The 198,225-nt window shown below is 68.0% G+C and carries 173 protein-coding genes, 1 pseudogene and 2 riboswitches (1 of these 176 only partly in view); of the genes and pseudogenes, 96 read left to right on the plus strand and 78 right to left on the minus strand.

Annotated elements, in window-relative coordinates; all coding sequences use genetic code 11:
- From AC4HOU_RS20195 to AC4HOU_RS20285, 19 genes are all read right to left on the minus strand, one after another.
- Window positions 1-624, minus strand: partial view of a cell division protein SepF gene (locus AC4HOU_RS20195; protein ID WP_194992552.1) — the 5' portion only. Its footprint begins 141 nt before the window's first position; 624 of the gene's 765 nt are visible here — the first part of the coding sequence; the start codon lies at window positions 622-624; the stop codon falls past the left edge of the window.
- The gene (locus tag AC4HOU_RS20200; RefSeq protein ID WP_194992553.1) at window positions 621-770 is read right to left on the minus strand and encodes a hypothetical protein; all 150 of its coding nucleotides are present in this window, start codon (window positions 768-770) and stop codon (window positions 621-623) included. The genes AC4HOU_RS20195 and AC4HOU_RS20200 overlap by 4 nt, the downstream gene beginning before the upstream one ends.
- A gap of 107 nt (window positions 771-877) precedes the next feature.
- On the minus strand, window positions 878-1,624 hold the full coding sequence (locus AC4HOU_RS20205; RefSeq protein ID WP_194992554.1) for a YggS family pyridoxal phosphate-dependent enzyme: 747 nt from the start codon (window positions 1,622-1,624) through the stop codon (window positions 878-880).
- Window positions 1,621-2,358: a peptidoglycan editing factor PgeF gene (gene pgeF / locus AC4HOU_RS20210; protein ID WP_490724935.1), complete on the minus strand. Its 738-nt coding sequence runs from the start codon at window positions 2,356-2,358 to the stop codon at window positions 1,621-1,623. Before pgeF ends, AC4HOU_RS20205 begins: the two co-directional genes overlap by 4 nt.
- A 57-nt stretch (window positions 2,359-2,415) precedes the next feature.
- Window positions 2,416-3,657, minus strand: coding sequence for a cell division protein FtsZ (ftsZ, locus tag AC4HOU_RS20215; RefSeq protein WP_163815587.1), 1,242 nt, complete (start codon window positions 3,655-3,657; stop codon window positions 2,416-2,418).
- Between the two features lie 364 nt (window positions 3,658-4,021).
- Window positions 4,022-4,714: a cell division protein FtsQ/DivIB gene (locus tag AC4HOU_RS20220; RefSeq protein WP_163815590.1), complete on the minus strand. Its 693-nt coding sequence runs from the start codon at window positions 4,712-4,714 to the stop codon at window positions 4,022-4,024.
- Between the two features lie 6 nt (window positions 4,715-4,720).
- Entirely contained in the window at window positions 4,721-6,226 is a 1,506-nt protein-coding gene (murC, locus tag AC4HOU_RS20225; RefSeq protein WP_490724936.1) for a UDP-N-acetylmuramate--L-alanine ligase, read from the minus strand.
- A complete protein-coding gene (gene murG, locus AC4HOU_RS20230; protein ID WP_228816108.1) occupies window positions 6,223-7,269 on the minus strand; it encodes an undecaprenyldiphospho-muramoylpentapeptide beta-N-acetylglucosaminyltransferase in 1,047 nt (348 codons plus the stop codon). Before murG ends, murC begins: the two co-directional genes overlap by 4 nt.
- 125 nt (window positions 7,270-7,394) lie before the next feature.
- Complete coding sequence (ftsW, locus tag AC4HOU_RS20235) at window positions 7,395-8,840, minus strand: putative lipid II flippase FtsW (RefSeq protein ID WP_163815593.1); 1,446 nt, start codon at window positions 8,838-8,840, stop codon at window positions 7,395-7,397.
- The gene (murD, locus tag AC4HOU_RS20240) at window positions 8,837-10,279 is read right to left on the minus strand and encodes a UDP-N-acetylmuramoyl-L-alanine--D-glutamate ligase (RefSeq protein ID WP_194991631.1); all 1,443 of its coding nucleotides are present in this window, start codon (window positions 10,277-10,279) and stop codon (window positions 8,837-8,839) included. Before murD ends, ftsW begins: the two co-directional genes overlap by 4 nt.
- A gap of 49 nt (window positions 10,280-10,328) precedes the next feature.
- On the minus strand, window positions 10,329-11,405 hold the full coding sequence (gene mraY / locus AC4HOU_RS20245) for a phospho-N-acetylmuramoyl-pentapeptide-transferase (RefSeq protein WP_138446661.1): 1,077 nt from the start codon (window positions 11,403-11,405) through the stop codon (window positions 10,329-10,331).
- Window positions 11,402-12,916, minus strand: coding sequence for a UDP-N-acetylmuramoyl-tripeptide--D-alanyl-D-alanine ligase (locus AC4HOU_RS20250; protein ID WP_490724937.1), 1,515 nt, complete (start codon window positions 12,914-12,916; stop codon window positions 11,402-11,404). Before AC4HOU_RS20250 ends, mraY begins: the two co-directional genes overlap by 4 nt.
- On the minus strand, window positions 12,913-14,499 hold the full coding sequence (locus AC4HOU_RS20255) for a UDP-N-acetylmuramoyl-L-alanyl-D-glutamate--2,6-diaminopimelate ligase (RefSeq protein ID WP_490724938.1): 1,587 nt from the start codon (window positions 14,497-14,499) through the stop codon (window positions 12,913-12,915). Before AC4HOU_RS20255 ends, AC4HOU_RS20250 begins: the two co-directional genes overlap by 4 nt.
- A 168-nt stretch (window positions 14,500-14,667) precedes the next feature.
- On the minus strand, window positions 14,668-16,545 hold the full coding sequence (locus tag AC4HOU_RS20260) for a peptidoglycan D,D-transpeptidase FtsI family protein (RefSeq protein WP_195021074.1): 1,878 nt from the start codon (window positions 16,543-16,545) through the stop codon (window positions 14,668-14,670).
- Window positions 16,542-17,864, minus strand: coding sequence for a cell division protein FtsL (gene ftsL, locus AC4HOU_RS20265; protein WP_175585975.1), 1,323 nt, complete (start codon window positions 17,862-17,864; stop codon window positions 16,542-16,544). Before ftsL ends, AC4HOU_RS20260 begins: the two co-directional genes overlap by 4 nt.
- Before the next feature lie 131 nt (window positions 17,865-17,995).
- Window positions 17,996-18,970 carry a 16S rRNA (cytosine(1402)-N(4))-methyltransferase RsmH gene (rsmH, locus tag AC4HOU_RS20270; protein WP_194992563.1) on the minus strand — a complete coding sequence of 325 codons (975 nt, stop codon included), beginning with the start codon at window positions 18,968-18,970 and terminating at the stop codon, window positions 17,996-17,998.
- A 262-nt stretch (window positions 18,971-19,232) separates the two neighbouring features.
- Entirely contained in the window at window positions 19,233-19,664 is a 432-nt protein-coding gene (gene mraZ, locus AC4HOU_RS20275; protein WP_036535307.1) for a division/cell wall cluster transcriptional repressor MraZ, read from the minus strand.
- Window positions 19,665-20,137: 473 nt separating this feature from the next.
- A complete protein-coding gene (locus AC4HOU_RS20280) occupies window positions 20,138-20,563 on the minus strand; it encodes an SCO2097 family morphological protein (RefSeq protein ID WP_163815600.1) in 426 nt (141 codons plus the stop codon).
- A 111-nt stretch (window positions 20,564-20,674) separates the two neighbouring features.
- Window positions 20,675-21,130 carry an SAV_6107 family HEPN domain-containing protein gene (locus tag AC4HOU_RS20285; RefSeq protein ID WP_228807086.1) on the minus strand — a complete coding sequence of 152 codons (456 nt, stop codon included), beginning with the start codon at window positions 21,128-21,130 and terminating at the stop codon, window positions 20,675-20,677.
- 172 nt (window positions 21,131-21,302) lie between these two features.
- Here AC4HOU_RS20285 and AC4HOU_RS20290 point away from each other — a divergent pair, with 172 nt between their 5' ends.
- The 12 genes from AC4HOU_RS20290 (at window position 21,303) to AC4HOU_RS20345 (ending at window position 35,342) form a co-directional block, all read left to right on the plus strand.
- Window positions 21,303-21,914 carry a GNAT family N-acetyltransferase gene (locus AC4HOU_RS20290; protein ID WP_163815602.1) on the plus strand — a complete coding sequence of 204 codons (612 nt, stop codon included), beginning with the start codon at window positions 21,303-21,305 and terminating at the stop codon, window positions 21,912-21,914.
- A gap of 7 nt (window positions 21,915-21,921) precedes the next feature.
- Window positions 21,922-23,484 carry a phytoene desaturase family protein gene (locus AC4HOU_RS20295; protein ID WP_163815604.1) on the plus strand — a complete coding sequence of 521 codons (1,563 nt, stop codon included), beginning with the start codon at window positions 21,922-21,924 and terminating at the stop codon, window positions 23,482-23,484.
- Window positions 23,485-23,561: 77 nt separating this feature from the next.
- A complete protein-coding gene (locus AC4HOU_RS20300; RefSeq protein ID WP_490725069.1) occupies window positions 23,562-24,344 on the plus strand; it encodes a carotenoid biosynthesis protein in 783 nt (260 codons plus the stop codon).
- A 169-nt stretch (window positions 24,345-24,513) separates the two neighbouring features.
- Window positions 24,514-25,710, plus strand: coding sequence for a TerC family protein (locus AC4HOU_RS20305; RefSeq protein WP_163815608.1), 1,197 nt, complete (start codon window positions 24,514-24,516; stop codon window positions 25,708-25,710).
- A gap of 78 nt (window positions 25,711-25,788) precedes the next feature.
- Window positions 25,789-26,556, plus strand: coding sequence for an LppM family (lipo)protein (locus AC4HOU_RS20310; RefSeq protein WP_416382007.1), 768 nt, complete (start codon window positions 25,789-25,791; stop codon window positions 26,554-26,556).
- Between the two features lie 35 nt (window positions 26,557-26,591).
- On the plus strand, window positions 26,592-27,809 hold the full coding sequence (locus tag AC4HOU_RS20315; protein WP_490724939.1) for a glycosyltransferase family 2 protein: 1,218 nt from the start codon (window positions 26,592-26,594) through the stop codon (window positions 27,807-27,809).
- 189 nt (window positions 27,810-27,998) lie between these two features.
- Window positions 27,999-28,092, plus strand: a riboswitch (SAM riboswitch).
- A 77-nt stretch (window positions 28,093-28,169) separates the two neighbouring features.
- Window positions 28,170-29,795 carry an ABC transporter substrate-binding protein gene (locus tag AC4HOU_RS20320; protein WP_490724940.1) on the plus strand — a complete coding sequence of 542 codons (1,626 nt, stop codon included), beginning with the start codon at window positions 28,170-28,172 and terminating at the stop codon, window positions 29,793-29,795.
- On the plus strand, window positions 29,792-30,772 hold the full coding sequence (locus AC4HOU_RS20325) for an ABC transporter permease (RefSeq protein WP_195021077.1): 981 nt from the start codon (window positions 29,792-29,794) through the stop codon (window positions 30,770-30,772). Before AC4HOU_RS20320 ends, AC4HOU_RS20325 begins: the two co-directional genes overlap by 4 nt.
- The gene (locus tag AC4HOU_RS20330; protein ID WP_195007278.1) at window positions 30,762-31,652 is read left to right on the plus strand and encodes an ABC transporter permease; all 891 of its coding nucleotides are present in this window, start codon (window positions 30,762-30,764) and stop codon (window positions 31,650-31,652) included. The genes AC4HOU_RS20325 and AC4HOU_RS20330 overlap by 11 nt, the downstream gene beginning before the upstream one ends.
- Window positions 31,649-33,343 (plus strand): dipeptide ABC transporter ATP-binding protein, encoded by a 1,695-nt coding sequence (locus AC4HOU_RS20335; RefSeq protein WP_490724941.1) that lies wholly within the window; start codon window positions 31,649-31,651, stop codon window positions 33,341-33,343. The genes AC4HOU_RS20330 and AC4HOU_RS20335 overlap by 4 nt, the downstream gene beginning before the upstream one ends.
- A 38-nt stretch (window positions 33,344-33,381) precedes the next feature.
- Window positions 33,382-34,194, plus strand: coding sequence for a DUF1684 domain-containing protein (locus AC4HOU_RS20340; protein WP_195021080.1), 813 nt, complete (start codon window positions 33,382-33,384; stop codon window positions 34,192-34,194).
- Window positions 34,191-35,342, plus strand: a complete 1,152-nt coding sequence (locus AC4HOU_RS20345) for an LLM class flavin-dependent oxidoreductase (RefSeq protein WP_490724942.1) — start codon at window positions 34,191-34,193, stop codon at window positions 35,340-35,342. The genes AC4HOU_RS20340 and AC4HOU_RS20345 overlap by 4 nt, the downstream gene beginning before the upstream one ends.
- Window positions 35,343-35,378: 36 nt before the next feature.
- Here AC4HOU_RS20345 and AC4HOU_RS20350 read toward each other — a convergent pair whose 3' ends face one another.
- The gene (locus tag AC4HOU_RS20350; RefSeq protein WP_375139414.1) at window positions 35,379-36,401 is read right to left on the minus strand and encodes a methylenetetrahydrofolate reductase; all 1,023 of its coding nucleotides are present in this window, start codon (window positions 36,399-36,401) and stop codon (window positions 35,379-35,381) included.
- 149 nt (window positions 36,402-36,550) lie between these two features.
- On the opposite strand from AC4HOU_RS20350, the gene AC4HOU_RS20355 reads away from it, so the two are divergent.
- From AC4HOU_RS20355 to AC4HOU_RS20370, 4 genes are all read left to right on the plus strand, one after another.
- The gene (locus AC4HOU_RS20355) at window positions 36,551-37,687 is read left to right on the plus strand and encodes a polyprenyl synthetase family protein (RefSeq protein WP_490724943.1); all 1,137 of its coding nucleotides are present in this window, start codon (window positions 36,551-36,553) and stop codon (window positions 37,685-37,687) included.
- A gap of 106 nt (window positions 37,688-37,793) precedes the next feature.
- The gene (crtI, locus tag AC4HOU_RS20360) at window positions 37,794-39,380 is read left to right on the plus strand and encodes a phytoene desaturase family protein (RefSeq protein WP_490724944.1); all 1,587 of its coding nucleotides are present in this window, start codon (window positions 37,794-37,796) and stop codon (window positions 39,378-39,380) included.
- A gap of 60 nt (window positions 39,381-39,440) precedes the next feature.
- Entirely contained in the window at window positions 39,441-41,129 is a 1,689-nt protein-coding gene (locus AC4HOU_RS20365; protein ID WP_375139415.1) for an alpha-(1->6)-mannopyranosyltransferase A, read from the plus strand.
- Window positions 41,116-42,162 (plus strand): phytoene/squalene synthase family protein, encoded by a 1,047-nt coding sequence (locus AC4HOU_RS20370; RefSeq protein ID WP_490724945.1) that lies wholly within the window; start codon window positions 41,116-41,118, stop codon window positions 42,160-42,162. The genes AC4HOU_RS20365 and AC4HOU_RS20370 overlap by 14 nt, the downstream gene beginning before the upstream one ends.
- 7 nt (window positions 42,163-42,169) lie before the next feature.
- Here the strand turns inward: AC4HOU_RS20370 and AC4HOU_RS20375 are convergent, their stop codons facing one another.
- A complete protein-coding gene (locus AC4HOU_RS20375) occupies window positions 42,170-42,370 on the minus strand; it encodes a cold-shock protein (protein ID WP_014350101.1) in 201 nt (66 codons plus the stop codon).
- 101 nt (window positions 42,371-42,471) lie between these two features.
- Complete coding sequence (pknB, locus tag AC4HOU_RS20380; protein ID WP_490724946.1) at window positions 42,472-44,403, minus strand: Stk1 family PASTA domain-containing Ser/Thr kinase; 1,932 nt, start codon at window positions 44,401-44,403, stop codon at window positions 42,472-42,474.
- Window positions 44,404-44,562: 159 nt separating this feature from the next.
- Here pknB and AC4HOU_RS20385 point away from each other — a divergent pair, with 159 nt between their 5' ends.
- Window positions 44,563-44,931: an Rv2175c family DNA-binding protein gene (locus AC4HOU_RS20385; RefSeq protein WP_163815633.1), complete on the plus strand. Its 369-nt coding sequence runs from the start codon at window positions 44,563-44,565 to the stop codon at window positions 44,929-44,931.
- Between the two features lie 71 nt (window positions 44,932-45,002).
- Here the strand turns inward: AC4HOU_RS20385 and AC4HOU_RS20390 are convergent, their stop codons facing one another.
- Complete coding sequence (locus AC4HOU_RS20390) at window positions 45,003-46,391, minus strand: class II 3-deoxy-7-phosphoheptulonate synthase (RefSeq protein ID WP_163815635.1); 1,389 nt, start codon at window positions 46,389-46,391, stop codon at window positions 45,003-45,005.
- Between the two features lie 169 nt (window positions 46,392-46,560).
- Between AC4HOU_RS20390 and AC4HOU_RS20395 the strand changes: the two genes are divergently transcribed.
- Window positions 46,561-47,049 carry a polyadenylate-specific 3'-exoribonuclease AS gene (locus AC4HOU_RS20395; protein ID WP_490724947.1) on the plus strand — a complete coding sequence of 163 codons (489 nt, stop codon included), beginning with the start codon at window positions 46,561-46,563 and terminating at the stop codon, window positions 47,047-47,049.
- 96 nt (window positions 47,050-47,145) lie between these two features.
- Here AC4HOU_RS20395 and qcrB read toward each other — a convergent pair whose 3' ends face one another.
- From qcrB to ctaE, 4 genes are read right to left on the minus strand one after another with little or no spacing between them, the layout of a single operon-like run.
- A complete protein-coding gene (gene qcrB / locus AC4HOU_RS20400; RefSeq protein ID WP_163815639.1) occupies window positions 47,146-48,789 on the minus strand; it encodes a cytochrome bc1 complex cytochrome b subunit in 1,644 nt (547 codons plus the stop codon).
- Window positions 48,786-49,967, minus strand: a complete 1,182-nt coding sequence (gene qcrA, locus AC4HOU_RS20405) for a cytochrome bc1 complex Rieske iron-sulfur subunit (RefSeq protein WP_138458984.1) — start codon at window positions 49,965-49,967, stop codon at window positions 48,786-48,788. Before qcrA ends, qcrB begins: the two co-directional genes overlap by 4 nt.
- Window positions 49,968-49,987: 20 nt before the next feature.
- Window positions 49,988-50,851, minus strand: coding sequence for a cytochrome bc1 complex diheme cytochrome c subunit (gene qcrC / locus AC4HOU_RS20410; protein ID WP_163815641.1), 864 nt, complete (start codon window positions 50,849-50,851; stop codon window positions 49,988-49,990).
- Window positions 50,852-50,909: 58 nt separating this feature from the next.
- On the minus strand, window positions 50,910-51,518 hold the full coding sequence (gene ctaE / locus AC4HOU_RS20415) for an aa3-type cytochrome oxidase subunit III (RefSeq protein ID WP_081505355.1): 609 nt from the start codon (window positions 51,516-51,518) through the stop codon (window positions 50,910-50,912).
- Window positions 51,519-51,757: 239 nt separating this feature from the next.
- Here ctaE and trpD point away from each other — a divergent pair, with 239 nt between their 5' ends.
- Complete coding sequence (gene trpD, locus AC4HOU_RS20420) at window positions 51,758-52,819, plus strand: anthranilate phosphoribosyltransferase (RefSeq protein WP_195021086.1); 1,062 nt, start codon at window positions 51,758-51,760, stop codon at window positions 52,817-52,819.
- Window positions 52,820-53,060: 241 nt separating this feature from the next.
- Window positions 53,061-53,354 (plus strand): hypothetical protein, encoded by a 294-nt coding sequence (locus AC4HOU_RS20425; protein WP_163815645.1) that lies wholly within the window; start codon window positions 53,061-53,063, stop codon window positions 53,352-53,354.
- A gap of 1 nt (window position 53,355) precedes the next feature.
- Here AC4HOU_RS20425 and AC4HOU_RS20430 read toward each other — a convergent pair whose 3' ends face one another.
- On the minus strand, window positions 53,356-53,631 hold the full coding sequence (locus AC4HOU_RS20430; RefSeq protein ID WP_138446635.1) for an Lrp/AsnC family transcriptional regulator: 276 nt from the start codon (window positions 53,629-53,631) through the stop codon (window positions 53,356-53,358).
- A gap of 94 nt (window positions 53,632-53,725) precedes the next feature.
- Complete coding sequence (locus AC4HOU_RS20435) at window positions 53,726-55,474, minus strand: DEDD exonuclease domain-containing protein (protein WP_195021087.1); 1,749 nt, start codon at window positions 55,472-55,474, stop codon at window positions 53,726-53,728.
- A gap of 594 nt (window positions 55,475-56,068) precedes the next feature.
- Between AC4HOU_RS20435 and AC4HOU_RS20440 the strand changes: the two genes are divergently transcribed.
- The 13 genes from AC4HOU_RS20440 (at window position 56,069) to AC4HOU_RS20500 (ending at window position 69,227) form a co-directional block, all read left to right on the plus strand.
- The gene (locus AC4HOU_RS20440) at window positions 56,069-56,656 is read left to right on the plus strand and encodes a C40 family peptidase (RefSeq protein WP_163815648.1); all 588 of its coding nucleotides are present in this window, start codon (window positions 56,069-56,071) and stop codon (window positions 56,654-56,656) included.
- A gap of 183 nt (window positions 56,657-56,839) precedes the next feature.
- Window positions 56,840-57,877, plus strand: coding sequence for an NlpC/P60 family protein (locus AC4HOU_RS20445; protein WP_194991134.1), 1,038 nt, complete (start codon window positions 56,840-56,842; stop codon window positions 57,875-57,877).
- Between the two features lie 6 nt (window positions 57,878-57,883).
- On the plus strand, window positions 57,884-58,891 hold the full coding sequence (locus tag AC4HOU_RS20450; protein ID WP_195021088.1) for a hypothetical protein: 1,008 nt from the start codon (window positions 57,884-57,886) through the stop codon (window positions 58,889-58,891).
- A 141-nt stretch (window positions 58,892-59,032) separates the two neighbouring features.
- Window positions 59,033-60,160 (plus strand): glycosyltransferase family 4 protein, encoded by a 1,128-nt coding sequence (locus AC4HOU_RS20455; RefSeq protein WP_194991132.1) that lies wholly within the window; start codon window positions 59,033-59,035, stop codon window positions 60,158-60,160.
- Window positions 60,161-60,190: 30 nt separating this feature from the next.
- Window positions 60,191-60,574: a polyketide cyclase / dehydrase and lipid transport gene (locus AC4HOU_RS20460; RefSeq protein WP_163816735.1), complete on the plus strand. Its 384-nt coding sequence runs from the start codon at window positions 60,191-60,193 to the stop codon at window positions 60,572-60,574.
- A gap of 45 nt (window positions 60,575-60,619) precedes the next feature.
- The gene (locus tag AC4HOU_RS20465) at window positions 60,620-61,057 is read left to right on the plus strand and encodes an SRPBCC family protein (protein WP_138446629.1); all 438 of its coding nucleotides are present in this window, start codon (window positions 60,620-60,622) and stop codon (window positions 61,055-61,057) included.
- A gap of 47 nt (window positions 61,058-61,104) precedes the next feature.
- Window positions 61,105-62,403 carry an ArsA family ATPase gene (locus AC4HOU_RS20470; protein WP_195021512.1) on the plus strand — a complete coding sequence of 433 codons (1,299 nt, stop codon included), beginning with the start codon at window positions 61,105-61,107 and terminating at the stop codon, window positions 62,401-62,403.
- A complete protein-coding gene (locus AC4HOU_RS20475) occupies window positions 62,400-62,963 on the plus strand; it encodes a hypothetical protein (protein WP_228816019.1) in 564 nt (187 codons plus the stop codon). The genes AC4HOU_RS20470 and AC4HOU_RS20475 overlap by 4 nt, the downstream gene beginning before the upstream one ends.
- Entirely contained in the window at window positions 62,960-63,970 is a 1,011-nt protein-coding gene (locus AC4HOU_RS20480; RefSeq protein ID WP_194991131.1) for an ROK family protein, read from the plus strand. Before AC4HOU_RS20475 ends, AC4HOU_RS20480 begins: the two co-directional genes overlap by 4 nt.
- A gap of 240 nt (window positions 63,971-64,210) precedes the next feature.
- Complete coding sequence (locus tag AC4HOU_RS20485; protein WP_163816794.1) at window positions 64,211-64,936, plus strand: lysophospholipid acyltransferase family protein; 726 nt, start codon at window positions 64,211-64,213, stop codon at window positions 64,934-64,936.
- 252 nt (window positions 64,937-65,188) lie between these two features.
- Entirely contained in the window at window positions 65,189-66,751 is a 1,563-nt protein-coding gene (locus tag AC4HOU_RS20490; protein WP_195021089.1) for an alkaline phosphatase D family protein, read from the plus strand.
- 53 nt (window positions 66,752-66,804) lie between these two features.
- Window positions 66,805-68,082 carry an FAD-binding oxidoreductase gene (locus AC4HOU_RS20495; RefSeq protein ID WP_194991129.1) on the plus strand — a complete coding sequence of 426 codons (1,278 nt, stop codon included), beginning with the start codon at window positions 66,805-66,807 and terminating at the stop codon, window positions 68,080-68,082.
- A gap of 62 nt (window positions 68,083-68,144) precedes the next feature.
- Complete coding sequence (locus AC4HOU_RS20500; protein WP_490724948.1) at window positions 68,145-69,227, plus strand: AraC family transcriptional regulator; 1,083 nt, start codon at window positions 68,145-68,147, stop codon at window positions 69,225-69,227.
- A 26-nt stretch (window positions 69,228-69,253) separates the two neighbouring features.
- Here AC4HOU_RS20500 and AC4HOU_RS20505 read toward each other — a convergent pair.
- The 3 genes and pseudogenes from AC4HOU_RS20505 to ctaC all read right to left on the minus strand — a co-directional run.
- A pseudogene (locus AC4HOU_RS20505) lies at window positions 69,254-69,940 on the minus strand (SDR family oxidoreductase); the annotation flags it as partial.
- Between the two features lie 63 nt (window positions 69,941-70,003).
- Window positions 70,004-70,420, minus strand: coding sequence for a cytochrome c oxidase subunit 4 (locus AC4HOU_RS20510; protein ID WP_163816748.1), 417 nt, complete (start codon window positions 70,418-70,420; stop codon window positions 70,004-70,006).
- 13 nt (window positions 70,421-70,433) lie between these two features.
- Complete coding sequence (gene ctaC, locus AC4HOU_RS20515; RefSeq protein ID WP_130915759.1) at window positions 70,434-71,525, minus strand: aa3-type cytochrome oxidase subunit II; 1,092 nt, start codon at window positions 71,523-71,525, stop codon at window positions 70,434-70,436.
- A 514-nt stretch (window positions 71,526-72,039) separates the two neighbouring features.
- On the opposite strand from ctaC, the gene asnB reads away from it, so the two are divergent.
- Window positions 72,040-73,983 carry an asparagine synthase (glutamine-hydrolyzing) gene (gene asnB, locus AC4HOU_RS20520; RefSeq protein WP_195021091.1) on the plus strand — a complete coding sequence of 648 codons (1,944 nt, stop codon included), beginning with the start codon at window positions 72,040-72,042 and terminating at the stop codon, window positions 73,981-73,983.
- 224 nt (window positions 73,984-74,207) lie between these two features.
- Here the strand turns inward: asnB and AC4HOU_RS20525 are convergent, their stop codons facing one another.
- Together AC4HOU_RS20525 and AC4HOU_RS20530 are read right to left on the minus strand one after the other, a co-directional pair.
- A complete protein-coding gene (locus AC4HOU_RS20525; protein WP_163816751.1) occupies window positions 74,208-75,179 on the minus strand; it encodes a carbohydrate kinase family protein in 972 nt (323 codons plus the stop codon).
- Between the two features lie 99 nt (window positions 75,180-75,278).
- Window positions 75,279-75,629: a HesB/IscA family protein gene (locus AC4HOU_RS20530; RefSeq protein WP_014350070.1), complete on the minus strand. Its 351-nt coding sequence runs from the start codon at window positions 75,627-75,629 to the stop codon at window positions 75,279-75,281.
- Window positions 75,630-75,824: 195 nt separating this feature from the next.
- Between AC4HOU_RS20530 and AC4HOU_RS20535 the strand changes: the two genes are divergently transcribed.
- From AC4HOU_RS20535 to AC4HOU_RS20560, 6 genes are all read left to right on the plus strand, one after another.
- Window positions 75,825-76,493 carry a DUF3043 domain-containing protein gene (locus tag AC4HOU_RS20535; RefSeq protein WP_036535178.1) on the plus strand — a complete coding sequence of 223 codons (669 nt, stop codon included), beginning with the start codon at window positions 75,825-75,827 and terminating at the stop codon, window positions 76,491-76,493.
- Between the two features lie 263 nt (window positions 76,494-76,756).
- A complete protein-coding gene (locus tag AC4HOU_RS20540; protein WP_163816753.1) occupies window positions 76,757-77,716 on the plus strand; it encodes a helix-turn-helix domain-containing protein in 960 nt (319 codons plus the stop codon).
- A 183-nt stretch (window positions 77,717-77,899) separates the two neighbouring features.
- The gene (locus tag AC4HOU_RS20545) at window positions 77,900-78,445 is read left to right on the plus strand and encodes a bifunctional adenosylcobinamide kinase/adenosylcobinamide-phosphate guanylyltransferase (protein WP_490724949.1); all 546 of its coding nucleotides are present in this window, start codon (window positions 77,900-77,902) and stop codon (window positions 78,443-78,445) included.
- 304 nt (window positions 78,446-78,749) lie between these two features.
- A complete protein-coding gene (gene cobT, locus AC4HOU_RS20550) occupies window positions 78,750-79,850 on the plus strand; it encodes a nicotinate-nucleotide--dimethylbenzimidazole phosphoribosyltransferase (protein WP_163816757.1) in 1,101 nt (366 codons plus the stop codon).
- Between the two features lie 175 nt (window positions 79,851-80,025).
- On the plus strand, window positions 80,026-80,775 hold the full coding sequence (locus AC4HOU_RS20555) for an adenosylcobinamide-GDP ribazoletransferase (protein WP_490724950.1): 750 nt from the start codon (window positions 80,026-80,028) through the stop codon (window positions 80,773-80,775).
- Between the two features lie 149 nt (window positions 80,776-80,924).
- A complete protein-coding gene (locus tag AC4HOU_RS20560) occupies window positions 80,925-81,638 on the plus strand; it encodes an MBL fold metallo-hydrolase (RefSeq protein ID WP_163816764.1) in 714 nt (237 codons plus the stop codon).
- Between the two features lie 54 nt (window positions 81,639-81,692).
- Here the strand turns inward: AC4HOU_RS20560 and AC4HOU_RS20565 are convergent, their stop codons facing one another.
- The 3 genes from AC4HOU_RS20565 to AC4HOU_RS20575 all read right to left on the minus strand — a co-directional run bounded on the left by AC4HOU_RS20565 (window position 81,693) and on the right by AC4HOU_RS20575 (window position 84,829).
- On the minus strand, window positions 81,693-82,793 hold the full coding sequence (locus tag AC4HOU_RS20565; protein WP_490724951.1) for a branched-chain amino acid aminotransferase: 1,101 nt from the start codon (window positions 82,791-82,793) through the stop codon (window positions 81,693-81,695).
- Between the two features lie 77 nt (window positions 82,794-82,870).
- Complete coding sequence (gene gcvT, locus AC4HOU_RS20570; RefSeq protein WP_490724952.1) at window positions 82,871-83,971, minus strand: glycine cleavage system aminomethyltransferase GcvT; 1,101 nt, start codon at window positions 83,969-83,971, stop codon at window positions 82,871-82,873.
- Window positions 83,972-84,220: 249 nt separating this feature from the next.
- Entirely contained in the window at window positions 84,221-84,829 is a 609-nt protein-coding gene (locus AC4HOU_RS20575) for a GNAT family N-acetyltransferase (protein ID WP_490724953.1), read from the minus strand.
- 275 nt (window positions 84,830-85,104) lie between these two features.
- On the opposite strand from AC4HOU_RS20575, the gene AC4HOU_RS20580 reads away from it, so the two are divergent.
- On the plus strand, window positions 85,105-85,920 hold the full coding sequence (locus AC4HOU_RS20580) for a TetR/AcrR family transcriptional regulator (RefSeq protein ID WP_490724954.1): 816 nt from the start codon (window positions 85,105-85,107) through the stop codon (window positions 85,918-85,920).
- A gap of 70 nt (window positions 85,921-85,990) precedes the next feature.
- Window positions 85,991-87,502, plus strand: coding sequence for a leucyl aminopeptidase (locus AC4HOU_RS20585; RefSeq protein WP_194989900.1), 1,512 nt, complete (start codon window positions 85,991-85,993; stop codon window positions 87,500-87,502).
- 561 nt (window positions 87,503-88,063) lie between these two features.
- Here AC4HOU_RS20585 and AC4HOU_RS20590 read toward each other — a convergent pair.
- Complete coding sequence (locus AC4HOU_RS20590) at window positions 88,064-88,417, minus strand: oxidoreductase (protein ID WP_490724955.1); 354 nt, start codon at window positions 88,415-88,417, stop codon at window positions 88,064-88,066.
- A gap of 247 nt (window positions 88,418-88,664) precedes the next feature.
- Between AC4HOU_RS20590 and sucB the strand changes: the two genes are divergently transcribed.
- The 12 genes from sucB to AC4HOU_RS20650 all read left to right on the plus strand — a co-directional run bounded on the left by sucB (window position 88,665) and on the right by AC4HOU_RS20650 (window position 100,596).
- Complete coding sequence (gene sucB, locus AC4HOU_RS20595; protein ID WP_490724956.1) at window positions 88,665-90,485, plus strand: 2-oxoglutarate dehydrogenase, E2 component, dihydrolipoamide succinyltransferase; 1,821 nt, start codon at window positions 88,665-88,667, stop codon at window positions 90,483-90,485.
- A 15-nt stretch (window positions 90,486-90,500) separates the two neighbouring features.
- On the plus strand, window positions 90,501-91,403 hold the full coding sequence (locus AC4HOU_RS20600) for a TIGR01777 family oxidoreductase (RefSeq protein ID WP_490724957.1): 903 nt from the start codon (window positions 90,501-90,503) through the stop codon (window positions 91,401-91,403).
- A complete protein-coding gene (locus AC4HOU_RS20605; RefSeq protein ID WP_163816779.1) occupies window positions 91,400-91,987 on the plus strand; it encodes a GNAT family N-acetyltransferase in 588 nt (195 codons plus the stop codon). The genes AC4HOU_RS20600 and AC4HOU_RS20605 overlap by 4 nt, the downstream gene beginning before the upstream one ends.
- Before the next feature lie 10 nt (window positions 91,988-91,997).
- Window positions 91,998-92,762, plus strand: a complete 765-nt coding sequence (gene lipB / locus AC4HOU_RS20610) for a lipoyl(octanoyl) transferase LipB (RefSeq protein ID WP_490724958.1) — start codon at window positions 91,998-92,000, stop codon at window positions 92,760-92,762.
- Window positions 92,759-93,775 (plus strand): lipoyl synthase, encoded by a 1,017-nt coding sequence (gene lipA / locus AC4HOU_RS20615; protein ID WP_163816783.1) that lies wholly within the window; start codon window positions 92,759-92,761, stop codon window positions 93,773-93,775. Before lipB ends, lipA begins: the two co-directional genes overlap by 4 nt.
- Window positions 93,776-93,835: 60 nt before the next feature.
- On the plus strand, window positions 93,836-94,774 hold the full coding sequence (locus AC4HOU_RS20620; RefSeq protein ID WP_490724959.1) for an SMP-30/gluconolactonase/LRE family protein: 939 nt from the start codon (window positions 93,836-93,838) through the stop codon (window positions 94,772-94,774).
- A gap of 103 nt (window positions 94,775-94,877) precedes the next feature.
- Complete coding sequence (locus AC4HOU_RS20625; protein ID WP_490724960.1) at window positions 94,878-95,756, plus strand: ABC transporter ATP-binding protein; 879 nt, start codon at window positions 94,878-94,880, stop codon at window positions 95,754-95,756.
- Window positions 95,753-96,931, plus strand: coding sequence for an ABC transporter permease (locus AC4HOU_RS20630; RefSeq protein WP_194992590.1), 1,179 nt, complete (start codon window positions 95,753-95,755; stop codon window positions 96,929-96,931). Before AC4HOU_RS20625 ends, AC4HOU_RS20630 begins: the two co-directional genes overlap by 4 nt.
- A gap of 225 nt (window positions 96,932-97,156) precedes the next feature.
- A complete protein-coding gene (locus AC4HOU_RS20635) occupies window positions 97,157-97,279 on the plus strand; it encodes a hypothetical protein (protein ID WP_014350045.1) in 123 nt (40 codons plus the stop codon).
- A gap of 305 nt (window positions 97,280-97,584) precedes the next feature.
- Window positions 97,585-98,553 (plus strand): alpha/beta hydrolase, encoded by a 969-nt coding sequence (locus tag AC4HOU_RS20640; protein WP_163816798.1) that lies wholly within the window; start codon window positions 97,585-97,587, stop codon window positions 98,551-98,553.
- The gene (locus AC4HOU_RS20645; RefSeq protein WP_490724961.1) at window positions 98,550-100,016 is read left to right on the plus strand and encodes a wax ester/triacylglycerol synthase family O-acyltransferase; all 1,467 of its coding nucleotides are present in this window, start codon (window positions 98,550-98,552) and stop codon (window positions 100,014-100,016) included. Before AC4HOU_RS20640 ends, AC4HOU_RS20645 begins: the two co-directional genes overlap by 4 nt.
- Window positions 100,017-100,152: 136 nt before the next feature.
- On the plus strand, window positions 100,153-100,596 hold the full coding sequence (locus AC4HOU_RS20650) for a DUF8426 domain-containing protein (RefSeq protein ID WP_490724962.1): 444 nt from the start codon (window positions 100,153-100,155) through the stop codon (window positions 100,594-100,596).
- Window positions 100,597-100,613: 17 nt separating this feature from the next.
- Here the strand turns inward: AC4HOU_RS20650 and AC4HOU_RS20655 are convergent, their stop codons facing one another.
- Window positions 100,614-101,468 (minus strand): hypothetical protein, encoded by an 855-nt coding sequence (locus AC4HOU_RS20655; RefSeq protein WP_490724963.1) that lies wholly within the window; start codon window positions 101,466-101,468, stop codon window positions 100,614-100,616.
- Between the two features lie 183 nt (window positions 101,469-101,651).
- On the opposite strand from AC4HOU_RS20655, the gene AC4HOU_RS20660 reads away from it, so the two are divergent.
- Window positions 101,652-101,855 carry a hypothetical protein gene (locus AC4HOU_RS20660; RefSeq protein ID WP_490724964.1) on the plus strand — a complete coding sequence of 68 codons (204 nt, stop codon included), beginning with the start codon at window positions 101,652-101,654 and terminating at the stop codon, window positions 101,853-101,855.
- Between the two features lie 96 nt (window positions 101,856-101,951).
- On the opposite strand, the gene AC4HOU_RS20665 is transcribed toward AC4HOU_RS20660, so the two are convergent.
- From AC4HOU_RS20665 to AC4HOU_RS20700, 8 genes are all read right to left on the minus strand, one after another.
- The gene (locus AC4HOU_RS20665) at window positions 101,952-102,089 is read right to left on the minus strand and encodes a hypothetical protein (RefSeq protein ID WP_490724965.1); all 138 of its coding nucleotides are present in this window, start codon (window positions 102,087-102,089) and stop codon (window positions 101,952-101,954) included.
- Between the two features lie 559 nt (window positions 102,090-102,648).
- Complete coding sequence (locus AC4HOU_RS20670) at window positions 102,649-103,584, minus strand: GIY-YIG nuclease family protein (RefSeq protein ID WP_490724966.1); 936 nt, start codon at window positions 103,582-103,584, stop codon at window positions 102,649-102,651.
- A 36-nt stretch (window positions 103,585-103,620) separates the two neighbouring features.
- Complete coding sequence (locus AC4HOU_RS20675) at window positions 103,621-105,171, minus strand: serine/threonine-protein kinase (protein ID WP_490724967.1); 1,551 nt, start codon at window positions 105,169-105,171, stop codon at window positions 103,621-103,623.
- Between the two features lie 60 nt (window positions 105,172-105,231).
- Window positions 105,232-108,399, minus strand: coding sequence for a type I restriction endonuclease subunit R (locus AC4HOU_RS20680; RefSeq protein ID WP_490724968.1), 3,168 nt, complete (start codon window positions 108,397-108,399; stop codon window positions 105,232-105,234).
- 5 nt (window positions 108,400-108,404) lie between these two features.
- Complete coding sequence (locus AC4HOU_RS20685) at window positions 108,405-109,616, minus strand: restriction endonuclease subunit S (protein ID WP_490724969.1); 1,212 nt, start codon at window positions 109,614-109,616, stop codon at window positions 108,405-108,407.
- Window positions 109,616-111,607, minus strand: a complete 1,992-nt coding sequence (locus AC4HOU_RS20690; RefSeq protein ID WP_490724970.1) for a type I restriction-modification system subunit M — start codon at window positions 111,605-111,607, stop codon at window positions 109,616-109,618. Before AC4HOU_RS20690 ends, AC4HOU_RS20685 begins: the two co-directional genes overlap by 1 nt.
- Window positions 111,604-113,613 (minus strand): N-6 DNA methylase, encoded by a 2,010-nt coding sequence (locus AC4HOU_RS20695; RefSeq protein ID WP_490724971.1) that lies wholly within the window; start codon window positions 113,611-113,613, stop codon window positions 111,604-111,606. Before AC4HOU_RS20695 ends, AC4HOU_RS20690 begins: the two co-directional genes overlap by 4 nt.
- Window positions 113,614-113,695: 82 nt before the next feature.
- Entirely contained in the window at window positions 113,696-114,091 is a 396-nt protein-coding gene (locus tag AC4HOU_RS20700; protein ID WP_490724972.1) for a hypothetical protein, read from the minus strand.
- Between the two features lie 46 nt (window positions 114,092-114,137).
- Between AC4HOU_RS20700 and AC4HOU_RS20705 the strand changes: the two genes are divergently transcribed.
- From AC4HOU_RS20705 to AC4HOU_RS20720, 4 genes are all read left to right on the plus strand, one after another.
- Entirely contained in the window at window positions 114,138-114,431 is a 294-nt protein-coding gene (locus AC4HOU_RS20705; RefSeq protein ID WP_490724973.1) for a hypothetical protein, read from the plus strand.
- 178 nt (window positions 114,432-114,609) lie between these two features.
- On the plus strand, window positions 114,610-114,984 hold the full coding sequence (locus tag AC4HOU_RS20710) for a DUF732 domain-containing protein (protein ID WP_462764869.1): 375 nt from the start codon (window positions 114,610-114,612) through the stop codon (window positions 114,982-114,984).
- Between the two features lie 73 nt (window positions 114,985-115,057).
- The gene (locus AC4HOU_RS20715) at window positions 115,058-115,681 is read left to right on the plus strand and encodes a DUF4352 domain-containing protein (protein WP_490724974.1); all 624 of its coding nucleotides are present in this window, start codon (window positions 115,058-115,060) and stop codon (window positions 115,679-115,681) included.
- A gap of 235 nt (window positions 115,682-115,916) precedes the next feature.
- A complete protein-coding gene (locus AC4HOU_RS20720; RefSeq protein WP_490724975.1) occupies window positions 115,917-118,163 on the plus strand; it encodes a 3'-5' exonuclease in 2,247 nt (748 codons plus the stop codon).
- A 70-nt stretch (window positions 118,164-118,233) separates the two neighbouring features.
- On the opposite strand, the gene AC4HOU_RS20725 is transcribed toward AC4HOU_RS20720, so the two are convergent.
- Window positions 118,234-123,300 carry a DEAD/DEAH box helicase gene (locus AC4HOU_RS20725; protein ID WP_490725070.1) on the minus strand — a complete coding sequence of 1,689 codons (5,067 nt, stop codon included), beginning with the start codon at window positions 123,298-123,300 and terminating at the stop codon, window positions 118,234-118,236.
- Window positions 123,189-126,575: a hypothetical protein gene (locus tag AC4HOU_RS20730; RefSeq protein WP_490724976.1), complete on the minus strand. Its 3,387-nt coding sequence runs from the start codon at window positions 126,573-126,575 to the stop codon at window positions 123,189-123,191. The genes AC4HOU_RS20725 and AC4HOU_RS20730 overlap by 112 nt, the downstream gene beginning before the upstream one ends.
- A 174-nt stretch (window positions 126,576-126,749) precedes the next feature.
- Here AC4HOU_RS20730 and AC4HOU_RS20735 point away from each other — a divergent pair, with 174 nt between their 5' ends.
- Window positions 126,750-128,963 carry a DEAD/DEAH box helicase gene (locus AC4HOU_RS20735; protein ID WP_490724977.1) on the plus strand — a complete coding sequence of 738 codons (2,214 nt, stop codon included), beginning with the start codon at window positions 126,750-126,752 and terminating at the stop codon, window positions 128,961-128,963.
- Here AC4HOU_RS20735 and AC4HOU_RS20740 read toward each other — a convergent pair.
- Entirely contained in the window at window positions 128,958-134,267 is a 5,310-nt protein-coding gene (locus AC4HOU_RS20740) for an AAA domain-containing protein (protein WP_490724978.1), read from the minus strand. The two genes, AC4HOU_RS20735 and AC4HOU_RS20740, sit on opposite strands and share 6 nt — an antisense overlap.
- Before the next feature lie 273 nt (window positions 134,268-134,540).
- On the minus strand, window positions 134,541-134,744 hold the full coding sequence (locus AC4HOU_RS20745) for a hypothetical protein (RefSeq protein WP_490724979.1): 204 nt from the start codon (window positions 134,742-134,744) through the stop codon (window positions 134,541-134,543).
- Between the two features lie 295 nt (window positions 134,745-135,039).
- Here AC4HOU_RS20745 and AC4HOU_RS20750 point away from each other — a divergent pair, with 295 nt between their 5' ends.
- On the plus strand, window positions 135,040-136,149 hold the full coding sequence (locus AC4HOU_RS20750) for a DUF4236 domain-containing protein (protein WP_490724980.1): 1,110 nt from the start codon (window positions 135,040-135,042) through the stop codon (window positions 136,147-136,149).
- Window positions 136,150-136,225: 76 nt separating this feature from the next.
- Here AC4HOU_RS20750 and AC4HOU_RS20755 read toward each other — a convergent pair whose 3' ends face one another.
- Window positions 136,226-137,911 carry an N-6 DNA methylase gene (locus tag AC4HOU_RS20755; protein WP_490725071.1) on the minus strand — a complete coding sequence of 562 codons (1,686 nt, stop codon included), beginning with the start codon at window positions 137,909-137,911 and terminating at the stop codon, window positions 136,226-136,228.
- Here AC4HOU_RS20755 and AC4HOU_RS20760 point away from each other — a divergent pair.
- Window positions 137,810-138,472 carry a hypothetical protein gene (locus AC4HOU_RS20760; RefSeq protein WP_490725076.1) on the plus strand — a complete coding sequence of 221 codons (663 nt, stop codon included), beginning with the start codon at window positions 137,810-137,812 and terminating at the stop codon, window positions 138,470-138,472. The two genes, AC4HOU_RS20755 and AC4HOU_RS20760, sit on opposite strands and share 102 nt — an antisense overlap.
- A 67-nt stretch (window positions 138,473-138,539) precedes the next feature.
- On the opposite strand, the gene AC4HOU_RS20765 is transcribed toward AC4HOU_RS20760, so the two are convergent.
- Window positions 138,540-138,875 carry a hypothetical protein gene (locus AC4HOU_RS20765; RefSeq protein ID WP_490724981.1) on the minus strand — a complete coding sequence of 112 codons (336 nt, stop codon included), beginning with the start codon at window positions 138,873-138,875 and terminating at the stop codon, window positions 138,540-138,542.
- A gap of 433 nt (window positions 138,876-139,308) precedes the next feature.
- On the opposite strand from AC4HOU_RS20765, the gene AC4HOU_RS20770 reads away from it, so the two are divergent.
- Window positions 139,309-139,644 (plus strand): hypothetical protein, encoded by a 336-nt coding sequence (locus AC4HOU_RS20770; protein WP_490724982.1) that lies wholly within the window; start codon window positions 139,309-139,311, stop codon window positions 139,642-139,644.
- 436 nt (window positions 139,645-140,080) lie between these two features.
- Here AC4HOU_RS20770 and AC4HOU_RS20775 read toward each other — a convergent pair whose 3' ends face one another.
- Both AC4HOU_RS20775 and AC4HOU_RS20780 read right to left on the minus strand, forming a co-directional pair.
- A complete protein-coding gene (locus AC4HOU_RS20775) occupies window positions 140,081-140,437 on the minus strand; it encodes a DUF397 domain-containing protein (protein ID WP_490724983.1) in 357 nt (118 codons plus the stop codon).
- The gene (locus AC4HOU_RS20780) at window positions 140,434-141,303 is read right to left on the minus strand and encodes a helix-turn-helix domain-containing protein (RefSeq protein ID WP_490724984.1); all 870 of its coding nucleotides are present in this window, start codon (window positions 141,301-141,303) and stop codon (window positions 140,434-140,436) included. The genes AC4HOU_RS20775 and AC4HOU_RS20780 overlap by 4 nt, the downstream gene beginning before the upstream one ends.
- 162 nt (window positions 141,304-141,465) lie before the next feature.
- On the opposite strand from AC4HOU_RS20780, the gene AC4HOU_RS20785 reads away from it, so the two are divergent.
- From AC4HOU_RS20785 to AC4HOU_RS20850, 14 genes are all read left to right on the plus strand, one after another.
- Entirely contained in the window at window positions 141,466-141,747 is a 282-nt protein-coding gene (locus AC4HOU_RS20785; protein ID WP_490724985.1) for a hypothetical protein, read from the plus strand.
- Complete coding sequence (locus AC4HOU_RS20790; RefSeq protein ID WP_490724986.1) at window positions 141,744-142,223, plus strand: DUF4254 domain-containing protein; 480 nt, start codon at window positions 141,744-141,746, stop codon at window positions 142,221-142,223. The genes AC4HOU_RS20785 and AC4HOU_RS20790 overlap by 4 nt, the downstream gene beginning before the upstream one ends.
- A 257-nt stretch (window positions 142,224-142,480) precedes the next feature.
- A complete protein-coding gene (locus AC4HOU_RS20795; protein WP_490724987.1) occupies window positions 142,481-142,666 on the plus strand; it encodes a hypothetical protein in 186 nt (61 codons plus the stop codon).
- 98 nt (window positions 142,667-142,764) lie between these two features.
- The gene (locus AC4HOU_RS20800) at window positions 142,765-143,226 is read left to right on the plus strand and encodes a Panacea domain-containing protein (protein ID WP_490724988.1); all 462 of its coding nucleotides are present in this window, start codon (window positions 142,765-142,767) and stop codon (window positions 143,224-143,226) included.
- Window positions 143,213-143,635: a hypothetical protein gene (locus AC4HOU_RS20805; protein WP_490724989.1), complete on the plus strand. Its 423-nt coding sequence runs from the start codon at window positions 143,213-143,215 to the stop codon at window positions 143,633-143,635. Before AC4HOU_RS20800 ends, AC4HOU_RS20805 begins: the two co-directional genes overlap by 14 nt.
- A gap of 149 nt (window positions 143,636-143,784) precedes the next feature.
- A complete protein-coding gene (locus tag AC4HOU_RS20810; protein WP_490724990.1) occupies window positions 143,785-144,168 on the plus strand; it encodes a hypothetical protein in 384 nt (127 codons plus the stop codon).
- 11 nt (window positions 144,169-144,179) lie between these two features.
- Window positions 144,180-145,400 carry a hypothetical protein gene (locus AC4HOU_RS20815; protein ID WP_490724991.1) on the plus strand — a complete coding sequence of 407 codons (1,221 nt, stop codon included), beginning with the start codon at window positions 144,180-144,182 and terminating at the stop codon, window positions 145,398-145,400.
- Between the two features lie 508 nt (window positions 145,401-145,908).
- Window positions 145,909-146,490, plus strand: a complete 582-nt coding sequence (locus tag AC4HOU_RS20820; protein WP_490724992.1) for a dihydrofolate reductase family protein — start codon at window positions 145,909-145,911, stop codon at window positions 146,488-146,490.
- Window positions 146,487-146,900, plus strand: a complete 414-nt coding sequence (locus AC4HOU_RS20825; RefSeq protein ID WP_194989746.1) for a VOC family protein — start codon at window positions 146,487-146,489, stop codon at window positions 146,898-146,900. Before AC4HOU_RS20820 ends, AC4HOU_RS20825 begins: the two co-directional genes overlap by 4 nt.
- 200 nt (window positions 146,901-147,100) lie before the next feature.
- Entirely contained in the window at window positions 147,101-147,583 is a 483-nt protein-coding gene (locus tag AC4HOU_RS20830) for a hypothetical protein (RefSeq protein WP_490724993.1), read from the plus strand.
- A gap of 45 nt (window positions 147,584-147,628) precedes the next feature.
- A complete protein-coding gene (locus tag AC4HOU_RS20835) occupies window positions 147,629-147,973 on the plus strand; it encodes an LSm family protein (protein WP_232052021.1) in 345 nt (114 codons plus the stop codon).
- A gap of 116 nt (window positions 147,974-148,089) precedes the next feature.
- On the plus strand, window positions 148,090-148,458 hold the full coding sequence (locus AC4HOU_RS20840) for a hypothetical protein (RefSeq protein WP_490724994.1): 369 nt from the start codon (window positions 148,090-148,092) through the stop codon (window positions 148,456-148,458).
- Between the two features lie 227 nt (window positions 148,459-148,685).
- Window positions 148,686-148,940, plus strand: coding sequence for a hypothetical protein (locus AC4HOU_RS20845; RefSeq protein WP_014350007.1), 255 nt, complete (start codon window positions 148,686-148,688; stop codon window positions 148,938-148,940).
- Between the two features lie 95 nt (window positions 148,941-149,035).
- On the plus strand, window positions 149,036-150,703 hold the full coding sequence (locus tag AC4HOU_RS20850; protein WP_490724995.1) for a bifunctional metallophosphatase/5'-nucleotidase: 1,668 nt from the start codon (window positions 149,036-149,038) through the stop codon (window positions 150,701-150,703).
- A gap of 128 nt (window positions 150,704-150,831) precedes the next feature.
- Here AC4HOU_RS20850 and AC4HOU_RS20855 read toward each other — a convergent pair whose 3' ends face one another.
- A complete protein-coding gene (locus AC4HOU_RS20855) occupies window positions 150,832-151,539 on the minus strand; it encodes a histidine phosphatase family protein (protein WP_490724996.1) in 708 nt (235 codons plus the stop codon).
- Between the two features lie 4 nt (window positions 151,540-151,543).
- Complete coding sequence (locus AC4HOU_RS20860; protein WP_490724997.1) at window positions 151,544-153,895, minus strand: UvrD-helicase domain-containing protein; 2,352 nt, start codon at window positions 153,893-153,895, stop codon at window positions 151,544-151,546.
- A 261-nt stretch (window positions 153,896-154,156) separates the two neighbouring features.
- On the opposite strand from AC4HOU_RS20860, the gene AC4HOU_RS20865 reads away from it, so the two are divergent.
- The 4 genes from AC4HOU_RS20865 (at window position 154,157) to AC4HOU_RS20880 (ending at window position 160,256) form a co-directional block, all read left to right on the plus strand.
- On the plus strand, window positions 154,157-154,510 hold the full coding sequence (locus tag AC4HOU_RS20865) for an Rv3235 family protein (protein ID WP_490724998.1): 354 nt from the start codon (window positions 154,157-154,159) through the stop codon (window positions 154,508-154,510).
- A 217-nt stretch (window positions 154,511-154,727) separates the two neighbouring features.
- Window positions 154,728-156,728 carry a UvrD-helicase domain-containing protein gene (locus AC4HOU_RS20870; protein ID WP_490724999.1) on the plus strand — a complete coding sequence of 667 codons (2,001 nt, stop codon included), beginning with the start codon at window positions 154,728-154,730 and terminating at the stop codon, window positions 156,726-156,728.
- A 118-nt stretch (window positions 156,729-156,846) separates the two neighbouring features.
- Window positions 156,847-159,009 (plus strand): elongation factor G-like protein EF-G2, encoded by a 2,163-nt coding sequence (locus tag AC4HOU_RS20875; RefSeq protein ID WP_490725000.1) that lies wholly within the window; start codon window positions 156,847-156,849, stop codon window positions 159,007-159,009.
- Between the two features lie 172 nt (window positions 159,010-159,181).
- Window positions 159,182-159,358: riboswitch (M-box (ykoK) riboswitch) on the plus strand.
- A gap of 184 nt (window positions 159,359-159,542) precedes the next feature.
- Window positions 159,543-160,256, plus strand: coding sequence for an MgtC/SapB family protein (locus tag AC4HOU_RS20880; RefSeq protein ID WP_163815732.1), 714 nt, complete (start codon window positions 159,543-159,545; stop codon window positions 160,254-160,256).
- Window positions 160,257-160,301: 45 nt separating this feature from the next.
- On the opposite strand, the gene AC4HOU_RS20885 is transcribed toward AC4HOU_RS20880, so the two are convergent.
- On the minus strand, window positions 160,302-160,565 hold the full coding sequence (locus tag AC4HOU_RS20885; RefSeq protein ID WP_490725001.1) for an ArsR/SmtB family transcription factor: 264 nt from the start codon (window positions 160,563-160,565) through the stop codon (window positions 160,302-160,304).
- 122 nt (window positions 160,566-160,687) lie between these two features.
- Here AC4HOU_RS20885 and AC4HOU_RS20890 point away from each other — a divergent pair, with 122 nt between their 5' ends.
- Window positions 160,688-161,836 (plus strand): MFS transporter, encoded by a 1,149-nt coding sequence (locus tag AC4HOU_RS20890; RefSeq protein ID WP_490725002.1) that lies wholly within the window; start codon window positions 160,688-160,690, stop codon window positions 161,834-161,836.
- Between the two features lie 226 nt (window positions 161,837-162,062).
- Here the strand turns inward: AC4HOU_RS20890 and AC4HOU_RS20895 are convergent, their stop codons facing one another.
- The 3 genes from AC4HOU_RS20895 to AC4HOU_RS20905 are packed head-to-tail and all read right to left on the minus strand — an operon-like array spanning window position 162,063 to window position 164,031.
- Entirely contained in the window at window positions 162,063-162,755 is a 693-nt protein-coding gene (locus AC4HOU_RS20895; RefSeq protein ID WP_194991710.1) for an ABC transporter permease, read from the minus strand.
- Entirely contained in the window at window positions 162,755-163,672 is a 918-nt protein-coding gene (locus AC4HOU_RS20900; protein ID WP_194991711.1) for an ABC transporter ATP-binding protein, read from the minus strand. Before AC4HOU_RS20900 ends, AC4HOU_RS20895 begins: the two co-directional genes overlap by 1 nt.
- Window positions 163,669-164,031 (minus strand): GntR family transcriptional regulator, encoded by a 363-nt coding sequence (locus AC4HOU_RS20905; protein ID WP_036532330.1) that lies wholly within the window; start codon window positions 164,029-164,031, stop codon window positions 163,669-163,671. The genes AC4HOU_RS20900 and AC4HOU_RS20905 overlap by 4 nt, the downstream gene beginning before the upstream one ends.
- A 144-nt stretch (window positions 164,032-164,175) precedes the next feature.
- On the opposite strand from AC4HOU_RS20905, the gene AC4HOU_RS20910 reads away from it, so the two are divergent.
- On the plus strand, window positions 164,176-164,919 hold the full coding sequence (locus AC4HOU_RS20910) for an SCO6745 family protein (protein ID WP_163815753.1): 744 nt from the start codon (window positions 164,176-164,178) through the stop codon (window positions 164,917-164,919).
- A 170-nt stretch (window positions 164,920-165,089) separates the two neighbouring features.
- Here the strand turns inward: AC4HOU_RS20910 and AC4HOU_RS20915 are convergent, their stop codons facing one another.
- The 5 genes from AC4HOU_RS20915 to AC4HOU_RS20935 form a co-directional block, all read right to left on the minus strand.
- On the minus strand, window positions 165,090-165,770 hold the full coding sequence (locus tag AC4HOU_RS20915; RefSeq protein WP_228806814.1) for a class I SAM-dependent methyltransferase: 681 nt from the start codon (window positions 165,768-165,770) through the stop codon (window positions 165,090-165,092).
- A 172-nt stretch (window positions 165,771-165,942) separates the two neighbouring features.
- Window positions 165,943-168,444 (minus strand): hypothetical protein, encoded by a 2,502-nt coding sequence (locus AC4HOU_RS20920; RefSeq protein WP_490725003.1) that lies wholly within the window; start codon window positions 168,442-168,444, stop codon window positions 165,943-165,945.
- A 94-nt stretch (window positions 168,445-168,538) separates the two neighbouring features.
- Window positions 168,539-168,862, minus strand: coding sequence for a hypothetical protein (locus AC4HOU_RS20925; RefSeq protein ID WP_163814213.1), 324 nt, complete (start codon window positions 168,860-168,862; stop codon window positions 168,539-168,541).
- Window positions 168,863-168,927: 65 nt separating this feature from the next.
- Window positions 168,928-169,269: a hypothetical protein gene (locus AC4HOU_RS20930; protein WP_490725004.1), complete on the minus strand. Its 342-nt coding sequence runs from the start codon at window positions 169,267-169,269 to the stop codon at window positions 168,928-168,930.
- A 20-nt stretch (window positions 169,270-169,289) separates the two neighbouring features.
- Window positions 169,290-169,565, minus strand: coding sequence for a hypothetical protein (locus tag AC4HOU_RS20935; RefSeq protein WP_490725005.1), 276 nt, complete (start codon window positions 169,563-169,565; stop codon window positions 169,290-169,292).
- A 3-nt stretch (window positions 169,566-169,568) separates the two neighbouring features.
- On the opposite strand from AC4HOU_RS20935, the gene AC4HOU_RS20940 reads away from it, so the two are divergent.
- Both AC4HOU_RS20940 and AC4HOU_RS20945 read left to right on the plus strand, forming a co-directional pair.
- Window positions 169,569-170,984, plus strand: a complete 1,416-nt coding sequence (locus tag AC4HOU_RS20940; RefSeq protein ID WP_490725006.1) for a TetR/AcrR family transcriptional regulator — start codon at window positions 169,569-169,571, stop codon at window positions 170,982-170,984.
- 132 nt (window positions 170,985-171,116) lie between these two features.
- The gene (locus AC4HOU_RS20945; RefSeq protein WP_194991078.1) at window positions 171,117-171,377 is read left to right on the plus strand and encodes a hypothetical protein; all 261 of its coding nucleotides are present in this window, start codon (window positions 171,117-171,119) and stop codon (window positions 171,375-171,377) included.
- A 7-nt stretch (window positions 171,378-171,384) separates the two neighbouring features.
- On the opposite strand, the gene AC4HOU_RS20950 is transcribed toward AC4HOU_RS20945, so the two are convergent.
- Window positions 171,385-171,852 (minus strand): nitroreductase/quinone reductase family protein, encoded by a 468-nt coding sequence (locus AC4HOU_RS20950; protein WP_194991077.1) that lies wholly within the window; start codon window positions 171,850-171,852, stop codon window positions 171,385-171,387.
- A 254-nt stretch (window positions 171,853-172,106) separates the two neighbouring features.
- Window positions 172,107-173,543, minus strand: a complete 1,437-nt coding sequence (gene glnA / locus AC4HOU_RS20955; RefSeq protein WP_130915704.1) for a type I glutamate--ammonia ligase — start codon at window positions 173,541-173,543, stop codon at window positions 172,107-172,109.
- Window positions 173,544-173,795: 252 nt separating this feature from the next.
- Here glnA (AC4HOU_RS20955) and AC4HOU_RS20960 point away from each other — a divergent pair, with 252 nt between their 5' ends.
- Window positions 173,796-174,326, plus strand: coding sequence for an RDD family protein (locus tag AC4HOU_RS20960; protein ID WP_163814205.1), 531 nt, complete (start codon window positions 173,796-173,798; stop codon window positions 174,324-174,326).
- 204 nt (window positions 174,327-174,530) lie between these two features.
- Here the strand turns inward: AC4HOU_RS20960 and AC4HOU_RS20965 are convergent, their stop codons facing one another.
- Window positions 174,531-175,265, minus strand: coding sequence for a DUF4191 domain-containing protein (locus AC4HOU_RS20965; protein ID WP_163814204.1), 735 nt, complete (start codon window positions 175,263-175,265; stop codon window positions 174,531-174,533).
- Between the two features lie 209 nt (window positions 175,266-175,474).
- Between AC4HOU_RS20965 and AC4HOU_RS20970 the strand changes: the two genes are divergently transcribed.
- Together AC4HOU_RS20970 and AC4HOU_RS20975 are read left to right on the plus strand one after the other, a co-directional pair.
- Window positions 175,475-177,121 (plus strand): CocE/NonD family hydrolase, encoded by a 1,647-nt coding sequence (locus AC4HOU_RS20970; RefSeq protein ID WP_194991076.1) that lies wholly within the window; start codon window positions 175,475-175,477, stop codon window positions 177,119-177,121.
- 173 nt (window positions 177,122-177,294) lie between these two features.
- Window positions 177,295-178,758 (plus strand): M20 family peptidase, encoded by a 1,464-nt coding sequence (locus AC4HOU_RS20975; RefSeq protein ID WP_490725007.1) that lies wholly within the window; start codon window positions 177,295-177,297, stop codon window positions 178,756-178,758.
- Here AC4HOU_RS20975 and AC4HOU_RS20980 read toward each other — a convergent pair.
- The gene (locus AC4HOU_RS20980; protein ID WP_490725008.1) at window positions 178,691-179,917 is read right to left on the minus strand and encodes a hypothetical protein; all 1,227 of its coding nucleotides are present in this window, start codon (window positions 179,915-179,917) and stop codon (window positions 178,691-178,693) included. The two genes, AC4HOU_RS20975 and AC4HOU_RS20980, sit on opposite strands and share 68 nt — an antisense overlap.
- Between AC4HOU_RS20980 and AC4HOU_RS20985 the strand changes: the two genes are divergently transcribed.
- Window positions 179,889-180,959 (plus strand): alpha/beta hydrolase, encoded by a 1,071-nt coding sequence (locus AC4HOU_RS20985; protein WP_490725009.1) that lies wholly within the window; start codon window positions 179,889-179,891, stop codon window positions 180,957-180,959. The genes AC4HOU_RS20980 and AC4HOU_RS20985 overlap by 29 nt on opposite strands.
- 69 nt (window positions 180,960-181,028) lie before the next feature.
- On the opposite strand, the gene AC4HOU_RS20990 is transcribed toward AC4HOU_RS20985, so the two are convergent.
- Both AC4HOU_RS20990 and AC4HOU_RS20995 read right to left on the minus strand, forming a co-directional pair.
- Window positions 181,029-182,468, minus strand: a complete 1,440-nt coding sequence (locus AC4HOU_RS20990; protein WP_490725010.1) for a neutral zinc metallopeptidase — start codon at window positions 182,466-182,468, stop codon at window positions 181,029-181,031.
- Between the two features lie 154 nt (window positions 182,469-182,622).
- Window positions 182,623-183,567 (minus strand): endonuclease/exonuclease/phosphatase family protein, encoded by a 945-nt coding sequence (locus tag AC4HOU_RS20995; RefSeq protein ID WP_490725011.1) that lies wholly within the window; start codon window positions 183,565-183,567, stop codon window positions 182,623-182,625.
- A gap of 90 nt (window positions 183,568-183,657) precedes the next feature.
- On the opposite strand from AC4HOU_RS20995, the gene AC4HOU_RS21000 reads away from it, so the two are divergent.
- Entirely contained in the window at window positions 183,658-183,945 is a 288-nt protein-coding gene (locus AC4HOU_RS21000; protein WP_163814200.1) for a hypothetical protein, read from the plus strand.
- Window positions 183,946-184,006: 61 nt separating this feature from the next.
- On the opposite strand, the gene AC4HOU_RS21005 is transcribed toward AC4HOU_RS21000, so the two are convergent.
- A complete protein-coding gene (locus AC4HOU_RS21005) occupies window positions 184,007-184,915 on the minus strand; it encodes a TIGR03620 family F420-dependent LLM class oxidoreductase (protein ID WP_490725072.1) in 909 nt (302 codons plus the stop codon).
- Window positions 184,916-184,997: 82 nt separating this feature from the next.
- Here AC4HOU_RS21005 and AC4HOU_RS21010 point away from each other — a divergent pair, with 82 nt between their 5' ends.
- Window positions 184,998-185,594 carry a TetR/AcrR family transcriptional regulator gene (locus AC4HOU_RS21010; RefSeq protein ID WP_490725012.1) on the plus strand — a complete coding sequence of 199 codons (597 nt, stop codon included), beginning with the start codon at window positions 184,998-185,000 and terminating at the stop codon, window positions 185,592-185,594.
- Window positions 185,595-185,676: 82 nt separating this feature from the next.
- Here the strand turns inward: AC4HOU_RS21010 and AC4HOU_RS21015 are convergent, their stop codons facing one another.
- From AC4HOU_RS21015 to AC4HOU_RS21025, 3 genes are all read right to left on the minus strand, one after another.
- Window positions 185,677-188,688: a bifunctional [glutamine synthetase] adenylyltransferase/[glutamine synthetase]-adenylyl-L-tyrosine phosphorylase gene (locus AC4HOU_RS21015; RefSeq protein ID WP_195007259.1), complete on the minus strand. Its 3,012-nt coding sequence runs from the start codon at window positions 188,686-188,688 to the stop codon at window positions 185,677-185,679.
- A gap of 56 nt (window positions 188,689-188,744) precedes the next feature.
- Complete coding sequence (glnA, locus tag AC4HOU_RS21020) at window positions 188,745-190,082, minus strand: type I glutamate--ammonia ligase (RefSeq protein WP_036535109.1); 1,338 nt, start codon at window positions 190,080-190,082, stop codon at window positions 188,745-188,747.
- Between the two features lie 85 nt (window positions 190,083-190,167).
- Window positions 190,168-191,700, minus strand: coding sequence for an alpha/beta hydrolase (locus AC4HOU_RS21025; RefSeq protein ID WP_416383099.1), 1,533 nt, complete (start codon window positions 191,698-191,700; stop codon window positions 190,168-190,170).
- Window positions 191,701-191,998: 298 nt separating this feature from the next.
- Here AC4HOU_RS21025 and panB point away from each other — a divergent pair, with 298 nt between their 5' ends.
- The 4 genes from panB to AC4HOU_RS21045 all read left to right on the plus strand — a co-directional run bounded on the left by panB (window position 191,999) and on the right by AC4HOU_RS21045 (window position 195,334).
- On the plus strand, window positions 191,999-192,853 hold the full coding sequence (panB, locus tag AC4HOU_RS21030) for a 3-methyl-2-oxobutanoate hydroxymethyltransferase (protein WP_163814196.1): 855 nt from the start codon (window positions 191,999-192,001) through the stop codon (window positions 192,851-192,853).
- Between the two features lie 307 nt (window positions 192,854-193,160).
- Complete coding sequence (locus AC4HOU_RS21035) at window positions 193,161-193,490, plus strand: hypothetical protein (RefSeq protein ID WP_138446550.1); 330 nt, start codon at window positions 193,161-193,163, stop codon at window positions 193,488-193,490.
- Complete coding sequence (pip, locus tag AC4HOU_RS21040) at window positions 193,490-194,452, plus strand: prolyl aminopeptidase (RefSeq protein ID WP_163814194.1); 963 nt, start codon at window positions 193,490-193,492, stop codon at window positions 194,450-194,452. Before AC4HOU_RS21035 ends, pip begins: the two co-directional genes overlap by 1 nt.
- Window positions 194,453-194,455: 3 nt before the next feature.
- Window positions 194,456-195,334, plus strand: a complete 879-nt coding sequence (locus AC4HOU_RS21045; protein ID WP_194989807.1) for a CHAD domain-containing protein — start codon at window positions 194,456-194,458, stop codon at window positions 195,332-195,334.
- Window positions 195,335-195,488: 154 nt separating this feature from the next.
- On the opposite strand, the gene AC4HOU_RS21050 is transcribed toward AC4HOU_RS21045, so the two are convergent.
- Both AC4HOU_RS21050 and AC4HOU_RS21055 read right to left on the minus strand, forming a co-directional pair.
- Window positions 195,489-196,931, minus strand: a complete 1,443-nt coding sequence (locus tag AC4HOU_RS21050; protein WP_490725013.1) for an RNB domain-containing ribonuclease — start codon at window positions 196,929-196,931, stop codon at window positions 195,489-195,491.
- Window positions 196,932-196,949: 18 nt separating this feature from the next.
- Complete coding sequence (locus AC4HOU_RS21055; protein WP_138446546.1) at window positions 196,950-197,282, minus strand: hypothetical protein; 333 nt, start codon at window positions 197,280-197,282, stop codon at window positions 196,950-196,952.
- A gap of 397 nt (window positions 197,283-197,679) precedes the next feature.
- Between AC4HOU_RS21055 and AC4HOU_RS21060 the strand changes: the two genes are divergently transcribed.
- Window positions 197,680-198,126 carry a hypothetical protein gene (locus AC4HOU_RS21060; protein ID WP_490725014.1) on the plus strand — a complete coding sequence of 149 codons (447 nt, stop codon included), beginning with the start codon at window positions 197,680-197,682 and terminating at the stop codon, window positions 198,124-198,126.
- Window positions 198,127-198,225 lie beyond the last annotated feature (99 nt).

Below are 198,225 nucleotides of genomic sequence, written 5' to 3' on the forward strand. Positions count from 1 at the left end.
GAAGTCGACCAGCCGTTTCGCGTCGGCATTGCTGAGATCCACCAGGTCCATGATCACCGGGTTGCCCTCGCGGAACCGCTCGCCGATGATCCGGGCCTCGCTGTAATCGCGCGGGCGCAGCGTCGTGATCTTGGACAAGGGACCTCCGTCCTCGAAGATCGCGGGACGGCGGGCGACGACGGGATCGGGACGCATCCGCTCTTCCAGTCGCCGTTCCTCGGCCTCGGGATCGACGGCGAGCGCACCACGGGTGGCGCCACGCATGATCGGCGCGCCGGCGCCGGCCCGGAACCGGCCCGAAGCCGCGGCGTCGATGCGCGTGGGGCGGCGCGGCGCCTCGTAACGGTCCTCGCCGTAGCTCTCGGCGGTGTAATCGTCGCGCCGGGCGGGCGGGTAGCCGGCCTGGTACGGCGACTTGTAGGCCGGCTCGTCGAACTCGGCGTCGTCGTAGCGGTCGTCGGCGTACCGGTCGGCGCCGTAGCCGGGACGGTCGGCGTAGTCGCGAGGCCGGCGCGTGCCGCGTTCGTCCATCGGGCGAGGGCCACGATCGTCGACGTAGTCGTCTTCGTAATCCTCGAGCGGAACCATGCCGAAGTAGGCCTTGAATTTGTGCAGGGTACTCATCGTTCCACCTCGCTAACGCTCGCCTCGGGCATGGCCACGACGGCCCTGGTCCCACGCTCGCTCATTTCCTCCCCCTTGCCGACACCCGACTCCGCCGTGACCACGATGGTGGCGGTGTGTATCGCTCGCTCACTTCGCTCGCTCATCCTGGTCGACCTTCCTTCGGCCCCGGTGACGGCCGGGTGTTGAAGTCTTGCTCAGCCCCTCGTCGGTCCCAGCATATGTGTCGAATGTGACTGATGAGGTTTCTTTGCTACGCCGAGGTTATCGGTCGGGCGCCCATGAGAGCGGTACCGACACGCACACACGTGCTCCCGTGTTCGATCGCCGATTCCAGATCTCCCGACATTCCGGCCGACAATTCCGACGCGCCGGGATGAGCGGCGGTCAGCTCGGCGTGTACAGCCGCCAGCCGCGCGAAGGCGGCGGCCGGCTCCACCTCCAGCGGAGGTATCGCCATCAGGCCCGACAGCCGCAGCGCGGGCGCCTCGGCGATCCGATCCGCCAGTGCCGCAACGGCATCCGGCGCGACACCGCCGCGACCAGGATCCTCGTCCAGGCTCACCTGGATGAGCACGTTCAGCGGTGCGCCGCGCTCCCCCGCCTCGAGCGCCGCGGCGGCCGCGACGTCAAGGGCCGTTGCCAATCGTTCGCTGTCCACCGAATGCACCGTATGCGCCCAGCGGGCGACCGATTTGGCCTTGTTGCGTTGCAGCCGCCCGATCATGTGCCACTGGATATCCGGGTGCCGGGTGAGTTCGGACACTTTCGCGCTGGCTTCCTGCTCGCGTGATTCACCGAACTCCCTGCGGCCGAGGCTATAAAGGATTTCCACGTCCGCGGCGGGAAAGAATTTCGTCACCGGCAGCAGGCGGACGCTGCCCGGGTCGCGGCCGGCGGCCGCGCAGGCGGCGTCGATGCGGTCGAGCAGCGCGGCCAGATTGGCGGCCAGTTCGGTGGTGCGGCGGTCGAGGGTCTGAGCGGTGCTCGTCGGACTCACGCCTGCGGCTCCCCTTCCTCCATCCAGATGACTCCGCCGAGCCGGCCGGTCGGTGCGCCGCGGCGGTGGCTGAACAACGTCTTGTCCTCGATCGTGCAACGCGGATCGACGGCGACGGCGCCGACGCCCGCGGTGGTGAGCTGACGGCGCAGCCCGGCCCGCAGATCCAGGCCGGGTGTGCCGCGTTCGGTGGTGGTGGCACTGCCGGGCAGATGCCGTTCCACATCGGCGCGCATCTCGGCGGGCACCTCGTACTGCCGCCCGCTGGCGGCGGGCCCGAGGAAGGCGCCGATGCGGTCGATGCGAGCGCCGACCGAGACCATGGCATCCAGGACGCGGGGCACGATGCCGATGCGGGCGCCGATCCGGCCCGCGTGCACCGCGGCGATCACCCCGGCTTCGTCATCGGAGAGCAGGATCGGCACACAGTCGGCGGTGACGACCACCAAGGCCAGCCCGCCGACGGTGGTCACCAGCGCATCGGTGGCCGGTACCGGTTCGGGGCGCGGCCCGTCGACGATCTCGACGTTGCGGCCGTGGATCTGTTCCATCCAGACCAGCCGCTGCGGCGGCAGGCCGATGGTCTCGGCGAGCCGCTCGCGGTTGCGGCGCACGGCCTGCGGATCGTCACCGACATGGTCGCCGAGATTGAACGAGTCGTACGGTGCGGCGGAGTAGCCTCCGGCGCGCGTCGTGACCACGCGCCGGACTGTGCGAACCGAAACCGATGTCATGCCGACGAGCGTAGTCGGCTCTCGCCTATCCGCCGGTCAGCGCGGGTGCGCGGGTGATCAGCGTCGCATGAACGACGGGACGTCGACATCGTCGTCGTCATCGTCGCCGGTGTCCGGCGGCGGGGTGTGCGAACGGCCGGTGTGGCCTGCGATGGGATCTGCTGCCGGACGGGGCCGCTCGTCGCGGTAGCTCGGCGCCGGTCCCCTGCTCACGCTGCTGGAGGTGGCGGCGGCCGGGCTCTCCGCCGGACGCGCGCTCGACTCGGTGCTGCGGCTCTGGCCGATCTCGCCGGCCCGGCCCGCGCCGATGGTGCCGCGGGTGGTGGCCGGGTCGAAGGTGCGTCTGGCCGGTCCGCCGCCGTCGAAGCCCGCCGCGATGACGGTGACGCGCACTTCGTCGCCGAGCGAATCGTCGATGACGGTACCGAAGATGATGTTGGCCTCGATGTGCGCGGCCTCCTGCACCAGCGAGGCCGCCTCGTTGATCTCGAACAGACCCAGATCCGAGCCACCGGCGATCGACAGCAGCACGCCGTGCGCACCATCCATCGAGGCCTCCAGCAGCGGCGAGTTGATCGCCGCCTCGGCCGCCTTCACCGATCTGCCCTCGCCCCGCGAGGAGCCGATGCCCATCAGCGCGCTGCCCGCACCGGACATGACGCTCTTGACGTCGGCGAAGTCGACGTTGATCAGGCCGGGAGTGGTGATCAGGTCGGTGATGCCCTGGACACCGTTGAGCAGCACCTCGTCGGCGGAGCGGAAGGCGTCCATCAGGCTCACCGCCGCGTCGCCGAGCTGCAGCAGCCGGTCGTTCGGGATGACGATCAGCGTGTCGCAGGATTCGCGCAGCATATTGATGCCGACCTCGGCCTGGTTGCCGCGCCGCTTGCCCTCGAAGGAGAACGGGCGGGTGACCACACCGATGGTGAGCGCACCGAGCTTGCGCGCGATGCTGGCGACGACGGGGGCGCCACCGGTACCGGTGCCACCGCCCTCGCCTGCGGTGACGAAGACCATGTCGGCGCCCTTGAGCACCTCTTCGATCTCGTCCTTGTGATCCTCTGCGGCCTTGCGGCCGACTTCGGGATCGGCGCCGGCTCCGAGGCCGCGGGTGAGTTCGCGACCGACGTCGAGTTTGACGTCGGCATCACTCATCAGCAGCGCCTGGGCGTCGGTGTTGACCGCGATGAACTCGACTCCCTTGAGTCCCTGTTCGATCATCCGGTTGACGGCGTTCACGCCGCCGCCGCCGATACCGACGACCTTGATCACTGCAAGGTAGTTGTGCGGGGGCGTCATGGGCTCTCGCCTTCCTTCGATCCAAAGCCTGTCGTTTCCGGATGCTCGGCACCGATCCGCGTCGGCCGGGCCGTGTCTCCCAGCGGTCCGCGACTCGAGCAAACCCTAAACCTCAACCATAGGGTTGGCGTTATGTCAAGTATCCGACTGGTGCCGAACGCTATTCGCAGCCGACGCGATCCGCGCGCAGGCGCGCCGAGACGAGAATCAGAATCTTGTGTGATCCCGCTCGTGCGGACACGCCGGACGTCGTATCGTGGTCGGTTGCCCCCCGGCGGGAATCCCGTTGCGGGGACGCCTCCCGGACCGCCACCGAAAACTCGCCGGACACAAGGGGTATCACGCCGAGTTCGATGGACTTCGATCATTTTACCGTCACCAGATCGGGGCTCGACACGTCGAAGACCGTGCCGGGGCGGGTCAGCAGCGGGCCGACCACCGCCACCTTGCGTTCGGCATCGTCGGCCCCGCCCCACAATACTGTCCGGCCATCGCGCAGCCGCAGCGAAATATCCGAAATCGACCGCACCGCAACCTCGCCCACCTGCACTCTCAGCGCCGGTGGCAGCGCGGTGACCACCGCCACCGCGGCGCGGGTACCCGGGTCGGCGCTGCCGGGATGGTCGGCGGTCAATTCCGGCACTCCGATCGGCGGCGGCTCGATCGCGTACTCGACACTCTCGGCATCGAGCAGATGCGCACCGCGTTCGCTGGTATAGAACAGCACCGGTGCGCGCTCGGTGATCGTCACCCGCACCGTCGACGGGAACGAACGCTGCACCCGTACCGTGCTCACCTTCGGAATACTCGCCACCCGTGCGGCCATGGCGGCGGTATCGATCCGCAGCATCGACTGGCCGTCCGGAATCTCGAGTAACTCCCGCACCTGCTCCTCCGGCACCGCCGACAGCCCCTGGATCTGCACCGTCCGCACCGACAGCAGCGGCGTGAACCAGGCCACGACGATCACGGTGATCAGCAGGCACACCGCGGGCAATCCCCACAGCCGGATCCGGCGCCATCCACGCGCACCGAACAGCTCGGCTCCGGACCGCACCCGCGCTCACCGCCCGAACTGCGGACGCGCGCGTAGGCCGTCGAGGATCTGGCTGCCGAGCATGGTGACATCGCCCGCGCCCATGGTGATGACCACGTCGCCGGGCAGTGCCAGACCCGCCACCTGCCGTCCGACCCGCGACATATCGGGTTGGTAGTGCACCGGTGTGGTGACCGACTGGGCCACCAGCGCGCCGTTGACACCGGGCAGCGGCTCCTCGCGGGCGCCGTAGACATCGAGCACCACCACCTCGTCGGCCAGGTCGAGGGCGGCGCCGAACTCCTTGGCGAAGGTCGCGGTGCGGCTGTAGAGATGCGGCTGGAACACCACGATCACCCGGCCGCGTCGCGAACGCGCGCCATCGGCGGCTTCCTGTTCGACCAGTGCCGCCGCGGCGCCGAGCACCGCACGCACCTCGGTGGGATGGTGGGCGTAATCGTCGAAGACCCGCACGCCGTTCTCCCGGCCGACGAACTGGAACCGGCGGTGCACCCCGCCGAAGCCCTCCAGGCCCTGGATGATCTCGTCGAGATCGGCGCCGGTGGCACGCGCGGCCAGCAGGGCGGCCAGCGCGTTGAGCGCCATATGTCTGCCGGGCACGGACAGCCGCAGGGTGCGCGGGGTCGACTCGCCGTCGAGCTGGAATTGCGCCAGGCCCCCCACATCGCGCGGCTCCCAGCTGTGCAGCCGGACTCCGACCGGTACCGGGGCATCGGCGAGATCGCCGGAGCCGTAGCCGAGCACCCGCACGCCCTTCTCGGCCAGCCGGTCACCGACGCGCTCGGCCAGCGCGCGCGAACCGGGATCGTCCAGGCACACCACCAGCAGGCCGCCGGGGGCGAGCCGGTCGGCGAAATCGTCGAAGACCTGGGTGTAGGCCTCGTCGGAGCCGAAGTAATCCAGGTGATCGGATTCGATATTGGTGACCACGGCGACGTCGGGGTCGTATTGCAGCAGCGAACCGTCGCTCTCGTCGGCCTCGGCGACGAAGATGTCACCGCTGCCGTGGTGGGCGTTGGTGCCCGCCTCGTTGAGTTCACCGCCCACCGCGAAGGACGGATCGACCCCGCAGTGCTGCAACGCCACGATCAGCATCGAGGTGGTGGAGGTCTTGCCGTGGGTGCCCGAGACCAGCAGCGTGCGATGCCCGCTCATCAGCGAGGCGAGCACGGCCGGGCGCAGCAGCACCGGGATATCGCGCCGATTCGCCTCGACCAGTTCGGGATTGGTCTTGGGGATCGCGGCGTAGGTGGTCACCACGACGGTCGGGCCGCCGGGTAGCAGATCCAGCGCACTGGCGTCATGGCCGATGCGCACCTGGGCGCCGCGGGCGCGCAGCGCGAGCACACCGCGGCTCTCCTTGGCATCGGAGCCGGACACCGCACCACCGCGGGAGAGCAGGATCCGGGCGATACCGGACATTCCCGCGCCGCCGATGCCGACCATGTGCACCCGTTCGAGCAGGGGCGGCAGGGCGGCCCGCGCGTCGAGGCTGCTCGCTTCCCCGGTCATCGGCCCGCCACCCGGACAGCGATGCGGGCAACCTCGTCCGCGGCGTCGCGATGTCCGGCGCCTGCGGCGGCGCGGCCCATCTCGGTCAGCCGTGCGGGGTCCGTGAGCAGGGCAATCACCTCATCGATCACGTAGGAGGGCGTCAGCTGGGAATCGGCCACAATTGTGCCACCACCCGCGGCGACGACGGGGCGGGCGTTGAGCTCCTGCTCGCCGTTGCCGTGCGGCAGCGGCACGTACACCGCGGGCAGCCCGACCGCGGACACCTCGGCGACCGTCATCGCGCCCGAGCGGCAGACCACCGCGTCGGCGGCGGCGTAGGCCAGATCCATCCGGGAAAGATACGGCACCGCCACATAGGGCGCCGACGGCGTGCCCGGCGGCAGCTCCAGGGTGTTCTTCGGGCCGTGCGCGTGCAGCACCGAGATACCGGCGGCGGCCAGCTCCTTCGCCGCGCCCGAGACCGCCTCGTTGAGCGTGCGCGCGCCCTGGGATCCACCGAACACCAGCAGCACCGGGCCCTCGGCGGGCAGGCCGAAATGGGCGCGGGCCTGCGCGCGCAGCGCGGCGCGGTCCAGTGTGGTGATGGCCGCGCGCACCGGGATGCCGATGACCTCGGCGCCGGCCAGCCCGGAATCCGGCACGGCGGCCAGCACCCGGGCCGCGACGCGCGCGCCGACCTTGTTCGCGATCCCGGCCTTGGCGTTGGCCTCGTGCACCACCACCGGCACCGCGCGCCTGCGCCGCAGGGCACCGCGACCGGCGGCCAGGTAGGCGGGCAGGGCCACGTAGCCGCCGAAACCGATGATCACATCGGCGTCGACCGCGTCGATGACGGCGCGGGCGGCGGCCACCGACGCGCGCACCCGGGCGGGCAGGCGCAGCAGATCGGCGCTGAGTTTGCGGGGCAGCGGCACCGGCGGGATCAGCTCCAGCGGATAGCCGCGCTCGGGCACCAGCGTCGTCTCGAGGCCGCGGGCGGTGCCGAGCGCGGTCACCCGGATCGACGGGTCGAGGCGGCGCAGGGCGTCGGCCACGGCCATGGCCGGTTCGATATGGCCGGCGGTGCCGCCGCCGGCGACGACCACCGAGAGTGCCTTCCCATGCGCGTCCGAGGTGCGGGTCGCCCCGCTCACCGCGGTGTTCTCGTTCGCGGACTGGCGTGCACTCACCTGGATCTTCCTCGTTCTCTCGCGTGTGTGACCGGATAGTTCGGCTCCCAGGCGCGGGTCGCGCGCGCGGAGCCGGTGCCGCGGCTGGTCGCCGAGCGTCGCCGTGGATCGGCGTCGCGTTGCCCGCCGGTGCGTGGCCTGCGCGCCGGTGGCGGCCCGCCACGTTGTCCCGGCTTGGCCCGCGCGGCCGACCGCGCCCTGGCCGCCTCCGCCTTCGCCGGTGCGTACACCTCCGGTTTGGGCAGTCGGAGCAATCTACTGAATCGGCCGTCCTGGCCCGCGTGCAAGGCCGCGACCGCCTCGGGCTCGTGCCTGGCGGCATTGGCGATGATGCCGAACATGAACAGCGTGATCGCCAGCGAGGACCCACCGGCCGAGACCAGCGGCAGCTGCAAGCCGGTGACCGGCAGCAATCCGACGACGTAGCCGATATTGATCAGCGCTTGCCCGGTGATCCAGGTGGTCGCGGTCGCGGTGAGCAGCCGCAGGAACGGATCGGCCGAGCGGGCGGCGATGCGCAGTCCGGTATAGACGAACAGCGCGAACAGGCCGAGCACCAGCGCACAGCCGAGGAAGCCGAGTTCCTCGCCGATGATGGCGAAGATGAAGTCGTTGTGGGAGTTGGGCAGATAGTTCCATTTGGCCCGGCTCTGGCCGAGCCCGCGGCCCCAGATGCCGCCGTCGGCGAGGGAGAACTTGGCCTGCATGGCCTGATAGTTGATGCCCTGCGGATCGTCGCCGGGGTTGAAGAAGGCGCGCATGCGGTCGGAGCGGTATCCGGCCGAGAGCGCGAGCACGCCCGCCGCGATCACGCCGGAGATCGCGATCGTCACGAACAGCCGCACCGGCAGCCCGCCGAACCACAGCAGTGCCGCGAGCACGATGCCGACGGCGATGGTGGTGGACAGGTTGGGCTGCAACACGATCAGCAGACACACCAGCAGTCCGGCGGGCACCAGCGGCACCAGGATGTCTTTGAGCGCGGCGTGCTCGGAGCGGCGCGAGGCCAGCAGATGCGCACCCCACACCACCAGCGTCACCTTGACGATCTCCGAGGGCTGCACCGAGAACGCGCCGAGATCGATCCAGCGGCGGGCACCGTTGACCTGCGCGCCGATGCCGGGAATCAGCACGAGCACCAGCGCGAGCACCGACAGCGCGAACACCGGGAACGACAGCTGCCGCAGCCGGCGCAACGGAATCCGCAACGCCAGATAGAACAGCACAGCACCGAGCGCGGCGTACACCGCCTGCTGGACGAACAGCGAATACGCCGACCCACCGTCGGCGTAGGCCTCCACGCTCGACGCCGACAGCACCATCACCAGCCCCAGCACGGTGAGCAGGGTGGCGATGGTGACGACGAGGTGGAACGAGGCCAGCGGACGCGCCAGCCAGGCGCCGAAGCGCGTGCCCGGCCGTGGAGCCCGCGCCGGGGTCACAGCCGCCGCCCGATGTCCCCGTCCTCCAGGGTGTGCACCGCGGCGGCGAAGCTACGGCCACGATGGGTGTAATCGGCGAACATGTCCAGCGAGGCCGCGGCCGGGGCCAGCAACACGGTGTCGCCGCGGCGGGCCAGTCCGGCCGCCGCGCGCACCGCCTGTGCCATCACCTCGTCGGCGGCGGCTCTGCCCGCATCATCGTCACCCATGCCTGCATAGTCTCCCGAGGCCAGCTCCACTACGGGGACTTCGGGCGCGTGTCGCGCCAATGCGGACGCGATGACCTCCGCGTCGGTGCCGATCAGCACGGCCCCCACCAGCCGGTCGGCGACCTCTTCGATCAGGTCCTCGACGCCGGCGCCCTTGAGTTGACCACCGGCCACCCACACCACCTGCGGATGCGCCAGGATCGACGACCGCGCGGCATGCGGATTGGTCGCCTTGGAATCGTCGATGAACTCGACGCCACCCACCTCGCGCACGAAGGCCGCCCGGTGCGGGCCGACCTTGTGCTCGACCAGCCCTTCCCGCACGAACTGCGGGGCCACGTCGATGGCCCTGGTCAGTGCGGCGGCGGCGAGGGCGTCGGCGACGCCGGCCGGGCCGGGCGGACTGATCTCCTTGGTTTCGGCCAGGATCGCGGCCTTGGTGAAGGCCCGGTCCAGCAGTTTGCCGTCGACCACGCCGAGTTCACCGTCGGCGGGGACACCGACCCGGAACCCGACGGTGCGTTTGGCCTTGGATTTGCGGGCCAGCGAGGCGGCCACCGGATCGTCGAGGCCGACCACACCCACGCGCCCGACCAGCGCCCGCGCCTTGGCAGCGGCGTAGGCGTCGAGCCCGCCGTGCCAGTCCAGATGATCCTCGGCGACATTGAGCACCACCCCGGCCTCCGGCCGCACCGACGGCGCCCAATGCAGCTGGAACGACGACAGTTCCACCGCGAGCACCTGCGGGCCCGGGTTGCGGCGCAGCGCGTCCAGGATCGGCAGCCCGATATTGCCGCAGGCCACGCTCGCGATGCCGGCCGCGCGCAGGATCGAATGCACCATCTGGGTGGTGGTGGTCTTGCCGTTGGTTCCGGTCACGACCAGCCATTTGCGGACTTCGCCGTAGATGCGGGCCTGATCGACCCACCAGGCGAACTCCACATCACCCCAGACCGGGATGCCTTCCGACACCGCCGAGACCAGCACCGGTGAGTCGGGGCGCCAGCCGGGGCTGGTGATCACCAGCGCGAAACGGCTCCAGTCGGCGTGTTCGAGTTCGGCGCAGGTGGCGACCTCGAGGCCGAGTTCGGCGGCCTCGGCCAGGGCCTTGGCACCGCCGTCGGTGACAACCGGTTTGGCGCCGATGTCCTGCAGCGGCTCGAGCAGCGAGCGCCCGGAGACACCCCAGCCTGCCACCAGCACCTCACGGCCACGCAGGAATTCGAGCATGGGGCCCGGCGACCGCAGGGCCCGCGGAGAATGTTCGACCATTGTCAGCTCACCCGACCGCGGAGAGGTATTCGCTGTAGAACAGGCCGAGTCCGACCGCGGAGGCCATCGCGGCCAGCAACCAGAACCGGATGATCACCGTCGTCTCCGCCCATTTACTCAATTCGAAATGGTGATGGAACGGCGCCATCTTGAACAACCGGTTGCGCGTGGTGCGGAACACCGCGACCTGCAACACCACCGACGCCGCCTCGGCGACGAACAGCGCGCCGATGACCACCATCAGCAGTTCGGTGCGGGTGGTGATGGACAGGCCGGCGAGCAGGCCACCCAGCGCCAGCGAGCCGGTGTCGCCCATGAAGATCTTGGCCGGGGCCGCGTTCCACCACAGGAAACCCATGCACGCCGCGGCGCCCGCGGCGCACACCAGCGCCAGGTCCAGCGGGTCGCGCACGTTGTAGCAGCCGGTCTCCGGCTTGGTCTCGCAGGCGTGGTAGTACTGCCAGAACGTGATGATCACGTATCCGCCGAGCACCAGGCTCATCGATCCGGCGGCCAGGCCGTCGAGACCGTCGGTCAGGTTCACCGCGTTCGACCAGGCCACCACCAGCAGGCAGACGAAGGCGAGGAACACGATCACGCCCATCGACACCGTGGTGATGTCGCGGACGTAGGACAGATGCCTGCTGGCCGGGGTCAAGCCGCTGGCGCCGCGGAACTGCAAGGCCAGCACACCGAACACCACCGCGGCGGTGAGCTGGCCGATGTACTTACCGGCGGCCGTCAGGCCGAGATTGCGGCCCTTGCGGATCTTGATGAAATCGTCGACGAATCCGACCGCGCCCAGCGCCGTGGCCAGTCCGAGCACCAGCAGCGCCGAGGCCGACGGACCTTCGGCGTCGTAGCCGATGCCGATCAGGTGCGAGCCGAGGTACCCGGCCCACATACCGATGATGATGGCGACGCCACCCATGGTCGGCGTGCCGCGCTTGGCCTGATGGCTGGCCGGGCCATCGACCCGGATCTCCTGGCCGAACCCCTGCTTGGCGAACATCTTGATCAGTAGGGGCGTCAACAGAATCGACACCGCCAGCGCGATCCCCGCCGCGAACAGAATCTGTCTCATCGCACTGCCTCCGCGCTACCCCTGCGTCCATCCGGGCGAGCATCGCCGGTCAAATGCTCGGCGACGGCCCACAGGCCGACCGACTGCGACGCCTTGACCAGCACCACATCACCCGGCTCGACCGCGTCGTCGAGCAGCGCGATCGCCGCGCCGATATCGGGGACGAGGACCGATTCCTCGCCCCATGAGCCTTCCATCACCGCACCCTGATGCATCGCCCGGGAGGGCCGGCCGGTGCCGACCACGACGAGCCGGTCCACATCCAGCCGCACCGCGAGACGTCCGATGGCGTCGTGTTCGATCACCGACTCCGCGCCGAGTTCGGCCATCTCACCGAGCACCGCCCAGCTGCGGCGCGGGGTATCACCTGCCTTGGACATGGTGACCAGCGCCTTGAGCGCGGCCCGCACCGAATCCGGGTTGGCGTTGTAGGAGTCGTTGACGACGGTGAGACCCTCGGAGGTGGTGCGCACGTCCATCCGGCGGGCCGAGGCCGCACGGGCTCCGGCCAGCGCCGCGACGATGGTGTCGAGGTCCGCGCCGCATTCGAGGGCCACGGCCACCGCCGACAACGCGTTGCCGACCTGATGTTCGCCGTGCACCGACAGCCGCACCTGCGCGCTCCCGGCCGGGGTGTGCACGGTGAACCGCGCCCTGGCCGCATCGTCGAGGACGACGTCGGTGGCCCGGATATCGGCGCGTTCGGCCTGCCCCACCATGACCACCCTGGCCTCGGTGCGTGCGGTCATGGCCGCGACCTGTGAGTCGTCGGCATTGAGCACGGCGAGGCCGGTCGAGGGCAGTGCCTCGACCAGTTCGCCCTTGGCCTTGGCGATCGCCGCACGACTGCCGAACTCGCCGAGGTGGGCGGTGCCGACATTGAGCACGACGCCGATGTTCGGCGGGGCGATCTCGGTGAGCGCGGCGATATGGCCGACACCGCGCGCGGACAGCTCCAGCACCAGGAACCGGGTGGTCTCGTCGGCACGCAAGGCCGTCCACGGATGGCCGAGTTCGTTGTTGAACGAGCCGGGTGGGGCCACCACCGGGCCCAGCGGCGCCAGTACGGCGGCCAGCAGATCCTTGGTGGAGGTCTTGCCGGAGGAGCCGGTGACGCCGACGACGGTCAAACTGCCTGCGGCGACCAACCGTTCGACGCTGGCGCGCGCCAGCTTCGCCAGCGCCGACAGCACCGCCGCGCCGGAGCCGTCGGTATCGCCTGCCACCACCGCCGAATTCGCGGGCAACGTGCCGGGGCTGGGCGCGACCACGATCGCGGGTACACCCACCGGACGCGCGGCCAGCACGGCGACCGCACCGGCCTCGACCGCCGCGGCCGCGTAATCGTGGCCGTCGGCGCGCTCACCCGGGAGGGCGAGGAAAACATCTCCGGGACCGATTCTGCGCGAGTCGAATTCGACCGAACCGGTCACCGTCACCTCCGGGTCCGCGACGTCGTGCAGCGTGCCGCCGACGACGTCCGCGATATCCCGCAGTGTCATCTCGATCATGAAACCGTCAAGTCCTCCGCGTCCGAACCCTGCGGACTTCGCTGCTGTATCGCGGCCGCGAGCACCTCGCGGTCGTCGAACGGGTGCTTCACCCCGTGGATCTCCTGCCCTGCCTCGTGTCCCTTGCCCGCGACCAGCACCACGTCACCGGCGCGGGCCCAGGCCACCGCCGTTTCGATGGCTGCGGCCCGGTCGCCGATCTCGCGGATCTCGCCGCGCTCGGATTCCGGCACACCGAGCGCGCCTGCGCGCAGGGCGGCCCGGATGGCCGCCGGATCCTCGGTGCGCGGATTGTCGTCGGTAATGATCAGTAGATCGGCGCCGCGCGCGCCGGCCGCGCCCATCAACGTCCGTTTGCCCGCATCGCGGTCGCCGCCCGCGCCGACCACCACCGCGAGCCTGCCGCCCGCGCCCGCTTCGGCCAGATGCGCACGCAGCGTGGCGATCACCGATTCGACCGCCGCCGGTTTGTGCGCGTAGTCGACCAGCGCGAGGAAGTCCTGGCCGCGTTCCACTCGCTGCATCCGTCCCGGCACGTCGACGGTGGCAAGGGCAGGCGCGGCGGCCGAGGGCTCGACACCCGCAGCCGCGCACAGCGCGAGCGCGAGCAGCCCGTTGGCGACGTTGTAGCGGCCCGGAAGCCGCAGCCGCACATCGGTTTCGCCGTGCGGGCCGGCCGCGGTGAATTCCTGTTCGCCGCCGTGGGTGCGCACCGTGCCCGCGACCTGCCAGTCGGCGGGGCCGGTGGTGGCGACGGTGATCGGTGCGTCCAGCCCGTCGGCCAGGCGCCTGCCCCATTCGTCGTCGACGCAGATCACCGAGGTGCGCGCGGCCACCGGCGACTGCGGCTCGAACAGCCTGCGCTTGGCGGCGAAGTAATCCTCGAAGTCGGCGTGGAAATCCAGGTGGTCCTGGGACAGATTGGTGAACCCGCCCACCGCGAACCGCACGCCGTCGACCCGGCCGAGGGCCAGCGCATGGCTGGACACCTCCATCACCACCGCGTCCACGCCCTGTTCGACCATCAGCGCGAACATCGCGTGCAGCTGCGGCGCCTCCGGCGTGGTCAGCGCGCTCGGCACCCGGCGTCCGCCGATGCGGGTCTCGATGGTGCCGATCAGCGCGGTGGACAGTCCGGCGGCGGCCAGCCCGGCCTCCACCAGATAGGAGGTGGTGGTCTTCCCGGAGGTCCCGGTGATGCCGACGATGCGCAACCGATCGGAGGGATGGCCGTAGATCGCGGCCGACAGCTCGCCGAGCACCTCGCGCGGGCGTTCCCGCACCAGCACCGGCACCCCGAGCTCACCGGCGAGCCCGGCGCCTTCGGCATCGGTGAACACCGCCACCGCGCCACGCTCGACGGCGGCGCGGGCGAACCGTGCGCCGTGCGCCTTGGCGCCGGGTAGCGCGGCGAACAGATCGCCGGGGAGCACCGCGTCCGAACGCTGTTCGATACCGGTGATCACCAGGCCGGACGGCAGGTCCGAGCGCAGCTCGGCGCCGGTCAGATCCAGCAGGTCGGGCAGCGTCGACGACGTCGGCTCGGCCGGTCGTAGCGCGTGCTGGCTGGACTGCGCGGGCACAAGGTTCCTCTCTGCGATTTGTGGTGCGTACACCGACGACGAGTCAGGTTACCGACGCCTGCTTCGCGGCAGGCAACGCGGTTCACGGATTCGGGTCCGCCGCACCCGCGCCAGCCCACCGCGACACCGGTCGCGGCAGGTCCAGCGATGGCGGGCAGTGGCATGAACTCACGAGGCCTGCAGCACGAAACGCCTGGCAGGCTCGGTGGAGGGCGGGATGCGGTCGCGCTGCAACGCCCAGGACGCGATGTTGTGGAACAGCGGGGCCGCCGACTGTCCGCCGCTGCCGTCGGCGCTGCGGACCGGGGCGTCGAGCATCATGCCGATGACGTAGCGGGGGTCCTCGGCCGGGGCCATCCCGGCGAAGGTGATCCAATACGACGAGCTCGAATAGCAGCCGCAGGCCGGGTCGACCTTCTGCGCGGTGCCCGTCTTGCCCGCGATCCGATAGCCCTCGACCGCGGCGGGCACGCCGGTGCCCATCTGCACGCCCATCGGATCGCGCTGCACGACCGCCTGGAACATGGTGCGCAGGGTCTGCGCGGTCTGTGGGCTGACCACCCGCACGCCCTCGGGGGTGGGTTCCTCGGTGCGGGTGCCGTCGGGGGCGATCTTGGCGCGGACGATGCGTGGCGGGATCCGCAGGCCGTCGTTGGCGATGGCCTGGTACATGCCGGTCATCTGCAGCGTCGTCATCGAAAGGCCCTGGCCGATCGGCAGGTTCGCGAAGGTGCCGCCGGACCACTGGTCGCGCGCGGGCAGCAGACCCGGGCTCTCGCCGGGCAGGCCGACGCCGGTGCGCTGGCCGAGGCCGAACCGGGTGAGCATGTCGGCGAAGCGGTCCTCACCCACGCGCTGGGCGAGCATCAGCGTGCCGACGTTGGACGACTTCCCGAAGATCCCGGTGGTGGTGTAGGGCGCGACGCCGTGTTCCCAGGCATCGCCGACGGTGACGCCTGCCATATGGATCTGGCCGGGCACCTGATGGACCTCGTCCGGGTTGGTGAGTCCGTATTCGATGGCGGCCGCGGCGGTGACGATCTTGTTCACCGAGCCGGGCTCGAAGGCATGGGTCACCGACGGGTTGTCCAGCGCTTCCGGTTTCCAATGCTCCGGCCCGAGTGACGGATTGAAGGTGTTGTCGTTGGCCATCGCCAGCACCTGGCCGGTCTTGGCGTCCAGCACCACCGCCGACGCCGATTGCGCGCCGGAGAGGTCCTTGGCCTGCTGCACCTGCTGCTGGACGTAGTACTGCAGGTCCGAATCGAGGGTGAGTTCGACGCCGTAGCCGTTGACCGCGGGCACCCGGTCGCGCCAGCTGCCCGGGATCACCGCGCCGTCGGCGCCGCGGTCGTAGGTGTGCGAGCCGTCGGTGCCCGCGAGCACCGAATCCATCGACGATTCCAGCCCGATCTGGCCGTGGCCGTCCCAGCCGGTGGCGCCGATGATATTGGCGGCCAGCGATCCGCCCGGGTACTCGCGCGGATTCTGCGAGTCGGCGCCGACCTCCTTGAACTCGACGACGATCTCGGCGGCGACGCGCGGGTCGACATTGCGGGCCAGATACACGAACTGCTCGTCGCTGTTGAGCAGTTCCAGCAGTTTCTTCTCGCTGGGCCCCTTGTCACCGAGTTTCTCGTGAATGGTGGCGGCGATATCGCGCAGCCGCTGCTCGGGATCGGGCGCGGAATCGTCCTTGGCCTTGGCCTCGGCCAGATCCTTGCGCACCTTCACGGGCTGGAAGTGCAGTTCCTTGGCGGTGACGGTGAACGCGAGCGCCTTGCCGTTACGGTCGGTGATGGGCCCGCGCATGGCCTCGTCCACCCAGTGCGCGGTGCGCTGGCTGGCCGCCTGCGCCGACAGTCCCGGCGCCGAAATGCTCTGCACCCACAGCAATTGGATCGCGACGACGGCGAGCGCGCCGAACATCGCGATCCGCCCAACCCCCAACCGCATCCGCACCGGCCGGTCCAGCTGCGGCGCCGCAGGCCTGCGTCTGTTCACCGGCCCGCGACGGGAACGCTTCGCGGGTCCGGGCCGCCTCATCGTGCGGCCTCGCCAGCGGTCGGCCGCACGGCGGGCGCGACGCCGGGTTGCCCGGGCGCGTTCTCGATGAGAGCCGGTGCGGCGGGGGCTGATTCAGCAGCCATGCCCTGCCCTTCGACGGGACCTGGATTCGACGGCGGAGCGGGGACGTTCGGCGCCGGGACCGGCACCTCGGCAGTGTCTTGCCGCTGATCCGCGGCAGGCCCGGCGACCGGGCCGGCGGCCGGGGCCGAAGCCGCGGACTGATCCGGCATCTGGGCGGGGGCCGGAGCCGCAGGCGCCGACGCGGTGGCCGCCGCCGGTGACTGCGCGATCGGCGCCGCGGCAGGTGCCGGTGTCGGTGCCGCGGCCGGTGCTCCTGCTGGGGCCGGAACCGTGGCAGGGTCCGGTGCGGCAGCGGGCGCTCCGTCTGCCGGGGCCGGTGCAGCGTCGGCCGGCGGGACCGGGGCGGCGGCCGGGACCGGTGCCGGGCCCGCGGCCGGGTCGACCGGAGCGGGTGCCGGGCCCGCGGCCGGATCCGCCGGAGCGGGTGGGGCACCTGCGGGAATGGGCGCTGGTGCGGGAGCACCGGCCGGAGCGGGCGCCGACGCCCCGGCCTGGCCCGGAGCTGCGCCTTCCGGTGCCGGAGCGCCGGCGGGCGCGGGGCTCGGCGCCGCAGGGCTCGGCGCGGCAGGCGTCAACCCGGCTCCCACCGGCGGGGCGGCGTTGATCTGGGCGCCGTCCGGACGCGCGGCCGGAGCGCGGGGCGTCGAGGTGACCGGGACGACTCGTTCGCCGTGACTCTGCGGCGCCCCCGGGCGGTCCGCGGCGCGGGTGGGCGGCGGGTTCAGCGGCGGCACCGGTGCGCCCTCGGCGGGCTTCGGGTCACCGATGACGATGATGCTGCCATCGGGCCCGACCACCAGGCGCGCCGGGTCCTTGGCCGGGATCATGCCGAGTTCCCTGGCCCGCGCGGCGAGTTCGGGCGCCGAATCGGCGGCCTCCACTTCCCGTTGCAGTGCGGCCCGCTCGTCGGCGAGGGTCTGGTTCAGCTTCCTGGCATCGCTGAGCAGGTAGCTGTCCTCCGCGGCACGGGTGGTGAGCAGCAGGGTCAGCGCGAGCCCGCAGCCGAGCAGGGCGAGAATCGCCGCGACGAACGGGATGCGGGTGGCCATGACCGAACCGCGCGGCAGCACCGCATCGAAGGCGCCTGCCCCTTCGGCGCGCAGCTTGCGGCGGGCGTAGGCGCGTTGCGCCGCACCCGATTTCACCCGCTCGGCGGCCTGCACTCGGCGGGCGATCCGCCTGGGCTCGGCGACGGTCGGTGTCCGTACGCTCACGCTGTGCCCTCCTTTGGCCTGACCGGGCCGCTCTGCTCGCTCAGCCGAGCTGCCCGCGGGCACCGACCCGCTCGTGCGGACCGCCCCCCGTCTCCCCGTGGAAGGCTGCCCGAGCGTCGTCGTCGCCCTGCTCATGCACCCTCCTGAATCCGTTCTGCCGCGCGCATCCGTACCGGGGCGGCGCGCGGGTTCTCCTCGATCTCTGCTTCGGTGGCCTGCTCCGCGCCGCGGGTGAGCAACCGGAATTCCGGCCCCATGCCGGGCAGTTCCATCGGCAGGCCGACCGGCGTGCGCGAGGCCGCACGCTGGGCCAGTTCATGTTTGACGACGCGGTCCTCGAGTGACTGATACGACATGACCACGATCCGCCCGCCCACTCGCAGTGCGTTCAGCGCCGCGGGCAGTGCGGCGCGCAGCGATTCCAGCTCACCGTTGACCTCGATCCGCAGCGCCTGGAAGGTGCGTTTGGCCGGATGCCCGCCGGTGCGCCTGGTGGCGGCGGGGATCGCGTCGTAGAGCAGTTCCACCAGCTGCGCGCTGGTGGTGAACGGCCGCTGCTGCCTGCGTCGCACGATCTCGCTCGCGATGCGGCCCGCGAAACGTTCCTCGCCATAGGTTTTCAGGATCCGGGCCAGCTCGCCGTGGCTGTAGGTGTTGAGCACGTCGGCGGCGGTGGGGCCGGTGGTCGGATCCATCCGCATGTCCAGCGGGGCGTCCACCGAGTAGGCGAAGCCGCGATCGGTCTCGTCCAGCTGCATGGACGAGACACCGAGGTCCATCAGGATGGCGCTGACCGAACCGGTGGCCGACAGCCCGGCCTCGGCGAGGGCATCGGGGATTCCATCATAACGGGTGTGTACCAGGGTGATTCGGTCCTGGTATGGCCGCAGTCGCTCGCCCGCGAGCGCGAGGGCATCGGTGTCGCGGTCGAGCCCGACCAGCCGGATCCGCGGGTAGCTGCGCAGGAAATGTTCTGCGTGCCCGCCCAATCCGAGGGTGGCATCGAGGTAGACGGCGCCGGGTTCGCCGAGCGCGGGCCCGAGCAATTCGTCGGCGCGCTGCAGCAGGACCGGGACATGGCGCGGGCCGTGCTGTTCACGGTTCACCTCGACCTCCCGGATCTTGCCTCGCTTCGTCACGCACCGATATCGGGTCGCCTTGTTCCGCAGTGTTTTCGGCGAACACCGCGGGTAGATGGGTCGTGCTGTCGTGAGTGATTGCTCTGGATTGCGGAGCAGCGAATGCTGCGGGATTCGGACCGGATGTCGGTGACGAATGCCCCGTGGTCTCTGACCGAAGCGGCACCTGGCGTCGGGGAAGTACGTCAGGGTCCGCATCCGGGCAGAGGCCGCGTGGCACTCGTACGGGCTAGAAGATCCCGCCCAGCGACTCGTCTCTGGCTTGTGCGTAGTCCTCCTCGTGTTCGGCGAGGTAGGACTCCCACGCCTGCTTGTCCCATATTTCGAGGAAGTCGACCGAACCGATCACCACGCAATCCCGTGACAGGTTGGCGTAGCGACGATGATCCGCCGACAGCACGATCCGGCCCTGAGCGTCCGGACGCTGTTCGTCCGTGCCTGCCGCGAGAGCCCGGACGAACGCCCGTGCCTGCGGGTTGCTCCGAGACGCCGCCGCGGCTCGCCGCGCGAGCGCGGTGAACTCCTCTTTGGGGTACACGGCAAGGCTGTGGTCCTGCCCCTTCGTGACCATCAACCCTCCCGCCAGATCGTCTCGAAACTTCGCAGGCAACGTGAGTCGCCCTTTGTCGTCCAATCGAGGTGTGTAGGTACCGAGAAACAACTCGACACCTCCCTACCGGACCACCTCGATCACGCATGGCCGGAACTCGCTCCGGCCGAGCGCCTTACGGCCTCTCCTGTAGTGCGCGCTCCACATTACCCCACTTTCCCCCACTTTCAATCGAAACACGGGGTGATCTGGCTCCCCGCTTCGGCGATTCCGCAGGTCATCCCAGCTATCACTGTGTGGAAGAACTTTTCCGGCGCTTCACCTCCCCGCGCGCGTCCACATCGACCCACCCCGACAACAACCAGCAAACTCCCTGGTGTGCCCTCGGATCGAGGAGCGGTGGGGGAAGGTGGGGCGCGATCGTGGGGCGATGTGGGGCTCAGCGGGCCGAGCCGGCCCGTGCCGACCGGTCGGCTCGACACGCCGTGGACGCCAAGGGGTGTGGACAGACAGACGAACGGCGGTGCGGCACCGGGAATCCGGTACCGCACCGCCGTTCGGAGTAGAGCTCGGGCGAGCGGAGGTTACTCCTGCTCGAACCTTCTGCGGAAGCGATCTTCCATGCGCTCGGAGAAGCCGCCGGACCGGCGCTGACGTCCGCGCCCACCGGAGCCGGGGCCGGACGGACCGCTCGACGGCGCGTCGCCACCGCGATCGCCGCCGCCGGCCTTCTTGGAGCCACCGAGCAGCAGCAGCACTCCGGCACCGAACATGACGATGAATCCGATCAGGCTGATGATCGGGAAGCCGCCCGGCTTCACCGGTGCGGCGATACCTGCGACGAGTAGGAACAGGCCGAGGACGAACAAGGCGGCGGCCTGAAGTCTGCGTCTACTCGAGGTCGTACGAAGGCGTCCGCCGCGGACGGACGAGGCGAACTTCGGATCCTCAGCATAGAGCGCGCTCTCGATCTGTTCGAGCATGCGCTGCTCGTGCTCGGAGAGTGGCACGGTACCTCCCCCGGCACTAGGACGTGGCTGTCGCCTCCGGGTAGGCGACAGATAGCCGACCTTGGCGGCTATCTGTCTCCAATGATACGAGTTCGATCAGGGCCGTACCACCTACTCGCCGATAACTCGCGGACCGATCCCGAAGTCGGGCTCCGCCGGGCCACGCAAACGGGCGGCGGGCGCGATCAAATCCTCCACGTCGTGCAGGAACGCGCCGACCCGGGAGTAGAACTCGTCGGCCTGGGTGTGTCCGATCTCGCGCGGCAGGCCCGCCTCCAGCGCGGCCCGCGTCTCGGAATGGGCACTGAAGTAGTCGGCCCACATCACGAATTCCGGGGCCGCGCGTTGCAGCATCACCCAGGCATTGCGCGATCGCGCTCGCGGCGCGGCATCGGCGCCGGTGGCCGCGAGCACGGCGCCCGCACCGCGCAGGGCGGCCAGATAGGCGGTGCGGAAACGTTCGCGTGGATCGTGCTCCCCCGCCGCTTCCATCAACAGCCCGTCGGCGCGGCGCAGCAGCATGCCCGCGCGCCCGGGCCGGCCCGGATGAACGTTTCGACCAGACATCAGCCGTCCCTCCACCAGTCGCACACCCCGGCCCGAGACCGATGGCCGACCGGACGGTCGGCACCGCACGAACCGAACAGGTATTCGAACGTTTGAATTGAGCTTGAATATAGAGACGACCACCGACACGTTTTCCCGCTCGCATGTCGAGCGTCCCCACGACACGAGAGCCATGACCGCCGTCAAGCCACATCACACGCCCGCACCCGTCGTCGTCGACCTCTCGGTCACGGCGCTGCGTGCCCGGTTGCACGACGCGCTCGCGGTGTACGTCGCGGCGATGGACTACCCGCGCGGCACCGAACACCACCGCGCGCCCATGTGGACCGAACACACCTCCCGCGCGGGCTGGCAGGCCGTGGCCGCGGTGATCCCCGACGACTCCGGCTACTTCGATGTGCGCACCTCGCCGATCGTGGCCATCGGCTACGGGTACCGGGGCGCACCGCATCAGTGGTGGCAGCAGCAGGTCTATACGGGCATGCGGCGGTCGAGCTGGCCGGAGCATTCGGCACGGGAGCTGCTGTCGGACTATTTCGAGCTCACCGAACTGCATGTGCACCCGTCGGCGCAGGGTCGCGGCATCGGCTCGACGCTGCTGGAGCGGCTGCTGCGGGATCGGCCCGAGCGGGCGGTGCTGCTGTCGACCCCCGAGGTCGACGCCGAGGACAACCGGGCCTGGCGGCTGTACCGGCGCGCCGGGTTCGGCGATGTGGTGCGGCATTTCATCTTCGCCGGGGACACCAGGGAGTTCGCCATCCTGGGCCGGCGGCTGCCGCTGTGAGCTCGCGATGACGATCGTGGTCGTCGGTTCCGGCCACAACGCGTTGGTCGCGGCTTGCTATCTGGCGCGGGCCGGGCAGCGGGTGGAGGTGCTCGAGCGCGACGAGGTGCTCGGCGGTGCGGTCTCCACGGTCGAGCGATTCCCCGGGCATCTGGTCGATCGCGGGTCCTCGGCGCACATCATGATCCGACACACCGGCATCATCGAGGAGCTGGACCTGGCGCGCTTCGGGCTGCGCTACATCGATTGCGATCCATGGGGTTTCACGCCCGCGGGCCCGGACGGCCGCGCGCCCATCGTGTTCCATCGCGACCTCGACCGCACCTGTGCGTCCATCGCCGCGGCCTGCGGGGAACGCGAGGCCGATGCCTATCGCCGGTTCGTGCGGGACTGGGGTCCGCGCAGCGCGCGGGTGATGCGCGCGTTCGGCGGCGGCCCGACGCCCGGGCATCTGCTGCGCTCGTTCTGGGGGCTGGACGCGAGTGCCGGCGGCAGCGCGCTGTCACACGAATTCCTGCAATCCGGTGACGCGCTGCTGGACGGCCTGTTCGACGACGAGCGGCTCAAGGCATCGCTGGCCTGGTTCGGCGCGCAGTCCGGCCCGCCCATGTCGGAGCCGGGGACCGCGCCGATGGTGGGCTTCGCGGCACTGATGCACACGCTGCCGCCCGGGCGCGCTGTCGGCGGTAGTGGCGCGCTGACCTCGGCGTTGGTGGCGCGGCTGCGGTCCGACGGCGGGGTGGTGACCAGCGGTGACGCGGTGACCGAGATGCGCCGCGACGGCGAGGGCTGGCGGGTGCGCACCGCCTCCGGCCGGGAACTCACCGCGCGCGCCGTCATCGCGGGCACCCACATCCTGACCACGCTGGAGCTGCTGGGTGCGGGCGGTTTCGACGCCGCGACGCTGGCGGACTGGCGCCGCCGGATCCGGGTCGGGCCCGGCATCGGGATGGTGGTGCGTGCCGCGACCGACGCGCTGCCCGCCTACCCCGGTAGCTCGGCACGGGAATCGGCGCGCGGGCTGCAATTCCTGGTGTCCGAGCGCAGGCAGCTGCGGGCGGCGCACGGCGCGGCGCTGGCCGGTGCGCTGCCGCCGCGGCCGGTGGTGCTGGCGATGAGTTTCAGTGCGCTGGATCCGAGTATCGCCGCGCCGGGTGAGCATCAGCTGTCGCTGTGGTCGCAGTGGCATCCCTACCGGCTCGCCGACGGCGCCGACTGGGCCGCGCTCGCCGACGCCGAGGCCGACCGGATCATCGGCGAAGTCGATTCCTACGCACCCGGTTTCGCGGATTCGGTGCTGCGCCGATTCGTGCAGACCCCTGCCGATCTGGAGCGCGAACTCGGGTTGCTGGGTGGCAACGTCATGCATGTGGAGATGTCGCTGGACCAGATGATGCTGTGGCGGCCGCTGCCGGAGTTGTCGGGGCAGCGGGTGCCCGGCGCACCTGGGCTGTATCTGACCGGCGCCTCGACCCATCCCGGCGGCGGCGTGTCCGGGGCCAGCGGCCGCACCGCCGCGCGGCTGGTGCTGCGCGATCAGGGTCGGTTCGCGCGGCTGTTGCGACGATGAGCCGCGTCCGGCACGCCGCGACCGACCGAGGCCTCGGCCGGTTCTCGGCGGTCGCGTCCCGCGGCCACCGACCGGAGATCGGTGCGCTCGTTCCCGGCGCACTCGCCGTTGCGTGGGTGCTCAGCCAGATCGCCTACCCCCTGACCAGCGGCGCGGACCGCGACCGGGTGACGGTGACGGTGGTCGTGCTCGCGGCCGCGACCGCCTTGACCCACGCCGCCTACACCCGCGGCCCGCGCTACGCGCTCGGCGTCCTGATCATCGTGTCCGGCAGCGGCCTGCTCGCCGAGATCATCGGCACCGCGACCGGGATACCGTTCGGCTGCTACGACTACGCCACCGATCGGCTGGGGCCTGCCATCGCCGGTGTTCCGCTGGTGGTCCCGCTGGCCTGGACCGGCGGGGTGTACCCGATCTGGATGGTCGCGGGCCTGCTGACCGGCCGGACGTGGCGGCGGATCCCGGTCACCGCGGTCGGCGCGGTGGGCTGGGATCTGTTTCTCGACCCGCAGATGGTCGCCGACGGTCACTGGAGCTGGTGCGTCACCGACGCGGGACTGCCGGGCATCGAACACATTCCGCTCACCAACTATCTGGGCTGGCTGCTGGTGGCGACGCTGATGGCGGTGCTGCTCACCGGCTGGGAACGCACGGCCCCGTGGCGGCGCGGCGGAAACGCGGTGCCGGTGGCGGCGTTCGGGTGGACCTGGCTCGGTTCGGCGCTGGCGCACGCCGTGTTCCTGGATCTGCCCGCCTCCGCCTGCTACGGCGCCGTCGGCATGGGACTGCTCGGTGTGCCGCTGGCGGTGCGGCTGGTGCGCGCACGCGGTGCGGTGCCCGCGCCGCCCGGATCGCGCTGATCGGCGACCGGTTCCGGTCGGGTTCGCCCATGTCGCGACCCGGATCGAGTAGGTTCGGAGCAGTCGGCTGTGGCAGCGGGCGGGCCGGACCGCGGTAGCGCGAGCGGGCCGTCCCGCCGCCACACCCCCGACGCCCGATCGGCTTCGTCGTCCACGATCCGGAGGGAAGATGCAGGTATCGACCGCGGTATGGATCCCGACCCTGGTCCTGATCGCCGGATTACTGCTGTTCGACTACTTCTTCCACGTGCGCAAGGCGCACACCCCCACCTTGCGCGAGGCGGCGATCTGGTCGGCGATCTATGTGGGGATCGCGGTGGTGTTCGGGTTCGTGGTGCTGATCTTCGGCGGCGTGCAGATGGGCACCGAGTACTTCGCCGGCTATGTCACCGAGAAGGCGTTGTCGGTGGACAACCTGTTCGTCTTTCTCGTCATCATCGGCAGTTTCCGCGTTCCCCGCGAGTACCAGCAGAAGGTGCTGCTGGTCGGGATCGTGTTCTCGCTGATCGCGCGGACCGGGTTCATCTTCCTCGGCGCCTCGCTGATCAACGCCTTCGCCTGGGTGTTCTACATCTTCGGCCTGCTGCTGCTGGTCACCGCGGGCAATATGCTGGCTCCGGCGGAAACCGAGACCCGGTCGGCGGACAACATCGTGATCCGGGTGGCCAAGAGATGGTTTCGCACCACTCCCGATTACGACGGCGACAAGCTGTTCACCGTGCGCGGCGGCAAGCGCATGCTCACCCCGATGCTGCTGGTGATGGTGGCCATCGGCGGTACCGACGTGATGTTCGCGCTCGATTCGATTCCGGCGATCTTCGGGCTCACCCAGAACGTCTACGTGGTGTTCACCGTGACCGCGTTCTCGCTGATGGGGTTGCGGCAGCTGTATTTCCTGATCGACGGCCTGCTCGATCGGCTGATCTACCTGTCGTTCGGACTGGCGGCGATCCTCGGTTTCATCGGCGTCAAGCTGATCCTGCACGCGCTGCACGAGAACAATCTGCCGTTCATCAACAACGGCGATCCGGTGCATGTGGGCGAGATCAGTACCGGTGCGTCGCTGCTGGTGATCCTGCTGGTGCTGGTGGTCACCGTGGTGGTGTCGGTGATCAGTCCGCGCGGGCGCGCCCAGCAGGCCGTGGCCAATGCCCGCAGGCACGCCACCGACTACCTCGACCTCGGCTACACCGCCGATCAGGCCGAACGCGACCGGATCTTCGGGCTGCTGCGCAGCGAGGAGCAGCGGCTGCGCGCGCTGCCGGAGAAGTACCGGCGACGGATCCGGCAGGAGGACGAACTGATGGAGCTGCTGCACCGTGCCCATCGCCGCCACGACGAAGCGGTGGCCGCGCGCAGCCGGTAGCGAGACCCACCTGGGACTATCGCGCCGATGCGCGGTGTCGCGTGCGTGGCGCGGCGCGCGCCTGGCACGATGTCACCCGTGCAGCCGAGTCCCGACACCACGACACCCGACGTTCCGGCCCCCTCGCCGCGCGCGCCCCGCCCCGGGATCCGGGTGACGGCGGCCGTGTTGCTGGCGGCTCTGCTGGTGCCGGTGCTGGCCGGCTGCCTGCGGGTGCAGGCCTCGATGGGTGTCTCGTCCAACGACCGGGTCTCCGGCCGTATCGTCGCCGCGGTGATCCCGGCCAACCCCGAGGACAAGGGCCCGCAGTTGAAGGCGCCGGACGCGCTGGCCACCAAGATGCGGGTGGAGCCCTACAGCCAGGATGGCTACGTCGGCAGTCAGGTGTTCTTCGACGATCTGAACTTCGGTGAGGTGCAGCAGCTCGGTCAGCTGTCGGAGCAGACCCAGGGCATGTTCCAGTTGCAGTTCCAGCGCACCGGCGATCTGGTCAGCCTCAATGGCCGCGTCGACCTGAAATCGGTGCCGCCGCACGGCTCGGACGTGCAGTTCAGCATCGCGTTCCCGGCCCGCATCGCTAAGACGAACGGTAATCGTGAGGGCGATTCGGTGGTGTCGTGGAAGCTGCCGCCCGGCGACGTCACCAATATTCGCGCCGAGGTGAGTTACGCCGACCCGAACACCCGCTCGTTCGCCGGCTGGGCAGGCATCGTCGGCGGCATCACCCTGGCCGTGGCGGCCGTGGTGGCGGCCATGGCCTACGTCAACCGCAATCCGGCGCCGCCGAACGCCCCGGAACCGAGCTTCGACCTCGGCCGTTGGTGGCGCGAAGTGCGCAGTAAGTAGGTAAGGGTGTGCCGGCCCGGCGTGGTCGAGCGACGATGACCGGCGGGGCTGGTGGGTTGCGGCGTCGGCGCGCCGCTTCCGATGCGCGAGCGCGGCGCGAACCGCATCCGCTGGTCGCGCGGGCGGTGCGGGTGGGCGCCGGGATCGCGGTGGCGGGATGCGCTGTCGCGGTGGGGAATCTGCTGACGATGCGCCGGTTGCGGCCTGGCCCGCCGGTGCCCGAGCCCGTGGCCGTCTGTGTCCCCGCGCGCGACGAGGCCGAGCGGCTGCCGCGGCTGGTCGCGGATCTGCGCGCGCAGACGGGTGTGCCCGGGTTGCGGGTGCTGATCCTCGATGACGGCTCGACCGATGGCACCGAGACGGCGGCGCGGCACGCGGCCGGCGACGACCCGCGCATCACCGTGCTGCGCTGCGACGACGAACCCGAGCCGGGGTGGACCGGTAAGGCCGCCGCGTGCGCCGGGCTGGCCGAGGCGGCCGCCGCGACCGGCGCCACCGCGTTGATCTTCGTCGATGCCGACGTGCGGCTGGCACCCGCGGCGATCGCCGCGGCGGTGACCGAATTGCGGGCGCGGCGTTGCGCACTGGTCTCGCCCTGGCCGCGGCAACTCGCGCACTCGGCCGCCGAACAACTGGTACAGCCGCTGCTGTGCTGGTCGTGGGCCACGACGCTGCCGATCGCGCTCGCGAACCGGGGTGCGCGCCCGTCGATGGCGGTGGCGTGCGGGCAGTTCCTGGCCTTCGACGCGGCGGCCTACCGAGCCATCGGCGGGCATGCGGCGGTGGCGGGCAGCGTCACCGAGGATCTCGATATCGCCAGGGTGATGCGGCGTCAGGGCCTGCGCACCGAAGTGGTGGCGGCCGGATCGATGGCATGCACCCGCATGTACCGTGATGCGGCCGAACTGGAGGCCGGGTATACGCGGTGGCTCTGGTCGGCCTACGGCGGTTCGGCGGCAGGTGGTTTCGCGGTGGGCGCCGTTGCCGCGCTCGCCTACTGGGTGCCGCCGCTGGCCCTGGTTGCCGGGCACGGGCGGGTCCGGCGGATCGGCCTGATGGGCTATGTGGCCGCGGTCGCGGGACGCCTCGTGACCTGCCGCCTGGACAGCGGTGCGGCACCCGGTCGCGACGACATCCTCGCCGCGTGCGCCCATCCGGTATCGGTCGCGGCCTACCTCTACCTCTGGGCACGTTCACGCCGCGCCCGGCGGCGCCGGACACTCGTGTGGAAGGGCCGCTCGCTCACGCAGTGAGGCCGAGACCCGTGATCTCACACTCTCCGAGCAGGCGCCCGCGGCACCCGTTTCGCACCCCTACCCGACCGCGCACCGGCTCGCCGGACAAGGGCTCAACTCACCCTGATTACTACCATTGTGCTGCGGTTTCCCTGCGACGCATGATGATTCGGCCCGACCGGAGGCCCACCCGGTTCCGGTCCGGCGACACCATCCAGAGCGACCGAGAGACCTGGCTCGCCGACGTCGCAGCAACCCCCCGGTCCACGGGTGCGGGTGCTTCTGCCGGGACCGATGGAGGCACACATGGTCGAGTCCGCAGTCCGCACGTCGCGGCGACGCGCCGGGCTCGTCGGTCGTGTCAGAAAGGACGACGACATGGCCGTACCCGTCAAGGCGGCTTTTGCCGGCGCGGTGCTCACCGCCGCCACCCTGGCCGCCTGCGGCTCCGGGACCACGACGCCGGGGCCCGACGCGGGCCCTCCGCAGCCGGGCGGGGTGTTGCGCTATGGCCTGTCACAGGCACCGACCTGCGCCGATCCCGCGCAGGCAGGCACCAACCAGACGATCTATGTGACGCGGCAGGTGGTCGATTCGCTGACCGACCAAGATCCCGAGACCGGCGAGTTGCGGCCGTGGCTGGCCACCAGCTGGGAGATCGCCCCGGACGCGAAGACGTTCACCTTCCACCTCGCCGACGGGGTGAGCTTCAGCGACGGCACACCGCTGACCGCCGACTCGGTGCGCAAGAGCTTCGATTCGATCGTGCGCACCCTCGGCGCCGTCAAGGCACCGCTGGGCAGCAGCTACCTCACCGGCTATGTCGGCACCACGGTGGTCGATCCGTTGACGGCGCGGGTGGAGTTCAGCGCGCCGAATACGCAATTCCTGCAAGCGTCCTCGACGCCGCAGCTCGGCATCCTCGCCGACGCCACCACCGCCTTGCCCGCCGAGGACCGCTGCGCGGGTACGGCGACGGTGGGCTCGGGTCCGTTCACCTACGCCGACTACCGCCAGGACGTCTCCGCCACGCTGGTGAAACGCCCCGGCTACCGCTGGGGCTCGGCGGTGTTCGGCCATCGGGGTGAGGCCTACCTCGACCGCATCGAGTTCACCGTGGTGCCCGAATCCGGGGTGCGGACCGGTTCGCTGTCCTCGGATCAGCTCGATGCGGCCAGCGACGCGCTCCCCCAGGACGCACCGCAGATCGAGGCCGGCGGTGGCCGGGTGCTCAGCACCCCCAATCCGGGTATCCCGTTCGGATTCCAGCCGAATGTGACCCGTGGACCGTTGCGTGATCCCGACGTGCGCCGTGCGCTGCTCACCGCGATCGACCGGCGCGAGCTCGTCGACACCGTGCTCGGGCCGCAGTTCCGTCCGGCGACCAGTGTGCTCGCTTCCAGAACGCCGGGATACCAGGATCTTTCCCGGACAGTGAGTTTCGATCCCGACGCCGCGCGGGCCATCCTCGATCGGGCGGGCTGGCTGCCCGACGCGGACGGCATCCGGGTCAAGGATGGGCAGCGCCTGGGATTCGCGGTGACGTTCAGTCAGGTGTTCGCCGGTAATCAGGCGATCCTCGAACTGATCCAGCAGCAGCTGCGGTCGGTGGGCGTGGACCTCACGCTGGACCTGGTGTCCATCGCCGAGTACACCGCACGGCAGAACAGCAAGGATTTCGACGCGCTGTACTACAACAGCACCCGCGCCGACGGCGACATCCTGCGCACCGGATTCGGCCTGGACGGCCGCAATTTCAATGTCCGCCCGCCGATCCAGGCTCTCGACGACGTGCTGACCGCACAACTCGGTGCGGTGGACCCACAGGCACGGGCGGCGCTGATCGGGCAGGCCCAGCAGCAGATCCTCGATCAGGGACTGTGGATCCCGACCGTCGAGTTGTCGCAGGCCATCGGTGCGGGCCCGGCCGTGCAGGACCTGAAGTTCGACGCCTCGGCCCGGTTGCAGTTCTTCGACACCTGGCTGAGCGGACGTCGGCCATGACCCGGTATGTGCTGCTGCGGTGCGTGGCCGCGGTCTGGGTGCTGTGGGCGGCGTTCACCATCTCCTTCGTCGTGCTGTACCTGCTGCCGTCGGATCCGGTGGCCATCGCGGCCGACGGCGGTGGCGGCGGCACCCCGGTGGACGCGGCCGCCCTCGCCGAGATGCGCGCCAGGTACGGCCTGGATCAACCGCTGTGGGAGCAGTACCTGAGTTCGCTGTCGCATGCGGTGCGCGGCGATCTGGGCCGCTCCATCGCCACCGGGCAGCCGGTCACCGAGGCGATCGTCGACGCCCTGCCCTCGACTCTCGCCCTCACCGGGCTTGCCCTGCTGTTCGCCGCGGCCGGCGGCACCGCGCTGGCCTTCGCCGCCACCTACACCCGCACACCGTGGCTGCGTTCGGCCCTGGCCGCGCTGCCGCCGGTCGGGGTATCGATGCCGACGTTCTGGACCGCGCTGATCCTGTTGCAGCTGTTCTCCTTTCGCTGGCAGCTGGCGCCCGCGTTCGGTGGGCTGGTGCTGCCGGCAGTGACGCTGGCCATCCCGATCGGGGCGGTGATCGCGCAGGTGCTGGCCGCCGGGCTGGAATCGACGTGGCGGCAGCCGTTCACCGAAGTGGCGCTGGCCAAGGGCGCCTCGCGCTGGTGGGTGCAACGCAGGCATGTGGCGCGATTGGCGAGCGTGCCCGCGTTCACCATCGCCGGTGTGCTGGTGGGCACCATGCTCGCCGGTTCGGTGGTGGTGGAGACGGTGTTCGCCCGGCCGGGGCTCGGCCGGCTCACTCAGACGTCGGTGCTGGCCCAGGACATTCCGGTGGTGCAGGGCATCGTGCTGGTGAGCGCGCTGGCCTTCGTCGTCGTCAACCTCGCGGTGGATCTGCTGTATCCCGTGCTGGATCCGCGAATCGCCGGAGGTGGGGGTCGTGCCGGGCACTCGGTGCGCCCGAGCGAGCGCAGGGAGGTCACCGATGTCGCTTGAGCTGCTCGAACGGCCCGCGACGACGACCGCTGCGGCCGAGGAACGGAAGCAGCCGCCGCGCCGGCGCCGGGCGTGGCACCTGGTGCGCGGCAACGCGGCCCTGATTCCGGCGAGCGCGGTGCTCGTGCTGGTTATCGGCTGGGCGCTGGCGCCGTCGGTGTTCGCCGGCGGCGACCCGTTGAAAGGTGTTCCGGCACAGAAATTCCAGCCGCCCAGCGCCGAGCACTGGTTCGGTACCGACAATCTCGGCCGCGACCTGTACACGCGGATGGTGCACGGAGCGGGCCTGTCGCTCACCGCGACCCTGACGGCGGTCGCCATCGCCCTGGTGGCCGGCACGCTGCTCGGCCTGCTCGCCGGTGCGCTCGGCGGTGTGGTGGACATGGTCGTGATGCGGGTTGTCGATGTGCTGCTGTCGGTTCCGGCGCTGCTGCTGTCGCTGGCGCTGGTGACCGCGCTCGGTTTCGGCACCCGGAATGTGGCCATCGCCGTGGGCGTTTCGCTGATCGCCAACTTCGCCAGGGTGATGCGCTCGGAGGTGCTTCGGGTGCGCCGGGCGGCCTATGTGGAGGCGGCACGGGCGTCGGGAGTGCGCTGGTACACGGTGCTGGCCCGGCACATCCTGCCCAATTCCTATCCCCCGGTGCTCGCGCTGGCCGCGGTCGAGTTCGGCATGGCGGTGCTCGCGGTGTCGGCGCTGAGCTTCCTCGGGTACGGCACCGCACCGCCCACCCCCGAATGGGGATCGCTGATCTCGGAGGGCCGCAACTACCTGGCCACCGCCTGGTGGCTGACGACGCTGCCCGGCCTGGTGATCATCGCCGTCGTCCTGTCCGCCCAGCGCGTGGGTCGCGCCGTCACGAGGAGTGCACACCGATGAGCGACAACACCGCCGTCGACGTCCTGTCCCCCGCCGACGACCACGAGGCGCCCACCGACGCCGAGGAACTCCTACGGGTCCGGCAGTTGCGGGTGCGTTACCGCACCGGCGACGGGCCGGTCACCGCCCTCGACGGCGTCTCGCTCGCGGTGCGCCGGGGTGAGGTGCTCGCGCTCGTGGGCGAATCCGGTTCGGGCAAGTCGACGCTGGCGCATGCGGTGATCGGCTTGCTCGGCGAGACCGCCGATATCGCCGCCGGCTCCGTCACCTTCGCCGGAGAGCCGGTGGACTTCCGATCCGAGCAGGCCCTGCGCCGGTTGCGCGGGCTCCGGGTCGGGTTCGTGCCGCAGGATCCGGGCCTGTCGCTCAATCCGGTGCGCCGCATCGGCGATCAGGTGGCCGAGGCGTTGCGGGTGCACCGGCTCGACGACCGGCACGGTGCGCTGGAGCGGGCCACGGCCCTGCTGGCCGAGGTGGGGCTGGATCGGCCGCAGTTGCGGGCCACCCAGTACCCGCACGAACTATCCGGCGGGCAACGCCAGCGCGTGCTGATCGCCATCGCGCTGGCCTGCGGACCGGATCTGATCATCGCCGACGAACCGACCAGCGCCCTGGACGCCACCGTCGCGCGCCGGGTGCTCGACCGGCTGGCCGAGCGCATCGCCGCGCGCGGGACAGCGGTGCTGTTGATCACCCACGATCTCGCGATGGCCGCCGAACGCGCGGACCGGCTGGCGGTGCTGCGCAACGGCGCCGTCGTCGAATCCGGCCGCACCGCAGAGGTTCTCGGCGATCCGCGCCATCCTTACACGCGGCAACTGCTGGCCGCCGCGCCCGCCCTGACCGCCGATCGGGTGGTGCGACCGGCCGCGGTGCTCGACGGCGGCCCGCTGCTCACCGTCCGCGAGGTGCACAAGGTGTTCCGCGCCGGGGCTGGCAGCAGCGTCACCGCGGTGGCCGGGGTCGGCTTCGAACTCGGTCGCGGCGAAACACTGGCGCTGGTCGGCGAATCGGGCTCGGGTAAATCGACCACCGCGCGCATCGCGGTCCGACTGACCGAACCCGACCGTGGCGAGGTCGTCTTCGACGGTGAGCCGTTGACCCGCGCCCGCGCCGGGCAGCTGCGGGCGCTGCGACGGCGGTTCCAGATCGTCTACCAGAACCCGTACTCGTCGCTGGACCCGCGGCTGCGCGTCGGGTCGGTGATCGAGGAGCCGTTGCGCGCCTACGGCATCGGCAACCGCAAGGCCAGGGCACAGCGGGTGGCCGAGCTGCTCGAACAGGTGGCACTGCCCGCCGGATACGCGCGGCGGCGACCGGCCGAACTCTCGGGCGGGCAACGTCAGCGGGTGGCGATCGCCCGTGCCCTTGCGCTGCGGCCGGAGCTGCTGGTGCTCGACGAACCGGTCTCCGCGCTCGATGCCTCGGTACAGGCCCAGATCCTGGAACTACTCGACGATCTGCAACAGCGGCTGCGGCTGAGCTACCTGTTCATCTCCCACGACCTGGCCGTCGTGCGCCGCATCAGCGACCGGGTGGCGGTGATGCGGTACGGGCGCATCGTCGAAACCGGCACCACCGACGAGATTTTCGGCAATCCGCGGCACGACTACACCCGCGAGCTGCTCGCCGCCATCCCGAAACCGTCGGTCACGCTGCGCCTGCCCGCACCACCCGACGACCCGTCCTGACGACGCTCGACCCACCCACCACACCGAGGAGACCTCCGATGACCACCAGCCTCACCTCCTTCGCCACCGACTGGACCGCGTGGCACGCCGAACGCGAAGACGCCCTGCGCGACCCGCTCGGCTTCCTGAGCCTCACCGCGCTGCACTGGCTCACCGACCGGCCCGAACAACTACCCGGCGTGCCGGGCACCTGGTGGGTGATCGAGGACCGGGTGTTCGTCACCGCCAAACCCGCCGACCGGCTCGAGCACGACGGCGAGCGGATCGCGGGCGTGCACATCGTCGTCGCCGAGGAAGGGGCGCCCGGAGTGCTCATCCGGCACGAGAGCCGGGTACTCGAGGTGATCCGGCGCACCGGGCAGTCCGCCGTGCGCGTGCACGATCCGGCCGCACCCACCCTGGCCGCGTTCACCGGGGTGCCTGCCTACGCACCCGACGAACGGTGGGTGCTGCGGGGCCGGTTCGAGGCATTCGGCGAGCCGACCACCGTCACCACGGGCGCGGTGGTGGCCGGCCTCGAACACCATCATCGCGGGGCCGGCGTCATCGAGTTCGGCGTCGGCGAGGTGACCGAACGGGTCGTCGCCTTCGGCACCCCGGATGCGCTGCGGGTGCTGTTCACCGACGCCACCAGCGGCATCACCACCTACCCGGCGGCCCGCCTGCTCGATGTCGGCGCGGCCGACGACGACGGCACCGTGCTGCTCGACTTCAATCGCGCGATCAACCTGCCGTGCGCGTTCACCGACTACGCGACGTGCCCGGTGGCGCCCGCGCAGAACCGGTTGCGGGTGGCGATCGAGGCGGGCGAACAGGATCCACGGCTCGGCACCGCGGAGCGCCGGGCATGACGGTTCCGCTATCGATCCTCGATCTGGCGCCCATCAGCGCCGGATCGAGCCCGCAGCAGGCGCTGCGCAATACCGTCGAGCTGGCCCGGCGCGCCGAGGAGTGGGGCTATCACCGGTTCTGGCTGGCCGAACATCATTTCGCGCGGGTGGCCAGTTCGGCCTCGATCATCCTGATCGGGCAGGTCGCGGCCGCCACCTCGCGGATCCGGGTCGGCTCGGCGGCGGTTCAGGTCGGCTATCACACCTCGATCTCCATCGTCGAAGCGTTCGGCACCATCGATGCGCTGCATCCGGGCCGGCTCGACCTCGGGCTCGGCCGCTCCGGGCACCGCGCGCGGCACTTCGGCGCCGAATCGGTGCGGGCCCGCAATGTCCGGCCGCTGGACGACACTGTGCGCGGCCGCACCGAAGTGCGTGACGGCGTGGTGATCCCGCCGCCCTTCGATCCGCTGCGCATCGCCGACCCGTCGATCTTCCTCGCCGGTCAACGTGCCCTGTACCAGCAGGGTGCCCGACCGGCGGAGTTCGCCGACCAGGTGGCCGAGATCAGGGCCCTGCTCGACGGCAGCTACGTCGACGCCGAGGGCATCGCCCTGCACGCGGTGCCGGGTGAGGGCGCGCAGGTGCAACTGTGGGTGTTCGGCAGCACGGCCGGCGCCAGTGCGGAGCTGGCGGGCAGGCTCGGGTTGCCGTTCGCGGCCGCCTATCACGTCTCCCCCGGCACCGCGCTGGACGCGGTGGTGGCCTACCGCGCGGCCTTCCGGCCCTCGGAGGTGCTGGCCGAACCGTATGTGGTGGTGTCGGCGGATGTGGTGGTCGCCGCCGACGACGCCACCGCCGAACGGCTGGCCGCACCCTACGGGCACTGGGTGCACAGCATCCGCAGCGGGGCGGGCGCCGCCGATTTCGCCGATCCCGCGACGCTGACCCCGCTCACCCCCGATCAGCGCAGGCTGGTCGAGGACCGGCTGGCCACCCAGCTGGTCGGCGCGCCGGAGACCGTGGTGCGGCGGCTGGCGGCGCTGCAACGAGTCAGCGGCGCGAACGAACTGCTGATCACCGGGATCACTCACGATCATCGCGACCGGCTGGAATCGCATCGGTTGCTCGCCGAAGCGTGGGGGCTCCGGCAGGCGCGGGCCGCCTGACCCGGCGCCGGCCGGATCCGCACCCGGCGGCCGGACTCAGGCGCTGATCGGTGCGGCCGTGACGCCGTAGCCGAGGTTGGTGAGCACCTCGCCGGTCGCCTTGGCGAAGTTCAGGGTGATGAAATGCAGGCAGGGCGCGCCCTCGTCGATGAGCCGCTGGGCCATCTCGGTGGCGATCTCGATGCCCACCGCGCGCACCGCCGCCGCGTCTTCCTCGGGGCCACTGCCCGCCGCGCGCTCCAACCGGTCGATCACCGAACGCGGCAGCGGCCTGCCGCACAGTTCCTCGGCCCGCTTGACCGTGCGCAGCGAGGTGATCGGCATCAGCTCGGGAATGATCGGCTTGGCGCCCTCGATCGGATCCATGGCGACGAGGCGATCGCGTAGCCGCAGATAGTGCTCGACGTCGAAGAACATCTGGGTGATCGAATACTCCGCGCCCGCACGCAGTTTCGCGGCCAGGAACCGGGTGTCGTGGTCCAGGTCGGGCGAGCGGTGGTGGCCCTGCGGGAACGAGGCGACCCCGACATGGAAATCACCGAGATCGCGCACGATGCGCACCAGCTCCTCGGCGTATTCGACGCCCTCGGGATGCCTGTGCCATTCCCCGAGCGGATCGCCCGGCGGATCGCCGCGCAGCACCAGGATGTTGCGGATACCGGAATCGGCGTAGGCGCCGACCAGCGAACGCAGCTCCGCCACGCTGTGCCCGACCGCGGTGAGATGGGCCACCGGCAGCAGTGTGGTCTCGCCGGCCAGCTCGCCGGTCACGCGCACGGTGCGGTCCTTGGTGGACCCGCCCGCGCCATAGGTCATCGACACGAACGCCGGATGCATGCGTTCGAAGGTGCGCACCGCACGCCACAGCCTGGCCTCACCCGCGGCGTCGCGGGGCGGGTTGAACTCGACGGAGAAGGGCACCGCCCGGCTCGAGTGCAGCCGCAAACTCTGCACGACCGACGGCGTCCCCGAGACGATCGGTGGGGTTTGCGGCGGCCGACCACGGGTCGAGGACGGCCGGCCAGGGGTCGAACGTCCCCGCACGTTGTCGAAAGTCACCGGTTCAGTGTAGAGGTGAGCGGCCCGCGGGCCGGAGTGTCGTCGGACCGGACGCGTATTGTTCGAGCCATGAGCGGGTGCACCGCCGTGCACGCCGGCAGCGGCGCGCCCGGCGTCATCCGCCGAGCCGACCCCTTCCCCGGACATCCTTGGAGGTCATCCTGTCCGCCGGACCCGGTACCCCGACCAAGCCGAGCCCGACCTCGGCGATCCCAGGGACGCCCGCCTTCGCCGCCGCCGTGGAACAGGCGCTGACCTCGTTCTTCGCCACCCGCCGCGAAACCGTCGGCGAGCTGGGGCCGATCTTCGTCGACGCCGCCGAAGCGCTGGAATCGTTCGTGCTGCGCGGCGGCAAACGCACCAGGCCCGGCTTCGCCTGGACCGGCTGGCTCGGCGCGGGCGGCGACCCCGAGGGCCCGGACGCGCCCGCCGTGCTCACCGCCTGCGCCGCGCTGGAGCTGGTGCAGGCGTGCGCGCTCATCCACGACGACATCATCGACGCCTCCCGCACCCGGCGCCGCTTCCCCACCGTGCACGTCGACTTCGAGCAGCGCCACCGCGATCGCGGCTGGGCGGGCGACGCGCCCCGCTTCGGCACCGGCGTGGCCATCCTCATCGGCGATCTGGCGCTGGCCTGGGCCGATGACATGGTGCACGCCTCCGGGCTGGCCCCGCAGGCCGTCGCCCGCTTCGCCACCGTCTGGGCGAAGATGCGCACCGAGGTGCTCGGCGGGCAGCTGCTCGACATCCACGGCGAGGCCAGCGGCGACGAATCGGTGGCCGCAGCGCTCCGGATCAACCGGTACAAGACCGCCGCCTACACCGTCGAACGACCGCTGCACCTGGGCGCCGCCCTCGCCGACGCGGGCCCCGACCTGGTGCGTTCCTATCGCGATTTCGGCACCGACATCGGTATCGCGTTCCAGCTGCGCGATGACCTGCTCGGCGTCTTCGGCGATCCCTCGGTCACCGGTAAACCTTCCGGCGACGACCTGCGCGAGGGCAAACGGACGGTGCTCATCGCCGAGGCGCTGGCCCGCGCCGATCAGGCCGATCCGGCCGCCGCCGAGCTGCTGCGCGGCAAGGTCGGCACCGATCTCAGCGGCGCGGACGTCGACGAGCTGCGTGCGGTGCTGGTGCGACTCGGCGCCGTCGACGCGGTCGAAGCCCGCATCGCCGAGCTCACCGAGCGCGCGCTGGCCGCCATCGACACCAGCTCGGCCACCCCCGCCGCCAAGGACCAGCTGCACGCCATGGCGCTGGCCGCCACCCGCCGCACGGCATGAGCGAATACGGCCACGGCGGAGGCAGCGTGCGTAACCACGGAGAGGTCGCTCGCTCCTGTCCACACCGCGTGAGCGCAGCCACGGCACGTCCGATCCGGAGCCTGCGATGAGGTCGGTGGCGGGGCCCGCCGACCGGGTGATCGTCATCGGCGCGGGATTGTCGGGCCTGGCCGCCACGCTGTACCTCACCGGCGCCGGACGCCGGGTCACCGTGCTGGAGCGGGCCGATCACGTCGGCGGGCGGGTCGGCCGCTACCGCTTCGACGACTACGAGATCGACTCGGGGGCAACGGTGTTGACGCTGCCCGAGCTGATCGACGACGCGCTGGCGGCGGTCGGACACGACCGCGAGTCGCTCACCGCGCCGCTGCGCATCCACCGGCTCGCGCCGTCGTATCACGCGCGCTTCGCCGACGGCTCCGATATCCGGGTGTTCGCCGACCCGGATGAGATGGCGGCCGAAGTGGCACGGACCTGCGGTCCCGACGAAGCCGGGCGTTATCGACGGCTGCGCGAATGGCTGGCCCGGATCTACCGCGCCGAATTCGGCGAGTTCATGGACACCAACTTCGACTCGCCGCTGGACATGGTGCGGTTGCCGCGTAAACGCGCGGCGCTGCTGGAGCTGGTGCGCCTCGGCGGATTCGGGCGGCTCGGGCCACGGGTCCGCGGCTTCCTCCGCGATCCGCGGCTGACCAGGCTGTTCACCTTCCAGGCGCTGTACGCGGGGATGCCGCCGAACCGGGCACTGGCCGTCTACGGGGCGATCCCGCATATGGACACCTCGCTCGGGGTGTACTTCCCCGAGGGCGGTATGCGCGCGGTCGCCGACGCCATGGCCGAGGCGCTGGTCGCCGCCGGTGCGCGGCTGGAACTCGGCGCCGAGGTCACCGGCATCGACTACGACCGCCGCCGGGCGCGCCGGGTCCGGCTGGCGGACGGCACGGCGCGCGACTGCGACGCCGTGGTCGTCACCGCCGACCTCGGCGATATCGAACGCTTCGGGCTGCGCCGCAGGCGCGGGCTGCGGGCCTCTCCATCGGCGGTGGTCGCGCACGGCACCATTCCGGCCGACATCGCCGCGGGCTGGCCGATCCAGGCCCATCACACCATTGATTTCGGCGCCGCCTGGGAACGCACCTTCACCGAGATCGCCGCACCGCGCGGTGGCCGGTTGATGAGCGACCCTTCCCTACTGCTGACCAGGCCCGCGCTCTCGGATCCCGGCCTGTATCTCGACCGCGCCGACGGCCGCTACGAGCCGTTCTCGCTGCTGGCGCCCTGCCCGAACCTGGATTCGGCGGCACTGGACTGGGCGAGCCTGGGCCCGGCGTACCTGCGCGAGCTGCTCGGCGTCCTCGAGCAGCGCGGCTACCACGGCATCGCCGAACACTTCCGGCTCGACCACCTCGACACCCCGCAGACCTGGCTGGAGCAGGGCATGCTCAGTGGCACGCCGTTCTCCGCCGCCCATCTTTTCCGCCAGACCGGCCCGTTCCGGCAACGGAATCTGCCGCGCGGCAGCGACAACGTGGTTATCGCCGGTTGCGGCACTACGCCGGGCGTCGGTGTACCGACCGCCCTGCTGTCGGGGAAACTCGCGGCAAACCGGATAATCGGGACACCGGAACGGCTCGGAAACGAAACCCCGCGCACCATCGGGACAGCCCCGCGCGAACAAGCCGTAAACTAAGCGCCGACCTATCAGCTCGCGGTTGCGACCGCCGACCACACCCGGGGGGAACGACACCACATGCCACCCCCGGAAACGACTGCCCACGTGACTACCCCGGCGCAGGCCACCGTGTCTCCGACACCCGCGGCTCGATCCCGAAAACCAGCATCCGCACCCGCCCCGGGCAGCCCGCAGACGCTGCTGACGTGGCTACGCACCGCCGCCGACTTCGCGCGCAGCCCCGAGGGCCATGCGGCACTGCTCGGCCTGGTCGGCGCGATCATGATCACCTTCGGCGGTTTCGGCGCGGGCGCGGTGCGCAAACGCGATCCGCTGCTGGAAGCGATGCACCTGTCGTGGCTGCGTTTCGGGCACGGCTACGCGCTCTCGACGATCTTCGTCTGGATCGGCGTGCTGATGATGATCACCGCCTGGGTGCGGCTCGGCCGGGCCACGCTCGGCCGCGGCAGCTACTCCGGCGCGGGCGTCACGCTCAACGAGCTGCGCGCGATCGTCTGCATCTGGGTCGCGCCCATGCTGTTCGCGGTGCCGATGTTCAGCCAGGACGCCTACTCCTATCTGGCGCAGGGTGCGCTGCTGCGCGACGGCTTCGACCCGTACAAGGTCGGCCCCGTCGCCAATCCCGGTGTGCTGCTGGACAACGTCAGCACCGTGTGGACCACCACCACCGCGCCCTACGGCCCGATCTTCCTGCTGCTCGGGCGCGCCATCACCACCATCACCGACGACAACGTCGTGGCGGGGACCATCGCGCTGCGGCTGGTGATGCTGCCCGGCCTGGCATTGATGATGTGGGCCATCCCGTACCTGACCAAGCATCTCGGCGGCAAGCCCACCGTCGCGCTGTGGCTGGCGGTGCTCAACCCGCTGGTGCTGATCCACCTCATCGGCGGCGTGCACAACGAACTGCTGATGGTCGGCCTGATGTGCGCCGGTATCGCCCTGGTGCTCGAGCGCAGGCATGTACTCGGCATCGTCGTCGTCGCGGTCGCGGTCGCCATCAAGGCCACCGCCGGTATCGCCCTGCCGTTCCTGGTGTGGATCTGGATGTTGCACGAACGCGAACGACGCGCCGCCCAGGACAAGGAGTCCGGCGGCACGCTGCCGCATCCGGCGCTGCTGTTCGCCAAGATCGCCGGGCTCGGGTTGTCCGTGTTCGCGGTGGTGTTCGCGCTCGCGTCCGCGGCGGCCGGCGTCGGCATCGGCTGGCTGACGGCGCTGTCGGGCTCGAAGAAGATCATCAACTGGCTGTCGCTGCCGACCATCATGGCGCACGGCATGACCTGGATCGGCCCGCTGCCCTTCGACCCGGTGCTCACCGTCACGCGTGCGCTGTGCGCCGCGGCGCTGGTGGCGATCCTGGCCTGGACCTGGTGGCGGTTCCGGCACAGCGAACGCGAGGCCGTGCTCGGCATCCTCATCGCGTTCGTCGCCATCGTCATCCTCTCGCCTGCCGCGCTGCCCTGGTACTACTCGTGGCCGCTGGCGCTGGCCGCCGCCTTCGCGCTGTCCACCAGGACGCTCATGGTGCTGGTGGGGTTGTGCACCTGGTTGATGCTGGTGTTCCAGCCCGGCGGTTCGATCGGGCTGTACAACTTCTGGCATGTGGCCGCGGCGACCTTCGCCGCGGTGGTGGCGGCGCTGTCACTGCGCACGGTCGACCCGCTTCGGCTGCGCAGCACGCGCACGGTCACGGGCCCGGCGATCCCCTCGCCGGCCGATCCCGTCATCCATGACCGGCGCTGAGCGCGGCCTCGACCTCACCGCCGGACCTGCCGGGCGCACGCCCGAACGGCTGCGACCCGCCGACGCCACGGAACTCGCCGAGGCGTATCGGCTGTGCCGCCGCATCGCCGCCGAACACGGCCGCACCTATTTCCTGGCGACTCGGCTGCTGACGGCCTCGCAGCGGCCCGCCGTGCACGCGCTGTACGCGTTCGCGCGGATGGTGGACGATATCGTCGACTGCGCGCCGCACGATGCTGCGACCGGCGCGCGGCGACCGGCGCACCACCTCCCCGTCACCGGCGCCGCGCTCGCCGCTCGGATCGATCTCATCGAAGAACAGCTCAGGGCGGCACTGGATCCCGCCGCCGCGGCACGACCGGCAACCGCCGTCCCCACCGACCAGCTCCGCGACGCGATCCTGCTCGCGCTCACCGACACCATCCGCCGTTACGGGATTGCGGCCGAACACTTCTGGACCTTCCTGCACTCCATGCGGATGGATATCCCCGGCACACCGCAGTTCCGGAACCGGTACGCCGATATGGCCGAACTGAACGAGTACATGCGCGGTTCGGCGGCGGCGATCGGGCTGCAACTGCTGCCGCTGCTCGGCACCGCCGTCCCGGTCGCCGAGGCCGAACCGGCGGCGGCCGCCTTGGGCAACGCCTTCCAGCTCACCAATTTCCTGCGCGATATCGGCGAGGACCTGGATCGCGGCCGGATCTATCTGCCCGCCGCCGAACTCGCCGCCTTCGGCGTGGATGACGACCTGCTGGCCGAATGCCGCCGCACCGGCCGCACCGATCGACGGATGCGGCGGGCGCTGGCCCACCTCATCGCCGTCAACCGGGATCTCTACCGCACCGCCGCACCTGGCATCGAACTGCTCGCACCGCGAGTACGTCCGGCGATCCGCACCGCCGCGACCCTGTACGGCGCGATCTTGGAGCAGATCGAGGAGGCCGACTACCCGGTCTTCGACCGGCGCGCCGTGGTGCCGATGCACCGCAAGCTGCGCGTCGCCGCCGGCGCGTACCTGAGCGCCCGCTGAACCGGCTCTACACCGGCCGCACCGCGCGCGCTTCGGGCCCTCGGCGCGCCTCCTCCACGTCGAATTCGACTTCCTGACCGGCCTCCAGTGACCGGAAGCCCTCGCCGAGGATCACCGAGTACTCGACGAACACATCCGCGCCACCCGGACGGGCGATGAACCCGAACCCTTTCTCCCGGTCGAACCATCGCACGGTGCCACGCACCATCGGCCATTTCCTCCTCGAACACCGTCCCCGGCCCTACTCGGTACATCACAATGCGCCTGCACCGCGTTTCGGGCAAGGCCGGAGTGCGCGGATCGACGGACTCAGGGCAGGGCGACGATGGTGACGGTGGCTCCCGCCTGGACGTTGGCGTTCATCGCCGGAGTCTGGGAGACCACCACCGAGGAATCCAGTGGGGCCAGCTGGCGCACCTGCACCGACAGGCCGAGTCCTTCGAGCACATCACGGGCTTCGGCGACCGACTTGCCCAGCACCTCGGGCATCTTCACCGCATCGGAGACCAGCAGCACCACCGACGAGCCGGCCTCGACCGTCGTCCCGGCCCCGGGATCGGTGCCGACGACCTGTCCGGCGGCCACGCTGCGATCGAAGCGGGGCCGGTTCTCGCTCACCGTGATGCCCAGGTCGGTGAGCATCTGCTGGGCTTCCGCGGTGGTCTTGCCGCGCAGGTCCGGCAGCGTCACCGGCTGCGAACCCTTGCTGCTGTACACCTTCACGTGCGCGCCCATCGGCAGCACCGTGCCCGGCGCCGGGTCGACCTTGGCGAGCGTGCCCTCGGGAGCCGCACTCGGCGCCTCACCGGCGTCCACCGGCTGCAGGCCCTGATCGCGGATCAGCTGGTTCACCTCGGAGATGTCCGCACCGGGCGCCACGTCCGGCACCTGCGGCTTACCGCTGGAGATCAGCACCGCGACGGTGGAGCCCTTCGTGACGCGGGAACCGGCCGAGGGATCGCTGCCGACCACGCCCCCCACCGGAATGGTGTCGGAGGCCTTCTGCCGCGTCGTGGTCTCGAATCCGGCGCTGCTGAGCACCGCCGTGGCCTTCTCCACGTCCATCCCGGCGATGCTGGGCACCGCCTCGAACCGGCCCACCCCGAGCCACCATCCGCCGACACCGACCAGCAGGGTCAGCACCGCCACAATGGCGATCCAGACCGCTGCGGTGCGGCGGGAATTGCCGCGATCGCCGGCGAAGGCCGGTGCCGGCCCCGGATGTGGGCGCACATGCTGCGGCGGCGGGGGCGCGGCGGCGAACTCGGTGCGCGGCCGCTGCGCCGTGACCACCCTGGTGTGCTGGGGCTGTGCCACCGGATGCGGGCGCGGCTCGGGCGGACGCGGACCGTCCGCACCGGGCACGGCCCGGTAGGACGAGCTCAGATGTTCGGCCGATTCCTGCGGCGCGGGCACCCGATAGGCGGGCAGTTCCAGCGACGCGCTGATCGCGCGCAGTTCGGCGACCATCTCGTTGGCGTCGGCGAACCGATGCGCGGGTTCGCGGGCGGTGGCGCGGGCGATGAGCGCGTCGAACTCCGGCGGCACACCGGCGATGAACTGGCTCGGGCTCGGCACATCCTTCTCGATGCGCTGATAGGCCACCGACAGGGAGGTGTCGCCGGTGAACGGCACCCGCCCGGTGAGCAGTTCGAAGATCAGGATGCCGAAGGAATACACATCGCTGCGCGCGTCGGCGGTGCCGGAGGTGACCTGCTCCGGCGACAGATACGCGGCGGTGCCGAGGATGACGCTGGCGGAGGTGGTGTTGGCCGCGGCCACCGCGCGTACCAGGCCGAAGTCGGCGATCTTCACCTCGCCGGAATCGGAGATCAGCACGTTCTCCGGCTTGATATCGCGATGCACCAGCCCCGCCGCATGCGCCACCCCGATGGCCGCGAGCACCGGCTCGGCCACCGCGCGCACCGCGTGCGGCGGCATCGGACCGCGTTCGCGCAGCAGCTCACGCAGCGTGCCGCCCTCGACCAGCTCCATGATCAGGAACGGATGATCGCCGTCGACGCCCTGGTCGTACACTGCGACCAGCGACGGATGTTTCAGCTTGGCGACGGCACGGGCCTCGAATTCGAAACGGGACAGGAACTGCGGATCACCGGCGAATTTGGGATCCATCACCTTGATCGCGACCGGGCGATCCAGACGGGTGTCCTCGCCGCGGAACACCATGGACATCCCACCCCGAGCGATCGGCGCATCGATGCGGTAACGCCCTTCCAGCATGTGGCCGATCAATTGATGTCCTCCGGCTTTCACAAACCCTCTCCACCCCTCGCTGCGCGCGACAAGAGCAGCCGCGCCCTGCGGCCCCCACGATGGTATCCACCGAACGTCCCCGGGTGTCTCACGACGTGGTCGGCGCCAACGTCTACCGTTATCCGGGTGAGCGCATTTCCCTGCAGTGACGATGTTCTGCCCGCCTCGGTGACCCTGTTGTCACTTCCCGAAGTGGCAGAACGGCTCGGCATCGTGGTGACCAGGGTGCATCAGATGCTGCGCGACCATCAACTCCTGGCCGTCCGCCGGGACGGCGTGGCCGGCGTGCCGGAGATCTTCTTCGACGAGGATGGCAACGTCATCCGGTTCCTGCCCGGCCTGATCACCGTCATGCGTGATGCCAAATACACCGATGAGGAGATCCTGGAATGGATCTTCACCGACGACGATTCACTGCCGGGTAAACCGGTCGAGGCGCTGCACGGCCCGCTGGCCCGCGAGGTGCTGCGCCGCGCCGCCGCCGAACCCTTCTGATCGACCCCGATAGATCCCGCGCTCACCCGGTCGACGCTCGCGTCGGCCGGGTGAGCGAACTGTCGGTCAGCTCAGCGCAGCATCTCCGCGACCAGGAACGCCAGCTCCAGCGACTGCTGGGTGTTCAGGCGCGGATCGCAAGCGGTTTCGTAGCGGCCGGACAGATCCAGATCGGAGATGTCCTGGGCACCGCCGAGGCATTCGGTGACGTCCTCACCGGTCAGCTCGATGTGCAGGCCGCCGGGGTGGGTGCCGAGGGCATGATGCACCTCGAAGAAGCCCTGCACCTCGTCGACCACCCGGTCGAAGTGGCGGGTCTTGAACCCGGTGGACGATTCGTGGGTGTTGCCGTGCATCGGATCGCACTGCCAGATCACCTGGTGCCCGGTGGCCTGCACCTTCTCGATGATCGGCGGCAGCACCTCGCGGACCTTGCCGTTGCCCATGCGCGAGACGATCGTCAGCCGGCCGGGCTCGTTGTTCGGATCCAGGCGCTCCACGTACTCCACGGCCTGATCCGGGGTGGTGGTCGGGCCGATCTTGAGGCCGATCGGGTTGGCCAGCAACTCCGCGAACGCGATGTGCGCGCCCTCGAGCTGACGGGTGCGCTCACCGATCCACAGGAAGTGCGCCGACAGGTCGTAGAGCACCGGCTCACCGGTGGCCGGGGACTCCCCCAGCCGCAGCATGGCCCGCTCGTAGTCGAGCACCAGCGCCTCGTGGCTGGCGTAGATGCGCGCCGATTGCAGGCTCGGATCGTTGACCCGGCAGGCGGTCATGAACCGCAGGCCGCGGTCGATCTCCTCGGCCAGCGCCTCGTAGCGGGCACCGGCCGGGGACTGGGCGACGAAATCGCGGTTCCAGTCGTGCACGCGGTGCAGATCGGCCATGCCCGCCCCGGTGAGCGCGCGCACCAGGTTCATCGCCGCGCTGGCGTTGGCGTAGGCGCGCACCAGCCGTGACGGGTCGTGTTCGCGCAGCGCGGCGTCCGGGGCAAGCGAGTTGATCATGTCGCCCCGGTAGGACTTCAAGCCCAGCGCGTCGGTGTCGGAGGAGCGTGGCTTCGCGTACTGGCCCGCGATCCGCGCCACCTTCACCACCGGCAGGCTGGCGCCGTAGGTGAGCACCACCGCCATCTGCAGCAGGGTGCGGATATTGCCGCGAATATGGGGCTCGGTGTTGTCGGCGAAGGTCTCCGCGCAGTCACCGCCCTGGAGCAGGAAGGCCTCACCGCGCGCCACCTCGGCGAGCCGCTCGCGCAGCTCTTCCACCTCGGCGGGCACACAGACCGGCGGGACGCTCTCCAGCACGGTCCGCATCATCGCCGCCTGCCCGGGATCCCAGGACGGCTGCTGCAGCGCGGGACGGGCCAGCGCGTCGTCCAGCCGTTGGCGCAGCTGCGTGGGCAGCGGCGGCAGCTCGGGCAAACGATCGATGGGTACGTCGACGGTCCAGTTCACCCACTCAGAATACGGACCCGCGCGCGGCGGCGAGCATCCGCGCGGCCAACTCCAGGTGCGGCGACCGCTCCGCGAGCCGTCGCGGCGGCGTTCGGGCGGACCGTCGTGCGGCGGGTATACCACCAGGCCGTACCCTCGAGCGGACAAGTTTCGGGAGGAGACCGGCTTTGTGAAGTACTTCTATGACGCGGAGTTCATCGAGGACGGGAAGGTGATCGACCTCGTCTCGATCGCGGTGGTCTGCGAGGACGGCCGCGAATACTACGCCGTATCCACCGAATTCGATCCCGAGCGGGCCGGGCCATGGGTGCGCAAGAACGTGCTGCCCAAGCTGCCCTCGCCGGCGTCGCGGCTGTGGCGCAGCCGCAGGCAGATCCGCGACGAGCTGTACAAGTTCTTGGTGCCGCGCCCCACGGTGCAGCCGGAGCTGTGGGCGTGGGTGGGCGCCTACGACCATGTGGTGCTGTGCCAGCTGTGGGGGTCGATGGTGGATCTGCCGCCCGCGCTGCCCCGCTACACCAATGAGCTGCGCCAGCATTGGGACGCGCACGGGCGCCCGGATCTGCCGCCGATCCCGGCCGACGCCCACGACGCGCTCGCCGACGCCCGGCACAACCTGGCCAAGTACGAGGCCATCGAGGCCGCGCGGCGCCGCTGAGGCCGTGCCGGTTCTGGCCGGTCCCCACGATCGGCCGCCCAACGAACAGCAGGCCCCGAGTCGAATCCGACTCGGGGCCTGCTGCGGTGTCAGCGGTCAGTGGCTGTGCTTGCCACCATTGCCGTTGGCGTTCTCCTGTGCCTTCTTCAGCACGGCGAGCTGCTTGTGCTCCTCCTCCAGCTCGGTGGCGAAGTGCTGCTCGCTCTCCTGCCACGGATCCGGGAAAAGGAAGCTGCCGGTACCGGGCTGGCCGGCCGAACCCAGCTGGTTCATCTTCTTGGGCACCGGGGCGCCCTGGTATTCCAGCGGGATCGGGTGGCCGTGCTCGTCCACCGGGCCCAGCGGCTGGTGCACCTCGATGTACTCACCATGCGGCAGCCGCTTGATCACACCGGTCTCGATGCCGTGCTCGAGCACCGCCCGGTCGCTGCGCTGCAGACCGATGCAGAACCGGTAGGTCAGGAAGTAGGCGATCGGCGGACCGAGCAGCAGGCCGATACGACCGACCCAGGTGGTGGCGTTCAGCGAGATGTCGAACTTCAACGAGATGATGTCGTTGACGCAGGCCAGGGTCAGGATCAGGTAGAACGTGATCGCCATGGCACCGATCGCGGTACGCACCGGCACATCGCGCGGACGCTGCAACAGGTTGTGGTTGGCGGTGTCCTTGGTGAGCCGCTTCTCGATCCACGGGTAGGCGATCAGCAGGGTGAACACCAAGCCCATCACCAGCGCGACCCAGAACACCGCCGGAACGGTGTAACGGCCCAGGTACAACTCCCACGGTGGCATCAGACGCGCCATACCGTCGGTCCACATCATGTAGAAGTCGGGCTGGGAGCCGGCCGAGACCTGCGAGGGGTTGTACGGGCCGAGGTTCCAGATCGGGTTGATCTGGAGCACGCCGCCCATGATGCCGACGAAGCCGAGGGTGAAGGCGAAGAACGCGCCCTGGTCCGCGGCGAACACCGGCACGATGCGGGCGCCGACGACGTTGTTCTCGGTGCGGCCCGGTCCGGGGAACTGGGTGTGCTTCTGATACCAGACGATGGCCACGTGTGCGGCGATCAGCGCGAGCATGATGCCGGGGAACAGGAGCACGTGCGCGATGTAGAGGCGCGGGATGATGATCTCGCCGGGGAAGTCGCCGCCGAACATCAGCCAGTGCAGCCAGGTACCCACCACCGGCACACCGATGGTGATACCGGAGAACGCGGCGCGCAGACCGGTGCCGGAGAGCAGGTCGTCGGGCAGCGAGTAGCCGAAGAAGCCTTCGAACATCGCCATGATCAGCAGCAGCGAACCGATCACCCAGTTCGCCTCACGCGGCTTGCGGAACGCGCCGGTGAAGAAGATGCGCAGCAGGTGCACGATGATCGAGGCCGCGAACAGCAGCGCCGCCCAGTGATGCACCTGGCGCACGAACAGGCCACCGCGCACCTCGAAGGAGATGTTCAGCGCCGTCTCGTACGCCCGCGACATGCCCACACCACGCAGCGGCTGGTAGGCACCGTCGTAGACGACGTGGCTCATCGACGGATCGAAGTACAGCGTCAGGTACACACCCGACAGCAGCAGGATGATGAACGCGTAGAGGGCGATCTCACCCAGCAGGAACGACCAGTGGGTCGGGAAGACCTTGTTGATCGACCGGCGCATGAACGCGGCGGCGCGGTAGCGCTCGTCCACGGCGTCGGCGTGGGCACCGACCTTCCGGCCGATTGCTGTTGGAGAACTCATGAACGACGCTCCCAGAAGGCCGGGCCGAGCGGCTCGATGAAGTCGCCGTTGGCGACCAGGAAGCCCTCGGAGTTGACGGTGATCGGCAGCTGCGGCAGCGCACGGGCGGCCGGACCGAAGACCGGCTTACCCCATTCGGTCGCCGAGAACTGCGACTGGTGGCAGGGGCACAGAATCCGGTTGGTCTGCTGCTCGTAGAGCGAGGTCGGGCAACCGAGGTGGGTGCAGATCTTCGAGTAGGCGAAATAGTCGCCGAAGTTGAAGCTCTCCTGGCCCTTACGCTTGATCGCCTTCTGCGCGTCCTCGGTGCGCAGCCGGATCAGCATGACGGCGTTGCGGATACCGCGCAGCGACTGCAGGGTCGCGTGCTCGTCACCGCGCCAGACTTCCTTCCACGGGAACACCGTCTCCATGCCGCCCGCGTCCAGATCCTCCGGACGCACCAGCACGATGTCCTCCGGACGGCCGGTGTCGCGGCGCAGGTAGATGGTCTGGCCCTCCCAGTCCGGGGTCCAGCCCGACACCCACAGCGGCGACTTGTCGCCCTTGGCCCACGGGTTCTTGATCATGCCGCCGACGAACAGCGCGGCCGAACCCAGACCGACGATGCCGAGGCCGGCGCCCGCGGTGCGGGTGATCATCTTGCGGCGACCCAGCGTGGAGGTGTCGAGCGCGTCCTGCAGCTCGGCCACCAGGGTGCGGCGGTCGACCTCGCTGGAGCGGCCGTCGTGGCGCTCCTGGATGGACAGCTCGGCCGGGATGAACTTCTTGCGGATCAGCACGACCGCGATGCCGATCGCGAGGATCGAGACACCGAAGGTGATGCCGTACAGCGGGGTGGCCAGCGAGTACAGGCCGTGCCCGTCGGACTCCTTGCCCTTGTACTCCCACGGCCAGAACAGGAACACACCGACCAGTGCGGCGGCGGCCAGACCGGAGATGGCGAACCACAGCGCCACCTGACGCTCGGCGCGCTTCTCGGCGCGGGTACCCGGAACCGGGAACCGCTCGCGCCGGTAGGCGACGTCGACGCCGTCCATCTCGGTGCCGAGCTTGACCAGCTCGTCGCGCGACATCGCGTCCAGCTCGGCCTCGGTGGGCTCCGCGGCGGCGTGGCCGGTGGGCTTCACCGTCTCTTTCGACGGCTCGGCACTGGATCCCTCATCCGGGCGCCCCATGTCGTCTCGCTCCTTATCTGTCATGACCTCGATCCGATCCACATCGCGGCGCCGACGGTCAGCACGATGCCGACCACCCAGATGGCCAGGCCCTCGGTCGCGGGGCCGAAGCCGCCGAGGCCGTAACCGCCGGGAGACTTGGCCTCCATCGAGTCCTTGACGTAGGCGATGATGTCGCGCTTCTCCTCCGGGCTCAGCTGCCGGTCGGAGAATTTCGGCATGTTCTGCGGGCCGGTGAGCATCGCGGCGTAGATCTGCTGCTCGGAGGCGGGCTCGAGCGGCGGCGCGAACTTACCCGACGACAGCGCGCCACCACGACCGGTGAAGTTGTGGCAGGAGGCGCAGTTCATCCGGAACAGCTCGCTACCGCGGGCGATGTCGTCACCGCGCAGCGACTCCTGGGCGATGGTGCCGTCGGCGTTGCGGACCACGGTCGGGCCGCCGCCGTTGGCCGCCACGTAGGCGCCGATGGCATCGGTCTGGTGGGCGTCGAACTTGACGGGCTTGCGCTCGGCCTGGGCCTCGTTGCGGGTCATCGGCATACGACCGGAGGACACCTGGAAGTACACCGCGGCCTCGCCGACACCGATCAGGCTGGGACCACGGTCCTGCACACCCTGCAGGTTCGCGCCGTGGCAGGTGATGCAGGAGGTCTCGTACAGCTGCTGACCCTCGCGGATCAGCGCCGAGGTGTCCTCGTTGGCGGTCGCGATCTGCGGGTCGGGGGTGAGGGCCGAGGCGAGAAAGCCGGCTCCGACGAGACCCACCAGAAGCGCGAGCCCGCCCGCGATGCGGCGGCGGACGCGGCGCTGCCTGCGCGTCTTGCTGGCCTGGCCGTGCCCGGGGCTGGCGGGCTCTGGCGCTGATGGGGGAGATGAACTCATCTGTGTCCCTTTGGAGTAGACGGAACCGACTGGTGCAAAAGCTTCCACTGAGCCCGGGTCAGCGGACGAAGTAGATCGTGGCGAACAGCCCGATCCAGACGATGTCGACGAAGTGCCAGTAGTAGGAGACGACGATCGCGGCGGTGGCCTGCGCCGGGGTGAACTTGCTCAGCTTGGTGCGCACCAACAGGAACACGAACGCGATCAGACCACCGATGACGTGCAGGCCGTGGAACCCGGTGGTGATGTAGAACACCGAGCCGTAGGAGCTGCTCGAGATCGAGGTGCCCTCGTGCACGAGGTGGTAGTACTCGTAGCCCTGGCCGAGCACGAAGAAGGTGCCCATGGCGAGGGTGAGGACGTACCAGCGGCGCAGGCCGAAGACGTCACCGCGCTCCGCGGCGAAGACACCCAGCTGGCAGGTGAACGACGACGCGATCAGCACGGCGGTGACCGGAACGGCGAGCTTCATGTTCAGCTCCGTCGGCTCCGGCGGCCACTCGGTGGACTGCGCACGCGCGACGAAGTACATCGCGAACAGGCCGGCGAAGAACATCAGCTCGCTGGACAGCCAGATGATGGTGCCGACACTGACCATGTTGGGCCGGTTCAGCGAATGCACACGCTGGGTAATGGCCGATCCTGGGGTGCCTACTGCGGTCGTCACGGGGGTAAGTATGACTCGTCGTAGTACGACAGCAGTACCCGGGTATGAAACTTGCCCGTGCGTGTCGGATTCGGTTGTGCCACTGCCTGCGGGAACGCCGGAAAATCGGGTCGCGAAGATCAAGTTCAGCGGGCCGGAACGGCTCGCGCGAACAGATATCGAGAGACCACCCGCGCCGGAGCCCATTAGGGTTGTCCCCTACGAGACTGCTGGGCGTACCAGTGTGATGGGAGATGTTGATGAGCGTGCGCAGCTGGCCCCAGGTGCTCGGCACCCTTGCCGACGGTGGCGACCTGACCGCGGACGACACCGAATGGGTGATCAACGAGATCTTCTCCGACAATGCGACGCAGGCGCAGATCGCCGCGTTCGGGGTGGCGATCAAGATCAAGGGGCCGACCGCGGAGGAACTGTCCGGCCTGGCCTCGGGCATGCTCGGGCACGCCAGGCTGGTCCATATCGACGGCGACGCGGTCGATATCGTCGGCACCGGCGGCGACCGTTCGGGCTCGGTGAACATCTCCACCATGTCCTCGATCGTGGTCGCGGCGGCGGGTGTGCCGGTGATCAAGCACGGCAACCGCGCGGCGACCTCCAAGAGCGGCGGCGCCGACGTGCTCGAAGCGCTCGGTGTGCGGCTGGCGCTCGGCCCGGAATCGGTGGCGCGCTGCGTACGCGAGGTGGGCATCGGGTTCTGCTTCGCACCCCTGTTCCATCCCGCGCTGCGTTTCGCCGGGCCCGCGCGCAAGGAGATCGGCATCCCGACCGTGTTCAACGTGCTCGGACCGCTCACCAACCCCGCCCAGCCGCGCGCGGGCCTGGTGGGCTGCGCGTTCGCCGATCTGCTGCCCAAGATCGCCGGGGTGTTCGCCGCGCGCGGCAGCAGTGCGCTGGTGGTGCGCGGCAACGACGGACTCGACGAGATCACCACCTCCGACACCACCGACGTCTGGGTGGTCTCTGGTGGCCGCATGCGCGAGGCCACCATCGATCCCACCCGACTCGGGTTCCCCCGGGTCGACCTCGATGCGTTGCGCGGCGGGGACGCGCAGGTCAATGCCGGGGTGGCGCGCGATGTGCTGGCGGGAACCGCGGGACCGGTGCGTGATGCGGTGCTGGTCAACTCCGCCGCCGCCGTCGTGGCCTACGACCTGTCCCAGGGCGCGGGCGATCCGGACGCCGATCTCGACGATCAGCTCGGCGCCGCCGTCGAACGCGCCGCCGAGGCCATCGACAGCGGGCGCGGCGCGGCGCTGCTGGAACGCTGGGCGAAACTCACCACCACCCTCGGCGACGCCTGATACCGCACCGCCGCCGGCCCCGCCCGGACCATGATCGGCGGGCCGGTGCGAAACGCCGTCTTGCCCGGACCGGCAAACCGTCGATCGGCGCTATACAGTTGCGCGGTCGTCCAGGCACATCGACGTGCCCTGATGCGACGACTCGGCGCATACCCATCCGGCGATCGCCGTCCCGCCCCGGCGGGGCAGCGTCATCGCCCGCGCCTCACTGACAACCGTCGATCGTGGTCTGGAGGTAGGCATGAATCACGGTGCGCCCGTGGTGTCCGGCACTCTGCTCGCCGCGTTGGTGGTGGTGCTGAGCGCGGGGCCCGCTGCCGCCGCGCGTGGTGGGCTCGTCGTCGACGGCACCGTGCACCACGATCCCGTCGGCTGTCTCGAGGTCAGCGGCGGCGCGCGCACCTTGAAGGTGGAAAACCACACCGACGTGCCGGTGACCGTGTACTACGGGCGCGGTTGCCGCGGCGATATCACCGCCACGCTCACCTCGCGCGAGATCCGCACCGTCGTCGGCACCTCGATCCAGGTCCCGTAGCTCACTCCCCCAGCGAGAATCCCGCCTCGACATCGGCGCGCGAATAGGACTTGAACGCGATATGCGTGGTGGTCCGCACGACACCCTCGGTCTTATCGATGCGGCCGGTCACCACCTCGGCGATCTGCTCGTGGTCGCGGACCCGGACCACCGCGATGAGGTCGACATCGCCCGCGCAGGAATAGACCTCGCTGACGCCCTCGATATCGGCGACCGCCTGCGCGGTTTCCGGGATGCGGGCGTTGGCGGCGTTGATCATGACGATGGCGGTAATCATGGACTCAGCCTAGGCGGTGCCGGACCTGCCGACCCTCCGTTGGCCGCGGCACGGACTCGGGGTGTCCAGCGGCCGCCACAGGTTCGCGGCGCGCTCAGCCCGACATGCGCTCGTAGGTGTCGGCGGCGGACTCCCCCGCCACCGCCGCCTCGGCCGCCGCCGCCCAGGCCAGCCTGCGCCCCGCGCCGTGCATCGGTTCCCGGTAGCCCTCACTGGTGCGCACGATCCGCACCCCCGGCCTGGCCAGCCAGCGCGCCACCAGGCCCACCTCCTCGGGCGAGCCACCGCGCAACGGCGACAGATCGCCGTCGCAGACCACGGTTTCCGCCGCCGCCACGATCCGCTCCACCACCGGCATCGGTGCCACTCCCCTGACTGCCGTGCCCGCGCCGGCCAGGCGTCCGTGGCGGATCACCGCGAACTCCCAGCCGCCCGCGCCATCGGGATGGGCGGCGACGAGTTCGGCGATCCGGGCGACGGCGGCCAGGCGCTGGGTGCGATACAGCGCGCGGATCACCGTCACCGTACGGTCGCGCAAACGCGCGGCGGCCTCGAAATGCTCGGCGCGGGAACAAGTTCGAATGCGTTCGAGCTTCGCGCGCAGAGCCGCGTCGTCGGTGCCCGCGAACAGCGCGCGCACCGCATCGGAAGCGGGCGCGTATTCCTTACTATTACGGGTCATTCCGTCGGCCGCCGCCGGGCAGCCGCCGACCACCGCGGGCGGGCAGTCGTGAATCGCGGTGCGCGACAAACGAGTTGTGCAGGTGCGCAGGCCGCTGAATTCGGCGATGGTGGCGGCGACATCGGCGGCGTCGGCCCTGGCGCCGAACGGGCCGAGTGCGTCGACGGTGGGATTGCGCACGATGGCGAAGCGCGGAAACGGCTCCTCGGTGAGCGTGATCCACCAACCGCGTTTGGGGAATTTCGAGCGTCGGTTGTACGGCGGGGCATGCGCGACCAGCAGCCGCAGCTCGCGCACCCCGGCCTCCAGCCCGTGCGCGCATTCGACGTGATCGACGCGGGTGGCCAGCGCGACCATCTCCTTGATCCGGCCCCTGGTCTCCGAACCGGTGAAGTAGCTGCGGACGCGGCGGCGCAGATTCACCGCCGTCCCTATATAGAGGACTTCATCGGACGGCCCCCGGAACAGATACACGCCGGGCCGCGCGGGTAGATCGGCGGCAAGCCCGCGTTTGGCGCGCTGGCCCGAGCTCACATCGGGCAGGTAGTCGATCAGCTCGGTGAGGCTGTGCACGCCCTGATTGCCCACCCGCGCCATCAGCGCGTGCAGCACGTCGACGGTGGCGCGGGCGTCGGCGAGGGCGCGGTGGGTCGGCTCGGTGCTCGCCCCGAGCACCCGCGCCAGCACGCTCAATCGCACCGACGGTGCCTCGTCCCTGGCGAGCACCCGCCGCGCCAGGCGCACGGTGCACACCACCTGCGCCGCGGGCCACGGTGTGCCGCAGCGCGCCGCGGCCGCACGCAGGAACGCCATATCGAATCGGGCATTGTGCGCGACGAGCACCGCGCCCGCGGCGAACTCGAGGAACCCGGGCAGCACCGCCTCGATCGGCGGTGCTGCGCACACCATGGCGGTGGTGATGCCGGTGACGTGGACGACCGCGGGCGGAATGGCGCGGCCGGGATCGACGAGGGTGGCGAATTCACCGAGCACCTCACCGCCGCGCACTTTGACCGCGCCGATCTCGGTGATGGCGTCGGTGTCCGGGCTGGTGCCGGTGGTCTCCAGGTCGACCACCACGAAGGTGGTGTCGTAGAGCGGGGTGTCGAGCTCGTCGAAGGCCAGTTGCGCGGCGCGGCGGCGTGGGACGGAGTCGGACACGGCGTGCAGCGTACGACCGGGGTCCGACAGGTTCGGCCCCGGTGCGGAGCGGGATTTTCCGTCTTCGCGCGCGCGTGAAGGCAGCGCGGAATTTCCGAATTACACGGACGAGCTTTTCGTTCTGGTACCCCCGAAACGATCTTCGATGCGCAAAAGCGGCGTAGCTCACAGCGAAAGCGCTGAGGTATCAATCTCCGGGCGTGTCGGATTCGCGCTATGCGACCAGGGGCCGGGCGGTCCCGCCCCACACCTCGAACACGCTGTCCGACGCCCCGCGACCACCCCGCTACCTCGCGCGGATAGCCCGTGAACTGCACGGAACGGCCCCCGCCTGGCGATCGGCCACTTTTACTGTTACTTCTAGTAACGCCTGGTCGGCCTTCGCGTTCCTGCGGAAATCAACGCGTCGTTATCGTTTCGTGATTGTTGTGACGCATATCGCAGGCTGCTCGCGCCGAATTGTTGACCGTCGCCGTTTCGCATGTTCGCGGCTTTACAAACCACCGTGATCGGTTCGTAACCTCATCGAGACCTCACGGAGTCCGACCCACCACCCCGGTGCGGCGTCGTGAGGCAGATTGGGAGTACCGCATCATGGCGTCCACCACCGTCAAACGACAGGCCAAGCGTGCCGTTGCGGCCGGAGCCGTCGGCGCTGCCACCATCGGCGCGTTCCTGCTTCCCGCCGCTCCCGCGGCGGCGGCACCGGTCACCGTCCCCGGTGTCGGCACCTTCGACGTGCCCGACAACATCGTGAACCAGATCCCCGGCGGCCTGCCCGCCGTGCCGGGCATCGAGATCCCCGCACCCGCGCCGCTGCCCTTCACCGCGCCGACCAAGACGCTCGGCCAGTCCGCGCTCGACGCCGCGATGAGCAAGATCGGCTCGCCGTACGTCTACGGCGCCGCAGGCCCGAACGCCTTCGACTGCTCCGGCCTCGTGCAGTGGTCCTACCGTCAGGCCGGCCGCGAGGTGCCCCGCACCAGCGGCGCCCAGCTCGCCTCGGGCACCCCGGTCTCGATGGACCAGCTCCAGCCCGGCGACGTGGTGTCGTTCTACGGCGGCGGCCACTCCGGCCTCTATGCCGGCGACGGCAACGTGGTGCACGCCTCCACCGCGGGCACCCCGGTGCAGGTCGCGCCGATCTCCTCCATGCCGGTCGCCGGCGCCGTCCGCTTCTGACCGCACGACCGGGGCCCGCATCGTCACGACGGTGCGGGCCCCGGCCGGTCCGGCGGCTGTGATCGGTTCGTGCTCTACTGGACACCGCAGGTCGCCGTTCCGTAACCTAATCGAGACCTTTCCGCGGCTTCACACGAGAACGGGGCACGGCAGGCAGTGGCAGCACATCACCGCAGTCGAGGGATGAAACGCCTGGCAGGGGCGGCGATCACGGCAGCGTTTCTCACCGTGGCGCTACCCGGCGGCGGTCCGGCGGGCGCCGATCCGGCCACCGCGCCCACCACTGCGAGCGCCGCCGTGCAGCGCATGATCGACCTGTCGCGCGAATCCGAGCAGCTCAATCAGCAGGCGCTCGGCGCGCAGGCCGATTTCGATGCCAAGCTCGCCGCGCAGCGCGATGCCGAAGCCGCGCTCGCCACGGCCACCGATGCCGTCACCGCCGCGCGTGACGAGGTCCGCAAATATCAGCCGGTGATCGACCGCACCGCCATCGCGGCCTATCAGGGCGCGCGCACCAATCGCCTGTTCTCGGTCCTGGTCAGCGATTCGCCGCAGCAGCTTCTCGATCAGATGTCCACCCTCGATGTGGTGGCCACCCAGACCTCGACCCAGCTGCAGCACTACAAGAAGGCCACCGACGCGGCCACCGCGGCCGAATCGGCCGCGCGCACCGCCGCCGACAATGCCCGTACCGCCGCCGAGAAGGCCGACGCCGTGCGCGGCGATCTCGAACGCAAACGCGCCGACCTCCAGGGCGCGATCACCCAGGTCATCGAGGCCTGGGGCAGGCTGTCGGCGCAGGACAAATCGGCGCTGGCCGGATCGCCGTTCCCACCCGGCTTCGATCGCGATTCGCTGCTGCGCGGACTGGTGCCGGGCAGCGGCACCAGCGCGCTGGCCGCCGGGCTCACCCGGGTGGGCGATCCCTATGTCTGGGGCGCCACCGGCCCGGACCAGTTCGACTGCTCCGGTCTGGTGCAGTGGGCGTTCAAACAGGTCGGCAAGGATGTGCCGCGCACCAGTTCGGCGCAGGCCTCCTTCGGCACGCCGGTCGCCAAGGACGATCTACGTCCGGGTGACGTCGTCTTCTTCTACCCCGACATCTCCCATGTGGGCATCTACGCGGGCAACGGACTGATGCTGCACGCCTCCACCTTCGGCGTTCCGGTCGCCGTCGCACCCATGGGTTCCACGCCCTATCACTCGGCTCGGCGATACTGAGCACCGATGAACGGTGTGCGGCGCGTCCGTGAATGGCTGTCGCAGCGACGGCGCTTCGAGTTCTGCCTCACCACCGTCATGGTGATGCTGCTGACCGGCACCTGCGCCGCGCTGCTGCTGCTCCCCGATTCGGTGGTGGCGCCGCTGCGCGCGGCCCGCGCGGGCACGACCACCGCCCCGGTCGCCGGCCAGCACCCCACCGGTGACGCGCGGCTGGCCGAAATCCAGCGCATCACCGAACCATTCGGACCACTGGTGAGCAGGCAGGTGCCCACTGGCGGCGCCCTGCCCGCGCTGGTCGTCGGCCATCCGCAGCACCAGCGCGAAGTCGACCTGCTCGCCGATGAGCTCACGGCCGCGAGCACCGCCGTCACCGACCTGTGGGGCCAGGACTGGTCCCGGTCGCCCGTGGTGGTCGTGTCCGCCACGCCCGCCGAATTCGCCGCCCTGGTCCGCGCCACCACCGATCTGCCCGTCGAGATCGCCGCCGCCACGGTCTCGGATCCGTTCGCGCCGGGTTCGCAACCTACCGGCCAGCGCGTCGTCTTCGGTCCAGACGCCGGGCGCCGCCTCGACCCCGACGGTCTGCGCACCCTGCTGCGCCACGAACTCACCCACGTCGCCACCAGGGCCGCGACGGTCGACGGCTCCCCACAGTGGCTGCTGGAGGGTTTCGCCGAGTACGCCGCCCACCGCGGCCTCGGCCACTCCTTCACCGATATCGCCCCCACCCTCGCCACCCGGCTGGCCACCGGCACCGTCCCCGCCGACCTCCCCACCGACCCCGAGTTCACCGGCCCCGACGCCGCCACCGCCTACGAACTGGCCTGGTCGGTCTGCGCCTACCTCGCCGACACTCACGACGACGCCCGCCTCGTCGCCCTCTATCGCCGCCTCGCCACCGGCCCGCATACCCCCGTCACCGAAGACGCGGCAATGCGCGAGATCCTCGGCGTCGGCCGCGCAGAACTGATCACCGCCTGGCAAACCTGGTTGCGTGCCCGCACGGCATGAGACACGCCCGCACCGCCGGGACCTGCACCGAGCACCGACGCCGGTCGCGGAGTCCGCCAGCGTCACCGGCTGCACAACGGCGACGCGTGGTCGCCCGCGCTGCTGGACGCAGCGCCGAACAAACACAGTAGGTTGTTGGGTATGGCTCGAACTCTGCTGGTTACCAATGATTTCCCGCCGCGTCCCGGGGGTATCCAGTCGTATCTGCAGGCATTGGCCGGGCAGCTGCCGCCGGATGATCTGGTGGTCTATGCGCCGCGGTGGCGGGGCGATAGTCATGTGAAGTTCGATGCCGAGCAGAAATTCCAGGTGGTGCGCCATCCGACCACGTTGATGCTGCCCACCCCGCTGGTGATGCGGCGCGCGGCGAAACTGTTGCGCAGCGAGAACTGTGACACCGTCTGGTTCGGGGCGGCGGCACCGCTGGCGTTGATGTCGCCGGTGCTGCGCAAGGCGGGTGCCGAACGCATTCTGGCCAGCACGCACGGGCATGAGGTCGGCTGGTCGATGCTGCCCGCGGCCAGGCAGGCGTTGCGGGTGATCGGTGAGCAGACCGATGTGGTCACCTACGTCAGCAAGTACACCCGGGCCAGGTTCTCGGCGGCGTTCGGCCCGAACGCGGCGCTGGAGTATCTGCCGCCGGGTGTCGATCCGGATGTGTTCCGTCCCGATCCGGCCGCGCGCGCCGAGTTGCGGCAGCGCTACGGGCTCGGTGATCGGCCGACGATCCTGTGCCTGTCGCGGCTGGTGCCACGCAAGGGCCAGGACGCGCTGATCGTGGCGATGCTCCAGATCCGGGAACGGGTGGACGGTGCGGTGCTCGTCATCGCGGGTGGTGGCCCGTACGAGGAGAAGCTGCGCGCGCTCGCCGAGGCGCTCGGCGTCGCCGATTCGGTCGTCTTCACCGGACGGGTGCGTTCGGACGAGCTGGCCGCCCACCACACCCTGGCCGATGTGTTCGCCATGCCCGCCCGCACCCGCGGCGCCGGCCTGGACGTGGAGGGCCTCGGCATCGTCTATCTCGAGGCTTCGGCCTCCGGTGTCCCCGTCGTGGCCGGACGTTCCGGCGGCGCACCGGAAACCGTCATCGAGGGCAAGACCGGCCGCGTGGTCGACGGCCGCAAGATCGACCAGATCGTCGATGCCCTCGTCGGGATCCTCGCCGATCCCGAGGCCGCGGCCCGCATGGGTGCGGCCGGCCGCCAATGGGTCGAACAGCAATGGCGCTGGGACACCCTCGGCGCACGCCTGCGCCAACTGCTGAGCTAGCGGTCCGCGGCGCGCTGTACGCTCAGGCGCGTGAGCAGTATCCAGGTCGCAGATCAGACGTTCGTCGCCGCCTCCGGCGCGGCGGTCGGTGAGTTGCTCTCGGCGCCGGGCAGATGGCGGCGCTGGTGGCCGGATCTGACGTTGGACGTGCGAGAAGACCGTGGCGACAAGGGAATCCGCTGGACCGTCGGCGGCGCGCTGACCGGCAGCATGGAGGTGTGGCTGGAACCTTCGCTGGACGGGGTGATCCTGCACTATTTCCTGCATGCCGAGCCGACGCGCCCGATCGAGCCGCGCAAACTGGCCGCGGCCAACCATGCGCGCCGGGTCGCGGGTAAGAAGATGTCGTTCGAGGTGAAGTCCCGGTTGGAGGCCGATCGCCCGGCCGGGGTCGCCCCGCAGCTCACGTCCTGACGTTTCACCGCCAGCATCGTCGCCGGAAAGGAACCGTTCACCGTCATGGCCGACCGGACCCAGAGATCGATCGTCATCGCGGCCCCGTCGCAGCAGGTGATGTCCGTCATCGCCGATCTGGCCTCCTACCCGGAGTGGGTATCAGCGGCGAAGTCGGTGGAGGTGCTCGAATCCGGTCCCGACGGTCGCGCCCGCACCGCGCGCTTCGTGCTCGACGCCGGCGTCGTCAAGGACACCTACGTGCTGTCCTACACCTGGCGGCCGGACGGTAAGGCCGTCACCTGGACCCTGCTCAGCGGTGACCTGCAGAAAGCCCAGGACGGCAGCTACGAATTGGTCGATCTGCCCGACGGCGGCACCGAGGTGATCTATCAGCTCACGGTGGACCTGAACATCCCGATGATCGGCATGTTCAAACGCAAAGCCGAGAAGGTGATCACCGATACCGCGTTGAAGGAGCTGAAGAAACGGGTCGAAGGCTGACCGGGCACGGCGCCGGCCGGGGCGGAGGCCACCGCACTCGCGTCGAGCTGTTCATCGGCAAGGGCGGCGTCGGCAAGACCACGCTGGCCTGTGCTACCGCGATGTCCTACGCGCGGGCGGGCGCGCGGGTGCTGGTCGCATCGCTGGATCAGGCCCATTCGCTCGGCGACGCCCTGGGTTTCCGTTTCCCGCACGATCCGGGCACCGTCGCGGGCATCACCACGGTGGTGCCCGGTCTCGAGGTGATCGAGATCGATTCGCTGGCTCTGCTCGAGGACCGGTTCCGTGAGATCACCCGGCTGTTGTCGGCCGATACCGGCCACGATCACGGCATCGATCTCGGTGCGCTGGATCCGGCCGAACTCACCGGATTGCCCGGCGTGCAGGAACTGCTGATGCTGGTGGAGATCACCGAGTACGCCGGCGAGGACGAGTGGGACGTCATCGTGGTGGACTGCCCGCCCTCGGCCGACATGCTCCGCATCGTCACCGCGCCCGACACCCTGCTCGGCTATCTGGACCGGGTGTGGCCGCCGCACGCGCGGGCCATGAGCAGTATCGGCACCGATCTGCGGCGGGTGGTGCTGGCGACGACCGTGCAGCGCATCGTCGCGGCGGTGACCGAGGTGCGTGATCTGCTGGCCGATCACGAGCGCACCGGCGCACGCCTGATCACCGTCGCCGAGCGGGTGGCGGTGGCCGAATCGGCGCGGGTGCGTTCGGCGGCGGCGCTGCTGGGCTTGCGACTGGATGCCGTGGTGGTGAACAAGGTGCTGCCCGCGGTGCCCGAACCGAGCGGCCCGGCCGAGGCCGCGCATCCCGCGGTGCACTGGTATCAGAACCGGCGCGCCGAGCAGCACGATGTGATCGCCGGGCTGCGCCGGGCGATGCCCGAGGTCCCGGTGCTGGTGGCCGCGCACACCGGGCCGGAACCGGTGGGTGTCGGTTCGCTGGCGGCGCTGTCGTACGCGGTGGATGCGGCCGCGCCGGCCGCCGTCCCCACCGGCGGCGCGGCGCGCGGCGAGGCCGCGGAACTCGACACGGGCCCGGTCCTGGGCAACAATCCGGCGGAGGGCGGCACACGTTCGGGCGAACCGATGGTTCGGTTGGAATCGGGGGCCGGGCTGCATTCGGTGTACGCGATGCGGATGCATCTGCCGGTCGCCGACCCGGCGACGTTGCGGCTGGGAAGAGTGGAGGACGATTTGATCGTGGGAGCGGACGGGGTCAGGCGCCGGGTGCGGCTGGCGCCGGTGTTGCGGCGGTGCACGGTCGCCGCCGCCGAACTCGACGGCGGATATCTCATCGTCCGCTTCCAGCCCGACCCGGAGGTGTGGCCGCTGTGACCGCCACCGCCGAACCCGACGGTCTCGCCGAATTCGCCGCCGAACTCAAACTGCTCGCCGAAGCCGTCCTGGAACGGGTCGAACCGGTACTGCGCCGGGCCGCGGCCGACGGCAAACCCGAATGGGACAACTGCAGCTGGTGCCCGGTGTGCGCGGCGGCGGCCCTGGTGCGCGGCGAACAGCACGATGTGCTCTCGGCCATCGCCGATCACGGCACCGCGATCGTCACGGTGTTGCGGGAGGCGCTGGCGGGTGTGCCGGTGGAGCCGGTGATGCCCGACGGCACGGAACCCGGTGTGCGGCATCGTCATCACACCGACGCCGTCCGCGACGACATCCGCAGCGGCGGAACGCCCGCGGGCAGTGCACCGAGCACACCCGCCGGCGCAGACGAGACCGGCGGCACCACCGGCCGTTCCGGCGCACCGCAGCCCGCGACCGGTCCGAGTTCTGCCGTATCCGGGTCCGACGCCGATCAGCGCGCGAGCGCCGCGGACGCGGGCGGGGGCAAGCGCACTCGATCCCGCTACGTCGGCATCCCAGTGACGATCAAGACATGACCGGACCGGCGGCGGGTTCGCACCCACTGACCGTCGGAATCGACGTCGGCGGCACCAATATTCGTGCCTCGGTGGTCGACAGCGAGGGTTCGGTGCTCGACACCGTGCAGGCCCCCACCCCGCATTCGGCGCGCGCGCTCGAGGAGGCGATCGACCGCGCGGTGCGGGAACTCGCCGGCCGCCATCGCATCGACGCGGTGGGCCTCGCGGTGGCCGGATTCGTCAACGGCGATCACACCACCGTCCGGTTCGCGCCGCATCTGCCCTGGCAGGACGCGCCCGTCGCGCAGCGGCTCACCGACCGGCTCGGCCTGCCGGTGCTGCTGGAACACGACGCCAATGCCGCCATGTGGGCCGAATACCGGTTCGGTGCGGCGGCGGGCGGACACAACGTGGTGCTTGTCGCGATCGGCACCGGCATCGGCGCCGCTCTGCTGATCGACGGCAAGCTCTATCGCGGGACGCACGGCATCGCGCCCGAACTCGGGCATCTGCAGGTGGTTCCGGCCGGCCGCGCCTGCGCGTGCGGCAAACGCGGCTGCTGGGAGCGCTACTGCAGCGGGACGGCGCTGGCCGATACCGCGATCGAATTGCTCGCCACCGATCCGGGCCCGTCGTTGCTGGCCAGAGAGGTGCTGCGGGATCCGGGTTCGCTCACCGGCCGTCGGGTCGCGGGCGCGGCCCAGGACGGTGATCCGCTCGCACTGCGCGCCATGACCGATTTCGCCCGCTGGCTCGGACTCGGTCTGGCCTTCGTCGCCGACATCTTCGACCCGGACCTGATCGTCATCGCGGGCGGGGTGAGCAGTTCGGCGCCGCTGTTCCTCGACGACGCCCGCGAGGAGTACGCCGCCGCGCTCACCGGCCGCGGGCACCGGCCACTCGCCCGTATCCGCACCACCCAGCTCGGGGAAGCCGCGGGCATGATCGGCGTCGCGGAGATGGCTCGCGCCGCCCTCGCCGCACCCGGCGGGGACATCTCCTCGGTCGCGCACATCAGCCGCTGAGCATTCGCCGAGCACCGCGGCGGGCACACCCGGAGCAAACCGCGTCGGTGGCTCCCCGCGCGCACCGCCGGACTCGGCCCGGTGTCACGGAAGGCCCGTCAGCACCCTGCACCAGGCCGCACCGCGCCGACGCGGTGTGGTGAGATTCGCCTCTGCGCTTGGATGTGATCTGCGTCCAGCGGTAAAGTCGGCAACCGAGAGGTGCCCGCCTACGATCCCGCTCCCGGGGGTAAGGACGTCATGTTCTACTGGCTGCTGAAGTACGTGCTGATCGGCCCGCTCATCCACATCTACAACCGGCCAACGGTAGAAGGCGTGGAGAACATTCCCGCCGACGGCGCAGCCATCCTCGCCGGTAACCACCTCTCCTTCGCGGACTGGTTGTTCGCGCCGCTGATGAGCCCGCGCCGGATCAACTACCTGGCCAAGGCCGAATACTTCAACACCCCCGGATTCAAGGGCAGGCTGCAGAAGTTCTTCTTCAGCGGCACCGGCCAGTACCCGATCGACCGCAGCGGGGCCAGCGCCGCCGAGGACGCTCTCAACGCCGCCCGCAAACTCATCGATCAGGGTCGGCTGGTCGGCCTCTACCCGGAAGGCACCCGCTCCCCGGACGGCCGCCTCTACAAGGGCAAGACCGGTATGGCGCGCCTGGCGCTGGAGACCGGTGTCCCTGTCATCCCGGTCGCGGTGATCGGCACCGACGAGGTGAGCCCGCCCGGACCGTTCCGCTGGCGCCGCCGCAAGGTCACCGTCAAGTTCGGTGCCCCCATCGATTTCTCCCGCTACGAAGGCATGGGCGGCAACCGCTTCGTCGAACGCGCCGTCACCGACGAGGTCATGTACGAACTCATGCGGCTGAGCGGCCAGGAGTACGTCGACGTCTACGCCGCCAGCCTGAAGAAGGGCGTCCCGTCCGGCTCGGCGCCCGAAGCCACCCGCATCCCCGAAACCGCCGCGAGCTGAGTCCAACCCGCTACCCCCTGGTGTCGTGCTAGCGCCGAAAAGGCCGACGTGCCCGGCCTTTTCGCCGAATGAGCTCGGTCACAGCCCAGCCGCAGGAACGGCATCGACGTCGTGCTCGAAGCCGATGAACGCGGCAACTTCCATGCGGCCGCCGGGCACCGGCTGAATACGCTCGCCTTGCGCGGAAGTCGTTGACCCAGCCGACGACGCGCGTTCACATTGCGTTGCCCCGGCTGCGTCATGGTCGACGCCATGGTTGTTCTCCGCCCTGGCAACGGATTCCCTCGGCGCGCACTGCTGCGCACCTCCGCGCTCGGCCTGGTCGCCGCACCGGCGCTGGCGGCCTGTTCGAACGACGCGGGGCCAGGGCTGGTCCGGCAGCGGCCGACGCTCACCCATGGCGTCGCCGTCGGTGATCCGCGCAGCGACGGCGCCCTGATCTGGGCACGGTCGGACCGCCCGGCGACGCTGATCGTGGAAACGGCCGCCACCGAATCGTTCACCGACGCCAGACGGTTCACCGGACCGCTGCTCACCCCCGACTCCGACGGCACCGGCCGCCTGCGCGTCTCCGGACTGCCCGCAGGCGAACTCGTGCACTACCGCGTCACCCTGGAAGGCGAGGACGGCGCCACCTCCGAACCACTCACCGGCGTCTTCCGCGCCGCCCCGCTCGCACCTGCCGATATCCGGCTGCACTGGTCCGGTGACGTCGCGGGCCAGGGCTACGGCATCAACCCCGATCTCGGCGGCATGCGGATCTTCTCGACCATGGCCGCCCGCGACCCACACCTGTTCCTGCATTCCGGCGACGTCGTCTACGCCGACGGCCCGTTGCAGGAAACCGTGGCCCTGCCCGACGGCCGGACCTGGAAGAACATCGTCACCGAGGCCAAGAGCGCGGTCGCGGAAACGCTCGATCAATTCCGCGGCCAGTACGCCTACAACCTCTCCGACGACAACGTCCGCCGCTTCAACTCCTCGGTCGCCCAACTGGTCCAATGGGACGATCACGAAACCACCAACAACTGGTCACCCGGCGGCACGGTCGCCGCCGACAAGGGTTACACCGAGCGCGATATGAACACCCTCGCCGCCCGCGCCTGGCAGGCCTTCCACGAGTGGAACCCGCTCGACCCGCACGAGGCCGCCGACGGCAGGCTCTACCGCTCGATCTCCTACGGCCCACTGCTGGACGTGTTCGTGCTCGATATGCGCACCTACAAAGACGCCAACGGCGCCAACACCGCTCCCGACGGCCGCATCTTCGGCCCGCAACAGACCCGCTGGCTCATCGACGGCCTGCGCGCCTCCACCGCCACCTGGAAGATCATCGCCAACGATCTGCCGCTCGGGGTCGTGGTGCCCGATGGCAAGACCGCGTTCGAAGGCCCGGCCAACGGTAAACCGGGCGCACCCGCCGGCCGCGAATCCGAGATCGCCCAGGTGCTCTCAGCGATCAAACGCGATCGGGTGACCGGCGTGGTGTGGCTGACCGCCGACGTCCACTACACCGCCGCCCACCACTACTCGCCAGACCGGGCGGCGTTCACCGATTTCGACGAGTTCTGGGAATTCGTCTCCGGCCCCCTCAACGCGGGCGCGTTCGGACCCAACACCCTCGACCCGACCTTCGGCCCGGAAGCGGTGTTCGTGCACGCCCCGCCGCAGCCCGACACCTCCCCGCTCGACGGCGCCTACCAGCATTTCGGCGAGGTGCTGATCGACGGCCGGTCAAGGGAACTGACGGTGAATTTGTGCGATGCGAGCGGATCGGTGCTGTTCAGTCGGCGGCTGCCGGCGCCGGGCCGATGAAGGGGGTGGATCGGGCGCGCACGAGGGGACGCGCTGTGGTTAGCTTGCGTGCCATGAGCACGCCGCACACTGTCGCCGCCGAAGAACATCTCCCTCGTGACACCGCGGATGTCGTTCGCACCGTGCGCGATTCGCGTCAGCGCGCCGAGCCGCTCACCGTTTGCGGTGGTGAGCTGGCCGATGACGGCGTGTCGGTGCCCGATCAGCGTGCCGTGGTGTCGATGCGCCGGATGAACTCGGTGCTCGATATCAACCTCGGCCGCGGCACGGTCCGGGTGCAGGCCGGTGCCCGCCTGTCCGAGATCGACCGGCGCCTGGGTGCGCACGGACTCGGCCTGCCGATCGTCGGCGACCACCGCGATATCACCGCGGGCGGATTCGCCTCGGTCGGCGGGGTGAGCACGGCCTCGCACAAGTACGGCATGTTCATCGATCAGATCGTCGACCTCGAGTACGTCGACCCGGACGGGCGCATCGGCACCTGCGGGCGCGACCATCACACCGAGCGTTTCCACCGCATCCTGGGCGCAGGCGGGCGCGCGGGCATCATCACCGCGCTGACCCTCGACACCGTCGAGGTCGACAAGGACCACAGCTGGCTCAGCACCACCGCACACCGCTTCCTGGATTTCGATTCCTTCGTCGAGTACGCCCACGGTCAGGTCGCGCGGCCCGGTGAGGCGGTGTTGCAGGTGGGCCGCTGGGTCGATACCGCGCCGCTGAAGGTGTCGCGGCCGGTGGGCACCGGGCACGTGCAGTTGGGCACCGTGCGGTTCGGGCAGTGGTCGAGCCTCTACCCCACCGCCCCCACTCGTTCGCTGCGCGCACGCCGCGAGGTGGGCACCAGGGCCCGCAAATCGCTCGGTGTGATCGCCTCGGCCGCCGGCGGGCGCGCGGGCATGCCGGTGCGCAACGCCGCCGCAGGCGCGGTCATGCTCACCCCGAAGGTGCTCACCCTGCGTGACGCCGAATACCTCGCCGACACCGTCATCAGCTCCTCCGAACGCGGCCCCGCCTACCGGGTCGGCGTGTTCGCCCCGCTGTCGAGCTACACCTCGGTCTTCTACCGCCTGCACGACCTGTTCGCCGGCCACCGCGAACGCACCGGCTGCTTCACCGTCATCTCCGCCATGACCTACGGCGTGCGCTCGGCGTTCCTGCGCGCCGAATCGGCCGCCCGCGGCCTGTCGCCCGAAGACCACGGCCTCATCACCTTCACCTGCCGGCTGCGCCCCGCGTCCCTGCCCTCCGAACAACTCCGCGACATCGTCACCACCATCGACGAAATCTGCCGCTCCGAACACGCGTTGCGCTACGAATCGGCGGAGTAGCCCGGACGACCTCGCGGCGACAGCCGAGACGGTCCCGCCCCGGATATGCCTATCGTGGCGGGGTGGATGTGTTCGACGAACTGCTGCGCAATGTCCGGGGTAACGGGTCGGTGTTCGGACAGCCACAGGTGGCGCCGATGGGGTCGTTGCGGCTGGGGGAATCGGCGTACCTGACGTTGTGCGCGCCGATGCGTGGCAGCGGGGTGCTGGACGCCGGTGCGGGGCAGCCGCGGCGAATCGTGGCCGGGCAGACGGCGATCGTGTGCGGGCCCGAACCGTTCACCTTCACCGACGCACCCGAACCCGGCGCGGACAGCTCCGAGCCGACCGTGCTGATGGTCGGCTCCTACGACATCCGGGCCGAGGTGCCGCACCGGCTGTTGCGGGTGCTGCCGCGAGTCGCCGTCGTCACCGACGCCGAGGACTGTGGGCCACTACGCGACTACCTGCAGGCGCAGCTGTCGCTGTCGGGGCCGGGCAGGCAGATCGTGCTCGACCGCCTGCTGGACTGGCTGCTGGTGTGCACCCTGCGCGACTGGTTCGACCGGCCGGAGGCCGAGCCGCCCAGCTGGTACCGGGCGCTCGGCGACGCTGTGGTCGGCCCCGCGCTGGCCGCGATGCACGCCGACCCGGCGCGAGCCTGGTCGACCGCCGAACTCGCGGCGACGGCGGGCGTCGCGCGCACCACGTTCACCTCCCGCTTCACCGCCGCGGTGGGCCAGAGTCCGGCCGCCTACCTCACCGAATGGCGGCTCACGCTGGCCGCCGACCTGCTCGCGCACACCGAGTTGACGGTGGCCGCGATCGCCCGCCGGGTGGGATACGCGGACGCGTTCGGGTTCTCCAGCGCGTTCAAGCGGGTGCGCGGGATGAGCCCGAGCGCCTATCGGCGCAGCACGAGCGGCGCGTCCGATATCCCGGTCGCCCCAGGCGATTACCCGCGCCAGGAGTCGGCCTCCGCCGCGGCGAACGCGGCGAAGGTCCGCGGGTCACGCCCGAGCGCGCGGCGTACACCGTCGGCGACCACCGCGTCCGAGCTGGTGCGAATCGAGCTCAACGCACCCGACCAGAGTTCGATCTCCGCCGCGGAGACGCCCTGCCCGGCCAATTCCCGCTCGAAATCGGCGACCTCCACCGGGAGATAGTTCGCACGCCGCCCCGAGGCGGTCGCGATCTGGGCGAGGGCCTCCTCGATGCTCAGCGGCGCGGGCCCGGTCAGGTCGTAGACCTGACCGTCATGCCCGGTCCCGGTGAGCGCGGCCACGGCGACGTCGGCGATATCGGCGGCATCGACGAAGGCGGACTTCCCGTCGGCCGCGGGCAGGGCGAGCTCGCCCGAGAGCACGCCGCCGAGGAAGGCCCCCTCGGAGAAGTTCTGCATGAACCAGCTCGGCCGCAGCACCGTCCAGGCCAGGCCGGACTCGCGCAGCGCCTGCTCCCCCTCCAGATGGGACCGGCCACCCGCGTAGTCGGCGCCGAAATATCCGGGTGTGTCGACGCCACGGGCAGACAACAGCACCATCCGTTCGACTCCCGCCGCGGCGGCGGCACGCACGAGCGACGGTGTCGGCGAGGGCGACACATCCAGCGGCACCACGAACACCGCCCGCACCCCGTCGAGCGCGGCTTCCCAGGTCTGCGGATCGGTCCAGTCGAAGCGGGTCGCACCGGATCGGGAGGCGACGCGGACGTCGTCTCCGCGCGCCCGCAGCCGCGCCGCGACGCGCCGCCCCACTTTGCCGGTTCCACCGATGACGAGCACTGTGCTGTTTTCCATGCCCTGATCCTCACCCGCCCCGAGGGACGCGGGCCATGTCCGAGGCGCCGGAACAGATAGGCGCCTGACGGCGATCGACATTCCCCGGAAATGGCGAACGCCCCACCGGCCGGAACCTGGTGGGGCGTTCGCTACGAGGCAGTGTCAGTGCTTCTCGGGACCCATGTGGTACTCGAACACCAGCCCGCCCGCGGCGATGAGGATGCAGACGACGCCGATGCCGATCAGCCAGAACTGGAAGAAGGCCAGTCCGAGGGCGGTGATGGAGCCCGCGGCCGCCAGGGTGATGGGCCAGAAGCTGCCGGGCGAGAAGAAGCCGAGGTCGCCGGCGCCGTCGACGATCTCGGCGTCCTCGTAGTCCTCCGGGCGCAGGTCGAGGCGCCGGGCGACGAAGCGGAAGTAGGTGCCGATGATCAGCGACAGACCCGCGGTCAGCACGATGGCGGTGGTGCCCGCCCATTCGACGCCGGTGCGCGACTGTGCCGTGAAGAAGCCGTAGACGATACCGACGATGACGAAGAACACCGTCAGCAGTTCGAAAATCCGCGCTTCGATCTTCATGTCAGATCAGTCCTCAGTTGCTCTCGGCCGCGCTCTTGACGGTGCGGTCGGTGTTGAACGGCCGGGTGGAGGTGGCCACCGGCGATTCACCGATGGACTCGAGCGCTTGGGCGTTGGTCATGCCCTTGTCGCGCGCTTCGATGTAGGCCTGGAACTTCTCCGGCGAGACCGCGCGGACCTCGAAGTTCATCATCGAGTGGTAGGTACCGCACATCTCGGCGCAGCGGCCGACGAACGCGCCTTCCTTCTCGATCTCGGTGATCTGGAAGACGTTGTCGGAGTGGTTTTCCTTCGGGTTCGGCATCACGTCGCGCTTGAACAGGAACTCCGGCACCCAGAAGGCGTGGATGACGTCGGCGGCGGCGAGCTGGAACTCGATGGTCTTGCCGGTCGGCAGCACGAGCACCGGGATCTCGTTGCTGGAGCCGATGGTCTCGATCTTGTCGTAGTGCAGGTAGGACAGGATGTCGTTCTCGGGCTTACCGTGCACCGGGCCCGGCTGCGGGTGGCCGTGCTCGGGGTCGATGCGCTCCTCGTAGGCCTTCAGCTGCTCCTCGTTGAGGGCCTCACGCTCGGTGTCGATGCCGTTGTAGGTGAAACCGTTCTTCAGGTCCACGGTGCGGTAGCCGAACTTCCAGTTCCACTGGAAGGCGGTCACGTCCACGACGACGTCGGGGTTGTCGACCTTTTCGTGCACGTAGTTCTGCACGACGACGGTGAAGTAGAACAGCACCGCGATGATGACGAACGGGATCGCCGTGTAGGTCAGCTCCAGCGGCACGTTGTAGCCGGTCTGGCGCGGGAACTCCGGCGAGTCCTTCTTCTTGCGGTGGAAGGCGATGGTCCAGAAGGTCAGGCCCCACACCAGCACACCCATCAGCAGGGCGGCGACGACCGACCAGGTCCACAGCTCGCGCATGCGGGTGGCCTGCGGCGTGATGCCCGATGGCCAGCCGAACCGCAGCCAGACATTGTCGATCGAGCAGCCCGAGACGAGCATCGCGGTGATCCCCAAGGACACCGCCAGCCCGGCCCGCCGAAGGACACGGCCCTGCCGCCCCCGGGCGGGGTGTGCCCCGATCTCGTCGCTCGCCTTGTGCGCCACGCTCACGCCTTCCTGGTCGCCACACATTCCGACACTGCACCGTCCGCTGGGGACGGCACGTCAACAGCTTGTCCGAACCTCACCGCGGATACCGGCGCTTTCGCGCACGGAGCACCACGGGACGGCCCGAGTACTACGCAGCGTAGACCAAACCTGGTCTTGGTTCCGCGTCGGGTCGGCTTCGACACTCCGTGGTGCGGTGCGCATCCGCGCCCGTACGCGCATCCGCCCAGCACGCGGGCGTTCGGCGATACCGCGACCCGTTGCGCACCCGCCACATCGCCGTGTTCGTCACCGGCGACATCACCGGACGCGCCGCCGGTCCGGCGCCGGAGTCGCACCGCGGCGCGGCGGCCGATTCCCGGGGTCGGCGCCGTCCGCGTCCGAGCCCTGAACAACGCGATCGGCGGCCGAGTGGGGCATACTCGGTCACTAGATTTTCGCCAGGGAATCCCCCGCCGCGCGCGAACCGAATCGGCGCGGTCCCGACCACAGGAAAGAGGTTGCCGGCACCGTGTGTGGACTGCTCGGATTTCTGACGTCTGACAAAGCAGCGCCCGACACGGTGGAGCAGGTGTACGACGCCCTGCACTGCGGCCGCCACCGCGGCCCGGACGAGCGCGGGACCTGGCACGACGAGCACGTGATCTTCGGTTTCAACCGGCTGTCGATCATCGATATCGAGCATTCGCATCAGCCGCTGCGCTGGGGCCCGGCCGACAACCCGCAGCGTTATGCCCTCACCTTCAACGGTGAGATCTACAACTACCTGGAGTTGCGCGAGGAGCTGGCGCGCGAGCACGCCGCCGAGTTCCCCGACGGCGCCATGTTCGCCACCGAGGGCGACAGCGAATCCATCGTCGCGGCCTTCCACTATTGGGGCCCGGACGCGGTGCGCAGGCTGCGCGGCATGTTCGCGTTCGCGATCTGGGATACCGAGACCGAGCAGCTGTTCCTGGCCCGCGACCCGTTCGGCATCAAGCCGCTGTTCCTGGCCACCGGCCCCGGCGGCACCGCGTTCAGCAGCGAGAAGAAGAGCTTGCTGGAGTTGCTGCCTGCGATCGGCGCGGGCGATGAGCTGGATCCGCGCGCGCTCGAGCACTACACGGTGCTGCAATATGTGCCCGAGCCGGAGACGCTGCACGCGGCCGTCCGCAGGCTGGAGTCCGGTAGTTACGCGATGGTCCAGCCCGGCGAGGAGCCGAAGACGGTCCGCTACTTCGAGCCGAAGTTCCGGGTGAAGCCGTTCGCGGCCGGCTCCGAGCAAGCGCGGTACCGGGAGATCGCCGCGGCGCTGGAGGACTCGGTCGCCAAGCACATGCGTGCCGATGTGACCGTCGGTTCGTTCCTGTCCGGCGGCATCGACTCCACCGCCATCGCCGCGCTGGCCATGCGGCACAACCCGAATCTGATCACCTTCACCACCGGGTTCGAGCGGGAGGGCTATTCGGAGGTCGATGTCGCCGCCGAGAGCGCCGCAGCGATCGGGGCCCGCCATATCGTCAAGGTGGTCTCCCCCGCCGAGTTCGCCGCCGCCATCCCCGAGATCGTCTGGTATCTCGACGATCCGGTGGCCGACCCAGCACTGGTGCCGCTGTATTTCGTGGCCAAGGAGGCCCGCAAGCACGTCAAGGTGGTGCTCTCCGGCGAGGGCGCCGACGAGCTGTTCGGCGGCTACACCATCTACCGGGAACCGTTGTCGCTGAAGCCGTTCGAGCGACTGCCGCGCGGGCTGCGCAAGCTCGCCGGCAAGCTGTCGGACCGGATTCCGGAAGGCACCCGCGGCAAGAGCCTGCTGCACCGCGGATCGCTGACGTTGGAAGAGCGCTACTACGGCAATGCCCGCAGCTTCAACGACGCCCAATTGCGTGCGGTGCTGCGCGATTTCCGGCCCGAATGGACCCATCAGGACGTCACCGCGCCGATCTACGCGAAATCGCGCGGCTGGGATCCGGTGGCCCGGATGCAGCATCTGGACCTGTTCACCTGGCTGCGCGGCGACATCCTGGTCAAGGCCGACAAGATGACGATGGCGAACTCGCTGGAGCTGCGCGTGCCGTTCCTGGATTCGGAGGTCTTCGCGGTCGCCGAGCGGATTCCGTTCGAGCAGAAGATCACCAAGGACACCACCAAGTACGCGCTGCGCCAGGCCCTCGAAGGCATCGTGCCCCCGCATGTGCTGCACCGCGCCAAGCTGGGTTTCCCTGTGCCGCTGCGGCATTGGCTGCGCGGCACCGAACTCTACGACTGGGCCCGGCAGCAGATCGCCGAATCGCAGACCGATCACCTGCTGGACAAGGCCGCGATCACGAAGATGCTCGAGGCGCACCGGGCAGGTACCTCCGACCACAGCCGCAGGCTCTGGACGCTGCTGGTGTTCATGGTGTGGCACGGAATCTTCGTCGAGGATCGGATCAAGCCGGAGATCCAGGAGCCGACGTATCCGGTGTCGTTGTAGTCGCCGACCGCTGAAATCGCCGAATGCCCCGCTCTGTTCGAGCGGGGCATTCGTGTGTCAGAAGTTCCGGTGGGACCGAATCCCGCCGCCACAGCGGGGCGAGTTCGATCCCTCGATCGCGCCGACGCGGCGATCGCGCGAACCGCGTTGCGAGCTGGTGCGGACATCGACGACACGCTCATGCGAGAGTCGGCGTCTCGAGCTGGCGTGGCGGGAGCCGTCTCTCAGCGCAGCAGCGGTTCCAGTTCGGCGGCCGATTCGGGGCCGTAGGCCTGGGTCAGGCGCTTGAGGGCGTCATCGGGGTCGAGGCTCCATTCCTGGGTGCCGACGGTCTCCAGCACCAGCACCGCCACCAGCGAGCCCAGCTGTGCGGCGCGTTCCAGGCTCAGGCCTGCGGTGTGGCCGGTCAGGAAGCCGGCGCGGAAGGCGTCACCGACACCGGTCGGGTCGACCTTGGCGTTCTCCGGCACCACACCGACACGAACCTCGGTGCCGTCGCGGTCGACCACGAGCACCCCGTTCTTGCCGAGGGTGGTGACCCGGATGCCGACGCGCGCGGCCACTTCCTCCTCGGTAAGCCCGGACTTCTGCTTCAGCAGACCCCACTCGTATTCGTTGGTGAACAAGTAGGCGGCGCCGTCGATGAGTTGAACGGTCTGATCGCCGTCGAGGCGGGCCAGCTGCTGGGAGGGGTCCGCGGCGAAAGGAATGTCGAGTTCACGGCATTCGGCGGTGTGCCGCAGCATCGCCTCGGGGTCGTTCGCGCCGACCAGCACCAGGTCGAGAGTGCGGTCCTCGACCAGACCCGCGATGGAGATGTCCCGGGCCTCGCTCATCGCGCCCGGGTAGAAGGAGGCGATCTGGGCCATGTCCTCGTCGGTGGTGCAGACGAAGCGCGCGGTGTGCGCGGAATCGGAGATACGCACGGCCGAGCAGTCGACACCGTGGGATTCCAGCCACTGCCGGTACTCGCTGAAATCGGCACCGACGGCACCGAGCAGCAGCGGGTTCCGGCCGAGCAGGCCCATGGCATAGGCGATGTTGCCGCCGACCCCGCCGCGACGGATCACCAGATCGTCGACGAGGAAGCTCAGCGACACATGGTCGAGCTGATCGGCCAGCAGGACGTCGGCGAACCGCCCGGGAAAGCGCATGAGATGGTCGGTCGCAATGGACGCGGATACGGCAATGGACACGTAGCTGAACCCCTCTGGAGGCGGCAAAAGGCGAAGACCTGGACCGGAGTCCGGGTCTTCACCGTATCAACTACGTGTCCGTTGAAGGAACAACTGAGATCAGTTGAACGAATCGCCGCAGGCGCAGGAACCGGTGGCGTTGGGGTTGTCGATGGTGAAACCCTGCTTCTCGATGGTGTCGACGAAGTCGATCGAGGCACCCTGCACGTACGGGGCACTCATCCGGTCGACCGCGAGGGTGACGCCACCGAAATCGACGGTCAGATCGCCGTCGAGCGAACGGTCGTCGAAGAACAGCTGGTAGCGCAGGCCCGCGCAACCACCCGGCTGCACGGCGATCCGCAGTGCCAGGTCGTCACGACCCTCCTGGTCCAGCAGCGCCTTCGCCTTCGCGGCGGCTGCGTCGGTGAGCGTCACACCGTGGACTTCGGTCTCGTTCTGCACTGTCATGAACTCTCCTAAGGACAGCTGTGGTCATCCCGTGAACAGCGCACGGCTCGTCGGGAGTCAACACCACCGGGCGGGCTGCTATTCCCATCTTGCCACCTTCTCCGCCTGCGCTGGACCCGACCCGGGTGACCCCGCCCACGTGTGTCGGGCAGACCGCATTTCCGGCCGTGGCATATATCGAATAGCCTGGTTGCTGTGAAATTGTTCCGCCGCGGCGACTCCAGCACCACCGACGAGCCCGCCGACCGCACGACCGCGGACGGCGATCCCGCCGCGAGTTCCGCGCGGCAGGCCGCCACCGCCACCGCGGGTAAGGGCCGTCCCACCCCGAAACGTCGTGATGCCGAAGGCAGGCGTCGCGGCCCGGTCGCACCTGCCCCGCTCACCGCGAAAGAGGCCCGTGCCCGGCGCAAAGCCACCAGGGGCAACAAGGCCGAGCGCAAAACGGCCGCCGCCGAGCGCCGCGCCGCCGCCCAGGACCGGCGCGCCCGCATGCTGGCCGGCGAGGACAAGTACCTGCTGCCGCGCGATCAGGGCCCGGTGCGCGCGTTCGTCCGCGATATCGTCGACGCCCGCCGCAACCTCGTCGGCCTGTTCATGCCGATGGCGCTGGTGCTGATCCTGTCGATGTTCGCCGCACCTGCGCTGCAATCGATCGTGACCTTGGCCATGCTGGTCATGATGCTGTTCATGGCCATCGAGGGCGTGATGCTCGGCCGTATCGTCAACAACCGGGTCCGCGAGCGGTTCCCCGATTCCACCGACACCGGGTTCCGGCTCGGGTGGTACGCGTTCGTGCGCGCCTCACAGATCCGCAAGATGCGGGCACCGAAGCCGCGGGTGGGTCCGGGCGACGCGGTCTGAGGATTCGCCATACCGTCAGCGGTGCGGCGCTCGTGATCGCATTGCCGCGAGTTCCTCGCGTGCCCGTTGGACGTCGCGATCGATGACGTCCGTCGAGCCCACTCGCCCGAAGCCGAGCCATCCGATCGCCGCTACGAACGCTGCCAATGCCACCAGGGTTATCACCAATCCAGCCATGGCAGTAATTGTTCGCCCGCCGATATACGGCCGAAAGTGGCAGTACTGACATCCTTCGTCAATATTCGGCCAGATAAACTGACGGCATGCTGTCGAAGGTCGCCGTCGTGCTCTCCGAACGGCTGGCCATGTTCGAGTTCGGGGTGATCTGCGAGGTCTTCGGCCTCGACCGCACCGCCGACGGCCTGCCCGGATTCGACTTCCGGGTGTGCGGGCGGGATCCCGGTACACCGCTGCCCGCCACCTCGCCGGGCATCACGGTCACGCCGGAATACGGACTCGGCGAACTCGCCGCCGCCGATCTGGTGGCGATTCCGGCCTTTCCCGCCACCACCCACCACGACCCCGTCGTCGTCGACGCCGTGCGCGCGGCCGCCGACGCCGGCGCCATCGTGCTCACCGTCTGCTCCGGCGCCTTCCTGGCGGGTGCCGCGGGTTTGCTCGACGGACGCAAATGCACCACCCACTGGCGCTACGTCGACCAACTCGCCGCGCAATTCCCGGAAGCGACCGTCGACCCGGACGTACTGTTCGTCGACGAAGGCAACCTCATCACCAGCGCGGGCACCGCCGCCGGCATCGACGCCTGCCTGCATCTGGTGCGCCGCGAAATCGGCAGCGCCGCGGCCAATGGCATCGCCCGCCGCATGGTCGTGCCGCCCCAGCGCGACGGCGGCCAACGCCAATTCATCGAACGCCCCGTCCCCGAATGCGCCTCCGACAGCCTGCGCGAGACGCTGGAATGGATGCAGCACAACCTCGACCTCCCGCACACCGTGGAGTCCCTGGCTGCTCGCGCGACCATGTCCACCCGTACGTTCGCCCGCCGCTTCGCCGCCGAAACCGGCACCACACCGGTCAAATGGCTGACGACGCAGCGCGTCCAGCTCGCCGAACATCTCCTCGAGGACACCGACCTCGGGCTCGAGCAGATCGCCACCCGCGCCGGATTCGGTTCGGCCGCCCTGCTGCGTCACCACTTCCAGCGCGTGGTCGGGATCGCGCCGACGGAGTACCGGCGCCGCTTCGGTGGTGGGACGCGGTAGTGCTGCGGTTCACGCCGCGTCGGCAGCCGCGCCGGACCGCACCCGTGATCACCGAAGTGTCCGGGACCACGACATCGGCGCGCCGAATCGACGCTGTTGCTGAACCGAGCCCCTGTCGAGCAGGAGGCTTCCGAGCGGCGTTCGCGGCGTTCACGCCCTCATACGAGTTGGTAGCGTGCACGGGTGTCACCCACGCCGCAATCGTCTCCCGCGCGGCGCACCCTCGTACTCGGGGGCGCGCGATCGGGGAAATCGGCATACGCGGAATCGCTGGTTGCGGGTGGTCCGGTGCGCTATATCGCGACAGCGATCCCTGACCCCTCGGATGCCGACTTCGCCGAGCGCATCGCCGAGCATCGCGAGCGACGCCCCGCCGACTGGCTGACCGTCGAAAATGCCGACGCCGCAACAGTTCTCGCCGATCCCTACCCCGGCGCCACGCTGATCGACGACATCGGCACCTGGCTCACCGAGCGCCTCGACGCCCGCAGCGCCTGGGAGCAGCCGCGCGGTACGGTCTCCCCCGACACCGACGCCCTCGTCGCCGCCGTCGCCGCGTACCGGGACCGGCTCGTCATAGTCAGCCCGGAAGTCGGCATGGGCGTCATTCCGGCCACGCGTTCCGGGCGCCTGTTCCGCGATGAGATCGGCACCCTCAACCAGCGCCTCGCCCAGGTGTGTGACGAAGCGGTCCTCATCGTCGCGGGGCTGCCGCTGCGTTTGGGATGAGCCGCCTCGTCGCCGCCGGCCGGGTGCCGCCGCATGTTCGGCGATTATCAGCACCCACCGGCGAGTGGCTCAGGTGTGCGACGACGTAGTTCCCACCGTCTCGGAGCTGCCACTGCCATTGGGTCGAGGGAGCGCCGTCCCGGTAGCCGCTCCGGTCAGGCTCGGCCAGATGGGATCGGCGCTCTCGATCAGCAGTCGGCAAGGCCTGCGACGAGGCCGTAGTCGACGCCGCTGGGCGCGACCCCCGCACCGCAACGGGCGGTGGGTGACAGATGATCACCGCCGGGCAAGATGGTGCGCAGTGATGGATGCGCGACCGGAGGAGCTCGGCACAGTGGAACAGGGATTCGGAGTGGTTGCGGCGCCGGACGCACAGGTTCGGGCGGCGGCGCAGCTGCGGCAGACCCGGCTCACCAAACCCGGTGGGGCGCTGGGACGGTTGGAAACCCTGGGCAACTGGGTCGCCGCATGCCAGGGCGTCTGCCCGCCGAAGCAGTTCGAGCGCGCGCGGGTCGTGGTGTTCGCCGGGGATCACGGGATCGCACGGCACGGCGTTTCGGCGTACCCGAGCGAGGTGACCGCGCAGATGGTCGCCAACTTCCTCGGCGGCGGGGCCGCGGTGAACGCGGTGGCGCGGGTGGCCGACGCGACGGTGCGGGTGGTCGATATGGCGGTGGACGCCGACACCGATCCGGGCATCTCCCAGCACAAGGTGCGCCGGTCCAGCGGCAGCATCGACCGCGAGGACGCCCTCACTGCCGACGAGGTCACCGCCGCCCTGGCCGCGGGGCGCGCCATCGCCGACGAGGAGATCGATGCGGGCGCCGACCTGCTCATCGCCGGCGATATGGGCATCGGCAACACCACCCCGGCGACCGTGCTGATCGCCACCCTCACCACGACCGAGCCGGTGGCGGCGGTCGGGCGCGGCACCGGCGTCGACGACGCGGGCTGGATCCGCAAGGTCGCCGCCATCCGCGATGCCATGCGCCGAGCGCGGCCGGTCGCCAAGGATCCGGTCGATCTGCTGCGGGTCGCGGCGGGGGCCGATATCGCGGCCATGGCGGGTTTCCTGGCGCAGGCCGCCGCCCGCCGCACCCCCGTCATCCTCGACGGACTCGTCGTCACCGCCGCCGCGCTGGTCGCCGAAGACCTCGCCGCCGGCGCACGCGAGTGGTGGCTGGCCGGGCACCGCTCCACCGAACCCGCCCACGCCCTCGCCCTCACCAACCTGCGCCTGGAGCCGCTGATCGATCTCGAGATGCGCCTCGGCGAAGGTTCCGGCGCCCTCACCGCCCTGCCGATCCTGCGCGCCGCGGTGGCCGCTCTCGCCGACATGGCCACCTTCGACGAGGCCGGGGTAAGCACCTCGGATGCCGCATCCACCGTCGACCTGCATAAATGACGAGCCGACCGCGCCCACACACGCTGAAACGGCCGCCGCCGCGCCGATGGGCCGCCACCGCCAACCTTCTTCGCGTGGGCTCGCCTCATCCCCCGGCGGCAACCTTGTCGGGCACCGGTGATCACCGACCATTCCGCAGTCACCTGAGCACCCGGCTCTCGACGGAGCTGACCCCATGATCGGGCCGCGCCTGGCGTTCTCCTGGCTGACGGTTCTCCCGGTGCGCGGACCCGACACCGTCGACCGGAAGGCCGCCGGTATCGCCATCGCCTGGGCCCCGGTCGTCGGGGTCGTGCTCGGTTCGCTGGCGTGCGCGGTGCTGTGGCTGGGCACGACCGCCGGCGCGAGCGCGCCGGTCGCCGGGCTGCTCGCCGTCGGAGTGCTCGCGCTGAGCACCCGGGGCATGCATCTGGACGGGCTCGCCGACACCGCCGACGGACTCGGCAGCTACGGCCCGCCCGAGCGGGCCCGCGAGATCATGAAGAGCGGCAGTGCCGGACCGTTCGGCGTCACCGCCATCGTGTTCGCCATTGGCCTGCAAGCCTTCTCCTTCGCCGCGCTCGCCGACGCGCAGCGCTGGTTCGCCGTGGTCCTGGCCGTCGCGCTCGGCCGGGTCGCGGTGGTCGCCGCCTGCCGCACGGGAATCACCGCCGCGCCGGGCACCGGGTTCGGTGCACTGGTCGCGGGCACCCAATCACCGATCACCGTGGGGCTCTGGGCGCTGGTCGCGGTGCTCGCCACCTACTTCGCCGTCCCCGATCACCGCTGGCTCGGCCCGCTCGTCGTGCTGCTCATCGCGCCGGCGGTACTGCTCCTCGTCCGTCACTGCCTGCGCCGGTTCGGCGGGCTCTCCGGCGACGTCCTCGGCACCGCCATCGAAACCACCACCGCCCTCACCGCCCTCGGCTTCTCGCTGGGAACCTGATCGGTCCGAGCGCACCGCCCACGAGCCCCGACCGTCCCAGTCACTCGACCGCCGTCTACCTGCGCCGATCGCGCAAACTGAGGTCGCGGCACGTCAAAACGACCCACTGACCCGACACCGCCGATGGCCTTGGCCCTACAGTGACGGGTATGTCAGCCGAGCGCCTGTACTTTCGTCAGCTGTTGTCCGGACGGGATTTCGCCGTCGGTGATCCCATCGCGACACAGATGCGCAATTTCGCCTATCTGATCGGCGACCGGGAGACCGGTGAGTGCGTGGTGGTCGATCCGGCGTATGCCGCCGGTGAGCTGGCCGATATCGCCGAGAACGATGGACTGCGGCTGACCGGGGTACTCGCCACCCACCATCATCCCGATCACGTCGGCGGCACCATGCTCGGCTTCACCCTGCGCGGGGTGCGTGAGTTACTCGAAAAGACCAGCGTCGCAGTGCATGTCAACAACCAGGAACTTCCGTGGGTCGCCAATGTCACCGGGATCGCGCCCAGCGAGCTCACCGGTCACGACCACGGCGACAAGGTGAGCGTCGGCGCGTTCGACATCGAGTTGCTGCACACCCCCGGCCACACGCCCGGCAGCCAGTGCTTCCTGTTCGACAACCGCTTGATCGCCGGCGACACGCTGTTCGTGGACGGGTGCGGGCGCACCGACTTCCCGGGCGGTGATTCCGAGGCGATGTTCCGCAGCCTGCGCTACCTGTCCGAGCTGGACGGCAATCCCACGGTCTACCCCGGCCACTGGTACAGCCAGGACCCGAGCGCCGCACTCGACACGATCCGCGCGAACAATTACGTGCTGCGGCCGACGTCGCTGGCCGAGTGGCAGGCGCTCATGCCCGGCTGAGCAGCGCTCCGGCCGGTGCCGCACGCAGCGCTCCGGCCGGATTCGGCCGCACCGTCACAGACGGCGCATCCACTGGTGGATATCGGCGAAGGTACCGCGCTGGATTCCGGTGAGGGTCTCGCGCAGCGCCATGGTGACCTCGCCCGGCTCACCGCCGCCGATGGCGAACTCCTCGTCACCGGAACGCACCCAGCCGACCGGCGTGATGACGGCGGCCGTGCCACAGGCGAAAACCTCGGTGATTTCACCGGATTCGGCGCCCTTACGCCATTCCTCCACCGAGATCTTGCGCTCTTCGACCTGGTAGCCGGAGTCTGCGGCGAGGGTCAGCAGCGAGTCGCGGGTGATGCCCGGCAGCAGCGAACCGGACAGTTCCGGCGTCACCAGACGAGCCTCCGAGCCGGACCCGAAGACGAAAAACAGGTTGTTGGTGCCCATCTCCTCGACGTAGCGGCGCTCGCAGGCATCCAGCCACACCACCTGGTCGCAGCCCTTCTCGGTGGCCTCGGCCTGGGCCAGCAGCGAGGCCGCGTAGTTGCCCGCCACCTTCGCCTCGCCGGTGCCACCGGGCGCGGCGCGCACGTATTCGGTGGACAGCCACACCCGCACCGGCTTCACACCGCGCGGGAAGTAGGCGCCGGCGGGCGAGCCGAGCAGCAGGTACTTGTAGGCCGCGGCGGGCTTCACGCCGAGGCCGGACTCGGTGGCGAACATGAACGGCCGCAGGTACAGCGACTCCTCGCCGCCTGCCGCGGGCACCCAGCGCTCGTCGACCTCGAGCAGCTGGCGCACCGATTCGATGAACAGCTCCTCCGGCAGTTCCGCCATCGCCATCCGGCGCGCGGAGCGACGGAAGCGGGCGGCGTTGGCGTCGATCCGGAAGCAGGAGATGCCGCCGTCGGGCTGCCGGTAGGCCTTCAACCCTTCGAAGATGGCCTGCCCGTAGTGGAACACCATGGTCGCCGGATCCATCGACAGTGGGCCGTAGGGCTCGACGCGGGCGTTGGTCCAGCCCGCGGCCTCGGTGTAGTCGATGGAGACCATGTGATCGGTGAAGTACCGGCCGAACCCCGGTGCCGTCAGTATCTCCTGTACCCGCTGCTCCGGAAGCGGCGCCGGATGCGGAATACGGGTGAACTGTGCAGCAGCGGTCATACCGCGATCTTATCGGTCGAGGTTTCGCCGCTTTTCGGCGCGTTTGTTTGCGCCTTGCGGCAGTCGGTCGGAGCCCGCTATTTCGCCTTGACTTCGACGAACGGCGGCCGGACCACCTCGCACCGCAGCCTGCGCCCGCGCACGTCCACCTCGACCTCGGCGCCCGGTTCGAGCGCGGCCTCGGTATCGAGCAGGGCGAGCGCGATACCCACCTTCAGCGACGGCGAGAACGTTCCCGAGGTGGTCTCGCCCACGACCGCGTCCCCGAGCAGCACCTGCTGGCCCTGCCGGAGCACCCCACGATCGAGTGCCTTCAGCCCCAACAGGATTCGCTTCGGCCCGGCCGCCTTCTCCTGCTCCAGCGCCGCCTTGCCCCAGAACTGCGGCTTCTTCCAGCCGACCGCCCAGCCGACGCGCGCCTGCACCGGGGTGATCTCGGTGGACAGCTCGTGCCCGTGCAGCGGGTAGCCCATCTCGGTGCGCAGGGTGTCGCGGGCGCCGAGCCCGGCGACCTGACCGCCGGCGGCCTGGACCTCGCGCACCAGAACGCGGAACAGCGGCTCGGCGTCGGCCCAGCGCGGCAGCAGCTCGTAGCCGTGTTCGCCGGTGTAGCCGGTGCGGCAGACCCGTACCGGCCGCCCGTCCCACTCGGCGTCGGCGTAGGCCATGTATTCGAGGTCGGTCGGCAGGCCGAGCGCGGTGAGCACCTCGGTGGAGCGCGGGCCCTGCACCGCGAACACCGCGTAGTCGCGGTGCTCGTCGGTCACCGTGATGGCGTCGGGAGCCACCTTCCGCATCTCGGCGACCACCGTCGCGGTGTTGGCGGCATTGGGGACCAGGAAGATCTCGTCGGCGCCGACGTAGTAAGCGATCAGATCGTCGATGACGCCGCCGTCCTCGGTGCAGCACAGGGTGTACTGCGCCTTGCCCGGCTGGATCCGCCCCAGATCGTTGGTCAGCGTCGCGTTGACGAACTCCGCGGCGCCCGGCCCGCGCACCGTCGCCTTGCCCAGATGACTGACGTCGAACAGCCCGACCGCGGTCCGCACCGCCTGATGCTCGGCCACCGTCCCCGCATACGACACCGGCATCTGCCACCCACCGAACGGCGCGAAACTCGCCCCGAGTTCGACGTGGAGATCATGGATCGGCCCTTGCAACAGGTCAGCGTCGCTCACCCGGCGAGCTTAACCCGCGCGAGATGCCCGCCCGCCCGGTGCATCGGCACGGCCGTTCGGACACCCCATCCGTTCGACAAGAGCAAGGCCGCAGTCCGCCAGATCGCCCACCGCACGCTCGGTGCGGCCATCGTGATGATCGAGGCGCTGCCGTGACCGACGCCCGCGCGGGCAGAGCGGGCAGAGCGGGCAGAACAGCGACCGGCAGGCACCGGCCGAGCCGCAGCCCCCGGCCGTCCGGCTGCGCGATCAGGGCCGGAACCACATCGGGATCAGCGTCGGCCCGTTCTCCGGGAGCGGATGGGTGGTGCCGGTGGCCTCGAATCCGCAGCGCTTGTACAGCCGCGACGAGCGTTCGGTGCTGGCCTCCAGGAACGCGGGCATCTGCTCGGCCGAATACACCGTCAACCGATCGCCGATGATCGCGGCGCCTGCACCTTTACCGCGATGTTCGGGCACGGTGACGATCACCTGGAGGTACCGATGCGGGAATTCCCGCGGGTGTTCTGCGGCGAGCAGCGCCGTCAGCGTTTCCAACCGGCGCGCGATGCTGAGGTCCGGCGCCTGCTGCCGCATCGCCCGCGCCTCCTCCGCATCGGCCAGGAACCGCTCCGGCGAGGTGACGTGCTGCCAGATCGACACCGCCCAGATGTCGTCGCCGGAGCCCGCGATCCAGATCTCGTCCTCTTTCAGGCCGCGGTCGATGATCATCGGCACGTGCTGGTCGATGAACGGCTCGATCGGATGCCCCTCCAAGACCCACGCGGTCACCGCCTCGTCCGAGCACTTGCCGAACGCCTCGATCACCGGATCCCGATCCGCCTCGGTCGCCCGACGCACCGTCAGCGTGTCACCCATGACTACTTCCTCCCGCTGCGAACAGTGTCTTCGGTTGCCAAAGTAGAGCGACACCAACGCCCTTGCCATCATTTCGTCACACTGCCTACTGTGTGGAAATGGCGGCTTCGACGACATCCGACGCCAGCACGCACCTAACGCGCAGGCCCGGCCGCGCACCATCCGCGCGCGGCCGAACCGATCGGACGACGGCAAGCGGCCCGCTCCCGAGGGCATCGGGCGGCGTTGCCGGGGCGATCACGGAACACGCCGACCGTGCGCCCTCGGACGCGTGCGTGACCTGCGGAGCTGCCCTCGCCCATCCGGCCCGCGGTCGCCGTCGCCGCTATTGCTCGCGCGCCTGCCAAGCCCGCGCCTACCGGGCGCGACGTGACGCGCTCACGCCGGCGCATCGCGCCGCACCCACCCGCCGCCGCGCCTCGGGCACACCGCTGACCGCCGTCACCATCGCCCGGACCGCGGTCGATCTGGCCGACCGGTTCGGCCTCGACGGCCTGTCCACTCGCCGGCTGGCCGGCGAACTCGGCGTTGCCACCGCCGCGCTGTACCGCCACTACGCCGACCGCGAGGCCCTCCTGGCCGCGATGACCGAACTGGTCTTGGCCGAGGTACCGCCCCCGCCACCGGAGCTGACCGGATGGCGCGAGCTCGTCGCTCATGAAGCACACCAGGAATGGCAGCTCTACCAGCGTCATCCATGGTTGCTTCCGGTACTGGCGCGCACCAGGCCACCGGTCGGTCCCGCCCTGTTCGACATGCTGGAGCGCACGTTCAGCGCGCTGGACCAGCCGTCCATGACGCCGCACGAGATCCTGTCGATCTACCTCGCCCTATCCGGTGTGGTGCAGGGCATCGCGCTGATGTGGAGTGCGGAGTACGTCGAACGCGCGCTGGACCCGGATGCCCATCTCGCTGAGCAGGTGCACGCCGACTTGGCCGAGCTGCTCGATCCGGCCGCACGCCCGGTGATGCACAAGCTGTTCGGCGACACGGGTCCCCCCGACATCGATTTCGACGGCGTGATCGAGGCGGGCATCGACCTGCTGCTCGATGGTGTCGCCGCCCGGTACCGGCGAAACTCCGCGCCCTGACCCGCGCCGCTGCCGTGGATTCGCCCGAGGTCGCGCTCGCCGATCGAGGCGCCGCCGCTAGCCTGAGGCCATGACCGCTGTCGCTGATCGCCCGCTGGGCCCCGAACTGCATCGCACCGAATCCATCGGCCCCGACACCGATGTCCTCGTCATCGGGCTGACATCCTCCGAGGATGGTCCGGCCATCGTGCCCGAGGACCTGTTCAGTGACGTGCTCGGTCCCGAGGTGCGCGCGGAACTGCTCGACCAGCTCGGCGCCGTCGGCGCCAAGGGCAAGGCCGAGGAGCTCACCCGCATTCCCGCGCCCGCCGCGCTCGACAACGTCACCAGCGTGCTCGCCGTCGGTCTCGGCAGCCCCGACAAGCTCGACGCCGAGCAGATCCGCCGCTCGGCCGGTGTCGCCGCGCGTTCGCTGTCGGGCACCGAACTGGTGTCGACCACCCTGTCCGGGCTCGACCTCGCCGCCGCGGCGGAGGGCTTCTACCTGGGCGCCTACTCGTTCACCCCGTTCCGCTCGGACAAGACGGCACCCAAGCCCGACGAACGTCCGGTGGTGCGCGTCGAATTGCTGGTGCCCGACCCGGGTTTCGGCATCACCGAACTCTTGCGCGCGCAGCTGGTGGCCGAAGCGGTCGCCACCGCACGCGATTTCGTCAACACCCCGCCCAGCCACCTCTACCCCGCCGAGTTCGCCGCGCGCGCCCAGGTGCTGGCCGAAGCCGCCGGGCTCGAGGTCGAGGTTCTCGACGAGAAGGCTTTGGAGGCAGGCGGTTACGGCGGCATCATCGGCGTCGGCAAGGGCTCCTCGCGCCCGCCGCGCCTGGTGCGGCTCACCTACGAGGGCGGCCCGAAGAAGGTCGCGCTGGTCGGTAAGGGCATCACCTTCGACACCGGCGGTATCTCCATCAAGCCGGCGCAGAACATGGAGAACATGACCTCGGACATGGCCGGCGCGGCCGCGGTCGTGGCCACCGCGCTGCTCGCGGCGCGGCTGAGCCTGCCGATCACCGTCACCGCGACCGTGCCGATGGCCGAGAACATGCCATCGGCCACCGCCCAGCGTCCCGGCGATGTACTCACCCAGTACGGCGGCACCACGGTCGAGGTGATCAATACCGACGCCGAGGGCAGGCTCATCCTGGCCGACGCCATCGTCCGCGCCGGCGAGGACGAGCCGGATTACCTCATCGACGTCGCCACCCTCACCGGTGCGCAAATGGTCGCCCTCGGAACCCGCACCCCCGGCGTGATGGGCACCGACGATTTCCGCGATCGCGTCGCCCGCATCTCGCGCGAGGTCGGCGAGAACGGCTGGGCCATGCCGTTGCCCGCCGAACTGCGCTCGGACCTCAACTCCAAGGTCGCCGATCTGGCCAACGTCACCCCGCATCGGTGGGGCGGCATGCTCGCGGCCGGGCTGTACCTGAAGGAGTTCGTGCCCGAGGGGGTGCAGTGGGCGCACGTCGACATCGCGGGCCCGGCCTACAACACCGGCGGCCCGTTCGGCTACATCGGCAAGGGCGGCACCGGCGTTCCGGTCCGCACGCTCATCGCGGTGCTCGAGGACATCGCCGCGGAGTAGTGGGCACGACCAGCCGGGGCGGCGTCCCAGACGCGCACGCCGCCCCGGCAGGTATGCTTTTCGCCCGCATTGGAGCGACAATTCAGCGACTTCGAGCGACAGTCGCGCGAGTTGTCGCTCAGATGCGGGCGAAACGTACTTCCTGTCCCCGGCCGCGGGCAGCTCCCGGGCAGCCGATGCGGTGATCATGCTGGGACAGCACGGGAATCCTGGTTGCTTCGGTCCCCGGGAGCTACGTGGATCGACGGCCCCGCGCCCTGCCGGCACCCGGGCGACAGCCGGCCCCGCGACCAGTCGGCCCCTCGGACAACGGCCGATCCCACACCCTCCCGGCCCCTCGGACGACAGCCGATCCCACGCCGTATCGACCCCTCGGACAACAGCCGATCCCATATCCTCCCGGCCCCTCGGACAACGGCCGATCCCACACCCTCCCGGCCCCTCGGACAACGGCCGATCCCACACCCTCCCGGCCCCTCGGACAACGGCCGATCCCACGCCGTATCGGCCCCTCGGACACCGGCCGGTCCCCTGATCCACGCCCGTCAGCCGTGCACTCCGCTAGAGATCCTCGAGATCCCGTTCGATCTGACGTTTCCGCTCGATCCGCCGCCGCGCGTCGTAATCACGCATCCGCTGCGGGTAACCGGTCTTGTGCACGTCGTAAACGGGAATACGCAGGTCGCGGGCGAGATTCCGGGCGCCGCGCTCACCGATGGCCCGGCGCGTCCATTCGCCGTCGGCGGCCACCAGCACCACGGTCACGTCGGTGATCGTCGTCTTCGGTTCGATGAAGCCCTCGACGCCGGTGTGAGTGTGTACCCACTCGGCCAGATAGCGGGCGTCATTTCCGTACCCGCGAGTAGCTTTCACCTGCTTGCGCGCACCCCGGCGGAAACGATCGAGCAAACCCACGCGCGCTGACCTCCTCGTCCCCCGCCGGAACCGTCGTTGTTACCGGTAAGTCCATATTGCCAGTTCCCGGCTGAGGGACGCCCTCTGCGACGTCGCGAGCCCATAAGTGCAAGGATGGTTCCCGGTACAAGAACCACACGGACCCCCGGAGCCACGCGCGGCCGGTATTTCGCCACGACCCGCGGCGAGCTACCACCGGGGTACGAACTGTTGTAGACCCGTCGAGCAGTCAGAGGAGTCAACGGACATGGCCTTCTCCGTCCAGATGCCCGCTCTTGGTGAGAGCGTCACCGAGGGAACGGTGACCAGGTGGCTGAAGCAGGAAGGAGACACGGTCGAGGTCGACGAGCCGCTGCTCGAAGTCTCCACCGATAAGGTCGACACCGAGATCCCGTCCCCCACGGCGGGTGTGCTGTCGAAGATCGTCGCCCAGGAAGATGATGTCGTCGAGGTCGGTGGCGAACTCGGCATCATCAGCGATGCGGGCGAGGCCGCCGCTCCGGCACCGGCCGAGGCCCCCGAACCCGCCGCCGCCCCGGAACCGGCCCCCGAACCCGAACCCGCCGCGCAGGCGCCGGCCGAGCGGGCTCCGGCCGAAGAGGCCCCGGCTCCCGCCGAACAGGCTCCCGCCGCGCAGACGTCCGGCGACGCCGCCTCCGGCACCCCGGTGAACATGCCCGAACTCGGCGAATCCGTCACCGAGGGCACCGTCACCCGCTGGCTCAAGGCCGTCGGTGACGAGGTCGCCGTCGACGAGCCGCTGCTCGAGGTCTCCACCGACAAGGTCGACACCGAGATCCCGTCCCCGGTCGCGGGCACGCTGCTGGAGATCACCGCGCAGGAAGACGACACCGTCTCCGTCGGCGGACAGCTCGGCGTCATCGGCAGCGGTTCGCCCGCCGCCGCGCCGGCTCCGGCACCTGAGCCCAAGCCCGAACCCAAGCCCGAGCCTGCTCCGGCGGCTGCCGCCCCGCAGCCCGCACCGGCCCCGGCTCCGGCTCCGGCTCCCGAACCCAAGCCCGCACCGGCCCCGCAGCCCGCGCCGGCTCCGCAGCCCGCACCCCCCGCACAGCCCGCGCCCGCCCAGGCTCCCGCCGCCACGGCACCCGCCCCCGCCGGCAACGGCGCCACGCCGTACGTCACTCCGCTGGTGCGCAAGCTGGCCGAGGAGAACGGCGTGGACCTGTCCACGCTCACCGGTTCCGGTGTCGGTGGCCGCATCCGCAAGCAGGACGTGCTCGCCGCCGCCGAGGCGAAGAAGGCTCCGGCTCCGGCCGCCGCCGCACCCGCCAAGGCTGCTCCGGCCGCGAAGGCGCCGGCCGCCGCGAAGCCGGAACTGGCGCATCTGCGTGGCACCACTCAGAAGGCCAACCGGATCCGGCAGATCACCGCGACCAAGACGCGGGAATCGTTGCAGACCACCGCGCAGCTGACCCAGGTGCACGAGGCCGACGTCACCAAGATCGCGGCCCTGCGGGCGCAAGCCAAGGCCGCGTTCAAGGAGCGCGAAGGCGTCAACCTGACGTTCCTGCCGTTCTTCGCCAAGGCCGTGGTCGAGGCGCTCGGTGTGCACCCGAACGTCAACGCCAGCTATGACGAGGGCACCAAGGAGATCACCTACCACGCCGCGGTGCACCTCGGCATCGCCGTGGACACCGAGCAGGGCCTGCTCTCCCCGGTGATCCACAACGCCAGCGACCTCTCGCTTGCGGGCCTCGCGCGCGCGATCGCCGATATCGCCGATCGTGCCCGCAACGGTGGTCTCAAGCCCGATGAGCTGGCCGGCGGCACCTTCACCATCACCAACATCGGCAGCCAGGGCGCGCTGTTCGACACCCCGATCCTGGTTCCGCCGCAGGCGGCCATGCTCGGCACGGGTGCGATCGTCAAGCGTCCGGTCGTGGTCACCGACGAGACCGGCAACGAGTCGATCGGCGTGCGCTCCATGTGCTACCTGCCGCTGACCTACGATCACCGCCTCATCGACGGTGCCGACGCGGGCCGATTCCTCACCACCATCCGGCATCGGCTCGAAGAGGCGGCGTTCGAGGCTGACCTCGGCCTGTAACCGGGAAGGTCACGCATGAAGGTCGTGATCGCCGGCTCGTCCGGATTGATCGGGACGGCGCTCGTCGCGGCATTGCGCCGCGACGGGCACCAGGTCGTCCGCTTGGTGCGCCGTCCGGCCGCCGCGGCGGACGAGTACGTGTGGGATCCAGCCCGCGCCGATCTGGACGAGCAGGCGTTACGCGGCGCCGATGCCGTGGTGAACCTGTGCGGGGCGAGCATCGGCACCCGCCGCTGGACCGGCAGCTACAAACAGGAGCTGCGTGACAGCCGGATCACCCCGACCGACGTGCTGGCCGCCGCCATCGCCTCCGCCGGGGTGCCGGTGCTGATCAACGCCAGCGGCGTGCACATCTACGGTGGCGAGACCGGCGACCGCGTGGTGGAGGAATCCACCCCGCCGGGCACCGGTTTCCTGGCCACCCTGTGCCGGGATTGGGAAGCCGCGACGCTGCCGGCCAGCGCCGCGGGCACCCGCACCGTGCTGTTGCGCAGCGCCGTGGTGCTGGCCCGCAACGGCGGCATGCTCGGCATGCTGAAACCGCTGTACCAGCTCGGGCTGGGTGGGCGGCTCGGCAACGGGCGCCAGTACACGCCGTGGATCTCGCTGGACGACGAGATCGGCGCGATCCTGTTCGCACTGACCAACGACGCGATCTCGGGGCCGATCAACTCCGTGGGCCCCGCGCCGGTGACCAATGCCGAGTTCAATCGCGCGTTCGGCCGCGCGGTGCACCGGCCCACACCGCTGGTGGTCCCCGCGTTCGCGCTGCGCGCGGTCCTCGGCGAATTCGCGCAAGAGGGAATCCTGCACGGCCCGCGCGCGATTCCCACCGTGTTGGAGGCGGCGGGATTTCAGTTCCAGCACCCCACCATCGGTGCGGCGCTCGCGGCGGCGGTAGGCGGTAACCACCGATGACGCTGGACACGCGCTCTGCCACCGTCATCCGCGACGCCACCGACGGTGACCTGCTGGCGATCCTCGATATCCACAATCGCGCCATCGCCGAAACCACCGCGATCTGGGACGAGGAACTGGTCGGCCTCGACAACCGGCGGGCCTGGCTGCGCGAGCGCACCGAGGCCGGGCGTCCGGTGCTGATCGCCGAGGTCGACGGCGAACTGGCCGGTTACGCCAGTTACGGAACGTGGCGGCCGAAGTCCGGATACCGGCACACCGTGGAGAATTCGGTGTACGTCGCCGACCGTTTTCATCGCCGCGGTATCGCTTCGGCGCTGCTCACCGAGCTGATCGCGCGAGCGCGCGCCGCGGGCGACGTACACGTCATGGTGGCGGCCATCGAGGCGGGCAACACCGGTTCGATCGCGCTGCACGAGCGTTTCGGCTTCCGCACCGTCGGCGTGCTGCCCCAGGTCGGCATCAAGTTCGGCCGCTGGCTGGACCTCACCCTCATGCAACTGACGATCGGTCTCGGCGATCCCGCGTCGTGGCCCGCCGGCAGCGACGACACGCCCGCGTCCGACCCACAGCGACTGGCGTAACGTCGTGACCGTGAACCACACGCGCTCCGTCACCCGGTCGGCTCGCTTCGACACCACACCCGTCGTCGTCGAGAACCTGGGACTCATCGACTACCACCAGGCCTGGGATCGCCAACGCGAGATCGCCGCCCAGCGCGCCGAGGGAATCGGCGCCGATCATCTGCTGCTGCTGGAACACCCGTCGGTGTTCACCGCGGGCCGCCGCACCGAAGCCGAGGACCTGCCCATCGACGGCAGCCCGGTGGTCGAGGTGGACCGCGGCGGCAAGATCACCTGGCACGGGCCCGGACAGCTGGTCGGTTATCCGATCATCCGGCTCGCCGAACCCGTCGACGTCGTCGACTACGTGCGTCGCCTGGAAGAAGCGCTCATCACCGTGTGCACCGGTCTCGGCGTCAGCTGCGGCCGCGTCGAGGGCCGCTCCGGGGTCTGGTTGCCAGCCGCGGGCCCGCTCGCCGAACGCAAGATCGCCGCCATCGGTGTGCGGGTGCAGCGGGGCGTGGCCCTGCACGGCATCTCGCTCAACTGCAATTCCGGGATGGAAGGGTTCAGCGCGATCATCCCGTGCGGCATCCGCGACGCCGGCGTCACCACCCTCTCGCGCGAGCTCGGCCGCGACGTCACGGTCGACGAGGTGCGCCCGCTGGTGGCCGAGGCGATTGTTGCCGCGTTGAACGGAGAAATTCCCGTTCAGCCGCACGATATCGAACATCTCACACCCGGGGATACGGCAGGCGCATCCGCCGATCCCACCGGCGTAAGGTCGAACTCGTGACCTCAGCACAAGCACCGGCAGGCCGAAAGCTGCTGCGCATCGAGGCGCGCAACGCGGAGACCCCGATCGAGCGCAAGCCCAAATGGATCCGCACCCGCGCCACCATGGGCCCCGAATACTCCGAGCTCAAGGGCTTGGTGAAACGCGAAGGCCTGCACACCGTCTGCGAAGAAGCCGGCTGTCCGAACATCTTCGAATGCTGGGAAGATCGCGAAGCCACCTTCCTCATCGGCGGTGAACAGTGCACCCGCCGCTGCGATTTCTGCCAGATCGATACCGGCAAGCCGGCCGCACTGGACCGCGACGAGCCCCGCCGCGTCGCCGAGAGCGTGCAGGCCATGGGGCTGCGCTACTCCACCATCACCGGCGTCGCCCGCGACGACCTCGATGACGGCGGGGCCTGGCTCTACGCCGAAACCGTGCGCGCCATCAAGGCGTTGAACCCCAACACCGGCGTCGAACTGCTGATCCCCGATTTCAACGCCAAGCCCGATCAGCTCGCCGAGGTCTTCTCCTCGCGCCCGGAGGTGCTGGCGCACAACCTGGAAACCGTGCCACGCGTGTTCAAGCGCATCCGCCCGGCCTTCCGCTACGAGCGTTCGCTGGAAGTGCTCACCGCTGCCCGCGAGGCCGGCCTGGTCACCAAGTCCAACCTGATCCTCGGCATGGGCGAGACCCCTGACGAGGTCACCCAGGCCATGCGCGACCTGCACGAAGCCGGCTGCGACATCCTCACCATCACCCAGTACCTGCGCCCCTCCCCTCGGCACCATCCCGTCGACCGGTGGGTGAAGCCGGAAGAGTTCGTGGAGCACTCGAAGGTGGCCGAGGAGATCGGTTTCGCCGGCGTGATGGCGGGGCCGCTGGTGCGCTCGTCGTACCGGGCCGGGCGCCTGTACGCGCAGGCCATGGCGCATCACGGACGCGACATCGCGCCCGCGATGGCCCATCTCGCCGACGAAGGTACGGCCTCGCAGGAAGCCAGCTCCGTACTGGCGCGCTTCGGCAGCTGACCAGCTCCGCGAACTGCGAAAACTCCGTCGAGCGCGGGTGCCCTGTGATGGGATGTCCCCATGAAGACACTCGCAGCGGGTATGGCAATCGTCTCGGCCGCGATGTTCTCCACTCTCGCGGCAGGGAGCGCGCAGGCGGCGCCGATCTGTCCCGGCGCCGGGCAACCGACGTCGGTAGCGGCCTCGGTCTCTGGCGCACTGGAGGGCTTGACGGTCGACGATCGCGGCCGTGCGTTCACCACAGACCTCAACACCGGGCGCGTCTACCGGATCGACGCTCCGGGCGCCCCGGCCGTCCCGATCGCGACCGTGCCCAGCGGCGGAGCGGGCGCTTTGGCCTGGACCCCGCGCGGCACCCTGCTCGTGGGCTACGGCGCTGACGCTCGAGTGGCGCTCGGCGATACCCTCCGCCACGCAGGCATCGTCGAAATGGACCCGAACACCGGCGCATTCACCCCGTTCGCCGCGGGCCTCAGCGCCGCCAACGGCATGACCACCGCACGCGACGGGAGCGTCTACGCCACCAACGACTTCGGTTCGCTGATCGGCAAAGTCCATCCGAACCGCGCGGTCCAACCCGACTGGGCCTCCTTCCCGAGCGCGAACGGCGCCGTCCTCGACCGCAACGACGAATTCCTCTACGTCGGGCGAACTTTCGCCAACCCCGGCGTCAGCCGGATCCCGGTCGCCAACCCCGCGGCCCCGCAATCCCTGCTCGACCTCACCGGCGCGGACGCGCTCTCCGCTCCCGATGGGCTGACCCTGGATTCGGCCGACCGTCCGGTCGTCCCGCTGAACACCGCAGGCCAGGTGATCCGCATCGATGCCCCGAACCAGTACTGCCTCCTGAGCACCGGCAACCCCCTCACCAGCGTCGTCACCTACGGCCGCGGCAGCCAAGGCTTCTCCACCGGCCGCCTCTTCGCCGCAACCTTCACCGGCGTGATCTACGAAATCGCCGGCGGCTTCGACCCGAATGCCCGCACCGCGGCTCCCTAACGGGCGTGGCCAGACTTCCAGCGCCGGGTACACCGGATCCACCCAGTACTCTCGAATTCGGAGTTCGTAGCGCCACAACCGGACGACGAAGTGGGGATCCCAGATGCTGGAAGTCGCACACCTGGTGCGCAGATTCGGCGACAACACCGCCGTAGACGACGTCTCTTTCGCCGTCGCCCCCGGAACGATGACCGGCTTCGTCGGCGCCAACGGCGCGGGCAAAACGACCACGATGCGGATGATCATGGGTGTCCTCGCGGCGCATGGCGGCGAGATCACCTGGAACGGCCGCCCGGTCACCGCCGATGATCGCCGTACGTTCGGCTACATGCCGGAGGAACGCGGCCTCTACCCGAAACAGCCGGTGCGCGATCAACTCGTCTACCTGGCACGACTGCGCGGCCTTTCCCCCTCCGAAGCCAAACACCAGGCCGCCGACCTGCTGGAACGGTTCTCCCTCCAGGATCGCGGCACCGACAAACTCGAATCGCTGTCACTCGGCAACCAGCAGCGCGTCCAGATCGCGGCCGCCCTCATCGCCCATCCCACCGCGCTGATCCTCGACGAACCGTTCTCCGGTTTGGATCCGGTCGCCGTCGACGCCATGGCCGACCTGCTGGGACAGTACGCCGCACGCGGCGTGCCGGTGCTGTTCTCCTCACACCAACTCGACCTGGTGGAGCGGCTCTGCGACCACCTGGTCATCCTCGCGAACGGCCGCGTCGTCGCCGACGGTTCGGCCGAGCAGCTGCGCGCCGCCGGTCCGGTCCGGCATCGGCTGCGGATCAGCGGTGACACCGGCTGGCTGCACGAATTCGGCGGCGTCCGAGTGGTGGAGAGCAACGCCTCGACCGCCCTGCTGGAGCTGGACGGCATCAGCACCGACGCGCTGCTCACCGAAGCCCTCATCCGCGGCTCGGTGCACGAACTGGCCGAGGTCCGACCGTCCGTTGCCGAGATCTTCCGCGAGGTGACCGCATGAGTACCGCACCCCGACGCGCCTGGCTGATCGTCGCGCAGCGCGAGATCGCGGTGAAACTGCGCGACCGGAACTTCCTGATCTCCACCGTCATCACCATCGTGGCGATCGTCGCATCGCTGGCCGTCAGCGGTTTCCTGTCCAGCCGCACCGACAAGATCGATGTGGCGATCCTCGATCCCGCTGCCGGCCAGGTGATCAGCACCGCCGATGTCATCGCCGAACACGCCGACGCCGACGTCGACTTCACCGCGCACCGCGTCGCCGACGAGGCCGCGCTCGAACAGCAGGTGCGCGACGGCACTGTCGACGCGGGCCTGGTGGCCGATCCCGGCGGCTGGCGACTGATCGGCGACACCTCCGAAAACGACGACGTCAAGACCTACGTCACCGCCGCCGCCCAGCAGATCGCGTTGGAGCACAACGCCACCGCCGCCGGGGTCACGCTCGAACAACTCGCCCGCGGCAGCGCCGTCAGCTACGACCTACTCGACGAGGCGGCCGTCGATGCCGGGCTCGCCACCATCGTCGCGATCGTGTTCGCGTTCCTGTTCTATCTGTCATCGATCCTGTTCGGCATGTCCATCGCGCAGAGTGTGGTGGAGGAGAAGCAGAATCGCATCGTCGAGATCCTCGCCAGCGCTATCCCGGTCCGCCAGTTACTGATCGGCAAGGTCGCGGGCAACACCGTGCTGGCGTTCGCTCAGCTCACCCTGTTCGTCGTCGCCGGCCTGATCGGTTTGGCCGCCACCGGCCGGGCCGGTCAGGTGGGGCAGATCGCCGGTGCCGCGGGCTGGTTCGTCGTCTTCTTTGTCGTCGGATTCCTCGCACTGGCCGGGCTGTGGGCGGTGGCCGGCTCGTTGGCCACCCGCAGTGAGGATCTCCAGTCCACGGCCACGCCGATGACCATGTTCGTCATGATCGTGTTGTTTGCTGGAATTTTCCTGTCTGGTACAGCGCGTGTCGTGGCGTCCTATGTGCCCATCGTGTCGATCGTCGCGATGCCCGCCCGGCTCGCCGAGGGCACCGCCTCGTGGTGGGAACCCATGCTCGCTTTGGCCCTGATGGCAGTCGCCACCTACGGCATCGTGCTCGTCGCCGAGAAGGTCTACCGACGCTCCCTGATGCAGACCCAGCGCCGCCTCACCTTCCGTCAGGCCCTCGCCGTCGAGGACTGATCCCCTTCGCCGCCCCCAATTCCAGGGGCGTGACCTGCGTTTCAGCTGACTGAGCGGCCTTTACATCCCATGACCCGACAAAGTGTGAAACAGCCCCTTGTCAACACAAACGGTCGCTTGCTATGTTGCCCACGTCACAGTAGAGACCCTTACGTGACCTACCTCTCGGTTCCGTTCGTCCTGCCCGAGAGGTTTCGCACCAAGTCTCAAAGAAGGAGATTCGCTATGGGTTCGCTCAGCGACCTGCTCGGCGCATTGATTCCCGCACTCGGCTCGGCCGTGGCCGGCGACGGCCTGCTCGACGTCTTCCTCGGTTCGCTCGAGGGCCTCAAGACCTTCATCGCCTGACAACCGGGCATCTCATCCCCCGGGTCCATTGGACTCGACCTTTACGAACGCTAGGAGAAGACCATGGGATCGCTCATCGACATTCTGGGCATGGGTACCGCGAGCCTCGGCGAGCACGGCACCAATATCGTGAACGCGCTGATCACCCTGAGCGGTGGCACGCCCGCCCCCGGCAAGTAGTCCCCAGGCAACGATCCGGGGGCGCCCGCGTACGCGGGTGCCCCCGATCTTCATGTGATCGGTAGTTGACGATGAATCTTGGCAGGTTGCGCGGAATCACCTCGGCCGCTTGCGCTTTCGCATTGATGTCGATGACCGTCGGTGCGACGACGGCGTCCGCCGATCCGGGCGCGGTGGTGGTGAGTCAATCCGCCGGCGTCGGTCAGCTGGTCGAGATCAAGGTCTTCGCACCGTCCATGCAGCGCTCGATCGCGCTGAAAGTGCTGCGCCCCCGCGACACTCACACTCCCGCACCGACCCTCTACCTGCTCAACGGCGCGGGCGGCGGCGAGGACGCGGCGAACTGGTTCGGCCAAACCGACGCCGTCGAATTCTTCGCCGACAAGCACGTCAACGTCGTCATCCCGATGGAAGGCGCGTTCAGCTACTACACCGATTGGCTGAACCCCGACGAGGGCCTCGCCGAAACCCTGGAGAACAACGGCCGCAACATGTGGGCCACCTTCCTCACCGAAGAGCTTCCCCCCGTGATCGATTCGACCTTCGGCACCACCGGCGTCAACGCCCTCGCCGGCATCTCCATGGCAGGCACCTCGGTCCTCGACCTCACCATCCAATCGCCCACCCTCTACCGCAGCGCCGCGGCCTACAGCGGCTGCGCGATGACCAGCGACCCCATCGGCCAGGCCTTCGTCAAAACCGTGATCGACATGGGCGGCGGCGAGGCCGAGAACATGTGGGGCCCCTTCGACAGCGACCAGTGGCGCGAGCACGACCCCTACCTACAAGCCCACCGCCTGCCGAACATCCCCATGTACATCTCCAGCGGCAGCGGCTTCCCCGGCATCCACGACACCCTCGCCAACGCCCGCCTCGACAACGACACCCGCAAACTCCTCAACCAAACCCTCGTCGGCGGAACCATCGAAGCCGCAACCAACTTCTGCACCACCCGCCTGGCCCAGCGGACTGCCGAACTGGGCCGCACCAACATCACCTACAACATCCGGCCGATGGGCACGCACTCCTGGGGTTACTGGCAGGACGATTTGCACGATTCTTGGCCGATGATCGCGGGGTCGCTCGGAATATGAGGCATCTGGTTCGAAACGCGCTCACCGGCTCGCGGCAGTCGGAGAGCGCCGAATTGCGCTTGGGCCCCGAGCAATTAGCCCCCCGCGATGCCGTTTTCGTCTATGACGAAACCGACCGCCACCTATCCAACATCATCGCCGTCTACGCCTTCACCGCCGCGGCGCCACTGACCTATGACCAGGTCACCGAATGGATGCGTGCCCGGCTCGGGTTGTCGAAGCTCTTCCACCGCCGGCTGCAACGTCTGCCCATGGATCTCGACCTGCCCTACTGGGTGCCCGACCCGATCCTCGACCTGAACGACCACGTCTTCCTCAGCACCCCGGAGACCTGGGCCGACGCCCGTCGCGCCATCGCCGACCTGACCTGCACCCGCATGGATCTCGCTCGCCCGCCGTGGGAGCTCCATGTCCTGGATCAAGTCCGCGACGTTCCCGGCCTATCCGGCGCGACCACCTTCGTCGTCCTGAAGTTCCACCACAGCGTCGGCGATGGCGTCGCCACCCGGGAACTCGAACTGAAACTCTTCGGCACCACACCCCCACCCCAGCCCGTCACTCTCAACCCCGGCTGGCCCACCCCCACCACCGCCCTACGCACCGCCACCGCCCTCACCCTCGGCACCGCCCGCTTCGCCACCGGCATCCTGCGCACCCGCACCGCCGCCGCCGAAACCGCGGCCAGAGCCGAGTCCGGCGACCTCCACCAGCCCCTCCCCCTCCGCCCCGCCACCCGCTTCAACCGCAGCATCCACCATCCCCTCGTCTTCGACCTGGTCACCATCCCCCTAGCCGAAGTCCAGGCAGCCAAAGCAGCCTCCCCCACCCGCATCACCGTCAACGACCTGATGCTCACCACGGTGTCCTTGGCCCTCTCGACCTACCTGACCGAAAAAGGCGAACCCCCAACCGATTCCCTCGCCGCCATGGTCCCGATGTCCATGCGCAACACCACCACATGGACCTCCGCCAACAAACTCTGCCAAATGTACGTCGACCTCCACACCGACATCCCCGACCCCCTCCCCCGCCTCCAAGCCATCCACCACTCCGCAACCCTCGAGAAACAACGCACCACCACCCCCACCGTCCTCCGCACCGAATCCCGAGTAGAAACCTCCCCCGCCTGGCTCCTCCGCCTGGCCGGCTGGGCCCGAGCCCAACGCACCTTCGAAACGGCCACAACGGTTCCCCTGATGAACACCACCATCAGCAACGTCCCGCCGGTCGCGACCGACCTCGAATTCCTCGGGAGACCGATAGCCAGGATCTTCGGTGTCCTACCGACGATGGACGGGGACGGATTGCGTCATCTGATCGCATCGCAGGGCAAGGAGATCGTCATCTCGTTCAGCACGGACACGTCGATGATGCCGGACCTGGGGCACTACAGCGACCTGCTCCGCGAGTCGTTCCGCTCGCTCTGCGACGCTCTCGTCCAGCAGCCGACCAACCACCGGTGACACATGGCGATGCGCCGACCCCGTACACGGGCGGGACCGACGCACTCGCCCACTACACCAGCGATACCGAATTGAAGCAGTCATTGGTTTCTCACCGGCCGCAACCTGCCGGTGCGAGTCTGCGGCAAGCACGAACTTGGCCTTCCGCGACCTCGAACCGGGTGATCGGATCGTGGCCAATCATGGTCTGAAGCGGGTCCTTGCCATCGGCATTGTGTCCGGTAGCTACCGACATGACACGGCACGACCGGACTCACACCACATCGTCCCCGTCGCTTGGGAAAGGTCGTGCGCACGCGATCTGGACAAGCCCAAAGCGGATGGTTGCGCACGCTGGTCAAATTGCCCAGGACGCGGTTCGCGATCATTACCGACGGCTCAACCGAACCGAACGGTTCACCTTCCGCTCCCAAAGCGGATGCTATTCCGTCGTTTGTGTATCTGTGCTGCGCGAATTGTGCTGGTACGGCCCGAAAATGCGGAGGAATCGACTGGTACCCGACGCTCTGGGGCGACCCAGTCCCCCACCGCGTTGGCAAGGTCGGCCCGGTCCGGCTGGATCTGTTCACCGTGCCGGTGATCCCGTAGTCACAGCTCCTAGTAGTACAGGGTGCGCCACTGGTGAATGGTGGGCTCGATTAGCTCAGGATAGCGCCTGACACGTGACGTACTCCCGGAAGGACTCTGTGCATGGACCTCGCACAGTGCCACAGCGCACTCGGTCATATTGACCGCCGCTGCGAAACTGTCGGCGATCACTCCAAATAGGTCGGCGGGAGACAGCTGGTTGATGAACCACTGAAACCCGTGAACGACGGACGAAGTTGACGAGTAGATCTGCTTCGCCCCGAGCGCCATGGGGTAGGCCTTCATCTCGCCCTCGTCATGGGCTGGAATATTCGCATCCAGCCACGCACCGGCCAATCCGGTCGTCTCCTTGAAACCCGCTACCTTGGTGTCTCCAGCCGCGACCTTGAGGTCCTTCACAATGTCTGAGAGCGCCTTCTGCCCCTCCTTGAGGTCGTGCAGTCGTTCGTCCGGCATCTCGACCGGACTCTTTTCGTCCTCCGCTGCGGCCACTTCGGCCCTTAGATACTTGGCTTCTTCCTCGGCCTCCTTGAGTGCGCAAGCAGCAGCCCTGCATCTCCTGGTCGCGCGGTCGGTGGGGCTCAGCAACCAGATCGTTCGGGATGAAGACTCTAGCGCCACCCGGCACAGCGCCAGTGTTGTCGGCGAATGCAGCTGCCCGTTGGAATCGGATTCCAAGGACTTCTCGGCGGCGACAGCGAGGTGGTCGACCGCGCTCATGGTCGGTAACAACGCATGAGCTGCGACCAGCCCCTTCTCGAAGTGGCCAGACAGGAAATCTCGATCGTCCAGAGCCAGGTTGCTGTCGGGATCGGGAGACTGCACTGCTCCAGTTGCCCATTTGTACAGCGCCTGCGCCCTCATTGCACGCTTCCGAGTTCGAAGCCGACGACCGATCAAGACAACTGGATCACCGTATGGAAAGACCATCCTCGAATCCTCCCACCAATCAGCCGCGCTCGGTGGAAGTACACGACGTCTGCGCCCCTGCCGTCTACGGTGCGCCCCGGTCATCCGATCAGGGCAGCCAAGGACGGGAGAAACCTGATGACGATTCAGCCGCCGAGTGGCGCAGAGGATCTGGTCGCGCAAGCCGAGCAGCTGACGCGTGAGCGCGCCGAGTTCGAGGCCGAATGCGCGGCCTTGCTGGCCGCGCGGGAGCAGCGCGACACCGAGCCCGCGCCCACCACCGAAACCGTCGCGGCGGGCGAGCCGAAGTACGAGCTGGACACGGACGGTAACTTACTTTGATGAGGATGGGAACCTGTACCCGAAGGGCAACTACGAGGTTGGCGACGACGGGCTGCTGCTGTTCGACGGCACCGGCAAGCCGTACCCGAAGTGGCCCTACGACACCACCGAGTACAAGGGCCACACGTTCCAGATCCGCCCGGCGTAGCCGGCGGCGATCTCGGCGTTCTCGATGACGTCGTCGCTGGATGAAACACCCAGGTCCGGCTGTACCGGAAGTTCGTGGACTCTCATATTGGGAGGAACCAGCTGTGTGGGCTGGAGTTGCGAGCCGCAGGCATGATGGATTCCGATCCCACCCACCCCCAGCTCGCCCTCACAGCGATTGACTTCCCTACGGGTGCACGGATCAGCGTGTTACGCGGACTCGACCGTACTAGCGATACCCTCTTCAACCGCCGCTATCGCGCCGCCCACGTTTGGTCGGGTTTTATTTTGCGGGGCGGTGGCGTCACCGACCTGGCAGACTCTGGTTCCTAGACGGAAAGCCTGCTCCTGAATATGCCGGTGCTGTGGGAGTCGATAGTTCGCTTGATTCAGGATGCTGCACCCTCCGACAGCTAGATCGTCCCGTCGACCAGCGCGACGGCCATCCCGGTGCACGGCGATCTTTCACCCCGCACCCCGTTCGGCCCCGACGTCCTGATCCGTCGCACAGACGGTGCACAGATCTCGACATTGTACCCGATCGATGCCAAGTACAAGACCTATTCCGTTCACATAACAGAAGCGGCAAGCTACGAAATAGGCTCACGATGCCCACACGGCGGGTACGCCGCGCGAACCAGCAGGGCTACTCATGGGTGCTGGGGCCGGGTGGAACCACATCGAGCGTCTCCCATTCGCCATACGACAAACCCTCGATCGTCTTCCATTCGGTGCGTCCATTGATCGACCGCCCCACAATCACCGCACCTGCCGCACTCGGGCTGCTGAAGACGTGCGCCCGAGTGAATCGGAGGACTTGTCCATCGTCCAGCGCGAGCGTGCCGTCTTGAATCAACTGTTCTCGCAGTCTCCGATATCCGTCATGCCTACTGTCGGTGCCGATCCAAGCGGTGCGGGCGCTCGAGTCCGCCAGGACAGTGAACTCTCCGTCCACGACCTGCGCACGAGCGATCAAGTTCTGTTTTCGCAGGCGCAGCTCAAAGACCGGTGAATTCACTGGTGCTCCGGTCTCATCCGGTCCGGGTGAGCCTGCATTGGCAGCTGATCGGAAGATGTTGACGCCGAGAACGGGCAAAGCAATTCGGACCTGAGCGATGAAGTACTCCATATCGGAGATATCGGATTCGGGAAGTCCGATCAACGTAGGCGCGGTGCCATTTATCAGCGTCGCCCGGCCGGATTCCGCGGCGATGCCGATCAGCCGACTCTCCAGGTATCTGGCGTGCGCCTTCGTCAGGTTGGCGTCCTTGCTGGTGAGTACGATGACGCGGTTCCAGAACTCCCTACCACCTTGAGATTCCGGTCGATGATGCTGGAGTATCCGGCGCCCGACATCATCTCCTTCTCCGATGTACGCGCTGACACCGCCGACAGTGGTCGGGTCGTCACCGAGCAAGACGTACACGCCCGTTCGGCTGACTTCTGGCCTGCGCTGGAGCTCGGCGAGGTCGGACCGCGGCGCGGACAAGATGTGCCCTGTCCAGTTCATGATCTCCGCGGTGACCAAACCTCCCGACGTTCCGTCCACGAGAAACAGCCGCACAGATTTTCCGGCGCTCATTGGACACGGAACTTCCGACACAGCACCGCCCACCGATCACAGCGCATCCAGCAGCTCCCCCACCTCGACCGTGAAGCTATCCTGCGGTCCTTTGATCATCCGCAGATCATCCAACAGCGCTTGCAGCATCGAGCGTGCGGCCGGCAGATCACCGATCTCGCGTTTCAGGTCGCCGATTTCGAAACGCAGGTCAAGGGCGAGGTCGGAGCCGTTGCCGTCGGCGTCGGTGACCTCGGCGAGGACCTGTTCGAGTTCGGCCAGGCCGTCCTCGATATCGCCGAGCGCCATGCGGCCGCGGGCGGCGCCGGCGCGGCATTCCAGAGCCGAGCGGCTGAAACGTCCCTCGGCGCGCTGGTAGGCCTGGGCCAGCAGGTCGAATTCGCGGCAGGCGCGGCGGTCCTCGCCGGCCAGCGCCCAGGCTGCGGCCACTTGTTTGCGCAGGGCGAGGACCTTGATGTTTTCCCGGCCGACTGCGGCGGCGGCGCTGTCGATCACGCTGCTCAGCGCGTCCGCGGCTTGGGCAAATCGTCCGCCGTCGAGCAGCTGCCAATAGCGATCCTCGGCGTCGGCGATCGCGGTCTGCATATGCCGCGCCGACATCGGCGCCGTGGGTGCCGATGGCTGTGGGCGGAGCCGGGTGGGCTCGATCTGGCCGGTCTCCAGCGGAGCGTTCGGCCGTCGGAATATCCGCGTCGGGTCGGGGAATCCGGGAAGGTACAGGTCGGTGGGGGGCACCGGCGTGCCGGGGCCGGGCAGGAACGGCAGAAGGCGTTCGTAGACCGAATAGGCATCGGCCGGGCGCGATTGCGGGTCCTTCTGCACCAGATCGAGCACGAGCCGTTCGAACTCCGCGGGAACATCGAGGCCGAGTTCCCGCAGCGGCATCGGCGGCTGTTCGGTGTGGGCGAGCATGATGGAGAATTCCGAATCAGCCTCGAACAGCGGTCGGCCGCTGATCATTTCGTGGATCAGGCAGCCGAGCGCATACAGGTCGCTGAGCGGGGTGACCCGGCGGCCGTGCACCCGCTCGGGTGCCATATAGCGCAGGGTGCCGATCTGCTGCCCGGTCACAGTCAGCCTCGGCGCCGAATTGTCGAGGATCGCCGCGATACCGAAGTCGATGACTTTCACCGCACCGTCGCGGGTGATCAGCACATTCCCGGGTTTGAGATCGCGGTGCACAACGGGCAAAGCATGCGCATAGGAGAGCACGGTAGCGATTTGGGCGGCCACCGACGCCACCCAGGACAGTGGTAGCGGATGGTCGGGATCGATGTAGTTCTGCAGCGGAACGCCGTCGATGAGTTCCATCACCAGGTAGACCGTCTCGAACGACGTGTCCAGCACCGCATCGAACACCTGCGGCACACCGTGGTGGCGGATGCGGGCGGTGACGCGGGCTTCGCGGCGGAAGCGTTCGGTGAACTCCTCGGCCTGCTCGGCCGTCACCACCTGGTCGACGCGAATGGTCTTCACCGCGACTTCCCGGTCCAGCACGATGTCGTAGCCGCGCCACACCGAGCCCATGCCGCCGTGGGAGATCTGTTCGGTGAGCTCGTATCGGTTATCGATCCGCCGCACCCGCATAGGTCGTTCCCCTGTTCCCCTACACCACTATCAGTACGCGCCGCCGCCCCGGACAACCGATCACGCTACGCCGTCCAGACCGTGCTGTCGCCGGATCATCCGCCAGGCGGCGCGGCTGGCGTGCCGGTTGAGCGTTTCCTTGAACGCCGGCTCGGAACTGCTGAAGTACTTGTTGCCGAGGTCGGCGACGGTGTCGAAATGTTCCATCATCTTGTCCTGGAACACCTCGACGAATTTCCCCTGGAATTCGTCCTCGCTACGGTTGGCGACGGCGGCCAGCTGTACCCCGGGATCGGCCAGTGCCTCCTGGTACGGCTTGGCCAGGTCGCCCTCGTTGAATTCGGTGCCGAACCGTTCGTTGAGTTGCTCGATCAGCTCCGAGAGCAGCGATTTCTCCGGCTCCTTCGGCGCGGCAGCGTTCTCGCCGAACCCGGGCAGTGTGGCCGGACCTTCCGGTGCCAGCCCGAGATCGAGGTCCCCGATGTGCTGAACCCTGACGTGGCTGAGATCCACCTGCCCCACATCCACACCGCCGTCGGCGCGACGCGGCAGCACGTTCAGCAGATGCTTGCCGTACAGATGCAGCAGTTCGAGCTCGGCATCCTGATACGGCACGATCTGGGCGAGGAACCCGTACTTGCGCACGTAATCGCGCAGCTCGATCCGGAACTGTTCGGCCAGCTCCACATCCGATTCCTCATCGCTGTGCAGCAGCGCGCTGAACCGGTCGACCGCGGGCTGAAGGTGCCGATACAGCTCCGCGTGCAGCTTCTGCCACTTGGCCTGCGATCCGGCCGCCTGCTGTTCGGCGACCAGGTATGCCTCCGCGAACGACCGCATCTCCGATTCGATCAGGATCGGTGCGGCCATCACCTTGGTCTGTGCCAGATACAGCAGGTTCGGGTCGGTCGGCATCGTCTCGGCCAGCTCGTAGTACGGCCGGAACGATTCCTGGATGTCCTCACCGTCATTGGCGAAATCGAGCACGGCGAGATCGGCCTGGGTTTTCAGCTCATGGGTGCGGTTGAGCCGCGACAAGGTCTGCACCGCGGCGATACCGTGCAGCTTCTTGTTCACGTACATGGTGGTGAGCAGCGGCTGATCGAAACCGGTCTGGTATTTCTCGGCGACCACCAAGATCCGGTACTCCTGCTGCCCGGCACCGCCCGAACGGGTGGCGAGGTCGTCGGCGCGGGTGTAGGCGAAGGCCTTCGGCAGCTGGGATTCCGGCAAACCGCCGTTCTCCTTGGATTCGGTGGTCTCCTCACCCTCGTAGTAGAGGGCACCCGAGAATGCCACCAGCACACCGATATCCGGATACTTCTTGTCGTAACCGATATCGGCCAGGTGTCGTTTGATCGCCCGCGCCATCGCGACGGCGCTCTTACGGGAATCGGTGACAACCATCGCCTTGGCCCGGCCGCCCAGCAGATCCCGGGTGTGTTCGACGAAGTGCTCCACGATCACCTGCGCTTGCTGCACAACCGTGGAGGGATGGGTGAGTGCGAACCGGGCCAGCATCGTCTTGGCCTTGGATTCGGGGACCTCACGGTCGGAGGGGTTCTCGTTGACGAGGCGGTAGAACGTCTTGTAGGTGACGTAGTTGCGCAGCGGGTCGAGGATGAAGCCTTCCTCGATGGCCTGGCGCATCGAATAGGTGTGGAAGGGGCGATACCGGTCGCCGTCCAAGGTGCCGAACGATTCGAGGGTCTTGGCCTTGGGCGTTGCCGTAAAGGCGAAGTACGACAGATTCGGCGCCTGCGCGCGTTCGGCCGCCTTACGGTCGAGACGCTGTTCCAGCTTCAGCTCCGTCGCGCCGTTGTCCTCGTCGTCGGCATCCAGGCCCAGATCGCGCAGGGCCGCGCGGACCGCGGTGGCGGCATCACCGGACTGTGACGAATGCGCCTCGTCCACGATGATCGCGAACTTCCCGCCACGCAGCTCGGTGGGATTGCGGCGCAAGAAATCCAGCAGCGCCGGGAAAGTGTGCAGGGTGACGGTGATGATCTTGCCGGATTCCTGGGTGAGCGCCTTGGCCAGCTGCTCGGATTTCGCCCCCTGCTTATCGTCGATCTTGACGACCAGCCCATGCACCCGCTCGAAACTGCCGACGGTCTCGCGCAGCTGACTATCCAGATTGCGGCGGTCGGTAATGATGATGATCTTGTCGAACACCGGAGTGCCAGGCTGCAACCCGGCCGCCGGATCGAGCAGCGCCGGATCGGCAGCGGTGTGCAGATCGGTGAGCCGGTGCGCGAGCCAGCCGATAGTGTTCGACTTACCCGAGCCGGCCGAGGCCATCACCAGATAGTTGTGTCCCGCGCCGTGCGTGGCCGCATGCGCGGTGAGCTTCTTGACCACATCCCACTGGTGGTAACGCGGGAAGATGATCGTCCGGTTGCCCCGCCCGCCCGGGCCTTTCGACTCGTGCGTATGCACGAACCGTTCCAGCAAATCGAGCCAGTTGTCCGGATGCCAGATCTGATCCCACAGGTAGGCCGTCGCATGCTTGCCCTCCACCGTCGGCGCCGGATTGCCAGCACCACCGGCCTTCCCCGGCCCCTCGGAACCGGTATTGAACGGCAGAAACCGCGTCTTCTTGCCCTTCAGCTGGGTCGCCACGAACACCAGGTGCGGATCGACCGCAAAGTTCGCGATCACCCGCCGGGTGAAGATCAGCTCACTGGGATCGCGTTCGCTGCGATACTGCTCTTTCGCATGCTCCACCGTCTGCCCGGTGAGCGGATTCTTCAACTCCGCCGTAGCCACCGGAATCCCATTGAGCAACAAGGCAAGATCGAGCCGATGCTTGGCATCGGCCTGCTTCGTCGCATACGGCAGCTCACGCACCACGGTGAGCCGATTCTTGCTGTAATCGTGCAGATCATCCGCCGAAGTCACCAGATTCGGCTTGAAATACGCCAGCCTGATCCGCACCCCACGATCCTTCACCCCCGACCGCAGCGTCTCGATCAGCCCCTTCACCCCGATCTGCTGATCCACCGCCTTCGCGAACCCCAACTCGGCGGCATGCTGGTCACCACCGTAGAAGGAGACCAACTCATCCCACTCCTGTTGCTGAGTCGCGCCGATGAAGGCGAGCAATTCGCCCAGATCCATGCCGAGCTCGGGCTTGTACTCGTGCGGATTACCCTGGTACCAGCCGTTTTCGTACATGGCTGCGACGATCGAATCGCCGAATGTGAGTTCGTCATGGACTGGGCTCATTGCGGTTATACCCCCTGGGTTGTGTTTCGGCCGCTTGCGGTGGAGACGTCGAATTGGCCTGTTACGGCGGCGGTGATGAGGGCCTGGCGGCGTTCGGAGAGCAGCGCGTTAGATCGTTCGATCGCGCGGGATGTACGGTGCGCGACCTCGGCTCTACGGCTCAGTTCGCCAGCAACAGACCGCTGAATGTTACTCGGCACCAGTGGAACTTCAATCGCCAGAACATCCTCCGATCGGAGCTTGATCGTCTGGCCTGACTGTCCTCGGAGAAGTAGCTGTACCTGCCCGCGTACCGGCCGACTGGCGAGGACTGCCGTCACAAACTGAGGATCCCAGCGATGATCGAGGCGCAAGCGGTACAACAGATCGCTGAGAAGAAGCTTCCGCCCGCCTGTCGCAGCGAGGGCAGCAACGCCAACATGCGCAGGCGACCCGCTGCCCCGTGTCAGGAGAATGTCGCCGTCCCTAACTTCGTATCTGAGAGATGGCGAAATCCCGGCGGGTAGGCGCTTATGCTCTTCTGGCCTAAACCTCCCGGCGCTCACTGCACTGGTCTTGAGGACCGCCCATTCATCAATCTGAGCCTCTGCGTCGTCACACTGCGGGCTCCAACCCTGCTCAATCGATGCCGACACCCTTCGCAAAGCAATACGGCCAAACTCGACAAATAACGCCTCAACTACATTTGCCAAGTCGGACTCGATCCGTTCCTGTACGCAATGCTTCTGCCGGCCCCTGGCGGCCTGGAGTCGGTCGATGCGGGAGGTTTCGGCGTCGAGGAAGTCGGCGATGCGGCGCTGCTCCTCCAGCGTGGGGACCTCAACCTTGACCCGCCTTAGCATGTCGAGATTCAAGTGCGTCATAGCCGAACCGTGCATCATGCCCTGAAACACTGGGATTGACATCTCAAGAAGCCATCGTAGCCAACTCTTATCAATTCCACCTGCCGGAATCACATTGAACAGGTGTTGATTCAACCATGCGGGCCCACGATTCCAGTTCCTGACTGCAAGCGAACCCGACCATGAAAACAGCAGGTCACCATTATCAATCAAGTAACGCGATGGAAACTCAGATCCAGCACGGTCGAACTCCGCAGAGTCATCAACCATCTGACGGATCCTGACTACCGGGTGGCCAGAGTCAGAAAAGTCGCCGGGCTTAAATGGGTAGCCATTTTCGTATCGAGCCATCCTCCACAACGACATTTGCCGCATCACTTCGTGACCTCCCCCAACAACTCCTGAATCTCCGCCTCCAACGCCTTCAACTCCGCATCAATCTCATCCAGCGGCCGTGGCGGCGTGTACACGTAGAAGTGCCTGGTGAACGGGATCTCATACCCGATCTTGGTCTTGCTGTGGTCGATCCAGGCATCCGGCACGTGTGGGAGCACTTCGCGGGCGAGGTATTCGTTGACATCCTCTTCCAGCGGAACGTTCTCGTAATCCCGCAGTTCGGTGTCGGGTTCGGGAGAACCTTTGACGAGCTGGACCTCCCCTTCGGGGTCGCGTACGCCGAGCGCATCGCGGAAGGCCTTGGCGAATGGGGCGCCGGTGGGCCAGGGTTCGCCGGCGCCCGCTACCGCGTCTTTGAGGGCGGTGATTGCGTCGGCCTTGGTTTTCCAGGTGGAGCCGACGAGGGGGCGGAGCAGATCGCTGAAGACAGTGGTGTCGGCGTACTGCTTGCGCACGGGGGCCGAGGCGGCGAGTTGGCCGAGGGCTTCCTCGGTGAGTTCGAAACGCAGGCGCAGCGGGCGTTCGACGGTGATGCGCTGGTAGCCGAAATCGCTATTGGCGAAAACCTTCACCTTGCTGTGCAGGGGGTGGTCGGGGTCGGCGGCGACGTCGAGGGCGTCGCGGTAGAGGCGGGTGATCTCGGCGATCTGTTCTTTGCCGACGAGTTTGCGCTTGTCGCCCAGGGATTTCCGCATCTTCTGCCAGTAATCGCGGGCATCGAGCAGCACCACCTTGCCTCGATGCTCAGGTGATTTGCGGTTGGTGAGGATCCAGAAGTAGGTGGAGATGCCGGTGTTGTAGAACAGCTGATCGGGCAGCGCGACGATCGCCTCGAGCCAATCGTTTTCGATGATCCATTGGCGGATATTGGATTCGCCGGATCCGGCGGCGCCGGTGAACAGCGGCGAACCATTGAAGACGATGGCGATGCGGCTGCCGCCACCGTCGGGGCCGACGGGCTTCATCTTGGAGATCATGTGTTGCAGGAACAGCAGGGAGCCGTCATTGATCCGGGGCAGGCCGGCACCGAAGCGGCCCGCATCGCCGAGGGTCTTGTGCTCCCATTCGACGGCGTCCTTGACCTTCTTCCACTCCACCCCGAACGGCGGATTGGCCAGCAGATAGTCGGCGCGCAGATGCTTGTGCCCGTCATCGCTGAACGAATTGCCGAACACGATGTTATCGGGGTCCTGATCCTTGATCATCAGATCCGACCGGCAGATCGCCCACGATTCGGGGTTCAGCTCCTGGCCGTAAACCTCCACCCGCGCATGCGGATTCAGTTCCTTGATGTGCTCCTCGGCCGCGCTGAGCATGCCACCGGTGCCGCACGCGGGGTCGAGCACCTTGCGGGTGACGCCGGGCGTGCCCACCAGATCGATATCCGGTGCGATCAGCAGGTTCACCATGAGCTCGATGACCTCGCGCGGCGTGAAGTGCTCACCGGCGGTCTCATTCGATTGCTCCGCGAAGCGCCGGATCAGCTCCTCGAACACATAACCCATATTGTGGTTGGACACCACCGCGGGACGCAGGTCCAGATCGGCGAACTTGCCGATCACCTGATACAGCAGCCCGGCACCGTCGAGACGCTTGATCTGCTGCGCGAACTCGTACTTCTCCAGCACCTCCCGCGCGTTGTCGGAGAACCCGCCGACATAGTTGGTCATATTCTTCGCCACCTGCCCGGGATCGGACAGGATGGACTTCAAGGTCAGCGGCGTGACGTTGTAGAAGCGAACCCCTGACGCCTTCTTCAGAAACGGATCCAGGTCCAGGTCGCTGCCTTTGCGCGCCTCCACCACCGCGAGCACCTTCTCCCGCGTCGGCTCCAGCACACACTCCAGCCTTCGCAGCACGGTGAACGGCAGGATCACCTTGCCGTAGTCGGACTGCTTGTAATCCCCACGCAGCAGATCAGCGACCGACCATGCGTGGTTGGCCAGTTCGGTGTGCTTGTTGGTGTTCACTTCCTACCTTTCCGAGAGGTCGGTTCCGCGGCGGCGGAGGGGTCGTGCGGTTCGAGCGCGCCGACGGTGAGGCCGGCGGTGACGAGTTCGGTCAGTCTGCCCGCGGTGTCGTCGGCGCGGCGGGCGGCTGTGCGTAAACGATGTAGCTGACGGAAGGCGGCACCGTAGCGCTGTTGCTGCTCGAGCGGCAGCAGCGGGATGCGCAGGCGGCTGGGGATCACGCGGATCGTGGTCGCCCCGGCCATGGCCGCGGTGTTGTCGGGTCCGGTGGCGAAACCGGCGAGGAACCACGGGTCGACGCGAGTCGGGTCCGGGCGCAGCAGGAAGAGATTCGGCCCGAGGACGGCGCCCGCGTCGGCGGTACCCGCGACCCTGGCCCCGAGCCGGCCGTCGCGAGTGGCGCGCATTTGCGGGATCATCACATCGCCGGGTTCGATCACCACCACCGAACCGGCCCAATCCGCATCGACCACTGCCGACGGCTCGGCACCGGTGGCCAGATCGCGGCCGGTGAGCACCGGCGTGCCGAGATCGGCTTCGGCCACCGGCTCGCCGTCCTCCCGCGGCCGGTAGGCGAGCACCCGCAGTGCGCCGCCCTTGTCGAGATCAGCAACGGTCGCGGTACGCCACGACCTTTCCCCGGCCGCGGAGAGTTCGGGCAGCGCATCGAACGCACCGCGCAGCGCCGAGATCTCACCCGACAGTTCGAGCACGGTGGTTTCGACGACATCCACCGTCCGGCCGGCATCGACCGCGGCACGTACGTACCGCCCGGGAGTCAGGTCGACGTCTTCGTCGAGCACGTCCATCACACGCACCACAGCCGCTACATCGGCGGTGGCGGCGGATTTGATATCACCGCGATCGAAGGCGCGCCACGCCTCGAGGGTGGTATCGGACAGATCCCGCCACGCGCTCGGATGACCCACCGCGGTATCGCGCCCGGACACATCGATGAACAGCACGTCATCGGCGCCGGAGCCGTCCGGGCCACGCAACACCCACAGGTGCAACCCCAGCTGCCGTGGCGGCGCGGCGCCCGCAGGTAGTCCGATGACCGCGCGCAGCGCGCCCTGACGCAGCAGCTCGCCCCGAATACGGCGGCCCGTAGGGCGTGAGGCGACAGCGGGCGGCAGCAGCAGCACGCCGGTCCCGCCTGGCCGCAGGTGCGCCAACGTGTGCTGAACCCATGCCAGTTCCGATTCCCCACGTGGTGGCACGCCGTACTTCCAGCGCGGGTCGAGAGCCAGCTCGTCGGCACCCCAATCACGCTGCTGGTAGGGCGGATTGCACAACACGGCGTCTACTTCGACACCCGGGAACGCATCGCCGGTAAGACTGTCGCCGGCACGAATGGCGCTCTCGGTGCCCGGGGCGTTGGCCGACAACAAGATCGCGGCTCGCTGCGCCTGGACGGGCAGGATGTCCTGGCCGAAGCAGACGCGGGCACCGGCGCGGGATGCCGCGACCAACAGGCTGCCGCTCCCGCAAGCCGGATCCAGCACCCGGTCGATGGATGCCCCCGTTGAGGGACGGGCCAGCTCGGCCATGAGGTCGCCGACCGCCTCTGGTGTGAGGTAGACGCCCGTCGTCGGGGCTTCCTCCAGACCGCGCTCGGCCAGCGCCTCCACCGTCTGTGCCACCCCCGCGTCGGCCACCGCCGCACGGATCGCCCGCACAATCTCGGAATCGGTGTTGCCGTGTGTCGACGATTCGGCTCGCGCCGCGGCGGCGAGCTCGTCCAGAAGCACGGGGATGTCGGACGGCGCGACCTGTGCGCGCAGCAGAGTGCGCAGTTCCCGCAGCGGCGACTCCGCCGACTCCACGCCGTGCTCACGCAACCAATCCCGGACATCACCGAGGTCGAACACCGGCCGCGATTCGCTGCCGCCCGCGGGAGGCGGGAAATCGGGGTGCCGCCGGCGCCAGTTGCTGACGGTCGCTCGGGTAACACCGGCCAGCCGGGAGATCTCCGCGGCGGTGACCAGTGGGGCGGTCTCTGACATACGCCTCCTCTCGTGTGTGGATAGCTTTGCCTATCGTCACGTTAAAGTCAATCGCGAAACTGATGATTGACAATGTTTTCATTCACCCCGTATTGTTGCGTTGCATCAGCGGGGGGCAGTCCGGTTCGTCGCACCGTTGATCCCGATCAGCTTGTGTCACAGGAGGTTTGCCATGCGTCATCATCGAGATCAGCTCACCGATCGTGCGCACGACCGGGGCACACGGCGCCGGCTCACCACGCGCGGACACCGGCCCCTGCGCCTGCGGCACGGAGACGACCTGCGCGATCTGCCTCCGCTGCCGCGCCGATCTCGATGCGAGACGACCGGGAAGATCCGCTACTTCGACCCCGAGACCGCGGAGCTGGCGCTGGCCGGAATCGATCACCGCGATCCCCGGCGGCGCGAACAGCGCACCTACCGCTGCTACCGCTGCGCCGGGTGGCATTTGACCAGCCAGCCGCTCGACAACAGCCATATCTCTTCCGCTGGCTCGAGGCCGGCGGACTGACCCAGGAGAACCCGTGTTCACTCGACTCACCGCCACCGCCCTCACCGCATCCGCCGCCGTCGCCCTGGTCGCCGGTCTCGGCGCCGGCACCGCCCAGGCCGAAACGCATATCCGCCACTACTCCGGCTACGACGCCGAATGGGCATGCAACGCCGATAAGGCAGCCCTGGGGAGCGTCCCCGGCGCTGTGGTGTTGTGCGATCGGCTCAACGGCGGGCGGTACCGGCTCTCCGTCGTACCCCACGCCGAGATTCCGCTGCACATTCTCACGCTGATGGCGACCGGCAGCTTCGACAGTCTCTCGTAATCCGCTGACGCATCACTGACGGCAAGCCGCCGCCAGACCGCCGACCGCGAACCCCGGATGGTTCGCGGTCCGATCACCCCTGCCCAGATGAGGCAGCCTGCCGCGCCGACCATCACGTGCCCGGGCGCGACACCTACTGACCGAAACCCTTTCCACCTGAATAGATTCGAGGTTCGCCATGCGCACACTCGCGCACTCCTTCGCCCTGCTGACCATCACCGCCGCCCTCGTCACGGGCGGCGCACATGCTGCCACCGCCGCGCCCATCGACTCCGGCTCCGCCAGCGGCAGCGCCGGCTCCGGCAGCTCCGGCCCGCAGCGCAGTGCAGCCGACCGGCAGTTCCTGCGCGAAAGCTACTACGACGACGAGAGCTACAACGTCCAGGACGCCGCCATCGGCCTCGCGCACAGCCAGTGCGGATACCTCGACGCGTACGGAAATTCGGCGACCAATCGCATCTACCTGGCCGAAAGCTCCAGGGATGCCGTCGAATACCCCTACATCTTCCTGCATGCCGCGATCGACGCGTACTGCCCGTGGCACCGCATCTGACCGCTCGCCCGCTTCCCGAACCACCGTCACCGCGCCCCGGCGAACCCGCCGGGGCCCCTCCCCAGGAGTCCCCATGACCTACCAGACCGGCCCCCAGCCCTACCCGCACCCGTTCCAGCCGCCACAACCGCCCAAGCGCAAGATGCCTGTCTGGCCGTGGATTCTGATCGGCGCCGTCATCCTGCTGTGCGGCGGATGCTTCGGAATCGTCGGCATCGCTGCGAACAATTCCTCCGATAGCGACGCAACCTTCACCACCGCGGCGAGCCCGGAACCGGGCAAACCCGCCGAGGAGAAGTCGGACATCGCACCCGCCGGCGCCTCGGTCCGCGACGGCAAGTTCGAGTTCACCGTCACCGCAGTGGATCCTCCGGTATCCACCATCGGCGACAACCCCTACTTGCAGAAGACCGCGCAGGGCGAGTACATCCTCGTGCGCGTCACCGTCACCAATATCGGCGACCGCCCGCAGACCTACTTCAGCAGCAACCAGAAGCTGTTCGACGACCAGGGCCGCCGGTACGAGAACGACACCATGGCCGAGATCAACGTCAACGACCACCTCTCCACACCGATCAACCCGGGCAATTCGGTCGAGGTCACCATCGTCTTCGACGTTCCCGCCGGGACCGTGCCCGCATCGCTCGAGCTGCACGACTCGATGTTCTCGGGTGGGGCGAAGGTTGCGCTGCGATGAGTCCCCGGCGTGTTCGGCGCACCGTTTCCACCGGCGCGCACAGCCGGCGCCCGCGCTACGTATCCACGACGAACGGCCGGCACTCGCTGGTCGGACCTCCGAACGCACTGACGCGTAACGAATCCGCGTCGCATCACGGTTCATTACGATGGGCTATCGAGCACACGGGCGCACCAGGCACAACACCGTATCGGCTCGGAGCGACGTGTGATCTCGAGAGCGAAGGGGTGTAGTGATGGGGAATGCATATGTCGTGCTGGCGGCGAACACCAAGTCGATGCCGAAGCTCGATGGTTCTGTCAAGAAGCGGGTCTACGACTTCCTCGACAAAGTCCAGACCGACCACACCGCGCCCGGCCTGCATATCGAACCGATCAAGGGAGCCGTCGACGCGCGGGTCCGCACCGGCCGGGTAGACCTGAATTTTCGCGCGATCATGTTCCGGATCGACGCCAAGCTCGGCGACACCACCTACATCTACCTCGGCACGTGGAAGCACGATGTGGCCAACAAGCTGGCCCAGCAGTCCACTCTGCGGGTCAATCCCGTCAACGGGGTCCTCGAAGGCATCGTCGGTGAGCTGGACGGCCGCAACGATCGCAAAAAACGGTCGATGGTTCCGGACCCGACCGGTCAGCTGGCCGAACTGGCGGTGCACTCCCCCGTGGGCTATCTGGCGCACGTCGGATTCACCCTTGCCGAACTGACCGACCGGCTGGGTCTGGACCCGGACTTGGCCGAACGTGCCTTGGCGGCACCAGATCAAGACGGCGTCCTCACCGTCGCCCAGACGACCGATGTGGTCTGGCAGCAGAACGCGCTGCTCGAGCTCTCGGTCGGACGCAGCATAGACGAGATCCGCGACAGTCTCGGCTTCACCGATCAGCCTGTCGACCAGAGCCTGGACGACGACGAGCAGGTGCTCGCCGCGCTCGACCACCCCGCGACCAAGATGCAGTTCACCCTGGTCGACGACAACGAGGAGCTTCGCCGCGTCATCGAAGGTGGCGACTTCGCGGCGTGGCGCACGTTCCTGCACCCGAATCAGCGCAGGTTCGTCGAAAAGGATCAGCGTGGCGCGTTCCGGCTCTCCGGCGGTGCGGGCACCGGCAAAACCGTCGTTGCCCTGCACCGCGCCCGGCACCTCGCCCAGCGGAATCCCGACGCGAGGATCATCCTCACCACCTACAACAAGACCCTGGCGCTGGACCTGCTCGGGAGTTTGCGGGCCCTCGATCCGGCAATCACCATCGCGGATCGGCCGGGTGAGCGCGGCGTCTATGTCGCCGGCCTGGACAAGCTCGCAGCTGCCGTGCTGCGGCAGGGCGGCGACCTGGGTCCTGCCCTGGAGACGGTCTTCGGTCCGGGCGACACCACCCGGCGGCGCAAGCGCATCTACAACGACGACAACGCATGGGCGACGGCGGCCCGTGAAGCGAAATCGACTCTCGATCCTCGGTTGTCGCATTCGTCGTTCCTGGCCGGGGAGTACCTCGGGGTCGTGCTCGGCAACCGGATTACGTCGCTCGAGCAGTACCTCAGGGTGCCGCGCGCGGGTCGGGGTGTCCGGCTGTCACGGCCACAGCGTTCGGCCGTCTGGCAGGTGATCGAGCAGTTCCGCAGGAATGGCCGCACTCAGGGTGCGATGACCTTCCCGGAGGCTATCGCGGTCGCGGCCGCGCACCTGCGTCTCGGGGTCGATTCCGGTGCAGAATATCTCGCCGACCATGTGATCGTCGACGAGGCTCAGGACCTGCACGCCACACATTGGCAGCTGTTGCGGTCACTGGTGGCGGATGGCCCGAACGACCTGTTCATCGCCGAGGACTCGCATCAGCGGATCTACGGTCAGCCGGTGGTCTTGCACCGGCTCGGCATCAATATCCGAGGTGGGAGGTCGAGTCGGCTCACCCTCAACTACCGGACCACGGCGCAGAATCTGCATTTCGCGGTGAGCATCCTCGAAGGCGCTGACTACCATGACTTGGAAGAGGGCGCGGAATCGACCGCCGGATACACCTCCGCCCGGCTCGGCCCGAACCCGCTGTTGGTGGAATGCGATTCCAGCGCCCACGAATTGGATGTCGTGGTCGACCAGGTGGCACAATGGCTGGAGAAGGACGAGCTGTTCCCTGGGAACATCGCGGTCCTCACCCGCGGGCAGAAGGAGCGCGACGCGTTCGTGCGAGCGCTCAATCAGCACAATATTCCCGCCCAGGTTCTCGATGACGATCCGGCGACGCCGGATCATGTTCAGGTCCTCACCATGCATCGCGCCAAGGGCATGGAATTCCGCTGCGTCATCCTCGCCGGTGTAGACCAGGACCACGTGCCGCTTCAGACCATGCTGCGCAACGTGCCCGAGGAGGAACAGGCGGAGGCGCATCAGCGGGAACGATCACTGCTCTATGTGGCCGCCAGCCGTGCGCGTGACCAGCTGGTTGTCACGTGGTCCGGCAAGCGCTCCACGCTCCTGCGCTGAGCCGGCGCATGCCGCCGAGCTGCCCGCACACCCCACTGGGGCTGTGCGGGCATTCGGTGTTGGGGTGCGCTCAGCGTCCGGAGAGCAAGGCACCGAGCTGTGCCGCGTCGGCGTGCTCGACTGGGAGTACCCGGTAGCCGTCGGCGGCGAGCGCGGCGTCGCGTTCCTCGTCGAGCCCCTCGACGACCACCACCTTGGCTTCCGGCCAGGCGATCTCCACCGGCCAGTAGTATTTGCCGGCCTCCGTACCCACCTCGGGCTCGGGGACCGAGCGCTGAGACAGTTCGGCGAGCAGCTGCCGCACCGCGTCCGAAATGTAGACAGCGTTGTCGCCCCACTGCTCGCCGACGGGTTCGGTGCTGTCGAGCAGGCCGAGCCGTTCGAAGATCTCGAGAGCACCGGCCCGCGTCAGCTGGTCGTGGAAACGCTCGTTCCGGAACGACCGCAAACATCCGTAACAGGAAGTCTCGACACCGCATTCACATCGGTTCACTCGATCCGCCGCGACAATCAGGACCCGTTCGAGCTCCTTGGCGATCTGCTTCGCCGCACCGGCACCGGCCGGGACGGTGTCGAACAGGACGATGCTGCGCCTGCCGTCCGCACTCCACGATAGGGTGCCGTCGATATCATCGCGGCTGATCTCCAATGCTTCGGACGCCCCTTCGAGTAAGGCATAGAGCACCGAGAGCCACGTCGATTCCGACTCCTTGTCGTATGAGACATCCTCGGAGAAGGTGAACTCGGCGACGTCGGTTTCGTACCGGTGCACCAGCGAAACCATCTGGAGTGGGCCCTCACACGGTGCTCCGGTCGCAGGCCGATGATGCGATTTTCCCCGCTTTCCCTTCTTCCTATCGTTGACATCGGGATCCGCCCATCCGCACCAGCCACACAGCAGGAAGCCGGCGCCGGCGCCCTCGCCGATCACCGCGAGCCGGGCCCGAGTACCCGCCCGCGCGTACACTTCCACCCCGCCCGCCGTCGACCACGGAAATACCTCGGAGCTTTCGCCGATTGATTCCACATAGCTGGCGCCGAACCACGACCGCCGCGGCGGCTCGGACCGCACGTCCTGGGCAATACGGTCGGCGACGAAGCCGAACTCGGGCAGCACGGCTGTACGGACGGCACCGAAATCGTGCTGACAGTTGGGGCATACCGCCGCCGTATCCAGAACGTGCCCGCACTCGAAGTGATTGCATTCCTTGCACACCCGGTACTGCAATTGCTCGAGCTCGCGTTTGGGCACCTTGTGCAGGCCACGCGAGGTCCACACCTTGCCACCGGCCACCACTTGGTTTCCGGGTGCGTAGTCGTAGATGGCCTGGCCGAGGTCCCTGGAGAGTTCGAGTCGAGCGCCGATAACATCCTCGCAATGGGTGGTGCGTAGCTCCACGGTATCTACCGGGAACCCGTACTTGGGCAAGATGTTCTTATTGGCGAGATATCCCAGTAGATCCCGCTTGCGAATCGTGGTGATCGTTTTGTTCAGCCTCGCGCAGACCGTGTATTGCTTCGCAGCCTCGGCTTCGTCCAGCAGCTGCTGGAAAGTCGCGATATCGCTGCGGATATCGCGTTCGGTATCGGCAAGCAACGCGCAGAGCTGTTCTACCCACTCGTCACTTTCGATCCCCAATTCCTGCGCCGTCGAGGAGGGCAGCACGGCCCGCAGCGATTCGCGAACACCAGGGGGTACAGGAGTAAGGAACGAGCGCACGGCCGCGGCAGCGGAGTCGCCCTCACCGTCGCTGGGACCGAAGAACGATCCCGCATCACGCCATTCCGAGCCATCCGTATCGAAACGCGCACGCAGGTAAGCGGCCAGTGCGACCGAATGCGCGTGACGCCGGCCGATACGGGCATTGTCGATCGGTATCCACGGAATGCGCATCCGGCCGGCGATCATCACCTCCGGCTTTTGGAACTTCGACAGATCATGCGAACTGCGTTTGGCATAGGTCACCACCAGGGCCGCCGCAGCGGCGCGCCGACCGGCGCGACCGGCCCGCTGCACATAGTTCGCTGTCTTCGGCGGCATATTCCGAAGCATGACCGACTGGAGTTCACCCACGTCGACACCGAGTTCGAATGTCGTCGAACACGACAGCACGTTGATCTCGCCGTCGACGAACTTGCGCTGCACCTCCGCGGCTTCTTGTGCCACCCACTGCGCGGTGTGTTCGCGCGCGGACAACGGCAGCAGCTCCAATGTCCGGTAACTGGTTCGATAGTGGTTGGTGTCCTGGTTCAGATCCGGGATTTCGTACTCGGCCAGCGTTCCGTCGCACGCACCATGCGGGCACAGTTGTCGGATGTTGTGGGTGGTGAGCCGGCGGCAGGCCGAGCACCGATACCACTTCCGCTCCGACCCGGGCAGTATCCGCAGGGTGGCGTGATCGAGCTGGTAGACGACCCCGCTGACACGGTCGCTTTCCGCAACTAAGAAGGTGTGGCATCGGCACGGGTGTAGCAGGAAGTCCCAGCACCTCTCGAGGACTGTCTCGGCCGGGTGGGGGCTGCCGAGCGCCTTGAGTACTTTACGTACCAACAGGATCCGGTTGTTCGTAGTCCCGGGCCGACCACCAGGACACCAGCTGAGGATCCGCCGGCCACGATCGGACTCCATCGAACGGATCCGGACCTTGGTATTGCGGGGCTCGAAAATTGAATCCTGGATGTCGACTCCGTCCAGCAGGGTCATAGCGCCCTGCAAGCGGACAGTCTTGACCAGTTCTTCCAATAGCGCCCAGAACTCGTCACCGGTGAGCCCCAGCTGAGTGAAGCCGCGCGGAACCTGTGCCTTACCGCAGCGTGCCAGCGTCACCGCCATCAAACCGAGGCCCTCGAGCGACTGCCGCTGGTCCATCGACATGAGCTCGGCCATCACCCACGGATTCACCTCACGCAGTTTTCCCGTGCGGGTGGACTGCTCATCGAAATGGCGCGCGCGCTCGGCAACGGCGCGGACACCGTCGGCCAGATCCTCCGCGGACAACGGATCACCCGCGTACTTGGGATCCTCGAGCGTCCGCACAAGATATCGGCGAACAAGCATGCGCCCATATGTCGCGGCCAGATAGGGCGCGGCGAACGCCGCCGACTGCCGCGAGTCGGAGAACATCAGCAGCTTCCGACCGCCGCCGACGAGCTCGGCCGAAGCATTGTCGGCGGTGGGCAGATGCTGATATAACGCGGTGGTGATCACCGCGGGCGCGGCGTTGGTGTCGGTACGCAATCTGCGGATCACCTGCGTGGCAAGCGCACCGCATTCGGTGCATTTGCTCATTACCCGCTGCGCTGCGGGATGTTCCCGCACATTCAGCGTGGGACCACCCGGACATTCGGGCTTGCAGCTTGCGGCGCCGCGACCGAGTTCGCCGCAACCGGTGCACAATAACCGGCGTCCGGTTTCGGCGCCCGACTCGCGGTCTCCGGAAAGCGTTGATTCGTCCTCGTCAATCGTGTCGTCGGTGGCGGCCTCTGTCAGCACCAGCCATTTGACCTTCGAATCCCGTTTACACGGCCGGAAGTACTGACGGCCTTCGACCTGCAGAGATTCGCCGGCCAGGTGCACCGCCCCGCACCGTTCACACGCACCGAATTCGAATACGGCTCGGCCGGTTTCCGGATCCTGTTCGTGTCTGCTGAGCAGTACCCGCGGGCCGGCATCGGTAAAACTGACGTATGCGCCTTCGGTCGCGCGCACGAACATGTGATAGCGAGCCGACAGCACGGGATTCCCACCCCTGTCGAATACCTTGGAGCCAAGAGCGACCAAGGCTTCCAACTTCCGCTGGGCAAGCTCATCGTCGGACCACACCTTCGCCGCCAACGTGGCGACATCGACCGGACCGGCCAATGCGGCCGCCTTGACATCGGCAATTCGGCGCTCCCGCTGGAGCGCGTCAGCGATATCCGCACATCCCGATTCCGCCGCGATCCAACTGAGGTCGGCCTCGGGCTCAGCCAGCTCTAGCAACTTGTCATCATCGATGGTCCAGGTCGGTGCGTCCCGACAGCGCATCCGTGTTGCCGTCACCAAATCCTGGCGGTCGGTATCGCCTTCGATAAACTCGAATTCGACATCGAACAGCTTGCGGGCGAACGCCGTCGCCTCTCTGCCCTGTTCCTCCTCAGAGCTGCCCGACAATGACGCCGAGGTCGCGATGCACTGCACCTGCCGGTCGCGGGCAACGCGATCGCGCAATCTGCGCAGCAGCAACGCGACTTCACAACCCTGGGCACCGTCGTACACATGCGCCTCATCGAGCGCGATGAAACGCCAGTTTCCCGCGTGCTCGCCGTCGAACAGCTCCATGTCACGCGGACGCAGCAGCAGATATTCGAGCATCGCGTAGTTGGTGAGCAGGATGTGCGGTGGCGACTCGCGCATTTCCTCGCGACTGAGCAACTCGTTGGGGAGCCGTTCGGTGCCCGGGTGCATGGCGTGGAATACCGACTCCGCATCGGCACGGCGCTGTCTGGTCTCACCGGTGTAGCGGCCGAAGGTGATCTCCGGCGAGAATCGCAGCAGGTCACGCAGGCGTTGCAGCTGATCGTTGGCGAGAGCATTCATCGGGTACAGCAGCAGCGCACGCACGCCAGGGCCGAGTGTCCCCGCCGCCTGCTGCGTGACCAGCTCGTTCAGGATCGGCAGCAGGAAACTCTCGGTTTTACCGGAACCGGTGCCCGTGCTGACGACGAGGTTGCGCCCGGCCACGGCCTTGCGGACGGCGATCTCCTGATGCCGGTACAGCGGCCGGTCCAACGACATGGTGGACTCGAACGCGGCGAAGGCGGGATGCAGTACGCCCTCGTTGATGAGCTGCCGCAGGGAGGCACCCGGCTCATAGGGTGGGGTGAGTTCGAGCAGCGGCCCCTTCGTCAGCAGTGCGGTGTCATCGACCGCTTGGTCGAAGGCCGCCGCCAGAGCAGGGTCGCGCGGTCCGATCAGTGTTTTCAGATACCGCTTGTACGCTGCCTCGATATCGGCGGCGGCTGCCAAGGGGTCGAGCCGGTCGCTCACTTTTGGCCTCCGATCAGGTTGTCGTTCTGTGCATAGCAGGCAAGAGCGTCGGCGATCAGCACATCCGCGCCGACCATCGCCGGACAGAGTTCGGCCAGCCGCGCCCATGCCGCGCGGGTGGAGTCGGTCATCACCGGTCGGCGCAGGAGGCCACGTGCGGCGAGGCGGGAGCTGGTCGCCAGCAGCAGCGATTGCAGCGACATCAGCAGCCACGGGTGTTCGGTGGTGTCGGCACCGTCGAGCACTTCGTTTCTTGCCTTCACGATGTCGTGGACCCACGGCGAGGCCCGCCACAGGGGGGTGAACAGGCCGGTCGCGCCCTTGGTAAGAGTCATGCAATGTGGATCGTTCTGCCAGGCCATTCGTTGCGCGAATGCTTCGAACATCGCCGCTTGCCGGGTGCTGTCATCCAGTAATGCCTCCGGGACGATCTCCAGTGCCTGCTTCAGGGCGTCGATCTGTCCTGGCATCAGCTGCTCGCGCTTGTGGAGCAGCACGCTGCCCGCATCGAAGACGCCTGCACGCAGCCGGCTCGTCTGGCCGGCCAGCAGCTCCACCAGCGTCTCGCCGCCCAAGTTCCTCAGGCCGCCCACGATCTCAGCGATCGACTCCGATGACCGCAAACTCACCCATGGCAGGTCGCCGATATCCATCAGGCACCCGAGCCAGGGATTGGTGTGTGCACCGACCCGGATCGGTGACGAGAAATCCTGCTCGACCAGCCCGGTCCGGATCAGCAACGCCGGGAGGGTTTCCTGTGCGATGGTGCTTCGCTCCAGCGCTTCCAGCGACGAGCGCGGGTCCGCTCCCAGCGCCCTGTCCAGGCCGGCACGAAGCAGCCGGTCCGCGTGATCGTTACTGTGCGCCCCCGCCAGCACGGTCCAGACATCGGCGAGCGCCGACGGGTCGGCCGGGGCCGCACCGCAGCCCGCGAGGAATCGCGACAGCTGCTCCCGGGCCGGATCGGCATCGCTCATCCATCCCGGTTGATCGACATGAACCGCGGTGGAGTCCGGTCGGTCCGGCACCGGCGTCACCGACCATGGATCATCCACGAACACCTGGACGGTCAACGGACCGGCATCGGCCCAGTCCGGCGGCAGATCGCCGTGACCGTCGGCATCGATCGGCACGAGCTCAGGCTCCCGCCACGGCGCGGTGTCCGCCCAGACATAGGCCGCGAGATCCGCGGTTCCCCGCACACCGCTGCACACGAGCCGGCCGCCGCTGATCTCGGCGCCGGTGCACAGTAGTGGCGGCCGGATCAACGCCACCGCGAGCCGATGCGTCCTCCGGTCCGCGGTGTCGATGCGCGCCAGCAGGACCGTGCGCTGTAACCGGCGGGCTGTGTCGACGAACGCCCTGGTCGGCACGTGGAATACGTTGCCTCTGCTGACCCGGGGTTGCTCGATCTGGACGATATGTCCGGCCGAATCGGCCAGGGCCATATCCACCTCGACCTCGCCCGGTACCCGCACTGCGACGACGGCGTGTTCGGTCAAATCCTCCGGCGCCAGCACCGTGGCCGCGGTTCGCCACGTGGCCGCCGTGCCGACTTCATCCACCCGCATCTCGACATGCGGCGGACGCACCACCAACCGCTCCTCCCGGGCACCGGATCGCACCCGGATCTCGGACTCGCGGGTGTTTCGATCGAATTCGAGCACCTCGCGGTCCAGCACGAGTGGGTCGAGTCCGGCGAGCTCGGTCCGGCTGGGGGCGAGACCGTCACCATCCGGCAGCCGGAATTCCACGCCGTGGTCTACCGCCAGGCCCTCGGCCATGAACAGGGTGTGCCGCAGGTCCGCGCCGAGCGGTCCGCTCACCACCACGTCGAACAGTCCGAGCAGGCCGGTATCGAGTCCATCGAACGGATCGAGTTCGGTCGGTTCGTCGGCCGATTCCCATTCGTCGTCGGTCAACCAGTCACTGGTGTCGGATCGGCGCACACGGACACGCCATACCATTGGTTCAGCTCCGCTGGGTGGCAAGGCGACGGCCGGGCGTTCGCTGTACACCGGAAGTCCACGACGCGTCGTCACTCCATCGACGGGCTGGGGGAGCTCCAATTCCGCCGCGCCGATCGGCCGGGTCTGCCGTATCGATCCCGGCTGTCCGTTTTCCCGGCGCAGCTGGACAGCGTCGACATCTCTGAGATCACAGATGCGTGCGCACCATTCGCTCCAGCCGACCGGCTCGCATTCGACCAGGAAAGGAATTGCGGTGCCCCGAGTAGCATCCATCAACGTCGCCGCGCGCGGATGTACCACGATCACCTCGTCGCGCGGCAGCGGAGAATGCGCGGGTACCTGGCGTCCATCACTATCGAACAGCAACAGCGGGTTGACCTTGTCGATCAGTGAGATCCGATGATGCGCACCCGATTCCGGATGATCCAGCACGATCTGGCGGACGCGGCGAGCAATCGGCACCGGCGTGGCGGGGTGGTCGTCACCGTCGCCGTATCCCCAGCGGTGTTCGGCATAGACCTTCTTCGCATCACCGTCGAACGACACCAACCAAGGAGACTCGGGCGACTGTGCCGGATAGGGGATCTCGAGCACGATCTGATCGTCGATGCGCGAGTAGGAAAGCGCCGGCCGCCGCTGCCGGGCGATCGCAGCCCGCTCGACGGTGGCCGAACCGAACGGCCGCTTTTGCAGGCGCTCGATCAACGCCTCGAGCATCACATGTGGCAATCCGGTCGTCGAGGTGTCCAGGTCGAGGTCGTTGCCCGCCTCGGGGTGTTCGAGCATGTACGCGGCGAAATCGATGATCCGGTCGACGATGTCCACCGCGACCTCGCCGGCAAACCGCAGGAAATTGCGCACCGGGACATCGAGCGTGCCGAGGCGATACTCCATCCCCGGTTCGGTCAGCCATGCGAACACCGACGCACCACGTGCATCACGGCCGTGCGCCACATGCTGCTCGATCACATCGACAAGGTCGTCCAGGCAGTGCACGGGAATTCCGGCGTGCACGGCCATCACTTGGACGTACTGGTGGCCCAACTCCGGAAACTCCCGTAGCCCGAACCGGTGCAGTAGCGGTCTGAGCTTCTGCCGCAGCAGGTTCTCGAAATCGGGGTCGGGCGTCAGATCCAGTTCGGCCCAGAACGTATCCCAATACTTGTTCTGTTCGTAGGCGAGCGCCGCGTGGCCGATCAGGGTAACGAGCGTCAGTGCCGGGAAGCGATCGATGAGCCGGTCGACGGGGACCTGATGCCGATGGCGCTGAACCAGCAGGCCGAAAAGTTCTCGATCTCGCTCGATCTCCTCGGTCTGCAAGTTCAACTCGATGAACAGCGATACTCGCCGCAAATCGTTCGCTCGTACGAACTCCTCGTTTTCGGCCTGCTGCCACACGAACGATTCGGGCACCCAACTGCCCCCTCCACAACACACCCCACCGACACAGCGGTGGAACTCGACACGACAGCTCATCTTCGCACCTGAATCGACTCCGAGACGGCGGATCCCGTGTCGCCGAACCGGTGACCACACCGTCATACCAGGACGCTAGGCTCCGGTGGGAACCAGGCAGGAGGTGGCGGAGTGCGCGATCGGTTGTTGCGGCGGATCATCGAGCTGCTCACGGCGCAGCCTTGGCTCACGGCGGCACAGCTGGCGGCGGCGATCGCCGATGCGGCTGTCACGCGCAGCGACGTGAACAGCATCCTCCATCGCCACCGCGATGATCTGTTCGAGCGCGACGAAAGCCGGACACCGCCGCGGTGGGCCTTGCGAGCAGGGGTCAGTAGCGGACGGGCATCAACTGCGGAAGGGGGCGGGTCACCGTCCGCGCGGCCCACCCGGCCCAAGGGCTCGGTGTATTCCGGACCCGGACTTCGCGACTGGCAGCGCGCGGCGCTCGATGCCTGGGGCAGCCACGATCATCGCGCGGTCATCGAATCGGTGGACGGTTCGGGCAAAACGCTGGTCGGAGTTGCCGCCGCAGCCGAAGCGGTCGACGCCGGGCGCCGGGCCGTCGTCCTCGTCTCCGGCGTCGAACAACAGGACCGTTGGTCGCGGGTGCTGCAATCCTCGCTACCCACCTGCCGAGTCGAGCGACTCGGCGGTTCCGGCAAAGCGGTGACTACAGCGGACGTGGTGGTCGGGCCCGCAGCTGCGTTGGCGAGGACGCGTTTCGGTCGCGCCGGCGACGTCATCCCCACCGTTCTCATCGTGGACGATGTACACAATTACGGTCCAGGAACCTACGCCAAAGCACTCGATGACGGCTACCAGTGGCGGCTTGGCCTCACAGCGGCACTCGAACGCTCCGACGATCTCGTCGAATCGGTTCTGCTCCCCTATTTCGGCACGATCATTCCCGGGTGCGATTATGCCCGCGCCGTGACCGACGGACTCCTTCCCAAGATCCGCGTTGTCCAGGTCGAAGTGCAGTTGACCGACGCTGAAGCCACTAAGCTGCATCAGCTCGAAGCTCAGATCGAACACCTCACCGACATGCTGGTCGGCAATTACGGTGCACCCGACCCGCACAGCAGCGCATTCGATAAGTTCGTTCGGTCGCTGGCCGGCGGCCGTTATGCCGCGGCGCAATACGCCAAGAAGTATCTGAATGCTATCGCCGACCACACCGCGCTCCTGGCCGAATGCAAAGCGAAGAGCGACTTGGTGCGTGCTCTCCCGCCCGCACTGCCGGACCACACGCAAATGATCCTGTTCACCGACCGTGCATCCTCGGCCGGTCACATCGCCCGGGCACTCACGGACCAGGGGCTCACTGCCGCCATCAGCGGCGTGGGTGCGGCGAAATCCGACCGCGACGCCGTCGCCCTCGGACTGCGTGAAGGAACCATCCGGGCGTTGGTCGAACCACGAACGCTGGACGAGTCGCTCGTTGTGCCGGAGGCCGGGCTCGGCGTGATCCTGACTTCGGCCCGCTCGGACAGACAGATGATCCAACGCATGGGCCGGCTCATTCGACCGAACAGACCGCACCCGATCGTGTTCGTGGTCGCCATTGTCCAGGGCACGCCCGAAGATCCCGCACAGGGATCGGCCCGATCGCATCTGCGCCTGCTGTGGCAGATCGCCGAGCGTGCCGCGAAAACGGATGCCTCGCGAGCACCAGACATACTGCGACGCATGCTGCGCCCGGATGAGCCGGTCGACGCCGAGACCACAACCGATACTTCCGCGAATCGCTCAACATCAGCTTCACCGCCGGTCGCCGCGACGGTGCGTCCATCCGTGCCTTCGAACCCGGCAGGCGCGCAGCGGGTCCCCGTCGATTCAAGTGGATCGCAGCAGCCCGCGCAACCATTGGCCGAGCCGACGTCAGTGCCCAGCGCGACGTCAGCGTCGGTGCCCGAAATCGCTGAGCCTGCACCCTCGAACACGATGGACCCCACCTTCGACATGACTGTCGAACTCGTCGGTCAGCTCCATACCCAGGGGGGTATCGCCACAGCAGACGAAGTCGGCGATTTGATCGGTCTCACCGATCCGGACGACATGCGTGCAGTCGTTGCTGCGGCTGCCGCTCAGGGCCAACTCGACTTCAGCCCGATCGAGGACGGGGCCGACGAACTGATACTGCTATCCGCCGAGGCGGGCGGCACACCCGCGCAACGCCGCGATGCCGCCGCCGCTGTGGCGGAGTGGGCCGTGCGGGCCGACGACCCGATCGATGAGTTCCACGACCTGGTCACCCGGCTGGGCCCGATACGGGTATGCGACCACCGGCTGATCCAGATTGCCGCGTTCTTGCGCGGAACAACTCCGATCGCACTCCTATGACGATGCGGATGCCCGGTCAGTAGCCAGGGCTCGCGCGAAGGGCCACACCAGCGCGAGCGCCGCAATGGCCCGGTCGGTCAATTGCGGCTGTCCGAGTTCCACCAGCACCGCCCGCATCAGGGCCGCGCGGTCGTGCCAGCCGATCTGTTCGGCACAGTGCGACATCGTCTCGGCCAGTTCCCGGGCCGGCATTTCGTCTATCGGTCGCACACCGAGGGTCCGCCGACGCGATACCGGCTGTCCGGAGAGTCGATAGGCGGACCGGATGGGGTCGGCGAGGCGGAGCGGATCGTCCTCGAGGAGATCGCCGGTCTCTACCGCGTACCGCAATGCGTCGATAACGGCGTCCCGCGTTGCCCCGGAGTCGACACCACCCTTATCCCGCAGCAACGCGGAAACCAACCGCCGTCCGGATACGGGACCTTCGACACCCACAATCCGGACGAGGTCAGCAATCACCGTCGAGCGATTTGCTTCGGCGGGATTCGCGGCGGTGAGGAGACCGGTGAAAGCCTGGTACTCGGCGATCGAAGGTGCATCGCCCGTGCCGGAAACCTCGTCCGTCGTCACCACAGCGACGGCCTCGGACCAAGAAGACCCATCGGACTGATCGTCCGCATAGTCGTCTGTCCCGACTGAACCGAATTCGCCCAGGACGGTTGGCGGCTCGGCATCGACCGCAGCTGACTGCGAGGCCGTCGTCAGATCCGCCGGCTCCGTCGCGACCGCAGCGACGGGGGCCACCGACCGTACCGGCGTCTCATAGGGGAAGGTCGGTTCGCCGTTCTTCTCGTCGGACGTGTCCGCCTGCCACATCGTCTCGGAGGTCGGCGTCGGATCGTCCACGCGGTCCCCCACCCCGGATGTGCTCATCGAAGGTGACGGCTCTCCCGCCACGGCGACATCGTCGTCCGGGATCGGCATGATGTTCAGCTCGTCGAACAGCTGCCACAGCGGAGTCAGACACGCGTCGGGATCCGCCACGAATCGCGACTGACGAATCCGGAAGAACGGCCACCCGCACCTTTCCAGATCACGCTGCCGCGCGAGCTCTCGATGGAACTGTTCCGGGCCATCCCAGCTGTCACCCTCGCATTCGAGCGCGACTTTCGCGTGGGCACCGGTGACCACCAGGTCGATGTCATGACCGGCCGCGTCATAATGGGCGCTCACTTGGTAGCCGCGGTCGACCAGAAGGTTGTACACCCGCTGCTCGAACAGCGATTCGAATGGCGTGACGACCCGGTCGTCGGGGACTTTCCCGGGCCGGGCCGCCGAGGATGCCGTGTGGCCGGACCGCTGGGTTTCCAGACAGTAGTTCAACAGCTGATACCGCATGTCATCGGTATTGTTCAGCTGATCCAACGTCATCGAGTGAAACAGCCACAGCTGATCCCGCGCCCGCGAAACAGCCACGTTGTATCGCTGCACTATTTGTTCCCGCGTTTGCGCGACGATGCGAGTATCGGGGCCTGGCGCTTTGACCATCGACAGGAAAATGATGTCGCGTTCGGCGCCTTGAAAATCGGCAGCGTCGCCGCACCGCAATTGCCTGCGCGCGATCTCTTCGGGTTGCAGTCGCTGAACCAGTTTGTCCCAGATCAGTTTCGCCTGAGCCTGGCCGAGTAGGGAAATCACGCCGAAGGACTTGCCCGCGTACTTCGGATCATCGATGCATTGGGCCACCTGCTGGACGATGCGCTCGGCTTCCGACGCATTCACATTGTTCTTCCCGCTCTCGGCATCGGCGACGTACACCGTTCGAATAGGTGGCAGTCGGTCGGCACCGTAGAGACGCACCGGGAGCAGTCGAATGTGCTGCGGCTCGTAGGCAATTCTGTTCGAGAATTCGATGATTTCCGGCACACACCGGCGATGCTCCACCAACGTGAGACGGGTGGGAAACCGCATCGCCGCTTCATCGAACAGGCTCCGTTGTGGCTCCTCCCACGACGCGCGGAACCGATCATTCGGCAGGTACTGGGCCGCGAGTGCCCGCAACTGGTTCTGATCGATGCCGACACCGGCGGGTGAGACCTGCTTGTCGTCGCCGATGACGACGATCCGCGGCGCCAGATATTGCAGGAAGACAGATTCGAGTCCGGCCTGCGACGCCTCGTCCACGACAACCACATCGAACATGTTCTGTTCGATATCGAGCTGCTCGACCACGCGATAGATCGGCATGATCCACACCGGGACCGCGGAGCGGCAGCGGGCGAGAGTCTGCTGAATATCGATTTGCCGTCGCGCCGCGTATTGGCCTTTGCCCTTGCCCAGCTTGCGGACCAACTGCACATACTGGCGGAGGTCCGAGCGGGAGGTATGGGTCAAACGCCCCGGTCCTACGGCACGATCCCAGGACCTTGCCACAGCTACTACCGTCGCTTCGTCTCGCAACGCGGATTCCACCTGGTCCAGGCGGTGGAACAGAGTGTTGGTCTCCTCGTCGACATGGTCGGCGAGCCACCGGTCGACGCGCGCCCAGTTCCACGCGCTGGACAGCTCGGCCAGCCGGGCCGGCCAGTGTTCATCGTGTGGGTCGGCAGCGATCGCATCTCGCAGCTTCGGCAGCGCACTCATCCGAGCCCCGAGCTCGTGTCGGCGCCTGTGCCGTCCCCGAAGTTCGTTCAGTTCCCCCAGCCGCGCGTACGCGGCCCGGTATCTGACCGGATCGTATTGCGTGATCGCCGCATACAGCTCTTGGATGTTGGCGGTGCTGTGCGGATCGTTGTATGCGACCCGGACCCTGTCACGTAGCCGGGCTATCGGCTCTTCGCTCGCTCGCAGCTCGCTCATTGCCGCGACCGCATCGAAGGCGTCCACCAGGGTCCGCACGGTCCGCGGCTCGGACCAATCGGGCTCGGCCAACCCGTAGGTGCGCAGCTTGGCTCCGGCCTCCACAAGCTCGGTACCGAACCGGACGACCTGTCGAAGTTGATCGAATCGATCGCGATGCCACGCCAAGCGACTCCGCAGCGATCCGGCCGGCGGAGTCAGCAGCCCGTGCCAGATCCCGTCCAGCTGATTCAGCAACCGAGTTGCCTCGGCGAACTGACGGAACCTTTCGAGCTGGTCGTCCGAAGTGGGGATGCGGCCGTCGACCCGGACGCGTTCGAACAGCGGTGCGGCATCCTTGACCACCCGAGGCGCTGTCAGCCCGGTCTTCGGCGAACCGTCGGAATGGGTCTTGATCTCGCCGTGGGACCGGATACGTGCCAGTAGTGCTTCCGCCAGCGAAACCAAAGGTCCCAGGTCATCCCCGGATACCGTGACGTCGGTGATGCCGAGGGCAACGATCATCTCCTCAGCGGGGCTCAACAGCTCCGCCAGCTGACCGGCCCGTATCTGCCACTCGCCCGCACTGCCGGCGCGAATATCGGCAATCGCGTCGCGGTACCACACGTCACGCGATTGGGCCAGCTCCGATCCTTGCTGGTCGAGCCCGACGACCAACCCCTGCAACTCGCTCCTGGTCGCCGGCGTGAGCTCAACAATCCGCCGCACCAACTCGGTGCTACCCACATGCTGGTACTCCCGGCACCGCTGGACTGCCGCGGCATGACGAGCAAACCACTGCTCGACATCTGCCATTGGCGCCACATCACCAAAGGTGAGCAACGGAGGGGCCGCGACTTCTGGATCCCGCAGCGCATCATCGAGCAACAATCGACGCCATTCCTCGATGTCGGTGGAAGCGACCGGCAGCGACTCATCGGCACGTGGCGTGGCAAGCCCGCGGAGCCATTCATATCGCGGTCCATCGTCACGGTGACGCAATACGATGTCGGTGAGCGTCCCGCTGTACCCGGCAATTTCGTGGCGCGCGACCTCGCGCTCCCGTGCCCGCAGCAAACGCTCCTTGATTTCGGTGCGTTGCCGCCGCAGCGAATCGATTCGCTGTCCCGCCGCCTCGATCACTTTCATCGATCGTGCTTGGTCGTACTCACTCGCTGCCGCGGAGATCTTCTCGACCGCGGCCTCCAGGTCGGTGAACGCATCGCGGGAGGTGCCGACGACGGCGACACAGAGCGGCTTGATCTCATCGCGGAGCTTGCCGCGCACCTCCTCGAGGGCACGGTCTGTCTGTGCGGTGACAAGCACCCGCTTTCCCTGCGCCAGCAGATGGGTGATCAGCGCGGCGGCGGTGTGGGTCTTTCCCGTGCCCGGCGGTCCCTGCACGATCGTGTGCGCGCTGGTATCGACATGGTCGAGGATGCGCAACTGAACCGGGTTGAGCTGCAAAGGCAGAAAAGCGTCCTGGCCATCTCGCACGATCGCGCCATCATCGGGTGTGGCCGCGCGCGCTGGAACGTACTCGGGGTCGACCAGATTACGGATACCCTCGGGCACTTCGCGATGCTCCCGAATGCGGGCGCCTATCGACCGCAAAACCCGCACGAGCCCGCGCTTACCGCGCGGGCGCAAGATCAATGCGGGTGCATATGCACCTGCCGGTTCCGGCGTGGGCACGGCAGCAGCCATCTCGTCCTGATAGGTTGCCGAAGGATCGATACAATTAATCAATCGCCGGACCAGCCTGGCGATTCCTTCCCGATCAAATGGGTCGATTCCGTCATCGCGAGCTGAATCCTCAGCCGCGCGCAGCAAGCCGGGCGCGGCGAGCTGGGTATTCTCCAAGAAATCCAGCAGCTCGACCGACAGCCCCGAGGCGCTCGTCTCGGCGGTCACCGAGATCTGGCCCGAATCCGTGTCGAAGTCGACCTTGACCGGCACTGTCAGCACATGCCGTCGAACTGTGCTGTGGTTTTTCGGCTTCCAACTGAGACAGCCGAGACCGAGCACAGCCTCCCTCGTCTCCGATGATGCGCTCAGCTCGGTGTACATGTCGTAGAGGTCGTGATAGAGCCTCGATGCCAACCTGTCACGGCGAGCTTGCGCAGCCCACGGCCGCCATTTCCGGAGCCACTGCTCGAACCGGTCCACGACCTCAGGGTGATCGTCGAGTCTCAGCTCCTGCGCAGCTCCCGGACGCGTCTCACGCAGGCAGGGCTCGTCCTCCGGATCGTCAAGCCTGCCTGGTTGCAACCACTCCCTAACCTCAGAGTCGAGCTGCGGTGGTTGTTCCAGGCGGATCTTCCCAACGACCAGAAAGGGGGATCCAGCAGACTCGAGCTCCAATCGCACAGCCTGGTGAATCGGACGCTCCGACAACCAGATCACCGGCCCGAGATCGGCGACATCACAGGTACGTGTGGTGCCGATGTCCTGTACCCGCGCCAGATACTCGAACAGGCTCGCCGCTCGATTCACCACACCCTGGTCCGACCGCCCCTCACCCATGCCCCGCACCTACTCCTCCTCGCCCGCGGACCAGCCCCGTCTCCGACGGTATCGTTGCTTCCGCTGATTCCGCTACACCGCGATATCCGACCGGAATGGCGCGAGTTCGGCCTGCACCCGTTCGGTTCTTTCCCCGAGGTCGGTGCCAGCCGACGCATAGCGATCATCTCTGCCTGGTGCTCCGCGACCGGCCTCCGGTGTACCTCGGCCTCCGATGGTGCCGAAGTCACGTACTCAGCGGGTATCAGCGAAATTCACTGCGGCTCATGGTGATCACCACCAGTGCTGGAGCATCATCGCCCGATAGCGGCCGCCGCCCCTGTTCATCTCCTCGAACAGCTCCCGTCGCCACCCCATCTGCTGTTCGACAGTGCCCCGGTAGCCGCTCGGCCCGGTACTACGGTGGTGCAAGAGCTTCAGGCTGCGTGCCGTCATCGGATACGACTGCTGGAACAGACCCCAGCCGCGTTCGGGCACCTGGCGTTGATGCCCGGACGGACGTTGTCACGATAGGTCGAGGCACTCGTCGGCCGATACATACGTGCTCTGCCCTCCTGGCCGCATCCCGGATGTATCGCCGACCATCTCGTGTGGCACCGACGTTCACATCGATGGCACCCTGAGAATCGCGCCGGAGCGTGCCAGAACGAGCACTACCACCGGGTCACCATCACCCGGTAATACCCCACCAACCTGCGCCGATGTACTCACAGCGACCGCTTCCGAGCGATAACGGGCAATCGCGGGCGGCCGATGAGGCAGGAGGCGCACCGTGGGGTTCTATCTGCGCAAGAGTGTGAGTGCCGGTCCCTTTCGGTTCAACCTGTCGCAGTCGGGGCTCGGCGTCTCGGCCGGGGTGAAGGGGCTCCGGGTCGGCACCGGCCCGCGCGCGACGTATGTGCACATGGGCTCCGACGGGCTGTACTACCGGACCAGTCTTTCCGATCCACGCCGCTGCGGGCCCGGCCGCACGGCCCCGGTCGTGACACCGTCGAGGCAGGTGATCCAGGAATTACCGGCCGTCACCGTTCTCCGTCTGGAGTACGGCACCCCGAGCGATCTGGTGCAGGACCTCAACGCGGCGTCGCATCGTTTTCCGCTGTCGCCGGCCGCATGGCTGAAAGGCCAGCTGCGGGTGCCGGTCATCTACGACGTCTACGGTGCCCCGGCCCAGGCGTTCGAGGCGCTGAACCGCGCATTCGACGGTATCCGCGGCATGCACGGGCGATGGCTGATCGATGCCAAAGCGGATCTGGCGTTGCCTTACGATCGCAAGATCAATGCGGGAGCGTCGTCGCTGGTTGCCCGGCAAGCGGTGACCCCGGTCGAGACCGGACCGAAGTGGCTCGCCACCAACATCGCGGTGCCGGGACTGCGGGCGAAAGAGTTCAGCCTCTACTTCCTGCCCGATCAGATGCTCGTCCAGATCGGCAAGCAATTCGCGTCGTGGAGATACCACGACGTGACCGCCACCCTCGGCCACGGCCGGATGATCGAAAACGGGGCCGTGCCGCCGGATGCCGTGCAGGTGGGCACCACCTGGCAGTACGCGAACAAAGATGGCGGACCGGACCGGCGGTTCAAGTACAACCGCATGCTTCCGGTGATGCGCTACGCGGAACTACAGATCACCGGGCCCGGGCTCACCCTGCGCTGGCAGTTCTCCGATTTCCTTGCGGCCGAAGCCTTCACCTCCCGACTCAAAGCCATGCCGACACTTGCGGCCGAGACCACCGCCCGCGGCGAAACTCAGCAGGCACAACCCGCGCAAACCGCATCCCCGGCCACGCCCACCTACCCTCCCGGCTGGTACCCCGACCCCCAGCGCGTCGCCAGTTGGCGGTGGTGGAGCGGGAAGGCGTGGACCGACCACACCGGTTGACACCCGGCGCGCCTCGACTTCGCGTAGGCATCCAGCCCGGACAACAAAACCATCCCGCACCGAGGTAGCGCATCGATTACGGCGACGAAATAGCCTCCAGCCGCCCGTCCAGCAAGCCATCCGATAACGCGGCGTGCAGCCCTTTCATGGCCGACATCATGCCGCCGAGGTCTTCGATGGTGTCGTTCAGTTCCCGCAGCAGGGTTGCGATGCGTTGTTGTTCCTCGATCGGCGGGACGGCGATCTCGATGCGGCCGAGCGCTTGGCTGCCGATCGAGGGAATCGACCTCACGGCCGCCTGCTTCTCCACCCTCGCCGAGGACCACACCAGGTACTCGAAGAGGTATGCCGGATCTACCTTTTCGGAGTCTGGCCGTAGGCGCGTGACGTTCGGGTTCAGCAGCCACCCACGCTCTTCCGCGGTCACCAGGGCGTAATGGCCGACCGTCCCGGTCCGGACGCACACGATGTCGTTCTCGGCGGTCCGGTATGGCTCGAGTTTGGCCGGCACCGGGCCGGTTTTACCGAGGTCGGATTTCTTGAAGCGCCGCGTGCCGATGTTTTTCGGCCTGATCACCGTGACTGTTCCCGAGTCGGTGATCCTCATCAGCGGACCGTAGCTTCCCGATGGTCCCGGCTGGATCGTGCATACCTCGGATAGTGGTCGCCGCTGCCAGCCCGCCGGCAGGCCACTGCCTTCCAGGGCAAGTTTGCCGAACCGGAGTCGCGACCACTTCCCCAGGTCGATGCTCGCCAGGCGCTCAGCGATCTCTTCCTGGTGCTCTTCTGCCCGCGACCGGTACGTCTCGGCCTCCGAGGGTGCGGAGATCAGGTATTCCTCCGGTATCAGCGAATAGTCCGCGGCCGCTACGGCTTCAGCGGAGACAAGCACCGCACGCCCGCCGGAGGGGAGGTCCGCCACACCCTTCCCGGCAATGGATTGCGGATCGCGGACCAGTTCGGCGATCCGCTCACCATGATCGAGCTGGGGCAGCGCACCGGTGTGCCGACGGGTGATCATCGGCAGTGCGTCGACGAACAGGATGCGACGGTCCTCGGCGGGCCTGTCCTCGGTCTGATGACGTAGCACCCAGACTGCGGTGTCGACCGCTGAGGCCGGAAACAGCGCACTGGGCAGATGGATGATCGCGCAGACTGCACCGGATTCGACCATGGCCATCCGCAGCTTGTGCTCGCTGGGGTTGGCGCTGGCGCCCGCCGCGGCAGGCATGAGGATGACGGCGCGGCCGCTGTCGCTGGTCATGGCGATCGCCGATTGCACCCACGCGTAGTTGTCATTGTGCGGCGGGGGCGCGATACCGAAATGCCAGTCGACCTTCGTGTTCGATCCGGCTGATCCGATGTTGAACGCCGGGTTCGCCACCACCGCGTCGAATCGTCCGGTGTCTCTGCGCCGCCACGGCTGGGCCGGGCCGACGCTCACGGCTGCCGGTGTGCCGTGCACGATCAGGTTCATATTCGCGCGTCGCGCGGCCGCGTGATCGGTACAGATGCCGGTGATCGTCACCGAGTCGGTCACCGCGCCGGGTACGGCGAGGATCAATTCGCCGTAGCGGGTGCAGGGGTCGATGATCGATGCCGGCGTCGCGCCGGGTGCCACCGCACAGGCACCGAGCAGCGCGGCTATCTCCGGCGGGGTGTGGTAGGTGTCGCTGCGGGCCGCGGGGCGCGCGAACTCGTGCAGCAGTGCGCCGAATCCGCGCACGCCGACCTGCGTGCACAGCCCGATCAGCTCCCGCACACCGGCAATGCTGCCGTGTTCCAGGCGCATGAGTACCGGGCCGGCGGCCGGTGTCAGTCCTCGCCCGCGCATGGCCTGATCGATTCCGCCGGCCACGACGCCGAGCAGACCCTTCACGCTCCGGTGTGGCATCGCCGACGCCGCCTGCTCGATCTGATGCCACTGTTCCGGCGCACAAATCCAGGTGAACGCGAGCAGCAGCGCCGCATCGTAGTAGTCGCCCCCGCTCACGCCGTGGGAGCGGAAACCGCGATGCCACAGTGTTTTCAGCGCGGGCAGGCAGTTCTTCGTGCCGGGGCCGACATCACGGAGATCGCTGCGCGGTGCGCGTTCGGCGAGGGTGCGGCGGAACCGGGCACCGTAGGTCGCATCGTCACGCTCGCCGGGTCGGCGATACCGCGCGGGCACCGAACGGTGATCGAGCCAATCCGCTACCTCGTGCGCCGCGAACAGGCGCCCTTTGCCGACGGATTCTCCATCCGGGAAGCCGCGCTTGCGTTTGATCCAGTTGCTGATTGTCCCGACCGAGACGCCGATCAGCTCGGCGATCTCGGAAAGTAATAGCCGCTGTTTCGTCGGGTCGACCGGCGACGACATGTGTGTCCTTTCGACTCTCATCCGGGGTACCTCACATGACCCTGTCGAGGACCAGAGGCACAAACTGCCCGGACAACGCCATACCCATGCCCACGCCCGTGCCGATGCACATGCCCGTGCGGATCGGGCCGGACAGGTTTCTGAGCACCACCAGCTGAAGCGTTTCGCTCCAGCCCCAGTAGCGGCTCGCAATCAGCCTGGACTGACGGTCCTGGGCATCGAGCTCGTCCGCCGGCGGAGTGCCCGACCGCGCCGAATGGAGGTCTGCCGGGTCCGGGCTCGGCTGATCACCACCGGTCGTCTCGTCGTCGTGTCCGCTCTGGTCGCCGGGTTCGGATGCGGCGGCGCGGTCGTTGCTGTCGGGCATGGTCCCCCTCCACTGGCTGGAAGCTCGTCGGGTAATGGCGGGAACGCTAGCGCCGCATCGGCGGGAAGCACAATAATTTAGGTACATGTCAGTTGTCATCGAATCACCCTGTTGTCAACGCCTATCCACGCGATAGCGCAGTAACTATGCAGGTCGATCGGGGTAAATCAGCGCTCGATAGGCTTGCCCAGCGATGATTACTGATGGCTGAGTGGATTACGTAGCAATAGTGCGCAACTGACGCACCTAGCGTCTCACCGCTCGCGATGTAGACGTGAGGCACGCCTCGATACGGATCAGACGTACCTCGTACGGCACCACCGAACCCGGATCCGCGCGCCCGTCTCGCTGCCGGATCCCGAAACCGCGCCACATCACGGCCCAGCCGTTCAACGAAGCCGAATCGGAGGAGCATTTCAGCCGAAGGCCTTCCATGGATCTGCTTGCCGCCGCACCGCAGTGCACGGTGCTGGTGGGCCGCCAGGAAATCGGTTCGGTGGAGACCAGTGTCCTCACCGACGAGGTGGATGGACCTCGCATCCTGTTGCTGGCCGGCCGATCCTGGCAGGTGACCCATATCGACTGGCAGCGGCGGCAGGTCTATGTCGAGGCCACCGAGATCGCCGGCCGCGCCAAATGGAGCTCCGTGCCCGACGGTGCGTCCTTCGCTCTCGCCCGCGGAGTGCGGGAGGTACTGCTCGGCGCCGTCCCCGCTGGCGTGACCCTCACCAGAAGGGCCCAGACCACCCTGGACGACCAGCGCCTGTAACGCGCCGACCATGTCGCCACCGACGCCTTTGTGATCACCCGCAACGATCGCGGCGACTGGCACTGGTGGACGTAGGCAGGCACCAAGGCCAACCGCACTGTCGCCGCCTGGGCCACCGACCTGATCCCGGCACGTCAGCGGATCGGCGCCGAATCGCTGCGCCTGCACTCGGACCTGTCGGTCGCCGATATCCGCGCCGGCCTGGCGCGACTGCGGGTCGGCGAGGAGCGACCGCTGCCCGTCGTCGACACCGCAGCGCTGCGCGGCTTGAAGTTCTCGGCCGCCCTACCCGAAGATCTGGCCCGTGCCACACTGGCGGCACGGATATCGGACCCGGCCGCAGCGATGGCGGTACTCGGCGAGAAGACCGTGATCAGGACCCGGTCACACACCTGATCGGGGGCAGGGCCGACACCCGATGCGGCTCACCGGCCTATCAAGCCGCGATGAACTCGCCCGCGGTAATGCCCGCCGTGAATGCGGTCCACTCGCCGGGCGTGAAGTGCAGTACGACCTCGGACGCCGACACGGAAACCCCGAACGGGGTCGAGCTGACGACCGGCAGGTCTGCGGCGGCTGCCCGATTCGGGTCCGCCGCGAGCTCGAGAAACGCCGCCCACTGAGCCAGTGGTACCTCGATCACCGGCTGTCGCGCTGGATCGTTTCCCGGCTCGCGCAGGTATTTGCTGTCGCGGATGAGTACCGAATCTCCGGCGAAGCGGACCTCGACGCAGTTGGCGGCCTCTTTCGAGAAGCTGGACTTGAACCACGTGCTGGTCGTGCCGGTACTCATACCGATGATGTTAGCTTGCGCGCCGCTTGGTCGATGAGGTCGAGGGACCGGGCCCGGTCGGGCATGGCCGAGAAGACATTGTTGTACACGTAGTTGAGGTTGCGGGCCTGGACGATGTCTTCGACCAAGGCCCCGAATAGTGCGTTCTCGAACCAGGCGACCGTCGGTAGCCAGCAGCTTTCGAAGTCCAGCAAGTACACGTTGCCGCTCAGTGCCACGCATTCCGGCGCGCCCAGCGGGATGATTCGGACATCGACGGTGTCCGGGTGCGCTTCGATCAGCGATTGGATGTGGCGGAGCTGCGCCACCTGGACATCCGGCCCCCACGGGTGCTGAAGCAACACCGCTTCGGTAAGCATCGCCGTGAAGTGAACGGGATCGGGCCCCGCCAGCCGCTCCTGTCGACGCAGTCGTGCTTCGACGTACTTGTCGGCCTCGACCGCCGACCGGACACCGTACGGCGAGGTCATCAAGGCACGCATGTAGTCGGGTGCCTGGAGCATCGCCGGCACGAGGACACCTTCGTGAACGCGGATTCGCTGCGCCCCGTGTTCGAGGCCGTACAGGCGTAGCAGCTCATCCCCGAACAGTGCCGAGTAGCGGTTCCACCAGCCGGACTCCTTCGCCTCGGCCCGCAACGCAAGCAGCTCGGCTCGCTGGTCCGATGGGAAGTCCAGGTGCTCGACCAGTTTGTGCATCTTCTCTTCGCTGAGCACGCTCCGACCGGTCATGACATGCGACCAATAGGCGGGGGTGAACCCGATCGTCTTGCACAGCTGCGGGACCTTGATGCTCAGCTCGTCGAGGCGCTGTTTGAAGCGCACAGCCAGTTCCCAGCGGGCAACCGTTGGCGACGACGGGGCCATGTCGATCCTCTTTTCGCGAGTAGACAAGCGGCGCAACAGTATCAGCGCTACCACTTCGCCGAATAACTACAACAACTAACGCTGACTGGTATACGATACCAGTCAGCGTTAGTCATAACGATGAACTCCCATCCAGACATACTCGAAGGGGATCGAGGAACGATGTCGGTGCAGGTAGTCAACAGCTCGCGGATACTCAGTGATCGCTGCGAGCATCAAGCGAGATCCGTCGGCCAGGGCCGCTGGGTGGTGTCGTTCCTGCCGGGCCGGACTCTCACGCTCGAACAAGCCGTCGCCGCCCTCCAGTTCGCTGAATTCACCAGTGGCGCCAACGAATTCGCCCATTCTTTCGGCTTGACAACCCGCGAGGCCCTGCACTTCGCCCTGAGCGAACCGGCATGGCCGGCGCACTTCTTCCGCAACGAACCCGGGCGCACCCGGTGATACCCCGGCCGGATCCCGGCACCGAACCGCTGCCGTCGAAGGATCTCGTCCTCGAAGCGTGCACCGGACGCCTCATCACCGACCACCCCGTCCTACGCTCCGCCAACGAACTGGCCCACCTCCACATCGCCGCCCAGCGCATCCCCGACGCCCGGGATCTGCTCCAGCGCCGTCTCGAGCTGATCCGCCGCATCGACCACTGGCTGGCCCGCGAACTCCCGCCCGCCCATGGCGGCGCCCACCTGCACACCGAATCCGTTGGCGCCGTGGTCGATCGCCTCGCCCGTTACACCACCTCCGCCCGGCTATCGCTGCTGTCCGACGACACCACCGTCGAACGCCACTACACCTGGCACCGACTGGCCGAACTCACCGTCGGCTACAGCGATCTCGCCTACGAAGTCGGAGCGGGCATCCGGCGCCTCCCCGATCTCGGCCATCTCGAACCAGCCACCACCGGCCTCGACAACCGTTAGACCAACCCGAACCCCTTCGCCCCTAGAGGGCTCCCTGCGGCACGATCCCGCCAATTCCCCCTAATCCCCCGCCTTCCCTTCCGCACCCGGAGGTTGCCCATGCGCACTGAACTCCCGCGACGCCAACCCGGACAGTCGCGCATCCCATCACCGAAATATCCCCAGAACCAATCGCGCACGCCCGACCTGTCCGTACTGACCCGATTGGCCGAGGCCCTGCGGCACTGGCAGTCCGACACCAACTTGCGGAGGCAGCGGTGACAGAACCCACCAACCCGACAGCCGCCCGGCTGCGCTTCCTCATGGCCCGCGCCCAACGCGCCGGTTACCAACTCATCGCCGAACCGGCAGGCGAGGGCTGGCTCCTCGTAGACCTCCACGACGGCGTGCGGCTGTTCGAATCCGACTCTCTTGCGGGGGTGGAGCGGTACCTGAGCGAGTAGGCGAAGCTCCCGCTCCGCAGCAGTGGCCCGGAACCGCTCAGGTTGTCACCGCGGCTGGTTATACTCGGCTGACATCGCACACACGGCAGGGGGACCGAATGACCGAGCGAGCGTTGACCGCGCGTGACATCGCGCGATGGTTCGTGGCATGGGCCGAGAATATTGATGCGACGGTATCCAATCTCAAGGTTCAGAAGTTGCTGTACTACGCACAGGGTAAACATCTCGCGTCCACTGGCAGGCCCCTGTTCGACGACGAAATACAGGCGTGGGCGCACGGCCCCGTTGTACCGGCCGTCTATCACGAGTACAAGCACTACAAGTCCAACCCGATCGACCCGAACGAGGCGCTCGATGACTCGTTCGATTGGGACGATTTCAAGGCCGTTGAGGAATGCCTACTGGCCACCTGGGACATTTACGGCAGCCTCGCCGCGTGGGCGCTGCGCGACAAGACACACAACGAGGCGCCGTGGATCAATGCGTTCGGCGATGGCTCCCGAAATAGCGTGATCAGTCAGGAACAGCTGCGCGAGTTCTTCACCGATGGGCAGCGATAGCACCAGACGGCGCGGGTCGGTACCACAGCACAAGTCGACTCCGCGACCGCCCAGTACGCCCACGGCGACTCCCGCTGGATATCCGATCCTTTGTCTGCGCAACCTCCAGGACAAGTTCGGCGTCGACGACCTCTCCCCGGATCAGTGCCGGGAATTCCTCCGAAAGTGGCACAAGCGCACAAAACTGACCTGGACCGATCTCGTACATCACCCGCGCCATGGACTCGGCTCCGAGAAGCTACCCAAGCGTGCAATCAAGCCAGCTATTCCCGAACATCTGGAACGGGACAGTTACCTCGTCTTCCGACACCAGGAGAACCTGCCTTTCGTCGGTTTTCGCGCCGGCGACGTGTTCCACGTGCTGTGGATCGAATCCAGGTACAACGATCTGTACGACCACGGCAGCTGAGAAGTCGAACCCGCCCCTGTGACCCGAGCCCGACGAACGGGCTCGGGTCGTGTCGCATCACCGTTGGATACCTGGATAGCAAGTTCGCAGCACAGCACGCCATGGCCGACATACGATGGGGGCCCGCACAAACGAATCGAGGTGGGGACGTGGTAGATCCAGTGTCGCTCGGTGCCGCAGCAGCTGTTCTGCTTGCGACGAAATATGGCGAAGGTCTTGCGCAAACCGCCGGCGCCGGCGCCTGGTCGGCCATCACCCGGTTACGGGATCGCATCATCGCGAAGTTCACTGACGAGCCGGCGACCAGTGCGGCCATTGCCCGGCTCCACACCGAATCCACCGAAGCCGACCGGGCCATCGTTGCCGAGCGCGTCGAGTCGGCTGCGGCAGCGGACTCCCGATTCCGGTCGGACATCCAGGAACTGATCGACCTGGCCAGGCAAGACAGGAAAGTCGCAGACTTCATCTCGCACGCCTACGACAACGCGAAAGTGCTCAACATGCGCGACAATCACGGCACCATATCGTTCTGACAGTACGCGCCGTGTTCAACTTCAAAGCGGTTGCGAGAGGCAACTCCAAACAGGTCAACGTCTTCGGGGACAACCGGGGTGAGATCGAGACGACAACGATCTACCTGCTGTACGGATACATCCAGCCGAGAAACATCGTCGCTGCGATCGTGGTAGCGGTCGTGGTGATCGCCGGGTGCATCTGGGGTGTCACGAGGGAACATCCGGCCGGTGCGGCGCTGGCCGAAATCAACGGGCCCGCATCGACCAACACATGGGGTCCGGACCGAATCACCTACAGCAAAGGTGAACGTGCACAACGCGGCAAGGCTCCGGTCGCCATGAACTCCGTCACCGACAACCCCATCCACGGGGACGAACGTAACTTCTTCCGCATCCGCGAAGCTGCCGCTGATAAGCCGTGGGCCGACACCGTGGAGCTCCAACCGGGCCATGAGTATGAGCTATCGATCTTCTATGCCAACAGTACGGAGGAAAGTCGAATCGACTTCGCCCGTGCTCGGGTACAGCTTCCCACAATGATCAAGCACAATGACAGCAAGAAGGCGACGGCGCTGTTGTCGGCCGCACAGACGATGCCCGCCGAGATATGGGACACTGTCGAGTTCGTCAATCACACCAACGGCGACATCACTTTTCAGTACAAGCCCGATTCCGCCCGTGTCATCGACGGCAACGGCCGATCGCGTCCGGTCACCAAGGAGGACCTCCTCGGCGCAGGCGCTCTCGTCGGCACAGACGACCCCGTTGGAAGCATCCCCGCAGGCCCCGACGGCCACGGAACCTTGGTATTCACCCTGGTCCCGGTCGCTCCCGGCTTCACGTTCGAGTCGTCGGCGCAACAGGGTTCCGATCTGAACGACTTCCGCACGATCATCACTGCCGAGGCCGGGAGCCAGGCACGCATTCGACTGAGCTACTTCAACCATGGCAACACGGTGCAGCGCCAGGTGGTGATGCGCACCCAATTCACCGGAACCATCCAGTTCGCTCCCGGCCAGACGGTCTTGGTCAACGCCACCTATCCGAAAGGCACGCGTATTCAGGACGGTTTCGGCGATAGCGGAGTAGATATCGGTGATTACCTACCCAAAGGTAACGCAGCCCTTTTCTTCACAGTGACACTATCGGGGGCACCGTGTTCACAGGAACATCTGAAATCCACGATCACAACTGAAAATGGAGGAAGCTCCGACACCGTGTTGGTGCGGATCGCGGGGAAAGGCTGTTGAGCCGCGGAATATCGCCGGCGCAACGAGTTCCGGTCCCGGAACACGAAACCGGCCCTGGCCACGATAGTGATCCAGTGGGCGTGAGTCTCGCTCACTGGATCACTCGGCTGGGCCGTCCGGGAGCCCAACACCGACTAGCAGCACCGTGTCAGCGCCGCAGGAGCCCCGTGCGTGCACTGTCGGACGGCAGCCCGCGGGCCGCTTACTCTTCGCCTGCATCTCCTGAACAGCTCGCCGACGCAAACGGACCACTCGATGCCTGCTCCGATATAACCTATTTCTCCGATCAAGATTCGGCAGGTGATCTCTCCGCCGTCAGCGTTGTTCGTGGCGGTCATGGAGACATACTTGCCGAGGCCGTCGATCGTCACGTCCGTACTCCCCGGGATGCCGTAACGAGCTCGATTCACGCCGAAGCGATGAGTTCGGCCGCTGCGCGGAGTCTTCCTATGTGACACCCCGTGCACCGGAAGGCGAGCATCCTCACCTCGGAGGAGATGGAGGCCAGATGAGCAATCCGATTCGGCTGTATATGACGATGTCGCTCGACGGCTATATCGCCGGTCCGGACGATCGTCCGGGCCAGGAGCTCGGGCGGGGTGGGGGACGGCTCTTCAATTGGCTCGACGACCGGGAATCCGAGGGGCCCAGCGGGCAGGTTTATCGCGAGGCAATGGAGACCGGTGCGGTGATTTCCGGGCGTCGGACCTTCGAACTCGCGGGGCGCTGGCAGGGGGATCATCACGATGGTGTGCCGATCTTCGTCCTCACCCATCATGTCGATGACGGGGACGTGCCGCCCGGGCATGCGCGGTTCGTCACCGACGTCGACGAATGTGCTCGTCAGGCGCGCGCGGCCGCTGGGGGCCGGGCGGTGATGGTCCATGGGGCGGGTGCGGCCCAGGCGCTGCTGCGGGCCGGGCAGATCGACGAGATGGAGATCCATCTGGTTCCGGTTCTCCTCGGGGGCGGCCGGAGGCTGTTCGATCAGCTAGGTGACCGCGTCGAACTCGAACTCGTCCGGCGGCTCGAGGACCGCGACGTCACGCACCTCCGCTATCGGGTGCGCCGATCCGAGGAGGGCGAGTGAAAACGCTCTTCGTCGCCTTCCGCGTCACCGACCTGGATCGCTCGCTCGATTTCTACACCGCGCTCGGCTACGTCGAGCTCGGCCGGGTCGATAGTGGCGGCGGGACTCTCCTCGCGCTACTCCAGTTCCCCGGCGAACCAGCGGCCTCGCTCGAATTGGTCCACCGCCCCGCCGATGGACGCGTCGACGTGGGCAGCGGTGTCGATCACCTCGCGATCCAGGTGGACACACTTGCCGGCACTCTGGAGCGGCTGACCCGCGTCGGCCTGGAGCCAGGGCCCATCGAGTACCCGGGTGGGCCTGACGGCCCGAAGACGTCGTGGCTCACCGACCCCGATGGCTACCGGATCGAGCTGGTGGAGTGGCCGCCCGGACACCACGGCGGGATAACGTCCGCCGACTTCTCTTGAACGGTGCGGTGGGCGGGCCGTGCGCTCGGTCATCGCGAGACCAGATGCCGTCCTCGAGCGGACCGCGTTGTGTGTGCCCCTACCGGTGACCCTTCCGCTTCCGGGCGGACGGCACGCGACACACCACGCACTCGTTCCACACGCACCCCCGCGCGGATCCGGTCATACTCCCCCGTCCCCTCGTCCCGCATCATGAACCCATGTCGGATTTGAAATGGGACGACGTCAAGAACTTCTTCGACCCCGCTGTCATGGGCGCACTGCCGGACGTCTACGTGCACGACACGACCGTCGAGGACTGGCAGGCCGTGTTCGATCTGGTGCGGTCCAGCGGGTGGGAGTGGGAGTTTCGGGAGGGGGACGAGGTCAGGGCGTTGCCTTCGGCTGCCGAGGTGTTGGGGCGGGGCGACGATGACGAGGTGGTGAGTCTGCGGGTTCGGGTGGCGCCGGAGTTGGAGGCGATATTTCGGCCGTGGGATGAGACGCAGGTGGAGTTCGATATTGATCTGCGGGAGTTGCAGGGGCAGGTGGGGGTCGATGTGTTGTGCGGGTTCCTGGGCGCTGTCGGGCGGCTGCTGGGGAAGAAAGTGGTGATGGAGGCCGAGGGGGATTTCGGGCATCCGGTGCTCGGGTATTCGCCCGAACAGGATCGGGTGGTGGTGCTGGCGGAGCCGGAGAGCTGAGCGGTTGGGCCACCAGGCAGGTGATTGCGGACCTACACTGGGCGGGTGTTTGTTCGACGGCTGATCGCAGCGTCCATGTTCGCCACTCTGACCGCGTTCGGCGCGGGTGCCTGCACCATGCAGGGTGACGGATACAAGAGCGAGTGCAAGGTCGAGGGCTGCGTCATCACCTTCGAGCGCGGAGTCGACGCCGAGGCGAACGTGCTCGGGTTGAAGGTCAAGGTGGTCTCGGTGGAGGGGAACATGGTCACCCTCTCGGTCGGCGGGCAGGAAGTGTCTGTGCCGGTCGGTGAATCGGGGTCCGCCGAGGGCAACACGGTGACAGTGCGTGAGGTGACCGACAGCCAGGTGGTGGTCGAGATTTCCTCCGGTCTGCAGCCCGGCGGCTGATCCGACGGCGAGCGTTACGCCGAATCGCTTCCACTCATGCCTGCCTGGTTGGCGAGCATCGGCGAGAAGGCCGGGATCATGCCGATCGTGTCATCCCCGGCGCGACCGGTGTCCCCATGGGGCTTCCGAAGAAGCTCGAACGGGGGGCCGAGTTGATGGCGGCGGCTCGTCAGCTCTACCCCGAGGCGCCGCGACCGGTCTCCCCGGACCCCTACACCCTCGATTCCGTACGGTCGGTGATCCCGTTCACGGTGACCCGTGAACACCCCGCCTGGGCAGGAATCCGCTCGGCCGAAGCGACTTTGGCCGGCCAGATCTACGGGCAGCAACATCAGGCGCTGCAAGCCGACCTCGAGGCCGGACTTGTCGACGACCTGGTAGCGAAGCTGTTGCATGTGCGCGTGCCCAACGGCATGGCATCGACGGTCGCACCGTGGACCGATACCGTGCCCATGCTGCCCCCCGGGCCCACAATGTGTCGCTGACCAACGTCGACACCGGGGGCACGTTCGTGGCGCCCTGGGACGTGCTCGCACGCGAAGTCCCACTCGAACCGGTGGCAGGCCTTTACCCGGAGGCGTTACTAGGTCGAATTCCATCCTGGCGCAGAGACAATGGCGCGCCTGACTGCGGCATCCGCAGCAAGGCTGGGCTGATCGCACTCGACCCGACATGAGAGAATCAACGGCGTTTCACAAGTGAATGGAGCAAGATGAGAATCGCCGCTGTTCTCGGTACGTCCGCTGTTGCTGTCGGGCTGGTCCTGTCGGTTCCGGTGCAGGCTTCGGCGCAGCCGGGGTCCGGATGCCACGAATCCTACGATCCGTGTGTGCCGATCACGTCCGATGTGGACTGTGCCGGTGGGAGCGGGAACGGGCCGGAGTACACCGGGCGGGTGCGGGTGATCGGGCCGGATGAGTACGACCTCGACCGCGACGGGAACGGGATCGGCTGCGAGAACAGCTGATTCCGGTGGCCGGGATCCGGGCGGGCTGCCCGGATCCCGCAGAATTCACCCCTCCGTCGCATTCCGGCTCACCTGATCTGGCACCGTCGGCACGCATGAGCGTCTGTCATCGCATCGTCGCCCTCTGCGCCGGACTGCTCAGCGTGAGCCTGCTTGCCGGATGCACCTCCGAGCCGCCTACGCCCGAAACGGCCCCACTCGTCTCGACGGACGATCTGCCCGAGGCCAAGCCCGGCGAGGTGCATCTGTTCGGATTCAATGACCTGCACGGGCATCTGCAACCACCGGAAGGCTCGAATGGACAGATCGCCGGGCACGAGGCGGGTGGGGCCGCCTACCTGGCGACGCATCTGGCGCGGCTGCGCACGGCCTACCCGGAGAGCGCGGTGCTGCTGGCCGGTGACAACTTCGGTGCCAGTCCGTTGGTGTCGTCGCTGTTCCACGACGAGCCGACGGTGCAGTATCTGAATGCACTGCGACCTGCGGCGTCGGCCGTCGGGAACCATGAACTCGATGACGGTGTGCTGGAGTTGGCCCGGATGCAGCAGGGTGGGTGCGCGCTCCACGGGTGCTCGCCCGGAACGCCGTTCACGGGGGCGGAGTTTCCCTACCTCGCGGCGAATATGACCAACAGCGAGGGGAAGCTGCCGCCCGGGCTTCGGCCGTGGACGATGATCGAGGCAGGCGGGCACAAGATCGGTGTGGTCGGTGTCGTGACACCAGAAACCGCGCAGATCGTTTTCCCGGAGGGCATTCGCGGATACAGCTTCAGCGATCCGGCGGACGCGGTCAACCGGCACGTGCCGGACGTGCTCAGCGCGGGCGCCGAGGTCATCGTCGGGTTGGTGCACGACGGCGGGAAACAGCAGGTGCCCGACGCCGACTACAACGGATGCGCGAACATCACACCGAACGTGCCCGAGCTGGCCCGGCGCACCGATCCGGCGGTGCGTGTGCTGTTCACCGCCCACAGTCATCAGTCCTATGTGTGCGAATTCGACGGCAAGATCGTGACGCAGGCGGCCTCGTATGGTCGGCTGATCACCGACGTCACGCTGCATTTCGGTGACGGTGGCGTGGACGTTCGGGCCGTCAACCGGGTGGTGACCCGGGACGTAGCGCCGGATCCGGCCACGGTCGAGCTGATCGACTTCTTCGCCGCCGAAGCCGCGCCGAGGGCCGAGCGGGTGGTGGGAACCGCGGCCGAACCCTTGCCGAAATCGGCTGCACCGGGCGCGGAATCGCCGTTGGGCGATGTGATCGCCGATGCCATGCTCGACACGACGGCCGGACCCGCGCAGGCGGTGGCGGCGTTCATGAATCCGGGTGGGGTGCGCGCCGATATCGGGGCGGGTCCGATCACGTTCGGCAGCATCTACCAGTCGCAGCCGTTCGGCAATCAGGTGGTGACCGTCAGCCTGACCGGTCGTCAGATTGTCGAGCTGCTCGAACAACAGTGGAGCAAGCCGGATAAGCCGATCGTCCTGTCGGTGGCGGGCATCTCCTACGCCTATGACGATGCGGCGCCGATGGGCAACAAGGTCGATAGAAGCAGCATCCGAATCGGCGGAGAGCCGGTGAACGAGGTTGCGGTGTATCGGGTGACGACGAACAACTTCCTCGCCTCCGGTGGTGATGGGTTCAGTGTGTTCACCCGCGGGACCGATCTGACCGTTGGGCCGATGGATCTCGATGCGCTGGAGGCTTACCTGAGCGCACGCGGACCGGTTGCACCTCCGGCTGTCCGAGTGGAGCAGCGCTGATCTTGGTTGCTGCCCACCCGCACGAGCCGCCCACGAAGACCACGTCGACGCCAGCGCGATCACCAGGCACGACCGCGACCGAATGGACCAGCACAGATGATGCCGGTCGCGGCTCGAACCGCGTCCGATCAGGCGATGCCCTCGTTCACACTGGCACCCCAGCGGACGAGCTTCAGCCGCCCTTGATCCTGAATCCACTGGGAAATCGATGCATTCGGGACCGGCGGCAGTTCGTCGGTCAGCTCCGACCCCGGACCTGCGAAGATGCGGCGCAGCGCGGCGATGGTCGCATCGTGGGCGACGATCAGGATGTGGGCTCGGGCGGCGGGGCGTTCGAGGTCGTTGATGAGATCGCGCACCCGCAGGGTGACGTCGGCGAGCGATTCGCCACCTGGCGGGCGGTAGAACCAATCCCCCAGGCGCGCACGGCGTTCGGCTTCTTCGGGAGCGTCGCGCCGAATCGCGGCGGGTGACCACAGCTCCAGCGCCCCCATTTCGCGGTCCCGCAGGCGTTCGTCGACCACTACGACCGGATCGTCGCCGCAGCCGTGCGCGGCCTGCTCCATCGCCGCCCACGTGTGTCGCGTGCGCAGATATGGCGAGCAGAGAACAATCCGGGGACGGTCGCCGCCGAGCCGGGACCACCACGCGCCGAGTGCCGCAGCCTGCTGCCGGCCCAGCGCGGACAGTTCGATGGTCCGATCCGGGACGCGAGGGCGGGTGTCGGCGTCGGGACGTTCGGCGGCGGCGTTCACGGTGCTCTGGCCGTGTCTGATCGCCCAGACACCGGCGATCTCGGTCGGCCGGGGAAGCGGGTAGGCGATCGCTTCATCCACCGTGTCAGTCTGTCAGATGCGCAACCCATAGATAGTCGCGTGGACGACTCACCGCCACCAATCGCTGGCGGGCGAGCAGTTCCGCGCGGTCTCGGGCGCCGCCGGTGAGGTGGGCGGTATCGAATGGCTTGTCCGCGATGTGGAAGACGGCGGCGAAATCCATGCCCTTGGCCCGATAGACGGTGCCGACCTTGATGCAGTCGAGTTGCGTGCCGTCGTATTCTTCGAGCGAAAGCACCGGGAAGTTGGCCTGTTCCAGGACTTCTTGGAAGTGCGCCGCATCCTTTCTGGTGTTGACGATGACGGCGATATCGGTGACGGCCAGACCCGAGTCCTTGATCGCGCGGACCAGCACCGTGTCGATCTCGGCGCGGCCGACGAAACGCTCGCTGGCATCGCCGCCGGGCAGCACCGAGTCGCTGTCACGCAGCACGAATCCGCGACCACCGTCGAGATCGTCGACACTGTTTCCTGCCTCGATCTGCTGGGTGTAGCGCAGGATCGCTTCGCGGTTGCGATAGTTCCGCCGCAGTATGCGCCCGCGCCCCAGCAGTGGAATTCCGGCATCGGAGATGCGCCAGCCACCCGCATAGACCTGCTGCTGCCCGTCGCCGACCATGAGCAGGTTCGCGTCCGGGCCACCGCCGGCGATCTGGTGGACCAGGCGCAGCTGCATCAAGGTGAAATCCTGGACCTCGTCGACGACGACCATCGCGTAATCTTCGGTGCCGTCCAACGGCCTGGCCCGCAATTCATCGATCGCCTTGCGGATGATGTCGTTGAAATCGTCGGCGCCACGATTGGCCATGCGTGCCTGATACGGGCGATACAGGTGCTCCCACACGTAGTCCCGGCGGCTGCCGTGGAGTTGAATACCGTCGCGGCCGGTGCGTTTGATCGCTTTGTACGCATCGCGCGTCTCCAGGCCACGGCCTTTGATCGTGCGATCCAGCTCGTCTTGCCAATACTGGTAATCGGTGCCCTCGATCCGGCCCAGCACCTCGCGCGCCCGGCTCCAGGCGCGGGCGAAGGCATCTTCTCTGATGGTGGAGTCGAGGTAGTAGGGGACTTCGCGGCGTTTCAAGAACTCGATCGTCCACGCGTGCAGGCCGATGAACTTTGCCCGGCCGCGCGCGTGCGGGGCCAGATGAGCAAAGCTCTGCTCGTGATAGGCGGGCAGTGTCTTGACGAAGCTGGTGAACAGCAGCCGGCCAGGATTGTGTTTGGCGAAATGCGCCATCCGATGCAGCGCGACGACCGATTTCCCGGTGCCCGCCGGGCCGCTGAATCGGGCCGGGCCGGTGAAATTCGCGTGCACCAGGGCGAGCTGTTCCGGGTCGAGGAACGTCATCCACTCGCGGAAAGGGCGGGCCAACCCGTTCGCCCTCGCATCCTCTGCCAGCGACGATTCGCCGAACAGACCGTCGGATGCCACCGCGTCGGCAGCGGGCGCGGATTCGGTGGAAATGCGTTGATACCAGGTCAATCGGTCCGACACCGTCAAGGCGATGTCGCGGGCACGGCGCTTCGACAGCTTGGTCTCGCCCGCGATGAGTGTTTCGCGAATGGTCGATTCATCGACCGCGAGAAACTGATCGTGCGGTTCCACCCGAGCCGCCGAGGTCATCAGCAGCATGATGTCGAGCATGTGCGGGACGAACTGTTCACGCCCGAACAGCAGGCCCGCGAAGGCCTCCTCGGCATGTTTGCGGACCCGGGCCAGGTAAGCGCGCGAGGGCACGACATCGGTGAACACCAAGGCGTACACACCCGTACGGCCGATCGCGAACCCTGATGCTCGCCCCTCGTTGTCGCCGGCGCGATCGACCAATAGATGCCAATCGCGTTCGGACAACGGAACCGAAAGAAACCGCCGCTGCGCCGCCGTGAGCCGCGGCAGATCAGCGAGTTCGCGCTCGACCCACCGGCGCCTGCGCTCACGAGCAATGTCGGTCATGAGTGATCCCCTGCTTTCGGATGATGTTTGCATCCGAGGAGGAAGTTTACCGGAACATTGTTGCTTCAACAGTGAATTCTGCTCGTTGCCAACATAATTGGCGAATGTTCTTGCAGATGTCGTTGCATTTGCTTCGCACGGTTCGGCAGCCGGATCAGTGCGTGATGCACGCGAGTCGACGACTGCGTCGGTGTCGGCACACCGGCTGATGGTCCGGCGCCCCGCACCTCCCGACACCGCACCGGCATCCCGCTGGCCACCCGCCGTCCGCAGCCGGAGCCGCAGATCAACAAGGCGATTCCGCGCCCGGCAGGACGTTCGACACGACACGCCGTCGACTTCCGAAAACGCCGTTCCGACAGGGCGTGTGCGACGGATCCCGGGCGAAACCTGGCGCACGGAATTCCACGAATGCCATGCTGCTCACAGCCGATCGCGATCCGGCGATCATCTGCGAGGGGGATATCGATGGTTGAGTTCCGCATCGAACTGCTGCCTATTCCCATGTACGAACCTCCGTCGCGGCCGTACACGCCGCGCGGTTCGCGGAATCCGCTACCGGAAGGCCATGAGGCCGTGCCGTGCCGGAGTCGCTTACGCCCTCGGACGGCGCAGGCCCCCCATCGAGAACCCGCAGGAATCCGCCGGGCGGCGTGCTCGGTGGCGAGGTCGAATCACGGCGGTGAGGCGTTGGAACAGGCACGGCTGGCCGCCGAACGATCGCTGCGGGTGGCACTGGAAGTACTCGACCATCGACGGCCCGTCTCGCAACTGTCGGGCATTGCCGATGAACGCACGGTCGCGGCGGTCGGCACCTTGGTGCGGGCCGGCCTCGTGCCGAGCAGGGAACTCGGCGCCGCCGTCCTGGCGGGGCTACATGTGGAGATGGTCGACGAGCAGACGGCGGAGATCTGCGCCCGCTATCTGCGCGGTTCGCGCCGGCTTGCGCTAGCGGCACGGATCGAACGATCGGGAACTCGCGATTGGCACCTGACCGCGCTGCGGTTGAGCTGACCACGCCGGGCGCGGATCGGTCCCGGGGATGGCGGCGGGCATGGCATCGAAGGGCGTGGTGATCATGGCGTCGCCGGCACCGCAGCGGCGCGGGAATCGTACGGTCGAGCCGCTCCGTGGATTGGTTACGTTCTGGTCTCCGGCATCGAAACCCGCACGGCCGCAAGGGATCAACCGTACCGTTGATTGCTGGAAGTCGAGCAGCAAGGGGGTCGCGATGACCAACAGCGATTCGAGACGGACCAGGGTGTATCAGACCCTTCGGCAGATTCCGGACCTCACCCCGCGGCATCGGAACTTCTTGAGCGTGCCCTTGATCGACGACGCCTGGCATGTGCTCCTACACCGAGACTTGCCCCATCATCCGGCGAACGAGGCTGCCGCGATCGTGGTCGGCAGCCGCGGCGTGCACCTGCTGATCTTCGTCGAGCCAGGACGGCGGTTCCACCGCACCGACGACATCGCCCGCACGGCACGGCCGTTCGTCGCAGGGCTGCACAATGATCGGCATTACCTCGTCGCACAACGCATGCGCACGATCCTGCTGTTGCCCGACGGCGTCGCGGTAGCGGGTTCCGGACGCGACATTCCGACGCGGCCTGCCGACTTCGCCGCGACCTTGTCGCGGCTGGACAGGGATTTCAGCCCAGCACGAGCGCGGGCGATCGCGGACGAGATCGAGTACCGGGCGGCGTCGAACTACCGGCGGATACGCATCGAAGCACCAGAGCCGAATCCCACCGAATCGGCACTGCTCGACCGCTCGGATCTGGTGGCGCAACAGCGGGCGCGCGCCGCCAACCGCCCACTCGATGAGTGGACGACCTTTCGCGACCCGGAACTGATCGATCTGATCAATCGGACGTTCGGCGGCCCGGCACGGATCAGTGGTCCGGCGGGCACCGGGAAAACGGTGGTAGCGCTGCATCGGATGGCCCGCCACCTTCGGCACAACAGCGGGCCGGTGCTGTACACAACCTTCGTCACCACCCTTGCGGCTTGTCAGCGCACATATTTTCGACGCCTCGCGCCCGTGGTTCGCGATCGGGCCGAATTCGCCGGACTGCACGCATGGGCGAGACAGCTGATAGACAACCGCGGCGGCCATATCGAGATCGAGCCCACTCGGACCGATGACGCCTTCCAGCAGGCCTGGCGCCACGCCGGGACGACACTCGCCGCCATCGATGCCCGCGCCGATTACTGGCGAACCGAAATCGATCGGGTCATCAAGGGTCGCGGCATCCCGGACCTCCCGCACTACTGGGAACACGACCGCACCGGACGCAGCGGCCCCGATCTGAATCGCGACCAACGCGAACTCGTCTGGAATGAGCTCTATCTCCCGTACTGCGACATCCTGCGTCGACAGCGGCTCGGCGACTTCAACGACATGATCACCCTTGCGCTCGAGATGCTGACCGAGAAGCCGTACGAGAAGCCCTACGGGATGGTCGTCGTCGACGAGATCCAGGACATCACCCTCAACGGGCTCCGCCTGGCCCACGCCATCGCCGGCGGCGGTGCGGACGCACCACTGCTACTCGTCGGCGACGGCCAGCAACAGGTGTACGAGGGCGGCTGCCGACCGGCCGATGCCGGTATCGACGTGCGCGGACGCACGGCGGTGCTCCGGGTGAACTACCGCAACAGAGAAGCGGTCTACCGCCGGGCCGTGACGGTCAACGCGGTGAACGCGCTCGGCCGGTTCGACGGGTTGCCCGGATGCGCACTCAACGAGGCGCGCTTCGTGCTACCCGGCGGCGCGACCGTCGACTGGCAGGGCTCGGTCGATGAGCTCGACGCCGCCCTGCTCGCCGCCATCCGTCGACGCTCGGCCCCGCTGGGTGAACTCGCCGTCATCACGACGACCCGCCAACTAGCCGCCACGGTTGTCGACGGACTGCGGAAGGCAGGCATCGGCGCGACCGCGCTGGAGGACTACCGCGGCGAGCGCACGGACAAGATCAAAGTGGGCACCGTTCACCGGGCGAAGGGCCTCGAGTTCAGGGGAATCTTCTATGTCACCGAACCACCCCGGCCGTTGACACCCGGTTCCCCGGGAGCCGATCGGCAACGGGCCGAGCTCTGGGACCGCCAGACAATGGTCGCCATCACCCGGGCGCGTGACTTCGCCTGGGTCGGGTTCCTCGCTCGCACGCCGGACCGGCGCGACCACGGCTGGGATCGGGTCAACCGTGCGACGACGATCGGCTAGAGGTGCACGCGACCTCGGGCGATTCCGCTTCCGAACTGTTCGTCGAACCGTGGACGCGAGTACCTCGGCGGTGGGAAGCTCGATATAACCGCGTGTCGATTCCCGAGGACGGTGAGTCATGGTGGACAGAGCGAACGGGGTGGGGCGGCCGGAGGCCATCCGGAATGTGGTGCTGGTCGGGGGTAGCGGGTCGGGGAAAACGACATTGGTGGAGGCGTTGGCGCTGGCCACCGGGTCGGTGAACCGGGCGGGGCGGGTGGAGGACGGTACCTCGCTGTCGGATTACGACGAGATCGAACAACGTCAGCACCGGTCGGTGCAATTGTCGGTGGTGCCGGTGCAGTGGGAGGGGGTGAAGATCAACCTGATCGATACACCGGGGTATGCGGATTTCGTCGGCGAACTGCGCGCCGGGTTGCGGGCGGCGGATGCGGCGTTGTTCGTGGTGTCGGCAGCCGAAGGGGTGGAAGGAGTCGCCGGATCGACCCGAGCTCTGTGGGAGGAATGCGCGAGCGTGGGGATGCCGCGCGCCATCGTGCTCACGCATCTGGATACCGCGCGCGCCGACTTCGAGGAGATGACGCGGACCTGTCAGGCGCTGCTCGGCGGCGAATCGGCGGAGAATGTGCTGCCACTGCATCTGCCCGTGTACGGACCCGCCGCCGCCGACGGCCATCGGCCGGCGACCGGATTGATGGAGTTGCTGGAACAGCGGATCGCCGACTATTCGACCGGCCGGCGCACCTGGAAGGAACCCTCCGATGCGGAGCTGGCGATGATCGGACCGGCCAGGGACCGGCTGATCGAGGGCATCATCGCCGAAAGCGAAGACGAAACCCTGATGGAGCGGTACCTCGGCGGCGAGACGATCGAGCTGAGCACGCTGATCAGAGACCTGGAGCGCGCGGTGGTGCGCGGCAGCTTCCACCCCGTTCTGTTCGCGGCGCCCGCCGCCGAGGAGGGGTTACAAGGGCTCGGCACCCTGGAAATGCTCGAGCTGATGACCGCGGGGTTCCCCACCCCCGCCGAGCACGAGGTGTCGGCGGTGCATCTGGCGAACGGCTCGAAACCCACTCCCCTGCACTGTGATCCGTCCGGCGAGCTGGCGGCCGAGGTCATCCGGACCTCGTCGGATCCGTACGTCGGCCGGGTCTCGCTGGTGCGGGTGTACTCCGGCACCCTGCACGCCGACGACACCGTGCACATCTGCGGGCACGGCTCGGGCACCGACCACGACGCCGACGAACGCGTCGGCGGGATCACCGCCCCGTTCGGTAAGCAGCAACGCCCGCTGCGCGAGGCCGTCGCCGGTGACATCGCCTATGTCACCAAGCTCGGTCACGCCGAAACCGGCGACACCCTGTCCGGTACCGGCTCGCCGCTGCTGATCGAACCGTGGCAGATGCCGGAACCCCTGCTGCCCATCGCGATTCGCGCGCACAGCAAGGCCGATGAGGACAAGCTGTCGCAGAGCCTGTCGCGGCTGGTGGCCGAGGATCCGGCGATCCGGGTGGAGAACAACGACCGCACCCACCAGCTGGTGCTGTGGTGCCTGGGTGAGGCGCATCGTGACGTCGCGCTGGAACGGTTGCGCACCCGGTTCGGTGTGCAGGTCGATACCGAAGAACACAAGGTCGCGCTGCGGGAAACCTTCGGCGGCAAGGCAACCGGGCGCGGCAGGCATGTGAAGCAGTCCGGCGGGCACGGGCAGTACGCGGTGTGTGAGATCGAGGTCGAGCCGCTGCCGGAGGGATCGGGGATCGAGTTCGTCGACAAGGTGGTCGGCGGGGCGGTGCCCCGGCAGTTCATCAGCTCGGTGGAGAAGGGCGTGCGCGCGCAGGCCGCGCGCGGTGTCGCCACGGGATATCCGCTGGTCGATGTGCGGGTGACGTTGCTCGACGGTAAGGCGCATTCGGTCGATTCCTCCGATGCCGCATTCCAGACCGCCGGTGCGCTCGCGCTGCGCGAGGCGGCGGCAGGCGGCCGGATCGATCTGCTCGAACCGATCGCGGAGGTTCGGGTCAAGGTTCCCGACGACTACCTCGGGGCCGCGCTCACCGACCTCTCGGTGCGCCGCGCTCGCATCCTCGGCACCGAACCGGCCGAGACGGGGCGCACGCTGATCCGCGCGGAGGTTCCCGAACTCGAACTGTCCCGGTATGCGGTGGATCTGCGCTCGCTGACCCACGGCGTCGCGCACTTCAGCCGCGACTACCTACGTCATGACCCGATGCCCGCACAGCTGGCGGAGCGGGTGCGGAAGGAGTCGGTGTCGGCCTGACGCCCCCGCACTCGCCACGGCGTTTCGGTCGATGAACCAGCGCGCCGACAAGCCGCAGGATGTGCCAGCGCACATCGTGCCGAAGGGTCACCGCTCGAGCGATTCGACCGCTGTGATGGCGGTCCCCAATGGGTTGCGGACACGGTGCCCGGGGTGTTTACTTTTCGGCGCTAGGTGCCATCGTTCGCTGAGGCTCCTTCACGGAAACAGGCCGGCGACCCCGAACGTCGAGAGACGCCCCGGGTCAGGACAGGCTTCCCCGGCTTAAGGGGTGGCCCCGACCGGCTCCCACCGCCCGCAGGTGGGTTCACGCCGTGGAGTGCCAAAGGTCTGACGAGGAGTGGTACCCACCGGTGATCGACGCCGGTCCACTCCCTCGGCGCAGGAAGGGAGGTGGATGTCGTGTCCGACGGCAGTCATATACGCCGTGCCATCACACAGTCACCACGCCAGCTTCACCGCCGCGCCCTCGGCTGACTCCGCCGATCCGCCCGCCGGTGCGAGGTGGCGCGCCGAGCGGAAGAGGTTCTGCCATGACCACCTTCGATATGCTGCTGCGTCTCGGGACCGGAGTCGGGCTGGGTGCCCTGATCGGGATCGAACGCCAATACCGTGCCCGCATGGCCGGGCTGCGCACCAACGCGCTGGTCGCCGGCGGTGCGACCCTGTTCGTGCTGTTGTCCGCCCATGGTTTCCACGGTGAGGTCGCCGACCCGACGCGGGTCGCGGCACAGATCGTCTCCGGGATCGGGTTCCTCGGTGCGGGCGTCATCATCCGCGACGGGCTCAACGTGCGCGGGCTCAACACCGCCGCGACCCTGTGGTGCGCCGCCGCCGTCGGGGCGCTCGCCGGGGCGGGCATGTATCTCACCGCCGCGGCCGGAACACTCGCGGTGGTCGGGGTGAACATCGCATTGCGTGCGGCCGGCCGGGCCGTCGATCGCCGGCCGGAGGCCGGAGCCGAACGCCCGGTGCGGTACGTGTTCACCGCTGTCACCGACGACGCCAATGAACCGCAGGTGCGGGCACTACTGGTCCAGTCGTTGACCCGTACCGATTTCCGCCTGGTCGCGGTGGCGAGCGCCAACGGCGAAACCAGCGGTCAGGTGATGGTGCGGGCCGACCTGGTCGGCGATCAGCGTGATGACCGGGAAATGGAGTCGGCGGTGAGCCGGCTGAGCCTCGAACCAGCGGTCACCAGCGTCGGCTGGCGGATCGCCGGGATGGCGTCGGAAGTACCCGCGTGACCTCGCGGCACGCCCGCGGCGACCACGGCGGACACTCTGTTCTGCTCACTCATCGCCCGTCGCGGCGATGAGATCGAGCAGCCCCGGGAACCGCTCGTTGAGATCCTCCGTGCGCAGGCGGCTGCGCCGTTCGAGCCCGTACTGCCGTTGATGGATCACACCGGCCTCGCGCAGGGCCTTGAAGTGGTGGGTGAGGCTCGATTTGGGGCGGTCGAAGCCGAACCAGCCGCACGGATGGTCGAAGTCGTCGGACTCGAGCAGGAGCTTGCGGGCGATAGTCATCCGCAGCGGCTCCGACAGTGCGCCCATGACGCGTTCGAGGCGGATCTCGGCCGCCGCCGGCTCCGGCAGCAGCGGGGGCAGTCGCGGCTACGGCCGAACCGGTCGGATCGAGATGGCACCTCGCGCGCGCGGCCTGGACGGTGACGGCGGTGTTCGCGCTGTCGAACTCCCCGACGCCGCTCTACGTGCACTGGCAGCACGAGATGCGGTTCTCCCCGGCGACGCTCACGGTGGTGTTCGCCGCCTACATCGCGGGCCTGGTGGCCGCGCTTCTCGTCGCCGGGCGGGCAGCGGATAGCTTCGGCCGCAAGCGTGTCGTCATCCCCGGGATCCTGATCGCACTGGTGTCGGCGGGGCTGTTCATGGTCGCCCGCACGGTCACGGAGCTGATCGTGGCCAGACTGCTGGTCGGGGTTGCCGTCGGGATCGTGGTGTCCGCGGGCATGGCCGCGGTGGTGGATCTGGGTGGCGAACAGCGGCGCGGGCAGACGTCGATGCTCGCGTCGATCGCGATGGTCTTCGGTGCCGGACTCGGGCCGCTGCTCGGCGGCGCGATCTATCAGACCGCCGATTCGCCCGTGCTGCCGGTGTTCACGGTGAACATCGCGCTGCTGATCGTGGCACTGATCGGCTATGTGCGGCTTCCGCTGGCACAGCCCGCGCAGCAACCGCACGCGACCGCATCCGCAGGCACGGCAGGTTTCCCGTGGCCCCGCCTGCCCCGTGTCCCCAACCGGAACCGCATCCATATCGCGAGCGGCGCAGCCGTTTTCGCCCCCGGGCTGACCGCTACGTCTTTCGTGCTGTCGCTCGGGCCGTCACTGCTGATCCTCGCGGTGGGCAATACGTCACCGCTACTGGCGGGCGGAGCGGCGAGCCTGATGTTCCTCGCTGCGACCGGGTCCCAACTCGCGCTCACCCGGTTCACCGTGGAGCGCTTGTTCGCGCTCGGCGCCGCGAGCACAGTATTCGCCATGCTGGCCGTCATCCTGACCGTCCTCACGAAGAGCCCGGCCTTGTTCATCGCCGCCGCCGTCCTCGCCGGCACCGGCCAGGGCCTCGGACAACTGGGCGGCCTGCGTCTCATCGCCCAGCACGTCGAGACGCAGCGGCGCGCCGAAGCCAACGCTGCGCTCAATATCTGCGCATACCTTCCGGCCGCGGTTCTCACCGTTGGCACCGGATACGCGGTCAGCGAATGGGGTATGCCCGCTGCGGCGACGGCACTCGCGGGCGTCCTCGGCACGCTCGGCCTCGCACTGGGATTTGCCGCTCGCCAATGGAATTCGCAGGCATGAGCACGCGGCGTCGCGCGCCTGGCACCGGCCGATCGAGGTTCGGGCAGACCGGAGGAGAGAGTTGCCGGTGTGCAAAGGCGGCGAACCTGACCCCGGGCTCGGCCGCCGCGCTCAGAACGCCGTCGGGAGGCACATCGAACAGCTGCGGGCCCGGGCGGAGAAGCTCGTCACAGAACATGGATCGGCCTCGTCCGGTGCACCCGGACGAGGCCGATCGCACCCATCGCTACGCGGTCGCGCGGCGGATCGTCGCCCACGCCCCACCGGTGCACACCACCGCGAGCGTCGCGGGCAGCAGCACCATGGGGACCACGCGTGGGGTATCGGCGAACCAATGGCCCACCTCGGGCCACCAGCCCTGCCAGGTGATCACGATCGCCGCCAGACCCAGACCCAGCAGTAACGCGAGCAGGAAGGTGTACACACCGGAGACTCGCCAGCGCTGATAGAGCGCGCCGATCAGCAGACCCGCGCCGGCGATCAGCGCGAGGATCGCCAGATAGGTGCCGAGCTGGAGCACGGGATTGTCGGTGAACTGGCCTGGGACATCGAACATCACCATGTTCACGCCCCAGCCGTCGGTGGATTCCTCGATCAGCCCGAGCCCCCACAACACCACCCCGGTGCCGAGGATCTGCGCGGCGGCGACCAGCAGGGTCGCGGCGAAATAGTCACGCCGGGTGACGCTCATGCCCAGCGCGAACGGGAAGGTCTGGGTCATGGCGGTCAGATAGAACGCGAGCACGATGCCGAAGGCGGCCGAGACGCTGCCGGTGACATTGCCTTCCTCGGCGTCGAGCAGCAAGAAGATCACCCACGGAATCAGGAACGCCACCAGCAGGATCCCGGCAGGCCACGCGATCAGCACCGGCCAGGCGACGGTGTGGATCCGCGATACGGAGACGGCTCGGCGCAGCATTACTGATCCTTTCCGCGCAGGTTGGTGGTTTCGACGATGAGCTGCTGCAACGAGACCGGCTCGACCAGCAGCCCCAGCGATTTGGCGTGCGCGATGTCATCGGCCCTGCGGTCGGTCCGCAGCATCACCCTGGCCTGGTTGCCGAGCGATTCGCGGCGCAGTTCGGGGCGTCCGGCAAGCAATGAGTCGACGTCGGCGAGGGGGCCGGACACGGTCATGGCGGTGTCGCGTAGATCGTCGGCGGGGGCGTCGACCACGAGTCGGCCCTTGTCGATCAACAGCACATGCTCGAGCAGGTCGGCGACCTCGTCGATGAGATGGGTGGACAGCACCACGGTGCGTGGGTGTTCGGCGTAATCGGCGAGCAGCCGGTCGTAGAACAGCTGGCGGGCGACGGCGTCGAGGCCGAGATACGGCTCGTCGAAGAACGTCAGCGGGGCGCGAGATGCGAGGCCTATGGTGACCCCGAGCGCGGAGGTCATGCCGCGGGAGAGCTTCTTGACCTTGCGGTCGGTCGGTAGATCGAAGTCGCGCAACAATTCTCGCGCGAAATCCTCATCCCAATCCCGCAGCAGATGACGGGCCGCCGAGAGCACATGCTTGACCTTGTAATCGGCCGGATAGGCCTGGCTTTCCTTGATGAAGGAGATTCCGCGCAGTACCTCGGTGTTCTCGTGCGGGGTGTGGCCGAATATCCGCACCTCGCCCGCGGTCTGGAAGGCCTGACCGGTCATCACCTGCATGAGCGTGGTCTTGCCCGCGCCGTTACGGCCCAGCAAACCGTAGATGGTGTTCGCACGCAGGTCGAGGGTGACATCCTCGAGTGCGGTGACGGCACCGAACCGCTTGGTCAGCCCCCGCGTGGATGCGACGACATCGGTGTCGAGCACGGCCGGTTCGATGGTCGCGGCGCTCATCGTGTCCCCTCTCGATGGTCGAGCATGGCTTTCAGTTCGTCGATGCCCATGCCGAGCTTGTCCGCCTCGGCGATCAGCGGGTCGATGAACTGTTCGGCGAACCGTTCCCGTCGGCGCAACCGCAAGGCATTGCGCGCGCCGGCTGTGACGAACATTCCGATCCCTCGCTTCTTGTACAGAATCCCGTCCGCCACCAGCTGATTCAGCCCCTTGGCCGCGGTCGCCGGGTTGATCCGATGGAAGGCGGCGAGCTCGTTCGACGATGGCGCCTGCGACTCCTCGGGCAGCGATCCGTCTACGATCGAGTTCTCGATCATCTCCGCGATCTGCAGAAAGAGCGGCCTGCCGTCTTCGAGCACGATCACCTTCCTCGGTTGAGTGGTTCATTACTCATGTAATGAACCATAGAGGCACGTGCGTCAGAGCGCAAGGCAGGGTCTTCCGTACGGTGTACAAAACCCATAAGGTGGCAGGTGATGTCAGTCCAGCGGAAGGAACCCGACATGTCGGTCGGCGCGGCGGTGAACCCCTACATTCAGCAACTCGGCGGAGGATTCATGTTCTCCAGGGAGGGAAAGGAATACGCGGCAGAAACCGGAGTCGACACCTTCTTCGGCCCCTACACCCGCGGGCGCGGCGGCGTGCTCGGCGACGTGGACGCCGAGGTGGTCACCGCGGCATTCGGATTCTTCCCGGCCCATTCGATTCGCACGGCCTGGGAATCGGTGCAGATGCCCGCCGCGAAAGCCGCGGAACGTTACGCACGCGTCTGCCAGGATTTCGGCCGGCGCAAACTCGCCGGGTTCGAGCAGGCCGGCCGGCTCGCGGAACTGCTCGAAGCCGTTGCCGCGGCCGCGGATCCGGCCGGGGTCCCCCTGTTCGCCGGCTGGCGGGCGATGCCGCTGCCCGCCGACGCCCCGGCGCGCGTGCAGCAGCTCACCCACGTGTTGCGGGAATTGCGCGGCGGCCTGCACCTGATCGCCGTGCGCGCCTCGGGAATCACGCCGCTGCAGGCCGTGCTGATCTCCGGCTCCCCCATCAACGACGGCCCCGGCCAAGCGCGCTGGTACGGCTGGCCGGAGCCGTTCGAGGAGATCACCGACGATATTCGTGCGCGCTGGCAGCGGGCCGAAGCGGTGACCGACGAACTCATCGCTCCCGCGTTCGCGGTGCTCGACGAGGGCGAGCAGGCGGAGCTCACCGAGCTCGTCGCCGCCGCGCACGCCAAGGTTTTCGCGCGGCAGTGAGCGAACGGGGGTAAGTCGCGGTGCCGGCAAAACGGCCGGCACCGGCGCACATATCCTGCGCAGTCAGTCCTAGGCGTTCGCAGCGCATGCTTCGCCGTTCGACCCGGCATGTCTCGACAGCTCACCTGCTGTGACGCAACAGGACTCACGGCAACGCCGGAGAAGTGTCATCACCGCGCGGGCTTGGTGGCGATCAGCAACCCGGTCGCATAGCGGTTCACCCGGAAACGCGGGTCATCGAAACCGGCCGAACGCACGGCGTCGGTGTACCGGCGGATATCGACGTCGGCGAACGGGTCGGTGTGGCCGCCCTTGCCGGTCAGGCGCATGATCCGGGTGAACACGGCGCGCAACCACGGCGAGGGATGGGCATCGGCGAGCAGGAGGCGGCCGCCGGGACGCAGGACCCGATACATCTCGTCGATGGCCGTGGCACGGTGCCGCTCGGGGATGTGGTGCATGACGAAAGTACAGGTGATGACGTCGAATTCGGCGTCGGCGAAGTCCAGGTGCTGTGCGGCGGAGAGCCGGTAGTGGTGGTTGGGCGCCGGATCATGGGTGCGGTTGTGCTCGATGGCCGTGCGGGAGGGGTCGACGCCGGTGACCGATCCGGTCGGCCCGACGAGCTCCCCGAGCGCACGCACCAGTTTTCCCGGACCGCAACCGATGTCGAGCGCATGGCTGCCGGGTGTGGCTCCGCTGGCTGCGGCCAGTTCACGGATGAGTTCGCGGTGGCGACCGAGAAAGAACGCGGCAGTGAACATGTTGTAGCGGCGGAGATCGGCGATGACGAGACCGGTCTCCGCCTCGTCGACGAACATGGCACCGGTGGACCGTGTGTTTCCTGACATGAACCCATGGTCGGAATTTCCTCCGGCCACGGCCAGAATCACAATGCGCGGATCTGTCCGTTTCCGCACAGAAGCCCCGAATCCGTCCATCGGCGAACGAGCCGGGCGGGCTCATGCGCCGATGGACCTCATCTACTGCGTGGCAGCGAGGAATGCGACTACGGGTGGCACCTCAAAGCCACCGCGTATCAGGGGTCTCCTCTGGACCGCCTTCGTGTGCCGGTGTCACACCGTCCTGCTCATGCCCCTCGGCGGCCGACGAGCGACGCTCGTCGTTCCGGTCATCGAATCGCCCGATCCCGCCTGGTACCCCGGCACCGGGAGAATCGTCGGCTCTGTCGGTCGAGTAGGAACTGGTGGCTCCGAAATCGGCTGGAGACGAACCGCCGAACGTGGGAAGACCGTCGAAATTCGCTATCGGTAGCACAGGTGGTGCGCCGAACCCGCCCGGCGCGGTCACCGCACCAGGCGCGGGCTGCTGCTGAGCCGGCACATCACCCGTGGACCACGGGGTGGGTTGGGGTCGGTCGGCACCCGGATTGTGAGGCGCATCATCCCGGCCGGTCAGCCAGTCGGCCGGATCGAAGCGACCAGCGCCATCGATACCTCGTGTGACGGTATCCGTGATCTGGGAAACCATGTCCCCCATATCGCCCCGGTTTCCGGGCAGACCGTGATCGTCCAGACTCGGAAGCAACCCATCGATTCCGGGAAGAACGCTGTCCAGACCGGGGAGCGGACCATCGAGATCCGGCAGGAGACCTTCGCCGAACCCAGAACCCGGCAGCCCTCCCTCACCCAGCCCCGGCAGATCGGGGCGAGGCAAGACGCTTCCCCCGTTCGGAGGCACCTGCGGCGTCTGCACCGGGGGTGATGTCGGCTGGGGTGGCGCGGTCACCTGCGCTGGTGGCGTTGTCGGTGTAGGTGGAGCTGTGGGTGTGGTCGGTGTCGGGGTTGGAGTTCCCGGAGTGGTCGGTGTCGGGGTCGGAGTTCCCGGAGTCGTCGGTGTCGGGGTCGGAGTTCCCGGAGTCGTCGGTGTCGGGGTCGGAGTTCCCGGAGTCGTCGGTGTCGGGGTCGGAGTTCCCGGAGTCGTCGGTGTCGGGGTCGGAGTTCCCGGAGTCGTCGGCGTGGGGGTCGGAGTTCCCGGAGTCGTCGGCGTCGGGGTTGGAGTCGGAGTCGATCCGTTGCCGCCACCGCTGTTGCCGCCACCGCTGTTGCCGCCGCCACTGTTGCCGCCGCCACTGTTGCCGCCGCCGTTGCCGCCCTTTCCGTCCTCGTCGCCCTTTCCGTCCCCCTTACCGTCGCCGTCGCCCTTTCCGTCCCCCTTACCGTCGCCGTCGCCCTTTCCGTCCCCCTTACCGTCGCCGTCGCCCTTTCCGTCCCCCTTACCGTCGCCGTCGCCCTTTCCGTCCCCCTTACCGTCGCCGTCGCCTTTCCCGTCCCCCTTACCGTCGCCGTCGCCTTTCCCGTCCCCCTTACCGTCGCCGTCGCCTTTCCCGTCCCCCTTACCGCCGTCGCCCTTACCGTCCTTGGGCGGTTCTTTATGGCCTGCGGCCGACTCGTCGACATAGGCGACGAGCAAATCCGTGCATTTCTGGACCGAACCACTCATGATGCCGTACAGCGGATACTCTTCCAAAATACTTTGGATACCCGCAGCAGTACTGCCCTTCTCGCCTTTGACACCTTTGGACAGTTGCTTGGCGATCGCCTCGTTCGCGGTCTCGACATTGTCGTACATCTTCTTGTAAGTGGCGACATTGTCGTTCGTCAGCTTTTCCGCCAACTTCTTCAGATGCTTGTCGTATTCCTTGAATTCGTCGTACTTCTTGCCGATCTTCTTGTTCACATCCTGGTAGCCCTTGTTGGCCTCTCCCGCCCCCTCCAGAGGCTTCACATAGGAAGTGTCGAAGAATTCGTCCTTCAGGGTGGTACCACCCTTTTTATTCTTGCCCTCGACGAGGAACTTTGGAATCTCCGGGTTCTTCGAGCCCATCTGATGCCCGATGTGCTTCAGCTTCAAGTTCATGAAATCCACCCAGCGGCCGAGCGCCGGCGATGGCTTTTCCCCACCCTTGGGAAGCTTGAACTCGAGTGGGTAGTTCTTCGGACTGGTACCGGCTTTCAGGCCCTGGTGCGGCTTGCCCCATACCGCGATCGTGCCCGTATCGGCTTCGGGATTGTATTTATCCCAGCTTTTCGGGATTCCTCCCTTGATCGCAGCTATCCGACCATCGTTGGTGAGCACGAAGTAGTCCGGCTCATGACCGTCGTCGTTTTCCCAGTCTTTGCCTTCTGAGGCCGGGCCGTCAAATGTCGAGTTGCTGGTTTTCGTTGCCCATACATTGACGTCTTCTGTCCTTTCCTGCTTACCCCCCATGCCGTTGAGCTCGGTGGTCTTCTGGCCCACCAGGTTCAGCCGGGTGGCGCCCTGCTGCCCGAACCACCCGCCTTCTTCATCAAACTTTATCCGGGTGCCGTTCTTCCCCTCCGACAGCTGGTTGACGATCTTTCCGGTCGAGACCTCTTCGACGACCGCATTACCGTCCTTGACCCCGAAACGGTATTCACCATTCTGGGAGTACAGCCACCGATTCTTGTCTCCTCCGAGCTCGTCGCCTTTAGAGAGGACACCCGCAGTGATGTCGTCCTTTGTCGGCTTGTTACCAGCCACCAGCACAGCCCCTTTTTGCTTATCGCACCAGACCGCTTCGAGTCAGGAGCATTCGATCTATTTCGCGCACCGTGCAGGCACGGGCTTGGCGCAGTTACACCTCGGGTCCGGCGCGACGCACCCGGGCGCCACCATCAATATCTTGGCCATCGATACTCACCGCGGTGACATCGAGATAATCGCCGGAGAGATTTCGATCGTCTCCCACGCCGGTATAATTCTTCCTGCGTTCATTTATCGCCTGCATCCACAGGCCGCGCGCCTGGTTGGCCGCCTTCCCGAACATCTCTTCGAAATCGCGCTCCCAGTCGGGATCCCCTTCGGCCTTCGCATAGGCGGGTTCAGCGGCCGCGCGCTCCATGTTGGCCTGTTTGCGCGTCTCGGGCGAACTGTGATGCAGAGCCATCTCGACGAACACTCTCCTCGTGTTGTGCCGGGCTACCGTTCGATGTCATGGCGACCATCCGGGTCACTTCGTCGCAATCAGCAGTCCGAACCGAATTCATCTCTCAATTTCCGTTGGAATTCGGACTCCGTCGGGAGCCCCAACGTGTCGGCGGTGTAGGGCGCCGCTCCGGCCTCCAGTAGTTCCGCGCGGCGGCCGACCTGTGACTTCAGGTAGGCCAAGCGGGCCACCCGCAGGATCTCGCGGGACAACCAGTAGTCGCTGTTCGACCACACTTCGTCGCCGAGGTGCACACCGGCGACCATGCCGCTGCGGTCGCACGCCACACCAACCGAGAAATCCGGGTTGAACACTTCGTACAGGATGTTCTGCGCAAGGGGTACCGGGCCGGGCTCACCGAGCTCATCCACGTTCGTCATCCAGGTTTCCCACCTGCCGGTCAGTCCGATTCGCCGGGCACTCGCCCGGGAAGCTCGGGCGGCCGCATCTCGTCCACCGCGATCCCATGTTGGCGAATGGCATCCAGGGCGCTTTCGCGGATAGCGGCCATGATGTCGGCCACGAGCTCCTGTGGGTTGGCTGTACTCGCGATGGTTCCCGGAGCTATGTACAGGTCCGTCAGCCGCCCGAGCCCGTCGACCTCCGGGATGACGCGGCCGGACGGCGAGGGGCGGCGGGCACGGATGCCGTCGATCCGTTCGAGCATCGCATCCATGGCGTGGACCGCCGCTCGTCCACCTTCGAGCGCCGCCTCGGTATCGGGATGCATCCCGAGATCCCAGTTCTCCGACACTGTCACCGCCCGGGCGGCAGGTGCCCATCGGCGGTCACGCCGCCGCGAGACCGTGACGCCGCCGGTCGTGCGGAGATGTCGCTCGGCCTATGGATCGTTTGCGCAGGCTGGACACCGTCGAGCCCCATCCGCACACTGCCTCCTCCCGCACTGGTATTTCCCCAACTTTTCACACTCGCGCAGGGTTTTTCATCGTTGGGAAGGCCCGGCCGTTGGGACGATGCCGCCGCAACGCAGCATCCACTACGACTGTGCCGATATCGTCGTAGCCTGCCGCCGACGAAAGAATCCAGCATGGCCGAATCCCCCGATCGCCGGGTGCGCCGCACCCGCGATCTGCTGCATCGCGCGTTGATCGAGCTGATGATCGAACGCGGGTATGAGCGGGTGACGGTCACCGACGTGATCGACCGCGCCGATGTCGGCCGGTCCACCTTCTACGCGCATTATCGGGACAAGGACGATCTGCTGGTGGTGAGTTGCACCGAGTTCTTGCGCCGGGAGATCGCGCGAGTGCGCGCGGTGCCCGGGGCGCCGCTGGCCCCGCTGCGCGTGATGTTCCAGCTGGCCGCGGATTACCCGGATGTCTACCAGCCGCTGATCGGCCCGAAGAGCAGCGCGACGGTGCTGCGCGCCTACCAGCAGTCGGTCCGTAGCATCCTGGCCGAACAGCTCGCGGGGCGGCTCGACATGGACGACGGCGAGTTCTCCGACACCGTCGCATTCCTGTCCTGGGGTGTGATCGGGCTGCTCGGATCGGTTATCGATCCGCGGGCGCCGACTCCGCCGTCGACCGCGTGGCGGCGGTTCGAAGCCCTGTGCACGTCAGGTCTGGGCAGCCGCTTGGGACGAACCAGCCTGGGTGACGTTTTGGAGCGCGCACCGTGCGACGGCACCTGCCGTCGGGACGCTGCGTTCCGGGGGGACAACCGTGCGCGGTCGGGGTCACTCGGGCGAACGCGGCGTGCGGCGGCGACGGGACAGGTCGGGCCAGGGCGGGCGACGGAGGACGGCGAGGGTGACGATCACGACGGAGAGCAGACCGAGACATTCGCCGAGCAATGCGATCCGGTTGACGTCGACGGCAGGCACCCAGACGGCCTCGCCGTCACGAATGGTGAAAACTCCGACCGGGCGCGCCCCGGTGCCGAACCGGCCATAGCGGTGCGCGACGGTGATGATCGTGGCGCCGTCGGCGGTCTCGAAAGGTTCACCGTAGATGGGTGTGCCGTCGAGGGCCGCCTGGCCGAGTCGCTCGCCGATCGCCATCGCTTCGATCCCTTCCCGCTGCTCGCCGAGGCCAACACGCGGTTGGCCGATCGGGCGTCTGTTCCCGAGTAGTGTGCGGCACCCGATGCCGTCGCGCACGGCATTCGGTTCAGGACCTCCCGCGTAGGCAGCCGGAACCCGGGTATGCGACCGGCGAGGCGACAGCAGGTCGCCGGAGGGAACGGAGCTGTTCAGGAGGTTGACATGGGTGCACGTCGAGTGGTCGCGTCCGTCGGGTTCGCGGCCGCCATGACGCTGGCGGGTGCAGGAGTGGCGGCAGCCCAGCCGGCGGCGCCGGAGCCGGAATCGCCGTTGACGCAGTACGTGGAGATGTTGCCGCCGGCGCCGCCGGAATGCGCGGCCATCTGGGAGCCGATCGAGGATCGGATCGAGGATATGGTGCCGCCGCAGGTCGAACCCGCGTTCGACGCGTTCGACGACTGGTGCGAGGGCCCCACCGACTGAGTGGCGGTCAGCGTGCGGTGAGCCGGAGGACCGGGTAGATCCGCTTGGACTTCTTCTGATACTTCCCGATGCGGGGCTCCTCGGCGACGATGCGTTTCCAGGCTTCCTCGCGGTCGGTGCCGTCCAGCGTCTGCGCGATGACGTCGACGGTGCCCTCGCCGGGGAGTTCGATGGAAACCCGCTCGGGATGCGCCGTCAGGTTGGCGTACCAGTCGGGGTTCACGCTGCCGCCGCCGGAGGCCACGATCAGCTTGGCGTCGCCGTCGCCGAACCAGGCGAGGGGCGTCTCGCGCTGCTCCCCGCTGCGGCGGCCGACCGTGTGCAGAATCAGCACATTCATGCCCATCACCTTGCCGCTGCCCTTACGGCGCATCTTCGCGGCGGTGCGTGCGTTCATCTTCTTCTGAAACCACCGCGACAGCGGCCCCGGCGTCCCGGGCTTGCGCTTGCCACCCACCTGCTGATCGCCTGCCATCGCCTGACCTCTCATTCCTCGGCCCCGGACGCCGCGCGGATCCGTGCGCGACGCGAACTTGGTATCACGCTAACCAGCGCCGCCCACGCGCCGCTTCTCGATTCCTGATCGCCTCACCGACGGTTACCCCATCCGAGACAACCGACGCGATGGCGATCCGGCCGCGGGATCGAGGGCGGTCTCACTCCCCCAACGGGACGAGCCCTCCCGCACCGAAGGGCGGGAGGGCTCGAAACGTCTTGCGTTACTTCGATTTACACGTCGAAGTAGAGCTCGAACTCGTACGGGTGCGGGCGCAGGTTCACCGGGGCGATTTCCTGCTCGCGCTTGATGTTGATCCAGGTCTCGATCAGGTCCTCGGTGAAGACATTGCCTTCGGTGAGGTAGTCGTGATCGGCCTCGAGCCGGTCGATGACCGTGGCCAGGCTGGTGGGGGCCTGCGGGATGTTCTTGGCCTCCTCCGGCGGGAGCTCGTAGAGGTCCTTGTCGACCGGGGCCAGCGGCTCGATCTTGCGCTTGATGCCGTCCAGGCCGGCCATCATCATGGCGGCGAAGGCCAGGTACGGGTTACCCGAGGAGTCCGGCGCGCGGAACTCGATGCGCTTGGCCTTCGGGTTGTTGCCGGTGACCGGGATGCGGACCGCGGCGGAGCGGTTGCGCTGCGAGTACACCAGGTTGATCGGGGCCTCGTAGCCCGGCACCAGACGGTGGTAGGAGTTCACGGTCGGGTTGGTGAACGCCAGCAGCGACGGCGCGTGGTGCAGGATGCCGCCGATGTAGTGGCGGGCAAGATCCGAGAGGCCACCGTAACCGGACTCGTCGTGGAACAGCGGCTTGCCGTCCTTCCACAGCGACTGATGCACGTGCATGCCCGAGCCGTTGTCGCCGAAGAGCGGCTTCGGCATGAAGGTGACGGTCTTGCCTTCCTGCCACGCGGTGTTCTTGACGATGTACTTGAACAGCTGCAGGTCGTCGGCGGCCGCGAGCAGGGTGTTGAACTTGTAGTTGATCTCGGCCTGGCCGGCGGTGCCGACCTCGTGGTGGCCGCGCTCGAGCTCGAAACCGGCCTGCTGCAGGTTGGTCGAGATCTTGTCCCGCAGGTCGACGTAGTGGTCGTACGGCGCGACGGGGAAGTAGCCGCCCTTGTTGCGGACCTTGTAGCCGCGGTTGAGGGTGCCGTCCGGGTTGAACTCCGCGCCGGTGTTCCACGAACCGGAGACCGACTCGATCTCGTAGAACGCGCCGTTCATGGCCGAGTCGTAACGGATGGAGTCGAAGATGTAGAACTCCGCCTCGGCGCCGAAGTACGCGGTGTCGGCGATACCGGTCGAGCGCAGGTACTCCTCCGCCTTACGGGCGATGTTGCGCGGGTCGCGGGAGTAGGCCTCGCGGGTGAACGGGTCGTGCACGAAGAAGTTCAGGTTCAGCGTCTTGGCGGCGCGGAACGGATCCAGCTGCGCGGTGCTGTAGTCGGGCAGCAGCAGCATGTCCGACTCGTCGATCGACTGGAAACCACGCACGGAGGAACCGTCGAACGCCAGCCCTTCCTCGGCCAGGTCGGCGGTGAACGCCTTCGCCGGGATGGAGAAGTGCTGCTGAACACCGGGAAGATCGCTGAAGCGGATGTCGACGTATTCGACGTCCTCATCGGCGATGTATTTGATGACCTCGTCGGCCGTGCTGAACGTCACTTAGTTCTCCTTACGGATTGTTTCCCAGGCCAGTGTCGATTGCATGGGCGTCGCGACCAGACGGTATGGACGCGGTGTTTCCCGGCAGTCAAGGTTGTGTTTCGCCAGTGTTACACGTGCTACCGAACGGGTGGCATGTGCCACCCATGCTCTGACGGTGACGTCATTCTGCCATTCGTGACCTGGGCCAACGGCGTGAGCACCGGTTATGCGGTCGCGGGTGGCCGACCGCATAGACCTATCCTGGAAGCCATGGCACGCATCACCGGATCCTGGCTCTCCGGACCGACAGCGGATCCGGGCGATCCGGCAACTCCCGAGTTTCGCGGCGAACACATCGGATTGCCGCGCGAGGGCGCGGGCTCTCTGGTGGGCATGGGCCGGCGCATCGCGGCACTGATGGTCGACTGGGTCATTGCGATGGGCATCGCGGCGCTGATCGTGCGGCCGGACCCGCAGCAGATCATCGCCGAGGCGGACGTGCCTGCCGGCAAGCAGCCGCCGACCAACTTCGAGGCCGTGGTGAGCGCGTTGAGCACGCCCACATGGATGGTGTGGGTGGTCGTCGGCATCCTCGCGGTGACCCTGTTCGGGTTCACACCCGGCCAGTACTTCCTTCGACTACGCGTGATCCGCGTCGACGCCCCGGTGCGGGTGGGCTTCGTGCGCGCCCTCGGCAGGCAACTGCTGCTCATCTTCGTGGTGCCCGCGCTGTTCACCGATGCCGACGGGCGCGGTATGCACGATCGGGCGACGGGTACGGCGGTCGTGCGTTCGCGCTGACCTCCCGTCCGGAGTCGGTGGTGCTGTTCGGCGGTGCCGCGGCGTTGTGGGCGGTGGGCCTGCCGCAGTGGGGGCTGGGGTTCGCCGCGACCCTGGTGATCTATCACGTCATCGCGTATGACCGGATTCGTTGGCTGAGCACCCCGCTACGCCAAGGGCCGGCGCCCGCGATCCGGACACCGGCCCTTGCCGAGAATTGTGGGCTCAGCGGCGCCGGATGGTGCGCTGCACGCCGCGCATCTTCGCGCCCGCCGGCATCGGGCCCTTCGGCAGGGCCGGGCCGCTGCGGGCGCTGAGGGCGGCGAGGCGGCCTTCGATGAGGTCGATGCGCTTGGCGTCGATATTGCGGGGCAGCTTGGTGAGGTAGCGCTGGAGTTCCTTGAGCGGAACCTGGCCCTCCTCGTTACCGACGATGACGTCGTAGATCGGGGTGTCGCCGACGAGGCGGGCGGTGCGCTTCTTCTCCTGCGCCAGCAGCGACTTCAACCGTTGCGGCGAACCCTCGGCGACGAAGATCACCCCGGGCAGGCCGACCACGCGATGCACTGCATCGAGCTGGGTGGTGGCGGCGACGCCGTTGCTGACCCGCCACTTGCCCTGCAGGTTGTCCAGCACCCAGGCCGCGGCACCCGCCTGACCTTCGGCTTTGCTGTACACCGACCGCTGCACCCGGCGACCGAAGATGATGAACGCGACGAGCACACCGAGCAGGATGCCCAGCGGCAGCAGGAACCATTGCAGGCCGAAGATCAGCCCGATCAGGAAGAACACCACGGTGATGCCGACCAGCGCGCCGATCATCAGCGGCAACAGCAGCTTGTCTTCCTTGCGCTGCATCTGGAAGGCCTGCCACAGCTGCTGGCGGCGCTCCTTCGACTGCTGTTTGCGGGCCGCTTTCGCCGCGGCCTTCGCTTCCTTGGTGGGCTTACCTGCTGGCATGTCTCTCAGGATAGTGCCCGTGGGTGAGCGTTCCCGCCACGGGACGACCGGCGACAACCACGACGACGGCACCCCGGTTCCGGGGGCTGGACGTTCGTCCGGGGACCCGATACTTCTTAGGTGCGCTGCCGACGTAGTCCGTCGCCGGCCCGCGCGTGGGCTGGAACGGATGCGGAGGTAGTCGAGCGGTGCCTGGTCGACCGGTTCTGGTGCGTGCACTCTTGCTCGTCGTCGGCGTGCTGATGGTGGTGACCGCGGCCGTGCCGATGACCGCGAACGCGCGGCCGGAGGTGCCGCACGAATGGCGTGAGGCCTACATCGACGCACCCGACGGCACCCGGCTGCACGCCGACATCCTGCGCCCGGCCGGTCTGGCCGACGATGAACGCACGCCGGTGATCCTCACCGTCAGCCCGTATCGCGCGCATTCGGCGTACCTGAGCGAGCCGCGGCTCGAGGGCGGGCCGTCGGTGGAGAACCTGACGCCCGAGCTGTTCCTGAACGCCGGCTACACCTACGTCATCGTGGACCTGCGCGGATTCGGCGGATCGTCGGGCTGCCCGGATTTCGGCGGACCGGGTGAGCGAGCCGACGTGGCCACCGCGGTGGAATGGGCGGCGAGCCAGCCGTGGTCGAGTGGCAAGGTCGGCATGTGGGGCGCCTCCTACGAGGCGTGGACCGGATTGATGGGGCTGGCGACCAAGCCGAAGGGCCTGGCGGCGGTCGCGGCGTTCGAGCCGGTGGTCGACCCGTACACCTACCTGTACATGGAGGGCGTGTCGTGGAAGTTCTCCGGTAAACCCGTCACCGAGGACGGGGTGCGGCCCGCCGACCTCGCCGGTTTCGAACACGTGCTGATCGCCTCTACCCCGCCGCACCCCGGCGACTCACCCGAGTACCAGGCCAACGCACTGCAACTGCCGATGCAGTGCTACGCCCGCTACCTCCAGGACATCACCGACCACAACGGCGACACCGCGTTCTGGCGCGATCGCGATCTGGTCGCCAAGCTGGGCGGCACCACCACTCCGCTGTTCCTCGGGCAGGGGTTCCTCGACTACAACACCCGCGCCTACCGCGTCCTCGACCTGTGGAACAACCTCGGCCCGGGCGACCACAAGGCATGGTTCGGGCAGTGGGGACACCAGACCTGCCACGAGAAGTGCGCGACCCCGCATTTCGACACCGAACTGCTGGCGTTCTTCGACAAGCATGTGGCCGGGCGCGACGTGCAGATTCCGGGACCGCGGGTCACCGTCGGGCAGTTCGACGGACGTTGGCGCGGTGAGACGCAATGGCCGGCCGCCGACACCGTGCGCGTCCCGGTCGAGCTGCGCACCGGGCGCTATACCGATCGCGGATTGCTGCCGGGACCGGACCGAGAGATCTGGTCGGTGACCGAGCCCTTCGACCGTGCGGTGCATCTGTCGGGAATCCCGACGGCGACGTTGTCGCTGGCCGGGCCGCCGAACGCGACGGTGGCGGTGGAGCTGTTCGATATCGCGCCGGACAACAACGCCGTCGTCATCACCCGCGGGATCGCGCCGGTGAGCCAGACCGCGCAGGTGCGGCTGCTGGCCCAGGATTGGCCCATCGCGGCCGGACATCGGCTCGGCGCGCGCATCACCGATGTGGTGGACGACGTCTGGTCGCACTCCCCCGCCTTCGCCGAGGTCACCGTCACGGCGGCGCGACTCGAGGTGCCCGTCCTGACCCAGCCGCGCACGGCCGATCTGCCCGGCGGTATCGGCGAGGCCATCCCGAAGTGGCATCGCAAGAAGACCCGCACCCTCGATGCCGGGGTGGTGAACAATGCAGTGGTGCCGATGAAACTGCCCACTGCGCCCACCCGATGAGCGGGGCCGCCCGCAACGAGCCCGACGAAGGCGCCCCGGTCGGTGCCGCCGATAGGTCCGTGCCCGCCGCTGGACCACGTGAGCCAGGCGCGGGCGGGTCGGCGTCCGACGGCACGGTAGCCGGGGAGCGGCCCGATCGGGGCGAGCCGGTTGATCCGACCACCGGCGGTCGAATGGTCGGGGCGGATGTCGAATCCTCCCTGCCCGCCACATCGGAGGCTCGGGCGCTGGCCGCTGCCGGCAGCGATCCCGTCGGCCGGTCGCACCCGATCGACGGCGTCGATGACGCGACGGCGGAGCGGCTGGCAGCGGCGCTGCGGTGTGCGACCGTGTCGCGGGAGGATCCGGCCGAGATCGACGATGCGGCGTTCGCGCTGTTGGCCGAGCACCTGGAGCGGTCGTTCCCGCGAGTGCATGCCGAGCTGGAACTGGAATTGTTCGGGCACAGCAGGCTCTACACCTGGCCCGGGACGGATCCGTCGCGGACGGCGGCGATCCTGCTCGCGCATCAGGATGTCGTTCCGGCCGATGATCAACCGCATTGGACGCATCCGCCGTTCATGGGTGTCGTCGATGAGCAGTACATCTGGGGGCGCGGCGCGATCGACGACAAGAGCCGGGTGATGGCGATCCTCGAGGCCGTCGAATCAGCCCTCGCCGCGGGGATGCGGCCGGCGCAGACGGTGTATCTGGCGTTCGGGCACGACGAAGAGGTCTTCGGCGACGACGGCGCTGTCCGTATGGCGCAGGCGCTGCGCGAGCGGGGTGTGCGGGCGGAACTGCTGCTCGATGAAGGCGGGGTGATCACCGAAGGCGTCGCCGATGGCGTCGCCCGGCCGGTGGCCTCGATCATGGTGGGCGAGAAGGGATACGCGACCGTCCGGCTGTCGGTGAGCGATGTCGGCGGGCACTCGTCGATGCCGGGGAAACAGACGGCGGTGGGGCGCATCGCGCGGGCGGTGGGGCGGCTGCAGGATCGGCCGATGCCGCTGCGATTGACACCGGTCATCACCGACATGCTGAGCCGTCTGCGCGCGGCCATGCCACCGGCCCGGCGCACGCTGCTCGGCATGGCAGGGGTCGCCGGGCCCGTGATCACCCGGGTGCTGGCCGCCAGACCGCAGACCGAGGCGATGGTGCGGACCACGACGGCGCCGACCGTCATCCGCGGCGGGGTGAAAGCCAACGTGCTGCCCCAGCACGCCGAGGCGCTGATCAACTTCCGGATCCTGCCCGGCGACTCGGTGCACGGAGTGCTGGAACACTGCCGCCGCGTCGTCGGCGATGACGGCGTGCGGATCGAGCTGGTCGGCATGTCATCGGAGCCGTCTCGGGTCGCCACTGCCGGCCCGGCTTTCGACCGGATCGCCCGCCTGGCCAGCGAGGTGGTGCCCGGTATCGTCGTCACCACCGGCCTGGTCCCCGGCGCCACCGACTCGCGCCACTACGACGATCTGGCCCGCACCCGCTGCAACTTCGCCCCCGTCGTCTTCGACCGGACCGATCTCGAACGCATCCATGGAACCGATGAACGGATCTCCCGCGTCAACTACGCTCGCCTCATCGCATTCAACCGGCGGCTGATCGACCAGCTCGCCGACCCGGCGCCACGCCCCACCCGAGGAACCGACACATGAGCCAAGCCGCCGAGCCGGACAAGCACTCCGCCTCCAGCACAACCGATTCCGCGACCACCGACACCGGAAACGGTGCCGCGAGGACCCCGGCAAAGAAGGCCACCACGCGGGCCTCACGCGCCACCAAGAGCACATCCTCCGGCGCCGCGTCGGGCGCGGCAGCCAAGAAGGCCGGAACGGCGGCGAAGAAGGCCGGCACAGCGGCCGAGAAGACCGGCACAGCAGCGGCGGCGAAGAACACCGGCACGGCGGCGAAGAAGGCCGGCACGGCTGCCAAGACCGCCGCGAAGGCGACAGCGCGCGGCGCGGCGAAGGGCGCTGCGGCCACATCCGCCGCGACCAAGAGCACGGCCGACTCCGAGGTGACAAGCGCGGGCACGCCCGCTTCCGGCACCGCCGATTCCACCGCCGCCCCGGCGAAGAAGCGACCCGCGAAGAAGGCCGCGCCGAAACCGGTGACCACGGCCTCCGCCGACGCTGCCACCACCGGGTCGACGCCCGAAGCCGCCACCGGCACCACCGGCGACCGTCCCGCGAAGAAGACGGCCGCGAGCACGCGCGCCCGCAAGACCACTTCGACCAGCCCGGCATCGCGCCCGGCTGCGAAGAAGTCCGCTACCAAGGCGGCCGCATCGAGCTCTGCTACCGCGGACACCGACGCCGCACCCACGAACACGCAAGACGCAGGCAGCTCCGAACCGCTGGGCGCTGCCGCGAATACAAAGGCATCGAGCTCCGCACCGGACTCCGCCACCGCAGTCACCGATGCCACAACCACCAACACGCAAGAAGCAGGCGGTACCGAACCGGCCACCGCCGCAGCAGGACCGGCCACCGACGACGCTTCCGAGGCCAGCTCCGCCGTCGCTGCTTCAGCCGAGACCAGCGCGGGTTCGGGCAGGATCGGCGTCGATTCAGGCGAGACCGACGTAGTTCCGGCCGAGTCCGACGCAGTATCGGCCGAGACCGACGCACCTTCGGCCGAGACGAGCGCAGCCCCGGGCGAGACCAACACAGCATCGGCCGACACCGAAGCGGTTCCGAGCGCATCCAGCGCGAATTCGGGCGAGTCGAGCACAGTTTCGGCCGAGACCAGCACGGTTCCGACCGCATCCAGCGCGGATGCGGCCGTGTCCAGCGCAGATTCGACCGCGACCACCAGCGAAGTTTCGGGCGACGCGAACGGCGACGACGCGGAACCCGCCGCGGGCATCGCCGTGTCCGACGACACCGCGGCATCCGGCGCCGCGACGGCACTCGACAGCGAGTCGACTGGCGCAGAGAACCCGCCGGAGAGCGCGGACGCAGCCGGCGCGAGCTCAACTGCGTCCGCGACAGATAGCGCCGCCTCGACCTCCGGCGAACAGCCCCACGCCGATTCCGGCTCCTTCATCGGGCACGGTGCCAGGATCGAGTGGCGGGCCTGGCTGCCCGAAGGCGGGGCACGCGGGGTGATCGTGCTGGTGCACGGTGTCGCCGAGCATGCCGGGCGGTATGAGCATGTGGGGCGTCGGCTGGCCGATGCCGGGTTCGCGGTGTACGCGCTGGATCATCCGGGGCACGGGAATTCCGGTGGGGCGCGGGCGAATATCGGGTCGATGGATGCGGCGGCCGATAATGTGGCGACGTTGCTCGCGATGGCGCGGCGGGAGTTCCCCGCGCTGCCCGCGTTCCTGCTCGGACATTCGATGGGCAGCCTGATCGTGCTGTTCCTGGTGACGCGGGCGCCGATCGAGGTGGACGGTGTCGTGGTGTCGGCGCCGCCGCTCGACATCCCGGTGGGCAATCCGATTCAGCGGCTGCTGGCACCGGTGCTCACCAAGCTCACACCGAATCTCGGTGTGCTGAAACTGGATTCGTCCGATATCAGCCGCGATCCGAAGGTCGTCGCCGCCTACGACAGCGACCCACTGGTGTTCCGTGGCAAGCTCCCCGCGCGGACCGCCACCGAAATACTCAACGCTGCAATCGCCGTCAAGGGTCGCCTGCGGAAGCTCACCGCACCGACGCTCGCGATGCACGGCACCGCCGACACCATTGCCGCGCCGTCGAGCACCGATCTCATCGAAAAGGGCGCGGGCGCCGAGGATCTCACCGTGCGCCGCTACGACGGCCTGTACCACGAGATCTTCAACGAGCCCGAGCAGGACCAGGTGCTCACCGACGTCGTGGACTGGTTGGAAGCACACCTCGGCACGTAGGCCGGCCCGCACAGCAGAAGGCGCCGAGGTCGACAACCCGACCTCGGCGCCTTCGCTGCTCGGACTACCTCAGTTGTACTTGTTGGCGCAGGCCGCCTCGCCCTCGAGCACACCCAGACGGAACGCCTCGAGCCGCAGATACCCGCTCTCCACGGTCTCGCCGTTGACGTCGCTGGCCGCCAGACCGTCGGAGAGAAGACCGGAAATGGCCTCGTCCAGATCACCGGCCGAGAGCTGAACTTCACGGCCCGGCTTGCTCAGTTCGGTGGTGATCGCACCGGACAGGCAGGAGGTGCGCAGGCCGGCGGTGTCCGCGCCCTCCAGCGACAGGCCCCGTGCCTTCTGCACGGCGAGGGTGTAGCGGGAGATGAAGACGACGTAGGCGTTGTAGTCGCCGCTGACGATCGCCGAGAGCGGTTTGTCCTCGTCCTCCAGCGGGCCCGCGCGCTCGGCGAGCGCCGGGATGTCGGTGCCGATGGAGTTGGCGTCCGGGCAGTAGGACACCGGCTGGGTGACGGTCACTCCGGAGCAGCTCGACGCCACACCCGAGTAGTCGTACTGCGGAGCGGCATCCGACGGCAGCGCCTCGGCCGCGGCATTGGCGACGCTGACCAGCGATTCCTGATCGACCGGCAGCTGACGTTCGCCGTGGTCGTCTTCGAAGGTGATCGGCAGGCCCGCACGGCGCTGTTCGATCTCGTCCTCATTGATCGCCTTGCAGGCTTCGGCGCCGCTGGTGTAACCCATCTGCACGGCGGTCACCCGCTCGAACGCCGAACCGTGCACGTTGTCCGGGTCGTCCGGGTCGCGGTCGCGCACCGCGACGGTCGCGCCGAGCACACCGTTGAGGCCGTCGGTGGTGTTCATGGTGAAGTACTGGGAATCGCCCTCGGCGACGTAGCGCAGGTACACACCGGCCAGGCAGTCGGCCTGCTGTTCGCGCACCAGCCCGGGGGTGCGCCGGTCGGAGATCTTGGCCTGGCCTTGCAGGGCGTGGCCGTACTCGTGGGCCAGCACCATGACCACCGACATGTCGCCGAACTCTTTGACCAGCTCAGGGAGCAGCACGCCGCGGTCCCAGCCGATCGAATGGTCGGAGCCGCAGTAGGCGGCATTGACCATTTGATAGGTGTCGATGGTGCAGAACTCGACCGCCTCGGATTTCGGCGCCAACGCGGACCAGGAGATCAGCTGCTGCACCGGCTCGAAGGTGCCGGGAAAGGTCTTGCTGTACTCCTTTTTCCAGAATTCCTGCACGTCGTAGACGGCGTTGAGGGCGAGTTGGTCCATCGGCCCGCCGTCACCGTTCTCGGCCTGGATCGGCGCGTCCGGGGCGTCGGGGCGCGGCCCGCTCGGACCGGTGCTCGACGTGGCACCCGCGATCTGCCACGGGTTTTCCTGCCCCGGACCCGACTGCGCTGCCTCGGCCGATTCCGAACAGCCGGTGAGCACCAACGCGGCGCACGCCGCGATGGCGGCGGCAAAGCGCAGCCGCTTGCTCCTTGTCACTTGAATGCCTCCCCAAGTTCGACCGGGCCGGAATACAACCCGGGCCCGGACCGGCGCCGCATGCGCCTGCCGTCCGAGCGCTCCACATCGTAATCGCTCGGCGGCGCCGATACGCATCGTCGCGGCGGAAATTCGCGGCGATGCGGTGTCTCGATCAGTGCAAGTGGATGCGGGCCAGGACGGCGCGATGGTCGGTGCCCGGCACGACCATGGTCCAGACCTCGTCGGCGGCGGCGTCGGCGAGCAGGACGTGGTCGATGCCGATGACCGGGCCCCAGCTCCGGTCCTGCGGGTAGCTGCGCAGTGGGCCCGCCCCGGCCTGATCGGCGGCGGATTCGAAACGGCCGCGCAGCAAGTCGCGGAAGCCGCTGTGGTCGCGGGTGGCGTTGAAGTCGGCGCCGACGATGGCCGGACGCTGCTCCACATCGAGAAGGTCGCGAATGGCGCTCAATTCGCGCTGCCACCTGCCGAAATCCACCGGCGGCGGTACCGGATGGAAGGCGTAGACCGCGATGGCGCCGCGATCGGGGTGGTCCATGATCGCGGAGATGTTGTTGAGCAGGAATCCGTCGTAGTTCTCGGTGTCGCGCAACGGGTATCGGCTGTAGATGCCGGTGCCGACGCCGCCGGCCTCGGAATCTTCCAGGTAGTGGTACGGGAGCAGAGTGTCGATTCCGGCGGCGGTGAGTCCGGCGACGGCGGCGGGGGTGAGCTCGTTCAAGGTGAGCACATCCACGCTCTGCGCGCGCACGGCCTCGACCACCGCACCCGTATCCGCCCCGCCGAACAGCAGATTCGACTGCATCACGGTCAGTTCCGGCCCGGTGGCGGCGTGGCCGTCCGGCACGTAGATCGGTACTTGGGTCCACAACGCCGCGGCCACCGCGACGCCGGCGGCGATCATGCTGCGCCGCCCGCGAGCGATGGCGAACAACACCAGCGCCACGATCGTGCCGAGCATCAGCAGCGACGCACCGGAAGCCAGCAGGACCATCGTCCGCCGCTGCGATCCGCTGAAGTACAGCGCGATCCCCGCGACTCCCGCCAGCAAGGCAACCCACCCCGTGCCGAGCAGCGCTCGGTTCACCCATGTTCGCATGTCTGGGACCCTAGAACGGGCCGGTGACGGATTCGTGGATCAATTGTGTGGATCCTGTGAGAATCGACTCGCCCGGACAGGAGGAGCACCGTGTACTTCGAAGAATTCGATTCCCCTGGCGCGCTCACCCGCGACGCCGCCGAAGCGTTGCTCGACGTGGCGGGCCGCTACTCCTCCACCATCGTCGTCACCGCCAACGCGCACTCGGTGCACGCGCCGCTACTGCCGCTGTGCTGGGAAGAACTCGGTATCGCGGCAGGTACCGCGGTCACCGTCACCGCCGACAACGGGCATCAGCCGCCCGATCTCGAAGACCGCCGTGCGCTCGGCGATTTCGTCGGCAGCTTTCGCCGACTCACCGCGCCGGGCGCTCGATAGTGGTCGAGCACCGCGCCGCCGACTGCCGCCGAAGCCCGAAGCCCGAAGCCCGAAGCCCAGGTCAGCGCGGACTGTGGATGTCGAGGCCGGCCAGAAGCCTCCACTGCTGCGCCGGGATGGTGAACGGCTCGGCCGGGAGCGCCTGAAGGCACACGTGGTCGGCGCCGGCGGACAAATGCGCGGCGATCCGTTGTCCGACTCGGTCCTCCCCGATCGCGACCAACGCGTCGACGAGCCGGTCACTGCCGGGTGCGGCGAGATCGGCGTCGGTGAAGCCGAGTCGCTGCCAGCTCGCCCGGTATCCAGGGTTGGTCAGGTAGGCGCCCACGTGTGCGCGAGCGCGGCCGCGGGCATCGGCGTCGTCGGCCCCTACCACCACGGCCTGTTCGACCACGAGAGTCCGGTCCGGCCCGAGAACGGCACGCGCCTGCGCGGTGTGTTCGGGTGTCGTGAGATAGGTGATGGCGCCATCGGCCCTGTCCCGGGCCAGTTCCAGAGCGCGCGGGCCGAGCGCCGCGAGTACTCGCGGTAGGCGGCCGGAGTCCGGCAGTCCGAGCTGGGCTCGCAAGCTGTCGGGCGCGTCGAGATCGTCCAGGTAGGCGCGCAGGGCGGCCAGCGGTTTGCGGTATTCGAGTCCGAGCACACCTTCGACGACACGAGGATTGGATGTGCCCGCCCCGAACACGAACCGCCCCGGGTAGGCGTCCAGGACCGCCCGGGCCGAGGCGCGCATCCAGTGCGGATGGCGACCGTAGGTCACCGCGATCCCCGTGCCGACCACCAGCCTGCGGGTGGCGGCGAGCAGTCCGGCGGCCGTGACGAACGGGTCGTGCGCGAGCCCCTCGCTGAGCCAGATCGCGCCGAGCCCCAGGCCCTCCAGCTCCGCGGCCATTGCCCCGACCACCGGCGGCGGCTGCAGATCGAGCCCGTTCACCCAGATGCCGGTACGCGGCAGATTCGGCGGCAACATCACGTTCGGCTCCTGTCGACTACAATTCGGAATGCCATTCCGAATATACGGAATGGCATTCCAATTAGCCACAGGAGGCCCGATGGACCACGGAGAGTCAGCGCCGCCGGGCGGAGTGCGAGCCGATGCGCGCCGCAGCCGGGCACGACTGCTCGAGGCCGCGCACACCATGTTCACCAGCGAGGGCGTCGATGTGTCGTTCAATGAGATCGCCCGTCGCGCCGGGGTGGGACCTGCCACGCTCTACCGGCATTTCCCCCAGCGCGAAGACCTCATCGCCGCAGTGGTCGGCTCCAGTCTCGACGAGGTGATCACGCTCGCGAGCACTCTCGATGCCGAGCCCGATCCCGCTGTCGCGCTTGCCCGCTGGGTCGCCGCGCTGGTGTCGCACGTTCGCCGGGTCCGCGGGCTGTCCGAGGAGATCATGCGTGCCCTCGAGGTCCCCGACAACCCTCTCGCGCCGCATTGCGCCGCGGCACTCGACGCGGCAGGCACCGTGCTGTCCCGCGCCCAACAGGCGGGGCGCGCGCGACCGGAAGCCACCACCGACGACATCGTCAAGATCGCCGGCGCGATCGCGTGGACCAGCGACCAGTCCGACGCCACCGCGCAGGCCACCGATCGTCTTGTCGGTCTTGTGCTGCACGGCATCATCGATTCCGACCGCTCGCCTACCTGACGGTGCCTGGCGCCCGCCGAGCCTGTCTGCGGAATCCGCTGCGTCGCCGGACAACCGAACCCCAGCCGGTCATCCGCCTCGGTCAGGCCCCGAATACCCGCTCCACCACGCCTTTCGCGCGCCGGGTGATCCGCATGTAGTTGTCGAGGAATTCCCCGCCGTCACCGTTGCGCCAGCCCGCCGCGTACGCCACCGCCGACAGCTGCGGGCCGGGCGCGGGCAGTTGATCGCTCGGTTTGCCGCGCACCTGGACCAGGGCGTTGCGGGCCTTGGTCGCGATGAGCCAGGCCTGGCGCAGCAGGTCGACGTCCTCGGGGTCGAGCAGGCCCTTGCGCTCGATGACGTCCAGCGTCTCCAGCGTCGAGGTGTTGTGCAGCTCCGGTACCTCGTGGGCGTGGCGCAGCTGCATGAGCTGGACGGTCCATTCGATATCGGCGAGCCCGCCGCGGCCGAGTTTGGTGTGGGTAGCCGGGTCGGCGCCGCGCGGCAGGCGTTCGGAATCGACGCGGGCCTTGATCCGGCGGATCTCGCGCACCGATTCGGCCGACACCCCGCCCGCCGGATACCGCACCTCGTCGATGAGGTGCAGGAACCGCACACCGAGCTCCTGATCTCCGGCGACCTGGTGGGCGCGCAGCAAGGCCTGCACCTCCCACGGCTGCACCCACTGCTCGTAGTAGGCCGCGTAGGAGGCGAGGGTGCGCACGAGAGCGCCGTTGCGTCCCTCCGGTCGCAGCGCGGCATCCACCTGCAGTGGCGGGTCGGTGCTCGGCGCGCCGAGCATGCGCTGCACCCGCTCGGCGATGCCGGTGGCCCAGCGCACGGCCTTGGTCTCGTCCTCGCCGGGGCGCGGATCGCAGACGAACAGCACATCGGCGTCGGAGCCGTAGCCGAGTTCCATGCCGCCGAGCCTGCCCATGCCGATCACCGCGAAGTCGGCCGGTGCGGGTGCGCCGCGTTCGGCCTCGCTGGCCCGGATCACCGCCCGCAGCGATGCCTCGAGCACCGCGACCCACACCGACGACAGGGCCCGGCACACCTGCGGCACATCGAGCAGGCCGAGCAGATCGGCGGAGGCGACCCGGGCGAGTTCGTGCCTGCGCAGCGAGCGTGCCGCGGCGACCGCGCGGTTCGGGTCGTCGTAGCGGGCGGCGGCGGTGAGGATGCCGCGGGCGACGTCCTCGGGTTGCGGGCCGAGCAGCAGCGGCCCGCTGGGCCCGTCGGCGTACATGCGGATGGTCTCTGGCGCGTTGATCAGCAGATCGGGCAGGTAGGCCGAGGAGCCGAGCACGATCATCAACCGCTGCGCGACCGCACCCTCGTCGCGCAGTTCGCGCAGGAACCAGGTCTGCTCGGCCAGCCCCTCCGAGACCCGCCGATAAGCCAGCAGGCCCGCGTCCGGGTTGGGGGTATCGCCCAGCCATTCCAGCAGCGTCGGCAGCAGCAGCGCCTGGATACGACCCTTACGCGACACCCCTCCGGTGAGTGCGCGCAGGTGGCCGAGCGCGTGTTCGGGGGCGGCGTAGCCGAGGGCGGCGAGCTGGCGCACGGCCGCATCGGGGCTCAACCGCAACGCGTCCGAATCCAGCCGGGCGACCGACTCCAGCAGCGGCCGGTAGAACAGCTTGGCGTGCAAACGCCGCACCCGGACGGTGTTGCGGCGGATCTCCGTGCGCAGCACCCCCACCGCGTCCTGGCGCCCGTCGGGACGCATATGGGCGGCCCTGGCCAGCCAGCGCATGCCGTCGGCGTCGTCGTCGGCGGGCAGGGTGTGGGTGCGCTTGAGCCGCTGTAGTTGCAGCCGGTGTTCGAGCAGGCGCAGGAACTCGTAGGAGGCGGTGAGGTTGGCGGCATCGTCGCGGCCGACGTAGCCGCCGGCCGCCAAGGCGGTCAAGGCTTCGACGGTGCCCTGCACATGCAGGGTGTCGTCGACCCGGCCGTGCACCAATTGCAGCAGCTGCACGGCGAATTCGACGTCGCGCAAACTACCGTGGCCCAGCTTCAGTTCACGTTCGCGCAGGTCGGCGGGCACCAGATCCTCGACGCGGCGGCGCATGGCCTGCACGTCGGGGACGAAGTCGGTGCGTTCGGAGGCCGACCACACCATGGGCATGAGCGCGTCGCGGTATTGCTCGCCGAGGGCCAGGTCACCGGTCATCGGGCGCGCCTTGAGCAGCGCCTGGAACTCCCAGGTGCGCGCCCAGCGCTGGTAGTAGGCGATATGCGATTCGAGAGTGCGCACCAGCGCACCGGCCTTGCCCTCGGGGCGCAGCGCGGCGTCGACCTCGAAGAAGGCGGCGCTGCCGATGCTCATCATCTCCGCGGCCAGCCGAGCGGCGGTGGCGTCGGCCGGTTCGGCGGCGAATACGATATCGACGTCGGAGACGTAGTTGAGTTCGCGCGCACCGCATTTGCCCATGGCGATCACCGCGAGCCGCACCGGGCACGGCTCGTCGCGGCAGACCCGGGCGACGGCGACCGCCAGCGCCGCGGTCAACGCGGCATCGGCGAGGTCGGTGAGATGGCGGCCGACCACCTGATACGGCAGCACCGGCTCGTTCTCCACGGTGGCGGCGAGATCCTGGGCGGCCAGCAGCATCAGCTGATCGCGGTAGCGTTTGCGCAGCAGCGCAACGACTTCCGGGCCGGACTGCCCGGCCCGGAACAGCATCGGCGCGGCGTTCGGGCCCGTCTCCGGTACCGCGTCGACGGCGTCGAGCAGATCGGCGACCAACTCGTCGCGGTCCGGGAGATCGGTGCGGCGCAACGACTTCCACGCCGACGGATCGGCCACCAGATGGTCACCGAACGCCGTCGACGAGCCGACAAGAGCGAACAACCGGCCGCGCAGGGCCGTATCGGTGCGCAACGCCGAATCCAGCTCGGCCCACTCGTATCCGAGCGCTTCACGCAACCGGATGATCGTATTCAGCGCCAGGTCGGCGTCGGGCGCGCGCGAGAGCGCCCACAGCAGCGGGATGCCATCGATGTTGTCCCATGCCAGTTCGGCCAGGGAGGCGGCAGCCGTCGGCTCGAGCAATCCGAGACGGCCGACGCCGGGGACAGCGGAGCGGGCAGTCGGGGGCCGGACCATGCTTTCAAATTACATGCTCGCGCGCAGGTCGTGGTGGGCACGACCGCACCGCGGCCTCACAGCCCGAGATACTCCCTGAGTTCGAACGGCGTCACCTGGCTGCGGTAATCGGCCCACTCCCGGCGCTTGTTGCGCAGGAAGAAGTCGAACACGTGCTCACCGAGGGTTTCGGCGACCAGTTCCGAGCGTTCCATCGCCTGCAACGCCTCGTCGAGGGTGCCCGGCAGCTCCCGGAAGCCCATCGCGCGGCGCTCGGCGGCGGTGAGCGACCAGACGTCGTCCTCGGCCTCCGGCGGCAGCGTGTAGCCCTTCTCGATGCCGCGCAGGCCTGCGGCCAGCAGTACCGCGAAGGTCAGGTACGGGTTGCAGGCCGAATCAGGGCTGCGGATCTCGACACGGCGCGAGGAGGACTTGTTCGGCGTGTACATCGGCACCCGGACCAGCGCGGACCGGTTCGACCGGCCCCACGAGGCCGCGGTGGGCGCCTCGCCGCCGTGGATGAGTCGCTTGTAGGAGTTGACCCACTGGTTGGAGATGGCGCTGATCTCGGGGGCGTGCTCGAGGATGCCCGCGATGAACGCGCGCGCGGTCGCGGAGAGGTTGATCGGATCGTCAGGATCGTGGAAGGCGTTCGCCTCGCCCTCGAACAGGCTCATGTGGGTGTGCATGGCCGAGCCCGGGTACTGGGCGAACGGTTTGGGCATGAACGTCGCGCGCACGCCCTCGTCGATGGCCACTTCCTTGATCAGGTAGCGGAAGGTCATCACGTTGTCGGCCATGGACAGCGCGTCGGCGTAGCGCAGATCGATCTCCTGCTGGCCGGGCGCGCCCTCGTGATGGCTGAACTCCACCGAGATACCCATCGACTCGAGCGCGTCGATGGCGTGGCGGCGGAAGTTCGGGGCGGAATCGTGCACGGCCTGGTCGAAGAAGCCGCCGCTGTCGGCCGGCACCGGATCGGCGCCGTCGGGGGTGTTCTTGAGCAGGAAGAACTCGATCTCTGGATGCACGTAGCAGCTGAAGCCGACGTCACCGGCCTTGTTCAGCTGACGGCGCAGCACATGCCGCGGATCGGCCCAGGACGGTGAGCCGTCGGGCATGGTGATGTCGCAGAACATGCGCGCGGAATGCTGGTGGCCCTTGCTGGTCGACCACGGCAGCACCTGGAAGGTGGACGGGTCGGGGCGGGCGACCATATCGGCCTCGGAGATCCTGGCGAATCCCTCGATGGCCGAACCGTCGAAACCGATGCCTTCCTCGAAGGCGCCTTCGAGTTCGGCGGGGGCGATCGCCACGGACTTCAGATAGCCCAAGACGTCGGTGAACCAGAGCCGCACGAAGCGGATGTCCCGCTCTTCGAGCGTCCGCAGCACGAATTCCTTCTGGCGATCCATGACCGCGACTGTAGGCACCCGGCGTTAAATCTGTGTTACATGGCGACACGGGGTTTGTATCCCGCGATGTGAGCTCACCTGCGCGTCAGCACCTGAGCCCGGGTTGCGGCGCGATCAGCTCGGTCAGGTAGGCGACGACCGCGTTGTCCACACACGGCGAACCCTCGTTCAGCACCACGGTATGGCTATCGCCTTCGTAGGTGATCAACGCGGCGCCCAGCTGCTCGGCGAGGTCGACGCCGGCCTGATACGGGGTGGCCGGATCGCCGGTAGTGGACACCACCAGCGTCGTCGGCAGGCCCTGCACCGAGATCTCGTGCGGCTGACTGGTATTGGGCACCGGCCAGCTCGCACACAACTCCAGCGGCGCGGCCCCGGTACCGCGGCCGTCGTCCATGAACGGAGCGGCCTTGCGGTACTCGGCGTCCTGCCGTGCCGCCACTGCCGGATCGGTGATGCGCGGATCGTCGACGCAGCGGATGGCGTTGAAAGCGTCGTTCAAATTGTTATACGTGCCGTCTTCGTTGCGTCCGTTGTACAGATCGGCCAGCTGGAGCAGCGTGTCGCCGCGACCCTGGCTCAATTCGGTCAGCCCGAGCGACAGCACGCGCCAGAAGCTTTCGCTGTAGAGCGTCTGCCGCACGCCGGTGAGCGCATCGCCGTAGCTGAGGCCGCGAGCGTCGGTGGTGGCGGCGGGCTTGTCCCACAGCGGGTCGACCAGCTCCCGGAACCGCTTCACCGCCGTGGACGCGTCGTTACCCAGTGGGCATTCCGGCCGGGTGACGCAGTCGGCGGCGTAGGCGTCGAAGGCCTGTTGGAAGCCTTCGGCCTGGCGCAGCGATTCCTCCACCGGGTCCTGGGTGGGATCGATGGCGCCGTCGAGCACCAGGGCGCGCACGTTGCCGGGGAACTTCTCGGCATACGCGGTGCCGAGGCGGGTGCCATAGGAGTAGCCGAGGTAGCTGAGCTTCGGATCACCGAGCACCGCCCGGATGACGTCCATGTCCTGCACCACCTCGCGGGTGCCGACGTGGGCCAGGAACTCCTTGCCGGTGCGTTCGACGCAGGCGTCGGCGTATTCGCGGTTGTCGGCCTCCTCGGCGGCGATGCCCTCCGGGGTGTTGACCACCGGCGGCTCGGCGCGTTCGGCGTCGGCTTCCTGCGGGGTCAGGCAGGCCACCGAGGGCGTCGAGGCGCCGACGCCACGCGGATCGAATCCGACTCGGTCGAAACGTTCGGCGATCGCGGTGCCGCCGCCGACCGTCACGGTGGACAACCCGGACATACCGGGTCCGCCCGGGTTGAGCAGCAGCGAGCCGATGCGGTTCGCGCCCTCGGCCTTGACCCGCGACAACGCGATCTGTGCGGTCGCGCCATCGGGATCGGCGTAGTCGACCGGGACGGTGATCCGTGCGCATTCGGTCGCAGGTGGCAGCGATTCGTCCGGGCCGGTGAAATCCGCGCAACTACCCCACTGCGGGGTCTGGGTGTAGAACTCGGCGAGTCCGTCCGGCGGCGGGGGCGCCGCGACCGCGGGTTCCTGCTTCGACTCGGCACAACCGGCCGCCAACGCCGTCACCGCCAGCACCGTCACCAGCACACCACGCCCACTCCGCACGGCGCCATGCTAGCCGCGATTCCGGTCGCCGCCGCACCGCGCCAGCTGGGCCGGGCCGGTCTGCGCGGCGCGCGGACCGCCGCCGCGCAGCGTGGGACAAGGGAACCGGCGCACGGCATCGGGCCGGCGAGCAACAGCGCAGCGACGGCCGCGCATCCGATGACGGTGGCCGCCGCATGTGACCAACCGCACTGGTCGCGGGCCTTAAATGCGTAGTGCGGCCGGTGGCACACTGGATGGCGTCACCCAGACCCGGGGACCCGTACGACGGGCCTCGAGGACGACGAAAGGGACGATGATGTCCGTATCCGATTCGGAAACCCCCGCCTACGGCGCTGCCTCGGCCGAGGCGAAGCCCCGGCGTAAGACCCGCGTCCATCATCTGCAGCAGATGAAGGCGACGGGCGAACGCTGGTCCATGCTCACCGCCTACGACTACTCGACGGCCCGGCTGTTCGAGGAGGCCGGCATTCCGGTGCTGCTGGTCGGCGATTCGGCGGCCAACGTGGTCTACGGCTACGACACGACCGTGCCGGTCACCGTCGACGAGCTCATCCCGCTGGTGCGCGGTGTGGTGCGCGGCGCGCCGCACGCCCTGGTGGTCGCCGATCTGCCGTTCGGCACCTACGAATCCTCGCCGCAGCAGGCGCTGGCCACCGCGACCCGGTTCCTGAAGGAAGGCCAGGCGCATGCGGTGAAGCTCGAGGGCGGCGAACGGGTGGCCGAGCAGATCGCACTGATCACCGCCGCGGGTATCCCGGTGATGGGCCATATCGGCTTCACTCCGCAGAGCGTCAATACCCTTGGCGGTTTCCGGGTGCAGGGCCGCGGCGACGGCGCCGAGCAGCTCATCGCCGACGCCATCGCGGTCCAGGAAGCGGGCGCGTTCTCGGTGGTGATGGAGATGGTCCCGGCCGAACTCGCCGGCCAGGTCACCCGCAAGCTCACCATCCCCACCGTCGGGATCGGGGCCGGCGCCGATTGCGATGCCCAGGTGCTGGTCTGGCAGGACATGGCCGGCTACACCAGCGGCAAGACCGCCAAGTTCGTCAAGCGTTTCGCCAACACCGGCGACGATCTGCGCGCCGCGGCCGCCGCCTACGCCGAGGAAGTTCGCACGGGCACCTTCCCCGGGCCCGAACACAGTTTCTGAACCGTCGACAACGAGCTCGGCCGGGCCCGCGCGGATCCCTCCCGCGCTGCCCGGCCGACGCCGTTGCGGCCCCCTCGTCTAACCCCACACCCGACCCCGGCCCGGGAACACCGCACCGCCGGGGTACCGGAAAAATGGCAGACTCGTATCGACAATCTCGAGTCGAGCAGAGGTACTGATGCCGGAACGCCGTTGGATTTCCCGGAGCACACTGGTGGTCGCGGGAGCATGTGCTGCTGTCCTATTGACCGCGTGCGGAGGTGAATCCGGGACCGGCTCCAGCGGTACGACCGGGACGACGACCGCCGTGCCCACCAGCCTTCCGGCGACCACACCTGGCGCCACGTCCCCCGCCCCCGGCACGCCGCTCGAGGTCTCCGATTCCGCCGCGACGGCCTTGTGCGAGATGATCCGCCCCGAGCTGTCGAACTGGCGGGTGCAGGGCCCGACCCTCGGCCGCATCGGCTTGAACGCCATGGTGCACGACTGGGCGCTGCGCAACGGCGCGATCAACGCCCAGGTACTCGCCGATAAGCAGTCGATCGACCGGATCACCACCAAGGCCTGCCCCGAGGTGCGACAGGAGGCGATCGACGCGCTGCAACTGCCGGATCTGGCGTCCGGCCTGGCATTCTGATGCGCACCCTTTACCCGCCGATCGAGCCGCATCAGCAGGGCATGCTCGACGTGGGTGCGGGCCAGTCGGTGTACTGGGAGGTCAGCGGCAATCCGGACGGTAAGCCCGCGGTGTTCCTGCACGGCGGGCCCGGCGGCGGCACCGCACCATTCCATCGCCAGTTCTTCGATCCGGAGCGGTACCGGATCGTGCTGTTCGATCAGCGCGGCTGCGGGCGCTCCACCCCGCATATCGCCGACGGCGCGGATCTGTCGGTGAACACCACCGACCATCTCATCGCCGATATCGAGCAGTTGCGCGAGGCGCTCGGCGTCGAGCAGTGGCTGGTGTTCGGCGGATCGTGGGGTTCCACCCTCGCGCTGGCCTACGCGCAGCGGTATCCGCAGCGGGTCACCGAACTGGTGCTGCGCGGGATCTTCCTGTTGCGGCGCAAGGAAATCGACTGGTACTACAACGGCGCGGCCGGCTACGTCTACCCCGACGAATGGGAGAAGTTCCTCGCACCGGTGCCCGAAGCCGAGCGTGACGGCGATCTGGTGCAGGCCTATCACCGGTTGCTGCACTCCCCCGACGAGGAGATCGCCACCGCGGCCGCCATCGCCTGGTCCACCTGGGAGGGTGCGACGAGTTCGCTGCTGCCGCAACCGGATCGGGTCGCCGAAACCGGTGAGCCGCGCTTCGCGCTCGCCTTCGCGCGGATCGAGAATCACTATTTCCGGCACGGCGGTTTCCTCGACGAGGGACAGTTGTTACGCGATATCGACACGATCGCCGACATTCCCGCGGTGATCGTGCAGGGCCGCCACGACATCGTCTGCCCGGCGGTCAGCGCATGGGAATTGCACCGCGCCTGGCCCGGTTCGGTGCTGCACATCGTCGACGATGCCGGGCACGCCGCCAACGAACCCGGAATCACCCACCATCTCGTCGAAGCCACCGACGGGTTCGCGAAAGGACGCTAGGTCATGACGGCCACCGCCGCAGACGCGCTCATCGCGGCGCTGGGTGAGGACATCGACCGGCTGCTGGCCGCCGAACCGGAGGTGCGCGCCGACGCCTGGGATTCGGTGCATCAGATGCGCGTGGCCACCCGCAGATTGCGCAGTGTGCTGCGGTCCTATCGCCGGTTGTTCAAACGCAGGCCCGCCGCCGCGATGGTGGCGGAGCTGGCCTGGCTGGCCGGGCTGCTCGGGGTCGCCCGGGATGCGGAGGTGCGGGCCGAACGGTTCGCGGCGCTACTGGATTCCGAGCTCACCGAAGGTGCCGATCCGGATGTGCTCGGGGCCGTCACGCATCGGCTGGTGGCCGCCGAGCGGGAGCGGTACTCGGCCGCGCACACCGAGGTGCTCGGCGCGCTGGACAGCGCACGCTATCGCGCGTTGCGGGATCAGCTCGCGAGCTGGCGGACTGCGCCCCCGCTGCGCAAGGCACGGGTCAGCGGGCCGGCCGACGACGCCTTCCGCTCGGTGTTGCACCGCGACCGTGCGCGCCTGCAACGGATGGTCGGCGCGGAGGTCACCGTCGCCCCGGCGGATCGCATCGAGCTGCTGCACGATATCCGCAAGGGCGCCAAGCGGTTACGGTATTCCTGCGAAGCCGCGGCCGACACGCTCGGCGGCGAGGCGGACGAACTCGGCAGCCAGGCCAAGCGGTTGCAGACAGTTCTCGGTGATCACCGCGACGCGGTCGAATCCCGTGCAGCCATCCTCGCCCGCGCCGCAGAAGCACGGGCCGCCGGCGAATCCACGGCGCTGTATTCCGCGCTGGCAGACGCCGAAGACCGGGCCGCCGGTGAGCATTTGGCGAAATACCCTGTCACTGCGGCTTCGCTGCTGCCCGGTTAGGCGTGCTCGGTATCGCGGGAGCCCCGGCCACGCGTTCGACCGAGTAAGTCGGCGGGTGTCGACCCACTACCTCGGCGGACGTCGGCTCAACGGCCCGGCGCGTATCCGCTCGTCATCATCCGCGTCGGACGTTCTGCACCATCGCGACCGGGCCTCAACGCACGTGGGTGAACAACACCTTCCGCGCCACCGGATCCGCCGATGCCAAACGCACCCGCGCCCTGGAACCCTCGGTCGGCGACCCCTCACAGGGACCCACCAGCGGCGGGTCGGCGATGAAGATCTCGGCGGGCCGGTTGCCATTGCCTTCGCGTACCACGACGGCCTCGAATTCGGCGCCGATGCGCTGCGACAGCAGGGTCGCCTCGGTCAGGTCGATACAGGCGCGTTCGACCTTGTTCGCCACACCGTCGCTGCGTTTCATCGTCTCGGCGGTCGCGGCCAGGCCGTCGCGCACCCACTGCGGCACCGGGGTGCCAGCGCAGTGGGCCAGGCAGATCTCGGTGGTGAACCGGTCGACCAGGCGCCGCAGCGGCGCGGTGACATGCGCGTACGGCGCGCCGATCGCGCTGTGGCGCAAGCTGTCCGAGGACGGGTCGGTGCCGTCGAGGACGGTGTAGGCGGCGCCGCGCAGCAGGCCGGTGGCCTCGGACATGAGCACCAGCGTCGCCGGCGAATTGGGATCGAGTGCCGCCAGCATCCGGCCCACCGGCTCACCGGCGGGCCAGTCGATGCCGAGGGCGGCGGCGGTGCGGCGGATCGAGGCAATGGCCGAATCGGGTGGCGGCGGCATGGTGCGCAGCAGGCCGATGCGTTCGCCGGAGCCGTCGGCGCCGTCGAGCATGATGCGGGCCGCGCACATGCCTGCCAGCAGCGACACCTGCTCGTTCCAGTCGTCGGCGGCGGTGCGCGGTTCGAGCACCAGGCGCCAGTGCCCGTCGGCGCCCTCGTCGCGGATCACGCTCTGCGCAGGCAACCGCAGTTCGATCGCGCCGCGTTCCAGTCCGGCCGCGATGCGTTTGGTGCCGAATTCCGGCAGCGCCGCGATCGAGGGGTGCAGGCGGCCGGCGTCGGCGTCGGCCTGCACACCGGCATAGTCGAGGCGGGCCCGGGAGCGCACCAGGGCGCGCTCGACCGAATACCGCAACGGCTCGGCGTCGTGATCGAGTTCGATGGTCCACAGGGCGGCCGGGCGGGTCTCATCCGGCAGCAGACTGGCCGCGTTCTCCGACAGCACCGGCGGATGCAGCGGCACGGTGGTGTCGGGCAGGTAGAAGGTCTGGCCGCGGGCGCCCGCTTCGGCGGCCAGCGCGCCGTCCGGGATGACCACGGCGCCGAGGTCGGCGATGGCGTAGTGCAGCAGGAAGCCGGTGCCGGTGCGTGCCAGGTGCAGCGCCTGGTCGAGATCCATCGCGCCCGGCGGGTCGATGGTGACGAACGGGATGTCGGTGCGATCGGAGCGGTCGCCCGCGAACACGTCGACCGCGTCGCGGGCTTCCGCGGTGGCCTCGGCCGGATAGGCCGAGGTCAGTCCGAATTCGGATCGAATGGCGCCGAAATCGACCGGCGCCGAGACGATCCGCTGGTGGAGTTCCACGCTGAGAATTCTATGTCGCTACTTCAGCGCCAGCATGGTGCCGCTCAGCTGGTCGAACGGCCCGAAGACGGTGAAAACGACGCGGCCCTCGGGATACTCCGACGACAACGCCGCCGCCGAGTCCAGGGCGTAGCCGAACGACGCCGCCGACGGGTGCGGCAGCCCGGCGATGGTGCGCCCGACACCACTCTGGTGCACCCATTTGGTGTCGGCGGGGGTGAGGTCGACCTGCACCCCACCCGGCAGCGGAGTCACCGCCACCGCGCCGGCGTTACCGGCCCCGAGCGTGGCGAAAACCGATGCGGCCCCGGCGATCAATGCGCCGGCGACCAGAGAACGAACTACCCGCATATGAGTTGAGACCTGCTTCCCGAGAGTTTCAGTGTGAGGTGATGCATCGCGGCCCCGCGAGGCATCTCGATCCAACGGCGACCACTCTATGACCTCTATCACGTTCTCGGCCAGTTCCGGATGAATCCGGCACCTCAGCGGCGCCGACTCGGCAGCCGGCGGGCTCGGTCGCTGCTAGGGTGGCCGAGCGTAACCGTCCCGTAAGACGAAATCTTGGGAGTTCCGCACCTCATGTCCACTCTTGTGTACGACTACCTGCTGCCCCTGCTCGGTCCCGAACAGGCCGCCAACTTCGCGCGGATGCTGTTGATCGGCCCCGCCTGAGGTAGTTGCGCAGTCGCCTCCCGCTGCTCGTGCGGGAGGCGTTTTGCCCCGGGTGCCGCTAGCATCCGGCAACGTGATCAGAACTTCCGCCGCCATCGCGGCAACTGCCAGCGCCCTTGCCCTGTTCATCGCCGGTTGTGAGGACGAGACGACCTCGAGTTCCGCGCAGTCCACGGCCTCCGGTTCCGCGACCGCATCGGCCACCGCATCGGCCACCGAGTCCGGCGATGCCGCGGCGCCGTCGACGGGCACGACCTCCCCGAAGGGCGATATGAGCCTGGATTCGGTCAAGATCGGCTCCTTCGTCGTCGCCTACAAGCAGGCCTTCCCGAGCCTGGCCGAGGGCCGCAGCGACGAGGAGATCGGTGAGATCTTCACCGAGACCTGCGACGATATCCACGAGGGCAAGGCCGAGGACGAAGTCCTCACCGAAATCTCCAACCGCACCAAGAACGGTCGCGGCTCGGCGTCGCCGGAGGAGTCGAAGGCCATCTACGAAATGATCAAGGTGCTCTGCTGATCACAGTGCTCTGAGACCTGCGAAGACTGATACCGACGCGGGGGGGGGCCCTCCTGGGGTGCCGCTCCCGTTTGCTTTGGGGGGTAAGAAGGGGTACGA

This window comes from Nocardia sp. JCM 38205 (assembly GCF_058222935.1).

Bases quoted from the DNA above. Each gene is read 5' to 3' on its own strand.
- AC4HOU_RS20200 (WP_194992553.1), bottom strand. From the start codon at position 770: ATGAGCGAGCGAAGTGAGCGAGCGATACACACCGCCACCATCGTGGTC.
- pgeF (WP_490724935.1), bottom strand. From the start codon at position 2,358: ATGACATCGGTTTCGGTTCGCACAGTCCGGCGCGTGGTCACGACGCGC.
- ftsZ (WP_163815587.1), bottom strand. From the start codon at position 3,657: ATGACGCCCCCGCACAACTACCTTGCAGTGATCAAGGTCGTCGGTATC.
- murC (WP_490724936.1), bottom strand. From the start codon at position 6,226: ATGACCGGGGAAGCGAGCAGCCTCGACGCGCGGGCCGCCCTGCCGCCC.
- murG (WP_228816108.1), bottom strand. From the start codon at position 7,269: ATGGCCGTGGCCGACGCCCTGCGCCGCCTCGACCCGTCGATCCGGGTG.
- murD (WP_194991631.1), bottom strand. From the start codon at position 10,279: ATGCTCGAATTCCTGCGTGGCCGTGAGGTGCTGGTGGCAGGCTGGGGT.
- mraY (WP_138446661.1), bottom strand. From the start codon at position 11,405: ATGAGACAGATTCTGTTCGCGGCGGGGATCGCGCTGGCGGTGTCGATT.
- AC4HOU_RS20250 (WP_490724937.1), bottom strand. From the start codon at position 12,916: ATGATCGAGATGACACTGCGGGATATCGCGGACGTCGTCGGCGGCACG.
- AC4HOU_RS20260 (WP_195021074.1), bottom strand. From the start codon at position 16,545: ATGAGGCGGCCCGGACCCGCGAAGCGTTCCCGTCGCGGGCCGGTGAAC.
- AC4HOU_RS20285 (WP_228807086.1), bottom strand. From the start codon at position 21,130: ATGTCTGGTCGAAACGTTCATCCGGGCCGGCCCGGGCGCGCGGGCATG.
- AC4HOU_RS20290 (WP_163815602.1), top strand. From the start codon at position 21,303: ATGACCGCCGTCAAGCCACATCACACGCCCGCACCCGTCGTCGTCGAC.
- AC4HOU_RS20295 (WP_163815604.1), top strand. From the start codon at position 21,922: ATGACGATCGTGGTCGTCGGTTCCGGCCACAACGCGTTGGTCGCGGCT.
- AC4HOU_RS20305 (WP_163815608.1), top strand. From the start codon at position 24,514: ATGCAGGTATCGACCGCGGTATGGATCCCGACCCTGGTCCTGATCGCC.
- AC4HOU_RS20315 (WP_490724939.1), top strand. From the start codon at position 26,592: ATGACCGGCGGGGCTGGTGGGTTGCGGCGTCGGCGCGCCGCTTCCGAT.
- AC4HOU_RS20320 (WP_490724940.1), top strand. From the start codon at position 28,170: ATGGCCGTACCCGTCAAGGCGGCTTTTGCCGGCGCGGTGCTCACCGCC.
- AC4HOU_RS20325 (WP_195021077.1), top strand. From the start codon at position 29,792: ATGACCCGGTATGTGCTGCTGCGGTGCGTGGCCGCGGTCTGGGTGCTG.
- AC4HOU_RS20330 (WP_195007278.1), top strand. From the start codon at position 30,762: ATGTCGCTTGAGCTGCTCGAACGGCCCGCGACGACGACCGCTGCGGCC.
- AC4HOU_RS20335 (WP_490724941.1), top strand. From the start codon at position 31,649: ATGAGCGACAACACCGCCGTCGACGTCCTGTCCCCCGCCGACGACCAC.
- AC4HOU_RS20340 (WP_195021080.1), top strand. From the start codon at position 33,382: ATGACCACCAGCCTCACCTCCTTCGCCACCGACTGGACCGCGTGGCAC.
- AC4HOU_RS20345 (WP_490724942.1), top strand. From the start codon at position 34,191: ATGACGGTTCCGCTATCGATCCTCGATCTGGCGCCCATCAGCGCCGGA.
- crtI (WP_490724944.1), top strand. From the start codon at position 37,794: ATGAGGTCGGTGGCGGGGCCCGCCGACCGGGTGATCGTCATCGGCGCG.
- AC4HOU_RS20365 (WP_375139415.1), top strand. From the start codon at position 39,441: ATGCCACCCCCGGAAACGACTGCCCACGTGACTACCCCGGCGCAGGCC.
- AC4HOU_RS20370 (WP_490724945.1), top strand. From the start codon at position 41,116: ATGACCGGCGCTGAGCGCGGCCTCGACCTCACCGCCGGACCTGCCGGG.
- AC4HOU_RS20375 (WP_014350101.1), bottom strand. From the start codon at position 42,370: ATGGTGCGTGGCACCGTGCGATGGTTCGACCGGGAGAAAGGGTTCGGG.
- pknB (WP_490724946.1), bottom strand. From the start codon at position 44,403: ATGCTGGAAGGGCGTTACCGCATCGATGCGCCGATCGCTCGGGGTGGG.
- qcrB (WP_163815639.1), bottom strand. From the start codon at position 48,789: ATGAGTTCTCCAACAGCAATCGGCCGGAAGGTCGGTGCCCACGCCGAC.
- qcrA (WP_138458984.1), bottom strand. From the start codon at position 49,967: ATGGGGCGCCCGGATGAGGGATCCAGTGCCGAGCCGTCGAAAGAGACG.
- qcrC (WP_163815641.1), bottom strand. From the start codon at position 50,851: ATGAGTTCATCTCCCCCATCAGCGCCAGAGCCCGCCAGCCCCGGGCAC.
- trpD (WP_195021086.1), top strand. From the start codon at position 51,758: ATGAGCGTGCGCAGCTGGCCCCAGGTGCTCGGCACCCTTGCCGACGGT.
- AC4HOU_RS20425 (WP_163815645.1), top strand. From the start codon at position 53,061: ATGAATCACGGTGCGCCCGTGGTGTCCGGCACTCTGCTCGCCGCGTTG.
- AC4HOU_RS20430 (WP_138446635.1), bottom strand. From the start codon at position 53,631: ATGATTACCGCCATCGTCATGATCAACGCCGCCAACGCCCGCATCCCG.
- AC4HOU_RS20440 (WP_163815648.1), top strand. From the start codon at position 56,069: ATGGCGTCCACCACCGTCAAACGACAGGCCAAGCGTGCCGTTGCGGCC.
- AC4HOU_RS20445 (WP_194991134.1), top strand. From the start codon at position 56,840: ATGAAACGCCTGGCAGGGGCGGCGATCACGGCAGCGTTTCTCACCGTG.
- AC4HOU_RS20450 (WP_195021088.1), top strand. From the start codon at position 57,884: ATGAACGGTGTGCGGCGCGTCCGTGAATGGCTGTCGCAGCGACGGCGC.
- AC4HOU_RS20455 (WP_194991132.1), top strand. From the start codon at position 59,033: ATGGCTCGAACTCTGCTGGTTACCAATGATTTCCCGCCGCGTCCCGGG.
- AC4HOU_RS20465 (WP_138446629.1), top strand. From the start codon at position 60,620: ATGGCCGACCGGACCCAGAGATCGATCGTCATCGCGGCCCCGTCGCAG.
- AC4HOU_RS20480 (WP_194991131.1), top strand. From the start codon at position 62,960: ATGACCGGACCGGCGGCGGGTTCGCACCCACTGACCGTCGGAATCGAC.
- AC4HOU_RS20485 (WP_163816794.1), top strand. From the start codon at position 64,211: ATGTTCTACTGGCTGCTGAAGTACGTGCTGATCGGCCCGCTCATCCAC.
- AC4HOU_RS20490 (WP_195021089.1), top strand. From the start codon at position 65,189: ATGGTTGTTCTCCGCCCTGGCAACGGATTCCCTCGGCGCGCACTGCTG.
- AC4HOU_RS20495 (WP_194991129.1), top strand. From the start codon at position 66,805: ATGAGCACGCCGCACACTGTCGCCGCCGAAGAACATCTCCCTCGTGAC.
- AC4HOU_RS20510 (WP_163816748.1), bottom strand. From the start codon at position 70,420: ATGAAGATCGAAGCGCGGATTTTCGAACTGCTGACGGTGTTCTTCGTC.
- AC4HOU_RS20530 (WP_014350070.1), bottom strand. From the start codon at position 75,629: ATGACAGTGCAGAACGAGACCGAAGTCCACGGTGTGACGCTCACCGAC.
- AC4HOU_RS20540 (WP_163816753.1), top strand. From the start codon at position 76,757: ATGCTGTCGAAGGTCGCCGTCGTGCTCTCCGAACGGCTGGCCATGTTC.
- cobT (WP_163816757.1), top strand. From the start codon at position 78,750: ATGGATGCGCGACCGGAGGAGCTCGGCACAGTGGAACAGGGATTCGGA.
- AC4HOU_RS20555 (WP_490724950.1), top strand. From the start codon at position 80,026: ATGATCGGGCCGCGCCTGGCGTTCTCCTGGCTGACGGTTCTCCCGGTG.
- AC4HOU_RS20560 (WP_163816764.1), top strand. From the start codon at position 80,925: ATGTCAGCCGAGCGCCTGTACTTTCGTCAGCTGTTGTCCGGACGGGAT.
- AC4HOU_RS20565 (WP_490724951.1), bottom strand. From the start codon at position 82,793: ATGACCGCTGCTGCACAGTTCACCCGTATTCCGCATCCGGCGCCGCTT.
- AC4HOU_RS20575 (WP_490724953.1), bottom strand. From the start codon at position 84,829: ATGGGTGACACGCTGACGGTGCGTCGGGCGACCGAGGCGGATCGGGAT.
- AC4HOU_RS20585 (WP_194989900.1), top strand. From the start codon at position 85,991: ATGACCGCTGTCGCTGATCGCCCGCTGGGCCCCGAACTGCATCGCACC.
- sucB (WP_490724956.1), top strand. From the start codon at position 88,665: ATGGCCTTCTCCGTCCAGATGCCCGCTCTTGGTGAGAGCGTCACCGAG.
- AC4HOU_RS20600 (WP_490724957.1), top strand. From the start codon at position 90,501: ATGAAGGTCGTGATCGCCGGCTCGTCCGGATTGATCGGGACGGCGCTC.
- AC4HOU_RS20605 (WP_163816779.1), top strand. From the start codon at position 91,400: ATGACGCTGGACACGCGCTCTGCCACCGTCATCCGCGACGCCACCGAC.
- AC4HOU_RS20620 (WP_490724959.1), top strand. From the start codon at position 93,836: ATGAAGACACTCGCAGCGGGTATGGCAATCGTCTCGGCCGCGATGTTC.
- AC4HOU_RS20625 (WP_490724960.1), top strand. From the start codon at position 94,878: ATGCTGGAAGTCGCACACCTGGTGCGCAGATTCGGCGACAACACCGCC.
- AC4HOU_RS20630 (WP_194992590.1), top strand. From the start codon at position 95,753: ATGAGTACCGCACCCCGACGCGCCTGGCTGATCGTCGCGCAGCGCGAG.
- AC4HOU_RS20635 (WP_014350045.1), top strand. From the start codon at position 97,157: ATGGGTTCGCTCAGCGACCTGCTCGGCGCATTGATTCCCGCACTCGGC.
- AC4HOU_RS20640 (WP_163816798.1), top strand. From the start codon at position 97,585: ATGTCGATGACCGTCGGTGCGACGACGGCGTCCGCCGATCCGGGCGCG.
- AC4HOU_RS20645 (WP_490724961.1), top strand. From the start codon at position 98,550: ATGAGGCATCTGGTTCGAAACGCGCTCACCGGCTCGCGGCAGTCGGAG.
- AC4HOU_RS20655 (WP_490724963.1), bottom strand. From the start codon at position 101,468: ATGAGGGCGCAGGCGCTGTACAAATGGGCAACTGGAGCAGTGCAGTCT.
- AC4HOU_RS20660 (WP_490724964.1), top strand. From the start codon at position 101,652: ATGACGATTCAGCCGCCGAGTGGCGCAGAGGATCTGGTCGCGCAAGCC.
- AC4HOU_RS20665 (WP_490724965.1), bottom strand. From the start codon at position 102,089: ATGAGAGTCCACGAACTTCCGGTACAGCCGGACCTGGGTGTTTCATCC.
- AC4HOU_RS20670 (WP_490724966.1), bottom strand. From the start codon at position 103,584: ATGAGCGCCGGAAAATCTGTGCGGCTGTTTCTCGTGGACGGAACGTCG.
- AC4HOU_RS20675 (WP_490724967.1), bottom strand. From the start codon at position 105,171: ATGCGGGTGCGGCGGATCGATAACCGATACGAGCTCACCGAACAGATC.
- AC4HOU_RS20680 (WP_490724968.1), bottom strand. From the start codon at position 108,399: ATGAGCCCAGTCCATGACGAACTCACATTCGGCGATTCGATCGTCGCA.
- AC4HOU_RS20685 (WP_490724969.1), bottom strand. From the start codon at position 109,616: ATGCGGCAAATGTCGTTGTGGAGGATGGCTCGATACGAAAATGGCTAC.
- AC4HOU_RS20695 (WP_490724971.1), bottom strand. From the start codon at position 113,613: ATGTCAGAGACCGCCCCACTGGTCACCGCCGCGGAGATCTCCCGGCTG.
- AC4HOU_RS20700 (WP_490724972.1), bottom strand. From the start codon at position 114,091: ATGGCTGTTGTCGAGCGGCTGGCTGGTCAAATGCCACCCGGCGCAGCG.
- AC4HOU_RS20710 (WP_462764869.1), top strand. From the start codon at position 114,610: ATGCGCACACTCGCGCACTCCTTCGCCCTGCTGACCATCACCGCCGCC.
- AC4HOU_RS20715 (WP_490724974.1), top strand. From the start codon at position 115,058: ATGACCTACCAGACCGGCCCCCAGCCCTACCCGCACCCGTTCCAGCCG.
- AC4HOU_RS20720 (WP_490724975.1), top strand. From the start codon at position 115,917: ATGGGGAATGCATATGTCGTGCTGGCGGCGAACACCAAGTCGATGCCG.
- AC4HOU_RS20725 (WP_490725070.1), bottom strand. From the start codon at position 123,300: ATGGGCGCGGCTGGCCGAACTCTGTCCGGCGATGGTCGGCGCGGATGT.
- AC4HOU_RS20740 (WP_490724978.1), bottom strand. From the start codon at position 134,267: ATGGGTGAGGGGCGGTCGGACCAGGGTGTGGTGAATCGAGCGGCGAGC.
- AC4HOU_RS20765 (WP_490724981.1), bottom strand. From the start codon at position 138,875: ATGCCCGACAGCAACGACCGCGCCGCCGCATCCGAACCCGGCGACCAG.
- AC4HOU_RS20770 (WP_490724982.1), top strand. From the start codon at position 139,309: ATGGATCTGCTTGCCGCCGCACCGCAGTGCACGGTGCTGGTGGGCCGC.
- AC4HOU_RS20775 (WP_490724983.1), bottom strand. From the start codon at position 140,437: ATGAGTACCGGCACGACCAGCACGTGGTTCAAGTCCAGCTTCTCGAAA.
- AC4HOU_RS20780 (WP_490724984.1), bottom strand. From the start codon at position 141,303: ATGGCCCCGTCGTCGCCAACGGTTGCCCGCTGGGAACTGGCTGTGCGC.
- AC4HOU_RS20785 (WP_490724985.1), top strand. From the start codon at position 141,466: ATGTCGGTGCAGGTAGTCAACAGCTCGCGGATACTCAGTGATCGCTGC.
- AC4HOU_RS20800 (WP_490724988.1), top strand. From the start codon at position 142,765: ATGACCGAGCGAGCGTTGACCGCGCGTGACATCGCGCGATGGTTCGTG.
- AC4HOU_RS20805 (WP_490724989.1), top strand. From the start codon at position 143,213: ATGGGCAGCGATAGCACCAGACGGCGCGGGTCGGTACCACAGCACAAG.
- AC4HOU_RS20820 (WP_490724992.1), top strand. From the start codon at position 145,909: ATGAGCAATCCGATTCGGCTGTATATGACGATGTCGCTCGACGGCTAT.
- AC4HOU_RS20830 (WP_490724993.1), top strand. From the start codon at position 147,101: ATGTCGGATTTGAAATGGGACGACGTCAAGAACTTCTTCGACCCCGCT.
- AC4HOU_RS20840 (WP_490724994.1), top strand. From the start codon at position 148,090: ATGGGGCTTCCGAAGAAGCTCGAACGGGGGGCCGAGTTGATGGCGGCG.
- AC4HOU_RS20845 (WP_014350007.1), top strand. From the start codon at position 148,686: ATGAGAATCGCCGCTGTTCTCGGTACGTCCGCTGTTGCTGTCGGGCTG.
- AC4HOU_RS20850 (WP_490724995.1), top strand. From the start codon at position 149,036: ATGAGCGTCTGTCATCGCATCGTCGCCCTCTGCGCCGGACTGCTCAGC.
- AC4HOU_RS20870 (WP_490724999.1), top strand. From the start codon at position 154,728: ATGACCAACAGCGATTCGAGACGGACCAGGGTGTATCAGACCCTTCGG.
- AC4HOU_RS20875 (WP_490725000.1), top strand. From the start codon at position 156,847: ATGGTGGACAGAGCGAACGGGGTGGGGCGGCCGGAGGCCATCCGGAAT.
- AC4HOU_RS20880 (WP_163815732.1), top strand. From the start codon at position 159,543: ATGACCACCTTCGATATGCTGCTGCGTCTCGGGACCGGAGTCGGGCTG.
- AC4HOU_RS20885 (WP_490725001.1), bottom strand. From the start codon at position 160,565: ATGGGCGCACTGTCGGAGCCGCTGCGGATGACTATCGCCCGCAAGCTC.
- AC4HOU_RS20895 (WP_194991710.1), bottom strand. From the start codon at position 162,755: ATGCTGCGCCGAGCCGTCTCCGTATCGCGGATCCACACCGTCGCCTGG.
- AC4HOU_RS20900 (WP_194991711.1), bottom strand. From the start codon at position 163,672: ATGAGCGCCGCGACCATCGAACCGGCCGTGCTCGACACCGATGTCGTC.
- AC4HOU_RS20910 (WP_163815753.1), top strand. From the start codon at position 164,176: ATGTCGGTCGGCGCGGCGGTGAACCCCTACATTCAGCAACTCGGCGGA.
- AC4HOU_RS20915 (WP_228806814.1), bottom strand. From the start codon at position 165,770: ATGTCAGGAAACACACGGTCCACCGGTGCCATGTTCGTCGACGAGGCG.
- AC4HOU_RS20930 (WP_490725004.1), bottom strand. From the start codon at position 169,269: ATGACGAACGTGGATGAGCTCGGTGAGCCCGGCCCGGTACCCCTTGCG.
- AC4HOU_RS20935 (WP_490725005.1), bottom strand. From the start codon at position 169,565: ATGGATGCGATGCTCGAACGGATCGACGGCATCCGTGCCCGCCGCCCC.
- AC4HOU_RS20945 (WP_194991078.1), top strand. From the start codon at position 171,117: ATGGGTGCACGTCGAGTGGTCGCGTCCGTCGGGTTCGCGGCCGCCATG.
- AC4HOU_RS20950 (WP_194991077.1), bottom strand. From the start codon at position 171,852: ATGGCAGGCGATCAGCAGGTGGGTGGCAAGCGCAAGCCCGGGACGCCG.
- AC4HOU_RS20960 (WP_163814205.1), top strand. From the start codon at position 173,796: ATGGCACGCATCACCGGATCCTGGCTCTCCGGACCGACAGCGGATCCG.
- AC4HOU_RS20965 (WP_163814204.1), bottom strand. From the start codon at position 175,265: ATGCCAGCAGGTAAGCCCACCAAGGAAGCGAAGGCCGCGGCGAAAGCG.
- AC4HOU_RS20975 (WP_490725007.1), top strand. From the start codon at position 177,295: ATGGTCGGGGCGGATGTCGAATCCTCCCTGCCCGCCACATCGGAGGCT.
- AC4HOU_RS20995 (WP_490725011.1), bottom strand. From the start codon at position 183,567: ATGCGAACATGGGTGAACCGAGCGCTGCTCGGCACGGGGTGGGTTGCC.
- AC4HOU_RS21005 (WP_490725072.1), bottom strand. From the start codon at position 184,915: ATGTTGCCGCCGAATCTGCCGCGTACCGGCATCTGGGTGAACGGGCTC.
- AC4HOU_RS21010 (WP_490725012.1), top strand. From the start codon at position 184,998: ATGGACCACGGAGAGTCAGCGCCGCCGGGCGGAGTGCGAGCCGATGCG.
- AC4HOU_RS21015 (WP_195007259.1), bottom strand. From the start codon at position 188,688: ATGGTCCGGCCCCCGACTGCCCGCTCCGCTGTCCCCGGCGTCGGCCGT.
- glnA (WP_036535109.1), bottom strand. From the start codon at position 190,082: ATGGATCGCCAGAAGGAATTCGTGCTGCGGACGCTCGAAGAGCGGGAC.
- panB (WP_163814196.1), top strand. From the start codon at position 191,999: ATGTCCGTATCCGATTCGGAAACCCCCGCCTACGGCGCTGCCTCGGCC.
- pip (WP_163814194.1), top strand. From the start codon at position 193,490: ATGCGCACCCTTTACCCGCCGATCGAGCCGCATCAGCAGGGCATGCTC.
- AC4HOU_RS21045 (WP_194989807.1), top strand. From the start codon at position 194,456: ATGACGGCCACCGCCGCAGACGCGCTCATCGCGGCGCTGGGTGAGGAC.
- AC4HOU_RS21055 (WP_138446546.1), bottom strand. From the start codon at position 197,282: ATGCGGGTAGTTCGTTCTCTGGTCGCCGGCGCATTGATCGCCGGGGCC.